The organism is Myroides gitamensis, assembly GCF_029894455.1.
GTDB classification, from domain to species: Bacteria; Bacteroidota; Bacteroidia; order Flavobacteriales; family Flavobacteriaceae; genus Flavobacterium; species Flavobacterium odoratum.
On the sequence record NZ_JARYHN010000001.1, the window covers coordinates 1,325,659 to 1,556,344 of the forward strand.

Sequence of the window (230,686 nt, forward strand, 5' to 3'; positions counted from 1 at the left end):
TGACAATTCATGCATCGCTTTACTCTTTAATTCACTATATACATTCAACTAAAACAAATAAAGGTACCTAGACTTAAGGTCCTTTTGATTCGACTACTAGCTTCAAGTCCTACACTAAAGTCAAATTTTATTCTCAGTCTTACTTCCTGGTGAAATAGTATCTTCTACCTTTTTGAATGGAGTTAAGACTTTAACTTTTCTTTACTAAATACTTGATATAGGATAGAGTTAGAAAAGTTGTTGTTTATCTAGTTAAACGCCTATGTATAGGCGGTAATGATTAGATTAACGAGGCAAATGTAGTAACTGTTTCGATGTCAAAATAGCACAAATCTTGACTATACTACCATTAAATAGGGATTTTATACTGCTAAAAGATAAATTGCTTTTTAGAAGTATGGTTTTCCCTTCATTTATCTATGCGTTACAAGTAAAATAAAAAATGATTATGGCTAAATTTAGTCTTCCCGTTTTAAAAAATACAGAATTGTTAAAGATATTAACACGAGGGATAGCTTTTATTTTAAAACAACTAAATCAAATATAATATTTTAAAATACTGAAATATAAATATTAATTTAACATAATTAATTTAAAATTATATTATTATGAAAAAAGGTTTATTCTTAGCTGCAGCTCTATTCTTATTAGGAGCAAGCACAATGGTAGCAAGTACAGTTGTACCAGCTACAACAATTGAAAAATCAGTTGAAGAGCATAATGATGATGTGGAAAGATCGGTATATCGTATCCGAATTTATGACAATCATACGGGAGAATTAATTCAAACCGAAGTAGGATGTTTTACGGGTGAGGAAGTAGTTCAATTTGCTGAAGACCTTATTGCTGGTTATGGTGGTTATGACGAAGCATACGCTTTGGTAGCGCTTTTAGGAGATTGCTAAAAACAACAAAGAATTAAATACGAAAAAAGAGCTAGTTCATCCTTTTGAACTAGCTCTTTTTGTTTCTGTTTATTATTCTTGGTTCTCTTGTTTTTAAGTAAAAATCTAAAACAGGGGATTTATTTGATTACATAAGAAGAAATTGTCTGCTGATTCTGCATAAACAAGGGTGTAAAATTATTATTTTTATAGAAACCTAAAATCATGAAGCACCTAACAATTCAAACCGATCGATTGTTGTTAAATCAACCGCAAGAAATGGATATTCCTCTTTTACTTGAGATTATGAAGAATCCAATCTACAATAAAAATACAACCAATATTCCCTTTCCCTATACAGAAGGAAGTGCTCGTTTTTGGATAGAATTAGCTGAACAAGGTTGGAACCAAGAAACAGCTTATATTTTTGCCATTCGATTAAAAGATCAACCCCATATTATTGGAGGGATTGGTTTAGGTATCAATAAAGCAAATAACAATGCAGAGCTCGGCTATTGGTTAGATGAATCACATTGGAATAAGGGCTATGTAACAGAAGCGGCTCAGGCATTGTTGTTCTTTGGATTTAATGAGCTTAACTTGAAACGAATTTTTGCTTCTTACTTTAGTTTTAATGAAGCTTCTGGTAGAATTATGGAGAAAATAGGGATGCAAAAAGAAGGACTTTTAAAAGCGTATACCTATAAAAACGGTGAGTATATTGACCATGTGCTCTACGCAAGTATCAATCCTAAATAATAAAATAAAGAATATTTTTATTAAGAATATAGCTAGTAATACTGTATTATTTACTAAATTTTAATATAAAAATAGGTTGTTTTACAAAAAATACATACCTTATTTATGTTAATTTAAAACTATATACTTGTGAGAAATTTATTGTTAGCTTTTGCTTTTTTGCTATCGTTAGGTGCGTTTGCACAAATTCCTGGACAAACAAATCATCCTTTAGATTTAGAAGGATGGTTTACAAGAGATGTTTATACTTGTGATGACTATGGAAATGAGATAACTAGTCGAATGAATTCAAAATATAAAAAATATACGATTAGTATACATATTTATATTCCTCATGGTGGACGTGGTTCTAATGAAATTTTAAATGATCGATTAGTTCCAATAAAAAACTATGTGTGTCAAAATGGAGAACTAGGCCTTTGGCCAGGAATGAAATTGATTAGTACTGAATATTCTTATTTTCATCTTATTAAACGATACCCTGGTGATGAATTAATTAGACCTCTTCCTCCTATATTTGTAGGATCTTCTTTCTAATAAAGAATAAAATTAAAAAAGAACAAGATTGAGTATATCTTGCATACTCGATCTTGTTCTTTTTATTATTCCGTATCTGTTATAAGAACCAACCGTTGTCCACTTGGTAAAGGTAAATTCCACACCTTTTCTATCTTTTGCCAAGGATGAGAAACAGAATGAAGAGTAAGTCCACCCTTAGCCGCTAATTCAAAAGCCTCTGGTGCCAATACAGTAAAAAAATACTGCATTTCCTCAGCTGTCCAACTCCCTATACCAGAACCTAATAAGCTAATATCGGTTCCTCTTAAAATAGAAGAAGATAACTCTATTCGGTCCCCCGCCATGGCACCAACATTAATAAATCTCGTTTTATGTTGGTAGGTTCCTTTTCCTTTTAATGCAGCTAGGATAGCAGAAGCACTTGGTCCCCATAAATAATCAATAATGATGTCTATAGGTGATTCTCGATGTATTTGTTGTAGAGTAGCAATTAATTCTTCTTGACTTTGATGCAAAGGAACAAGAATATCTGCACCTAGGTTTTTTAATTCTTCTAGACTTGTAGCATTACGTCCTGTTACAATGATTTTACGCGCTCCATAGTATCGAGCAAGTTGTATCGCTAATTGTCCCGTTACCCCAGTTGCTCCATTGATTAAAACCACTTCGCCTTGCTGTAACTTCGCACGCACAACTAAGGCCATAGCAGATCCCAACAAAGCATTAGGCAAGGCAGCAGCTAAAGCCAGATCTATTCCCTCAGGTAAAGGAACGAGTTGATTTTTTGGGACAACCGCATACTCACTAAGCATTCCTTCTGTGCCAAATCCATAAACCAATTGCCCATCCTCCAACTCCCCTACACCATCTGTTCCAATCACAAAGGGAGAAAAAGGTTTAGTGGCAACAGAATAATGCACTCCACTGGCAATCGCTCGATCTAAATTTTTAATTGAAACTGCTTTAACACGCATCAAAACCGATGTGGTAGAATCAGCATTTGGCGTCTTAAAATCAGAAACATAAATCGGATCTTGTCCTTTTTCTTTTACAATAACAGCTTTCATTTTATGCCTTTTAAGTTGAGTCAAAAGTAAAAACAAAAGCTACGCTTAGGCGATAACAAATGTTATCAAATTATCGTTTGAGTTGTTTACTTTTAATTCGACTCAAATGCACTTTAGAAATGCCAATATAAGAAGCAATATAGTGCTGTGGAATTCGTTGAATCAATTCAGGTCGGGTCTCAAATAGCTTGAGATAGCGTTCTTCTGGAGTTGATTGTATAAAAGAAAGGCTGTGGTTTACATAGTCAAATGTACGTTGAAAAATCACATCAATAAATAAATCCCTATATTCAGGATGGGTCAAAGAATCTTCTAAAAGAGGTTGAATATCCTCTTTATCTGCGACCAAAACTACCGTGGGTTCAATCGTTTCTAAAGTAAATTTACTCGCTTGCCCTTTCCAAAAACTTTCAATGGAAGAAACCATACTATTTTCTAAAAAAAACTGAAAAGTAACCTCCTGACCTTCATGATTTAACCAAACCCGCATACCACCCTTTTTAATCCAAAAAACTTTAGTTGCAACTTGTCCTTCCTCTAGTAAAATAGTTTTGGCAGGATAGCTTTCCTCTCTAAAATAAGGCCCATAGGCTGCGATAAAAGTTTGACTTAAAGTGGATGTACGATCAAAATTTTTCAAACATAAATAAAATTTTAATGAAACATAGTGAAGATTACTATCTAAACTAAAGTACACTATTTTATTCAAAGAGAAAGTAAAGAGCTACATCTATGATCTATAGCGTACTTAAATTTTATTGTTTTGGTATATATTTTTATTTGTTAATTAATTTAACATATTATGAATTTAACATTCATAATATTAAAAAATAGAATTAATTATTCCATTTTAAATTAAAATAACAATATTTTAGTAATTCAATTCAAATAATAGAATTTTATGAAAAGAAATTTTTTATTGCTTGCTACTCTAATGATATTAGGGACTGGTACAATGATGGCTAAAACGTTAACAACAAACGAAAGCTCAGTTTTAACGATTCAAACTGAAGAGGTTACGAATCAATATACGATTACATTCTACGACATTGTTACGGATGAATTAGTTTATGAAGAAGTAGCTTGTGTTACTGGACAAGAAGCATTAGATATGGCAGATGCAATTGCTGAAGACCTTGGAGGTTACGACAAAGTTTATGGGTATGTTAGACTAGATGGAGCGTGTGAACTATAATTCTAGACTCATTAGTTTTTAAAAAAAGGCTATTTCAAATTATTTGAGATAGCCTTTTTTTCGTGTGGATTGAACAAAGGAAAGACTATGATTGACATAGTCAAACGTACGTTGAAAAAGTAGCTGTTTTCTAATAAAAATTGAAATGTAATTTCTTGCCCATCTTTATTCAACCGAATGCGCATACATCCTTTTTTAAGCCAAAATATTTTATGGGTTACTGTCCCCTCTTCTAACAGGACTGTTTTAGCTGGATAGGATTGCTCTCTAAAATAAGGAAGATAGGTATCAATAAAGGCTTGACTAACAGCAGATTTTTTATCAACACGTTCAAACATAAGGAATAAAAAGATAATTAATTGGACTATAAACCAAAATACGATTTTATAAGTAATCTAAAACAAAAAAGGAAAAGTCCTTTTTTGTTTTTTAATATTTTTATTTTTATGTTAAAACATAAAATAAGATTATTTTAAATAAAAATGGAATTATTTTGTCTTTTCATAACTAAAATTTTTAAATATAAGCCATAAATACAATCTCAACAGCCGCTCTATATTAATTCTTATTTTTCATTTAACTAAAGTGCACTTTTGTTGTACACTCTGTTATAAATGAGTTAGTTATGTACTACTTTACATTTAGTATTATTAATTTTATCTTAATTAACTTTAAAACTAACATATTATGAAGCAAAAATTATTTTTACTTTTCGTTTTATTCATAGTAGGCGGAAGTATTGGAATTTCGAAAGTAGCAGTAGATCGAGTTTCTTCTACTGAAAAGATCGAAATAGATGGTAATACGCGTTTGTATTTTATTTTCGTTCGAGATACATGGAATAATGACTTACTTATCTATAGAGAAGAAGTTTGTGGTGTAAACAACGCTTTTGATAGAGCAGATGTTTTATTAGAACAATTTAATGTAATTTATCAAGAAAATAGAATCAATATCACTTTATCTCCAACAAACCAAGAGTGTCAACCCTAAATCTTAAAATAAAACAAAAGCGCGCAAATCTTTGCGCGCTTTTGTTTTATTTTACACTCTTAATATCCAATAGTAAAACGTTCTTGGTGATGTTGTGGATGTTCCAATTCATCTAACATTGCTTTTGCATAGTCTTCAACTGAAATATGACTTGCTCCATTTTGATCCACTAACAAGTCATCTTTACCTAAGCGATATACACCTGTGCGTTGTCCTGGTTCTAAATGAGCTGCTGGAGAGAAGAAAACCCAATCTATATTTTTTTCTTGCATTAGCGTATTTAAATAAAACTCGCCTAGTGATTGAACTCCTCCCATAATGGCCTCTGGTATAGCACCAGAATCTACAACACGTAAACCAGGCTGAACAAATAAAGTTCCTGCCCCCCCTACAAGAAGCAAACGATTTACACCTGCTTGTTTTACACCTTCTAAAATAAGAGGATATACTCTTAACGTCTCTTCGTATATATTGGGATTAGACCAACCTGGGTTATAAGCACTGATTACAGCGTCTTTTCCTTTACTCCATGCGGTTACTTGTGCTGCAGTTTCGATTACTCCTTCTACAACAGTTAGATTTGGGTGTTGAATGGTTAACTTCGCTGGATTTCGAACTACAGCTGTTACTTGGATATCGCGTTGTAAAGCCTCTTTTAAAAGTGCCGTTCCAACAAATCCACTTGCTCCTAGTAATACAATATTTTTCATCTTTTATTTTTTTAAATTTTACTAAAACAAAGGTAACGGCGTGCACAGCAAAAGAAATAATACATGAACGCCAAAAGAGGGTAAATTAGCGCTGATTCTTTTTCCGTTGATTATCTCGAAATGCTTGGGGAGTTAAATTAGTGTGTTTGCGGAAATATTTAATAAAATTGGTCGGTTCATCAAAACCTAGTGTGAAACTCAATTCTTTGCTAGATAAAACACTATAGCTCAATAAGCGTTTGGCCTCCAAAATTACACGAGCATCCAAACAAACTTTTGGGGTTAAACCCGTCGAATGCTTCACTTCTTGGGTTAGTTTTTTCTCTGATACCCCAAGTAGTTCAGCATAATAGTTGATATTTCTATTTTCCTTGAAATAGGTTTCAATAGCCTTATAAAAATCTTGAGTGATTGTATTGGTTGTAAGTGTAGGAGCAGGTTTCACTTGTCTTTCTGCTTCTAACAATACAATTCTCAAATAGTTTTGTGCAATAGCCAATTGGAAAGAATCCGTTTTATTTGCTAATTCTTTTTCAAGTAAAACAAAAAGGTGTTCAATGATACAGGCTGAAACAGATACAATCTTATTTGTTGAAACAAGACTTAGTATTTCGGCTGTATGCAAAAAATTAGCATCTTCTTCTGTACGTGTAAAAAAAGAAGATGTAAATAAAACTAATTGGCCAGTATAGGTACTTGTAACATCAAACTCACAAATTTGACCTGCTGCAATAATGAGCAATTGATTTGCGTCTATAGTGATAGGTTCAAAATCAATATAACAAGTAAGGCTACCTGTTTTAACCCATATAATTTGATAGAACTGAGCCTTATGCGGTTGTCCTACTATATGTGGGACTTGACGAATAAAAGCAAGATCCTTCACCTCTATCTCTACAGGTAAAGGATTGAATGCGTAGGTCTTGATTTCTTCTATTGGATTCATCGATACAAAGTACAATTTGTAACGAAATAATCTTCATTTTAGGTGCTAAAAAATAAAAAAAGGATAACTTCTTAAATTATCCTTTTTTTATTTATTTTCTTACATATTCAAAATAAACTTTTTTAATATTTTCATATGGATCTACTTCTTTTCCAAATGTTCCAATTATTGGCATATCTTCATCCGTTATTATTTCACCAACGATAACTAATTTAGTTGCTGTTAATTCAATAATTTCTGTGCTTTCTTTTGTTTCATTACTATAAAGCATGTTTCCTTTGATGGAGTAGGTTATTTTTAATTCTTCTTTGTCACAACCTGTTTCATCCATAAAGAAAGATCTAGAAATCAAATCCTTACCTTTAAATTCTAATTCATTTAAGCCACAACCTTCATCATAAGCTTCATCTTCATCAATTACCTTATCGTTTTTGTCTAAATAAAGTGTTCTTGATTCTTTCCAAACACCTTGAATAGCTGTATCAAAGTTCGATGAACTATTATCATCGCTTGAGCATCCAACTGAAGCCAATCCTAAAACTGCAACAACAGCTACTAAAAATAATTTTCTCATAATTTTTGTTAGTAAATTAATGCGCGAAAATACTTTATTTTTTCTTTAAACAAAGAATTATTTGAAAAATAAATAATACATCCTTTTAATTTGCTAATCATCTTATAAAAAATGCAATTTATATGCTAGAAATTAGAGGCAAATAAAAAAGAGTAGCCGTTAGACTACTCTTTGCTCTAAATATTTAGATCGTTTTATTTCTTGCTATATTCTACTCTAATATAAACAGTCCCATCTTCAAATTCCTCCTCAGTATCGCTAGATTCAAGGACTAATTTTGTTTTTGTAAGTTCTACGATTTCAATTTTATTTTCTATACGTTCATCTTCATCAAAGTAAACAGAAGTAATCATTTTTCCTGAAATTGTATACGTATCTTCCTCCATATCTACTTTACATTCTTTGGTATCGTAGGTTTTGAATGGAAACTTGAATAAAATGGTATTGCTTTTAAACTCAATTTCATCTACACCACATCCATCATTTGTATCAGCCATCACCTCATCTACTACTTTTCTATCTTTATCTAGATAAGTAGTTTTTACTTCTTTCCATTCGCCTAAAATATCATTTTGATAGTTAGGAGATGAATTGTCATCACTTGAACATGCTACTGTTCCTAAACCCAATGCTGCCACAACAACAAATAAGAAAATCTTTTTCATAAAAATCGATTATCATTTATTATTTGTTTATTTAGTAAAAAACAAAAAAGTGTAATTTTATAAAAAAACAGGAGATATCTCCTGTTTTTTTATTCGTTCTACTCTTAAAGAGGAACTTTTTTACTGTGTTTTGTTTGAATGTATTTTACTTCATCTGGAAAATCACCATCTATATCTGAAGATTCAATGGTCAATGTAGAAGCACTTACTTCAATAATTGTACTTTTTATTTCTTCAATTTCTTCTTCTCCTTGAATTTGTACGGTCATAATTCTACCTGATAAAGTAAATTCAATTTCTTCAGTCTCTACTCGGCAGTCCGCTCCTTCTTCTAATCTAAAAGGTGATTTACTGATTAATATATTTCCTTTAAATTCAACTTCATCAAATCCACATCCTTCATTATCTGTGGCTATTTCTTCAGCAATTACTTTTCTATCTCTATCTAAAAAGAGTGTTTTTACTTCCACCCATTCGCCTTGAATTTCATTGTGATATTGCTTTGATGAACTATCATCGCTAGAACAACCCACGGCCCCTAGACCTAACACAGCTAGGGCTGCAAATAGTAGTGTTTTTTTCATTTCTAATTAATTTGATACTAATTTGTATTATTTTCATCGCTATTTTAAAAAAAGCAGGGTTCTCAAAAAGAACCCTACTTTTTTGAAAGTAAGTTTTTTATTCTCTTACGATAAACTGAACATTTTGCTGTCCATTATCTGTTTTTAACACTAAGAAATAAGAACCTGAAGCTACTGTTACAGGAAGATCAATACTTGAATTTCCACGTTGTAACTCTCCTCTTTGAATCATTTGTCCTTTTAAATCATAGATCACATAACTTGACGTTTCTTGGATGGTTTGATCAAATTGAACCTGTAAACGTTGATTTCGCTTCACTGGATTCGGATAAACCGCTAATTCACTACTAGTTGGCGCTTCAATGTAAATAGGACAACTTGTTATTTTCTTGCCATTATGTAAAGTCAATTCCACATGATAGGTCGCACCAACTTCTAAAGCATCACCATAATTAGTACCAGCTGAATACGATTGTCCTGTTCCAATACCTTCTCCATTTTTAAACCACTGATAGGCTGTGAATACATAGCCCGTGTTCGTTTGTTTATTGTTATTTACTAACAAGACATTGTTGTATTTCTGATAGACAATCTTATCTGTAGGAATGCGCTTGTCAATAATTACCTTATAGGTTTCACTTGTTCCGTAGGCCGATTGTACTTTAATCATTTGCTCATATTGTCCATACTCAGGAACTTCAACTACAATGTGTTTTCCAGGTGTTACTATTGTACCATCTAGCGTTTCAACTTCAATTAGTACACTTTTTTGTTGTGATTCACATCCGATTGTTACCACCACCTCTTTTTCAATTCTGCCATAAGATACTCCATCAACGATTAGATTTAGAATATCTGTATTTTTACTCACTACTTCGATCGTACGAGAAACTGCTACTGCTGCATTGTAGTTTTCATTTCCTACTTGTCTAGCTGTAACAGTTACAAATCCAGAACGTAAGAATGTAATTAATCCTGATTCAGTAACGGTTGCAATGTCTCTATCTTCTGCATAATCGATGCTAAATGAAACAGGTAAAGAGGAACTAGCAGTAGCTACAAGTTGTAACGTTGGAGTATCTTCTAATAATACTTCTACTGGTGGTTCAAAAGCAATGACTTGATCAGCTTTAACGATTGTTAATACTGCTTGTAAAGTAAGTCGATCATAATTCGGACCAAAATCAATATGTGCAGTTACGTTATAGACTCCAACTTGTACTTGGTTGTTATTTATATAAGTAATAACTGCATCTTCAGGTACATTTCCTTGTACTTCTAGTGATTTTGCAGTTCCATCATAGACAACAGTACGTGATGGTAAAGACAAACCTGTAATCGTTCCACTGACAATTTCAAAATCTGCTGATACAAATGTTTCGATGTTATAGTTATTTCTTGGTGCTAACGTTCCTTGTTCAATTGGATAAAGCCCGATAGCTTCACCCGCCTGACGTGCTAAACGACCTGACATGACTTGAGACTGTTGCTCGCCACGTTGTAATCCTTCTACTGTATAAGTTAAAAGTGGATCTGCTTGTCCAAATGTTTTTTGTTGATTCTCATTTGCGCGAACGGTTATTGGTGCAGGTTTAATTTCAAATTTACTATCATTTAGGATAATAAAGGTATAATTACCTAAAGCTGAGCTTAAACTACCTTGTTCGTAAGCGTATAGCCCAACATTTTCACCCACTACTCTTTCAATACCTCCATTCAAGGTAGTCTCCTGTGTATCGTTAAATTTAAAGCCTGTAGCTATAAATGTAAATACAGGATCTACTGCGCCATATGTTTTGAATAGGCCTGCTGTTGGGTTAATAGTTAAGATTGCTGGATTAATACGGAATTGATTTTCCTCATAAACCAAAACATAATTTGGATTTGTTACGTGTAAACCACCTTGATTAATGGTGTATGTACCTACATTCTCCCCTGTTTCACGTGCTAATTGACCTGCAACAATTTGATCATCATTAAACCTTGCTCCTGCAACAGTATAAGTTAACACAGGATCTGCATCACCGTATAATTTAGTTAAAGCATCTGCGGATACGCTTAAAGTTGCTTTTGTAATTTCAAAAGTAGCTCCAACAAAGGTAATAGTATAGTTCGGCCCTCCTTGTAGATTTCCTTGTGTGATTGGATAAATTCCAAGATTCTCTCCTGGATTTCTACTCAAACTGTTTAGAAGAACACCTTGATCATCTTCATATTTAAATCCTTCCACAGTATAGGTTAGAGTTGGATCCGTTTCTCCATATTCTTTTTGTTGATCACTGTCTGCAGTAACCGTTAACATCGCCTTGTTTACTGTTAAGGTAAAGATTACATCTTCGGCAGGTAAATATTGCGAATCACCTTCTTGACTCACTGTAACTCGAGTTGTTCCTGCTCCTTTAATTACCAATTCTCCATTTTCAACCACAGCTATATTTTCATTTTCAATCGTATAGGATAGAGGCAATCCACTATCGGATTCTCCATGAGTAAAGGCTTCATCCCCATAGTTTTTAACTACGTCTGTTGCTGTAATAATTTGCGTATCTGTTGCCTCCTCTGTTGTAAATGTCACAGGACCATACCAAATACCGCAAGGTAGTGCTTGTACATACACATCATAAGTTGTATGTGCACGTAAACTGCTGAATACATACGGATGTTCTATATCAGATACGCTAGTACCTTCTCCTCTTTCAAAACCAGTCAATCCATATTCTATAGCAAACAACTCAGCTGTTGAAGCAATATGTAAGGTTGATCCTTCTGCTGCTGTTGGATCGACTACTGCGCTCGTAATAATTTGAGGTTCTATTACTGTAACCACCACTTCTTCTCTTGAAGATTTACATGGAGTTTCAAAAAGCCAGTTGTAATAGCCCATATAATAAGAAGATAGGAATCCATTGCCTGTAATAGAAGCTACTTCTGAGCTATAAGGATAGGACGCGCCACTAGTATTTCTTAGAAGTCCACTTGATGGTAAACGGGTCGTTATTGCATAGGTTCCAGGTGCTAATTGAATATTTATAGGAACTAATTGTTTTTCAGTTCTTCCTTCGCCAACTGTAGTATAATTAATTGTCCCAATTGTAGCGGAACCTGTCGCCCCTCTTTGTTTAAATGTCATACTACCTGTTTGACCTGCAGTAGTAGGATAAATATCAATACTTCTTAATGTTGTTGCTTTTAAAACGGTAAAATAAACATCATATTCACTCGCCCAATTGCCTGAGGACGTACTTACTGCTTCGGCATTTAAAGGACCTGTTGGAATTGTAGTTGTTGTTTCCTCTGAAACAACTTCATACCAAAAGGAAGAAGTTGCTGAAACCGTAGCTGTGTAGGTATTTCCTGTATGTATAGGTGTCGTTGATGTTTCTGAATTATACCAATTCACAATTCCTTGTGTGTCTACTGTTAAAGTAACCTCACGAGAACCACAGAAAGATAAATCTGTGGCACTTGTTGTTAATTCATAATCAGGATGCTCACATAACGTAGTAAAAGATATTCTACTCCAAGTACTTTCATCTGTTGCAGCACAAAGCGATTGAACATAGATAAGATATTCTGTTTCAACACTTAAACCTGTTAGGGTTTCTGATAAATTAGTAGTAGTTAGGGTGCGAACTAGTCCTGTAGCATCACCTGGACGTCCACTGGTTCTTACTTCAATTTTATAGCCTAAAGCAGGTGGAGTTCCCAGTATAGGCGCATCCCAAACGACTTGTACTGAATTTTTAGTAATCCTTTTTGCCTTTATATTCAAAGGCGGAAAACAAGTAGGTGCTGGTATAATTTGAACCGCATAATCTTCAGTTTCACCAAACGTAGAAGTTAATCTACAAGGATCTAAATCAGCACCTCCTTTAAGGTAGTGATATTGTACTCTTAATCGGTATATGCCTGGTTGTACAGTTGCAGGAACAGTAAAACTAGGAAAATTGGCAGTAGTACTAGGGGTAATAGTACTGGCAATGACACTAACTTTTTCATTCGCTTCGAAAATAAGATTATTATTATAGTCAATCCAAATCGCAGCTCCATGATTTCCAGTTCCAGTTCCACTAGTCAAAGAAGCAATATAAGCCTCTCCTATTTCTAGTATTGCTGGTTCAACTGTTCCTGAATAATCTTTATATCCATCTGTTCCTTCAGAGGCGTTTGAATTGTTATTTAAATTTGATAATTTAAAGTTTCTAATCTCATCTCCATTATTTCCAGCTCCGGTAGGTATACAATATCCTGTTCTAAATTGAAAAGGACCTGCCCAGGCACTTACTCCATCTACAGCACCACAATCACGGCGTACATAATAGTCGTAATCCATATCTGCAGTTAAACCAGAAAGTGTTCCTTCATTGGCAAAACCAGTGACTAACGTTCCAGCTGTAGCAACGTTAAAACCTCTTTGCCCCCATTTAATATCAAACGTATTTCCTGCGCTTGTCCAAGTTAAATCTACACTTGTTGCAGCCAAATTTTGAATACCTAAGTTCTCTGGTTTAAAACAAGTTGGTGTAATTTCACCAGATAAAGCAAAAATATGCAAAAATCCACTAGTTGAACTGGTTTTAGTAAGCGCAACTTGTTGAATAATCTTATTTTGATTATCTGAACTAATATCAATAGCTACTTGAAATAGTTTTGGGTTAGTCGTATTGTTATCTGGGTTTTGAGTTCCAGTACGAGGTACTCTTCCAATTCCTCGAATTGTAATTGCTGGTGTACCTTGGTCGTACCAATCTGGAACAGACTGAGAAGTAAATGTTTGCGTTGTTGCATCTGTAAAAGTAATGGTCCCTGTAAACGTTGACGGCGAACTTCCAGAAGTAGCTAATAAATATAATTTAATTAACTTATTTGTTGTTTGAACCGCTAAAGTACCTGTTCCATTATTTGCATTAATCTTTAAACTGTTATTTTGATTATATGGCGCTAGCTGAAAGGTCAATCCCGGTGTGCCTGTTGCAATAGAAGTAATTAACCCATTCGCAGGAAGTCCTACTGTTGCATTGGGGTAATTCGTACTCATAAAAGCATTATTTGCACCAGAGCTTGTTGCATCAACGGCCGAGGTGGTATAGGTAGATGCAGGGCTATCCTCTGCAATAACATCTTCATTAAAACCGGAAGTTATAACTAAGGGAGTATAGTTTTGTCCTTTAGTTAGCTGTGCCGATAAAAAGAGGAAAATTAAAAAGAATTTTAAAAGTAGTTTTTTAGTCATAATCCTTCATTTGGTTAAGTTGGTTAGCTGGTTGTACGAGGGTAATACCCCCCCTATTTTTCTATAGTTAAGTGTTAATTTTTACGTAAATAATTTTAAATTATTTGGCAAATATTACTTGTTTTTACTTTTTGTGAATTTTGATTTTTTTACATATAGGTACTAATATAGCAATTATAATAAAATTACATTATTTTTTTATGTGAATATTTAAAATAAACATCAATAAAAAATAGGATAAAAAATACAAAAATCTATTTTATGTTAATTAAATCACAACACACAATCCCTTACTGTCCATTTACCATCCTTTAAAAACTGCGTTTTGTCCACTATCTACTGCTTTTATTCTCTTACTTTACATTCTTTTTTGTTTTAAATTTGAAAGAAAAAGAAATGATATCAAATAGTGTTAGAAGAATATTGGACTTTCTAGGTATAGCCCCAGTTAAAGTTCCTGAAGCAGAAATAGTCGATATCGATAATTTATCCCCTTCCATCAAGCGAATTCGCATCAAGGGACAATTTGAAAAACTTCAATTTACAAGTGGATCTTATGTAAGTTTCAAGCTCAATTATACCCAAACTAGAAAATATACTGTATCTTCTTTGGATAAAGCAAAGGGATGTTTGGAGTTTATTGTCTATTTACACAAACAAAAAGGAAGTGGAGAAGCATTTATGAGTCAATTAGCTATAGGGAATAAAATTAGCATGAACAGCTTGCGCTCAAATAGTAATTATCTCGATTTACCTAGTACTAAATTTGTTTTTTTTGGTGATGAAACGTCTTTGGGATTGGGCTTATCTTTATTGCAAAAGTGGAAGCAAATGAATAGTGAATTTCTCTTTCTGTTTGAACTAGATGAGGAAAATAAACATATACCCGAAAAACTGGGATTTGAACAGGCTGTAGTGTATCCTAAAAATAAAGTATTCAGAAATGAGCGAACCATTGGACAGTTAGCGCCCATCGAGTCTCAAGAATGGAAAGATGCCATTTTCTTATTAACAGGAAATGCTAAATCAATACAGATTTTCAGAAAAGTAATTAAAGATAAAACGACGAGTAAAGTATATACAAGAGGATACTGGATTGAAGGAATCGAAGGATTATAAGGTAACAGCGAACTAGACCTAGATCTAGTTCGTTGTTACTAGATTAGGATTATAAATCCAAGCTCATTTTAAGAATAGGATAAGGTTTTCCTTGCCCATCTAATGCTGCTCTACTTTTTATTTGGAAGCCCATATGCTGATAAAAACCAACAGCTTGCTCATTTTGTTCATTTACTTCTACTTGCGTTATTCCTTCATTTTGGATTGCATAGTCAAGTAACTTCTTGCCAATTCCTTGCCCACGAATCGCAGCATCAATAAATAGCATTTCTAAATTATTTTCTGCTAACCCCATAAACCCAACCAATTGTCCTTGGTATTCATAACCCCAAAGGGATACAAAAGAAAAATAAGTGGGTAGGTTTTCTTTATAATAAGCAAAGTCTTCTTCTTTTAAAAAATTATGCGTAGCTAAAACAGCACTTTCCCAAATCTCTAGTAAACGTGGGTAGTCTGTGGGAGTAAGTTGTCGTATCATATTTAATTTATTTAGAGGTACAAAATTCGATCCTTTGGAAATAAAAACACTGAACTTGGGTTAAAAAATTCGCTTGCGTATTCTGCTTAATGCTTGTGGAGTAATCCCCAAAAATGAAGCAATATCTTTAAGGGGGATAAAGTTAATTAAGGCCCCATAAGAAGTAACTAACTCTAAATAGTACTGCTCTGGTGAATATTTAATCATATATACTTGACGTTCTAGTAGTCGATTGAGCAAGATTGCAGTTAAATTATCAAAGACAGCCTTCAACGAAGGAATCGTTTGATACAACTGTTCTACTTGTATTCGATCAATATAGTAAACCTCACAATCCATCACGGCTTGTACATGAAAAGTTGCACTTTGATTGAGCGTAAAAGAAATATTAGACATCGAAAATGTACCCGGTTTACAAAACCAAAAGGTTTGCTCTACTCCTTTTTGATCCAATACCCAACAACGAAGAATACCTTGATAAATAAAGTAACTATACTTTTCTACTTCTCCTTCTCGAACTAAAAAAGCATTCTTTTTGATCTTTCTTTTTTCAAAAAAAGTATCAAATAAATCGTATTCCTTAGATGTAAAGGTCTCTAATGGAAGAGCATATTCTTGTAATAGTTTTTCTAAAAGCATAATAGCAGGACTATGTATTGTAAAATTACTTACTTCCGAGTGATAAAACTAAAAAAAACACATCATTCAAGAAGAAAGAAATATATTTCTTGAATGAGTTAGAATAATGCGCTAAATTGTCGATGAAATGATAAAATAAGCTACATGAATCAATCAAACCCTATACATAGTGATACTTTATACCAAGATGCTAGTCTCGTACAGTTTTATGATTATGATAACCCTTGGTCTGAGGGTTTTACAACCCTATCGCATCAAGTCAAAAAAACAGATATTGTACTTGATTTAGGTTGTGGAACTGGAACGTTAACAGCAGAACTAGCAAAAAAGTGTCAAAAAGTCTATGGTATTGATCTTGCCGCAGAAATGCTAGAGATAGCTCAAACCAAATCTTCAACCGTTAGTTGGATGAAAGTAAATATTTGCACTTTCTCCTTAGACCAACAATTTGATGTTATTTTATTGTCTGGCCATAGCTTTCAAACATTACAATCGGATGCTGATCGATTGGCACTTTTTCAAAAGATTAAGCAACATTTAAAACCTACAGGATTTTTTATTTTTGACAGTAGAAATCCAATAGTAGAAGAATGGAAAACTTGGACCCCTCAAGCCTCTATCCGCTATTTTAAACACCCCACCTACGGCGTAGTCAAAGCTTGGAATGATTGGGAAAAACAAAATCATTTACTTTGTTACCATACCTATTACCAAACCATTGATGCAACTCAACTCTGGCAAGCATCTTCTCTTATTGATTTTCCATCACAAGATTCCATTGTAGCTCTTTTAGAAGAAGCGGGATTAACTGTTGAAAATCTATTTGGAGATTGGGAACTTAATCCTTTTACTCCTACTAGTGAAGAAATGATTTTCAAAGGAACACATCTATAAAAATAAAAGAGGATGCGGTTACCGTCATCCTCTCTTCTTTATATTACTTCTATATCATCTAAATGAACCGTAAGTTTAATTCCACCTAAAGCAACAAGGACTTTCTTCCCTCTTATTTCGAGGACTTCACCTACTTTAGCGTTAGATTTTATTACTACTGAAATACCGATGTCCAATTGTTTGATGGGTACAGGAATTTCTACTTTTTCACTTACTTTTTTTATTTCTTTAGACTCCACTATGCTTACTACAACATCTGAACTTAGTCGTTCGGGTTGATGTTTTAATACCGCTACTTTTTCTGCTATTACGCGTTGTAATTCTTCTTCAATCACAAGATAGTTGGCATCAATTTTTTGCGAAGCATTAGAGAGAATTGCTTCAGCTAATCCGATTCTACGTGCAACATCTAAAGCATATGAACTTCCTGGATGTCCTTGAGATAGCTGATATAAGGGTTTCATTTCCTTAAAATCATATAACATGGCGCCATTTTCTAATCCTTGGGTGCGTTGTGCAAACCCTTTTAAATTATAAAAGTGAGTCGTGATTAATCCAAAGCATCTCTGCTCATTGAGTTGTTCTAAAATGCTTTCAGCAATAGCACCTCCCAATTCAGGTTCTGTACCTCCACCAAATTCATCAATGAGAATCAGCGTTTGTGCATGCGCATGTGTTAAGAAGAACTGCATGGTAGTCAAATGAGAGGTATAGGTACTCAAATTGTTCTCCATACTTTGTCCATCGCCAATATCCAAAAACAAATGTTCAAATAACCCTGCGGTTGAAGTAGGATCAACTGGAATTAATAACCCACATTGCAACATATATTGTAAAAGTGCAACAGTCTTTAAAGTTACTGATTTCCCGCCTGAATTTGCTCCTGAAACCACCAAAATGCGGTGGTCTTCTGCCAAACTAATGGTTAATGGATGAAGAACTTGACCAGCTTCTCGTAAACGCAGCGCTAATATCGGATGATACGCTTGTTTCCAGTCTACTACGGGTTGATTGACCATAATAGGCTTAATCCCTCCTATCTTTTGGGCAAGCAAAGCTTTGGCACGAATAAAATCCAATGTGCCAATCAAGGTATACAACTGGTATAATCGCGTTTCACTTTGTCTAACAGCACGAGTCAATTCAACGAGTAAACGTACAATCTCTCTTCTTTCTTCTTGTTCTAAAACAAAGAGTCGGGTATTTTCGCTAACTAATTCTTCCGGCTCAATGAAAACAGTTTTTCCAGAACGAGATTCATCGTGTATCACCCCTTTAAATCTGCGTTTAAACGAGGCTGTTATCGGAATGACCATACGTCCATCTCTCATACTGGATGGTGTTTCCTGATCAATTAATCCTGCTGCTTGTGCTTTGCGCCATAGGGAATCAAACTTCTTTTGAATCGTCTGTTTAACCTGTATTTTTTCTTTGCGAATAGAGGCTAATTCCTTGGATGCGCTATCGCGAACCTGGCCTTGTTGATCAACAACTTGACTAATTGCATCAGCTAATTCGTCTAAAGGTTCGTAGTTTTTAGCCAAAAGTGCCATTTTTTGGTATACATGTCGATCGCCTTCTTGTTGGGTAACCACTTCATATAACTGTTTCCCACTGATTAACGTTTGTTGAATCGCTAATATATCTTCTATCGTTAACCAGCTTGTAGCATCTGCTATGACTTGTTGAACTGTAGAACGTGTATCGCTATAATCCGTTAATGGAAAACGACGCTCCCTTTCTAGTAACATCATCATTTCTTCTACTTGTTCTACTAGATGAACAAGCTGTTCAAAATTTGTATGAATAGTTAATTCATCTACTTTTTCAATGCCTAAAGAACCTAAACATAAATCCTTGAGCATTTCGCGAATGGATGTAAATCCGCATTTTTCTTCATAATTAGATGGAAATATCATCTTTCTATATTTATTTTATTCAACCATTTCTCTAAAGCAAGGGTAAATAAAAAGCAATTTTTATAGAGGAAAACTCACAGCAATACGAAAACGATTGATATAAGTTTTCCCTTTTTTTTATTGTCTCGCTTGCCAATCACTTCTATTTAAACGGCTGATGTGTTCTACACGGTAGTCGTTCATAAATTGATTGTATTGATTTTCAACAATGTGTGAATGTTGAAAACCACATTTCTCTTGTGCTTTTTTGGATTTTTCATTTCCTTCAAAAAAGCCACACCAAAGCGTCTCTAATTCAAGGTTTTCAAAACTATGTTGGATAATTGTTTCAAGTGCTTCTGGTATCAATCCTTGTCCCCAAAATGGAACACCAAGCCAATACGCTACCTCTCCTTCTTGTTCACTAATAGGAAAATTACTATCCTTGCCAATCAATAATCCAATACACCCAATAGCGCGATTGTTTTCTTTTATTGCTACAGCGTATATCTCTGGTTTAGAAAATACTCCTTCAATAATACTTCTACTTTCTTCTACACTAGTATGTGCAGGCCATCCTGCAACTGGTCCAATGTTTTCATCTTTAGCATAACGAAATAAATCTTCTGCATCTGTTACTTCCCAAGGTCTGAGAATTAAACGGTCTGTTGTAAATTTCATCTTTTTACTTCTATTAATTTCTAGGGCAAAAGTAGTAGGTATAAACGGGTTACGATATACCAAAATTTAAGCACTTTCGGTACTTTTGAAAACAAATTAAATATTTTAATGAGATAAAAACGTATATTTACGTCATAATCAAAACTAACATGCAAACTTCTAGCTTTCAAACTTCATCCATTGGAATGCGCTTCGGGACAACAACCTGGGAAAACCAATTGGGATATCCTTTGAAGCTTTCCTATTTAGTTGTACTAATTGGATTAGAAGGAGAAGCTACCATCACCCTTAATTTTAAAGACTATACGCTCTCTAAAGATACGCTAACGGTACTGTCTAGTGATACAATAGCCATTATGCAGCAAAAATCAGCTGATTTTAAAGTTTATGGTTATCTGATTGATCGAAGTTTAGCTAGTGAAATAGCCTATCAGCTTCCCAACCAATTGTTTGGTTTTATTCATGATTACCCATTATATCAGTTAAGTAAGCGAGAGAAACAACAAGTAGTATACTGGAACAAACAACTGTTGTATATACTGGAGAACAATGCCTCTCATGTACAGCAAATGGTTTGCAATCACTTTGAAAATCTATTCCTGCGTCTAGCAGAATATATGAATGAGCAAGGGACCTTCAAACAGCGAAAATTTAGTAGACAAGAAGAATTCTGCTGGAAATTTTGGGATCTTATTGGACAATATGCTAAAACACATCGAGAAGTGGCTTTTTATGCAGAAAAATTACATATCACTCCCTTCTATCTTGCTCAAATTTCAAAAAAACACTTAAACGATCAACCAAAAGATTTAATCAATCGCCAAGTTGTACTAGAACTTAAAACACTACTTCGAACAACAGATAAGAGTATTGGGGAAATTGCAGAAGAACTTCATTTTGTAGATCCTTCTTATATGGGGCGATTTTTTAAAAGAGAAACCGGATTTTCTTTGAGCGCATATCGAAAGTAAAATGACACTGATAGACTTAAAAAGTGAATCGAGTCACATAAAGCTACATGACTCGATTCGTTGAATAAGATAAGAAAATTAAACAATTGCCACGTGTGACGTGACTGCATAATCTTTTGTAAATACACAGTTTGTTGTAGTGTAAACAGAGAACATGCATTTGTTACAATGAATACACACCCCTGCTTTATTTGGATTCTCTTTGATTTTTTGAATCATATCGGGTTCGCGTAATAATGCTCTTCCTATTGCAACTACTGGGAATCCCTCTTCCACAGCGGTTGAGATATGTTCAAAAGTATTTATCCCTCCTAACAAAATTAGTTTAGCTTTTTGTACAACTTGTTGAAACTGACGAGCAGATTCAAGCATATATAAATTTTGATACGGATACTCTCCTAAAATTCGCCTTCCGAACCATTTAACTCCTAGTTTCATAATTCCTTTTTGAGTTGCGGCCATGCCGTCGATATCTGTTGCACCTCTAAACAAATACATCTGATTGGAAACGGACGATCCCATCGTTAATTCAAAAGCATCTACCGCTCCTGTTTCATCTAATATTCGCGCTGTCTCCGTAGACTCATCTAACCAAATTGAACCTTTGATGCCATCATCCATAGAGAGCTTAACAATAATAGCTAATTGATCCCCTACACGTGCTTTGACAGCTAATAAAATTTCCTTGGCAAAACGGGTTCTATTTTCAATAGATCCTCCGTATTTATCGGTTCTTTTATTAATCCACGGACTAAAGAAAGAGGATACCAAATACAGATGTCCAAAATGAAGTTCGATCGCATCAAAACCTGCTTCTACAGCAACTGCCGCCGCATCTGCAAACTGTTCCTTGATTTCTTCCATTTCCTTAAGTGTAATCGCTCGGCAAGTTTGTAAACTTGTCAAGTTAAAAAAACGAGAAGGTGCAATTGGGCGAACGCCTGTGATTTTTTTTGTTGCAACAGGTCCAGCGTGCCCTAGCTGTGCAGAGGCTTTACCTCCGGCTTTATGCATCGCTTCAGTGAACTTTTTTAGCCCGACAATATTTTCTTTTACCATTAAAATTTCACCTGGTGCAGCAAATCCTGCTTTAGAAATCGCGCAGTAAGCTAAAGTTGTCATAGCAATTCCTCCTTCAATAAATCCGCGATGAAAATCAATTAAAGCTTGCGTTACTTTTCCTTCAGGGCTTCGCCCTTCACTTGTTGCTGCTTTGATTACAGGATTGCGCAAAGTAAGCGAACCTATTTGTACAGGTTGAAAGATAGTAGCTACAGTTGCTTGATTATTTGGGGTCTTCATAAGCATCAATTTAGGTCTTTATTTCCTTTAAACTACAAAATATTATTAAAAAATCAAATAATTTTAACTTTTTAACTTAATTTTATTAATAAATAACACATAGCAACACAAATAGAGAATAAAAAACACAAACTACCCTAATTATGAGAAATGAAAAAATATATTCTTTGCCCATCTAATAAATGAAAATGAGGAACTTAATTTTATTTCTTCTTTTTTTGCCCTTTCATTGGATAGGTTTTAGATTTAAGATACCTTTGTATTCTTATGCAGCAATAATTAAAATAACCTTTAGAAGAGCTTAGCTCTTAATTTCTCATTTATGTTATCCTATTTCTTTTTAGGGTACGGTTATTTTATATTATTATCTATGACTTTTAAAAACAAAACTAAAATTGTAATTTTTATTACAATTACTTTAGTATTAGATACCGCTGGGTTCGGAATTATATTTCCTATTTTACCCGATTTACTAAAAGAATTACTGCATGAAGATTTAAGTCACGCAGCCAAATTTGCAGGGATTCTTGCCTTAGCCTATGCACTAATGCAATTTATTTTTGCCCCCATCATTGGCTATATCAGTGACCAGTATGGAAGACGTCGGGTTCTTCTTTTTTCTTTGCTAGGCTTTTCTCTTGATTGCTTTTTTATGGCCTTTGCCTCTACCTATGAATTACTAGTAGTTGGTCGTATTATTGCTGGAATTACTGGGGCTACTTTTGCTGTTGCTTCGGCTGCGATTGTTGATATTTCAACGGAAGATGAACGAACCAAATATTTCGGTTATCTACATGCAGCCTTTGCCCTAGGGTTTATTCTAGGACCAATTATGGGCGGAATATTAGGGGAATACAACCTCCGATTGCCTTTTGTGTTTACTGGATGCTTAACGCTAATAAATATGTGCTTTGGGTATCTCTATTTTCCAGAAACAAACCAAAATCAAGGAAAAACTCCTTTTGCGTTTACAATTCCATTCAAACAATGGAAAGACATGCAATCCATTGAAAATTTAGGTATCCTTTTAGTTGTATTTTTCTTTTTAGCTTTAGCTTCTCATAGTATGGAAAGTACATGGTCCTTTTATACACTTGGAAAATATGATTGGAGCAAACAGCAAGTTGGATTATCCCTCACCGTTATTGGAATTTTAACCTTTTTGATTCAAACTTACTTCATTCAATTTGTTTCGAAATACTTAACGGATCAACAGCTCATTACTTGGGGCATTGTATTCAGTATTGGCGGCTTACTACTCATTAGTTTTAGCTCTAGCCCTTTTATTTTATGGATGGGCATGATACTTTATTTAATCGGAAGTATTCAACAAACAGGATTTCAATCGCTGCTTTCTAAGATGGTTCAAGAAAATAAGCAAGGTATTTTACAAGGTATACTCAGCAGTATCAATGGCTTAACAACGCTCCTTGGTCCTCTTCTTTTTACCTATTTATTTTATGCCTTTTCAAAGCCTGAAAATACTTTTATCTTTCATGGGATCTCTTTTTTTGTAGCAGCTGTATTTTGCTTCTTAGCTCTTATCGTATTTAAAAAACAAAGCAGATAAAACCACAACCTCTTTGGTATATTCCTATACCAAAGAGGTTGTATTTAATAAAATAGAATTCCCAAAAAAGCTGCCCCAAATAGAATTAAAATGGGATGCACCTTAAAGCGGATAGAACAAACCAAAGCTCCTATAAATAAAACGGGACTAAAATAGTCCGGAAAACTTTCCTTATTAGTTAAAGACAAAGCAGCTAAAGCAATTAAGGATATACCTAAGGGTTTTATTCCAGAGATAGCATAAGCAAAGAATTTATTCGACCTAAATTTGAAATAAAAATAAGAAATCAAACCAATCATAAGAAATGCTGGCAGACATAGGGCAATGGTGGTTAAAGCAGACCCCAATATGGCAATATAAACGGGATACCCCTCATTAATTAAAGCTGCATAACCCACATACGTGGCTGTGTTGATTCCAATAGGCCCTGGTGTCATTTGCGAAACAGCAACCAAATTAGTAAACTCACTTTTCGAAATCCATTGGTGATGATCGACTACTTCTTCTTGAATAAGAGAAAGCATCGCATAGCCTCCGCCAAAACCAAAAGTTCCGATTTTAATAAATACCCAAAACAATTGATAAAAAATCATAACTTAGAAATAGATTTATTACGCAAACTGTGATAAACTATTCCTCCGATGCAACCAGCTAAAATAATCCAAACAGGAGATACATTGGCTCCCCACATCAAGCCCAAAGCAAGTAGTGGTAGCAGTAAGGTTTTTATTGACATTTTATTGATTTGTATGGCGGTATAACAAGGGGCTGCAATTAAGGCTACAACAACAGGTCTCAATCCTTTAAAAGCCTTGACTACATAAATATTATCCTGAAATCGATTGAAAAACACCGCTAATAACAGTACAATAACGAAAGGTGCTATAATGGTGCCCAATGCTGCTAAAATACCTCCTTTTATCCCTCCTATTTTGAAACCCACCAAAGCCGCAATATTCGTTGCAAAAACGCCAGGTAGTGATTCTGTTATCGCTAAAAGTTCATAAAATTCATCATGAGCCAACCAAGAACGACTGATGATTTCTTTTTCAATTAAGGGAATTACGGCATACCCGCCACCAATAGTAAAAATGCCAATTTTGGTGAAGAGAAAAAAGAGTTTAACTAACATGCTTTTTTGTTGATTTTGAATGTTTTTAGTAGAACTAGCAAGATACGTATTTTGCTTTTTTTAAACGAATAAACGGGCGATTAATTCGCCTGAAATACACCTTTTTAACACCATAAATCTAGCGTCTATTTTCACCTCTCAATTCACATTTGATAAAGTAAATCAATAGAAATAATTCGGCGCTGAACAGCCCAAAGAACCAAACCAACAATGGTCTTGGTTCCTGTTTTTACAAATAAGGTATTCTTGTAGTTTTCTACTGTTTTGGGAGCAATAAATAAGCGTTCTCCAATTTCCTTAGCCGAGCACTGTTGCGCAAGCAAATAGATAATATCTAATTCTCGCTTTGAAATATTGTATTTTTTTATGGCCAGCTCTCCTGAACTATCATAAATAGATTCCTTTATATATGGAAATTGCTCCTTACTGATGTAATGCCCTTTGTCAAGCACTTCTTTCATAATCGTTACAAATTCCATTAATCGAATATATTTAGGTATATAACAAGCAATCCCTAATTTAAGCATATAGCCAATGAGGGATTGATTGTAATGAGAGGTTAATACTAAGATTGGAATATCGGTCTTTTCCAATTGGAACAGGGCTACCAATTGTTCAGCTAGAATATCACCCAATTGAAAGTCCATAACAATTAAATCTGTATTCTTACAAACAGCAGAAAAAGAAGAATAAAAACTCGAAAAATCTTCAAAGGAATAGTTTACCTCAAAATAATCTGAAGCATTTAAAAAATCCTTAATTAATTCAAGAAGTAAGGTGTCTTTTTCCATGAGCGTAATTTTATATTTCATGCTGTAAGAATAAAATGAGGTTGATACTAGACATCCCCTAGTCCCCTGTTTAGGGAATTCCAAATAAAAGGCAATCAACTATAGGGTGTTTGGACAACTTTGTCAGTGTAAAGTAGTATGGGAGACTCTAGTGTGTATCAGCAAGAAATAAATAGATCTTTTTAGCTCTTTAATAAAGTGCACAGGTGTGAATATACTAGTTATAAAACAGCCTCAATACGAATCCTCGAAGCGGTATTAATGTTCCAATAGTAATCTACTTACATATATTTATATCAAACAAATAGTAAGCCATAACGGGTAGAAATACGTTAGATAGAGCGAGGAAGCGATGTTTTTAAGATAAAAGGGTATTTTCTCTTTACTTCTAAGGGATTTCACCCTATAAAAAAGAATTTGAGGCCTGTACTTTTATTAAAATTTAAAAAATAATAATTATGAGTGCAGATCTAGTATCAATTGCGCAGCAATTCACGGGATTACCCATGGATGCATTAATTGGAGGACCATTAAATGCCGCTGCAGACGCCAATGCCAAAATGGCTATTTCACAAACCAAGTTTATCTTAGATACTTGCTTTGTGCGTAAAGGGGAAGGAACTGAGGTTTCGTATCAACCCATTTTAATCAAAATGGAATTGGAACGCACCTTTGTTCAAGAAGATGAAAGTATTGAAAAAGTTACGACTACTTTTCATTTACCATTATTAACCATTATGCCTATTAACTCTTTGGGAGTTGATTCGGTTGATGTCGATTTCGAAATGGAGGTAAAATCAAGTTTTAGTGAAGAAAGCTCTCAAGCAAAAAAAGAAAAATTAGCTGCTGAAGCTGAACTAGAAGCAAAAATTGGTTTTGGTGTATTTTCTGCAACCATCAAAGGTAAAGTAAGTTATGACAGTAGTAATTCTAGTAAAGCAAGTCAACATTATTCAAAGAGTAATTCTGCTAAGTACAATCTGAAAGTACATGCAGGTCAACTTCCTTTACCAACTGGAGTAACCACCATCATTGATGTCTTCTCTAAATCTATTGATCCTGTTGCTACATCCAAAAAGGAGTAACAACTAAAAGCTAAAGCTTTAATTTTTAGTACTAACAAATGGATTCTAACTTAGTTAGAATCCATTTATAAACAGGTAAAAAGATGAATCAAAAGAATAAAGTACTCCCCTACATTAGAGATCAAGATTCTGAACTTAACATTGAATCCATTATCTCAGCTCCTTTAATAGCCTTATCGAAAGCGAATACGATGATTTTAAATGGACAAACTACTTCTATACTCGATCAATATTTTACTAAAACAAAAAGAAAAACTAGAGGAGATACAATCAAGGCTAAATACCTCTATCAACCAAAAATGATTAATATGGTATTGACGAAATTCATGAAAGTAGATGGCGAAACAAAACCCTATGATGTTGTTTTTCAAGTTCCTTTAATTTCCATTGCCCCTTTGAATTCTATCGCTATTCAAAAAATGAATATTGCCTTCAACTTAGATATTACTTCAACAACAAGTTATATCAATCAATCCAATACCATCATAGAGCGAAAAGCGCAATTAAATGGTAAAATATCAAATACAAATCAGGAAAATAATACAGTTCCTAACTATTCAAAATCCAATCAACGCATGCTCAAAATTAATATTCAAGCGGGTCCGCTTCCGCTTCCTTTGGGCGTTTTAAATATTTTGGAATTATACAGTAAAAATATTCAACCTTTTAATATCAAATAAAGATGAAAACAAAAACCGTAACCCTTGCATGTCCAGCATGTAATACCCCCGTATTTATCGAAGTTTCGCAATTAATACTTGGAACTAGATTTACTTGTTCCAATTGTCAAGCAGCGATAGGCTTAGCACAGAATAGTAAAAGTATCGTAGAAGAAGCTGTTCAATCATACACCTCATTAACATCAACCCCTAAAAAATAAAATATGGCCCCTATTAGTTTTAAAAAATTCATTCAAGTCCTTCACACAGCTATTTTGCTTTCTAGTGAACAAATAGTCGAAAAGAATTTAATGTTATTAGACAAATATTTTGAAGAACATGAATCAAAAATATTAGATGAAGGTGGAAATGAAATAATCAAAAAAACGTTGGTTCCCAAAACAGTCACGCTTATTTATCCGCACAAAGTACAGACGGGAAGTAGTGCAAATCCAGACAATTTTACTTCTATTCAAGAACCCGTAGAAGTACCTTTAATTTCCATGGTTCCGATGGAAATGTGCGGAATTAAGAAAGCTACGTTCACCACGGAGTTTGAAATGGAAGTCATACAAGATGAATTGCAGATTTACTTTGGAAAACCAGATGCTTCGTTACTTAAAAAGAGTGCCAAAACCAATCTTGGGAAACTAGAAATAACATTAACCCCTCAAGAAACGACTGAAGGCTTGCGTATTATTACTGAAGGATATGAAAATTTTCTAAAACGACAAATTACCTAATCAACAGCCTAGTACAGAATGAATATAGAGCTTATTAAACCCCAGACACAAACGCCGTTGATTATTCAATGGAAAGAGTTTCAACATCAATTAGGAAGGTATAACGGCTCCTTTGATGATTGGTATGACACTTCCTTTATCCAAGTGATACAAGAATACCAAAAAGAAAAAAACCTCCTAGTAGATGGCTATATTGGTACCAATACGTGGTATGCTGCTTATCAAGAAGGGATGAGTTTTACCCTGAACCAAAAGAAGAGTTTTCCCACTTCCACCCAATTTTGGTCCCATAGGAACTACGCAACAATTAATAGGCCTATTTGGAGAAATTCAGTTTACACCAAATCCAATAGCACAAAACCCAGAGCAGATTGCAATCAAGAATAATTTTGCGACTGAAAATATTATCGCAGTTGATATTCCCCAATTAAAAAAGATTCCACAAGGCGCAACATCGACAATTTACTTTCATCGAAAAGGCGCAGAACAGCTCCGTGGGTTCTTTGATGCAATTGAGCAAAACGGTTTATTACCCTTACTTTTAAGTTATGGCGGAAGCTACGTCCCTCGATTGATTCGAGGATCTAAAACAAAGCTATCGAATCATGCTTATGGTACTGCATTTGATCTAAACATACAATGGAATTCACTAAATACTGACCCAGCGCCCTTAGGAGCCCCTGGTTCTGTGCGTGAACTCGTTCCTTTAGCTTATCAATACGGATTTTATTGGGGTGGTCATTTTAAGCGAAAAGATGGAATGCATTTTGAACTTGCCAAAATACTTTAACCCTGCACTATTTCAAGGTTATATTGGTCTTGAAATAGCGCAGGGTTAGGGTTAATCGCCTAGCTTATCGCGCGGCAAGTTGTTCTACTTTCTTTAGCCATTTTGCTCGTTGAGCCGCTGTTGAGTTTCGAACAATTCCAATGTAGGTTACTTTAACCTTGGATACACCACAGAACTGAAGGGTTGATTTTTTTAATTGATTCACACTAGGTCTCCCGTACATCAAACGATAATACCAACCGGGTTGATCAAGTGTAGTAATGATATGAGCTGATTTTCCTTTTAGCAACTTATCCCACAACATACTATTCTCGCGATATTGATAGGTAATTCCAGGTAAAAAAGTACGGTCAATAAAGCCTTTTAATAAAGCAGGCAACCCACCCCACCAAACAGGATGAATCCACACCAGATGATCCGCCCATTGAATGGTTTGAATAGCATCCAACAAATCAGGTTCTAGCTCCATTCGCTTCTGGTAACCAAAGCGCAAATTAGAATCAAAAGTAAGATCAGCGATGGTGATCGTTTTGATCTCTACTCCTTTTGTTTTTGCCCCTTTCTCATACGCTTCCACCAATCCCTTAGTAAAAGAAGCGGGATTAGGATGTCCATTTAGAATTACTATTTTTTTCATTATATTCCTTTGTTCTACTGCATTATCATTCAATCCTGCAGAAATTAGTTCAACAAAGGTACTAGGCCACTTAGCCTAAAATCCTAGACAAATGTCTAAAAAGTAATCTCTTTTCGAATTCTACTTAAATGGCGTTGTGTAATACCTAAATAGGAAGCTAAGTATTGCAAGGGAATAGATTGAATGAAATTAGGGTGATTCAATACTAAGTTTTTATAGCGCTGTTGAGCGGTTTCGCGCTGCAATTGCATCACGCGTTGTTCGAGTTCCAAATACTGTTGTTCAGCTATTACTTTTAAGAAAACGGTCCATTGGGGCAATTGATTGGCTAAAAGAGCAAGATCTTTTTGCTTAATAACCCAAAGTACGGCAGGTTCAATAGCTTGAATATTTTCTACACTTTTTCCTTGGGTGATAAAAGCAGAATAGGCTCCTATTAAATCATTGGGAAAGCGAAAACAATAGGTCAATTCATTTCCGGTATCCGTCGTATAAAAAGAGCGGAAAAGCCCAGATTCAACAAAGGCAATCTCCTCACAGTAATCCCCTTCTCGGATTAAAAAGCTGTGTTTAGTTAAATGACGTGGTTGAAATAAAGCAACAATAGTAGCTATTTCCGCTGCGGTAAATAAATTAAATCGATCAAAAAATGTAGGAAGCATAAAAAACTCGTTCTATTGTAAAAATACACTTAATTTATCTATTTCTAAATGACAGCGTATAAAAATGGGCAAAGAATCCCTTTGCCCATTTGTACTTATTTATACATCATTTACTTTTTGCTCAATTCTAAAGCTAAATTTAGTTCCGGATCCTGAACAGTTTGTAATCCTTTTTGAAACTGATCTGCTGAAATAGTAAAATGAGGCAATACTCCCCTACAAGCAGCATCTTTATTCGCAACGGTGTTGAAAAAGATTTCAGATCGCGGTAAAACAACAATAGAAGCGGTATGTGGTAATTTATAGTTTAAAAACCAAGCGGCTGTTGTAAAGTTACTGCAACTTTGTGTTTCTTGACCTGCCATTGGACCTCTTTCATTCAATTCAAACATATAAGCAAAATAGGCTGCAGCAGAAAGTGTATTGTTGTTTTGTAAAAGAATCACATTTCCTGTAAAAGCATTTTTATCTTGTGGGTAGTTTTCTACATAAGATTCATCCAAACGATTATTGCCATAATAAAATCCATCACTTTCATTTTTATCAAAACGCTGTTGCATGAAATTGTCGTACGCTATAATATCCGTGTTATTTAATAACTTACTATTCTCATCAATCAAGTTTTCTCTAACATTAATGGTTGGCACTTTCGTTGCGTATTTATATACATTTTTAAAGTGCTTTTCTTTACTGATAAAAGAATAAAATAAAGGTATATTAGACAGCGCACCACCGGCATTATCTCGAATATCAATAATCACCTGTTTGATGTTCTTCGCCTTAATATCCGTAAAAATAGTATTTAAAATATAATAAGCATATTCTTCAGATAGGTTAAATGCCTTAATAGAAAGGAGATACGTATCTTTATCTACTTGAGATCCATAAATACCTGTATCATACGCTAGTAGGTTCAAAGGCAAAATAGCCTTTCTCCCATTGTAATTATAGCGCTCATAATCAACGGACTTTACTTCTACTGTTTTTAAACTTCCGTTAGCTTCTTCTTTATACACTAATGTAAAAGAGGTTGCTTTTGGAAATCGAAAAGAAAGATATTGACTAAATTCTTTCTGTGTACTCGCTTGAATATCACCATCTACTCTATTGGGAATTTGATTGAGGATATCCCCTACTTTTATTTGATTGACAGTAATCAGCTCTGCACCTTCGGGTATTTCCTTTGTATATTGATTAATAAACACTCTATTGTCATATACGGTTGTTTTAAAAGGAAAGAAGGACATGTTTTTAAGCACCTGATCAAACAAAGTTGGATCTGGAACAAGACTTGCATGTGCATCTCGTATTAAGCTTAACGGTTCAGATAAATAAAAATTTTCTATTGTCGGCTCTTTTTCAATCTTCTTTCGCAAGACAGTCGCTTTTTGATCAAACTCCTTTTCTGTAATAAAGCGAAAGGGATTAGGATGTTGCTCTTTAATTACTTTTACCATAAAGTCAAAATCAGTAAGAAGTCCCTCTTTGGTCAATTTATCGTAATCTTGTTGCGCAAATGCACAGAAGTGACAGAAAAAGCCTAGAATAAGTGCTGTTTTTATTTTTTTCATCTGTTTGAATTAAATTTTACCCGACAAAAATAAGAATCCAAAATGATTTAATCATATTTTGACTTAAATAAATGATTATAACTTAACTAAATTTAAAATATCGAAATAAAACAACAAGTAAATTATTGGATATGTATTTTTAATATAATTCTAAACACAATATGTAATTACACCAGAAGTAAAAAAGACAATTAAATAGCATTTTCTTTAAAAAACGTAATAAACTTTCGTTAAACACTTTATTTTATACGAATAAATTTGAAGTTTATAATTTATTTTACATCCAATAAAAACCTTATCAATGAAATTAAATGTAAAATTTATGCTAGCAGTTAGTCTGTTGCTAGTCACAATGAGTTGTACTACAGAAGACAGTATTGTTGCCAAAAATGATCAAGTACGTATCCAATACCTCAAACCAACGTACGATGGAACAAATACCAATTTTGTTTTCAATGTACAATCACAAGAAAGTAGTATAAACTATATTTTTGTTGAAGCTATAACCAGTGAAAACAAAAAATTAACGTCTGATAAAATACTACTACACAAAGGAGAATCTAAAGAAATTATCATTCAAAATTCAGGTCTACACCTTGCAGAAGGCTATATTAAAAGTTATGAAGTTCGCGTTATTCCTTTTTATTTTCCTGAGAATCCTAAATTCCCTCCGTTTCAACCTCTACCACGTCCTGATGTTCGTTATTAAATAAAAAATAAACGAGGATAAGGCAGTCTGCTTATTTTAATTTGAAAAAGAAATTAAAATAAGCTAATTTCCAAATCTATCTAAAGTTTTGTCTATTTTTGGCCCCTTTGAACCCCATGTAGGGGTATGGTTAAAATAACAGATATGACACACGAAACAACCCCTATTCGCATAGGTATTGTAGGATATGGAAATTTAGGAAGAGGCGTTGAACACGCAATTGCTCAAAATACAGATTTAGAACTAGTTGCTATTTTTACTAGACGTTCACCTGAATCGTTACCAACAACATCGAAAGTAGTTGCTTTAGATCAAGTATTGGAGTATAAAGCTAAAATTGACGTGATGATTTTATGCGGTGGATCTTCTACCGATTTACCTGAACAAGTCATCCAATTGGCAACTCATTTTAATACAGTAGATAGTTTTGATAATCATGGTGAAATACCCGCTTATTTTGCTAAAGTAGAACAATGTACAAAGGCTAATCAAACCTTGAGTCTAATCTCAACTGGTTGGGATCCAGGTTTATTTTCTATGTTGCGCTTATTAGGAGAGAGCGTTCTACCACAAGGAGAAACCTATACCTTTTGGGGTAAAGGATTAAGTCAAGGCCACTCTGACGCTATTCGCCGTTTAGCAGGTGTTAAAAATGGTGTACAATACACACTTCCAATTGAAACAGCATTAGAAGAAGTACGCGCAGGTCAAAATCCAACATTTACTGCAGCTCAGAAACACCAAAGGGTGTGTTATGTGGTAGCTGAAGAAGGTGCAGATCAACAGCAAATTGCACAAGAGATTCAAACGATGCCCAATTACTTCGAGCCTTACCATACAACGGTTCACTTTATTTCGGAAGAAGAATTAAAACTGAATCACAGTGCGATGCCTCATGGCGGATTTGTTTTGCGATCAGGCGAAACAGGAAATGGAAATCAACAGCATATGGAATTTGGTTTAAAACTAGAGAGTAATCCAGAATTTACTGCTTCTGTTTTAGTAGCCTTTACCCGTGCGATTGCCAAAATGACAAAAGAAGGACATATTGGAGCGAAAACAGTATTCGATATTCCATTAGGCTATTTATCGCCTAAATCACCCGAGCAATTACGCGCTGCCCTTTTATAAGGAAAGCGGCTATAAATACAAAGGGCGTACGATGAATCGTACGCCCTTATTTTATTTCTTTTACTTGGTATTAATTTCCTTTAAAATTAGGTTTTCTCTTTTCAACAAAAGCCCCTATTCCCTCTTTTTGGTCTGCGGTATGAAACAATTCGCCAAATAACGCCCCTTCTTGTTTTAATCCGTCTGCTAAAGACAAATCAAAACCGGTATGCATTGACTCTTTTGCTTTTGCTACTGCAATTGGTCCTCTAGAAGCAATCGTTTGAGCCATAGCAGATGCTTGGTTCAACAACTCTTCTGGAGCAATTACGCGATTAACAAAGCCCATCGCCTCACAAGCTGCCGCAGAATAGAAATCGCCCGTAAAGACCATTTCTTTTGCTTTATAAAGTCCAATAGCACGAGGTAAACGCTGTGTTCCACCAAAGCAAGGCAATAAACCTAATGTAGATTCTGGTAAACCAAATTTAGCCTTTTCACTAGCCAAAATGATATCACAAGATAAGGCTAATTCACAACCTCCACCTAAAGCAAAACCATTGACTGCTGCAATAACTGCAAAAGGCAAAGCTTCAATCGCATTAAAAGCAGCTTGTGCCGTATAGGAAAATTCCGTTGCCTCTGTTGCTGTCATACTTTGCATCGCTTTGATATCCGCTCCTGCCACAAAAGCCTTTTCTCCAGAACCCGTAATGACCAAAACGCGAAGATCGCTTTTGCTTTTTGCTTGTTCTGCAAATGATTTTAATTCTGCTAATACCGTATTGTTCAATGCATTTAACGCATCTGGGCGATTAATCGTCAAGGTGCCTACATATCCTTCTTGTTGGTATTGTAACGTCTCAAAATTCATAACTATTGCTGGTTTAAAAATTTAATAATACTAGAAAAATCGAACTTGCCATTTCCTGCTTCACTCCACATTCTATACAAGTTAAGTGCTGTACTACCTAATGGAGTTGAGCTCTTTGTATCTAAACTAGCCTCTGCAGCTAATCCTAAATCTTTCGTCATTAAATCCACAGCAAAACCACCGGCATATCCTTTTGATGCTGGCGTATTCTCAGCCACACCTGGATAAGGGTTATAAACTTCCAAAGACCAGTTTCTACCTGAGCTTTTTTGCATAATCTCGCTCAATACTTTAGGGTTTAATCCATGACGTACGCCCAAGTTAATTGCTTCTGAAGTACCAATCATGTGAATAGCCAACAACATATTATTGCAAATCTTAGCTACTTGTCCTGCTCCTGATTCGCCAGCATAAAAAATGTTTTGCCCCATTCCTTCTAAGATGGGTTTTGCTCTATCGAAATCACCTGCGGCTCCTCCAACAATAAAAGTTAAAGTACCTGCTTGTGCTCCTGCAGTTCCTCCAGATACTGGAGCATCAATCATTGCATGTCCTTGTGCAACCGCTAAAGCCGCAACAGAACGAGCCGTAACAGCATCAATTGTACTACTGTCAATTAATACAGCATGCGGTTGCAATTGAGCCATAAATTCCACCGTATACAAATCTGCAACGTGTTTACCAGAAGGCAACATAGAAACAACTACTTCTGCCCCTTTTGCTACTTCTAAAGCTGATTTTGCAACTTTTCCTCCTTGAGCAACCAATTGATTTAAAGCTACTTCACTTAAATCAAATCCCGTTACTTCGTGTCCTTTTTTTACTAGGTTGGCAGCCATTGGACCACCCATATTTCCTAAGCCTATAAAAGCTATTTTTGCCATACTTTTTCGTTTTAGTTTGTACCTAAATCCTTTAAAACGCAATTCTCTTTCGTCCAAAGAGGCTTAAAGTAACCCTCCACCCAACCAGACGTAACACCTTCTAAAGTAGCAGGTTGCCATTTAGGAGATTGATCTTTATCTACCAATAAAGCACGTACACCTTCTGCAAAATCAGGATGAATACAACATTGACAAGCTAAGTTTAATTCCGTTTGGAAAACTTGAGCTAAGCTGTAATCTTTTCCGTCTTGTAGCTGTTTGAAAATAATATGTGCTGAACTTGGTGAGCCTTTTTCAAAACTCTGTACCCCCGTTTCAATCCAACTATCTTTGTCTTTGTAATTCATCAAAATAGCGCGGAATTCTTCCAGCGTATTGACTGACTCAAATTGTTGAATAAACGATTGATGCGCTTCAGCTTGTGATGCACCAATTGTATACGGTTGTGCTAATGTGGTTAACATCTCGTCTACTTGTGCTTCTACATTTTCAGACCAAGTAGCTTGAATTAAAGCATCAACCACCGCTTGTTTGGCGGTTGATTCCATATAATAATCAGCTAGGCCTAAGAATCTACAATCAGCAGCATCTAAACGAGCGCCTGTTAATCCTAAGTATACTCCATACGCAGAAGGCATGCGGTTTAAAAACCATGTCGCTCCTACATCTGGAAATAATCCAATGGTAATTTCAGGCATCGCTAATTTGCTTCGCTCCGTTACAATACGGTGAGAAGCGCCTACCATGACACCAATACCACCACCCATTACGATACCATGTCCCCATACGATAATAGGTTTTGGATACGTGTGAATGGCGTAATTTAAAGCATATTCTTTTGCAAAGAAATCAAAGCAACCTTGAGGCACTTGCGTTGCATCTACCTCACGTTGTGCAAGAATATTGTCATACAATTGTCTAACATCTCCTCCAGCACATAGCGCTTTTTCTCCCGCTCCTTGAATAAAGATACAAGCAACCTCACTTGAATTTTTCCATGATGCTAACGCAACTGTTAGTGCTTCAATCATTTCTAAATTCAGTGAGTTCAACGTCGCTTCTGAATTCAACGTAATAAAACCTACTTTATTCTTTATTTCTGTTAGTATTAAACTCATGATTGATTAACGTATTTCAACAGTTGCTCCTTCTTCTAATATCTTTCTTGATATCACCAATTTCATAATTTCATTGGTTCCTTCCACAATTTGATGTACTCTAGCATCACGCATTAAACGCTCTACAGGGAAATCTTGCGTACATCCATAACCCCCTAATAGCTGTAAGGCATCATTACATACCGTAAAACTATTATCTGTAGCTAAGCGTTTCGCCATGGCACAATACGTTGTTGCGTTTACATCTTTAGAATCTAGCTTAAAAGCAGCTAAATAAACCATTTGACGTGCTGCAACCAGCTCTGTTACCATATCTGCGATTTTAAACTGTAGTGCTTGGAATTGAGCTAATGCTTTGCCAAACTGCATGCGTTCATGCATATAACGTTGAGCTAAATTCAGGGATCCTTGAGCTGCTCCAACAGAACAGATAGCTACGTTGATACGTCCTCCATCTAAACCTTTTAAAGCAATCTTGAAACCATCTCCTTCATTTCCTAATAGGTTTTCAGCAGGAATTTCTACTTGATCTAAAAAGATAAAACGCGTCGGTTGTGTATTCCATCCTAGTTTCTTTTCTTTTTCGCCAAAACTAATTCCTTTTGCATCCGCAGGGACAACAAAGGCACTAATTCCTCTTGCTCCTGCTTCTCCAGTACGAGCCATTACAACAAGGTAATCACTCTCTCCAGCTCCTGAAATAAAGGCTTTTGTTCCATTCAAGATATAGGTATCGCCTTGTTTTACTGCCGTTGTTTTCAAACTAGCAGCATCCGAACCTGAATCAGGCTCGGTTAAACAATAAGATCCCAATTTTATTCCTGACGCCAATGCTGGACAAATCGCTTGTCTTACTTGCTCTTTACCATATTGGTCAATCATCCACGTTACCATGTTGTGAATGGTAATATAAGCGGTTGTAGACGGACAAGCCGCTGCTAATTCTTCAAAAATAATAGCAGCATCTAATCTTGAAAACCCTAATCCTCCTACATCTTCTCGGGTATAAACCCCACAGAATCCTTGTTCTCCCGCTTTTAGAATTGCTTCACGTGGAAATATTTTATTTGCATCCCAATCTGAGGCATAGGGTGCTAATTCTTTTTCTGCAAAACTCCTTGCCGCATCTTGAAAAGCTAATTGATTTTCATCTAAATTAAATTGCATAATACTCTTTCCCCCTTATTTAAGATTAATCGTCATATTTACATTTCCTCCAGGTACATCTTCCTCAAACCAACGTGCTGTGATTGTTTTGGTCTCTGTATAAAAGCGAACCCCTTGTTTTCCATACGAGTGTAAATCTCCGAAGAACGACTTACGCCACCCTGTAAAAGAGAAGAACGGTAATGGCACTGGAATTGGAAGGTTTACTCCAATTTGTCCTACTTGAATCTCGTGTTGGAATTTACGAGCTGCTGCTCCTGAATTAGTGAAAATTGACGTACCATTTCCATAAGGGTTGTTATTGATGATTTGAATGGCTTCATCTAAAGTATCAGCTGTTACTAATAATAAGGCAGGTCCAAAGATTTCTTCTTTATAGATATCCATATCCGTTGTTACTTTATTAAACAACGTTGGCCCTACGAAGTAACCTTTTTCATAACCTGGTACAACACAGTCACTTCCGTCTAATAAAACTTCTGCTCCTTGGTCATAACCACTCTTAATCAAACGCAATACTTTTTCTTTTGCTTGCTTGTTGATTAGCGGTCCATAAGCTGCTGCATCGTCCGACCAAACACCTGGTTTGATTGTACTTAATGCATTTTTAATATCATTTACCCAATTTTGTGCTTCTCCTACTAGTACAGCTACGCTAATAGCCATACAACGCTGACCTGCAGCGCCACAAGAAGCTCCAACTAAGTTATTGATTACTTGTTGTTTATTTGCATCTGGCATAACAACCATGTGGTTTTTTGCTCCACCAAATGCTTGTACGCGTTTTAAATTATGCGTTCCTGTACGGTAAACATGTTCCGCTACTGGTACAGATCCTACAAATGAAATAGCGCGAATATCCTCGTGATTTAAAATGTGATTCACTTGGTCTTTCGATCCGTGAACAATGTTTAAAACACCTTTAGGGAATCCTGCTTGTTGGAATAACTCAGCTAATTTCATAGCCGTCATAGGCGCTTGCTCAGACGGTTTTAAAATAAAAGTATTACCACAGGCAATTGCCATTGGGAACATCCATAAAGGAATCATCGCTGGGAAGTTAAAGGGTGTGATTCCCGCACAAACCCCTAACGGTTGAATATAGCTATACGTATCTACTGCACGAGCCACATTCTCAACAGTTTCGCCCATCATTAAGGTAGGGATTGAACAAGCGTGTTCTACTACTTCAATTCCTCTCCATACATCTCCCATCGCATCAGCAAATGTTTTTCCATTCTCTGTTGCTAAAATCTCTGCGATTTCTTTTTGATGTTCTTTTAGTAAATGTTGGTATTTCAAAAATAATCTAGCGCGCTCTGGTGTAGCAACTTCTTTCCAAGTTTTAAATGCCTCACCGGCTAAAGCAATCGCCTGATCAATTTCTTTTAATTCCGTTAACGGCACTTCTGCGATAATTTCTTGTGTTGCTGGGTTTTCAACTGGTAAATAGGCTGTAGCAGTACTTGCTGTAAATGCACCGTTTATGTATAAGTTTATTTTTTGTGTCATAGTTGTTATAATTTATTGGGGTTGGTTGGTGGTTACTTAAGGAACAAGAGTTGATTTTTCAATCAACTCTTGTGTAAGTATAAGCTTAGATAACTAGTAAGTCAACAAACTCGTTTACATTTAGATTAATCAAAGTATCATAATCTAAAGAGTTTTCCATTACTACTCTTTGTTGTTTTTCTGGGTAAACGCGAGCTAAGTTAATTTTGTATTTTTTAATTAACTCAGGAATTCCTTCTTCTCTTCTGCGTTTGTGTCCGATTGGGTATTCAACAACTACTTCATCAATTGATGATCCATCGTTAAATGTAATCGTCAATGCGTTAGCAATTGAACGTTTTTCTGGATCAAAATAATCTTTTGTAAATTGAACATCTTCTACACATTCCATTTTATCGCGTAATACGTCGATTCTTGCATCAGAAGCAATATTATCTTCATAATCTGCAGCTGTTAATCTTCCGTGGATTAATGGAACAGCAATCATGTATTGAATACAGTGGTCACGGTCAGCTGGGTTGTCTAATGGACCTTTTTTGTCGATAATACGGATAGCCGCTTCGTGTGTACGAATCGTGATTTTCTTGATATCTTCTGTAGATTTTCCTAATTCTTTTAATTTCCCGTGTAAAGTCATTGCTGCTTCAACTGCTGTTTGCGAGTGGAACTCAGCTGGGAAAGAAATTTTGAATAATACATTCTCCATTACGTATGAAGAGTAATCTCTTTGGAATTTAAACGCATTTCCTTTGAAAGAAACGTCATAGAATCCCCATGTTTTAGCTGTTAATACAGATGGGTATCCCATTTCTCCTGTTTTAGCCATTAAAGCTAAGCGCACTGCACGAGATGTTGCATCTCCAGCAGCCCAAGATTTACGGCTTCCTGTATTTGGTGCATGACGGTACGTTCTCAACGCTTGTCCATCAACGAAAGCTAAAGAAATAGCATTGATTAACTCATCACGTGTTAAGCCAATTAACTTTCCTACAACTGCTGTAGATGCTAATTTTACTAATAATACGTGGTCTAATCCAACGCGGTTAAACGAGTTCTCTAAAGCCATAACTCCTTGCACTTCGTGTGCCATGATCATTGCTTCTAAAACTTGTTTCATTTTTAAAGGTGCTTTTCCTTCTGCGATGTTTGTTCTTGACAACCAATCTGCAGTAGCTAAAATACCTCCTAAGTTATCTGAAGGGTGTCCCCACTCTGCTGCTAACCAAGTATCATTAAAGTCCAACCAACGCACGATTGTTCCAATGTTGAAAGCCGCTTGAATTGGATCTAATTGAAATTGTGTTCCTGGAACTTTTGCTCCATTTGGAACGATTGTTCCTTTTACAACAGGTCCTAATAATTTAGTACATGCTGGGTATGTTAGCGCTTCCAAACCACATCCAATCGTGTCTAATAGACAGTAGTGTGCTGTTTTCCAAGCTAAATCATTCTTAATCTCATAGTTTAATACGTAATCCGCAATGTCAACTAATACTTGATCTGGTTGTGGTCGTTCGTTTGAAATGTGTAATGACATTTTAAATTCTTATTTTTTAGTTATTAAATTATTTTCTGTTTTTGATCGATACAAAAGATTTGTTCTCTGGTCCAACATAATTAGCACTTGGACGGATAATTTTTCCATCCTGGCGTTGTTCCATGATATGTGCACTCCATCCTGTAATACGAGAAACTACAAAAAGAGGCGTAAACATTAAAGTAGGTACCCCCATTTGGTGGTAAGATACTGCCGAGAACCAATCTAAGTTCGGAAACATCTTTTTCTCGTCCCACATCACAGTTTCTAAACGCTCTGCGATATCGTATAAAAGCATATCACCCGCTTCTTTAGACAATTCTTCTGCTACTTTTTTAATCACTTCATTTCTTGGATCTGAAATCGTGTAAACTGGGTGTCCGAAACCAATGATTACTTCTTTGTTCTCTACGCGTTTTCTGATATCTGCTTCTGCTTCATCAGGTGAATTGTAACGGCTTTGAATTTCAAAAGCAACCTCATTAGCTCCTCCATGTTTTGGTCCACGTAAAGCACCAATAGCTCCAGTTACACAAGAATAGAAATCTGAATTTGTTCCTGCAATTACGCGACTTGTAAAAGTAGAAGCATTAAATTCATGCTCTGCATACAAGATTAAAGATACTTGCATGGCTTTTACCCAAGATTCTGAAGGTTTCTCTCCGTGTAACAAATGTAAAAAGTGACCACCAATTGTGTCGTCATCTGTTTCTACTTCGATTTCTTTTCCGTTATGTGTATAGTGATACCAATACAATAATCCTGAATTAAAAGAGGCTAATAATTTATCAGCAATATCTCTAGCTCCAGCAGTATTATGGTCGTCTTTTTCTGGTTGAATCGTTCCGATAGCAGATACCATAGAACGCATTACATCCATAGGATGTGCTGCTGCTGGGATATTTTTTAAAATGCTACGCACTGATTTTGGTAAACCACGCAACGATTTTAATTTCGCTTTGTAGTTTCTCAACTGTGCTTCATTCGGTAAATGACCATAAATTAATAGGTAAGCCACTTCTTCGAATTCTGCATTTGCTGCTAAATCTAATATATTATATCCTCTGTAGTATAAATCATTTCCGCTTTTTCCAACGCTACATAATGCTGTATTACCAGCTGCAACCCCAGATAGCGCAACACTTTTCTTTGGTTTGAAGCTTGTTTCGTTATTTGACATGCTTATTGTTTTTTAAATAGGGTGTTTAATTTTTGTTCATAATCGTGGTAGTTGATACTGCTGTATAACTCTTCACGTGTTTGCATCGTATCTAATACATTAGCTTGTGTACCTTCTTGGCGAATGTGGTTGTATACGTTCAAAGCCGCTTTATTTGCTGCGCGGAAAGCAGAAAGTGGATAAAGAACAAGTCCTACTCCAGCTGCTTTTAACTCTTCTACTGTATACATTTTAATCATTCCAAATTCAGTAATATTCGCTAATACTGGAATACCTGTTGCATCAACAAATTTTTGGTAAAAACTCAAATCTGGCACTGCTTCAGCAAAGATGAAGTCTGCACCAGCTTCTTTATAAGCAATAGCGCGTTCTAATGTACTTTCTAATCCTTCATTAGCGAAGGCATCAGTACGTGCGCCAATAACGAAATACTCGTCTGTACGGGCGTCAACAGCAGATTTAATACGATCTACCATTTCTTGCTTGCTCACCACTTCTTTTCCTGGACGGTGACCACAGCGTTTTGCTCCTACTTGATCTTCTATGTGTAAAGCTGCTGCTCCTGCTTTAATTAATGATTTTACAGTTCTTGCTACGTTAAATGCTGATGGACCAAATCCAGTGTCAACATCTACCATCAACGGTAAATCACATATATTAGTAATACGTTGTACATCGATTAAAACGTCTTCTAAGGTTGTAATTCCTAAATCGGGTACACCTAATGATCCTGCTGCAACACCACCACCTGATAAATAAATAGCATTAAATCCTGCTTGTTGTGCTAATAAAGCGTGATTGGCATTAATTGCACCTACAATTTGGAGGGGACTTTCCTTTTGCATTGCCTCCCTAAAAAGTAATCCGGGAGATTTGAAATTGTTTGTTTTGTTCATTCTTATGGTTGTTAATAATCTACATTTTGAGTGTAAGAAGTAATTCATCACAATGCACACATCTTCTAAAGGGCCGAATAGCCACAGCCTTTCTAGCCTCAGCGGCAAACGAACTACTTATATTTGATAAATATATGAATATTTTTATTGAAAATTTTTTTATATCTAAATTTCTATAAAATAAAATCAGCCAAATAAAAGTTAAATACTGTCGATTAGACAAAACGGGGTTTAAATTAACCCTTTATTAAGAAGAAATGACAATCTACAAGGGCTAAAACTGCGGATTTTCAATAAAAAAAATATTTCGGAAACGTATCCTAACCTAAAGAAAACTGTTTTTACATTATATCAACAGATACTCCTTATAAAGAAGTAAGAGGAAAGCAATAAATAGCAACCTTCTCCCTTTCTTTTACCGAACTCCAATATACTGATTTTTATTTTATTATAAACCGATCACTTAAAATTTTAATGTTAAATCATTCAAGTTCTGCGAAATTAATTTAAACCAACTTGTAATCATACAAAGTTAGATGATCCGTTTTTATCGCCTTGCAATGAACAAAAGAAGACTTTATTCAAGGCTTTAAAGGAGTCTTATATTGAGAAATAAGACTTAAAGTTAATCTTTAATACAAACAAAAAAAGCACTTGATTTTCAAGTGCTTCTATTTTTTTATCCGTTTACTAAAACTATTCCTTTACTAAGTAAATTCCCTTTTCTGTTAACGTGATTTTTTTATCTTTATATAATCCACCAATGGCTTTCTTAAACATCTTTTTACTCATGTTAAGCACGGTGCGAATATCTTCTGGGTGACTGCTATCTGACAATCCTAAGAATCCATTATTTTCCACTAACGCAGCTAAAACTTGTTCTGCTCCATCAGAAATAGCCTCTACTCCTACGCGTGTTCTCGATACATCAATTTTTCCATCTGGACGAATATTCTTAATATAACCCACAATACGGTCACCCGTACGCAAATCTTCAAAGACTTCATTTTTATACATCAATCCTTTGTGCTTCTCATTGATGATAACGTTAATCCCTAGATCTGTAATATGAGAAACCATTAATTCTACTTCATCTCCAATAGCAACAGTAATTGTATCATTATCCAAGAATTGGTTTAAACGACTTGACCCAACAAGACGATTCGATTTTTCATCCAATTGCATGTATACCAAGTAGTAATTCCCCTCTTTCATTGGGCGTGCTTGTTCTGCAAATGGAACGAATAAATCTTTTTCCAATCCCATATCCAAAAAGGCTCCAAACTGATTGGTAAAACTCACCTTTAACAAAGCAAATTCATTGATATAAATATAAGGTTCTAACGTAGTTGCTACTGGTCTTTCTTCTTGATCCAAATAGACAAAAACAACGATTTCATCCTCAACTTCTATATTTTTAGGTACGTATTTATTTGGCAATAGAATATCCGTTTCTCCATCAGTTAAATACAAACCAATGCTCGTCTTTCTAGCTACTTTTAGCGTATTGTCATTTCCAATTTTAATCATAACGATTAGATTTTACTAGTATTTAAATTCTAGATCAAAGATTTCTTTCATATACTGCATCGCAGGATTTAGTTCGATAAAACGAACTAATTTATCATCTTTATCTAGTACTCTTTTTTGAATTTTAACTTCCTCATTTACTGTGATTTCAATTTCTAAATCATAATTACTTAGCTTTTTACGCAAATAATTAACCAAGTCAAACTTATTCTCGTCAAAGCTTAATTTCGATCCTTCATTAGGCATCACTAAGGAAACGGATGTTCCACGTAATACCGGAGGAACCATTCCCATCAACGATGACATTAACATAAATCCTGATCGAGCTAATTTATCTGCATATTTGTTCCATTCCTCCATAAATTGTTCTGCAGTAAAAGGCTCTTTAGGTAAATCATCTGGATTGACTACCTTTTTCTCTAAAGAGGATTCCATCTCTTTACGAGCACGGATACTAGATAGTGAAAGTGCCGAAACCTTTTTTTCAACAGTTGCAGCTGGTTCAATCGGATCAACAGCAAATAACGCTGGTGATTCTGCAGGATTATCACCTACAGGTGCTGTAGCTATAGGTTCTGCTTGAGGTGAAGTTGTAGTATTAACTTCCTGACTCTGTGCTTTATATTCTGGTACATCTTCTTCCACTACAGCAGGCACTACTTGCGGACTTACTGGTTCTGTTACTAGTATTTCAACAGGAGCAAGTTCAACAGGTTGTACAGCTTGTTCGGGTAATTGCGTTACAACAGCTGCCACAGGAGCTGTTGGTAATTCAATCGGCGCTAACGGCTCAATAGCAGTTAGTGCCTGAGCAGGAATTATGAAAGATTTATCTTTTTTTTTTCGCCTTCGTAAGATAAAGACGCTAATTTCATTAAACACAACTCAACAAGTAATCGTTGATTTTGACTTGCTTTATACTTCAGATCCGCTTCGTTTGCCAAATCGATTGCATCAAGCAACAAAGCAACACTAGCCTTATTTGCTTGTTCCGTAAACAATTGTCTACCATGCTCTCCTACTTCTAAAAGAGCAGCTGTTTCTGGTGTTTTACAAACCATTAAGTTTCTAAAGTGAGAAGCTAAACCAGCGATAAAATGCTGTGCATCAAATCCTTTTGCCAATATAGAGTCAAATGAAGTCAATAAGGCAGGAATATTATTTGCTAAGATTAAATCCGTTACGCGAATATAGTACTCAAAATCAAGTACATTTAAGTTTTCCGCAACGGCTTGTCTAGTTAAATTTTTTCCACAATACGAAACTACGCGGTCAAAAATAGACAACGCATCGCGCATTGCTCCATCTGCCTTTTGCGCAATAATACGCAAAGCATCGCTTTCATAAGCAATCCCTTGGCTATTGGCTACTAGAGCCAAATGATCCGCAGCATCAGCAATGGTAATTCTCTTGAAATCAAATATTTGACAACGCGATAAAATCGTTGGTATAATTTTGTGTTTCTCTGTAGTTGCTAAAATAAAGATAGCATGACGAGGCGGTTCTTCTAACGTTTTTAAAAACGCATTAAATGCTGCTGTTGACAACATGTGAACCTCGTCTATAATATATACTTTGTATTTTCCTGTTTTGGGGAGGTATACGTACTTGATCAATTAAATTTCGAATATCATCCACGGAGTTATTTGATGCAGCATCCAATTCAAATACATTGAATGTGAAATCCTCCGTAGGATCATCATAGCCTACTTGATTAATCTTACGAGCCAAAATACGCGCACAAGTTGTTTTTCCAACTCCCCTCGGACCTGTAAACAACAATGCCTGCGCTAGATGATTGCTCTCTATAGCATTTACTAAAGTATTGGTAATGGCTTGCTGTCCTACAACTTCTTGAAAAGTTTGTGGTCTATATTTTCTTGCTGATACGATAAATTGTTCCATAAAATCACTATTACTGCAAAGGTAGCTTAATTTTTATAAAGCCAAAACTATTCCCTTAATTCAAGTGGAAAAAACTCTTCTTCTGAAATTTTTATTTCCCACATTTTTCTCAACGCATTAAAATTAATTTTTTCCTTACCTGCACTGCGCTCTAATTGATACGTATAGAATAAGAATTGCAATTGCGTCTCCAAATAAAAATCTTGTAAATCACTGTCAGGATGATATTCTGACTTCAAATCCAAGCTAAAGGTCTTCGCTGTAGTATTGGACCAAAAAGCCGTCCAGCCGCTTCTAAATTCCTTAATTAGGGTAAACGTAGTCTCCCCCGTCTCGCGGTGAATTAATTTCAGTAAAACCTTTCCATCCTTACGCGATAATTTTTTCAATTTATCTTTAAACTGACTCTCAAGGTACTTCTGAGAGCGTTTTATGTACTGTCTTTTCTGCTTATTGGTCTCTAATTTTTCTAAATTATCATTTAGTATCATTAGATTTTCAGCGGTTGCACGGGCATAAGGATATACTCTGCGAATGCGATTACGCAAGATATTCATGTCCTGGCGATACTGATCTTCTTTTGTATTTGAACCAATATAAATCTCTGGAATACTATACTTTAGCGTATCATCTTCTATTTCAACCATCGGCACTAAACTAGGCACTGGTTTTAACTCCTCTTCCTGCGCTTGAGCAGAGGCCATACTGAAGAAGACGAAAAAATAAAAATACAGTTTTTTCATATGTTAAAAATATAACCAAATGTAAAGAATTAGATTGAGTATTTCCAAGCGAATCAGTACATTCGTGTAAAAAATAATCATGGATAAAAATACAATATTAAATCAGGACTCCCTGCATTTTTTAGAGGCCTATTTAAATAATGCTTCTCCTACAGGTCATGAACATGTGGGACAAAAACTTTGGATGAGTTATTTAGAACCTTATGTAGATACTTTTATCACGGATACGTATGGCAATGCGGTCGGCGTAATTAACCCTGATGCAGCGTATAAAGTGGTTATTGAAGGACATGCGGATGAGATTTCATGGTATGTGAAGCACATTACAGAAGATGGATTCATCCACGTTGTACGCAATGGAGGAAGTGATCACATGATTGCTCCATCAAAACGCGTAAATATCCACACAGCTAAGGGAATTATAGAAGGTGTATTTGGTTGGCCTGCGATTCACATTAGAAATAGAGCTGGAAAAGAGGAATCTCCAAAAATCGAAACTAATTTTATCGATGTTGGATGTGATAGCAAACAAGAAGTTTTAAACTTAGGCATCCACATTGGATGTGTAATTACTTACCCTGATACCTTTACGGTATTAAATGGCAAACGCTGGGTTTGTAGAGCTTTAGATAATCGCATTGGCGGTTTTATGATTGCTGAAATCGCGCGTTTATTAAAAGAAAACAAGAAAGAATTACCTTTTGGACTATATATTGTCAATGCGGTTCAAGAAGAAGTTGGTTTACGTGGTGCAGAAATGATTACACAAACCATCAAACCCAATGTAGCAATCGTAACTGACGTTTGTCACGATTCAAACACGCCGATGGTAGACAAAAATATCGAAGGAGATAATACGATTGGGAAAGGTCCAGTTATTGCGTATGCACCTGCGGTACAAAATAATTTACGCGCATTAATTGAACAAACAGCTGAAAAAAATCAGATTCCGTTTCAACGCAATGCACTATCTCGCGTAACGGGAACAGATACCGATGCATTCGCTTATAGCAATGGCGGTGTGGCTTCTGCTTTAATTTCATTGCCTTTGCGCTATATGCACACAACGGTAGAAATGATTCACCGTCAGGATGTAGAACATACAATTCAGTTGATTTACCATACACTTTTACAAATAGAAAACGGAGAAACTTTTTCGTATTTTAAATAAGTGAGGGTTGTTTTTGTGAGGTTTGTGAGGTTTGCTCTTCGTGAGGTTTGCTCACCCCCTCACCAACTTCACAAAAAACCCCTTTCCCATAAAAGGCTCACTCACCCCCTATCTCATGGGTTTACATTTATTTTTGTATTCGATGAATCTACACTTCGTTTCGATTTCACCAACTTCACAAAAAAACCTCTTTACCATAAAGGTTGGCTCACCCCCTCACCTCCTCACCAACTTCACAAAAACCCCTTTCCCTTTTCCCCTTTCCATAAAAAAACCTACTTTTGCAGATTCTTTAATTTTTAAATTATATGCCACAGAATAATAAGAATAGTTTTTTCTTTTTAGTGTATTTAGCAGGTTTGAGTATCATTGGTTTCTTAGCTACAGATATGTACCTTCCTGCCTTTGAACAAATGCGTGTCGATTTAGACACAACCAAAAGCAGTATTAGCGCAACCTTAAGTCTATTTTTAGCAGGTTATGCGATAGCTCAATTACTTTGGGGCCCTATTTCCGATAAAATAGGAAAGCCTAAAACCATCAACATCGGATTACTTATTTTTACGTTATCCTCTTTAGCGATCTTTTTTACGGAAAGTGTTACAGCCTTTTTAATTTTGCGTTTGGTACAAGCCATCGGTGTTTGTGCTGCAGCAGTTAGCTGGCAAGCTCTCGTAATAGAACGTTACCCGAAAGAACAAACCAATCGCGTTTTTGCTACAATCATGCCTTTAGTTGCTTTATCTCCAGCATTAGCTCCCTTATTAGGGGTTTATTTATTGGAGCACTTTGGATGGCGATCAATCTTTATTACCTTGGCTGGTATAGCCGTATTGCTAATTCTCTACACTTTTACAGTGAAAAACACCAAGTCTGATGCAACGGATCTTGAGTCAAGTGAACCAGCTGAAGAAAAGCAAAAATCTTATTGGAGCATGCTACAATCTAAACCATATGTAGGTAATGTAATGATTTACGCTTTTTGTTCCGCCGCGTTTTTTGCGTGGTTAACAGGTTCTCCTTTCTTTTTGAAAGAAATGGGATATAGTGAGGGAGAAATCGGTTTTAGTTTTGTGCCACAGACCATTGCCTTTCTTATTGGTGGTTTTGGTTATCGAACACTTTCAGCTAGAATAGATGGTACAAAATTAATCGCTTACTTTGTTACCTTATTTGCCTTGGCTATTGCTGTTACAGCCTTTTTAGCCATCTTTACTACACCTACGCTAACGAGTTTATTAATTCCATTTTGTTTTATGGCTTTAGCAAATGGAGCCTGTTACCCTATTGTCGTAGCAGAAGCACTTAAGTTGTTTCCGCATCAATCAGGTAAAGCGGCAGCCTTACAAAACACCATTCAATTAGGAATGTGTTTTGTTGCTAGTGCAATTGTGTCTTTGTTTTCTAAAGATGCACTATTATCTACTGCTTTAGTTATGGTTGGAACGATTCCATTTTCTTTTTGGGCTTATACCTGGACAAAAAAAGTTAAATAATAAAAACAGTTCACAGTTTATAATAATAAAAGGGCGTTTCTAATTAGAAACGCCCTTTTATTATTATCTCTTCTTTTTTAATTTAGTAAGAACAAAAAGGGCTGGCCCTAGTAATAACAAAAACAGCGGGTTTTAACTGCTTGTTATATACGCATAAATAAAAATGCTTCCGATAAGTATAAGAGTAGAAATTTTCATCTGTTGCTTTTTTGAGTGTTGTAATCATGTTTTTTAGCTAAAACAGACATCATTTGATACAAACAAGCACAAAAATAAAGCCAAACTTGAATCTATAAGCTACCTATTGCCCCTTCACTTATTTTAAAATTATTCAATCAAAAATCGAATATCTTTATTATACTTTTTATCTACAACCAGAATCGTATAGGGATATATCGCTTGGGCTAATTCTTTTTCTTCTTCTTGCAGACAGTAAGTAAGCTCAATGAAATCCTCTTTTTCTTTCAAGCTAATAATCGAAAAAGCCGTTTCCAACGTACTAGGAATACCGACTAAAGCCAGAACAAACGATTTAGAGAAGTCAATATTTTGTTGATCTACGAGCGTTTGATTGGGGTCAAATAAATTAGCAAACTGAGTTTGATTGGTGATTTTTACATGGCGTACTCCTTGTTTCGGTTGTTGTTTTTTCAATACATATCCCCCATTCTTTTCATACGGCACTGTTGTTATCTTATACAATTTGATTTCATCATTTTGAATCTTCTCCGCTACTTTGTCCTCTTTCTTTTCTTGTTTACATTGTACGAATGTAAAACTTACTCCCATCAACAATATATATAGTATTCTTCTCATTTTTTTCTTTCTAACTATAACGCTTGAAACAAGTCAAAACGTATACTTTAATTTCTTTTTCTCTATTTTTAATTAAATTTCACTTAATTATGTTAACAAATGTAACTAAAATTAATTTTAAAACAACTTTACAAGACATTTTTTATTCAAATACCGTTTACATCTATTTAAATTTATTAATAAAAGTAAAAATGAAGAATAATTAGCGATAATTCATTGCTTTTACTAGTTTTGTTTAGAAAAAAGAACTGTTTTTAAAATTTAAGGGAAATAAATCGCCCAAACAACTGAAAAAATATGTGTAGATATGCTATGACAGCCTATAAACCGCATTATGCGTGTTTTGATTGTCAAAAAACGTTCAAACGCCGGCTGTGGGTTGATATTAGAAAAGGAACTAATGTAGATACCGCAGCAAAATGCCCGCAATGTGGGAATATCATGGCGAATATGGGAAAAGATTTTGAAGCACCTAAAAAAGGAGACAACAAAGCTTGGCAACACATCAAAGATTTATTTGTTGTCGGTATTACCTGGCATTCTTGTGGCTGTAGTGGCCCTGGATATATTCCGAAAGATAAAACCGCATTGCTCCTCTACTTTGAAGAGATCATCCAGAACTATCAAAAGGAGTTACTTTTTTGGCGATCCCGTATAGAACCAGAAACAAAACAAGATAAAATAAAGGACGAACAACGCAACTGGCAGAAACTCTATACCGTAAAACCCAATCGAAAAAAAGAAATGGTAACCAACCAGGAAGGAATCGATTACTGGATTGGAAAGATTAAAGATGTTGAAGTGGTTATACTGAAGATTAAAGAAGGGAAGTGAGTTTTGTGAAGTCGGTGAGACGATGTGATGTAAAAACCCTGTAGTGGCAAATGGCAATTTGCCAAGTAACTAGATAAAAAAAACTCGAAACTTAAGTTTCGAGTTTTTTTTATATTATGCATTTGATACATCCACTGTTGTTTCAGCAGCAATGCGTTTATACGTTCCATTTTCTAGCTTTTCGCGAATTGCTTCATAAGCTGATAATGTTTCTTGGATATCTTCCATTGTATGTGTTGCTGTAGGAATCATTCTCAATAAAATAATTCCTTTTGGAATCACTGGATAAACAACAATTGACAAGAAAATATTGTAATTTTCACGTAAATCGTTCACCATCACCATAGCTTCAGGAATACTTCCTTCTAGGTAAACCGGTGTAACACAAGTGTTCGTATCTCCGATATTGAATCCTCTGTCTTTTAATCCATTTTGTAAAGCATCCACATTTTCCCATAACTTCGCTTTAAGCTCTGGTTGTGTACGCAATAAATCCAAACGTTTCAATGCTCCTTTTGTAAAAATCATTGGCAATGATTTTGCGAACATTTGAGAACGAAGGTTGTATTTCAAATAATCGATAATATCTTTATCCGCAGCAACGAATGCTCCGATACTAGCCATTGATTTAGCGAAAGTAGAGAAATAAACATCAATTCCATCTTGACATCCTTGCTCTTCTCCAGCTCCAGCTCCTGTAGCACCTAAAGTACCAAAACCATGAGCATCGTCAACTAGCAATCTAAAGTTATATTTTTCTTTTAAAGCAACGATTTCTTTCAACTTTCCTTGTTGCCCACGCATTCCAAATACACCTTCTGTGATTACTAAAATACCTCCACCTGTTGTTTCAGCCATTTTAGTAGCACGCTCTAAGTTTTTCTCAAAACTCTCGATGTCATTGTGTTTATACGTAAAGCGTTTTCCCATATGTAAACGCACACCATCAATAATACAAGCGTGTGAATCAACATCATAAACAATTACGTCATTCTTCGTTACTAAAGCATCAATGATAGACACCATTCCTTGGTAACCGAAGTTTAGTAAATAAGCAGCTTCTTTTTGTACAAAAGCAGCCAACTCATCTTGAAGTTGTTCGTGTACTGTAGTATGCCCTGACATCATACGAGCTCCCATTGGGTAAGCCGCACCATATTCAGCAGCTGCTTCCGCATCTACCTTTCTTACTTCTGGATGATTTGACAACCCTAAATAATCATTGATACTCCAATTGATTACTTCTTTTCCATGAAACATCATACGATTCGATAAAGGTCCTTCTAGTTTAGGAAAAACATAATATCCCTCTGCTTGAGATGCCCACTTCCCTAAAGGTCCTTTATTCTTCTGTATTCTGTCAAATAAATCATTTACCATAATATAACTATGTTTAAAAAAACAATTGCAAAATTACTCATATTTTGTATGCTTTCATAATAAATTCAGGAGAATTTATTCAATTCTTGATTATTTTCTACTCGCTTTTTCTCTAAAACTACAAGAATTTTATAATATACAAAGTAAAAAAATAGTTTATAAACACACAATTTATAAATTAAAATTATCAAATAAGCAAAAACCTCTCAATTTGAGAGGTTTTTGCTTTATTTTTAATACAGTTTAGGAAACTTTGTTGGGTTTACTTCATGCATTAATTCATATACTTTTTCGAATACATCTTCTACCGATGGCTTACTGAAATAATCTCCATCCGTTCCATAAGCAGGTCTATGTTCTTTAGAAGCGAGTGTTTGTGGTTCACTATCTAAATAACGGTATCCTTTTTGTACTTCTAAAATTTGCTGTAGTAAGTAAGCAGATGCTCCACCTGGTACATCTTCATCTACTACTAACAAGCGATTTGTTTTAGCTAAACTCTTCACTACATCGTGCTGAATATCAAATGGCAATAAAGACTGTGCATCAATAATTTCAACATCAATACCAATTTCTAGCAATTCTTTTGCCGCTTGTTCTACAATACGCAACGTAGATCCATAAGACACAATCGTCAAATCACTACCTGTTTTGATTGTTTCCACTACTCCAATAGGCGTTTTAAATTGCCCAATATTGTTTGGCATTTTCTCTTTTAAACGGTAACCATTTAAACACTCAATCAACAATGCAGGCTCATCGCTCTCTAATAAAGTATTATAGAAACCAGCTGCTTTTGTCATATCTCTTGGAACCAATACATGCATTCCTCGGATTGCATTGATAATCATTCCCATTGGAGATCCTGAATGCCAGATTCCCTCTAAACGGTGTCCGCGTGTTCTTACGATTAAGGGTGCTTTTTGACGACCTACTGTTCTATATTGTAACGTAGCTAAATCATCACTCATGATTTGAATCGCATACAATAAATAGTCTAAGTATTGAATTTCAGCAATTGGACGTAAACCGCGCATCGCCATACCAATTCCTTGTCCTAAGATTGTTGCTTCACGAATTCCAGTATCTGTAACACGTTCTTCTCCGTGTTTCTCTTGTAATCCTTCTAATCCTTGATTTACGTCTCCGATATTACCTGAATCTTCTCCAAAAACCGTTACGTTTTTATTGTTTGCTAAGATATAATCGAAGTTATCTCTTAAAATAACACGTGCATCAACCTCTTCTGCATTATCATCATACGTTGGCGCAACAGCTTGAATATTTTGTGCTTTTTGATCTGAAACAGAAAATAAATGAGAGCTGTATTTTGGTTGTACGCTTGCGTAATATTTCTCAATGAATTGAATCAAGATTGTTTTACTGCTTTCTTGGATAATCAAACGCAATACTTTACGTGCTGCAGTTAATACATCACGGCGGATTGGTTCTTTTGACCCTTGTAAATCAGCAATATGTTTTTCAATAAATACTTTATTTGGACTTGAAGCAGCTACTTGTTGTAAAACAGCAACTAATTCATCTCTTTCAGCGATGATTGGATCTAAGTAGTTTCTCCACGCTTCTTTTTTACCGTCTAATACTTGTTTTTTCAAGTCTTTATCTAGTACGTCTAACTCTTCTGCAGTTGCGATATTGGCTTCGATCATCCAATTTCTCATCTGCAAGATACAGTCTTGCTCTGCTTCCCAAGCTAAGCGCTCTTTGCTTTTGTAACGCTCATGTGATCCTGAAGTTGAATGCCCTTGTGGTTGCGTCAATTCTTGTACGTGAATCAATACAGGAACGTGCTCTTCTCTAGCAATTTGCGCCGCTTTTGTATACGTTTCTACTAAAGCAGGATAATCCCATCCTTTTACTCGTAAAATTTCATATCCATTTCCTTGTTCATCACGTTGGAAACCTTTTAAAATTTCAGAGATATTTTCTTTGGTTGTTTGATATTTTGCATGTACTGAGATACCATATTGATCATCCCAAACACTCATTACCATCGGTACTTGTAATACTCCAGCCGCGTTAATTGTTTCAAAAAACAATCCTTCCGAAGTAGAAGCATTTCCAATTGTTCCCCAAGCTACCTCATTTCCACTGATTGAAAATTGTTGGTCTTTATCTGCATCTGGAATGGCTCTGTAGTATTTTGAAGCTTGTGCTAATCCTAGTAAACGCGGCATTTGACCTGCTGTAGGAGAAATATCACCACTTGAATTTTTTTGTGCTGTTAGCTTCTTCCAATTTCCGTTTTCATCCAAACTATGTGTAGCAAAGTGCCCACCCATTTGACGTCCACCAGACATAGGATCATTTTCAATATTGGCATCACCGAATAAACCAGCAAAAAACTGTTGGATATTTAACTGACCAATTGCCATCATGAAGGTTTGATCACGATAGTATCCCGATCTAAAATCTCCATTCTGAAAAGCTTTAGCCATGGCTAATTGCGGTACTTCTTTTCCATCTCCAAATATCCCAAACTTCGCCTTACCTGTTAAAACTTCACGACGACCTAGTAAACTACATTCTCTACTGATCTTTGCAATTGTATAATCTTGAATAACCTCTTTCTTAAAATCTTCAAAAGAAAGTGCTGTGTTTTTTTTATTTTGACTCATCGCGTAATCTAATATTTTACAGGATACAAATATAAAATAATCCAAACAAAAAAGCTAATTTAAACCTAAGGATTATTGTGAATTAGCACACCAATACTTTAAACTTTACGAACTAAAAGCGCAAAAAACATGTGAATTTAAAAATCATATCTTAAAAAAAAGCTTTTGATTACTAAATCCTCAACGCAATACCATAAAAAAAGCCCTTGTCTAGTGTGACAAGGGCTTTTTTTTATTTTATTCTATTACTGTAAGCATTGATTCTAAAGCAAATCGAACCTTCTTCATTGGCATTAACCAATCATTTTCAGGATCTCTTTCTCCTAAGGCTAAAATCGTAACACTTTTCAAGCCTTTTTTATCTAATCCTAAGAAGGCATCCATCTGATCATTGTAGAAGCCCTCCATTGGAGAAGCGTCAATTTTCAATTCAGCAGCTGCAGCAATGGCCATTCCGAAAGCGATATATGCTTGTCGAGCGGCATGTTGGAACTGTTGCTCAGGTGTTTGATCTTTAAAATTATTTTTAATGCTGTTTTTGAAATCATTCATCTCTCCTTTTGGCAATGCTCTGATTGCTTCCATATTATCAAAAACAGAATCAATTCTTTCATCCGTATAGCTATCCCACGCAGCAAAAATCAAAAGATGTGAACATTCTTTGATTTGCATTTGATTCATTGCAATAGGAAATAATTGCTCCTTTACTTCTTGATTTTTAACCAAAATCATTTCAAAAGGTTGTAACCCTGAAGAAGTTGGTGCTAAACGAGCAGCCTCGATAATTTGCATTACCTTTTCATCTTCTAGTTTTACCGCGCTATTATAACGCTTCGTAGCATAACGCCACTTTAAATTATCTAATAACTTCATGTGAATTCACTTTTTAAATTGTAGCTAAAAAAGCCAATACATTTGTTTCAATTCGTTGATTAATATCTTGAACATCTGCCTTTACAAAAGGTTCGCCTAAGATATGTTCGTACAACTCAATATAACGCTCAGAGATTGTTTGAATATATTCGTCTGACATTTCAGGAACTTGTTGTCCTTCTTTTCCTTGAAAGCCATGACTAATTAACCATTGGCGTACGAATTCTTTTGATAATTGCTTCTGAGGTTCTTCTTTCGCTTGACGTTCTTCGTACCCTTCTGCATAAAAATAACGAGAAGAATCAGGCGTGTGAATTTCATCAATCAATACAATTTTTCCTTCTTTCGTTTTACCAAATTCGTATTTTGTATCTACTAAGATCAATCCTCTTTCAGCAGCAATTTCACTCCCTTTTTGATACAAAGCTCTTGTATACGCTTCTAAAACAAGGTAATCTTCTTCTGATACAATACCACGTGCGAGAATATCTTCTCTTGAAATATCTTCATCGTGCAAACCTAAATCTTCCTTCGTTGAAGGAGTGATAATAGGTTGAGGCAAGCGATCGTTTTCTTTCAATCCTTCTGCTAAGGCAACACCACACAATACTCGTTTCCCTGCTGCATATTCTCTAGCGGCATGTCCAGCTAAATAGCCTCGGATAACCATCTCCACTTTAAAAGGTTCACAAATATGTCCTACTGCAACATTAGGATCCGGACTTGCAATCAGCCAGTTTGGCACAATATCTTCCGTCATCTGCATGAATCGCGTTGCAATTTGATTCAAAATTTGTCCTTTGTAAGGAATCCCTTTCGGCATGATCACGTCAAAAGCAGATAAACGATCCGTTGCTACCATAACTAAAACTTGGTCAGCGATGGTGTAAACTTCTCTTACTTTTCCGTGATATACACTTTTTTGGTTTGGAAATTTAAAATTAGTCTGTGTGATTGTGTTACTCATATATTTCTGTTGTGTAGTTCTTTCTATTTAGTACGCTAATAAATCTAAGAGCGCTTCCTCAAATCTACCTTTTGGTAAATATTGATCTTCTAAAGCTTTCACAAATGGGATTGCTGTTTCAATACTCGCTACTCGTTTTACAGGAGCATCTAAATATTCAAAACAGTTTTCCATAATCATTGCTGATAGGTCACTTGCAATACCTCCAAACATGGAATCTTCTTGCAAAATTATAACTTTATTTGTTTTCTTTACTGATTTGAAGATAGTTTCTTCATCTAATGGCTGTAAAGTACGCAAGTCAATTAAATCTGCTTGAATTTCTGGGTGTTTATCTAGTGTTTCCAATGCCCAATGTACTCCAGCTCCAAATGATATAATCGTTACATCTGATCCTTCTTTAAGCAAAGCAGCTTGACCAAATGGGATTGTATAATAATTGCTTGGTACATCTTGATAGATACTTCTGTACAATTGCTTGTGTTCGAAGAAAACAACTGGGTTTGGATCATTAATAGCGGTATTCATTAATCCTTTTGCATCTACTGGGAATGCTGGATAAACTACTTTTAATCCTGGTGTTTTAGTAAACCAGGCTTCATTGGTTTGCGAGTGGAATGGTCCAGCTTGTGTACCACCACCACATGGCATACGTACCACAACATCTGCTTTTTCATTCCAACGGTAGTGTACTTTTGCTAAGTAGTTTACAATCGGGTTAAAACCAGTAGATACGAAGTCTGCAAACTGCATCTCCATAATGGCTTTTCCTCCATTGATTGAATACCCCATAGCTGCAGAAACAATTGCACTCTCACAAATTGGCGTATTTCGGATGCGACCTTTACCAAACTGCTCTACAAATCCGTCTGTTACTTTAAAAGCACCTCCGTATTCAGCAATATCTTGTCCCATGATGATTAATTCTGGGTGTTTTTCAAAAGATTGTTTCAACCCTTCTGATATCGCATCAATTAAACGGATATTTTTCATTTCACCACTTGGTTCAACGTGCTCATACGTAAATGGCGCATACATATCGTTTAATTCCGTTTCTAAACTCGCTTGAATTGGCTCCTCTTCTTGGGTGCGTTTCCAATCCGTATCGATTTCTTTTTTGAAAGCAGCTCTGATTTCTTCATCTAAAGTCTCCGTTAAAACTCCAATTTCTTTTAAATAAGCACGGTAGTTTTCAACTGGATCTTTCTTCTCCCACATATCCATTAACTCTTGTGGAACGTATTTTGTACCACTCGCCTCTTCGTGTCCTCTTCTTCTGAAAGTCAAGAACTCCACTAAAACTGGACGTGGGTTTTCACGCATCGATTTTGCTAATGCATCGATTTTAGTATAAACTTCTAAGATATCATTTCCATCGATAATGTGACTCTCCATTCCATATCCAATTCCACGATCAGCTAAATGCTCACAACGGTATTGTTCGTTTGTTGGAGTTGATAAACCATATCCGTTATTCTCGATAACGAACAACACAGGTAAATCCCATACAGAAGCTACGTTTAATGCTTCGTGAAAATCCCCTTCCGAAGTTGCGCCTTCTCCTGTAAATACAGCAGTGATTTTCTTTTCTTCACGCAATTTATGTGCAAGGGCAATTCCATCAGCTACACCTAATTGTGGACCTAAATGCGAAATCATCCCTACGATATTAAACTCTTGTGTACCGAAGTGGAACGAGCGATCTCTTCCTTTTGTAAAACCTTCTCCTTTTCCTTGCCATTGTGAAAATAAACGGTACAACGGAATATCTCTAGAGGTAAAAACACTTAAATTACGGTGCATTGGCAACACATACTCATCGTTCTCTAAAGCAGCTACAATACCCACCGATATTGCTTCTTGCCCAATTCCAGAAAACCATTTCGACACTTTTCCTTGACGGATTAAAATAAGCATCTTTTCTTCAATCATTCTTGGTTTCAACAGCCTTTTATACAGCTCAACTAGCGTTTGATCTGATAGGTCTTTTCGGTTATAATCTATATGTTTCATAATTGGTTTTAAAGGGCACTAAAATAACGCTTAAATAGGAACTCTACAAACTAATTTGCACAACATTTTAGGTCAAAAAGAACAGGGGTTTTCAATTGCTGTTCTTTTGTCTTTTTCACCTCCTTTCTTCTTTTCTTTCAATTGCTTTTTTACCGCTTAAAAAGACTGATTCTTATCCTTTTAACTTCTATAAATTTATTTATTGCGTTAAAATTCGTATCTTGGGGAAACGAATGTTAAACTTTAATTTTTTATTATGGGAAAAGGAGATTTAAAAACAAGAAGAGGTAAGATAGTAAATAAATCATATGGTCGCAGAAGACCTAGAAAGACAAACAAACCTACTTCATCTAAAGGTTAAAATATAAAAAGGAATAGAGGCAATTGCCTCTATTCCTTTTTATATTTTAAACGTTTTGCCCATTAGTATCATACTGAATTTCTTGCTACTTCCATTTAACAAGCTTTGTAAGGAATTACATTGTCACTTTCTTTTTCTGCGTCTTTTTTCCATTAAAAACGTTTAAGCCTATTTGAGGACGTTCATCTCACCCTCTATCTCACCGAGTTGTTATTTTGTTTTGGTGTTCGATGAATATATTTCACCTATTTTATATTGGTTTTAATGTTCGATGAATCTACACTGCGTTCCGATTTCACCTTCTCACCACCTCACCCTCTCACAGACCTATACAAATATCATCCTTCCTACTTTCCAAAAAAAAAGGACGACTACTTGTCATCCTTTTTGTTATCTATTACTAGTTTGGACCAAATTTGAAAGCTCAAATTCTCAACCAACTGAATCATATCATCCATTGAACTATTAGCGAATACGATTACACCTTCTTTCCGTTCAGGGCTAAAGCTTATAAAATTGGAATAAGCGACATCAATACCTCGATGAAAATACAGGGATTCTGAAGGGCTAAAAAAGTTCAAACGCCATCCCAAACTAATCCAATCATCTGGAGTGATCATAGAAGTCGGTTTTTGCATCAGCGCTAATTCGGGGTGTTTTGGGTCAAAATACGCTTGAATATACGTAGCCATATCCTCTATCGTTGAATATCCTTGCGTAGATGGCAAGAAAATATCCATATAACTAGCTTTATTATCTAAACCTAAATCGATCTTACCAATAGCACCCACTACTTTTGCTCGTTTGGGTTTAATCAAATGGGTAGAAGTTAAGTGGTATTGATCAACAATATACGTTTGAAAAAGAGATGTATACGGTTTATTGTATACACGAGCTAAGGCATCCCCTAATACACTACTTCCAAAAATCGAGAAACGCCCTCTTACTTTCAGTGTATCTAATTCGATATCATGCGCTAAATAGTTAGCAATAGACGCATTTCCAATCACGGGTTCTTTTCCTTTTTTATTCTTTTTATTAGAAATTAGATCTTCTCCAACTAACGTTATTTTTGGAAAAAACGGCAGTAAAGCTGTTCCATTCGCTAAAGAGGAAAAAGAAAAGGATAGGGTATCTTTAAACGGTTCTGGATAGTAAGCATTAATATCCTCCCATACTTTCACTTTCCCTTGAACATCAGCTTGTGCTAAGATGTTGTTGGTAAAAATAGAAGTAAAAGTTCCCAATCCGAATAATCCATTTTTGTTGTCAATATCGCGAATTAATTTAGCTTTCTTTTTCAACCCATAGAAATGCACCTGATCACCTTTAATAATCGCTAAGGCTATTTCTCCTTGTTCAGGTAAATGATTGGCATTATCAAGAATAATATCCTCTAATGATTTTTCTGCTAATCCTTGCTTTAAATCTTCCTGGTTGACATAATCTAAAATGCGAAACCCAACAATATTCGCTTCTTCATCAAAAGCGAAATTGACAATGGCTGTTTCTTTTTCAAATTGTGTCTTAAATAAAGGCGTTTGATCGTCGTTTACCCCGTAGTATTCGATTGTAACAATCGATCCTAAGTTTTGTTTCATCTCATCAAAAAAGGCCTCTACGGTATTAAAAGGCACCCTACTTTGAAGAGACTCAGAAAAACGGTGGTAAAATTTATCGTAATTACTGGTATTGTAGTCTTCCATGAAGATTTCCATGACCTGCTCTACTCGATTCTGTGCTTGTACATTCAACAAACCTCCTAATAAACAAAAAAGCAATAGCAAACGCTTAATTATCATATCTTTTTACTTTATAAAAACTAAAGGTAGTCATTTCGAAATGAAACCCTGATACTTTTAACAAAATGAAAGCTATTTTCACGATAATTACGAAATAGCTCTTCGCTTTTTATTTGTAGGCTTCATTTTATAGCAAGGAGTTCTTCCTGCCCTTGAAATTGCAGTCTAAGGCTTCCGTCCTATCTTCTCCACATTAACCTATTCTCATTTATTCCTTACGCTCATCTTACGCAATCCACTGATTTTTTCTATACTGTTCCGGAGTCTGATTGGTTGCTTTCTTAAATATAGTTACAAAATAAGAGGCGTGTTCAAATCCTAGCTCATTGGCAATTTCACTGATTGAATGCGTGGTATAACTCAATAATCGCTTGGCCTCCAATATAATGTGTTGCTTAATTAAATTCCCCGAAGTTTGCCCTAGAATATTACGGCATATTTTATTCAGATAATTCGTGCTAATATGCAACATATCAGCATATTCAGAAGGCATTTTATGGGTTTTAAAATGTTGTTCGATTAAGGTTTGGTACTTCTGTATCTTTTCATGTACTGCATTGTGTACTTTCACCGTATGTACAGGAATATACATGCGATCTAACTCAATCAATAGGATGTTCAAATAAGAGCGCAATACTTTTTGAGAGGCTTTTTTGTTCATTTTAAATTCATCCAACATCTGCCACAACAAGAATCTCATGCTTTTTACATGGTCCTGAGGAACGTGAAAAACAGTTTGGTTTCCTTCATTAAAATAAGGAAATTGATGTAATACATTGGTGTTGTATCGCAAGGAAAAGAACTCTGTAGTGAAGCCTATAATGGTTCCTGTTGTTCCTTCTTGCAAGGTCATGGTGTTGATACAATTGGGTTTAATAATCAATACTTGAGCCGCTCCAAGGCGAATCTTATCTTGGTCTACAACGAGTTCACCCCCTCCTTGTTCAATGCACAAAAGCAAATAAAAGGCATTGGTATGAGGTGTAGATAATACAGGGTATTGTTGAAGCAACCCTTCCAGGCTGTCCATCCAAAGATCATGTTTAGTATTGAATAAACCAATTGTGCAAACGGGTACTTTAGTCGCTTGCATAATTTTATGTTTTCTGGTTTAACTTCTTCTCCCTGTTTTTGTTCGACTTAAAACACAGCAAACCTTGATTTTATCGCATTCACCACGTAATAATCTACAAAAAACAGATTCATTCACAGGTATTTACACCCGTTCAGGAGGTTGAAAAACAGCATAGATAAAATGGGTTACTACTAAAGTATCAATATAATTGGGATAGGGTATATTTTCTAAGGGAATAGTAGGAGCTATATAAGTTTCATAGGCCATGGATTGGCTAAATAAAGGCTGTACTTCCTTCGTTTTGAACATTGGCAGTTCTGCTTTTTTCTCTGAATCTTCGGATAATTCACTTTGAAGATAGCAACTTCCATAACACATGGGAATTGCATCAAAGCGATTGATACAAATATTTTCAGCAATATAACTTTGATTGATATAAAATGAGGTTAGTATCCAAAAACTTGAGGTGTTTTGGTAGATAAAGGAAAGCAATAAGAGAAGTAAAATCTGCTTTTTCATTACTTTATTTCTTCAACAACAATTTAATATCTTGAATTAATCGATCCACATCAGCGGAATTGGTTCCATCATACACGCCGCGAATATGCTGTTGGCCATCAATCAACAGAAATCCACCACTATGCGCATAGCCTCCTGGAGCATTTGTCTCTTGATAAGCTTGCATAAAATAACCTTGGGCTAACTGATGTATAACCTGTTCATCTCCATATAGGAAGTGCCATTTTAAAGGATCTACCCCTAAAGATTCACTGTATGTTTTTAAAACGGGAATTGTATCATGTTTGGGATCAATGGTATGGGACACAAATAAAACGTCTTCTTCTGTTTGATAGGCATCATATACCCTTTTCATTTCTATATTCATCTTGGGGCAAATGGTTGGGCATTGTAGGAAAATAAAATCAGCTACATATACTTTTCCAGCCAAGGTTTGATTAGAGACAAGGAGACTATCCTGATTGAGCAATGAAAATTGTGGAATTTCATAATATTTTTCGACTTTCCCTCCCTCTTCTGTATGATTACCTAAATAAGGCAATTCATTCACCTCTTTGCCACAAGCAATGAAGAAAGGAATAAGCAAGTAAAAAAATAGTCGATTCATACTACAAAAGTACGAAAAAATATGGAGGTAAACGGATAAAAAACAGGATTGAAGAGGTGATTTCTGTATAGAGAATCGGTCCAAAAATGGTTGAGCAGATAAAATAGGCCCATATAAACCCAAAAAAGCACTGTTTATTTTTAAAACAGTGCCTCTCGTATCATAGTAAGGACAAGAAATATTCTCTCCTATTTTTTTACAATTTTTTCTGTGGTTTTAATCCCATTAGTAAATGCAATGGAAAAGATATAACTACCTGCACTCAACGTTTGGCAATTAATCGTTGGTGTGTTTTTTGTTTCTAATACTTTGCTTCCACTCATATCATATACTACAACAGTTTGTACCTCTTGTTCTGACTGAATATAAACAGCATCTGTGGTTGGATTTGGATAAATCTGATAGCTCACTTTTTCAAACTTTTCTGTGGCTAACACTCCATTGATTCCCTTCGCAAAAAAGAAAAGAGACAAAGGAAAATCACCCTGACCATCTACAAAACGGGCATCAGGAACCGTAACTTTAAATTCATGTTTCCCCTTTTGCAGGTCTGCTATTTTAAAAATTCTATTGGGGATCACATCACCAGGACACCAGTTATTCCAACTCGTCCAATCTGCTTCCGTTTTAGGTCGCGATCCATAAATACCATTGCCTTGCGTATTATACTTACGATAAGGTTCGCATGATTTTCCGCCAGGTTTATACGTTTCTATCAAATCTCCATCCAAATACACTTGATGTGTACGACGAACATACTCCTCTCCTCCTTGGTTTGCACCGTGATTAGATGTAATCAAATGAAAATACGATTCACTAATTGCATCGTCTAACGTAAACTGATAAATTTTTGTTGTTGTACCTGCAACATCTGTTGCGTTGTAATTATTAAAAGAATCTCTACTAGCCAAAGGCAGTAAAAAGAAGGTATCATATGGATTTCCGGTATCTTCTGATTTTATTTTCAACGTTCCTTCGAACACATCACTTCGACCTGCACAACCTGAAACTTCATTATTCGCTGCATAAGGCACGCCAAATACATTAAATTCAATCCAAAAATCATAAGCAGCAAAGGATTGATCTTTAAACATAGGAACCAAATGGTTCAAATCAAACACATAAGGAACTTCTGTAGGTTGGCGATTTTTATTCATAAAAGGAGTGATAAAACGACCAATTTCTATGGTCTTTTTATTTTGATCTGTCATAGGTTGACCTTGAGGAACCAAAGAAAGAAAAACACCGCCAATACGATCATAATTATCACAAAGTGCACCGATGGTTACTTCTACTTCCATCGTAGACAAAATGGATTGACGCTCTGCTGTTGTCATCTTTTTAGCATAAAGAGCATTGTTTAATCGCACAACACCTGGAGGAACAGCTTCTTCTGAATTCGACGCATAACCATCGTAAAACACAATTTTATCAAAGATTGTCGTTGTACGGGTATTCTCTTGTGCAAAACTAAAGTGACCGAATAAACAAGCAGCCATTAAGCTCAGCAAGGGTAGTTTTTTTTTCATTGATTTATAAATTAATAGATATGTTTCAGCTTCATCCTACTTATTTCAGGTTTTATCTTCTACCATAATCTACAAACACACCTCTTCTCTTTCTGTTCTTCATCCTTTACTATCCCAATATTTTAAGCCAAATACAAGCAAAAGAACAAACAAGCAAAAATGTTTATGGTAAAACAAAAGCAAACCTTAAATAATTAACTTAAAATTATACTAAAACAAAAGAATAACCAAACATTTAGCACACTTTATTTTCCCCTCCTCTTCTAGCTCTTTTAAATAAGTTTAATCCAACAAAAAGCCCACAAAAGCAATGGGCTTCTTGTGGGCTTTTTTTATTCTCTTACTTCGCTATTATATACCTAAGTTATATTTCATCCAAACATTGGGCTCTATATAAGTACCTCTGTTATTCTCTAAATCAATTTCAATAGGATTTAAGGCAAAATCAATAACATAGTGTCCAGACGTTTGAAAGGAGCGATTGGTCCATTGCTCCCATTCTTGGACATTGCCTTCTACATACATCGCTTTAGCGCATACCTTAATCACTGTAGCTCCATTTTTTTCGTGTGTTCGGATCCAAGGATCAAATGCCTGTCCTTTTTCATTTTTCCACGTCACATAGTCTTCCATCTTTTGAAGAGGATAACGATGCTTTAGAGTCGGTCGAATTGGCAAAATAAAATCATCCATCTGCTGTTCCTTCGCCAAGGCTTTCATAAAACGCACCAAATATTGACTAATGCCCTTTCCTTGATAAGCTGGATTCACTCCTATTTGTAATGCGCATAAGGTGTTGGGTTTTTTATCTGCTTGTTGATCTAAAAAAGCGCGTTCTAATGCCCAATCCCATCCTTCATCAGGCAATTGAGCTAATTCTTCTTTAGTTAAACTCAACGGAACACAGTTGCCATTTCCTACAACTTCTTGTCCGTCCATCATGAAAAACTGGTACATGGGGAACTCCACATACAACTCTTCCCAATAGTCAAGGTTTACCTGATCCTGCAAAATAAACTCGGGCCATACACTGTAAGCATAAACTTTTTCTAATAGTACATCATATTGCGGTAAATAGGTTTTTGATGTTCGTATAAAAGAAAAGTGGCTGGTATCTCTGTTCATGATTTTAAAATTGCATATTACTAATCCGATTTAAATTTGGCAGCTCAAAGATAGTCTTTCTTCCCAAATTCATTGTGCTTTTCCTTCTTTTCTCCCCGCAATGAAAAGCTTACTCTATTTTATTTTTCTTAACCAAAGCTTAAAGTTTTATCCTTTTCTATATTAAAATAATTCACTAATTTAGAAGAACTTAAATACTTTAGGCATTCTTTTAAAGAAGTAAAAGGGCAACTTTTTTAAAAAAATCCACCTAATAGTATGCGTGCATATTATTTTTTTCTTATATTTGAGTTTAACCAACTTGAAATGAAGGACAAAACAATAGACTATACTTTAAGAGCAACTTGGCAAGCAGTAGCGAGGATGTACAACGAAGAAGCTGCCAAATATGACGCAACCATGTCTTTAGCTTTTGCTCTGTTGAGTATTGATAAGAATGGTACACCTTCTACTCTATTAGGCCCTAATATGGGAATGGAAGCGACGAGTTTGACTCGTACCTTAAAGAAAATGGAGGAAAAAGGATTAATCACAAGAGAAAAAAACCCTCATGATGGTCGAGGGGTTATCATAAAACTTACTCCTTTAGGTCTTGAGAAACGAGAACTTTCCAAAGAAAAGGTCAAGCGATTCAACGAGGCGATACGCAAACACCTTACAGAGGAGCAGATTGCCAATTTCATTGCAGTTACAGAAACGGTAAATCAACTGATTGCGGATAAAGCCATATTTGATACCAAAAAGTAACCCAATAAAACAATAGAATAAGTATTAACCATAGGAATTATATAAACATATGAAAAGAAGAATTAAAAAAGTGGCTGTAATTGGTTCAGGAGTTATGGGATCAGCTATTGCATGTCATTTTGCCAATATTGGTGTTGAGGTATTGTTAATGGATATTGTTCCCAATGCTTTAACTCCAGAGGAAGAGAAAAAGGGCTTAACTTTAAATGATCGTGCCGTTCGAAATAAAATTGCACAAACTCATTTAACCAATGCACTAAAATCAAAACCCGCTCCTATTTATACGCCTCGCTTTGCCGATCGTATTACAGTAGGAAATCTTGAGGATGATTTATCGAAAATCAAAACAGTAGATTGGATTATCGAAGTTGTTATTGAACGATTAGATATTAAGAAATCTGTTTTTGAAAACATCGAAAAATATAGAAAACCAGGCACTTTAATTACTTCAAATACATCTGGAATTCCTATGAAATTGCTTGTTGAAGGACGTTCAGAGGATTTTCAACAGCATTTTTGCGGTACACACTTCTTTAACCCACCGCGTTATTTACCTTTATTTGAAATTATTCCTGGACCACATACGTCAGCTGAAGTTATTTCATTTTTCCAAAACTACGCTCGTGTATACTTAGGTAAAACTCCAGTTTTATGTAAAGACACACCTGGTTTCATTGGAAATAGAATTGGCGTATATTCTATGGCCATGGTGATGCAACTTACCCAAGAGATTGGATTAACGATTGAAGAAGCAGATACCTTAACAGGGGCTTTCCTTGGTCGTCCAAAAACAGGAACCTTTAAATTGGGGGATTTAGTTGGTCTAGATACGGCAATTAACGTAACACTTGGACTAAAACAAAACTGTCCGGATGACGCGATGATTCAAGAAGTAAAAGACAATCAAGCGTTGAATTTCTTACTTGAAAATAAATTCTTAGGAGACAAAACGAAAAAAGGATTTTACTATAAAGAAGTAGATAAAGAAGGTAAAACAAATCGTTTTGCCCTAGATTTAAATACATTAAGTTACAGACCTTTAGAGCGTGCTAAGATTGAAGCTATTGAAACGGCTAACCAAGCGGGAGGCACAAAAGCAAAATGGTCTGTATTATTAGCTGATCCAGGAAAAGCAGGAACCTTAATCCGCAAGCACTTTGCTTCTTTATTTGCGTATGTTTCACAACGCGTTCCTGAAATTACAGATACCTTATTCTCTATCGATGATGCCATGCGTACAGGATATGCTTGGAAATATGGTCCATTTGAAACTTGGGATGTCCTTGGTTTACAAAAGGGAATTGACTTAGTAGAAAAAGAAGGCTATCAAGTTGCTCAATGGGTCAAAGACTTAGCAGCTACAGGTGCTACAAGTTTCTATAAAATTGAAAATGGCAAAAAACTATTTTACAACCAACAAACCCAAACGTATGATGCAATTCCTGGACAGGATGCATTTATCATCTTAAACAACATTCGCACGACCAATAAAGTATGGGGAAATAGCGAAGCTACCCTACTCGACCTAGGTGATGGTATTGTAAACTTAGAGTTCCACTCTAAAATGAATACGATTGGCGGTGGTGTTTTAGCAGGATTAAATAAGGCTGTTGAGATTGCAGAACAAGATTTTGATGGTTTAGTTGTTGGAAATCAAGGGTCGAACTTCTCTGTTGGAGCGAATTTGATGATGATTTTCATGATGGCTGCTGAACAAGATTGGGATGAATTGAATATCGCAATTAAAATGTTCCAAGATACCATGATGAAAATGCGCTATTCTGCTATTCCAGTAGTTGCTGCACCACACGGGATGACTTTTGGTGGTGGATGTGAGTTGAGCTTACATGCTGACAAAGTTGTTGCTGCTGCAGAAACCTATATTGGTTTAGTTGAATTTGGTGTAGGATTAATCCCTGGTGGTGGTGGTTCTAAAGAGATGACTGTTAGAGCGTCTGATTTATACCGCAAAAACGATGTGGAATTAAATACCTTACAAGAGCATTTCTTAACCATTGGAATGGCCAAAGTAGCTACATCTGCCGAAGAAGCTTATGACTACAACATTCTACAACGCGGTAAAGATATTGTCGTAGTAAACAAAGATTTACAAATTGCACAAGCCAAACGCGAAGCATTGGTTATGGCTCAAGCTGGCTATACACAACCTGTTAAACGAAAAGACATCAAAGTATTAGGTCGTCAGGCATTAGGGATGTTCTATGTAGGAACAGACAGTATGATGGCAGGAAAGTATATTTCAGAACACGATCATAAAATTGCCAATAAACTTGCCTATGTGATGGCTGGTGGAGATTTATCTGAGGCAACTTTAGTCTCTGAACAGTACTTACTTGACTTAGAAAGAGAGGCTTTCCTATCGCTATGTGGAGAACGCAAAACATTAGAGCGTATTCAACATATGCTGAAAACAGGTAAACCTTTGAGAAACTAATTAACCAACTAATTACAGAAACATGAAAACTGCATATATAGTAAAAGGATATAGAACAGCTGTAGGTAAAGCTCCTCGCGGTGTTTTTCGCTTTAAAAGACCCGATGAGTTAGCAGCAGAAACCATAGAATATTTAATGAACGCTCTTCCTGAATTTGACAAAACGCGTATTGACGATGTCATGGTAGGAAACGCAATGCCAGAAGCTGAACAAGGGCTTAATATGGGGCGTTTAATCTCTTTAATGGGATTAAAAGTAGATGATGTACCTGGGGTTACCGTAAACCGATACTGTGCTTCTGGTATTGAAACCATCGGAATGGCCGTAGCAAAAATTCAGGCAGGAATGGCGGATTGTATCATCGCTGGTGGAGCGGAAAGCATGAGTTATATTCCTATGGGTGGATATAAACCATCGCCAGATTATGGAGTGGCAAAAGCGGGACATGAAGATTACTACTGGGGAATGGGACTTACTGCTGAAGCAGTAGCCAATGACTATAAAGTATCTAGAGCAGATCAAGATGAATTCGCTTACCAATCACACATGAAAGCGTTAAAAGCTATTGCTGATGGAAAATTTGCGGATCAGATTGTACCAATTACCGTAGACGAGGTATTTGTCAACGAAAAAGGAAAAAGAGAAAGCAAATCCTACACGGTTACACAAGATGAAGGTCCGCGTATGGGAACTTCCGTTGAGGCTTTGTCTAAATTGAGACCTGTATTTGCCGCTGATGGATCTGTTACCGCAGGAAACTCTTCTCAAATGAGTGATGGTGCTGCTTTTGTTATGGTCATGTCTGAAGAAATGGTCAAAGAGCTTAACATTGAACCGATTGCACGCATGGTCAATTATGCAGCAGCAGGTGTTGAGCCTCGAATTATGGGAATTGGTCCGATTAAAGCTATTCCTAAAGCACTTAAACAAGCTGGATTACAATTAAAAGACATTGATTTAATTGAATTGAATGAAGCTTTTGCTTCTCAATCACTAGCTGTTATTAGAGAATTGGGAATTAATCCCGATATCGTTAACGTCAATGGTGGAGCAATCGCTTTAGGACATCCATTAGGGTGTACAGGAGCAAAATTATCTGTTCAACTATTTGATGAAATGAAACGCAGAGGCTCTAAATACGGTATGGTTACCATGTGTGTGGGAACTGGTCAAGGAGCAGCTGGAATTTACGAATTGCTATAATCTACTATTAACCATAAAAAAATTAACCATGAATACAGCTATAACAAGAGGAGGTCAATACTTAATAAAAGAAACAAAAAGTGAGAATATCTTTACTCCTGAAGATTTCTCAGAAGAGCAACTGATGATGCGTGATTCGGTAAAGGAATTTATCGATAAAGAAGTATGGCCTTATAAATATCGCTTTGAAAATAAAGATTATGCCTTCACAAAAGAATGCATGCAAAAAGCAGGGGAACTTGGCCTTTTAGGGGTTGCTGTTCCTGAAGCTTACGGAGGATTGGAAATGGGATTTGTTTCAACCATGCTTGTTTGTGATTATATATCAGGAGCAACAGGTTCTTTCTCTACTGCTTTTGGAGCACATACGGGAATTGGAACAATGCCGATTACACTATACGGAAACGAAGAACAAAAGAAAAAATACGTTCCTAAATTAGCCAGTGGTGAATGGTTTGGGGCTTACTGTTTAACAGAGCCTGATGCTGGTTCTGATGCAAACTCAGGTAAAACAAAAGCTGTTTTATCAGATGATGGTAAGTATTACAACATCACAGGACAAAAAATGTGGATTTCCAATGCTGGATTCTGTAATGTATTTATCGTATTCGCTCGTATTGAAGACGACAAAAATATTACGGGGTTTATTGTAGAAAATGATCCTTCTAATGGAATTTCTCTTGGAGAAGAAGAACACAAATTGGGAATTAGAGCCTCTTCTACTCGTCAGGTATTCTTTACTAATACAAAAGTACCTGTTGAGAATATGCTTTCTGAGCGTGGAAATGGGTTTAAAATTGCAATGAATGCCTTAAACGTGGGACGTATCAAACTAGCTGCTGCTTGTTTAGATTCTCAACGTCGCTTAATTACGGAAGCAATTAAATATGCGAATGAGCGCATTCAGTTCAAAGTACCTATTTCTTCTTTTGGTGCCATCCGCACGAAAATTGCTGAAATGGTGACAAATGCTTATGTAGGGGAATCTGCTTCATATCGTGCTGCTGGTAGTATTGAAAAACGCATCAATCAACGTATTGAAGAAGGAAATACACACCAAGAAGCAGAACTAAAAGGAGTTGAAGAATTTGCTATTGAATGTTCAATCTTGAAAGTAGCGGTTTCTGAGGATGTACAATCTTGTACAGATGAGGGAATCCAAATCTTTGGTGGAATGGGATTCTCTGAAGATACTCCAATGGAAAGCGCGTGGAGAGATGCTCGTATTTCTCGTATTTATGAAGGAACGAACGAAATCAACCGCATGTTGGCTGTAGGGATGTTAATCAAAAAAGCAATGAAAGGGCATGTAGATTTACTAACTCCTGCTATGCAAGTTGCGGATGAATTGATGAGTATTCCAAGTTTCGATACCCCTGATTATTCAGAACTGTTTACCGAAGAAAAAGAAATGATTGAAAAGCTTAAAAAAGCCTTTTTAATGGTTGCTGGTAGTGCGGTGCAAAAATTTGGTCCTGACTTAGAAAAACACCAAGCATTAATGATGGCTGCTGCAGATATGATGATTGAAATCTACATGGCAGAAAGTGCAATTCTAAGAACTGAAAAATTAGCAAAAAGCAAGGGTGAGCAAAACATCAAAGAGGAAATCGCGATGGCCCAATTATATCTATACCATGCTGTTGACATTGTGGCTCAAAAAGGAAAAGAAGGAATTGCTTCTTTTGCAGAAGGAGATGAACAACGCATCATGTTAATGGGATTAAGAAGATTTACAAAATATGTAAATCTACCGAATGTAAATGCATTACGCGAATCTATTGCTAAAAAAGCAATAGAAGCTAACGAATATGTTTTCTAGCGAAAACAAACGATTGGTTTAGTTTGTTAAAAAAAAGACCGCTTCTTTCGTTCAATCGAAAGGGCGGTCTTTTTGATTTCATATAAAATACATATAAAAAATACTTTACCCATATACTAATCAAATATTCAATTCATATCATTACCCCTCATTTCGTATGATTTTTATAAATAAATACTAAAATAACTAATAAAATCATTTATTAAAAACAATAAATATATCTTTATCGTATGATTTAAAATAGATAAAATGTATAATGGGAATTTAAATAAGCAAGTATTATCTGATAGTAGAGGAGAGCGAAGAGAATTCATCGCCATGAAATTACAACACGCCTTACGGCTCGAAAATAGTTATACCATTCCCATGCAGAAGAATGACTTTTTTCAAATTATACTCATCACAGCAGGAACTGGAATTCAATATATCGATTTACAGGCCTATGAGGTCAAAGCGGGTGATATTGTTTTTATAAATACCTGGCAGCAATATCGATGGAGTTTTAATGCATCCACACAAGGCTATTTGTTGAGTTTTACCCCTAGTTTCATTACCCAATTCGTTTCTGACCACCTATTTGTTCACGATCTCCCTTTCTTCAAGCGCTTTACTAGTCACCATCTCGTTGAACTAGGAGATGAACTAAAAGACATCCTGTTAATTGCAATGGAGCGTATACTGAAAGAATATGAAACTGAAGACGGCGAATACATTAATTTAATTCGAACATACCTTTTAGAAATATTGCTCTTATGTAAAAAAGAGATTGATCAAACTTCTTTGACTAGTCTGACTTCCATAAAATCCAACGATTTAATCAAATCATTTGAATCCTTGATTGATAAGCACTTTTATGAATATCGCTTTCCAAAAGAATACGCCAAGGTATTGCTGGTTACCCCCAACTACTTGAATGCCATGTGCCAAAAAGTAAAGCAAAAATCCGCAGGAGACATGATTCGCGATCGCATCTTAATTGAATGCAAACGACTACTTCTACATACAAACTTATCCGCTAGCGAAATTGCCTATCAATTAAATTTTAAAGATAACTCCTACTTCTCCCGGTTTTTTAAGAAACACATTGGCATTGCACCAGATGAATTTAGAAGAAGATAAGTTATGGGAGGGTGAGATGGTGAAATCGGAACGAAGTGTAGATTCATCGAATACGAAAACAAATATAAACCCATGAGATAGATGGTGAGGCGATGAGATTGGTGAGATTGGTGAGGCGATGAGATGTAAAATCTCGTAGTGGCAAATGGCAATTTGCCAAGTAACTGGATAATTTGTTTGATTAAGAGTAAATCAAAAAGAATTTCTTGAATCAGAGTGAGGTTTGTGAGGCGATGAGATTGGTGAGGGGGTGAGATTTGTCGATTATAGATGATTGTAGCAAAAAAACATTATGTGAGCGCTGGATGCGACCCTTCGTTGCCTCAGGGTGACAACCTCTACGGACTTCACAAAAAAAGGTTCAATCTTGCATAAAGATTGAACCTTTTTTTGAATATATCTAGAAATAGGTGTAATCTCCTAACCCATAACCCATAACTCCTAACCTAACTCACAACCCATTCCCCATCTCCATTATACCACAACTGTCCGTTTCTAACTTCCAAAGGAGAATCAAAATTATTAGTGTATAAAGCACCTGTTCCCAATCCTTGTGGCATCGGGTTATTTAATGTAAAGGTCCATTGCGCAATCGCATTAAGTCCGATATTGCTTTCTAATGCGGAAGTAATCCACCATTGAATTTGCAATTGCTCTGCGATTTCAATCCACTCTTGACTTCCTTTGAAGCCACCAACTAAGCTGGGTTTTAAAATAATATATTGCGGGCGAATCGCTGTTAGTAAAGCGACTTTGTCTGCATAGGCTGTTACCCCAATTAATTCTTCATCTAAAGCTATGGGCAAAGCCGTTGTTTGACAAAGGGTTGCCATTTCTTGAATTTGATGCTGTTTAATGGGTTGTTCAATGCTGTGAATATGCAGCTGTGCTAATTGCTTTAGTTTCGCTGGTGCATCCGCTACGGAGAACCCTCCATTGGCATCCACTCTCAATTCAATCTGATCGACGCTATAATGTTGTCGAATGTAGTGCAAGAGATTTATTTCTGCATCAAAGTCAATCGCGCCGATTTTTAGCTTCACACAAGTAAATCCCTGGGCTAACTTTTCATCGATTTGCTCTTTCATAAAGGTTTCTTCTCCCATCCAAATCAAACCATTGATTGGAATCGCTTGATGTCCTTCGACAAAAGCAGAAGGAAACAGAATAAAAGGATCAGCGCTTGCTAAAGATAAAAAGGCTTGTTCTACTCCAAATTGAATAGAGGGCCAATCGCGCAAAACTTCCCACAAGGCTTCCTTTCCTAAATGGATATGTTCCACCACCCATTGCAACTTGGCTTCATAGTCGGGACGATCATCAAAACTAAGAGAGCGCAGTATCCCGCACTCTCCTATTCCGATTTTATCGTTTTCCTCTATTTTAAGCAACCAAGTTTCCTTTTCTGTCATAACACCCCTAGAAGTTCCAGAAGGTCTCTTAAATTGAAGAATATGCTTGCTGTATGTTGCTTTCATGTTTTTATAAGGTTAAGCTTTCTCCAATAGCTAAAAGCATTAAGTCTTTTCCTTTTTCAAAGAATTTGCGTTTTGCCTCCTCATGGTCAATTTCGATATAACCAAAGGTATCAAAGTGATACCCTAGTACTTTATCACATTGAACAAAATCTGCGGCAATTACAGCCTCATCAACTCCCATCGTGAAATTACTTCCGATAGGTAGAATTGCTAAATCTAATGCAGTAAACATCGGAATTATTTTCATATCCATGGTTAATGAAGTATCCCCTGCGATATAGATATTCTTGTTTTTACTCTCGATGACAAATCCACCTGGTTGTCCTCCATAACTACCATCAGGAAATGAACTAGAGTGAATCGCTGGCGTGTATTTTACTTTACCAAAATCAAACTGCCAACTTCCACCGTGATTCATAGGATGTGCATTAAACCCTTTTGCTTCATAATGTCCTGCAATCTCCGCATTAGAAACGATAATCGCATCAGGATTATTTTTTGCGATCAATTCAACATCTGCAATGTGATCCCCATGTGCATGCGTTAATAGAATATAATCTGCTTTTATTTCATTGACGTTAATCTCCTTTGCAGCTGGTAACGGATTTCCCGTAATAAAAGGATCAACAATCACATTAATATCTTCAATCTGGATCCCTAAACAGGCATGTCCATAATAGGTTATTTTCATAATTATAATTTTATAAGATTAAAGCTAAGGAAAAAAGTACAGAAACCAAAAAAGTACTTAACGCTACAATTTTCATTTGGCTATCCAGTTCTCTAGGATTGGTATTATTTTTAACAAAGACCAAGTGTTTTACAAAAGGAAAATAAGCGAGTACAAAGGCAAAATTGATTAGAGGTTTTGCGCTATAAATAGCATATACAACAAATGCGACCAAGGCAAATGCAATAATGAAATAATGATAATACTTGGCATTTTGACGCCCTAATTTAACCGCCAGTGTATTTTTACCTACGACTTTATCCGCATCTAAATCGCGCATATTATTAATATTCAATACAGCGATGCTCAGATTACCTACAGCAACAGCGGGTAAAATAATCCAAGGATCTATAGTTTGTCCATACAAGTAAAAACTCCCCATTACGCTGACTAAACCAAAGAAGATAAAAACAAACAAATCTCCAAGGCCTCGATAGCCATAAGCCGATTGTCCAACGGTATATTTAATGGCTGCTGCTACACAACTAATTCCCAAAACAAAAAAGAACAAAGACGTAAAAAAATGATCACGTCCAAAGGAGAGGTAAATTAAAATCAACGCTGAGACTAAAGATAAACCAGCCGTAAAAATAATTCCTCTTTTCAATTCTTCTTTGGTCAATAAACCACTTTGTAAAGCCCGTTGAGGTCCTACTCTATTTTCGTTATCCGTTCCTTTTACACCATCGCCATAATCATTAGCGAAGTTGGATAATATTTGGAACAATAACGTTGTGACGATAGCAAAGAAAAAGATCAGGTAAAAATTTGCATGGTTGGCATAATAAGGAAATGCACAAGCGGTTCCAACAATAATTCCTGATATTGATAAAGGTAACGTGCGCAAGCGTGCTGCAGAAACCCATGTTTTTGTTTTAGACATACGTATAAACTTTCAACGGACAAATACCTTCATTTATCCACTCGCGCAAAATTAAGGATAAAACCAAGTAAATACAACTTAGCATTCAGTTTTACTTCTTCCTTTATTTCTCTTTTTTAACCCTCATTCCTTTCTAAAAAAACAAACGGTTAAACTCCTCTATTTCTATTCATAAATTCAGCACAACAGTAAGACTCCATAGCAACTCAAAAAAATAAAAAGTGTCTCACTAAAAGAGCGATTCTTTTCAAAATGCATTTTAAAACAACTTAAAGTTATGGTTTAAATAAAAGCATATAATTCATTTTAAACAAAACAAAATACAGATAAGGGCATAAAATGCACTTTTCGAAAACGACTTAAAGCGCTTCAGATTCAACATAAATTAAAACTTCATTCAAACACACACAATACTTTAAAAACAAACAAGTTAACTTTATTTTTTACAACCCATAACAAAAAGTTATATACAAAATAAGTCTTAAAAATGCCGAATACTCCTAAAGAGAACCTATCCAACCTATCCTAAGCCAAGTAAAGTTACGTAAAATACAAATAGATTTTTAAGGTAGCGCTATCTGAACTTACTGCTATTATTTATCACTCATTTTTCATCACTTTTATTTCTAAAAAGAGGTCTCCTAGTACACTCCTACTGTTCCTTTTTTTTAAATTCGACCTGTCTTTTCACTTCAAACTCCTGCTTTTTTTTTCTCTATTTACCACTTTAATTAAAGACTTTCCGCTACTCTTTTTTTACTCCTTAGCAACTAAAAGAAGTATCTTCTTCTTCGCTATACAACTTCTTTTGGGGCAGTATTCCATCCTTTTTTTACCTTTGCTTTTAAGGTTTATTTCCACTTACAGCCGGTTAAAATAAGCACAAAAAAAAGGATGAGAATTCGATTCTCATCCTTTTATAGTTAGATTTTTAAGTCTGTCTTATTGTTTTTTCAAACGATAATTTTCAGCTAAACTTCCTGTAATTTCATTCCCTTCTTGATCCAAAAGCAATAAACTTCCTTCGTGAACAGCTGCTTGTTTTGTACTTCCATCTTTCAATGTAAGTGTAATTTTATTCCCTGTTGCATCCCATTCATACTTCCCTTCTTCTTCAAAATGTCCGTCTTTTCTATCTTGATAATGGTCCACTAATTTGAATGTTCCATCCTCTTTAAGTTCAATCGTTTCATCGATTCCTGGACAATCAGCACATGGAATAGTTCCTGTATATGTTCCTGCCCAATCTAATGAAGTTTTTGAATTATCAGCCATTACTTCTGTTGGAGTTACTTCTTCAACTGCAGTTGGTTCTGTTGTTTCTTTAACTTCTTTTTTACAACTTGTAAGCGTTAAAACGCTCATTGCTACTACTGTTAATACAGCTAAATTTCTTCTTTTCATTGTGAGATTTTTTATTATTCTGTACATCAAATTTACAACTTATTTTCAATAATTGATCTTCTTTATCTCAATAAGAAGTAACTATTTCCTGCTATTGTAAAACTACTGTTGATGCTCTATTCTGTTATAATACCATGTAAGTAGATGACTTAATTTGGCGTCTTTTTGCCTAGTTTGACTTTTACATCCCACTGCTAAAATAGCCAAGGTAATCCCGCAGGGTCCGATTATTTTTTTCATCTGTCTGGCTTTATCGTCTATTCAATTCGCTCTAAATTCTCCGTATACAATCCAACTAAAACACTATTTCCGTTTTGATCTACACGAAGTCCTCCATATTTAGCTTGTTCATATAACGTATCTTTTCCTTCTTGAAAAAAGTAACTCTCTGCTCCAACAGCTAGACTAAATCCGTCCCAATTGAAGTATTTTACCGCTACTATTGCGTCTTCCTTCTCTAGTTTAGGCAAAGCTGTACTAATGGCTTTAAAAGTACCTCTATTTTGCTCATCGAGGGTTAGGATCACATATCCGCGTTTGTGTATCTCCTCTTTGTTGAGGGTTGTTTCGCGCAATTCGTCATTGATTGCGTAATTCAACTGCATGTAATCGCCTTGTATTAAGGAACGCGGATCCACTGGAGCCAAGCGCAATAATACTAGTTTCCCCTCTTGAATCGTTTCTTCTTTTTGCAGGATAGCACGCAGAAAAAAACCTGCGAATACCACTAAGGTAACTGCAATGACAATATTTCTTTTATTTTTCACGGTTCCATCGATTATAGATTACAAATAGCCCTAAGAAGAACAGACCACAGCCCATTAAAATTAGAGATTTAATAAGCAAGCTTACATTTAAATAGTAGTAATACGCACCTAGCGATAAAAGCAATGTGCAAATCGCCAGTACGATTCCTTTATAAAAACGAAACTGAAAAGACCACACCAACAAGAAAAAACTAATGACTAAAGGCATACCAAAACCATGCATTAAAAAGGCCATACCCAAGATGACAACACCTGATATTCCGGTAATAAGCATGGGTTGAGGTAGCGTTACCCTTTGTCCAATTTGCTTGATGGTCCAATAAGTTAAAGCAAGTAATACAATCCCAGCAAAGCCCAAATAAATACGGTGTCCCACCACATGATAATCGAAGAATCTAGAGCGGTTAATCCAATTCGAAGGATCAATCAAGGAGATATTATCCTGAATAATCTCAAAGAAAAAAATTAGAAATAAAGCATTTAGGATTGCATTATATCGCTGTGACCAGAATGAATATTTCGTTTTCAGCTCTACTTCTTTATCAAACATAAAGTAAAGACCAACCAAAAGCAGCCAAAATAAGAGTAATCCTCCATAGCCTAAATGTAGTAGACTGAGGTAATATACAAGACCATAATACAAACTAATTATGGATAAGAATTGGATAATCTTGCTTTTGAATAACATAAATCCACCAAAACTCAGTACAATCACACAAAGAAGATTGTTACTCTCTCTCCAGCCAAAATCAATACCAGCTGCAATTACGCAAACAAATGCACTGATATAGGTAGCGACAAACACGCCATCTCTCAAAGCGGGTTCTATCTTTTTATTCCCAATAAAACTCAACGCATACAGCACTACTGCAAAGAGCAGAAAACTAACGTACCCCAGTGAATCACCAATTGTAAGAAATAGAAAACCAAAGAAAAACCCCATGGCTAATAAACTACCTAAAATAGCGACCACTTTTAAAAATACATACTTAATGGAGTTTTCTTCCTCTATGCGACTGGCCAATTGCTCGTTAACCCTAACGCCTTGTTCTTCTACTTGAAGAAGCAAGTCTTTCCACGAACTACTTTTCATCCTTCCACGCTTTTGATTTATTCGACACTACTTTAATAATGAAGAAGATAGCTCCTATTGCATACAACATATAAACGAGTAGTCCTTCAGCTGCATCCTTAAATATCTTCATCCAAATCATTAATCCACAGCAAACTGCTGCAATTAAAGCGTAAGAAAATAAAAAAATCTGTTTTTGTATCCATCCCATCACTAGGCCGCCTCCAATCAGTATTAGAGCAAGCAATAAGGCAATTACATCTCCATCTAGTTCATTTTCTCTGTAATTTGCTTCATTGCTAAAAAGCCAGAGACAAAAACCTGTAGTTGCTAGTGTATAGATAGCGATGCATTGTACCTGTTTATACCAATTGCCAATTTGAAACTGAGGGTGTAGCCCTTTAATTTGCGGAAGAAGTAAAAGAGCAAAATTCGTTAGGATTAAAAAAATAATTCCAAAGAAAACAGAATCAATTTGCAACACTTGTACTAAGGCTAATATCAACGTTGTATTAGCTAAAATACTAAAGAACAGCCATTGATACGTAGACTGACTAACAAGCGTTAGTGGCGTAACTACAATCAGCCACATTAAAAACAGGTCATAAGCGTTAGCTCCTGTTTGATACGTTTGCCCAAAAACAGCCAGTAATACCCCTATTAATACGGAAGTAGCAACTAGGCTAATTTTATTAATCACCTCTTTGACACGTGTCGTTATTGCTCCATAGGCACTGATTAAGATGCCCAATCCAATAAGAGCGAACTTGACACTTACTGCCATCTGATCCCAATTAAAGGCAAAGAAGAACAATATACCACTAACCAAAAAACCAATACCACAAATGAGTAAAGCATAATACCCAAACTCTTTCCATTGTTGAGCAGAAGCTAAACCATAGGTTTGATACAGCGTTTTAAAGTGTTGTTCTTCTATTGATGAATGCTCTTGGAGCAAGAACAATTCATGCTTTGTTATTTTCTTTTCTTTTTCTTTCATATACAATTTATTATCCCCCAATAGTGCGTATAAACGCGCTTTGTTTTAGGATGCTAAGATTTGAGCCGCGTGATCTTTTGTTTTTACTTTGTCAATAATTTGACTAAGCACTCCCTCTTCATTGATTACAAAAGTCATACGGTGAATTCCATCATAGGTTCTACCCATAAACTTTTTAGGTCCCCAAACACCAAAAGCATGAAGTACTTCTTTACTTTCGTCTGCTAACAAAGGAAAAGGCAAGCTGTTTTTAGTTATAAACTTCTGTTGTCTCTCCGCCGAATCAGCACTTACGCCAAGTAATTCATACCCCTGTTCTTTTAGCACTTGGTAGTTATCTCTTAAATTACAAACCTCTGCTGTACAACCTGGTGTACTTGCCTTAGGGTAAAAAAAGACGACTAATTTCTTTCCTTTGTAATCATTTAATTGATGTTTTACTCCGGCTTGATCTATACCAACAAAATTTGGCGCTTGATCACCAACTTTTAAATGTGTCATTTTATTTTAATTTTTTGTGAATAGTAAAATTACTTTTTTTTTACTTAGGTCAATCATTTTAGATCATCTGTTCTTCTTTATCTTATTTTCAATGGGTATTTTTTCTTCTTGTGAACTACTATTTCTTTTGTAAAATCACTTACCCACATGATAATCATATCCTTATAAAAAAACCAAATATTTACTTAAAATCATTCTAAATAATTCTATATTTGCGAACTATGTATTTTATTTTTAATAAGTCTAAATAACAACATCAACGACTTTTAATTTATCTTAGTTTAGTTATGAATCGCATCTATATCGTTATGCTGTCTTGCTGTAGTTTGTCCATGTTTGCACAAACCGAAGCGCAGTTAGACAGTTTATATCAAACCCTACCCACCGATCTTGGTGAAGTTTTTATCCGCGTCAACAAGCCTGTTTTTCAACAGAAAGCAGATAAAATGGTATTTAATGTAGAAAACAGTACCCTATCTGAAGGCAGTACTATTTTAGAAGTACTTGGTCGTGCACCCGGTGTTGTTGTTTCACAAGAAGGGGAATTATCTCTTCGAGGAAAAAAAGGAGTGAGTGTGATGATCAATGGCAAATTGAGCTCCCTGTCTTCCAAAGAATTAGCCAATTTACTACGCTCTACCAACTCAAGTGCTGTAAAGAATATTGAAATCATTGCCAATCCCTCGGCCAAATACGACGCAACGGGTAATGCGGGTATCATCAATATTGTATTGAAGAAAAGTGTGCTTGAGGGATTGAATGGCAGTGTTTATACTAGTGTTGGACGAGGAAGGAAAAACCGCATGAACACGGGGATGAACATCAACTACAACCACAAAGGTTGGAGTGTATTTGCCGATTACAGCTATACTTTTAGAGGAGAAGAAGAACGCAAAACCTTTGATCAAGATTTTTTTGATGCTTCTTCCCTACTTACTCGACAAACCGTGCAACACTACAAAACGAGTGAGCCCTTGACATCCAATAATTTTAAATGGGGAACCGACTATCAATTCAACGCTAAAACGTCTATAGGAATTTTATTTGATGCTAAAATTGGTCGTTATGAAAACAAATCCAAAGGAATTAGCGATGTTTATGCCCCTGTTTCAACCTTGTATTCCTCCATTGCCACGGATAATTACAACGACGAACATTGGTATGACTATACCTATAGCGTACATGGAACGCATCAATTTGCAGAAGAAGGAACGCGTTTAGATTTTGACATTGAATACGAACAATCTAAATTTAGGTCACTCCAAACGCAGCTCCAAGAAACACTGGTAGCTACTGCAAATGCTTATCCCAACAGAAGAGGAAAAATCCCTTCCACGTTGCGCGTTTTCAATGGAAAATTAGACTTTACAATTCCTCTTTGGGACAATCATACGTTAGAAACGGGCTGGAAATCAACGGTAAAAACCAATGACAATCCTTCTGTCTATGAAATAGAGGAAAACAACCACTGGGCGATTGATCCGATTACGACCAATCACTACGATTACAAGGAGCAAATTCACGCCTTATATGCCAATTATAAAGCCACTTGGGATCATTGGCAAATTCAAGTCGGACTGCGCAATGAATATACCGATCGTACCATCAATCAAAAAACTACAGCGGAGCACCACCAAATGGATTACAATAAATTATTCCCTAGTGCCTCCATCAAATATGAAACTGATCAGGCGCATAGCTACTATGCTTCCTATAGTAAACGCATCAACCGACCGAGTCATTTTGATTTAAATCCTTTCCGTTTTTACAACGATCCTTTCAATTACTGGCAAGGAAATGTAAACGTCAGACCGGAAATTACACATGCCACAGAGATCGGATATAGCTGGAGTAAGTATTTGATTGCTTCGATTTATTTTAGCCAGACCAATGATGTCATGACGCAAGTATATTCCTATGAACAGAATCAAACTATTATGGTAAAAACGCTAGAGAATCTGAGCAAGTCTTACCATTATGGTGCTACTGTAACTGCCACTGCTAATCCCACAGATTTTTGGACGTTAAGCAGTATGTTTAACTTGTTTAACAACCAATACAAAGGGACTTACCAAGAAACAACGATTGACAGTAAGCAAGTTGCTTTTACACTCAATGCTCAAAATAGCTTTACTTTTTCAAAAGGAATAAAAGCCGAAATCAATGCACAGTATTTTTCTAAATCGAACATTGGGTTATATAAAAGAGATGCTTACTTCGATCTAACAATTGGAGCTTCTAAGAGCGTCTTCAAGGATAGGGGAAGTATTAAGTTAGCCTTGACTGACGTATTAAAAACCAATAACTTCACAATTATTGGCGATAACTTCGATTCGAAGGTGAAACAGAAATACGATCTAGATAGTAGAATTGCAACTTTGTCGTTTAACTATAAGTTTTAAATAAAAATTGAACATACATACACAACTACAGGAAAACTTCACAATCTGTTAATAAATAAATATATTTTTTTATAATGATTAATGTTTTGTATTTTAACATTAATTAATTTTAAATCTTTTTTTATGAAAAAATTAACATTAGGATTAGCGTTAGTCTTATCACTTGGCGTTTTCGCAAATAGTGGAGAAATTAGAGGAGAAGATAAATCAGAACAAGGTGTGATTGATTCAAAATGTTATCTCCTTAGCTTCGATGCTGTATATTACCACAATTTCAAAGCTGTTAGCGGCTCTATCGAGCATCATGAAAAGTATTTTTTTGGTACCTATGATGATGCTGTAACAGAATCATGGAATTTTAAAAACAGCTTCAATTACTATCCTATACTTAATTGGTCTGATGGAACTGGATGGAGTGTACCTGTAAACCAACCAACACAGATGTCATTAACCAAATGTTTCGTAATAAATCCTTAATCTATTTCGAGATTAGCTATACGTCGAAAATTGTTGAATGCACTACTTTTCGGTTTACCAATAAATGAAAAAGCCAACTCAATGAGTTGGCTTTTTTTACCATAAAATCTAGACGTGGCTACTTGTCTTATTTGATTTCCAACAGTGTTGTTGTTTATTTTTAAGATCCCTTTCTACCCTTCTTGTCCGAAGGCGTCTTCTTGAAGTGGGGAACTTGCGTTTTATTTTGAGTTGCAAAGTAGTTCAAATAATCTGATTGACAAAGTCTTAAAATAGTTTTACTAAAATATCTAAATAAAATAATACAAATCAGATTATAAACCTAACTTTAACACTATATCCATAGATTTTACTCAAAAAATCACAATAATCAGCAGGAACGCTATAAAGACAATAGCAAGAATTGTTCTATTAATTGAATAAATGCACCCTGTTCTGTTTGATTCTTTTTGACTAAACGCTCCCAAACCAATGCAGACACTTCTATTTTAGTGCTATTGCTATCTGTATACACGCGATTTCCTGTTAAATTTTTCGTCAAGGTAGCCGATTCATTACGTCCTTTAAACGTCATATCTCCAGAAAAATCGGTTCGAATATCCCAAGACTTTTGCTCGCCTTCATTTTTTACTTGAAGGATTCCAAAAATATCTTCTTTAGCAGTTAATTTTTTTCCACGATTATCTTCAATCGTCAACTTTCCTAAAATATCAATCCCATAGGTAGCTTCATACCCACTAATCTGCATATAATCTAGGATCAAATCTTGAAAAAACATAGACTTCACATCCAATTCATTGTAATTAGACCCCATCTTCTTTTGTAAATAGGCTTTATTAAACTTGAGGGTATTATGATTTGAATCTGTAAAGGTCAAATCATCAAAGACATTTTTCTTCAGTTTAGCATTATACTGATCTGCTTTATAGACTAAATCATTAAAAACATCTTGTTGAATGCGTTGTCCATAGGTAACGAAAGAACAAAGGATGAAGGCAATACTCATCCCCAAACTATACCAGTGATTTATTTTCTTCTTCATGGTTTACGTTTTTATTTTTGTGTCAACTTTTTTGCTTTTTCCCAATATACATCCATTTCCTCTAAGTTCATATCAGGCAAGGCTTTATGTTCTTCCTGAATTAATTGCTCCATCGTTTGAAAACGAGTCAAAAACTTGTGGTTTGTCTGGCTCAATGCATGTTCAGGATCTATACCTACAAAGCGTGCATAGTTCACTAAGGAAAATAAAATATCTCCAAATTCCTTCTCCATTAAAGCCTGGTTACCCGCCGCTTCTTCTGCTTTGAATTCTTGTATTTCTTCCTCTACTTTCGCCCATACATCCGTTTTATCGCTCCAATCGAAACCGATACCACTGGCTTTCTCCTGCATACGCAACGCTTTGATAATCGCTGGTAAGCTTGTAGGCACACCTTCTAATACTGATTTTCGTCCGGCTTTCAATTTGAGTTGCTCCCAATTTTGAAGCACTTCTTGTTCATTTTCTACTTTTGTATCTCCGTATATATGAGGATGTCTATAGATGAGTTTCTCACAAATGCCATCCGCAATTGTTTTCACATCAAATAATCCTTGTTCGCTTCCTATTTTAGCATAAAATACAATGTGCATTAGCAAATCTCCCAACTCTCCTTGCATTTCTACTGGGTCTCCAACCGAGATACTATCTGCTAATTCATAGACTTCTTCAATGGTCAAAGAACGCAACGATTCAAAGGTTTGTTTCTTATCCCATGGACATTCGACCCTTAACTCATCCATAATGGTTAACAAGCGTCCAATAGCTTCTAATTTTTCTTGTTGTGTATGCATAGCGAATTGTATTATTTTCCTTGTAAAAATAAAAAAGCTCGTTGTATAACGAGCTTTTTATCTATTCTTTTTTCTTATTTGCTTTCTTCAACTGCTTCTTGAAAAGCCTCTTGAATTAATCCTCTTTTTTGTACGATATTATACCAGTTCAATACTTTTTTAATATCAGAATTGTAAACGCGCTCTGAATCATAGTTTGGCAATACTTCTTGGAAGTAAGCTACTAATTCTGGATCAGAAGCTTTGTGAGAAATAGCCTCTCCATTGTTTTCTTTTGTTGCAATACTTTTAAATACGTCAAAAAGTTTAATTTCTCCTTCGTGCGTATATATTGAGATTTCAGATAATAAACTAACGTTGTTTTTTAATCCTACTGTACTTCTTTTCCCGTCAACTAATGATTCTGCAATAAATCCTGTGCGTGTTTGAACAATTAACTCAAATAATCCTGGCTTACCAGAAATAGCTAATACTTTTTCTAAACTCATTTTCTAAAATTTTTCTTTTGTAACAAATATCTTAATTACTTCTTAATTTCCAATTTTTTATCTACCTTTTTTAGCAGCAAATTTCATTTTATAGTCTGTAAACACTTTACCTTCCATAATATTCTTTAATCGCTTTGCTATTAATTTCTTTTTAAGGCTTGATAATTTATCTGTAAATAGAATTCCTTCAATGTGATCATACTCATGTTGAATTACACGTGCAGCTAATCCATTGATTGTTTCTGTATATTTCGTGAAATTCTCATCACAGTATTCAATTGTAATCTGTTCTTTACGTACAACTAGTTCGTGTACATCTGGAATACTTAAACATCCTTCATTAAACGCCCACTCTTCTCCTTCTTCCTTAATTATTTTAGCGTTGATGAAGGTTCTCTTATACTTAGTTAAAAATTCTTTTTCTTCTGGTGTATTATCTTCAATTTCTGCAAATGGAGCACAATCAACTACAAATAGACGAATAGGCAATCCCACTTGAGGAGCTGCTAATCCTACTCCACTAGCCGAATACATCGTATCGTACATATTAGCAATTAATTCATCTAGATTTGGATAATCTTTTGTTATGTCTTCTCCTACTTTACGTAAAACAGGATCTCCATAACCAACAATTGATAGTATCATAGTTGTTCTTTTGTAACTTTATTGATTAAAACGATTGCAAAATTAGTCAAATTTATAGTATTCTAGCAGACTACAAAACTTTTTTCGATTTAACTTTTTGCCTTATTGGTCTATTTTTCGGGCTTTTGAATAGGAATAGTACTCTTTAGAGCGATTGATATTTCAATTAATTTATTGATTACTAATTTCTTAAAGGATGGATTATCGTATTCACTTCTAATTTTAGCTTCTACTTCTCTTGTTTTACTCTTTTCTTAAAAAGTTCGATCCCTCGCCTACTTCTTTCTCTTTAGACAAAAGGATACAAAAAAAGCGTTCCAACTAGCAGGGTTTACCCCTATAGATCTTCTATTTCTTTGTCTTTTAAAAATGCAACGAGTTGACTAACCGCTTTTCCTCTGTGACTTACTGCATTTTTTTCTTCTAGGGTTAATTCTGCAAATGACTTAGTCATACCTGTAGCTTGAAACAAAGGATCATAGCCAAAACCACCTTCTCCTTGTGCTTCTTTTAGAATTTCACCTTCGATAATACCTGTAAACAAATGCTCTTCTCCATTGTAATGCAAGGCAATCACCGTTTTAAAATTTGCTTTTCTATCGTCCTTCGCTTCTAACTCGCTCAATAGTTTCGCATTATTCGCTTGATCATTTTTGTCTTCTCCAGCATATCGTGCTGAATATACACCTGGTGCACCTGCTAAAGCATCTACTTCTAATCCTGAATCATCAGCAAAACAGTTGAATCCATAGTGTCTTTTGATGTAATTTGCCTTTAATAAAGCATTTCCTTCTATGGTATCTGCTGTTTCTGGTATATCCACCATGCAGCCAATGTCTTCTAAACTCAATATTTCTATTGAATCTGGTACTTGATTTTTAATTTCTTTGATTTTGTTCTTATTGTTTGAAGCAAATATGAGTTTCATTCCACTTAGTTTAAGTTGAGTAGTCAAAATTACGAAATGAAAAGGAGAGTTTGTTCTTGAATTAACACAAAAAAAAAGAACAAACTCATTACGAGTTTGTTCTCCTCATTCACCTTATCAATTACTAACCTAGTAAAAGAAAATTTTACGTCTTATTTGTGTAAGAGACTCTGATAAAATTTTAACTCAACCATTTTATATCAAAAAATAGAATCTCACACGTATAAATAAGCGTTTGTTGTTTCCCTTCACAAGTTTTAACCTGATACAATAGTACTTCTAAATCAGTTTATCACAGCAAAAAGCATACTCAAACGGATGAAATTAGAACTCAACCGTTGATAGTGTTTACTCAATTGGTTTGGGGTTATGGGTTGGGAGTTATGGGTTGGGAGTTAGGGGTTGGGGAGTTAGGGGTTGGGGAGTTAGGGGTTGGGGAGTTAGGGGTTGGGGGTTATGAAAATAAAAAAGGAAGGAGTTGTATACAACTCCTTCCTTTTTTATTATGCTCGATGGTATGGTTGACAGTGAACAGTTGCCCAGACTTTATCTAGTTACTTGGCAAATTGCCATTTGCCACTACGGGGTTTTACATCAAATCGCCTCACCTTCTCACCTTCAATTATTTCTTATATTCTTTCACCACTTGATTGATGCGACCAAAGATTGTTTTTCCTTCTTTATCCATCATTTCAATTTCGATACGATCTCCAAATTGCATAAATGGTGTAGATGGTTTTCCGTCTTTAATTGTCTCTAAACAACGAACTTCTGCTAAACAGCTTGATCCTGTTGGGCTTCCTTGATTAGCTACAGTTCCTGATCCAATCACGGTTCCAGCCATTAGTGAACGTGTTTTTGCAGCATGTGCTACTAATTGTCCAAAATTGAAAGTCATATCTACTCCTGCATTTGGCGATCCTACTAATGTTCCGTTTAACGTTGAGTGTAAAGGCAAATGTAATTTTCCTTCTTTCCAATCGTCTCCTAATTCGTCTACTGTTACCATAACTGGTGCGAAAGTAGTCCACGGTTTAGATTGATAGAATCCGAATTGCTTCCCTAATTCTGCTGGAATTAAGTTTCTCAACGAAACATCATTCAATATCGTAACTAATTTGATGTGTTTCAATGCTGTTGCTACATCTACTCCTGGAGGAACATCATCCGTAATAACGGCTACTTCTGATTCAAAGTCAATTCCCCATTCTTCTTTTTCGATTAGAATATCATCAGTTGCTCCAATAAAAGCATCTGAAGCTCCCATATACATCAATGGATCTGTCCAGAATGATTCTGGCAATTCTGCATTTCTCGCTTTACGTACTAATTCAACGTGTGTTACATAAGCACTACCGTCTGCCCAGTGGTACGCTCTTGGAATTGGCGCCATTACCTTAGCAGTTGTAAAATCGATAATATTAGATAGTTTTCCTGCGTTTAAGTTGTCATACACCTCTTTTAAAAGTGCCTCTTTAGTTGCCCATTGATCTAATGCTGCTTGCATTGTAGCTGCAATTTCACTAACTACAACTGCTTTTGTCAAATCTTTTGAAACAACGACTAATTGACCATCTCTTGTGCCATTGTTGATACTAGCTAATTTCATGAATTTATATTTTTAGTTTTTATTGTTGGTTTACTTTTTTTCTATTCTTCGCTAAGCTTCAAAAAAGAAAAGCCGAAGGTATAAAAAAATAAGAGAATACTATAATTTCGTTTAGCTCCTCTTTCTTCTATTTTTTATGCTTTATAGGGCTTGATTTACAACTCGTTTAATGGTTTGGGCTACTCCATCTTGATCATTGGTTCCAATTTTATGCTGCGCCAATGCCAAGATTACAGGATGTGCATTACCCACCGCATAGGTATTGGCCTGTAATTCCAACATCCCTTTATCATTTAAGTTATCTCCAAAAAGATGTAAGTCTTTGCCTTGAATAGCGTAGTGTTCTTGTAAATATGCAATTGCGTTTTCTTTAGTTGCCTTGGCACTTGACACTTCCAATACAAATAGATCGGGAATATATTGATCCTGCATTAATAGACAAGTCAAATCATCTCCATACTGTTCTTGCAAATGTAGTTTTAATGGCACTAACGTATCATAATCTTCAATGAACATCATCACTAAACTTTGTGTCTCCCAAGTCGCAGCTGCTGTTGGCAATTGATCTACTGCTATAAACCGAGGGTCACTAGGGCGCATATTCATAAAATACTGCAAGCCCTTACTTGGATTCTCTTGGAAAAAAATCCCTTCCTCAAAGCTCTCATTCAAAGTAAAAACGAATGGAGAGATTCCCTTTTCTTCTCCTAACTTCAATACGATCTCTACATAAGCAGCCTCAATGCCTTTAATTTTTAAAATGCGTTGGGCTTGCCAATCGTAAATCACCGCACCATTATTAAGGACCACGGGGAAATTCCAAGAAACGTGTTGAATCACCTTAGCAGCACTAGTCAGTCCTCTTGCTGTGGCAAACCCTACTTTATGAAGGCTTCCGCTACTTACTTCTTGTAGTATTTGTTCACTTTCATAGCTTAAATATCCACTGCTATTCAGCAAGGTTCCATCTAAATCTGTTATAAATATTTGTTCCATTCTGTCTTATTCGTTTAACATAGCGATGAATACCTCCAACATCAATTCGTCTGTGGTCCAAGAGGTAATTAATCGAATAGTCGCATATTCTGCATTAATGGATTTCCATACATAAAAATCAAACTTCTCTTGTAAGCGATGAATCAGCGCAACAGGTAAAATAGGAAAAATTTGATTGCTAGACGGTTCGACTAAAAAAGAATAACCTTGGGCTTGAAAAGCTTCTGCTAATTTCATTGCCATATCATTGGCGTCTTTTGCTAATTTAAAATACAAATCATCTTGAAAAAGGGCTAAAAACTGAATACCTAGTACTCTTCCTTTAGCGAAAAGCGCTCCCCTTTGCTTGAGGTTATAATCGAAGTCAAGCGCTAAATTTGCTTGTGGAAACACAATAGCTTCCCCAAATAAAGCACCATTTTTGGTTGCTCCAATATAAAAAACATCAACCAGCTCTGCTATTCGCTCTAAGGTTAGATCATTGGTCGGCGCAGTTAAAGCATGTCCCAAACGAGCCCCATCCATCAAAAGAAGCAATCCCTCCGCTCTACAGCAATCCGATAACGCTTTCAATTCACGCTCACTATAAATCGTTCCAACTTCTGTCGTATTCGAAATGTACACTACTTTGGGTTTTACTACATGTGGACGCAATTGGAAAGAAGCTAAGGTTTGTTTAATTTGGGTAGCGGTAATCTTACCGTCTTTACTTTCGATGGGAATTACCTTGTGGCCCGTTGCCTCAATAGCTCCTGTTTCATTGGCGTAAATATGACCTGAATGCGCACTAATTACGGCTTCATGTGAACGCAAGAGAAATGAAATAACCAACAAATTGGCTTGTGTTCCTCCTGATACAAAATAAATTTCGGCCTCAGGTTTATTGAGTTTACTACGTAGTAAATCTTTTGCTTCTTGCGTATACTCGTCACTGCCGTATCCGTTTTGTTGTATGAAATTGGTTTCTACTAATTTATCTAATATTGCAGGGTGTGCCCCTTCTGCATAATCTATTTTGAGGTTGTACATGTCGTCATCTTTTGGTCAAGTAAAAATAGGGCTTTCTTCTTCAACGTACGATGATTAAAGGGAAAACTTTGATAAAAAAAGGGATTGTACTTCTTTTTTACGTTTAAAAAGTGTAATTTTAAATAAAATTCGAAAGATATGAATCACAAGAAATTATACGCAGGTAGCGAAGTTATGGTTTTAGCAGTGCGAAACTTATTAGAAGAACACAACATTGCTTACATTATTCGCGATGATATTGAAGCTGGACGCAGTGCTGGTTATGGTACTTTAGGAAAAGCTGTTCACGTATTTGTTGAAGAGCAAGATTTATCTCGAGCAGAGGCTTTATTGAAAGAAAGCAATATTGAAGAATAACCTTGCTATTTATACAGTTACACGTATAAAGGTATTGATATAGAAATCTCAATTTGTTCTCTACATAAAAATTATGTTAGAAAGAAAAAGGGGAAAAACCATGGTTTTTCCCCTTCTTTATTTAACCCAATTAACATGTAGGATTATTATCAAAATATTGCTTTTTTTAGTCGTTTTTTTGTTTTTTCGATTCTTTGTTTTTTTATCAGACTCTTCTTTACAGAACTAATTCGTTTCTTTACTTCAAATGAACAAATACATTATGTATTGAACCATTCAACAAAAAAGCAACCTACAAAAAAACAAATACCCTCATCTATTTTGCTTTAATGCGGCTCAACGTTTCTTGAGAAACGCCTAAATAAGAAGCAACAATTTTATTTGGTAATCGCTGTACAATCTGTGGACTTTGACATAGTAAATCCTGGTATCGCGTTGCGGCATCCATGGTAACCATAGCAAATAGTCTACTTGTATTATTGATATAAGCAAATTCTAAATACTTGCGATAGAACTTCTCCCATTGCGGAATCGTATCCAACAGTTCATAAAAATGATGGTGTGTAATCACATATACTTCACTTTCTTCTAATGCTTGCATGTATTCTTCAGCACTATCTCCTTGAATAAAACTAACTAAAGTAGTAGCGAACTGATTTTCAAAGGCAAAAAAACGCGTAGTATCTTGCCCTGCTTCATTGATATAAAAAATGCGCAAGCATCCTTTACAAACAAAATACAGTTTTTGCGTCTGTCCGACTCCAGCATTCAATTGGGCTCCTTTTTTTAATTTTTCGTATTTGAAATAAGAAAGAATCTGATCTAGTTCTGCCTCCGTCACTTCAATTCGATCTTGGATATAGGCTATTAATTGTTTCATTGCAATTATTTTTCACTAACAAAAGTACGATAATACACTACATCAGCAATCGTTAAGACCGTCATTTTATGTTCTAAAGCAAACGCAATCGCTTCAGGAAGACGCGCCATTGTTCCGTCGTCATTCATTAACTCACACAACACTGCTTCAGGGGGTAAACCCGCTAACTTCATCAAATCAACACTTCCTTCTGTATGTCCATTGCGTTCTAATACACCTCCATTTTTTGCACGTAACGGAAAGATATGTCCTGGTTTAGATAAATCTGCTGACGCCGCATTTTTATTGCTTGCCGCACGCACTGTTGTTAAACGATCTGCTGCTGATAATCCTGTGGTCACCCCTTTTGCTGCTTCAATCGTAATGGTAAAAGGCGTTTGAAATTGACTGGTGTTTTCTGTCACCATAAACGGTAATTCTAATGCATCTGCTTTGTCATTCGTCAAACATAAACAAATAACCCCACTACAGTATCGGATTAATAAAGCCATATCTTGCTCCGACATCAAATGGGCTGAAAAAATCACATCCGCCTCATTCTCTCTATCGTTATCGTCCAAAAGCAGCACTCCTTTTCCAACTTTTAAAAAGCTCAACGCTCGTTCTACTCTTTCTTGGCTTGTTTTTCCAAATTCTTGAAGTTTATCTTCCATTTTATTTTTTAATTAATTGTTCTGCGTATTTTCTAGCTCTTGGAATAATGATAAAAGCTGATCCATAAGCCACAGGAAGCATCACACTCCACGCTTTTAAAAACAGAAAAAACCATCCTTCCTGAAATCCATAATTTCGAATTAAACCTACAAATGCCATAATTAACGTCATCGGAATTACAACAAACAAGGTATTCACATACTTGTAATACTTCGTATTCATATTTTTTATTTTTTGATAGGACAAAGTTCTTGTTCTAGTAGACCAAAAGCATTGATATAGGTCAATAAATGGGGGTTGTGAGGGTTGTGCTTTGTGAGGTTTGTGCTTTGTGAAATCGTGAAGTTGTAAGATTTATCGATTAAAAGAAAATTTACAGGGTTAGAGGTTATGGGTTAAGAGTTATGGGTGAGACGGTGAGAGGTCAGGTGATGAGACGATGAGATTTGACATAATAAAATCTTCTTTACTAGAAAATAAACTTACTTAAAAGCAAAAAACATCTTTACAAAAGACAATTTACCTCCAACGTAAGGCAAATAAAGAGCGTCAAATGTTTGAAAAGGCTGTAAAAATAAAAGATGCTTGTGCTTTGTGAGGCGGTGAGGTTTGCTTTTTTGCGAGAGGCTTTTTTGCAAATCGCCTTTAATCGATAAACCCAACAACTTCACAAAAAACAAAAAAGCGACTTAGCAGAAAATAGAAAACTAATTTGACCTTTATTTGGGTTAGTTGAAGGGTTTTTTGTTTCTTTTTTACCCTTTAAAAAAGAAAGGATTACTCTTTGTGAGGTTTGTGCTTTGTGAGGTTTGCGCTTTGTGAAATCGTGAAGTTGTAAGATTTATCGATTAAAGGAAAATTTACAGAGTTAGAGGTTATGTTAAGGGGTGAGATGGTGAGAGGTCAGGTGATGAGACGATGAGCCCCCCTTTCTTTTTTACCCTTTAAAAAAGAAAGGGGGGCTCATCGCCTCATCGCCTCACCCTCTCACCGCCTCACCATCACACCGTTCACACCGCCTCACCGCCTCACCCTCTTTACCCATAACCTTTTTCCATAAAAAAAGACTATTCATCAAGGAATAGTCTTTTGAAAATAAGGATATTATGCTCTTATAGTTCATCGGCGTGTAATGTTTGTGAGATTTTTTCAAGATTCAAACTATTGGCCATGGCGGAGAAGATTTCATGATAGGTTTGTTTGTTGTCATACAAGACTTCATGAATTCCACTTTCTACGACTTGGCCTTTTTCCATTACGACAATATGATGTGCATCAATAATCTGCGAGATACTATGGGAGACAATAATAACGGTTCTATTTTCTTTAATGGCATCTAGGCTTCGTTTAATTTGTTCTGTTGCAATGGCATCTAAACTGGCCGTTGGTTCATCCAAGAAGATGATTGCAGGGTCTTTTAGGAACAAACGCGCAATAGCAATACGCTGTTGTTGTCCTCCAGATAGCAATCGAGCATCTGCATCATACCCTTGGGGTAAGTCCATGATTTGCTCATGAATATAGGCTTTTTTGGCAGCTTCCTTAACTTCTTCAAGGGAGGCTGTTTCATCGCCATATCGGATATTTTCTTCTATGCTTCCTTGGAAGATATGGTTCTTTTGTAATACTAAACCAATATGTTTGCGCAGTTCTTTCGTATCATATTCCCTCAAATCAACGCCATCCAATAGAATCTGCCCTTGATTGGGTTCATAAAACTTATCTAACAGATTGATCACAGTACTTTTTCCTGCTCCACTCAACCCAACCAATGCTGTTGTTTTATTGGGTTCAATTAGCATCGAGACATCCTTTAGTGCTTTTGTTCCATTGGGATAATTGAAGGACACGTTTTTCAATTCGATACGTCCTTCAATTTTTTGAGGAATATAAGTACCTGAAGATTCTTCTTCTTGCGCTTCTAATATTTCAAAGAAGCTTTCCGAATAAATCATCGCATCATTGACATCGTCATAAATTCGGTGTAATTGTCGAATAGGCGCTGTAACGTTATTAAAAAGCAAGACGTGAAACATAATGGCACCCACACTCATTTGTCCTTTCAATACAAAATAGGTGGTCAACAAAATAATTACAACCAATCCAAATTGCTCAATAAAGCTTTTTACTGAATCAAACACAAAGCTAGTTTTACGCGTATACAGTTGATTTTCTGTCATATCGTATTGAATTTCCTCGTGTTTTTTTGATTCCAAAGGCTCACGCACAAAAGATTTAATCACGGTAATGGAATTGATTAACGAGATAATACCATTGTTTTTATTTTCTCGATAACTTCTCATCTTACGTCTAAAGCCTTTGAGTTTTTTGGCTTGCAATTGACTTACATAGAAATAAAGCGGAATCATCGCTGTACTCACTAATCCGATATACACATTAGCCGAATAAATAAAAAACAAGGCTACAATTGCATTGGCAAATAGCGGCAAAATATCAATGAAGAAATTCTGTACCAAACGCGTAATACTACTAATCCCTTGATCAATACGGGTTTGTAGTTTTCCACTGTCATTCTCCTCCGAAGTATAAAATGCCATTTTGAAGGTCAAAATGCGCTCAACCACCAATTGTGAAATATCTCTTGACGTATAAATACGCAGTTTTTCCCCAAAATAGCGCTGTCCAAACTGTATGCAACTAAAGGCAATCTCTTTGACAATTAAAATGACACTGCTCCACAGCAATACTTGAAAACCCCAATCTAGCGTTTCTTCCTTATTCACTACGAGATTGAGTGCATCGACCAAATAACGCAGGACCAAGGCATTCGTTTGAACCGCAATAGATCCCACCGCAGTTAATACTAATGTGCCTATTACTAATCCTTTATAAGGGGCTATAAAAGGTTTTATTTTCTTTAATATCGTATATAAATTCATGCAACAAAGGTATTATTCTCTAGCCAGTTAATTCTTGACTTGTGTCAATAAATCAACTAGAAAACGTCCATGGTATTCTTATTTTTGCAGTACATTTAAAAATAAAATATACATCATGATTATTCGTCCTGCAGTTTTAGAAGATATGCCAGCACTTCAATTGCTTTATCAAAAACAATTTGCTGATTTACAACGTCATCAACCTTATTCTTTTAAGGCAGACCTCCCTGCTCTTTCCTTTCTACAAGAAACAATTGAAGAGGAAGACGGTGAATTTCTACTTGCCTTTGATCAAGATCAACTCGTTGGGATGACGGCTTTATTTATTGAACAAACCCTGCCATACGAATGCTTTGTCTCACATCGCTATCTCAATTTTGCAGATCTTTATGTTGAAGAAGCCTATCGAAACCAAGGAATTGGAAAACAACTGATTCAAGCTGTAAAAGATTGGGCAAAACAAAAACAAGTAGATTATATCGAACTGCTTGTACTGAAACAAAATTCAAAAGCGTTACAATTATATATAGAACAGGAATTTGAAATTGTACATACTACAATGCGTTACCGATTGGACCAAATTTTAAACTTTTAATTTATTTAGAATAAATATAAACAATTATCTTTGCCTTTTAAAATAATTCAAAAAAAGAATGAAATTATCGTTCCCGCATTTGGTAGGGCTTCTTGTGGTATTCTTGTCAACGTCCAATCTAGTAGCGCAAACACCTATTGTCATTGGCCAAGAGTATACCCTCGAATCTCAAATTTTACAAGAGCATCGAAAAATTCAAATCTATCTTCCTAAAACCTATACCGATAGTACTTTAACTCCACAACACTATCCTGTTGTTTATCTGTTGGATAGCGAAAGTAACTTCAATTATCTTACAGCCTATATTGAGAAACTGTCTAAGTATCCTTATCCTTCAATCCCGGAGATGATTGTCGTAGGTATTGTTAATACGAATCGCACCAGAGATTTAACTCCAACGGTGCGAAATGAAAATGTCATGACTGCGGAGCAAAAAGCAAAGATCAAAGGAGAATCAGGAGGGAATGACTTATTCTTTCAGTTTTTGGAAAAGGAAGTTAAACCATTTGTACAGCAGGAATTTAGAACGAATGCCTATGCTATTCTACTTGGGCATTCTTTTGGTGGTATCACCGCTTTAAACAACTTACTGAACTATACGAGTATGTTTCAAGCCTATATTGTGCATGATCCTAGTATTTGGTGGGATGATACCTATATCCTTCACTCTTATCAAGCAAATGCGACGAAAGATTTTCAACATCGAAAGCTATTTCTAACTCAGGTTGGTGATAGTGAAAACAAAGGTCATTTGGAAGATCACTATAGCGCTATTCAGGCATTTAATACGTATTTAACTCAGCATCAACCGAAACATCTAACCTATCGCTTTCAACAATATGAGGGCGAAAATCACGGGACTATTCCAATGAAAGGAAACTTAGACGGATTGCGTTACATTTTTGAGGATTATCCCTTAAATTTCAAAGCCATTCAACAAGATCCTGCTTTAGTTCGCACTACTTTTAAGCGTTTAAGTGAATCCTTACATTTCGAATTTCAGCCCAACGAAGCTTATCTGAGGTATATTATTTCGTACTACGCCAAACAAAAGAATACAGATCTAGTTGATTATTTTATTACCTATTGCTTGGAGCTATACCCAACAAGTAGTATTCGTCAAGATATGCAATCCAAAACTTAGAGGTAAATGATTCCCTCAAAGATTGAGAATCTTCACCCAATATTTGTTGTATGCTCTAACTATTATGATGTAATTTATCTTTTATATACAAGATACAGTAAGTCCCCACTACTGCTTATTTACATTTATGTTGTTTCTAATCTATAAGCAAAGTATCATAAAAACAAAAAGTCTACATTCCTGTAGACTTTTTTTGTTCTTTATTTTATAATCTCAACAATAATTTCTCTGTTTCAACTCCGTCAATTCCTTCATGAGAGGTATGAAAAACCACCTTTCCATCCGCAATAATCAACAATTGAGGAGATTCATGTTGTACTTGAAATCGATCAGCAATATCTAAAGAAACCAAGCGGTCCTTTTTTACATCTACCATATAACAAGCAACTTCTGTGGGATTTGTAAATGAGCGTTCAAAATTTCTCAACGCCATTTTACTAATGTAACAAGTCGTACTATTTTTAAAAATAATACAAGGTTTTGTTGATGTATTGGCAATTACTTCTGATAAAGCAGCAGTTTCTGTTAGTTCAATCCAGTTCATAAGACATTTTTTCAGTTAAATAGAATTATCCTTCCCTAATAAATGACGTTTTGTCACAATTATATACAAATATAGAAAATATTTTGGACAGAAAGTCGTAAATTTAAGATTGGAATACATCTTGTAAAAAGTATGATACAACACAAAAAAATTAGAATATGAACTTGAACAATTTTACAATAAAATCACAAGAAGCCTTGCAACGTGCACAGGTTATTGTGCAGGGATTAGGCCAACAACAAATCGAGAACGAACATTTATTCAAAGCTATTTTAGAAGTAGATGAAAATGTTACGCCCTTTATTTTAAAGAAATTAAACATCAACGTGAGTGCGTTTGAATCTGCATTAGATGCAACGATTCAACGTTTTTCTAAAGTAGAAGGTGGACAAATCGGTTTATCTCGAGATGCAGCTACTGCTTTAACAGAAGCACAAGCGATTGCGACGAAGATGAAAGATGAGTACGTATCGATTGAATATTTGTTGTTAGCGATATTCAAATCAAAAAGCACAGTAGCGCAGATGCTCAAAGATCAAGGCGCTACAGAAAAGCAATTGGAAGCGGCTATTCAAGAAATACGCAATGGAGCACGTGTAACTTCTGCTTCTGCAGAGGAAACTTATAATTCACTGAACAAATACGCCAATAACTTAACGAAATTGGCTTATGAGGGTAAATTAGACCCTGTTATTGGACGTGATGAAGAAATTAGACGTGTTTTGCAAATTTTGAGCCGTCGTACGAAAAACAACCCGATGTTAATTGGTGAACCTGGAGTGGGTAAAACAGCAATTGCAGAAGGTTTAGCGCATCGTATTGTTCAACAAGACGTACCAGAGAATTTGAAAGATAAACAGATTTTCTCTTTGGATATGGGAGCCCTAATTGCGGGTGCGAAATACAAAGGAGAGTTTGAAGAGCGATTAAAATCAGTCGTTAAAGAGGTGACCACTTCTGAGGGGCAGATTATCTTGTTTATTGATGAGATTCACACCTTAGTTGGTGCTGGTGGTGGTGAAGGTGCAATGGATGCTGCGAATATCTTAAAACCTGCCCTAGCGCGTGGAGAATTGCGTTCAATTGGTGCAACCACTTTGGATGAGTATCAAAAATACTTTGAAAAGGATAAAGCCTTAGAGCGTCGTTTCCAAAAGGTTATCGTTGATGAACCTGATACAGAGAGTGCAATTTCCATTCTACGTGGTATCAAAGAAAAATATGAGGCACACCACAAAGTACGCATCAAAGACGAAGCAATTATTGCGGCAGTTAATTTATCTGAGCGCTATATTACCAACCGTTTCTTACCCGATAAAGCCATTGACTTAATGGATGAGGCTGCGGCTAAGTTGCGTATGGAAATTAACTCTAAGCCAGAAGAATTGGACGTTTTAGATCGTAAAATCATGCAATTGGAAATTGAGATTGAAGCGATTAAACGCGAAAATGACGAAGATAAATTAAAATTGCTCGGCTTAGAAGTAGCCAACCTAAAAGAAGAGCGCAATGAGATTTTTGCGAAATGGCAATCTGAAAAAGAAGTTGTTGACCGCGTACAAACGTGTAAACAAGAGATTGAAACCTTTAAGTTAGAAGCGGAGAAAGCAGAACGTGAAGGCGATTATGGAAAAGTTGCGGAATTGCGTTATGGCAAAATAAAACAAGCACAGGAAGAGCTTGAAAAAGCACAAGCACAACTTGAAGAAAATCAAAAAGGGCATTCCTTAATCAAAGAGGAAGTAACGAGTGATGATATTGCAGAAGTAGTAGCCAAATGGACCGGAGTGCCAGTAACTAAAATGCTGCAAAGTGAAAGAGAAAAACTCTTACACTTGGAAGATGAGCTACACAAACGCGTAGTTGGACAAGAAGAAGCTATTGAAGCAATTAGTGATGCCGTACGTAGAAGTCGAGCTGGTTTACAAGATCCTAAAAAACCAATTGGTTCGTTCTTATTCTTGGGAACTACTGGGGTTGGTAAAACTGAATTAGCAAAGGCTCTAGCAACCTATCTCTTCGATGATGAAAATGCGATGACGCGTATTGATATGAGTGAATACTCTGAGCGCCATAGTGTGAGTCGTTTAGTTGGTGCGCCTCCAGGATATGTTGGATATGATGAAGGTGGGCAATTAACGGAAGCTGTGAGAAGAAAGCCATATTCTGTTGTGCTCTTAGATGAGATTGAAAAAGCGCATCCTGACACGTTTAACATTCTTCTTCAAGTATTGGATGAGGGACGTTTAACGGACAACAAGGGACGCTTGGCTGACTTTAAGAATACGATTATCATTATGACGTCCAACATGGGTAGTCACATTATTCAAGAGAAATTTGAGCAAATCAATGACCTTGAACAAGCATCTGAAGAGGCAAAAGAAGAGGTATTGAATGTGTTGAAACAATCGGTACGTCCGGAATTCTTGAACCGTATTGATGAAGTGGTCATGTTTACTCCTTTAACGCAAGACAACATCCTTCAAATTGTTGATATCCAACTCCAAGGAGTGATGAAAATGTTAAGTGAGCAAAACATTCACCTAGAAGCTACAAAAGAAGCGAAAGAATTCTTAGCTCGCAAAGGGTTTGACCCACAATTTGGTGCAAGACCTGTAAAACGAGTAGTTCAACGCGAGGTACTGAACAAGCTTTCGAAAGAAATTTTGGCTGGTAATGTCAAAGCAGAGAGTATGATTTTACTCGATTCATTTAACGATGAATTAGTTTTTAGAAATAAATAATATTTTTAGGGGGCGAATGAAATTCGCCCCCTAAACTATATTCAAAAAAAGAAAAATCTATGCTTCAGTACTAAACCTAATCCCTAACACTTATTTTTAAGTACATTTACGTGTAATAAAATTATTACTCATTGAAACTGGAATAGACCTTAATCACTAGTACTTTTTCTTATTTTTAAGTCGTCCTCAGTCTACGGCAACACGCAACATAAATATTTTTATAATCTTTTTCTAATAATTGGATTACACTTCCTATTGGCACCGGATGTTCTGTGCCAATTACTGCTACAGCATGTGGAAAACTATTGGGATGTTCATTCATAGCAGTACGAATACTATCTAGAGCTACCTCTTTAGAAGAATAATATTTCATTCCTGTCTCATGATTCTTCATAGGCAAGTATGGAGCAGTTAGTAGTTGATTAGGAATACTTGTATTTGGCATATAAAGATCTCTTATTAAACCTAAATCTTGCCTTCCTTTAAGCGTTCTTAGTAAGTCCATGCTATGTAATTCTCCTCTATTAGCATAAAAACCAACACTAGATGAAGATGTAAAGCTTCGTTCTTCTATTAAAGGGCCTCCATGTGCAAATAAAATAACTGTATTAGACTTTTCTATATCGTAATTCTCTGCAGTTAAAATATGTATTCTAGTTTCTTGCCCCCTCCTATTTATAGCGGTATAAATCTCTTCATTAGCAAAAGATCCTTCTGTGAAAGAATCGCTTAAAATATTTTGCTTACTCATCATCAGAGGTGCTCCTGTCTTCGGTTTAGAATAAGCTCCCGTTGCTGAACCCGCAATTCCCAATCCCAGCGAAGCCCAACCTAATTTAGCCGATAGCTCAGGATCACTATTGCCAACAGCAATACTAGCAATTCCTGTTGCCTCTGCAGCTAAACTAAGGGTCAGGGATATACTCGCCATCGCAACGCCCATTCCAGCCACAGAAGCACCAAAGGTTGCAACAGCACTAACAATTCCAATAATCCCTAAGGCAATTCCTCCGACTGCACCTAATTGGGCCAATCCCTGCGAAATTACCCCTCCAGAGAACAACCCCGCTGTTCCCATGGCACTGTGCCCCGAAGGATCAATGAAGTTAATCGGATCGCCAGCACAATAGGCGTAGGCGTTAATTCCACCTGCTCCAAACGGACTCATGCTATCGGGACAAGTAAAACGCATCAAGACTGGACTATACGAACGATATCCATTACCCAAGTGGTAATGCCCACTGATTGGATCTTTTCGCTCCCCATTAAAAGCAGGTAGATATTCTTCTGCTTCTCCCTGCCCGTACGCTCCATATTGGTGTAGTTCTCCTTGGGAATCACTGTTTTTCACCGACCACAACAAGCTCTCATTCTGCCCACTTGCCGTTAAGGTAACATCCTGATCATCGTTGACCGCCAAGCAGGTTGCTCCACTTTTAATCCAACGCACTTTCTTATTCTCTTCCACTAGTACTTGATTGACCAGTTCTCCTGCGCGGTAATACAGCTGGCAGTTCTGATCTCCTGCTACGGTTTGATTGACCAGTTGATTATTTGCATTGTATTGGTAAGTGCTATCTTGCGGCCCTTCTAGTTCAACAAGTCGTCCAAAAGCGTCATAGCTCAGGTTTCTACCTGCTTCATCCACTGTCATGCGTCCACAGGTGTCGTATTCCAATTCAATAGTTGCAGGATAAGATCCATGGGAATGCGTCACACTGGTCAACTGTGTCGGATCGGCATGATTCTCATAGTGATATTCCGCCACATCCACCTGATAATTTTCCAGTGTGGTTTCCACCGTTAGTAAATTATTCAACGCATCGTATTCATATATTTGTTTACGAAAAGCCTGTCCATAACCATCCTTTGGAAATTCACTCCCACTGATGCTATATTCCACCAGGCGATTGCGCACGTCATAGGCATAATCCTCTTCTTTAATGCTGTTGCCGTTTAACTTAGTTACTTGTCTGTTTAGCAATCCATTGGAAAGCCAACTTCGCTCTAAACGCAATTGTGTGCCTTTGCTGTCCTTGATGATTTCCACCAACGGCTGATCGAATTCATTGTATTCAAACTCCGTTTCGATTTTAGTGTAGGAATGGTTGTCTTCTACTATTTTCTTGTCCAGGCGTCCCAAGGCATCATAGAATAAATCAGCCGTTACATCCTGATCGACAATGCGACTCACACTGCCATGCTCATCGCGCTCATACTGCGTTTGTGCGCCTGTAATGTCGCTATGCGAAGCGGGTTCTCCTCTCAAGGTCCACTGGTAATCCATATCATAAGCATCGCCATTGACTGTTAGCGTTTCTGTTTCAAGTAACCCGTAGTCGTTCCAATAGTTCTGATTGGAGGCCATTCCATCTGCCGATTCGATTAATGCACCCGTTGTGCTATCGTATTCAAAGGCCTGGGTCAAATCATCCGCCTCAATTTGAGTAATGGCATTGCCTAGTTCCGCAATGTAGGCGTACTCAATGGTGGTTCCATCGGGTTGCGTCACGGTAGAAGGAACAGGGGAAGCATCCTCATAGTCGTACGAGGTGGTGCGACCACCGGTTTGTTGCTCAAGCAAGCGACCCAAACTGTCAAATTCTTGCTCGCCCAATACCCAATTTCCATCAGAACTGCTCACCTCAATTCGAGCGATTTCACTTCCTGTTAAATAGGGAACATACGTATATTCTAGCGTTGTTCCGTCTTGCAGGGTTTGGGTGAGTACGCGTCCATAAGCATCATAGGTGCGTTCTACGCTATGTCCTAGTTCATCAACTTCTTCTCGCAAACGCCCCAAGCCATCCCAAGCGTACAACTTAGTTCCAACAACCTGTCCTTGCAAATTGATGCGCTCTTCTTTTTCCAAGAGCTGACTCTTGTAGTGCATCGTTTTTTTCCACTGTCCGCTGCGCATGCTTCCTCCACTTTGCCAGCGCGAAGAAGTTAACCAAACGGGATTGTCTTCTTGATGGGCTTTTATCCCATTGGTAAACTGAAGCATCATCATTTGCCCCCAACCATCATAAGAGATGTTGGTGCGGATGGAATAAGTAACCTTTCGGTTATTGGAGGTTTGTACATCGCGAACCGTTTTTTGGCTGGATTGACCCGCTGCATTGTAATCCTGACTGAGAATTTCTTCCCATTGACCACTTCCCTTGCGATCTAAGCCGTATTTGCGCAGCTCGCGTCCTAAGCCATCAAAATACACTTTCGCCTGATTGTCCAAAGCATCGGTATAATGCGTAACAGGGCCACTAGAAGTCAGCTCATACTCCCAATATGTAGAACTTTCATAAGCCGTACCTTCCGCCTGAAGTGGAGCGCAAGATTCGACCCATCGAATCATAGCTATAAGAGCTCACAACCCCTTGTGCACTAATCTGGCTCAACACGCGGTGGGTAAAAGCACTAGAGGTAGTGCTAGTAGCGGCCTCACAGCCATCATGACCGGTAAAAATAGTCTCTTGTGTGATTTCATCGTCATCAACGGTAAACTCAAAGGCTTGATAGGAATCATAAGCCGTAGAATACGCCCCATCGGCATATAATTTATCGTGAATAAAAGTCATACGACCATAATCCAAACTACTGGAATCCTGCTCATACTCGAAAAAACGCGTTTGTAGCAATTCATCATCGCTGTATTTGGACAACTGTTCGGCGACAATCAAGTCAGAATCTCCCAAATTAGTATAGGTATAGGATTCCATTTGAATGGGGGTATCGTAGTCATCCTGATTGGGAATGGTGATGCTTTCTTTTAAAAAGCGCACAAAACCATGGGGTTCTGCCGGACAACCGCGTTCTCCATCGGCATCGTACCAAGTCATTGTCGTTTGACTGCCGTTGGGTTGAATCTCCAAGGTCGGATTCCCGTCTGTATCAAACTCAGTGAGGTGAACCTCTTGACGGGTTCCATTGGAATCTCGCCAGGTCGTGGTCTTTTCTTTGACCAATTGAAACTTATTGGGTTGATACTCAAAGGGAATTCCGATAATGGCGTAATACTCCAAATCTACCTGAATGCTCCTTGTTTGATTACCAAAATAAAAACTTGTTAATTCTCTGGTATTTAAATGAAAATTATTATACGTGCGTACTGTTTTAATAGTCAAATTGTCTTGCGTTTGTACTTCCTCAGAATCATAGAAATAATTGCTCATCACCGCATATAAATTATCGCGATTCGATTCAAATTCAACTCCACCAATCCCCTCCTGATACCCTAAGTAGTTATTCTGCGAACTATAATTAAATTTAAAACTAGAAACAAGATCGGGTTGTCCGTTCCCTGGAGAACGTCTGTGTTTAACAGCAGCGGGTAAAGCTGGATATACATTATCGGGAAAGCGAAAAACGTCAAACTGATAATCAATCGTTTCGATGAGTCCTGTGGGGTGTTTGATCTCCTTGATGAATCCCTGCGCTGTGTAGTAGAGAAACCAAGTGTAGTTTTCTTGCACTTGTTTCACTTCTTCCAATTTACCATTGCCAAGGGTAAATTGGATCTCGTAGGCTTCTTCCTCTCCAGGGAAAACGGAAACAACAGGAGCATTAAGATCAAAGTAACTAATCTCTACTAAAGTATGGTGATCATCAGCAATAGAAATTAAACGAGCATTGTCCCCCATCCATTTCAAGTAAACCGCATGACCTTCGTACGTCTGAATACTCACCGTATTCTTGATCGAATAAGAGGAAGATGGGCTATCTAAAATCTCAACTAATCCCGATTTATAGGTTACTTTATAATACCCTTCTTGATCATCATCCCCATTAAAGCGCTCAAAGATAAAGTTGTTTAACTTCTTTTGTTTCACAACAAGTTCGCCTTGATAATCATCGCTATCTTCCTCCACTAAATACTGCTCACCCGTGGAGAGTCGAAGCAGTTGATTTTGATAGTCATAGGTGGTAAAAGGAAGGCCAAAGCCAATACCAAAACCCTCATCCGCCTGATTTAATGAACTACTTGCTAAAGACAAGGAGACCTCAGGACCCATACCGTAATTCGCATTGAGCGTGGCTAAAGGTAAATTTAGCGTGAAAGCACCCGTTCTTGGATCGATTCCCGTCTGTTGTGAACCAATGAAATTCTGACTTTGTGTAAAAAAATCCTTCATAAGCATTTGTTTTTAAGGTTAAATCACTTCGTTTTTCCTACGCAAAACAGCAATCATCACATATACTCAACGATACAATTAAACTAAAAAACACCGCTGTATTTTCTAATTCGTCACCTCATTCATCTGCCTTTTTTCTTTCATCAAACATGTTAATAATCGCTATTATAGCATCATAAAACATTTTAAAAGTAAAAAGTTATTCTATCAACCCTTTCTTTACCCCTCTTAAACAAGAGATCAAAATCAAAGTAAATTAACAAATCAACATGTTTTAAAAAAACAGGATTTATATCAGAATTCAACTAAGTTTAGCATCAATAAAAACGTATTATTTGAAATTCTAAATCATTTTAGTCCAAAAAAAAAAGCAGTGAACAAAAGTTCACTGCTTTTTTTATATACTGATTTATCTGATTAAGATAAAGCTGCTTTTACTTGGTCTGCTGCTTCTTGGAAAGCTACAGCTGATAAGATTGGCATACCTGATTGATCGATCAATTCTTTTGCCAATTCAGCGTTTGTTCCTTGAAGACGTACAATGATAGGCACTTTAATATCGTCACCCATGTTTTTGTAAGCATCTACAACTCCTTGAGCAACACGGTCACAACGAACGATTCCTCCGAAGATGTTGATTAAAATAGCTTTTACGTTTGGATCTTTTAAGATGATACGGAAAGCGATTTCAACACGTTTAGCGTCTGCTGTTCCTCCTACGTCTAAGAAGTTTGCTGGTTCAAAACCTGCATATTTGATTAAGTCCATCGTAGCCATTGCTAAACCAGCACCGTTAACCATACATCCAACAGTTCCATCTAAATCAACATAGTTTAAACCTGCTTCTTTAGCTTCTACTTCGATTGGACGCTCTTCTGTGATATCTCTGTACTCAGCATATACTTTTTGTCTGTATAATGCGTTGTCATCGATTGTTACTTTAGCATCAACAGCTAAAATTTTATCATCAGATGTTTTTAATACTGGGTTAATTTCAAACATAGAAGAGTCACTTCCGATGTAAGCATTGTACAATGCATCAACGAATTTAACCATTTCTTTGAATGCATTACCTGATAAACCTAAGTTGAATGCAATTCTTCTTGCTTGGAAACCTTGTAATCCTACAGCAGGATCGATTTCTTCTTTGAAGATTAAGTGTGGCGTTTTCTCAGCAACTTCCTCGATGTCCATTCCTCCTTCAGTAGAATACATAATCATATTTCTACCTTTAGCACGGTCTAATAATACAGACATGTAGAACTCACTAACTTCGCTTTCACCTGGATAGTATACATCTTCAGCAACTAATACTCTATTTACTCTTTTTCCTTCTGGTGGAGTTTGTGGAGTAATTAAGTCCATTCCGATGATTTTTCCAGCTAGCTCTTTTACTTCATCTAAGTTTTTAGCTAACTTTACTCCTCCTCCTTTACCTCTTCCCCCAGCATGGATTTGAGCTTTTACTACATACCAACTTGTACCAGTTTCTTCTGTAAGTTGTTTTGCTTTTTCAACAGCTTCATCTGCGTTGTTAGCTACTAAACCACGTTGTACTCTAACTCCGTAGCTAGCTAATATTTCTTTACCTTGAAATTCATGTAAATTCATAGTGTAATACGTTTAGCTTTAAAAATAAACAGATACAAAAATAATAATTAGGTTTGAATTTCCCTAATTTAATTCTGCATATGTCCCATTTATTCTTGGATTTGACTTTATTAAATTTAAAAAATATTTGATTTTTGTTCCTCTAATTTAGAAAATATCAATTGATCCTTTTCCTTCTCTTATAATCTCAGGTTCAAATTCGGACAAATCAATAACGGTAGACGCTTGATTATCACCATATCCCCCATCAATAATTAAATCTACTTTATTGTCCCACTTTTCTAAGATCAATTCAGGATCTGTTGTATACTCTAAAATTTCATCTTCATCGTAAATAGAAGTAGAAACAATAGGATTTCCCAGTTTGCGTACGATTTCTCTCGCGATATTATTGTCAGGTACACGGATTCCCACCGTTTTCTTTTTTCTAAACTCTTTCGGCAGGTTATTATTTCCTGGAAGAATAAAGGTATACGGACCTGGTAGTGCCTTTTTGAGGATTTTAAATGTTGATGTATCAATCTGTTTGATGTAATCTGAGATATTACTCAAATCATGACACACAAAAGAAAAATTCGCCTTCTCTAATTTGATGCCTTTTAGGCGAGCAATTCGCTCTAATGCTTTTGTATTTGTTATATCACAACCTAATCCATATACGGTATCCGTTGGATAAATAATCAATCCTCCATTGCGTAGAACTTCTACCACCTTATTAATCTCCTTTTCACTTGGATTTTCTGGATAAATCTTCACAAACTGTGCCATATCGTTGATTTTTATTGTTTTATACAATTTACGCTAAAACTTGAAGCTTCGCAAATCGCAGTAGTAGTTTTTTTATTCCACCAACATCAAAATTGATTTCAGCTTTGCGGTCTGCTCCTACTCCATCCAGATTTAAGATTACTCCTTGTCCAAATCGTTCATGCATCACGCGTTGCCCTACTACAAGACCACTGTTGGAAGTATCTCCTCCTTTACTACTTGTTGAGGAAGTGGCATTAACGGGTTTCAATTTTCGGATATTTCGATCTAACGTAGGTTCTTCGTTATTTTTCAAGTAAGCCGGTGGTGTTCCATTAACTGGTTTCGCCAATCTCAACTTGCTTTTATCCACATCTCCGAAAATATCTGCGTCAATTTTAGGTGTATAGCGATAGTTCGTTTCTACAGGGGTCAAAAACTCTAAGTATTGATCATCAATTTCTTGAATAAAACGAGACGGATCACAGTCGATTAATTTTCCCCAGCGATATCTCGATTGTGCATAGGTCAAATACGCTTGATGTTCAGCACGCGTTAAAGCCACATAGAACAATCGTCGTTCCTCTTCTAACTCCGTTCTAGTATTACTACTCATAGCGCTAGGAAACAAATCCTCTTCCATTCCCACACAGAAAACGGTTGGAAACTCTAAACCTTTTGCCAAGTGAATCGTCATTAAAGCCACGCGATCATCATCTCCAGTATCTTTATCTAAATCAGTTGCCAAAGCTACATCTTCCAAAAACTCGGATAAAGCACCTCTAGCCCCATCAATTTCGCGTTGTCCTTCAATAAAGTCTTTGATACCATTGAGTAATTCCTCTATGTTTTCCATACGCGTAATTCCCTCTGGAGTGGTATCCTTGCGTAGCTCTTGTACTAATCCGGTCTTTTTCACTACATGTTCTACCATTTCATACGCGTCTTTCGTTTCCTCTAACGCCTGAAAAGCCTTTACCATGTTGACAAAATCAGTCAATTTATTTTTTGTTCCCGCTGTGATTTTCAAATCAATTTTATCGATATGCGTCATCACTTCAAAAATAGAACGCTTATAGTGGTTGGCTGCAATCGTCAATTTATCGAGGGTTGTAGCCCCAATTCCACGTGCAGGGTAATTGATTACACGCACTAAAGCTTCTTCATCTTTAGGGTTGATAATTAAGCGTAAATAGCTTAATACATCTTTAATTTCTTTGCGTTGATAGAAGGATAATCCTCCATAAATACGATATGGAATATCTCTTTTTCTCAAGGCATCCTCCATGGCACGAGATTGTGCATTGGTACGGTATAGAATAGCAAAATCACTGTTGTTTTTTTGATTTTGCATCTTTTCTTCAAAAATAGTTGAAGCGACGAAACGGCCTTCCTCTCCATCGGTTAAAGAACGGTGTACTTTAATCTTGGGGCCAAAGTCATTGTCTGTCCAAACGACCTTTTCTAGCTTCACTTTATTTTTATCTATAATGGTATTCGCTGCTTCTACAATATTTTTAGAAGAGCGATAGTTTTGTTCTAATCGATAGGTTTGAACATTGTCAAAATCCTTCTGGAAGTTTAGAATATTATTGATATTCGCTCCACGGAAGGCATAAATACTTTGAGCATCATCTCCTACTACACAGATATTTTGAAAGCGATCCGATAAAGCACGTACAATCAAGTACTGGGAGTTATTGGTATCTTGATACTCATCCACTAAGATATAGCGAAAGCGGTCTTGGTATTTAGCTAAAACATCAGGGAAACGAGTTAACAACTCATTGGTTTTTAACAATAAATCATCAAAATCCATCGCTCCAGCTTTGAAGCAACGCTCTACATAATGTTCATAAATTTCACCAATACGCGGTCGTTTGCTCATGGCATCCGCTTCTTGTAGCTCCTGGTCATTAAAATACGCTTTAACCGTTACCAAGTTGTTTTTATAAGTAGAAATACGACTTGCCACTTCTTTGGGTTTATATACGTCTTTATCTAACTGCAACTCCTTGATAATCTGCCCAATTAAGCGCTGAGTATCTTGAGAGTCATAAATAGAGAAGTTACTTGGGTATCCCAAATGATCTGCTTCTGCACGTAAAATACGGGCAAAAACGGAGTGGAATGTTCCCATCCAAAGGTTTCTGGCTTCACTATTCCCTACAATTTGAGCAATACGATTTTTCATTTCTCGTGCTGCTTTATTGGTAAAGGTTAGTGATAAAATATTAAAAGCGTCCACACCTAGATGCATCAAGTAGGCGATTCTCAAGGTTAATACCCTTGTTTTTCCTGAACCTGCTCCAGCAATCACAATCATGGGGCCATCTTTCTGTAATACAGGTGCTCTTTGAGCTTCATTAAGTTGATCGATATAACTTTGCATAGTGTCTAAAACCGTAAAAAGCCAAAATTACAACTACTATTAGTTTATAGCAAGTTTTGTTCGCATTAAAGCGTTTTTATCTTTCACAATAATTCTTACTTTTGTTCAAATTTATATTGTATGAATCTCAACTTTATACTTACTTCACTTCAGTATGTACTTCCGGCTCTAATTGTAGCGGGACTGGCTTATGTATTTTTTCAGAAGATCTTAGAAAAACAGGCCCAAAGAGATCGTTTTATCCTTGCACAGCTCTCTAATAAAGAGACGGGTATTGACACCAAGGCGCTTAAGTTACAAGCCTGTGAACGGCTAGTGATTTATGCGGAGCGAAGCGATTTAAAGAAATTAATTTTGAGAGTACAACCCTTAAGTACAGATACCCAATCGTATGCTCATTTGTTGGTTCAGCATTTAGAGCAGGAATATGAATACAATGTTACGCAACAGCTTTATGTTTCACCAGAACTATGGGCTATTGTTGTGCATACCAAAAACGCCCTTATTACAACCATTCAACAAACCTCGAAATTGCCAGAAGCAACTTCAGCGATGTTGTATCAAAACCTCTTACTCAATGAGTCGTTGAAAATCCAAAATAAAGTGGATATTCTACTTCGAGCAATTAAAGAAGAGACAGCAGCTAATTTATAGTAAATCAGTTCAATAACAAAACAAAAAAGGTATGAGAAGAATTTTAATAAGCGCATGCTTATTGGCAGGTGTTTTAGGAACCAATTATACGGTTCACGCACAAAGTAAATTGGGGAATGTATTGGGAAATTTATCCCAAGATCAAATTGGAAAAGGGCTTAAAGAAGCTTTAGATAAAGGAATTCAAGAACAAGTAAGTCAATTGGCAAAACCTGATGGATTCTTTAAGAATGAAATGGTAAAAATCATGTTACCAGAAGAGTTACAAAAAGTAGATAAAACACTTCGTTCTATGGGAATGGGTAGTGTAGCAGATCAAGGTTTACAGTTACTAAACAGAGCAGCGGAAGACGCAGTAAAAGAGGCTACTCCTATCTTTGTACAAGCCATTAAAGAATTGACATTTAACGATGCAAAAAACATCTTATTGGGAGGTCAATCATCTGCTACAACCTACTTAAAAGAAAAGACTTCTAAACAATTGGCAGGGAAATTTGCTCCTGTAATTGAAGAGTCTTTATCTCAAGTTGGTGCAACGAAAGTTTGGGAAGGTATTTTTACAAAATACAATAGCTTACCCTTAGTTTCACCTGTTGATCCCAATTTGACGAATTATGTAACGGAGAAAACGATGGATGGGGTATTTACGATGATTGCTGTAGAAGAAAATAAAATTAGAGGAAACGAAGATAATTCTCGTTCTACTACTTTATTAAAAGATGTATTTGGCAAACAAGATAACACGGCTAATACTTCTTCTAATTCCACTTCGACCAAGAAAAACACGAAGGACAACACGAAGAAAACGGAAACTTCCACAGAGAAAAAGAAAAGTATCTTGGATCTTTTTGGAAAGTAAACCTAAGTTTTGCTTTTTTGTTTATCAATCTTTAAAGAATTTTATTATACTAAGGATTAGATTGTTCACAACAAACAAATGAATAAAAAAGCAACATAAACATAACCTAGCCTTCATGTATCATTCACAATGAAATACGATATTTGCTTCATAAATAATTGATTTCATAAAAGAAATAGTTAAGGTTAGTTGATACAAAAAAAGCGCATTGAAAATCCAATGCGCTTTTTTCATTTCTTCACTATTCAAAAGATTCCTCCAACAATACGCTACACCATAGAGCAGAAATACATTCTTTAATAAACGTATGTCCTTTGTGAATCATTGATTCTTCAGTTTTGTTGTACTTAGTTGCCATAGTTACTTCATTTTTAAATTTTCTCCCCTCAAAACGTTGTCCTTTTTACTTATTCTCTTGTATCTCTTTTACTGTTCTTTTGCAATATTAACAACATAATTCTTTAAAAAGTTCATTTATAACTTGCCTTAAAAGCTATGTCTTCTATAAAATTTACTACAACATGCAACAACCACATTTTCATATTGCCTAGGGAATCCTCGCACTAAACCTTTTAGATTTACATACCGAATTGGAGTATTAATTGCAAAAAAGGTGTGAGGAAAATTATATTGTAATCTATTTTTATACAGTTCTATCGTTCTTTTTGAAGATACTGTCCCAAAATCAGGTCCCGATAACCTCAAATTAGGAACTTCTGAACCTGCTCTATATGTTACTGAATTAAAATTATGTGCCCCCCCTCCAAGATAGTCCTGAACTAATCCGTTATTTAAATTTGTATTTAGAGGAGCTAGAAAAGTGACATCTCTATCGGTAGTAAAAGTTCCTCCTCTTTGTTCACCATGTCCAACTACAAATAGGCTATTTTCTCCTAGAGGATTGCCATTTTTTAGATAAGTTCCTCCGAATCGCTTTCCTCCATCGAGTAGAAGACTAACATCTTCTTGTTCAATTTGTTGTGGTGGAAATGGAGAAGCTTCCGAGAGGCTTTCTCTCCTGCCTAAACCTTGAAGAGGTATCTCTTCAGATACAGAATTTGCTCTATTCCTTGTTATATTACTAGTCGCTGTTTTTTTCTTATAGCCCGTAATACCCGTTGCCGAACCTGCAATTCCCAATCCCAGCGAAGCCCAACCTAATTTAGCCGATAGCTCCGGGTTGTTATTACCAACAGCAATACTAGCGATTCCTGTTGCCTCTGCGGCTAAACTAAGGGTCAGGGATATACTCGCCATCGCAACGCCCATTCCAGCCACAGAAGCACCAAAGGTTGCAACAGCACTAACAATTCCAATAATCCCTAAGGCAATTCCTCCGACTGCACCTAATTGGGCCAATCCCTGCGAAATTACCCCTCCAGAGAACAACCCCGCTGTTCCCATGGCACTGTGCCCCGAAGGATCAATGAAGTTAATCGGATCGCCAGCACAATAGGCGTAGGCGTTAATTCCACCTGCTCCAAACGGACTCATGCTATCGGGACAAGTAAAACGCATCAAGACTGGACTATACGAACGATATCCATTACCCAAGTGGTAATGCCCACTGATTGGATCTTTTCGCTCCCCATTAAAAGCAGGTAGATATTCTTCTGCTTCTCCCTGCCCGTACGCTCCATATTGGTGTAGTTCTCCTTGGGAATCACTGTTTTTCACCGACCACAACAAGCTCTCATTCTGCCCACTTGCCGTTAAGGTAACATCCTGATCATCGTTGACCGCCAAGCAGGTTGCTCCACTTTTAATCCAACGCACTTTCTTATTCTCTTCCACTAGTACTTGATTGACCAGTTCTCCTGCGCGGTAATACAGCTGGCAGTTCTGATCTCCTGCTACGGTTTGATTGACCAGTTGATTATTTGCATTGTATTGGTAAGTGCTATCTTGCGGCCCTTCTAGTTCAACAAGTCGTCCAAAAGCGTCATAGCTCAGGTTTCTACCTGCTTCATCCACTGTCATGCGTCCACAGGTGTCGTATTCCAATTCAATAGTTGCAGGATAAGATCCATGGGAATGCGTCACACTGGTCAACTGTGTCGGATCGGCATGATTCTCATAGTGATATTCCGCCACATCCACCTGATAATTTTCCAGTGTGGTTTCCACCGTTAGTAAATTATTCAACGCATCGTATTCATATATTTGTTTACGAAAAGCCTGTCCATAACCATCCTTTGGAAATTCACTCCCACTGATGCTATATTCCACCAGGCGATTGCGCACGTCATAGGCATAATCCTCTTCTTTAATGCTGTTGCCGTTTAACTTAGTTACTTGTCTGTTTAGCAATCCATTGGAAAGCCAACTTCGCTCTAAACGCAATTGTGTGCCTTTGCTGTCCTTGATGATTTCCACCAACGGCTGATCGAATTCATTGTATTCAAACTCCGTTTCGATTTTAGTGTAGGAATGGTTGTCTTCTACTATTTTCTTGTCCAGGCGTCCCAAGGCATCATAGAATAAATCAGCCGTTACATCCTGATCGACAATGCGACTCACACTGCCATGCTCATCGCGCTCATACTGCGTTTGTGCGCCTGTAATGTCGCTATGCGAAGCGGGTTCTCCTCTCAAGGTCCACTGGTAATCCATATCATAAGCATCGCCATTGACTGTTAGCGTTTCTGTTTCAAGTAACCCGTAGTCGTTCCAATAGTTCTGATTGGAGGCCATTCCATCTGCCGATTCGATTAATGCACCCGTTGTGCTATCGTATTCAAAGGCCTGGGTCAAATCATCCGCCTCAATTTGAGTAATGGCATTGCCTAGTTCCGCAATGTAGGCGTACTCAATGGTGGTTCCATCGGGTTGCGTCACGGTAGAAGGAACAGGGGAAGCATCCTCATAGTCGTACGAGGTGGTGCGACCACCGGTTTGTTGCTCAAGCAAGCGACCCAAACTGTCAAATTCTTGCTCGCCCAATACCCAATTTCCATCAGAACTGCTCACCTCAATTCGAGCGATTTCACTTCCTGTTAAATAGGGAACATACGTATATTCTAGCGTTGTTCCGTCTTGCAGGGTTTGGGTGAGTACGCGTCCATAAGCATCATAGGTGCGTTCTACGCTATGTCCTAGTTCATCAACTTCTTCTCGCAAACGCCCCAAGCCATCCCAAGCGTACAACTTAGTTCCAACAACCTGTCCTTGCAAATTGATGCGCTCTTCTTTTTCCAAGAGCTGACTCTTGTAGTGCATCGTTTTTTTCCACTGTCCGCTGCGCATGCTTCCTCCACTTTGCCAGCGCGAAGAAGTTAACCAAACGGGATTGTCTTCTTGATGGGCTTTTATCCCATTGGTAAACTGAAGCATCATCATTTGCCCCCAACCATCATAAGAGATGTTGGTGCGGATGGAATAAGTAACCTTTCGGTTATTGGAGGTTTGTACATCGCGAACCGTTTTTTGGCTGGATTGACCCGCTGCATTGTAATCCTGACTGAGAATTTCTTCCCATTGACCACTTCCCTTGCGATCTAAGCCGTATTTGCGCAGCTCGCGTCCTAAGCCATCAAAATACACTTTCGCCTGATTGTCCAAAGCATCGGTATAATGCGTAACAGGGCCACTAGAAGTCAGCTCATACTCCCAATATGTAGAACTTTCATAAGCCGTACCTTCCGCCTGAGTGGAGCGCAAGATTCGACCCATCGAATCATAGCTATAAGAGCTCACAACCCCTTGTGCACTAATCTGGCTCAACACGCGGTGGGTAAAAGCACTAGAGGTAGTGCTAGTAGCGGCCTCACAGCCATCATGACCGGTAAAAATAGTCTCTTGTGTGATTTCATCGTCATCAACGGTAAACTCAAAGGCTTGATAGGAATCATAAGCCGTAGAATACGCCCCATCGGCATATAATTTATCGTGAATAAAAGTCATACGACCATAATCCAAACTACTGGAATCCTGCTCATACTCGAAAAAACGCGTTTGTAGCAATTCATCATCGCTGTATTTGGACAACTGTTCGGCGACAATCAAGTCAGAATCTCCCAAATTAGTATAGGTATAGGATTCCATTTGAATGGGGGTATCGTAGTCATCCTGATTGGGAATGGTGATGCTTTCTTTTAAAAAGCGCACAAAACCATGGGGTTCTGCCGGACAACCGCGTTCTCCATCGGCATCGTACCAAGTCATTGTCGTTTGACTGCCGTTGGGTTGAATCTCCAAGGTCGGATTCCCGTCTGTATCAAACTCAGTGAGGTGAACCTCTTGACGGGTTCCATTGGAATCTCGCCAGGTCGTGGTCTTTTCTTTGACCAATTGAAACTTATTGGGTTGATACTCAAAGGGAATTCCGATAATGGCGTAATACTCCAAATCTACCTGAATGCTCCTTGTTTGATTACCAAAATAAAAACTTGTTAATTCTCTGGTATTTAAATGAAAATTATTATACGTGCGTACTGTTTTAATAGTCAAATTGTCTTGCGTTTGTACTTCCTCAGAATCATAGAAATAATTGCTCATCACCGCATATAAATTATCGCGATTCGATTCAAATTCAACTCCACCAATCCCCTCCTGATACCCTAAGTAGTTATTCTGCGAACTATAATTAAATTTAAAACTAGAAACAAGATCGGGTTGTCCGTTCCCTGGAGAACGTCTGTGTTTAACAGCAGCGGGTAAAGCTGGATATACATTATCGGGAAAGCGAAAAACGTCAAACTGATAATCAATCGTTTCGATGAGTCCTGTGGGGTGTTTGATCTCCTTGATGAATCCCTGCGCTGTGTAGTAGAGAAACCAAGTGTAGTTTTCTTGCACTTGTTTCACTTCTTCCAATTTACCATTGCCAAGGGTAAATTGGATCTCGTAGGCTTCTTCCTCTCCAGGGAAAACGGAAACAACAGGAGCATTAAGATCAAAGTAACTAATCTCTACTAAAGTATGGTGATCATCAGCAATAGAAATTAAACGAGCATTGTCCCCCATCCATTTCAAGTAAACCGCATGACCTTCGTACGTCTGAATACTCACCGTATTCTTGATCGAATAAGAGGAAGATGGGCTATCTAAAATCTCAACTAATCCCGATTTATAGGTTACTTTATAATACCCTTCTTGATCATCATCCCCATTAAAGCGCTCAAAGATAAAGTTGTTTAACTTCTTTTGTTTCACAACAAGTTCGCCTTGATAATCATCGCTATCTTCCTCCACTAAATACTGCTCACCCGTGGAGAGTCGAAGCAGTTGATTTTGATAGTCATAGGTGGTAAAAGGAAGGCCAAAGCCAATACCAAAACCCTCATCCGCCTGATTTAATGAACTACTTGCTAAAGACAAGGAGACCTCAGGACCCATACCGTAATTCGCATTGAGAGTAGCTAAAGGTAAATTTAGCGTAAAAGCACCCGTTCTTGGATCGATTCCCGTTTGTTGTGAACCAATGAAATTCTGACTTTGTGTAAAAAAATCCTTCATAACATTATATTTTAGTATGTTATTAATCAAATAATAATAAGCGAACTATTAATTTTCTTTTCCCTTGATAAGACTGTCTGATTAGGCCATTTTATACTTAATGAATGTATATTTTACCATTGTTCTTCGTCGAATCTTCCTATTAAAAGAGCACTAATCAAATACATGTTCACTATTTTTTACTATGGTAGTACCATCAACAACTGCATGCCCATATACCCACGCATAATCTTTTACAACCGCCTGATCATATACCTTGGCTTCTTCAAATACTTGGGCGTAATTTTGAATCGTAGCTTGGCCATATACCTGAGCATTACCATATACACCTGCAAAATCACAAACTTTTGCTTTGCCATAAAGACGTCCATTATTTTTAATAACGACCATATCACCATCCACTTGAGCATCTCCAAATACCTGAGCATTATCTACCACAAAAACGGTTCCTTGAAGCACTGCCTGATCAAATACTTCCGCATTATTAAGCATTGTTATATTACCAATTAATTGAGCATTTCCATACACTTGAGCAAAGTGTCCTAGCAAAACCACTCCTTTAATTCGGGCATCATCGTATATTTTACAATTCGAATTTATAGTCCCATAACCACCAACAAAAGCATTACCATATATTGTTGTATTTCCGGTTAAAAAAATGGACTCACATACACGAGCATTATCATATACTTTTACATCCCCTTGAATAACTGCAGATCCATATACTTGAGCTTTGCCATATACTTCAGCAAAATCAGAGACCGTAGCACTATCAAATAATTTTGCTTCATCATATACTTTACTATTCCCTTTTAGACTTACTCTACCTTGAATGATAGCATAATCTGTAACCATTACCTCATCACATAGCAAAACATATCCAGCTACTTGTGCATCGTCTACTATTATACTTCTCAGACTAACTCTAGCATTTCCATAAATTTTAGCATTATCACTTACTTTTGCATCATCATATACCTCTGCTTGATCCCTAATAATTGCATTATTTGAAATAACAGCATTTCCATATACTTTTGCTTCTCCCCAAATCATACAATTTCCATAATTACTTAGATTCTGTTCCTTTTCAATCCATCCTCCTTTTAATCCTGTACTATTCTCAACAATACGCCAAAGTGTATGTCCATTGTGAATCATTGATTCATCTGTAAGTCTGTATTTACTTGCCATATTTTTATTTTTTACTTATTACACTTGTCTTTTATACCACTTCAAATTGCAAAACTGCATCATTCAATGCTATTACTTCTATTTTAACATCATTTCCATATTGGTCATATAGCTTAAAGAACAAAGGCTCATTCCATTCATAGAAACTCCATAGTGCTCCATGCCATACACGGTAGGTCCACAAACAAAGACCAGGCATATCGTGATTTGTTGACGTTACAGTGATAGTCCAATTATTAGTAATACCAAATACTGCAGTAAATAAAGCTCCTGAATCTGCTTTTTCTACCGCACTATCTGTTGTTGTTGCAAAGGCCTTGTAGTTTCCTTTCTGTTTATAATGGAACCAATTGTCATCCGTATTTTCTACTTGGCTAATTGTAGCACCACTATTATCTGAAAAATCAATGTAGTATTTCATCAAGAGCGAATTATATGAGTCTGGTTTAACCAATTCAATGGTGTTGATACGAATGTCTTGTAAAGTAAAAACGCGTTTATCCAACACTTTTAATACTACATAATCAGGATCTACATTGCCATTATTGTTTAACACGGCTGTTGTATATTCTACTTCAGTTGGTACACCTTGAATAACTACATAAATCACACAACTCACGCATAGTTTTATTTCCCCCATTTCTTCTTCTGTAGCAAGATAAAAAAGCCCTCTAGAGCTTGTTCCATCCGCTGTAAAAGTAGAACTGTGTTGTCGAGTCGAAATAGCATATTCACCAGCTTCATCACTGTATTCAAATCGATTACCAAAGGGAATATTTTCATGATCCACAAACTGCATGTGATTGTAAATTTCTTGTTCATCCAGTTGAAAACTATTTCCATCTTCATCTATTGCTTCCAATATAACCTCAATTTCAACTTGCTGATTTCCATTAGCATAAATACTTTCTTGCTTTACATGGTTTTGGCTATTAGCGTATATTTTCAAAGATGTTATTGAAGCTATATCCTCCCACGTATAATTGTATTCATAGATATCTGCATCCCCACCAATTATTTCATTTCCCTTGATGATCGCATTTCCATGAATTTGAGCATTTCCCATAATAAAAGTACTACCTCCTACTTTAGCGTTTCCGTATACTTGTGCATTTTCAAATACAATTGCACGATCTCTAACAATAGCATTTTCATACACTTTGGCTTGACCTCTTATTGATGCCATACCTTGTATTTTGGCCTTTCCATATACTTGAGTATTATCCGTAACTATTGTAGTATTCCCAACTCTAGCCTCGTCATATACTTCCGCATTCCTATCTATTATTGCATAATCTTGAACTAAAGCATGACCATATACTTTAGCGGATCCTATTATGGAACAAAATCCTGATAATATAGCATCCCCATATACTTCCGCATTACCTAGAACAGAGACATGACCACTTACTGTTGCATTATCGGAAATAGTTGCATTTCCACTAATTGTAGCTTCGTTATCAATAAAAGCATTTCCATATACTTTAGCTTCTTCCCAAACCATACAACCTTCTTCTTGACTCAAGTTATTGTAACCTTCTAACCAGCCTCCCATTTCACCTGTTATCATATTTTGTATGCGCCAAAGGGTATGCCCTTTGTAATCCATAGATTCCTCTGTAAGTTGATATTTATTTGCCATAATTATATTTTTTTTAATTCGTTACTACTTTATCCTATTTTACTATATTAAATTTCAAAACTGCGTTATCTAATGTTTCTACCCTGATTTTAACATCATTACCATAGGGATCAAAAAGAGAAAATTGCATCGGTTTGTTCCATGCAGTATTACTCCAAAGCGCACCATGCCATACGCGATAGGTCCACAAACAAAGACCAGGCATATCGTGATTTGTTGAAGTTACTTCTATAGTCCAATTTTTTGTAATAGCAAAAACTGCAGTATATAGAGCGCTAGGATCTGTTTTTGTTTTACTATCTGTTGTTGTGGAAAATGCCTTATAATTACCTTTTTGTTTATAGTGAAACCACAGACTTTCTTCACACTCTGCATGATGGATAGAAGCGTTAGCTGTATCTTTAAATCGTATATAATGTTTTGTGAGGATTGAGTTATAGTTATCTGCTTTTTTTAATTCGATGGTCTGAATATCAATATCATGTAAATCAAAAGCACGTGGAGGCAACACAGATAAAATAATATAATTGGGTGTGGTGTTTCCATTATTATTTTCTTTTGCGGTTGTATATTCAACCTTTTTCTCTACAGGATTTCCGAAAGGGTCTATTTTTTGATCTACTACACATCTCACGCAGACATTTTCAACGACAAATTGTTTAGTTGTTGACAAATAAAAAACACCAAGACTAGCATTAGGTGCTTTCTCTTGTATTCTTTCAATAGGAAGGACATATTCACCCGGCTCAGCACTTACTTTGAGATCATTCCCATACGGTCTATTCAGCATATTGACAAATTCCATATGTTTAAAAACCTCATCTTCAGCTAGTATTAAAATTTTGTTATCCTTGTCTTTCGCTACTAGATTAACATGTACACCTACTTGGTGTCTTCCATTCGCATAGAGCCTATTTTCTCGTTGTCCTCCACTAAACACAATCTTTAAAGATTGAATGGAATTGACATCCTCCCAGGTATATTCTCTTTCAACTACACGTTGATTCCCTGTAAAAATTCGTTCTCCCCTAATACAAGCATCTCCATAAATCTCTGCAGCCCCTTGAATAATTGCTTTACCACAAACTTCTGCTCGATCATATACAAGCGCTACGCCCTCCACAATAGCTTCATCATAAACCCTTAGCCTCCCCATAGACTTGGCCTGTTTCTCTAATTTGTGCGCTTCCAAATATTTCTGCGTTTCCACTAATACAGGCATCATCTGATACACAAGCTTCCCCATATACTTTTGCCTCTTCAGCAATCCAAGCTCCTCCTTCTTGACTCAAATTCTGTTCCTCTTGAATCCATCCCCCTTTTTCTTGTGTTGCTATATGTTGTATACGCCACAAAACGCACCCTTTATACGTCATTGACTCTTCTGTTATGTTGTACTTTTTCATTTTTCTTTATTCTTCTATTGTGTAACAATTATTAAATGTGATACTACTTATATCACGTTAACCTCTAATGTTGTTCTGTCTATCCTTGAAATTTGAATACTTAATTTTGCCTCATTCCCATAGATATCAAAAAGAGAACAAAACATTGGATAATTACGAAAAATAGTCGCCCCTTTTTTTATCGTCGATTGAAAAACCCAAAAGCATAATCCTGTATATTCATGATTTCGACTAGTAACAGTAAACTTTTCCCCTATCCATTTATCAAATGTAGTAGTGAACAAATCATCATTCACTTCAACCAAACTATCTGTAGAGCACGCTGAATAATATATTACTTTGCCAAGCTTTTGGACTTTACTATAATAAAAACTTGTATCGTCTATGCATTCTCCATTACGCAATCGATGTATACCGTTTGTATGGAATCGCACATAGTTAGCTCTCAAGGTATAAGTAGAATCTTCCTCCTTACTTTCAACGACTTCGATATCCTCATTTGAAAAGATGTATTGTGGAACAACTTGTAAAGTCACGGAATCAGGCATAGGTCTTCTACTATTATTTTCTAATGCTGTAGAATATTCTTCTACTGTAACTACCCCATTTTTAACTCTAGTAATCAAACAACTAACGCAAACTACAGTTTCTCCCATTGGCTCTACTGTGGAGAAATAAACGGATGCAGAAGAACTTTCTACAATGCGTGAACTCAAGTCATCCTGTAGTAATCGACTAGCACAATATTCACCAGGTGAATCACTATACTGAAATCGATTATCAAAAGGATCATTCCTATAATTGACGAACACTATATTTTGGAGAATTTCAGTTTCAGGGATTTGAATATATCTAGCCTCTTCATCTTTAGCTTCAAGTATTACCTCAACTTGTACTTGATGTCTACCGTTCGCATACAGCCTGGCATAATCACCACTAATTCCATCTTGAATGTATAGCCTCAACTTTGAAAATGTATTGATATCATCCCACGTATATTGTCCATCAAAAAGTTCTTCTTCTCCTTCAACAATAGTAGAATTCTTCACAATAACATGACCGTGAACTAATCCCTTATCTTTTACAACTGCACTATTTAAAACTTGGCTATATCCATAAACACGTGCATAATCTTGAATTTCTGCATTTCCACTAATTTTAGCATGCCCATAGACAACTGCATGTCCCATTATTTCAGCGAATCGTTCAACTTGAGCATAACCAAGTACTTGAGCCTTATTTTTCACAACAGCATCATTTGTTACTTCCGCATTTCCATAGATTTTAGCCTGATCAAAAACACTGACATACGCTGAAACAACCGCATTACCAAACACTTCGGCCTCATCATATACATTTGAAAAACCGCTTATTATAGCATTATCATATACTTTTGCATTTCCATACACCTTTGCTTCATCTAGAATCATACATCTTCCTGTGTGACTTAAATTGGATTCACTTTCAATCCACCCTCCTTTTTCACCACTTGCTATATCTTCGATACGCCAGAGGGTACGCCCTCTATAATTCATAGACTCATCCGTCAGTTTGTACTTTTTCATACTCTTATTTTTTTTAAATTTCTTGGATTCTATTTCTTTGGATTTCTTTTTTATTTATTTCCGAATTCATATAATGGAACTTTTTTCCTTTTTTTAAAATTTAGATTCTACTCTTTCATTCATTTGATTATTAGTCACTTTATTTAAAAAAATGACTTAGATAAAACTAGTGTGATTATCAACCAGAATCTCAATAAAGAAGTTAAATCAGCGATCAAAAACTACATTATGTTAACAAAATCGCACTTTTTAAAAAAAACAGAATTTATTTTATCAAAATAGAACACGCTTTTTTTTCTCCGTGATTTCTAAGTATCAGCAGCTAGAAATAGTAAAAAACATAGGGTATCAATCGTTGTCTCCCTATTGAGATTATTAGGAGTTTTCTTTTCTTGATAAGTGGGCTGTGATTTCATTTTGGAATTTCTCTTCTACTTGAAGTGTAAGTAGATTCATGCGTATCAAATCAATCGCATTCTATTTTATTGCCTTCTTTAAGATATGGGATAGTTTTTATATCCATTCAGTCCTATTTTGGCTTATTGATTTAAAACGACTTAAGCAATAGCGATACCTTTGGGGAGAATTTCGAATAGTAAATTCCCTTGTGAGTCGAATTCAAAGTGAGAAATTTCTTGCTTTACCTCCTTTTGATTATCCTTCCAAGTGATGGTTTTTCGTTTTAACATTTGAAACTCATTCATTTGTCGAGCGAAAGGCAAACCTACTAAATCATAATATTCTAACTCTGTCTGTATACTTGTTAATCCATTAAGCGAATGGAAAGAAATAATCTCGCTTACAAGAAGATGATAATTATTATATAATCGCTGTGTTTCTATCACGCCATGCTCCAATATCTGTGTTTCAACTGATCCGTATCGATAAGCCTTCAACACCTCATATAGATTATCTCGATTACATTGAAAGTCTACTCCACTAGAGAATCCCAAAAAATTGTTTTTTGTATAAGTAAAGGATGAAACTGAACGAAGTTGATTCCTTTTTGACGTGATTATATGATGAGTAGCAACAGGTAAAGCGGTATACACATCTTGAGGAAAACGAAGGTATTCAGATTGATATTCAATCGTCTCTATGACACCTGTTGGATGTTCTATATGCTGAAGTAATCCAGCGGTTGTATAATCAAAAAACCACATGCCTTCTGTGGTCTCTTGTTTCATCGCCACTAGATAATCATTCACTAAGGTTAATTCGAACTTGTCCTCTTCAACTGTATCTGGTAATAGGATAATAATAGGATGAAGTACATCCACATAATCAATTTGAACTAATTTTGTCTGTTCATCTGCTATTTCTACTAAATAATTAGCTTTGTTCAACGCCCATTTCAACACAACAAAATACCCTTGTTGGTTCTCTATTCGCAGCGTGTTTTTAATCTTCTTATCTGAAGCAGGACTATCTAGTATTTCAATCCATCCGGTTTCATACGTAATTTTATAACAATCGGTTAATCGTTCAAATACAAAACTAGTTTGCTTACTTTGCTTCACTTCAAAAAACACATCCTGGTCCTCCATTTGATATTGCTCTCCTGTGGCTAGTTTCAATATTTTATTTTCTTGATCATAGGTTGTGAAGGAAAAACTAAATCCAAGGCCCAACCCATGCTGTTGTGTATTTCGCGTTTGATGATGCAAGGTAAGATTCATGATAGGGCCTTTTCCTTGATTACTGTTAACCAAAGCTATAGGAATGCGCAAAGAAAATGCCCCAGTTCTAGGATCGATACCTGTATGCATTGTACTTACCAAGTTTTGGCTTTGTGAATAAAAATGACTCATAGCAAATTTAATTTTAGTTATTCTTGGTTTACTTCTTGCAATCGTACATGAAAATCCAATTGTCCATCTACTGTTACTTGTGCTTTTAGGTTGGCTTCATTACCATATTGATCATACAGTAAAAAATACATTTCACCTCCCCCTTCATAATAGGACCACAGTAGACCTTCCCATAGTTGATATACCCAAAAACAAAGGCCATCCGCCTCGTGATTTTTGGAGGTTATTACTTTATATTTACTGGAGGTATATTCAAACTTCATGGTAAAGAAAGCCGTATCATTTTTCACAAATGAACTATCTGTAGAAACACTACATCCTTTATAGATTCCCACCTGTCTATAATGAAACCAATTCTTCTCAATACAAGACGCCTGACGGGTTAGGATACCATCAAGTGGATCAAATTGAACATAGTATTTTGTCAAAATAGAATTCGGTATTCCATTAACATCCACTTCAGTAAAAATTTGTACAGCGAGATTGGATTGAGTAAACTGTCGTTTGGGAACAACTTGCACAGTCAAAAAATCTTCTTGCATTAGATCGTTGTTATTTTCAATTGCAGTGGCATATTCTATTCGTTTTGTTTTTTCCATGCCATTCGCTATAGACCACTGCTTAATTTTGCATTTCACACATAGTTTAAATACATTAATCACACGATCAATGGAGAAATAAAACAAGGCTGTTGATTTTGTTTCCTTATTTTTTGTTCTTGTTTTATCTAACAGTGGATAAACATAGATACTTGGAGTATCAGAATAGGTTATTCCATTCAGAATGGGCCTATTTTCTTCATCTACGAATTCAATATTTTCAAAAATTTCCTTCTCCGATATTTTAATTACATTCTTATTTCGATCTTTTGCTTCAAAGCTAACCTTGACCGCGACTTGATGTCGACCATTCGCATAGAGTTCTACTATTTTATTGTTATTCACATCGCTGATTTGCAAAAAAGATAACTCATTGATATCTTCCCAATTATATAAATTCTCACTTACTCGATCATTATTTAATACAACTGTATGCCTTTTAATTCGAGCTTCTTTAAAAATATGAGCGTAGTCTTTTACTTTGGCATGACCGTATACTTGCACATTATCATATACCTGTGCACAACCTTCAACTGAAGCATAATCATACACTTGTGCGTAAGCAGCTACAAGAGCATGTCCCGAAATGGTGGCATGTCCATAAATCTGGGCAGAGTCTTCTACTGTGGCATTATCATATACTTGCGCATAAGCCGTTACAACAGCATAATCAGAAACGATGGCATTATCATATACTTGTGCATCTGCTGTAATTTTTGCAGCTCCGAATACTTCGGCATTTCCACTCACTTTTGCATTATCAGAAATTGATGCGTCTCCATACACTTTGGCGTTGTCAGCAATCCACGCTTCACCAGATTGACTCAAATTCGTTTCATTTTGAATCCAACCTCCTTTCTTATGCGTTCGCAAACATTCGATACGCCACAGTTTATGCCCATTATAATCTATGGATTCATCAGTAATTCTATATTTATCCATTGTCCATCACTTTTATCCATTCTTTTTATTATCACCTTGATATTCTCATTTTTGTGACTTTCAAAATACGATTGCCTATACAGAAAGATTCTTTTATTTGAAATTGTATGCTAATGCTATCAGTCTATTAAATAGGATCTACATTTAAAGAATATTATAAAACTATCTGAAAATAAATCAACATTTTAATTCATTCTGTTAAAAATAATATCACAAACCCAAAACACTTAACAAAAATGAACTATTTCAAAAAAATGAACTCACTAAAAGAAGAAAACAAGTGCTGGTATTTTTCCTTCGCTTCTAGCATAAAAAAAGAGCATTGAATCATCAATGCTCTTTGCTATACTAAATACGGATACAAGACAAGTTGTACACGCTATACTTTGACTAGGTTAAACGGTTTTAAAAAGACCTGGATAATCCACAACTAAACCATCTTGATCAACTGTAATGGTAGCTTCAAAATCACTCCAAATATTTTTATAATGATAGGTATTGTCAGACAATTTAGTGTACTGTTGTTGTATCATTGTAAAATTTTCCTCTAAAGGATTAATATACAATACCGGAATTGTTTTTGACTCACCGATATTGAGCTTTAATCGATTAATAGGCAATGTGTTTGTAAAAGGAGTAACTGAAATATCAATATCCAAGCATTCTTTTAAATGAGGATATTCTTGTTCATCCAACATCCATTGTTCATTCAGTTTATGCCCGCTTAATTGATAATAGCGATGTCCTTCTTGGCAGCGAATATCAAAAAATCTAGTTTCCCAATTGGAAGTAGCTACTATTTGGTATTCCACCCCATAGATGCGATTATTTTTATTTCCTACGAGCTCTCCTTTACAATGATAGCTACCTTCTTTTTCAATACAGGTCAGATGCTCAACCGAAATTGTATCTATTCCTAACCACGTACGTTTTTTTTCCATATATTCAAGACTATGAGTTTTATAATTTTACACTTTGTGTTCCAATAAAGGTTGGAATAAAAGGGTCTATGGTGAAACGAGGATTGGGTTGCCATGCTTCATCGTATGCTGTAATGGCAAAACCAGCGCGTGTTTGTCCTCCGATTAAATCTTTCAAGCTATGACCAAACACCAAGGCTTCTCCTCTATCCATTTTTTGCTGTAATTCTTCTGGAGTTAAATCCACACGATCCGCATAAGGAATGGTGAAACGCGGGCGGATTAATCCTTTTTCTTTTAATTCAGCGTTTCTATCTTCTACAAAAACAATAGGATTGTAAAAACTACTGATGAGCTTTCCACCTACTTTTAGTACCCGATGGCATTCCTTCCAAACTTTGTTGACATCATCAACGTATAAATTCGAGATAGGGTGTACAATTAGATCAAAATACGCGTCCTCAAACAAAGATAAATCACACATATCTCCTTGTACAATACGCAGATTTAAGTCATCTCGTTGCGCCACCATTTGATCTTTATTCAGCTGTTCTTCTGATAAGTCATATACCACAACTTCTGCACCTAAAGCTGCTAATATAGGTCCTTGCTGTCCTCCTGCAGACGCGAGACACAATACTTTTTTTCCTTTTATATCGCCAATCCAATCTTTGTCTATTGGGGTTGGCAATATATACAACTCCCATATTCCCTTTTTGGCATTTTCTACTTGCTCACTAGTAACAGGCTGTGACCAAGCTACATTAGCCTTCGCTTGATTATCCCAAGCTTTTTGATTATGTATGATAAAATCTTTCAACTTTTTTGACGCATAAATCTCAGTTAATTCATTTCAACTGAAACTTAAAATTATCCTTTTTTCGTCTATAAATCAAATATTTTTAACATTTGCTTTTTCTTTCAAAGAAACTCCTCCTCCACAAAGGCAAATACCTTTCGTCAATACAACATTCCTATTTCCTTTTAAACAAACTGTTCCTACAAAAAGGCGAATATCATTCGCCATTACAACACAAAAAAAAAAGAGGGCGCCCTTTTAAGGCACCCTCTTGACTCTATTTTAAAAATGGATTAGGTTAACATTCCTCCATCCACGTTGATTACTTGTCCTGTAATATAAGCTGACATTTCTGAAGCCAAGAACACGCATGCATTTGCAATATCTTCTGGTTTTCCGCCGCGTTTTAATGGAATAGCATCTGTCCATCCTTTCACTACGTCTTCTGCTAATTTTCCAGTCATTTCTGTTTCGATAAATCCTGGTGCAATTACGTTACAACGGATATTTCTAGATCCTAATTCTAAAGCTACTGATTTAGAGAATCCAATTACCCCTGCTTTAGACGCCGCATAATTCGCTTGACCTGCATTTCCCTTTACTCCTACAACCGAACTCATATTAATAATAGAACCTTTTCTATTTTTTAACATGGTACGCTGTACAGCTTTTGTCATATTAAACACCGATTTCAAGTTTACTTCGATAACTGCATCAAAATCTTGTTCCGACATTCTCATTAATAAGTTATCTTTTGTAATACCTGCATTATTAATTAAAATATCAATATTACCAAAGTCTTTCAAAACCTCATCTACCAATTGTTCTGCTGCTGCATATTCAGCTGCATTTGATTGGTATCCTTTTGCTTGAACTCCTAAAGCTACTAATTCGCTTACTAATTCATCTGCTGCTTGTACAGATGAGCTATAAGTAAAAGCTACATTAGCCCCTTGCTCTGCAAACGCTATTGCTATACCTCTACCAATTCCACGTGTAGCACCAGTAATAATTGCTATCTTTCCTTCTAATAATTTCATGTATATTCAAATTTTGTTTTGACAAAGCGCAAATATAAACATTTTGTAATTCGGTATAACTATTTTAAGCGGTTTGTACCTCTTTTCTAAAGAACACCATGTAAAATACCGTCACTAAAAATAGAAAAGCAAAGTAGTATCCTTGAGAAACCAATTCAAGATACCCTAGTTTCTTATCTGTAAAGCTCAGTAAGATAAGGATTTGAGCCCCATATGGCAGAATTCCCTGTACAATACAAGCAAAAATATCCAACACGGAGGCTACATACGGACGATTCAGTTTGTATTCAGTTGCAACATCATTTGCTAAATTTCCTGCTACTAAAATAGAAACGGTGTTATTTGCCATACAAACTCCAATCCCTGAAACGAGAGAGGCAATACCAAAAACAGCCCCTTTACTGGTTCGAATTCGTTTTTGCATGCTTCTTAATATCCATACAATTCCTCCTTGTTGTTCAATCATACGGGCTAAACCACCTGTTAACATAGACAACAAGAAGATTTCTGTCATAGAAGTAAACCCATCATACGTATGATTCGCTAAACCGACCAAATCAAAATCCGCTTGTACTAAACCAATAATACCCGCCGATAGAATCCCTAAGAACAAAGCAACGAAAACCTGAATGCCCACCAAAGCCAATACAATCGTCAATACATAAGGAATCAACAATACATAATTGGCCTGTTCATCTATCGTCAAAGCAACATCTACGGCATCATTTTTCATAAAAACCAAAACGACAATCGTCAATAGTGCAGCTGGGATAGCGATTTTAAAGTTGGCTTTGAATTTATCTTTCATCTCACAGCCCATGGTTTGGGTTGCTGTAATCGTAGTATCTGAAATAATAGAAAGGTTATCTCCAAACATAGCTCCTCCTAATAGCGCACCACAAAGCAATCCCATCGAGCTACCTGTTTTTTCCGCTAATCCTACGACGATAGGCCCTAAGGCGACAATCGTTCCTACTGATGTTCCGATAGAAAGAGATAAGAAACAAGAGATTACAAAAATCCCCACACCTAGATAAGCCACTGGGATATACTGTAAACCGATGTTCACCATAGCATCAACCCCGCCAATTGCTTTAGTAATGGTTGCAAAAGCACCAGCTAGCAAATAAATCAAACACATGGTGATAATTTTACTATCCCCACAACCTTCAATAAGTGCGGTTATGCGATCGTTAATTGGCGTTTTATAAAAAAGCACAAAAGCCGTAATAATCCCTAAGCTAATTGCTATAGGCGATGGCAATTGATAAAAGTTGTCTAAAGCTATTCCACTACCTAAAAAGACAGCTACAAATACAAAAAACGGAATGAGGGTGTAGAATTTATTGTCTGACATAGTTCATTTTTTTCTATTCTAAAGTCAAGTAACAACGCGTACCGAACGAAAAAAAATACTACATAAATCATACCTAAGCGCGGTATATACAACATTTTTTCCATTACTGGCTTATCGTTTGCAGCACCTTGCTTGTTGTTGCAGGTTGCTATTTTTCTACTTGTTTTTAGAAAAATTCCTGATAATTAAGCGACAAAGATAAATCCTTTATTTAAAATTGACAACAAAAAAATGAATTTTATCACTTTAATTCATTTACACGTGCCTCTTTTATAATCCTCTTGGATTCCTTATTTTTGCACTCTTAAACTAAAAATTAAATAAGAAAATGAGAAAATTGCTGCTTTCAATTGGATTAGTTGGACTTGCTACTACGGCATCTTTTGCACAAAAAGGGCCTAAAAATGCTATTGGTTTGCGTTTTGGAGCAAATTCAGGACTAGGTACAGAGATTTCTTACCAAAGAGATTTAATGCGCAACAATCGATTAGAGGTTAACCTTGGTTTTAGAGACAACCATAACTACAATACAGTTAAGGTTACTGGATTGTACGAATGGGTTTGGAATATTGAGGGTAATCTGAATTGGTTTGCTGGTGCTGGTGCGGCTGTAGGAACCTATGACTACAAATACCATGATCATGGATATCGATACAAAGATGATGGAACTTTTGGTCTATTAACGGGAACAGTGGGATTGGAATACAATTTGGATATTCCGTTGCAAATTGCCATTGATGCACGTCCAGAATTGTACTTGAACAATTCATACAGAGATGGTTTATACCTAGACTTAGGTATTGCCGTGCGTTACAAATTCTAATGCACAGATCTTTCTCTTTTCTCTTATAACGATATAAAAATAGCGAGTAACCCTCGCTATTTTTTTTATCTCATTTGGACAAGTAAACGCAACTATTGCTGTTTCTTCTTCGTATTACAGTTGGAACAACTCTTTATTGTTTCTCCTTTACCGTTTTACTATAACGCAACATCTCCCTGTATTTATTCTTTAAAAGGGTAGGTTCTAGGATTAACTCCTTGTCGAATTGAAATCCCATATTCTCACACAAGGCTATACTTTTGTGATTCTCTTTTTCAACGGTATAAATGATTTCATTCGTCGGAATACTTTCTTCTATAATCGAAATTGCTTGATTGAGTAATTCTTTTCCATACCCTTTTCCTTGTTGGTCTTCACGCACCCACAATCCAATTTCGGCAGTATCTTGATTGATATCATTAAGGGTTAAACACCCAATAAACACTTCCGTTTCACGCTCAAAAGCCATCAGCACTAAACAAGTTCCCTGTTGCATTTCTGCTTGTGATTGTTGAATATAAGCTTGTACCAATACAGGATGATTTAAGGCATCTATACTCAAATACTTCCCTACTGCAGGTGTAAAATGGTTTTGCAGTAAGGTCTTATCTTCCTCTTGGATCTTTCTATATCTCAATCGAGAGGCTTCCCATGCTTCATTGTCTGCAAATATTTTTCGCTCTTGCGGAGCTAACATCGCTACAATCATACAAACCTCTTGTTTTATCCCTGCCTGAATCAAATTGTAGGTTGCCATTTGATTCAGGTCTTGCTGCGCATCTAAAAAGAGTTGCAACAAGTGAAACCAAACTTGCTTGGTTTGTTCCTCTGTTAGTATCTCTTCTGTTGGATTTTCAATTAACTGCTCTATCCAGGCTACTGTATTCGGTATAGCAACTGAACGATAGTTATTCCAGTGTTTTCCCATCTTTTGCAGCAATACCGCGAGAAGCCTTAGTTGCACTTCTCGTTCAATCAACGCCACTTCTTGATTTATGTTTCCCAATACAATAGAGAGGATACAAGGATGAACCACGGATAACTCCTCAGCTTCTTCTACTTGGAACAGTACATCTGACCAATTCGTTTCTCCTTGAAGCAAGGCTTGTAACAAGGTTATCAATTCGCGATCTACTTCCTCTAAAAAAGGAAGTTTAGCAAGATTTTCTGGCGTATAGGAGGATCTTTGTTTCATGTTTATTCGGGTTGTTATGCAAAAAAAGTTCAATTTTATTCTTTCGAATCAAACTGAACTTTCTTATCTCTTATTTTGAGTTGAATTTATTGCTTGGCTACATTAGCTTTGCGGTAATGCAACATATCCAATATTTTTTCTTCACTGATGTTGCGCTTGAAATCACTGTGGTACGCGTAACCTAATTTTTCTGCGATATTAATACTGCCAGCATTGTTTCGTTCTACATTGTAAATTAAGTAATCAACAGTTAAGTGATCAAAAACAAATTGCTCTAAGGCTTTCACGATTTCTTTTCCATATCCTTTTCCATTTGCACTTTCTTTAATCCAAAGCCCAATCGAAATAGATTCATCACAAATATCGTGGACTCCACAACATCCAATAAATTCTCCTGTCTGATTATCTATCGCTAGTAGAGTAATGTCTTGTTCTTTTTCTAATTGACCTAAGCTATACGCTACAAAGCCAAAAGTATCTTCTTTTTTTTGAGTAGGGATAAAAGGTAAGAACTTAGCCACTGTTGGGGTTAACTCTCTAAAGATGTCTTCTACGTATTGGTCATTTACAATAATAAACTTCAAGCGATCACTTGAAAAAGTTAGGGTTGTATCAAATTTCATAAATTGCTGCATTGATTTAGGCTAGAAATGCTTTTTTTTCTTCGCTCTATCTTTATTTCTGGCACAAAGATACGAGATAATTTAAATCAAACTCCTCTTCTTCCCTTTAAAATAGGGTGGTTTTGGAATAAAAGGCATGTAACCCTCTTCTTTTTTTATTTTTTTTTCAACCATATCCACCTCATACTTAATGGAGTAAAAAAAACCGTGTTATTTTCTTCTATTTTTGATTTAAAATTATTTGCATAAAATAAAAAGTAATGGTATGTTTGCTCCAGTAAAAATGAGGGATTCCTCAGTTTTCAGGAGAGGTGCCGGAGTGGTAACGGAGCAGATTGCTAATCTGTCGACTGGTAACGGTCGCCAGGGTTCGAGTCCCTGTCTCTCCGCTTCTTCGGGGTGTAGCGTAGCCCGGTCATCGCGCCTGGTTTGGGACCAGGAGGTCGCAGGTTCGAATCCTGCCACCCCGACAACACTAACACTAAGTGTTATCAGAAACCCGCAAATTCTATGGATTTGCGGGTTTTTTGTTTTATTTCATATCATAATCCGTCAATATATATCAATGTAAATGTGAGTAATTCGGTGAGTCTTTTTATTATTTAAATTCGCTCACGGAATTGTATTTAAATAATTAGTAATCAGATTGTTGATTCATTTATTTTGATGCTTTTTCATATTGTTTAACTCTTTTATGGTGAGTGATTGAATTTACTCAACTTCAGAACTGCCACAAAGCATTCCAGTTAAACACAAAGTAAATGGATATGAAGAAAATGAACACCTTTGGGATTCAATTTGTAATCAGATTACCCAAGCAACAAAAAAGTGAAATGGCAACTGTTTATGCCCGCATAACGGTTAATGGTCGCAGATCAGAGATTTCTTTGAAATCTAAAGTATCAGCTAAGGCTTGGGATGAAGCGAAAGGAAAAGCGAAAGGAAAACGAGAAGAAGTGATTAAACTGAATAATCATATTGAAAGAGTTCGTTCGCTTATTACAGATGCTTATCATCAACTCATTCAAGAACGTAAAACAGTCACGGTTAATGCTGTCAAATCCTTATATCTCGGTGAAGATGAACCAGAGGTTATGACGCTCATCAAGCTCTCGAAATATCATAAAGAGGTCGAAACTGGAAGACTAGCGCCAGGTACACTTAAAAATTATAGCACCACGGAGTCTTATTTAGAAAAATTCCTTAAGCAAAAATATAAGAAGAGTGATATTTCCTTGACAAGCCTTAACTACAAAACGATTTTAGATTTCGAAAATTTTCTGCATAATTATGAACCCACAGACCACCATAAACCGTTAAACAATAATGGTGTAATGAAGCATTTGGAACGACTTAAAAAGTTGGTCAATTTTGCTGTTAAGTTAGAATGGCTTGAAAAGGATCCGTTTATTAAATATAGATTGCATTTTGAAAAAGTTGAAAGAGGTCATCTTAGTAAAGAAGAGCTTTTTGTGTTAGCAAATAAACAATTTTCAATCGAGCGTTTACAGTCTGTATTGGATATGTTTCTTTTTAGTTGTTATACAGGACTTGCATATATTGATATTTCTAATCTTGCGCCTGAAAATATTGTACAAGGTATCGATGGTAAACAATGGTTGATGACTAGGAGGGAAAAAACAGATACTTTGGTAAAAGTTCCTCTATTACCCGAAGCAGAAATTCTTATTGATAATTATAAAAAACATCCTGTTGCTGTTGCCAATGGTACTGTATTCCCTGTGATATCTAACCAGCGGATGAATGGTTATCTTAAAGAAATTGCCGATATCTGTCATATCAAAAAAAATCTAACTTTTCACCTTGCACGTCATACGTTTGCAACTACGGTAACTCTAAGTAATGGTGTGCCGATAGAATCTGTAAGTGAAATGTTGGGACATACAACGATCCGAACAACACAGATCTATGCAAAAGTAGTAGAGCATAAATTAAGTGAGGATATGCAGAACTTACAATTAAAAATGGCTACCCTACAACAAAAAGCGATTACAAAGCTTCCTTTAGAAGCCAAGTAATGCCCTTGAACACTACTTTATATATAAGATCAATTAATTTGGATTCATTTGTATACATAATGGCTGAAAAACAATTAAAGCCATTGTGAAATAAAATTTTAATCGTTTAAAAAGTGTACAAATGAAAGTAGAATTGATAACAAAGGATGATCTAGAGGTTTTTAAACAAGAATTAATTGCAGAAATTCGAAGAAGTAGGCTTAATTTAAAAAACACCGACCACACACAAAAGGAATGGCTTAAAAGTTATGAGGTGCGAAAATTATTGGGAATTTCGGCAGGTACTCTTCAAAATCTTAGGTTAAACGAAACCCTACCCTATACTAAAATAGGCGGATTGATGTATTACCGTTATGAAGATATTCGCAAATTAATGGATGGAATTGATGGTAGTTAGATTGTTAACAATACAATTGAGCAGAGTTTAGCGACTCTGCTTTTTTACTTCCATATTTTTTATCCTCAAAGCACATTTATTTTTTCCATGCAAATCCACCGCACATAAAAGAGCTTTGAATGGATTTTTGATTAAGAGTGTTGAAGCAAATCCCTTCCTGTTTCCTTTTCATTATTTTCTTCAACACCCTTACTTTCGGTTCTTAAACCGATCAATTTAAGAAGGAGTACTAAGTTTGGTTTTAAGGGCTTATTTACTCAGTAACCGAAAGATAAGTTTCCACTTCCGCATCATTTCCGTGATAATATTTTTTGCCATGGATTGTAAAATCAGCTTTGTAAGCGCGTTTTGAATTTAATTCTTTATCAGCCCATATTTCCAGCCAAGTGTTTCCGACAGCTTCGGGCATCTTTCCTTTTGATACAAGTTTCTGGTACGTGCAAGTTTCTATTTCGAGACCGACAAATCCATCGGGAATTATAGCCAATGAACTTACAGGCAGACCAATAATGGTGGTGTAAGCACCAGTGAAATCAGTTTCATAATCTGTATAAACAGCATAAATTTCATCACTAATCACATTAGGTATTTGACTTTGAATTTCTTCCTTCCAGAATTTTTGCCATAATACTTCAATGTCAATTGCCGATTGTCCATTTGTATTAATTGTACGAGTTGAAATTCCAATGATCTGAAATTTTTGAATGGTTTGATTGTTCATTTTGTTCTATATTTTTAAATGCACTACAAAAATAAAACACAACTGTGACAACCCTATGGCAAGGGTTAATCACATTTTTTTAATGTCATTTCAATATATTCTTCAAACGTGATTTTATGTTTTTCAAAAGAATCAGTTAACACGAGTAAACTCTTAATACGATCGAGTCGAAATGACCTGTAATCCTTACGTAGACGACAAAATGCAATCAATAACCAATTCTCTTGCGTGGTATAAATAGCAAACGGTTCTATGGTTCGTTGGGTTGTTTCGTTATTATATGGTGAATAATATTGAATCTGAACAAGATTAAAATTCGTTAATGCCAGTTGTAAAATCGACAGATTATTACTGGTACGACTATTTTCTAAATTCTGCGCAGACAAAATTCTTTCCGAAAGCAAATTGGCTTTATCTTTTGTGTTATTCCGTAAGACAGCTTTTATCTTATGGATAGCATCTGTATAATCCTTCACCAATGAAGCATCTTTGTTCTTTCGTACCAATTGTTCGGCCGTAATTAAAGCATTGGCTTCGTTTTCAGTAAACATAACAGGAGGAATTCGGTATCCTTCCATTAAGGTGTAGCCTTTTCCTTCCTCCGTCAAGACCGGAACACCAGCTTGTTCCAAAGTTCTAATATCCCTATAAATGGTTCGTTTACTTATTTCGAATTTCTCTGCAAGTTCATTCGCCGTTAGAAGTCTTTTAGACTGTAATTGAATTAAAATGGAGGTTAATCTAGTTAGTCTTTTTGTATCCTTATCTGTCATTAATTGTTACGTGTTGAGAGCTCATTCTTTACTTCAAATTTACGAAATTATTCACTTGTGGGCTCTATGAAATAACATCGCTTATGATTGTTGTAAAGGAATAAATTTAAATCAAGTCAAAAGAGAAATAGCTGAGTTATGCAGGATTTAGAAATCCTGCTTTTTTTATGCCCCTATTTTTCCGTCCTAAAAGCACATTTATTCTTCCACTGTAAATTCATAGCGCATAAAGGAGCTTTTATTGGATATTTTGTTTTAAAAATATGTATTTGAATTATTTGTGAATGAAATGTATTTAAGGTAATAATAGCGTTTACAATTTATCAGTTGAAAAACTGCCTAAATTCCAAAGGTGTTTGCTTTGTTTTTTGTTTAAATAATTTACTAAAGGATTGTGGATGTTCAAATCCCAATTCGAATGCAATCTCACTCACTGACAAATTAGTTGTACTCAATTGCTGTTTGGCATAATCAATCAGTTTGTTTTGAATGTGCTGCTGGGTATTTTGTTTGGTGTGTAAGCGTAAAAGTGTTCCTAAATAATTAGGTGAAATGTTTAGTTTTTCAGCAAAATCAGCTACAGTAGGTATTCCTTTTTCTGCTAATTTGTTGCTTTCAAAATGCTCCGAAAGTAATGTTTCAAACCGCGCTAACAGTTCGTGGTTTGATTTTCTTCGGTTGATAAACTGACGTTCGTAAAAGCGTTCTGCATAAATGAGTAACATTTCGAGTTGAGTAACAATAAGTTCTTGACTATATTTATCCATATTGGATTGATATTCCTGTTCTATTTTCAAAAGAATATCAGCTATAATTTTCTCTTCTTTGTCTGATAGAAAAAGAGCTTCATTTACCGCATATTGAAAAAAATCAAAAGATTTTATTTTTTTTACCAAAGAGGTATTCCAAAGAAAATCGGGATGGATAAGCAATAACCAACCCGTTGGTTCTGCTATAATATCTTGATTGATTTCTAGATTCAAAAATTGAAGTGGTGAAATAAAAGACAAAACACCCGAATTGAAATCGTACTGTTGTTGTCCGTAATTGAATTTAGCATTGACATTCCGCTTTAATCCAATCGTATAAAAGTTCTGAATCCATTTTACATTTGTATCATCAAAGGGATAGGAAACCCTGCTGTAATCAATCAAACTAATCAACGGATGTTCTGGATTAGGTAGGTTACAGAATGAGTGAAACTGGGCTATTGAATCAAGGCGGAATGTTTTTTCCATAATGCTAATTTAGTTTTTTTCTTTATATAAAATCATCCCAGCGTGATATAAAATACCGTCTTTAAATACACCGTCTGCTGTAAATCCTGTGTCATCTTTGTAATCAATATGATTGCCAGAAATTTTATAATTACCCTGATAAGCACTTTTTTGGTTTCCACGTACTTCGTCATATCGGTTATTGGGTAGTAATTCGTGTCGAATATAACCATCTTTCGTTACCCACATACCGATATAATCTTTTGTTTCTTCTATTGTTTTATTTTGTTCCATTGGTATTTGTTTAATATTTATACAACCTATGATTAAGAAAATAATCGATATTAAAATGCCGTAGAAAGCGTGTGTTTTTTCCATTGTACAACATCGTTTGTCATGATTTCAATTTTTCTTTTCAGAATGTCGTAAGCATCATTGCCTAACAACAAGTGTAAAGGAGGATTTTTTTCTTGACTGATCGCAATCAATACATCCGCAGCTTTTTCGGGATCATTGGGCTGATTACCACTGATGCTTTCAAGATGTGCCTGTTCAGATTGTCGAGCAGTTTCATACTCCTGCATCGGCAAATCCGGTGTTTTTACAGAACCTTTAGAGAGAAAATCCGTTCTAAAATAACCCGGGTAAACTACTGTAGCGTTTATCCCAAATATTTTTGCCTCTTCGGCTAATGCTTCGGTAAATCCTGCAACAGCAAATTTTGTAGCACAATAAATACCCCAACCAGGAAAACCAGCAAAAACACCACCTACCGATGAAACATTAAAGATATGTCCTGATTTTTGCTTTCTTAAATAAGGCATTGCATTTCTAACAACATTCAACGTTCCAAAAACGTTAATCTCAAAGTTTCCTCTTGCTTCATCATCAGTCAGTTCTTCCAATGTTCCAATTTGACCATAACCAGCATTGTTCACAACGACATCAATTCTACCAAAATGCGCGATACTCTTTTCAATGGCAGTTTTTACATCATTGTTGTCCGCTAAATTGACCGCAAGCGGCAAAAAGAGAGCGGTGGTGCTTCCGATTTCTTTTTCTAGGAATTCTAGAGTACGTGTAGTAGCAACAACACGATAGCCATGTTGTAATAATTTCTTCGCTAAAATTAGGCCTAGTCCTTTTGATGCACCAGTTACAAACCATACTTTTTTTGCTTCCATTTTTTACTTGTTTTAGTTTATGATGCAAAATTGAATAATTGCGAAACGGCTATCGTAGCTAAATCAATGAATATTGTAGTTAAATCGTGTTTTTATATTATTTAATTGGTGTAAGTACATTCCACTTTTTAGGAAAAACCTTGGAAACAATCTCTACAAAAAAGCAGTAATCTTAACGGTCCTGATTCTTTTACCCCTATTTTTATCATCAAAGCACATTTATTTACCCTTTGCTAATCCCACCGCACATAAAATAGCTTTGATCGGATCTTTGGTCAAGGATATTGAGAAAATGCCAACCATATCCATTTCAATATTTTCTTCAATACCCTTTCCGTGGCTTTTGAAGCCACTTCTTTCTACAAGAAAAAAAACACGGTCAAACCAGTGAGCAGGTTGTGTAATCACATAGCCCATTTGCACAAAGTCATTTTCATTACTTCCAATTCATTTTTTTATTCAAGAGCCAGTATGCTGTTTTGTCCCATTTCAAGAGCAAAGGTATTTCCGTATTCTTATACACAGCAAAAAGGTCATGCCCTTCGGGTTTGCAAAATAATCTCCACCCATTCGGGGCGTATTTTTTTGCCAAAACCTTGTTGCTGCTAAACACGAAACTTTTATGCTCGTGAAACGAAACAAAGCATACTCCGGCTCTTTAAACGAATAAAAAAAATGTCAGAAATGGGAAAAATAAACATTGAAAATGGTAAAAAAGTGAAACAAAACTTCAGCACCACCAGTATTACACATTACCTTATGTTTTTCTAATCTCTTCACGATGCTCCGTTCCCCAATCTGAAAGACTTCGAATCACAGTTGTTAATTTTTTTCCATGGTCAGTTAGTTCATATAATATGGTAACAGGGCGTGTGTCAAGAACAGTTCTAGTAACAAGCTTATTTAATTCTAATTCTTTGAGTTCTTTACTCAACATTTTATTAGATATTCTATTCACGTCATTGAGTAAATCCGTGAATCTACGGTTTTGGTTAAAACAAAGAGACGCAAGAATTGAAATTTTCCATTTGCCACTCAGCACATACATAGCATCATTTACTGCTCGTACGTGTGCATCGCATTCGTTGTTTGGTGCTTTTATCGCTGTCATATGTTACTTGGTTACCGAAAGGTTACAGTTACTTTTTGATACTATGTTACAAATATAAATACGTTAACATTATCTTTGCAAAAGAATTCAAAAGAATTTCTATAATAAATAATTAAATCCCTTTACAATGGAAAAGTTTACTCTCGTAATTAAATTTACAGCAAAGACTGATAACTACGAAAAATTTAAAGAAGCACTTACAAATTTATTTAAAAAAATAGATGAGCAGGAGAATTTTATGCATGCAACAATTCATCAGAACATTCAGAAACCCGAAGAGTTTTTAGTTTATGAGGCTTGGAATGAAGATATCGAACATTTTAAGAATGTTACATTAAAGCAACCACATGTTTTGGAATGGGAACAACTGTTGGTTGACATGGAAATAGTTCGTGATTATGCTGTTTACCAGTCATTTGCGAAATTCAAAAAGTAATTCTATTCTATCAGAAATCAATAATTAGATAATGGTCATATTTTTTGATATCTAGCATCTATGTTTTAAACGTCATTAAACACAAATAGTCCGATTTAATCGGACTATTTGTGTTTAGCTAAACTATTTATTATTTCGCAAATAATGCAGATTTTAATACCGCTGATGCTTGAATAATGGATGTTTTAACTGCTGGTATATGTTCTAAGGGATTCAACATTCCATAATCGTGAATAAAACCTTTGTATTCAGTAATTGTTGTCGGTACGCCAGCTTCATCTAACTTACGGGCATAAGCTTCACCTTCGTCATGTAAAATGTCATTTTCTGCCACTTGTACTAATGCTGGAGGTAATCCTTTTAATTCTTCAAGACTCGCTTGCAATGGTGATGCGTATTTGTTTTTTCTTTTTTCTGCGTCAGGCAAATAATTATCCCACATCCATTGCATTAATGGTGTTGTAAGGAATCTTTCTTGTGCGAATTTATCATAAGAACGTCTGGTAAAATCGGCATCAGTTACTGGCCATAATAAAATTTGTTGTTGAATTGTCGGCCCATTTTTATCTTTTGCCATTAAAGCCACCACAGCAGCCATATTTCCTCCGACACTGTTTCCAACGACTGCTAATTTGCTGCCATCAACTCCAATCTCTTTCCCATTTTCTGCAACCCAAACTGTTGCTGCATATGCTTGATTAATCGCTACCGGAAACTGCGCTTCAGGTGACGGAGTATAATCAGGAAAAACTGCTACAGCTCCACTTTGTACTACTAAATCACGAACCAATCTTTTATGTGTAGGATAATCTCCTAATACCCAACCACCGCCGTGGAAGAACATAAAAACGGGTGAATCTTTCTTCGCATGAAGAGGTTTTACAATATGCAATGTTAGATCTTGTCCATTGTATCTAATTACTTTTTCGGACTCCTGAATATCAGAATAATCAAAATCTACAGATGCTTGAGCATCTACTAATACCTGTCTAGCATCTTTGGGTGCTAAAGTTTCCAATGGGGATCCGCCTCCTTGGTTTAATACATTTAAAAAATCTCTAGTTTCTTTAGAAATATTTAAATCATTTGCTGCTGGTTTACTTTGTTGTGCCATACTTAATGAATTTAGAGTTAATGCAATTGCGCTTGTTAATAATAATTTTTTCATCTTATGTACTTATTTAATTTTGATAGGACAAAGGTATTGTGGTTTACCATCTGAATCATTAGACGAATTTCATTAAGTATTGTACTTTTTTCTTTTTTATGGCGATAATTATAATTTTTTGGTTTTTATTGTTGGATTATTAGGTGTTTGTTGAGTTTTCGTTCCTGAAGTTCAAAGGTGATTGTCCCATTCTTTGCACAAAAAAACGATTAAAATAGGCAGGATCATCATATCCTAACGTATATGCAATTTCCTTAATACTTAATGAGGTGTATATTAATAATCTTTTTGCTTCTAATATAATACGATTCTTAATGTATTCATTTGGGTTTTCAAGATTTAATTTTTTAAATTTCGTTGTTAAGATCTTGGGAGAAGTTTCCAAAAGATCGGCATAATCACTGACCGAATGCTTTGAACGGTAATGTATTTCTATTAATTGACTAAAGTTTCTGAACAAATCTACGTCGAGAGGTATATTCGAACTGATTTTGTTTTCTAAATTTTGTTTTTTCCAAATACGAGTTGAAAATATAATTAATTTTTTTAGATAAATTCTTAACATTTCTTCAGTTGACGAATCTGCTAAGTCCATTTCATCTTGTATTTCTCTTAATGATTCTTTTACTTTATTAGATTCTTCAGTTGCTAATTGAATCATGGGTAACTGTAATACGTTACTGAATAATAAACCATCACAAGCAACTTCCTTATCATGTATCTGTATACAATAAAAATCTCTATTATAACCGATTATTTTATTAGATTCGCCTGTAATATGATCAATCCACACATATTGATTTACATTCACAAAAAACAAAGCATCATCCGAAAGATCATAAGTTTTAAAATCAATGGTGATGGTATTACCTTTCTCTAAAAAAATAACCTTAATTCGATCTTTAAGGAATTGCAAATTTGATAACAGTTGAGATTCCGATAGTGGATATAATGCTATCAATTTGTGGTTATCTTGGAAATATGATGTAGGAGACAAAGCCTGTGTAATTGACATAACTGTATCAAAATTAATAGTAAATATACCTAAATTTTAGTTTGGATATTTCAATTTACTATGGTGTTTTTTATATTGATCGAGAAGGTAGCGAAAAATTCATCATGTATCATTGGTAGTATAATTACCCAAAGCATATTACTCATGTTCTTTCGTTGAATTATTATAAAATATAGTCTTTAATTGCTATAGATAGCTTTTTTAAAGTGATCAGCATCACTACCAATTAGTAAATAGGTCGAAAAACCAATACCCAAAAGCTTCTTGCCAACTTTTTCATTGTCAATATCACTATGGGCAATAAGTTTAATTTGGGGATATTTCGTTCTGAATTCCTGAAGCTGCGCCAATATATTTTTGTCGTAAAAGTCGAGATCAAAAATACAAACGTTGGGCAGTTCTGTTAATGAAGATAATTGCGATAATCCTTCATCAATGTTTTCTGAACAGAAAAACACTTCAAATCCGGAAGCAATGAGTTCATTATAAATACAATCCAGAAAAGGACTTTTATCATTGATAAATGCGAGATTGATTTTTTGTTGTGCAGTACCAGTTTCCATATACAATATCTTTTAAAGGTTGATGTAGCTCTGCACAAAAAATAAAGCGCAGGCAACTACGCTTACACCGACATTGAGGCACTGATAGAATAAGCGAGCGCCCACGCCTATGGCATGAGCGTTCTTCCTTATTGTCCCGTTGTCTTAAAAATTACCAGTTTTCAATGTGGGACTTAAAGTAAAAACACTTTAAGATTTTTCTATATATTACTACAAAGATAGTAAAGTGCTTCCGATACGAAAATACAATCTTCATAAAATTTGCTTATATGTGAGTAGTATTATTGATATGGTTGATACCCTTAAAAAACATAAAATCGGAAAACTTTTAGGTTGTCCAATTTATTTTAAAGAGGTATTTATAAAAATTATTTACGTTGAACAGGTTGTTCGATAGTTGCTTTTTCCTTCTCTTTTTCTCACGAGAATAAGCCCATAACGCTAATAATCCGAAAATTATCATTGCGTAAGCTATCCATTTACCGATCCTTTCAAGAAGTTTAATAAAGACAGAACTCTCATAAGAAGAAAATCCTTCTGCGCCCATTGGACTACGTCTGTAAAACTTTCTTCTGTTAATCCAGTAACGAAGTGCCAATCCTCCAACCAAAAATAGTATTCCGATAACCAATGATGCAATCATAATAAAAGTTTTAAATCTACCTTTTAAAAATACGAAAAAATATGCGTTCAGCATTTCATAAAAAGAGGAAATCCTACTTTTTGGGCAGGATTTCTTTCTATCTTAATTAACGCTGTTAAACTGGAAATTCAATTGTTTTTCATTACCAAAGCTATCTGAAATCCAAATGTCAAAAGCTTGTGATATTGTTGAATTTGAAGTGTAATACAAGCGAAACTGTTCAGTGGGCAATGAGTAGAGATCATTTGGGAGATAAGGAGCATCATCGTAATATCGCAATGTTCCTTTTCCATCAAATTGGAAGTATCGTAAATAGTATTGTGTATTATGGTAATTGCCTGTACGCAGAATGGTAATGCGTATTTCTATGGTTTGTCCATCAGCAACCTCTTTAGGTACTGGCATTACATTGATTTCATAAGGAAAATTGTTTTGTATTTCAAGTTCGTCATCTATGCTACAAGATACCAGCGTAAAAGATGTTGAAAGGATTAGCAATAGTAATCCTGTTTTTAATTTATTAAATATTGCTGTCATGGTTTCTATTTTTAAAAATTAAATCGTAATCCAACGCCTGCCGATGGTCGGAACTGCTGTAAATCTGTACCCCACAAAACTTTTGTGCGACCTTGCAAGGTTAACACCAATCGATCTGATAGGTAGGTTTCAAGTGAAAGTCGTCCGCCAGCTCCGTAAACGAAGTTGTTGTCATTTAGTATTTTGGCTCCATCAAACAATATTGTCTCGTTGCGGTTGATGTTTTCATAACCGACTACGCCTGTTATTCCTGCATTTAGCGTGATGTTTTTTCTAGAATCACCTAACAGAAAGAAACTGTAACCTCCTTCAGCGGTATAGGTTTCTTGAGGAATGCGAATGCTCTTATACTTGTGGTATTGGTGCGTATATTCCAATGCCCAAAGCTGATAATTTCCATTTTTTCCATTGACTGTCATTGCGATATGGAGGTAATAATCATTTCCGATTTTGTCTTTGGAAAGGATGCCTGTGCTAATTTCCAATCCTTTTTGTTTAGGTAACATTCGCTGTGCTTGTGCGACCGTCATCGCTACAAAAAGCAGTACGACGGTATAGATATACTTTTTCATTCTAAATTGTTTTTAGGTTATTAAAATTTCAGATGCATATCGTTTACCAAACGAGCGTTGATTAAATTTGAATTTTCAACTTGAAGGACTTGATGTCTTCCTCCGTTTTTTTCGAAGATCTCAATCACGAGTACCTTGTCATTGGCAATGGTAAACTGATCTAACAGAAACACATTCTGCTCAGTAGCTTGTCCTGAAATTTCTGTAAGTGGTTTATAAGTTCGAAGCGGTATCATGGAGCGTTCTTGAATGACAGTTCGCTTGGCTACTTTTTTATCTACAACTTTGAAATTGATAAAGTCAATCTGAAAAGGAACGTTCGTTTTGTTTTTTACTTCTGTATGAAAGTAGTATTTGCCGTTGTGGATGTATATTCCTTTTAGAATAAATTGAATACCGAAGCTTTTAGCCCCAATGTGTTTGACTGTACGCTTGTCTTTTTTGTAAATAGTTTCTAAAAGCAATCCAGCCAATGAAGGTGAATTAGTTCCTAATTCTTCAAAAAGGACGTCATTACCACCCGCTTTGTCCACAGCTTTTTGCATCGTCAAAAGATCGTAATTCAATACCTCTGGGTAAGGACTGTAAAACACATTAAAACTGTAAAAACGACCGTCATTGGTAATTACAGAAAAATTAGTTTCGGTTTCAAAATCTCGTACCGATGCTTTTACACGCAACACGTTTTCCGCATCTTCTGCTTTTCCTGCAAGGAGGAATTCACTTCCCAAATCCACATAACGAATAGCGGTAGGAAAGATCAAATGCGATGTTTTATCGTAAGTAACTTCCATTTGATAAGGTTCGATTTTGCCTAATGCCAGTGGGGTTTTTATGCTATCTTGAGCATAAGAAGATACAGCAAAGCTGAATATAAGGGCGATAAACCAAAGGGTTTTTAAATTATTTTTCATCTTTTTTATTATTTGTGTTCAACATTATTTTTTAGAAACCAGAAAGACTTGATGACCTGCTTTTAAGGTTACTTTTGGTGTGCGTACTTTCTTGGCGAAATAGCCCGAAATACCTTGAACCACGCCCCGACTTAAATCTGCGGCAACTTGCTGCCCTGCATTTTGAGTCATCATAATGGAGGTACCGCCAGTCTGACTCATATTACCAGCCATTTCAGTTAGTGCATTCATCTCAGGATTGTACGGAACATACAAACCTTGTTGTCCATCTAAATCGTAAATAGTGATATCTACGGGAATAATATTTCCATCTAATTCTACCGAACTAATTTTTAGCTGTAAACGTCCGCCTTGAAATTTGGTATTGGCTGTTACGATGGTTCCTTTGGGAATTGTACGTTCGGGAGTTTGAGCAGCCTCTAATAAGCGCAATCTCACACCTGTTTCTCCAATTACCGTTTGTGCTTCGTGTACACAGGCTTTGATGCTGTTTTTTGGCTGTACGACTTGGGCAACCGATCCTGCGGTATAAAAACCACGGTTTCGAGTTTCGCTCCAATCTGCTAAAAAAGCACTGTCGGTAGGCTCACGATATAAGGCGGATACGGGGTTCTTTCTTGCAGATGTAAAGGATACAAAATGCTCTTTTTGACTCGTAGGTTTTGCGCTTGTACTTTCAATAGATGGAGTTGTAATGTTTTCCGTATTGGTACTAGAAGGAAGATACTTTGCAGCCATTTGATATGATTTTTCCATTAAAGCCAATTGATCGTCAACTGTTGCAACTTTTGGGACGTCTTTTTCGGCTAATTGTTCTTTTAAATCATCCAATTGTTTGCGGAGTTCAGCAGCTTCTGAATAATCATCTTGATAGAAAGAACCTAAAGTATTTTGCATGTTTCGGTAACTGTTCAATCCAGCATTATTGTTTCGTGATGCATTTCTATTTCCACCAAAACCGTAGCTTTCATCTTCGTTAGCGAATGATTCATTATTCAGGTTTTCTTGACTTTCTTCTGTATTCCAATACTCTGAAAGTGTAGCCAAGGCATTGCGTTTTTCTTGTTCTTTGTTTTCGAACATTTCCTGTTCATAAGCTTTGCCTTTATCATCGAGCATACCTGGCACTGTTGCTTGCGGTACAGCATCATTTAACCCAATGTTTTCTAATGCTTTTTTATCTTCTGACGGTTTAAAAAGGAGGTACATACAAGCTGTAAACACGATGCCCATTAAACCGAAAATTAAAGGTTTTTTGAGCTTGTCTTTAGCGTTTTGTGTCCTGCTTTGTAACAGATCAACTTGATCTTTCGGGATTCCCTCGGTTACCCGAACCACCGATTTTTTGTCTTCATTTTCTTTCATAATTCTTGTTTTTTAAATAGTAGTAAGGTGTCCTGTAGGCTTGTAGACGCTTTCTTTTTTTTAAGTACAGGGTTTTCAATATGCTTGATATCGATGGTTTTATACGACTTGCCTGCATCGTACCATATCTTCCAAATGACAATGGCTGTTAGTAGGAGATACCCTACAAAAAAGTACAGCGTGTATTGCTTTTGCTTTCTTAGCGGTAGTGCACTAAATCGATCATTCAGCTTGTCAAAATAATCCGTTATAGTTGCTCTTAATTTTTTCATATCCTGAATTTTAGCGTTCCATGACTTCCACATCTTTGTTTTCTATGACCGCAAACTTTTCGATATTAAATCCCTGAGGATTGTTATCAGATCGAACAGAGTTTAAGAGATAGCAAGAAGTAATCAGATTGCGTTTGGTGACGTTGCTGGAACGAATGATGAACTGTTTAGCATAGGTTTTCACCGAATAAGGATAGGTGTCGAAATTGCAAACAACGCTGTCAACTTCTATGCGTTGCTGTACGTTGCCCGAAATAATCCTGCTGTAATAACCTTTTTCGGATAAGTCTTTGTAATAATCAAAGGCACTTTTATCGGCAAGATTAAACGCACGTTTCATGTTGCTCTCAATTGCATTTTTGTCGGGAGCAAGTGTAAAAAAGAGTTCGTGAAATCGTTTTACGTGTTCTCTCGCTTCTACAGGTCTGTTGATACTTGCATCTTGCGATAAAGCAAGCATCAGAGATTTGCCATTGTCTAAGACATAAACTTTTTGGCGTTGTTGCTCCGCAAAGCGGTAGGATTGCCAAACGGCATATCCTACAACGCTTATACAGAGTACGGCAAATACAAGGGCGTACAGCCTAATTTGGCGAAAACTGTTTTCAATATTTCTTAATGTTTTAAATTCCATTTTCTTTCATGTTTGATTGTTCTTATTTTCCCATCAATTTGCCACCGATATTTCCTGCAGCTGAACCAGCTCCGGCTCCCGCAATATTTCCAGCTTTCATTGCCGATTGATTTACATTTCGAGTGAAGTTTCCTGCACCACCTGCCTGAATAATCCAGCCTGTTACTGTTGGAATCGTGAAATAACCCACAATACCGATGATCATAAAAATGATATAAACCGTATTGCTGGTATCAGGTATATAGGTCGGATCGGCTAGCATAGCGATGTCTCGTTCGAGTATCAGCGATTGAATTCGGGCAAGCATGGAACTGAATAGATCAGAGACAGGTAGCCAGAGATAAACGCTTATGTATCTTGTAATCCATTGGGTGAGGGTGGTCTGAAAACCATCCCAAACACTGATTGCAAACGCTATTGGTCCGAGTATGGATAGGACGATGAGAAAAAACGTTCGTATGGTATCAATCACCAAAGCGGCTGCTTGAAAAAGTATTTCCAATAAATTGCGAAACCAATCTTTTAGTGCTTTTTCTACCTGATAAGCTGTTCTATCCATATACATTCCTGCCATTGTTCCGATGTCCGAAGGTGACCAGCCTAATTCATCCAGTTTTTTGTCAAATTCTTCGTCTGAAACCATATAAGCTGTTTCTGGATTTCTGACCATTGCTTCGTATTCCAATCGGTCTTTCTGCTCTTGCAGCTTGTTTAGATCGAGTACTTGATGTTCGAGTATGTCATGCGTTCCTGTAACAATGGGACTTAATACGCCGTTAATAGTTCCTAAAACAATAGTTGGAAAAAACATGATACATAGTCCTAAAGCGAAAGGTCGAAGCAACGGAAATACATCAATGGGTTCGGCTCGACTTAATGCTTGCCAAACTTTTAATGCTACATAAAACAAGGCACCCAATCCTGCTAATCCTTTTGCTACTGCTGCCATATCACCTGCAAGAGGCATCATGTCATCGTAAAGCGATCGCAGAAGCTGGTGAAGATTATTCCATTCCATCTTTACCAATATTTTTGGTTAGCAGTTCCATATAGGTCAAGTACCCTTTTGGAATCATTCTTCTTTTTCGCTCTTAAATAGCTAACTGAAATGTTTTTATTGGTGTAGTAGCGTACCAAACTGTGGTATTCTTTCACTTCTTTATATACTCGGTCAATCACATCCATACGCTCTTTGTCATTCAGTGAAAGACTTGAAGAGGTTACAATTTGCTTTAGCTCTTTTAGTAGTTCCCCACTTTCATTGAGTAGTGCTGAATAACCATTACCGATAGCAACTAATTCCTGTGGAGAGAAATTGGGATCGTTCATCATTTTGCCAAAATTATTCACATACATTTCCGATACATCGCCTACTAGCAATACGGTTTGTTGAACCTTGCGTGCATCTTTTACTAGGTTGTTGATTGCTTTTAACTTGTCGTAATACTCTTTTCCTTGCTCATACACTTTTTTTACTTCGTTGAAGTTTTTAACGACATTACTTACGGTCGAAGAAGTTTGAAGGATTTCATTGGCAGAGTTAAGAATACCCGATGCTAGATTTGCTGGATCAGTAACTACAAATTGAGCTTTTGCTGATGGTGCTGCAATTAGCATGAATGCCATAGACAGCAGATAAATTACTTTTTTCATTTTATTTGATTTTAAATCAAGCTTTGTAAGCTTGTTGTTAGATAATTGATAATGATTATTGCTCTGAGTGGTTACGTCTTTGCATGGCGATATGTTTAATAGCGAGTTCTACGTTGCCACCTAGTTCGGAAGCCAATTGCATGACTTCCATTTTCTCCGTTTCTTCGGTGGTATAGGCTAAATATTCCTCCATACTCACTTCGGTCGCATATACGGCGGAATCTGTTCCTCCTAATCCAATCCAAACTTCTTTGTAAAGTCGGCTGGAATCGTTGTTCATGTTGATGGAAAGCACTTGTCCTTTTTCTTTGTCGGTCAATCCTAACATCGCCTGTATATCATCGAATTTGTTCATATACTTGCGCTGGTCTAAGAGGATTTTGCAATCAGAATTGTTAATGATACTTTCCTTTACAATGGGCGATTGAATGATGTCATCTACTTCCTGTGTTACCACGATGGCTTCTCCAAAAAACTTTCGAACGGTTTTAAAGAGATACTTTATGTATTCCGCCATTCCTTCTTTAGCGATGGCCTTCCAAGCCTCTTCAATCAAGATGAGTTTTCGAATCCCTTTAAGTCTTCTCATTTTATTGATAAAGACCTCCATAATGATGATGGTTACAATCGGAAAAAGAATTTTATGATGTAGGCTAAGCACCCAGCGCCTTATCATATTTCTATGGTAGGTTTCCAAATGCTCGCCCCCGAACCGCACGTACACCTTCCAGCGTATACGGCTCTCCATTAAAGTATCAGTCTTTCTTTCCCATATCAGTCAGTTTATGGCATCTAGGACAAAGGGCAATAGTTTTCCTATGCCTTGCAATCATATGTTTCTCCCAAGGTTTTTTGTTATCTAAACCTTTGAGTTTTCTTACATGATGCATATGTAAATTTCCATCCTTAGCTCCACACAATTCACACACATTAGCCTTAAGCCTATCAACTAGACTAGTTGTAGTGATGCTAAATGGTGATATGTTGTTATCTAACCATGACTGATGATTTGGGTTCTTGCGTTTAAAACCATCATTGTAAAAGACTCTGATTTTATTTTCGCCTTTCTTATTCTTAAAGTGTATAGTAAACACATTGTTTTGCTTGTACTTACGAGCAATCTTTACAACAGTTGTTCGGTATTTACGTGCTAATGTTTTATACATACTATACTCCATAATGTACTTAAAGGCACTCATCATCGAAACATTATTAGCTATTGAATAGTAATTGTAGAAACCTCTGATTTCTGAGTTATATCTATCTAAAATTTCAAGGTCATCATTGTTTATAAACTGAACTCGAGCTCTGGGTTTCCATTGCTCTTTTCCATTGTGTGTTTTAATTTCCAATGCTCCATATTCGAGCAACTTCTTTTTCATCACATCTGTAGTTAGTTTTAAATACACCTTTTTATTAAAGGCTCTTCTTATATGACCTACTTTATTTCTTTTAGTTAGATTAGATTTACGAACATAGATTTCATATCCGAGAAATTTGGCAGACTTTTCTGAATGGGTAATCAAGGTCTTTTCTTCTGATAACTCAAGTTTCAATTTAGATTCAAGAAAACTCTTGATGTCCTCTTTAATTCTTAGAGCATCTTGTTTACTCCCAATTATTCCAATTATAAAATCATCTGCATATCTCACATATTTCATTCTTCTGTAATCGCAATCCATTTCGTCTCCACATGAGATTAAGGACCTTCCCTTGTCAAAAGCTTTAATTTGTTTGATGATTATTTTTCTTTCGTCTTTGTCTATTACTTTTTTTAGTTTTACCACAGCAAGCCTTTTTCCGTACTCATATTCAATACGAGCTTTATTTGTTTTGCGCTTCTCCCCTTTATCAAACTTTTGGATGTATTCCATTACATACTTATCCAATTTATCTAGATAGATATTAGCTAGAATTGGACTAATAATTCCTCCTTGTGGTGTCCCACTTCGAGTTTTATGGAACTTCCAATCTTCAATGTATCCCGCATTTAAAAACTTTCTTATTAGGCGAATAAATCGTTCATCAGAGATGCGTTCTCTTAAAATATCAATCATAACTTGATGATTAATGTTATCAAAAAATCCTTTTATATCCCCTTCTACAAACCATTTCGCTCCATTGAATGTCTTTTGAATTTGCGCCAGAGCAGTATGACAACTTCGATTAGGTCTAAATCCATAGGAACAATTTTGAAATTGCCCTTCGTAAATAGCCTCTATAATCATCCTTATCACTTCCTGCACCAGTTTGTCATTAAAAGCTGGTATTCCTAGTGGACGTACTTTCCCATTTTTCTTTGGGATATAAATCCTTTTTGAAGGTTGGGGCTGATAACTCTCATCTTTCAATGATTGTATCAGTTTTTCAATTCGAACTAAGTTCATTCCATCAACAGTTTTTCCGTCAGAACCAGGTGTCATATTTCCCGGTTTTGCATAAATACGCTGATAAGCAACGTAGTACATTTGTTTGTTGAACAAAACACGATAAAGCCTTTCATACTTATAGGCTGATAGCTTGCTGTGTTTGGCAAGACTGTTTAATACTCCTTCTGAATTTCTCATAATGTCTCTCACATTTTTCGTTAATTGTATTAAAACTACTTTAACTGCTTCCCTTTGCCATGTACAGGTCGTTATCCTGCTCAGACTACTACGGAAGCTCCGTTACCACTCCAGATATTCAAGGGCAAAACCTATAGCCTTATAATCGGCATTCTGTTATAGGTAATCCCCGTTTGTATACATAAGAACAATTAGACTATATAGTCTATGGCACGACAGAGTGTCGGATACGACTTTCATCCTTTACTACATATTGTAGTTGCGCTGTGATTAGTTCTTGCACCTTCTCCTCAAGGACTGGAAAAAGTGAATCACAGTACGACGAGTATAGTTATCTTAACGTCGCAGGTACGCGTAAAACCGCTTGGATTATCGTTCAATCAATACAGACTTTATCCTCATAACTGTCTTTTCATCTGTCCATTCAGTCGCAACTTGATAACTAGTTGACTTATGGTCTTCTCGGCATGCTACACTCCCTGTCTGGTTAATTTCCCTTTCAGATAAGCCGAGTGATGATAGGTTTCTCAAAGAACACTTACCTAGTCCTTGCCAAAGGACATTTCTTATGCAACCTTGACGGGCGCACCCTTGATTGCATCAATTTCAAAAACAATAAAGCGTTTGGAAAGCAGGTCTAACTGCTTGTCGGAGTTGAGCAAATAATCGTATTCACCTCCTTTGTAATAAGGTTCCAATACATTGAGGAAATTGGCGATGTCAAAATCTTTTTCTCTGACTTGTTTTTCTTCCAGTACTTTGCGATAATCTCCCTTTACATATTCATAGAAACCGTTGAAAGATGGATTAACATTGCTCATTTTAATGTGTTCAATGTAACCGCTTACCGCATTGGAAAGAGCTACTTCTTCGGATCTAGTTGGCGGATCATCATCACGTTTCCATAAGGTTAATATCAGGGTTTTGATACTTTCCCGTTTCTCAATATCAAATACGCCATCATCGGTATAGAAAGGATTAAATGCAATCGGATTGTCTTCGGTATAGGTGAAATAAACGCCGTCTTCACCTTTGGTTTTCCCTTTAATGAGTTCACACAATCCCTGATAGGAATTTCCTGTATCTACTAACAATACGTGCGCACCTTGTTCGTAATATTGCCTGACCATGTGATTGGTAAAAAAGGATTTTCCTGAACCCGAAGGTCCCAAAATGAACTTGTTGCGGTTTGTAATTACCCCTCGTTTCATTGGTAAATCTGATATATCCAAGTGGATCGGCTTACCTGTTAATCGATCAGCCATCTTGATACCGAAAGGAGAGGGCGAATTGTGATAGTTGGTTTCTTCGGTAAAAAAACACAAAGCGGGTGCTATAAACGTATAGAAACTTTCTTCACTAGGAAAATCACCTGCATTTCCAGGCATTCCTGCCCAATACAAGGTCGCTACATCGGTTGTGTTGTGACGAGGTTTACATTCCATTAATGCCAATGCACTACCACAATCGTTTTTCAATTGTTTTAATTCTGAAGGATCTTCTGACCAAGCCATGATATTAAAATGGGCTCTAATCGAAGAAAGACCAAATGAATGGGCTTCATTCAGATACTTTTCAATCCACTCTTTGTTGATTTGGTTGGCACGACTATACCTTGCGAGCGAATGCATATTTCGTGCAGACTTCTCGAATTTTTGCAAGTTGTCTTCGCTGTTATCTAAAAACAAATATTGATTGTAGATGTGGTTGCAACTCAACAACAAACCCACTGGAGCGGCAAACGATAAACGACAATCACTGCGATCGGTTGATAGTTTTTTCAAAACGGGTATCTGCTGAAACCGTTGCGGGTAAGTCATCTGTATCCGACAAAGTATGCAAAGACAGTCTTTTGTTGCCAACACGAACTTCTTCGGCTCCAAGAGCGATGTCTTGCATCGGTGTTCCTGCTGTTCTTGAAAGCGTAAGGTATTGTTCCAGTACCCCCTGTTTTTCGTCTGTTCCAACGATATCGTCTTCGTTTAATCGTTTCAAACTCACAAAACCACTGTCATTGAGGATGCGCTCAAATTGAGCGACTGCTTCCATAAAATGCTGTATGGTTTCCTTGTTTCTGATTTCTTTTGGAATCAATGTGCCTTTACAAAGTGAACTAAAGTTGCTTTGCATACGCATTCTTTCTTTGGTCGTTTTGGTTAGAAATAGATAGCAATAATGATTCAAAAACGGACGTTCGTTGAAATGTCTTTGATAACTTTTGGACAGGAAACTTTGGTCTTCCTGTGTCAAATCGGGCGCATAGTTTTCTTTGATATACCAATCTTGTTTGTGAACGATTGTGAAATCAGGTAACGTCTTGATCGCCTTGTGCCAAGCGGAATGAATCGCCTCATATTCAGCAGAAGCTACGGTGAATAATTCGGGTAAGTGTACTTCAAAACAGGCGGTGATGTCTGCATCTTTGGAAAGAACACAGTTGTTTTCTACTGCTAAAAGCGGAAACTTGTTTTCTAAAGTGGTGGTTTTTGCTATATTTTTCATACGGCTTTCGATTTAGGTGGGAATTTCAAATAGCGGTAGATGGGTTTACGACAGATGATGTAACGAGGATGCTTTTTTCTGGCACCTACTTTCATGAGTCCGTGTTCACCGTATTTTCTGTTCAGGGAAAAGGTCTGCCAAATAATCATCGAGGCACCACCAGCTCCAAGAAGTAAACAGACGTATGAGTTTACACCTGCCATATACAAGATCATCACGAAAATGAGTGTACCCAACAATCCACCTGCAAATAGGAACAGATATTGTGCTTTAAGCCCTTTAAATTCTACTGTTCTACCAATACCCTTGTTAATATGATACTTCATAAGGCAAGGGATTAGAGGAAGAAGGAGCGCAAGATCGTAGCTGCCACAATTAAGAAGATACACGCACCAAACCAGCTTGCAGCTGTTTTACTGGTATCAGGATCTCCACTGCTAAATTTATTGTACACTTTAACTCCTCCGATTAATCCGACTACGGCTCCAATAGCGTAGATCAATTTGGTAGCGGGATCGAAATAAGAGGTTACCATTTGGGTAGCTTCGGTGATTCCAGCAGCTCCATTTCCTTGAGCGAATACACCAATTCCTGACAGCATTGCGACCGCTGCCAGCAAAATCTTTTTTCTTTGTTTTTTCATAATTGAAACACATTAATTTGTTATTGTATTCCCACTTCTTGTGGGCTTTGGAACAAAGGTGTTTCAGAAATCAATGCGAAGTATTAAAGTGGTTGTGAGTGGAATTGTTTGGCGGAGAGTGGCTTTTAAGAATAGAAAAGGTTAAGAAAATAACTTAGATGCTTGAAAGAGTTTTTGTAGTTGTTTTTTGGGTATCTTAGCAAAACTGGATAACAGAATTTTTTAAATAGGAACTGGTAACTTACGTGTATATATGAGTTATCTGTAATTTTTAACCAAAATAAGCTTTAGTTTGAAGAAAGTTGATTTACATATTCATACTGTACCTTCTATAAGTGACAGAGAATTCTTTTTTAGCCTCAATTCACTGAAAGATTATGTTGAGAAATTAGAAATTGATTGTATTGCAATTACTAATCATAATCTTTTTGACAAATCTCAATTTGAATATATAGCATCTGAGTTATCAATCAAAGTTTTTCCTGGAATAGAAATAGATCTAGAAGCTGGTCACATTCTTTTAATATCGGAAAATGAAGAATTAGATGATTTTGCATTAAAGTGCAAAAAAGTAACTGACTTAATTAAGACAAAATCTGATTATATTTCTTATGAACAATTGATTGAAATATTTCCATTATTGTCTAAATATTTATTGATACCACATTACGATAAAAAACCTAATATTAAAATTGAAACTCTAACCAAACTAGGGGAAAATATTTTTTGTGGAGAAGTAACAAGCATTCGAAAATTCAAAGCGTGCTTAACTGAAAGTGATAAACTAGTTCCTGTAATTTTTAGCGATTGTAGATTTGTTGAAGATATGCCGGTTTTTCCAACCCGTCAAACATTCATTGATGCAGCTGACGATTCTTTAACATCAATAAAGGGATGTTTATTTGATAAGAATAAAGTATACCTTTCTAAAGAAGAAGGTAATGAGTTTTTTCAAGCGACAGACGATGGAATTATATTATCTACTGGACTAAACGTTATTATTGGTGAACGTTCAACTGGTAAAACCTATAATTTAGAAAGGATAATAAATGGTTTTGAAAACGTAAAATACATTAGGCAATTTTCTTTATTACAAAATGATGAAGAAAAATTTAAAGAGTTGGTTACAACAAGACACAGTTTAGTTTCTGAGAATTATCTTAAGGAATTTAAAGATGTAATTTATGCGATTAACGAAGTTGATATTAAAACTAATAATCAAAATGTAGAAAAATATCTAGAATCGCTTAAAAAGTTTGCTTCAGAAAGTGACAAGCTTGATAGTTTTTCAAAATGTAAGCTTTACAATGAAACTAAATTTGAACTAGATGATTTAGATAATTTAAAAGCCCTATTAAAAGCAACAAAATTATTACTAGATAATACAGAATACAGAAGTGTTATTAACAAACATATTCCAGACACTAATTTGAAAGACTTATTTTTCGAATTAACTGAGGTTTATAAAGAGAAACATATTAAAAATCTTGAAAAAAGTTTTGTAAACGATTTAGCTGAAAGAATAAAAGATGATTTGAGAATTAGATCATCTACTACATCTATTGAAGATGTCGATTTCCATAAAATCCAATTTGATAAAATGAAGGTTAATAAGTTTGATGAGATAACAAAAAAACTTCAAACTGAAAAAATTATTGATAGCAAGGAAATCAGAGGTTTTAAAGTTGTTGCTAAAACAAAGAGGTACACTGGTGCTAGTCAATTACAAAAGAAGAGTAAGTCTAAGTTAACATTCAGTGATGCTTTCAATAATTATGGTAATCCATATAAATTCTTAGTTTCATTAAGAAATGTAGCTATTGAAGAAACCGATTATTATAAATATTTCGTGGATATAGAATATAAAACCTTAAATAAACACGGATTTCCAGTTTCAGGTGGAGAAAGGTCTGAATTTAATCTTCTACACGAAATTAGTGATGCACTAAAACACGATATTTTACTAATCGATGAGCCAGAATCATCTTTTGATAATATATTCCTTAAAAACGAAGTTAACGAACTGATAAAAGAAATATCAAAAGAAATTCCTGTAATAGTCGTAACACATAACAGTACAATTGGAGCGTCTATAAAACCAGATTATTTGGTATATACAACCAAAATAATTGAAAGTGATGAGCTGATTTATAAAGTATATTTTGGTCACCCAATGAGTAAAATTTTAAAAAATTCAGATGGTGAGGAAATACAAAACATTGATATTTTATTTAATTGTCTAGAAGCAGGCGAAGAAGCCTACTATGAAAGAAAACTACAAGCTTATGAAATACTTAAAAATTGAAAACCATAAAGGTTATTTTATAAAAGATAAAAATCTACCAACAGACTGGACGGAAATTGACCAAATAGAAAAGGATGACTTACTCAAATTACTTGATATTGCAACTAATGAAGATTTTGAATTAGATCCTTATGAAGAAGATCTTTTACAAAACAAAGCACATCAAATAATCTATAAACATATTGCGGAAAAATTTACAACATTTTTAAGTAATAAGGGTAGATTTAAAGATGAGGCTGATAATTTGTTTAAGGCAGCTATAGAAAAATACCAATAAAAAACTAAAGCTTTCATTTGTCAAAATTAAAATAATATAGGGAGTTTGCTCACACAAACTCCCCAATATCAAAATCTTCTAAATTATTTTTCCGCAAGGTGGAAGAACCAGTTTCGATTTCAGATGAAAGTGTGCTATCCAAAAGCTCGGCAATTTTTTGAGAAGCACCTTCAATAGAATTTTCCAATAAGCTGAATAACTCCGTCCCATGCAATTTTTGAACTAGGGCAACTGCTGTTTCCTTTTGGGTATGTTCCAAATCATCTTTTTGGAGCAATGTCCTCACAGTGCTAAGTTCATTAAAGGTAACCCCTTGTGCAAGACTGTTATAGCTACCAGAGATTCCATACCTGTTCCATTCGTCTTCCTCTTCTTCAAAATCAGGCATATTACTGAAAACTTCGTCCAGCTCTTCCTGCGGAATTTGAATACTAACGATTTCATTTTCGTCGTATTCTATGTCTAAATTAGCTGGATTTATTTCTTGTTCCGTAATTTGGCTTTCATTGGACGCCTTTGGCAGATATTGGCTTTTTACAGGTTTAGGCTGCCCCATAATATCGGGTAAATCTGGATTCACTTTTTTCTGTATGCTGTGTTGTTCCGATCGTTTCTTAATGACAATTTTATCCTGTAAAAGCAGGTAAATGATGATCAGCAGGCATAATACAATTACTAATTCCATAACGAATGGTTTAAAAAATGGGTTTAAACTTTTGGTTAAAATCATCTGTAATTGCTTTCTCAAACAGTTCAAAATGATGTTCCAAGATATTGTCTAGATAAGCGTAAAGCGGAATCTCATCTTTGCCAATCACCTGTACAATTCGGGATAAACGTTCGTGATATTCCTGACGGATATATATACTTTTATCACCTCGTTTTGCCATTGAATGTGTTTTTAAAAAATGATCTCCATAACTTCCATCAAGACTTTTCTTGCTGCGGTTTTTCTCTCGTTGCACAGGTTTGTTACGGGGTAACTCTTCTTGTTTTTCATGATCTTCCGTCGGTTCAGAAGGAAGCTGTAAACCTTCTTTTTGTACTCCATCTACCATCAAGTTCATCATCAATTCCTCATCAATATTAGGCGTAATTTTTTTTCTGTTTGATTTTTCCATCGTGCTTACAATTGAGTGATTTTTAGAAATTCGGTGATAAATAGATCTAATTGACAAGCTTTCATCAGCCGTTCATCAGGTGGAATTAACGTAGAACGGAAAACGGTTTTACTATCGTTTTCACTTTCCTTACGAAAACGAGTGCTGTTTTTAACTTGACTTTGCATCAGACTTAATCCTAGTTGTGCTATAAGTTGATTGTACACATCGTATAAAGGCGTTCTTTCCCTGCCATCCACTTGATTCCAAAATAGGTTAATGGTTTTTATAGATGTTTCTCCTTTTTTCATAATGACATCCTGCAATAGCTGTGTAAAAATGAGGGTACTTTCCATGACCAATCGGTCGGCTGTAATAGGCGTGAAAATGTGATGCATTCCTGCTAATGCTTTCAGAATTCCTGGCGTATTAACGGTTCCTGGCAAGTCAAAGAATACGACGTCAATGGGAATGCCTGAGGAGTTTACGTATTCCTGCGCTCTTTCCAATACGCTGTCTGCTTTGTGTTGTACAATCTCGTATGCCTTTTTATTGATCGTCATAAATTGATTGTACGCTAGCTTCTTCAAATGTTCATTTTCCATTACCATTGCCAAGTCACGGACTTTCATTTTTGTTAAGCTGTGTTGTGGAAAATCCGTATCGAAGACAACGACGTTATAGCCTAATCGATAATGTAGCGTACTCGCAACAAGTGCTGTAAATGTACTTTTACCAACGCCGCCTTTTTGTGAAGAAAAGGCAATAAACAGAGGTTCCTTTTTTGTATTCATATCTATAAATTTTAAAATTCTAGTATTCTTGACCGTTTTTTTTCCTACTGGAATTACAGAGTGATAGCTTTCGTTCAGTTTGGCATTACTGCGTTCCTTCATGTTTCCTGTCAAGCAGGATTGATAACATTCATTCAGTCTATCATTCAAAACAGCAAGATGTTTAGAAAGCAAGCGATCCTGCGTTCTTGCCGTCTTGCACTCCTTAGATCAGGACTCCCTACAATCTTGCGTGTGTGCATTCTAGCCAACAAGCACCACGGACGGAAGGTCTTCTAGCCAACATTCAAATACAAAGAACTCATCATTTTGAATCGATTGATTAGCTACGGAAGCCTTTGGCGTTTATAAGTCGTGTTTGGCACTACTGTATAGTGCAACTCTTTTAAAAAGAGAGCTTTAATTTGTGTAGTGTTATTTTATTAACTGATTTATGCAAAAGGATTTTGACAAAATGAAGGTAACAGCAACGGCATGGAGCCGTTTTCCCCCTGTTACATTCAATTCCGATTCATCGGAATTATTGTGTTCACCAGAACACGGCAAGTTGTGTTTTGAGGCACTCGAAACCGAGTTTAGTGCCTCAAAACAACTTGCCCTTGCAGGGAGCAAGAAAAATCCTCCGAAGTCGGCTTTTCGTATAAATTATAAATGGATTAGTGATGAATGAGAGTAAAAACAACAAACACAATAAGGGCGGTCGCAAGCCAAAACTTAACCCCAGTACCAACCGCCACGTTTTCCGTTTGACAGATGAGGAAAATGCTAAACTTTTGGCGCTTTTTGAAGCATCAGGAATGTCGAATAAAGCCAAGTTTATCATATCTCAATTGTTCGGAAAAGAAATGAAATCGGTTAAAATTGATAAAGGAACCGTTGATTATTATATGCGATTGACTTCGTTTCATAGTCAATTTCGCGATATAGGAGTGAATTATAATCAAATTGTAAAGCTGTTATACCGTCATTTTTCGGAGAAAAAAGCAGCGGCTTTCCTTTATAAATTGGAAAAACAGACGGCTGAAATGGCAATATTATGTCAAAAAATCATCCAGTTAACCGAAGAATTTGAAGCTAAAAACCTTAAAAATGATAGCTAAAATTGGAAGAAGTGCAAATTTATACGGTGCATTGGCGTATAATAATCTGAAAGTAGAGAAAGAGAAAGTGGACAAATTTTGTTTGCTAATAAGATCATTGAAATGCCAAACGGAGCGTATTCTGTTGCTCAATTAACTCAATCTTTTGAGCCGTATTTGATTGCAAACCGAAATACAGAAAAACATACGTTGCATATTTCGCTTAATCCAGATCCTAAAGATCAAGTAACAGATGATAAATTTCGGGAAATGGCACAGGAATATATGCAGGAAATGGGTTATGGTGAACAGCCTTTTGTAGTCTTTAAACATACCGATATAGACCGCAGTCACATTCATATTGTATCGGTTTGTGTGGACGAAAACGGTAAAAAGATTTCGGATAAATTTGAGAAAATGCGATCGATGAACGTATGCCGAGAGTTGGAAAGAAAACATAATTTGATACCTGCAACAGACAAGGAACGTAAGCAGAAAGATAAGATTTTTCGTCCAGTGGATTATCGAGCAGGTGATGTGAAAAGTCAAGTCGCATCAGTCATTCGACACTTACCGAATTACTATCAGTTTCAGACTTTGGGAGAGTATAACGCTTTACTTTCTCTGTTCAATATTACCACCGAAAAAGTGGAAGGCAAATTGCATGGAAAGGCACAACATGGGTTATTGTACATACCGTTAAATGAGAAAGGTGAAAGAGCTGGACATCCGTTTAAGGCTTCGCTTTTTGGGAAGAATGCAGGACTTTCCGCTTTAGAACGCCACTTTTCGAAATGCAAAGAAAATCTGAAAAAAACGCCGACTAAACAAACCTTACAAGCAGTAGTTAACACTGCTTTGAAGTCTACCAACAACGAGCAGGCTTTTAAAAAGCAATTAGGAGAACAGGGCATTAACATCGTAGTCCGCAGGAATGACGCAGGTCGTATTTATGGAATGACTTTTATCGACCATAATTCTAAATCAGTTTGGAATGGTTCACGTTTGTCAAAGGAATTATCGGCAAATACTTTTAATGATTATTGGAACAAAAGTGTAAAACCTGACATTAAAGAGTCAGTTGAATTATCATCGAAGCTATCTAGAACTAATGATGTGGATCTTTCGCAAGAAGAACTTCATTCTTTATTTGATTTCCTAAATACAGAACCTCAACACGAATATGGTTTAATTGAATCTTTAGGAGGTCTGTTACCCGAAGCACAAGGTGAAGATTACGAGGAGTTGGATTTTGCTAATAAGATGAAGAGGAAGAAGAAAAGAATTGGTAAAGGATAGTTCACTCAGTTACCTCAAAAAACAAAACCTTCAATAAAATGAAGGTTTTTGAATTTTAATGCTATAATGGAAAAGTGAACATTATCAGTGTTTTACTTCAAGAAATCTCCCATTCCAAATGCTTTTATAGTTTTATTAAATTCAACTTGCACGGCATTATTTGCGGCATTGATATATTGTCCTGTAAAAGGATCAACATTAGTCCTTAGTGGACGTTCTCCTTTTGGTAAATTAATTAAATTCACAACGGCATCAGCAACATCTTGTGGGTTGGGATTTAAAGTTTCAAATGCTTTTCCAACAGCCGCCCCCATCTTATTAGGAAAATCTGCAATAGGTTCGTATGCGTCAACCACCGAAGTATCCGAACCAAAACTGAGTTTCTGCGACATCTCAGTCGGGAAAGCGCCTGGTTGTAGAATAGCAACGTCGACACCCAAGGGGCGTACTTCGTAGTGCAAACCCTCGCTAATGCCTTCTAATCCAAATTTTGAAGCACTGTACATAACTGCAAAAGGAAAGGAAACTCTTCCAAATCCGCTAGTGATATTGATGATTAAGCCTTCTGCTTGTTTACGCATATGCGGTAGTACCAATTTCATTAATCTCCAAGGTGCAATAACATTGATATCAAATATTTCTTGCACATCGGCTGTGGTAAAACTTTCAGCTATACCATTTCTGCTGAAGCCAGCATTATTTACTAAAATATCTATTGTTCCTTCCTTGGAAATGATAGTTTCGATGGCGTTCTGTACACTATCTTCATCTGTTAAGGCAACATCTAGTACAGTGATATTGTCTATCGCTGCAAGGGCTTGTGCTTTATCTAAATTTTTGCCCTTGGTATCTCTCATTGTAGCGTAAACGGTGTGCCCCAATGCAGCAACACTTTTTGCTGTAAGCCATCCAAATCCGCTATTTGTTCCTGTTATTAAAACTATTTTTTTGCTCATTATTTGTTGTTTTAAATTAATGACACAAAGTTCTTGATTTTAAAAAGGAAACTATTTACCATTTGGTAAAAAGCTATTTTAGCGGATGTTTTTTCTGATTCTACTTAACGATTGTTGGGTAATTCCCAAGTAAGAAGCGATATAAGAAAGGGGGACACGGTTGATAAGCATTGGGTATTTTTCAAGGAATGATAAATAACGGGTAGTGGCATCTTCTGAAACTAAAGGACTTCTTCTATCCATAGCGTCCATAAAACATTTTTGTACTATTTTTGCAGATATCTTGTCCCAATCAACGATTGTGTTTAAAATATCATCCCAATCCTTTTTAGAAAACACCAACATCTTACAGTCGGTAATGGCCTGTATATAATCAGTTGCAGCGGTTTGTGTATCAAATTTTTGCTGGTCTGATATAAAACTATTTTCATTAATAAAATAATACGTAATATCTTCTCCTTTATTATCATAATAGCAAAATCGAAGTACACCTTCTAAAACGAAACCAATGTAATTAGGGGATTTCCCTGCCTCGGAAAAATAGTCATCCTTTTTCAGTTCCAAGTATGTTGTTTTACTTTTGATAAAGTCGATTTGCTGTTGGTTTAAATTCCCAAACTGTAAAATATATTCAATTAATTTTTCCATTGTTGTAAAATTAGGAAACGGTTTTAACTAGGTAACTACCATTTGGTAAAAGTAATTTGGTGTCTTTTTTTACGCAAAATCATGGTGATAGATTGTCTAGATGATAAATATATACAAAAATAATGGATTGTGATTCCCTAAGACCTTCTTTGCATTTGTTGGATAGATTGGTGGTTGAAAGCTTTTCCTCTTAGCCAAATACCACCGTTCAACGCCATACATTGCCAGATTATTATATTCAGATTTCTTAGCCCTTAAATTCACGCCCGAACATTAAAAATTAAAACAATGCAGGGAGAAGACGATTTAAGAGGTTTAGCCAAGATAATGGCTTTTATGCGTGCAGTTAGTATTCTGTTGGTACTGATGCATCTTTATTGGTTCTGTTACGGTTTCTTTTTAGAACGCGGCTGGACATTAGAAATCATCAATAAAATATTAGGAAACTTTGATAGGACAGCTGGTCTTTTTGCTCATACACTTTATACCAAAGTATTTGCTTTAGTATTGCTGGCATTAAGCTGTTTGGGTACAAATGGCGTAAAGAATGAAAAGATAACATGGGCTAAGATTTATGTAGCTTTAGGAATTGGCTTTGTACTATTCTTTCTGAATACAGCATTATTAAAACTATCTCCTACGGTGGGCACTTTTCTATATATCCTTACAATCTCGTTAGGTTATATCGCTTTACTAATGGCAGGTGTATGGATGAGCCGATTACTTCGTACTAATCTAATGAACGATGTTTTCAATAATGAAAACGAGAGCTTCCAACAGGAAACTAAACTGATGCAAAACGAGTATTCTGTCAATCTACCCACGAAGTTTTATTATAAAGACAAATGGAATGAGGGGTGGATCAATGTTGTTAATCCATTTCGGGCAACCATCGTATTGGGAACACCGGGCTCTGGAAAGTCTTATGCTGTTGTAAATAATTATATCAAGCAGCATATCGAAAAGGGATTCAGTATGTATATCTACGATTTCAAGTTTGACGACCTTTCTACTATCGCTTACAATCACTTATTGAAGCATTCGGATAAGTATAAAATTCCACCTAAATTTTACGTGATAAACTTTGACGATCCACGGAAGAGTCATCGTTGCAATCCGCTCAATCCTGATTTTATGACGGATATATCTGATGCTTACGAAGCGGCTTACACCATTATGCTAAACTTGAATCGCAGTTGGATTCAGAAACAAGGAGATTTCTTTGTAGAATCTCCAATTATCTTACTTGCTGCAATCATCTGGTACCTTAAAATTTATGAAAACGGCAAGTATTGCACATTTCCACATGCGATCGAATTGCTAAACAAGAAATACGCAGATATATTTACCATTCTGACTACCTATCCCGATTTAGAAAACTATTTATCGCCTTTTATGGATGCATGGCAAAGTGGGGCTCAGGATCAATTGCAAGGGCAAATTGCATCTGCAAAAATCCCACTATCAAGAATGATTAGCCCGCAATTGTACTGGGTGATGACGGGAGATGATTTTACATTAGACATCAATAATCCTCAAGAACCAAAGATACTTTGTGTGGGTAACAATCCCGACCGCCAAAATATTTACTCGGCAGCGTTAGGCTTGTACAATTCAAGAATTGTAAAGCTTATTAATAAGAAAGGACAGCTTAAGAGTTCGGTAATTATAGACGAGTTGCCTACCATATACTTTCGTGGTCTGGATAACTTAATAGCAACAGCACGTAGTAATAAAGTTGCGGTTTGTTTGGGTTTTCAGGATTACTCTCAATTAATACGTGATTATGGAGATAAGGAAGCTAAAGTAATTCAGAATACTGTTGGAAATATTTTCTCTGGCCAGGTCGTGGGTGAAACCGCCAAAAACCTTTCGGAACGCTTTGGAAAAGTCTTACAAAAAAGACAGAGCATGACAATCAACCGAAATGATAAATCTACGTCAATCTCTACTCAATTGGACAGCCTGATACCAGCTTCCAAAATCTCTACACTTACACAGGGTATGTTTGTTGGAGCGATCTCCGATAATTTTGATGAACGCATCGAACAAAAAATATTTCACGCTGAAATTGTGGTCGATAACGAAAAGGTGGCTGCCGAAACCAAAGCCTACCAAAAGATACCACAGGTATTATCTTTTGTTGATGAAATCGGTGTTGATAATATGAAGCAAGAAGTCGAAGCTAATTACAAACAGATAAAACAAGATGTTATTCAGATAGTGGAAGTCGAAATGAACCGTATCCGAAATGATTCAAATTTACAACATCTAATCCAACAAATTGAAAAATGAAAATTACTTATTTAAAGCTGAGAAAATTAAAGCTGCTTTTTGGAAAAAAAATATTTCACAATATTAATTAATTATTTTTGTTCTGCTGATTGTTTTAAAAATTCCATTACTAGGAAAACTACTAGCGTCAAATTTATCGTAATCTTTACACCATTTATACAACATACTAACACGGATACCTAATTCTCTAGCTAGTTCAGTAATGTTCGAGCGTTCATTACTCAATTCTACAGCTTTTACTTTAAACGCTGGATCATAAATTTTTGTTTCTCTTGTTATAAGTTAAAATTAAGTGTTTTTCTCTTATCTTAAACTCCCAGCTAAATTAGTATATCCAGATGTGTCTGTAAGGTTAATTTATGAGTATAAACCTTTCTGAATAGTTGGTTTCTAAATTATTTAGAAAGGTTTAGTTTACTATTTATTAAGACGTATTAATGGAAGATCAGAAAGCATTTTCTTTAATCACATCTCTCTTTTTTGTTAATTTAAATAATTCGGTTAATTGCAATCAAATGAGTATAAAATGATAATATTTGAATACCTCATCTATCATATTATTTATTTTTATTTAAATAATCTACCCAAAGCTGAATATCTTCCTCATTAAAAAATATTTGTTGAGTACCAGTGAATCTAATGAGGTATTTCATCTTAGTATCATAATAGATGAATACTCCATACATACCTTTCATTGGGCCTGTAGTAACAGTTACGCCATCACCAATTTTATACTTCAGATTCTTATACATGCTTTTTTTTTTGTCTTTTTTTATCCGCTTAAGTTCTTTTTTTGTCAATAAAGAGTCTTGTTCAATCAATTTGAAAATTGATGAATTTTTCGTCTCTTGAATTGATGCCAAATTAGTTGTTGGTAAACTATTCTTTTCTTGTGTATTTGTAATATTATTAGATCCAATTAGCAAATAAATGCAAGTGAGTGTAGTGAATTTAAGAAACATAGTGATTAAAATATTGATTATTAATAATTGTAACCTTTCCGAATAGTTGTTTATTAATTATTTAGAAAGGTTTAGTTTGCTATTTATTTATACCTATTAACGGTAGGTCTGAAAGCATTTTTTTTAATGCAATTGCATCCCAAGGAAGATGTTCAGTAATACTTAAACCTACAACATCCACGTGTTCAGCCACCTCAGAAAGAAGATCTGTAACTTGTTTTAAGGTCATTCCACCAGAAGGCGATCCAACTATTTTAGGTATTGATGGATCAGGATTGGAGAATAAAAGTGAGCGAAATAATTTTGGATCAAGTACATCGAGATCAATGTGAATAGCTACGTTTCGAACCCCAATTTCTTTTAACCAATCGATGACAGGCTTACTATTTTGCGCTAATGTTTCAGGACTTACACTGCGAAGTTGAAAGCGTTCGAAAAATTTTTTTTCCATGTCACGTACTTCAGGTAGTTCCGGTAGCGTCTCACGTATTCCAGCAAACATAACATGACTCGATTTTACTGGTTGATGTACTAAATCTATAAAATCTTCATCACCCTCGCCCAATAGATTTCCCATAACCATAGCGTGACCATGTTGGAAAACTGATTTATTCATCACATCAGGGTGAGTGTCTACCCATAATATTGCTAAATCGCCATTATATTTCTCATTTAAGTAAGCAAAGGGAGATAATGTAACTAAGCAATCTCCACCTAGTACTACGATGCGTTCAGGATTATGTTTACCAATCAGTCTACGAGCATCATTTGCTTGGTCAAGCAATGCCTGTCTAGCTACAATCCCATCTTCTACAATTAACGGATCAGTAGTCGGTTCTTGGACATTGACTCTTTCAACAGGTCCATCGGTATTTGGAGCCAGCCATGCTAACATTTCTGAACCAAACATGTAAGATGCGTTGTTACCACCCTGCCATTGGGGAAATAAAAGACGGAGAGTAGAACTCTTATCTCCATCAGTAATTATTTCTCCTGAATTTAAATTTTTATTTATCATATCACTAATTTAATTTATAAACCAAAAGTTTATTAATGTATAATAGGAGATTATTTAATAACAGATAATCGCTATAACCAATCGTTCTAAAATTCTAATTACAATTATTTTGGAAGCGTTTTCATGAAATTCAATATATCAAGTCCTATTTCCTCTGCATGAGTCTCTAAAGCAAAATGACCGGTATTATAAAATTTAATAGTTGCATTAGGAATATCATTACGATAAGCTTCCGCACCAGCAGGTAAAAAATATGGATCTCTATTTCCCCAAACAATAAGAGCTTTGGGTTGATGTTTTCTAAAATATTCGTGAAATTGAGGATACATTTCTACATTATGTTGATAATCATATAACAAATCAAGTTGATTTTCATCCGAATCAGGGCGATCAAGAAAATGCTGATCTAAAGTATAAGCTTCAGGAGCAATCAATTCGGGATTATCTACGCCGGTAAAATATTGAAATCTTAGCTCTTCTTCCTTAACAAAACCTCTTAAGGCATCTCTGTCCACTTTTGAGTTGCTAATCCAATATCTTTTTACTGCGTCCCACGCGGAACCCAATCCTTCTTCATAAGCGTTACCATTCTGCGATATAAATCCTGTTATTTTTTCTGGGTTTGCCATCATCAGGCGATATCCAGTAGGTGCACCATAATCAAATACATATACTGCAAACCTTTTAAGCTCTAAAGTATCAATAAATGCTTGCATCACTTTAGTAAGGTTATCAAAGGTGTAATCGAAATTATCCCTTTTAGGAGAGTCTGAAAATCCAAATCCAGGAAGATCAGGAGCTATCACATGATACTTTTTATTCAAAATTGGAATAAGATTTCTAAACATATGTGATGATGTGGGGTAACCATGGAGAAGTAGGATTACAGGAGCGCTTTGCGGTCCAGACTCACGATAAAAAATATTATGTCCAGCTGCATTTATTGAGCGATAGTAAATCTTATGCTCTGTGCTTTCCATTTGTTTTTTTTGATTTTCTTTAGATTGTGCCATAATATTAGAATTTAGTATCAATGTTGACATGACAAGTATGATAGTCATAAAATAATTATTTGTTTTATTTTTCATACTGCAAATTTATATCCTATAATTGATTATTAAAAATGATTTATTATTATTATTACCATCATTAAAAGTGATTTTAAATTATTCGAGAAACTAGCTCGTCACGGTAGCTTTACAAAAGAAGCAGATGCAATGTTTACTGTACAATCGAATGTAAAGGCAAGAGTAAAAAGTTTAGCAGAAGAATTAGAGTCAACACTATTTTTGTGAACATCAGGTAAAGTTTAATTAACTTCCATGGCAGTTAATACCGTTTGAACATGATGTTGACTATCCACTCTTTAAGAACGGAAAAATGTGGCAATAATTCATCAATCGAAGTCGTATAAATGTTTAGTCACACTATACCTTCGCATGAGTAATCAGCCGTAGTGCTAACTTCTTCCAAATTAGGAATTGCTTGTTGAAGCTGCGATCGCATATCTTCTTTACTATATACCCCATTAGTATCAATTGCTGCTTACCCATAACCACATAATGTACTAGTAATATTTTTACTTCAACTGCTTGTACATAACTGCGTTCATTCTGCTATGTCCAAGGACTAAATTCTCTTTTTTCCATTTTTAATTATTTTTTATGTTTATTGTGTGCATAGGTAATTTCTTTTTGCACTTCATATATTATGTAAGTTGTTGTGTAGAGGTGTGGTTTTGAATGGATGTCCATTGAATCCCGATAAACCACTATTGAAAGATTACTTTTAGATGGGAAACGGATTACTTAATAGTAATAGCAAACTCTTGATTTGGGACTCTTACCTTTTTAAGGTTCGCTAAGAAATCTCTTTCTTGATCACGATACCCCAAGGCAAGCAATACTACACTCTTCAAATTTTTATCCTTTAATCCTAATAAGTTATCAAATTTATCAGCATCAAAGCCTTCCATAGGTGTGGCGTCTATCTTTAGGTTTGCGGCAGCAATTAGAGCAGTTCCAAGGCCAATATAAGCTTGCTTACTTGACCATGTGAAATTTTCTTCATCGCTACGAGGCAAAAGAATATTACGAATGGTGTGTTTAAGCTCTGCTAATTCCTTGACAGGCTGTTCTCTTTCATAGGCGACAAATTTAATGTAATCATCAATCGTCTCTTGGCTAATGGATCCGAAAGCGGCAAACACCAATAGATGAGAAGATTCACTTATTTGCGTATTAAAAGACCCCTCACCGAGCCTCTTCTTTAATGCTTGATCTTCGATCACAAAAATTCTGTATGTTTGCATTCCCAATGATGAAGCAGAAAGGTTGATGGCTTCAACTATAGTTTCTATATCTTCATTTGATACTTTTTTGCTGCCAAATTTTTTGGTGGAATACCGCCATTTTAAATCATCTAATAATCTCATTGTTTGTAAATTTTAAGTTGTTCTTTCAATTATTATGTTAAACCAACAGTAAAAGCTTTTTTATATCCTATACAGTGCATTGCTCGAGATGTAAAGTCAAAAAGAAGTAAAGGAGGACTCTTAATATGGTGAGTGCGCTGGCTAAGTGTTTTTACTATCAATAGGGTTACTAGCCAATAAAATCTCTTTTTTTAGTGTTCGATTAAGGTGCTCTATATATTGATTCTCATACTCTTCGAAGCGTTCCTTATCCATATTTTTAAGAACGTCATAAAAATGAAATCCTTTAAGCCTCGATAATCCCAAGAATTCCATTGCCCTATGAAAACCAAATAAAACACCATCATCTACCGAGGTTTGGTCCATGATTTCACCTTTAATTGTAAATGCTCCTTTCGGTGCATTCCAACTGGTTGTTATCAAATATTTTTTAGAATGAAGTAACCCACCTCTACCGTAATTTAACTGAGGATGGGTTCTTGTGCGACCATCGTTTTCATAAAGCCTCCCTTCTCCGTTTTTAAAAACCACATCCATATATTCTTTTAATCTATGTGGTAGTTGAAACCACCAAATAGGTACATGCCAAATGGTAATATCAGCCCAAAGGAAATTTTCGAGTTCTAGAAGTTCATCATATTCGTAGTTGATGTCAGAAGTACGAACATTAAAACCATTGCTACTCATGAAACTAGCTGTAATTTCGGCCAGTTTTTTGTTTAATTGACCATTTGAAGTTCCAAAAATTTGGCCTCCGTTAATAATAAATATGTTTAACATAGTAATGCTTTTAAAATCAGATATCGTTTTACTCCGTACTTTTCCTATTCAATTTATAGAAACTGCTATTTAAATATGTTTTCTTCTTTGCTTCATTTTAGCTTTCAGAGGAATTCTTTTTTTATTTTTAAATGCTTAGTACAAAGGTAGTTTTCAATTTTGACACTCTCTGTTGACCTAAATCACAATTATGAAGTGATGTATGTCACATGTAGAAGGGGTAGAGGGAATATTTTATGAGATAAAGAAAAATGGTAGGCTATATAGAGGGAATGAGTTGTGAGCTATCGGGAAGAGCTAATGGATTGGGTTTTAGAGCGAGATCCTGCTTAATGTTTCTCGAGAAACTCCTAGATAAGCCGCCAATTGAGATTTGGGTACCCGTTGGATTAAGTTAGGATATCCTTCGATCAGCTGACGATAACGCTCCGCAGTATTCAAGGTAAGGGCGGAAATAATTCGTTTTTGTGCGGCGATAAATCCAAAGTACACTTTTTCCAAAAAGAAATGTTCTATCTTGGGCAAAGCATTGCAGAGATGTTTGTAGTCATCATAGGTAATAAACAATACATCCGTATCTTCTAGACATATGAGCGACATGGTTGTTTTTTTCTGTGTATAAAATGCTTCAAAATCAGTTTCCCACCAATCCTCCATAGCAAAAGAAACAATATGTTCGCGCGCATCGAAATCATTATATACAAGTTTTACTAAGCCTTTACATACAAAGAAATTCTTAGTAAGATACTCTCCTTCGTGGAAGATGAACTGTCCTTTTTTATAGACTTTTGGAGTGAACAAAGAAGCTACAAATTCAAATTCGGAATCTGTAAGGGAAATAATTTTTTCGATATGGTTCTTCAGTATATCATACATTTTAAAAGATTTCATTATGTAAATAGACTAATAAACGCTTTGAGCACAGGAGAGGATACACTCTCTTTACGATAGATTAGGGCGTTTTTGACAGCTCCAATTTCTTTAGGTAAAGCATGTGTTTTAATTTTCCTTCCACTATAAAAGGTTGATACCATTTCTTCAGGTAGAAAGCTAAAACCAATTCCAGATTCTATGAAATTGACAACTCCTTCTATGGAGTTGATGACCGTCTTATGATAATTCATAATGTTATGACTGATAAGCCAAGCTTCCAATCGAGCTCTGAAAAAGCAGCCTTGATCGAACACAATTGCTTTCATAAGAGGTTGTTCTAGCAAATCTTCGAGGTTTTTAACAAAGATTGGTGTTACGGCGACAATTCGCTCGTCATTAACATGAATCTGTTCCAGCTCTTCGTTGTATACCGGCCCAGGTATAAATGCTGCGTCTAATTTGTAGTTTAACACGCTATCAATTAGCGTATCACGCATACTAGAAGTTAAATGAAGGTCAATCCTAGGAAATTTGTCAGCCATTTCGCGAACAATGCTAGGTCCTTTATGAGCCATTGTAGTTTCTAGAAAACCTACTTTAATTTGACCATTAACTATGTCGTTTTTTCCGATGGATATTTTTGCCTCTTCAATTAAGTTAATAATTTGCTTGGAATAATGTAGTAGTGTCTCACCCGCTGAGGTAAGTTCAACCTTTCTAGAAGTTCTCAAAAACAATTTCGTATCAAATTCTTCTTCCAGACTTTTTATTCTTGCTGTTACATTCGATTGTACAGTATAAGACGCTTCTGCAGCTTTGGTAAAATTACCATGAAAAGCAACCGCCATAAATAATTTCAGATCATTAATGTTCATAAATCATAAATTGTGATATTTAATATCGTGACAAATCATTTTTAATAATCAAATATAGCATATAAGTTTGCAGTATGCAAAAATAAAATAAATAAATTTTCTGTGACAATCATACTTGTCATATCAACCTTAATGGCTTGTCATCAACCGTTTGATTGCAGCAGGTTTGGGAGATGCAGAAGCGGTAGAATTATTGTTGTCGTCAGGAGCAAATGTTTTTGCTATCGACTCCTACATGGGTACAAGCGCATTGCATAAAGCTGTGTTATCAGGAAATACAGCTATAATCCAGATCCTAGCACTCAGTGAATATTCTTTATTTAAAAACACTTTGTAATTTTTTAAGTCAAGAAATTAAGTTAACGCTTAAAATATTATAGTGTTTTTTAGTGTCATACAGAATCAATATTTAAGTTTACTAAATGGATACATTCTTTAATAAAATGCTGAATAAGTTAGAAATGGAAATCCAATCATTAGAGATTGAGACCGACTATTCTTTGTTTCAGATAGAGGCTGTGATACATCTCATTGTTGAATGCTTATCCGAAACCAAAGCATACGTCTTAAAGAAAGGCTTTAGAAACAGTGATGAAGAAATCCGTTTTTTCAGATATCAGAAACCTGCCATTGTAGCAAAACTCATTTACTACAACGCTATTTACAAAATCGAAACAAAGAAACCCTACGGAGCAAAGCCTATTAGGAAATACCTCAACAAAGAACTTAAGAAGCTCAAAAAGTTTTTCGATAACAATATCGATTTTTACAAATATTACCGCAGTAATCACTCTTTTCTTGATGAAAAAATGTTTGTACGAGGTCAACATGACATCAAACTATGGTTAGATACCCATTATTTTCAATCTGACCACTCTTTCTCAACCTCACATAGCTATAAAGTTGCAAAAATAATTGCAAACGATTTGATTCAAGTTTATATTGAAGATCAAATAAATATAATTCATCAAAAAGGTAAGGCAGATACTTCTGTATTGACATGGACAGCTAGTAAAACCGCTTTGACAGAATTGATCTATGCGCTATATACAGAAGGTGTATTCAATTCCGGAAATACTGATATTAAACTTATAGCTAGAACATTTGAGGATACTTTTAATATTTGCTTAGGCGATTTTTATCACACTTTTATGGAACTAAAAGCACGTAAAATTAATCGCACGAAGTTTCTTGATAGCCTCAGTGAAACGCTAATAAAAAAAATGGATGAAAAAGACGAAAGGTAGTTTTATACCCCTCGTTTTATCTGATTACTTTTCTCTATTCTGGGATCAGAAAGTTCGGGCTTAATTTCATCAATATTATCAGCTTTTCCGTGTATTTCAGGAGTAATAGATAACTGTATTTTTCGCTCCACAGCAGCCAGTTCGATTTTGAGTTCGCTCAAACGTTCTTCTTTAGACCAAGTTCCATTCACTACATCTCTCAGAATTGGTAAATCTTTTTGAATTTCGGCTATTTTCTTTTGTTCTTGTTCAATATAGCTTGGCAGTTTTTCCAATGCGTTGAGGAAATTCATGGATGCCAATTTCTCATCCTTGGCAATGATACCGTTATTGTAGGTATATTTGATATTGCCTTCGCCCTGTATCAAGAAACGGTTTATGCTAAGATCTAAACCTTCTTTTTCCATCATTTCAGTTTTTACCAAAAGTTGAAAACCATATAGGTTTCCTATTTCTTCATAATCTCCACCAGTTTGGGTTTTATCTGCGAGTTGGTTGAGTTTTGCGCCGATTTGTTTAACGTCAGCATTGGGAGATAAACCGTCCAATTTAATAGGGTTTGCAATCGTTCCGTCTGATCGTTTTTGAAGGCGACTTTGTAGATTATTCCAGTCAAGGCTCATACGGTCATATCTAGACTGTGCTTTTTCTAATTCCGATGTGTAATCTTCCAATTTGTATTTTGAACTGAATTTGGAACGATTAAAGGCTTGTTTTTCACTTTCTAATCCGGCAATCTGTTTTTCTAATTTAGCTTTATCCAATAAATCGGTATTACCGGAAAGGATAGCTACATACTCCGAAAAATTCATACCTGATTTTTCGTCCATACTGCCTTCGTCAATAGTACGTTTACCCAGATTGTTGGTCTTTAACTGATCGATAAAAAGTTGTTTGTTGTACAGCAGGTTAAATTTGTAGCTATCTAGCGATTTCTCTACGGCATAGATAATCACATCTACATTATTGTTTGCAAAATGCTTGGCTATTTCATTTCCTTTTCGGACTGCTCTGCCATTCCGTTGGGCAAGATCGCTTGGTCGCCAAGGTGTATCTAAATGATGAACAGCTACCGCTCTTTTTTGTGCATTGACTCCTGTCCCTAACATATTTGTTGAACCAAATAGTATTCGAATTTTTCCTTCGTTCATTCCGTTGATAAGTTCTTTACGTTGTTTATCATTTTTTGCTTCTTGCATAAAACGGACTTCGTGAGCTGGGATGCCATGATCTTCTACTAATTTTCGTTTGATTTCGGAATACACATTCCAATCGTTCGGCTTGTATGTTCCTAAGTCAGAGAAAACGAATTGCGTTCCTTTTTGCGCATTGTATTGATTGTAATATTTAGCAATGTTTGTCGCACAATGCGAAGCTTTGTTGTCGGGATGGTCATCATATATACTACTAACCATTCGCATGTCAAGTGACATCTTCCGGGCATAATCAGTTGCAATCAACATTTTGGCTTTTTCTTCACTTTGTGACAACGCAGATCTACCTAATAATTCTGCATTTCCTGTTTTGGCAAACTCCATTAGCTTTTGGATGAATACAGTTTGGTCAGGTGTTGGTGGTATATTATAGAGTATTTCGTTCTTATTCGGTCGGTCGATGCCGATGTCTTTTGCAGTTCGATAGTCTGTGATTTCAGAGTAAAATTGAGCCAGTTCCGGTACTTTAATAAAATAACGGAACCGTTCCTTTGCAACGATATTATTCGCTACAGAGAACTCATAATCAGTTGTTTTTCTGGCATAAATAGCCGCCCACGCATCAAAGGAATGGATGCCCTGTTTTTCCATTGCCCGAGGTCGCAGGTATTTGAATAACAAGTACAATTCCGTTAAGGAATTGCTGATGGTAGTTCCCGATAGAAAGGTCGCACCCATATCGGCATTGGTACGGTCTTGTATCGTTCGAATAGCAAAGAGCAGGTTCATGGCTTTTTGACTTCCATCGATATTCCCCAGGCCAGCAACCCGTGAATGTCTTGTGTTGAACATTAGATTTTTGAACTCGTGACTTTCATCGACAAATAGATGATCGATCCCCATCATTTTAAAATCCACGACATCGTCTTTACGATGTTCAATATCGTGTTGCAGGGTTTTAAGTTTCACTTCAAGGTTTTCTTTGCGCTTGATGACACCAGCAAGCATTCCTCTAGTTACTTCCTTGCCTTGTGATTGCAATGCATCAAGGTTACGCTCTACGCTGTCCAATTCTAATTCAAGGATTTCCCTTTGTATTTCGGGAGATTGCGGTATCATTTTGAATTGATCGTGCGTTAGTATCACACAATCCCAATCGTTATTTTTAATGTCGCCAAAAATCCGTTGACGTTTTTGGGGTGTAAAATCCTCTTTTCCTGGGAATAGAATTTTCGCATGTGGATAAGCCGTTCGATAGGCTTCAGCAATTTCATGTACATTGCTTTTCAAACCGATAATCATTGGTTTATGTGCTAATGCCAAACGTTTCATTTCCTGAGCTGCGGTACACATCACGAGTGTTTTTCCAGCACCTACTTCGTGATCGCAGATTGCTCCGTTGTTTAGTTTTATCATCCATACCGTATCTTTTTGGCTGGAATATAAATCTTCAATACCCAGCGACTTACGGTCTAATCCCGGAAAATTCTGATGTGTTCCATCATAGTTCGGTCGAACAAAGCAATTAAATGTATCGTTGTATTGATCGGTCAAACAATCTTTAAAAGCATCATTTTGGGCATGCAGCCAATTGCTGAATTCGGTTCGTATTTCGTCAATTTTACTGTTTGCCATCTGTATAGCTTCCATATCTCGCACCTTAACTTCGTTATCACCTACTTTAATTTTCTTGGTAATATCCGGTGTTGTATTAACCAAGGCATGTTTCAGTAAGGCAATTCCGTCAAATGTTCGGCTTTCGGATTTTACGGCATATTTCTCCCAAATATTCATATTGCCCTGATGGGACTTTACGGAAAAATCATCGGAGCTTTCTGAGTAATGAATATGTACTTCCGTATTAAATAAATGGGAAGCAAAACGGGCGTAAATTCCTGTAGGGATCCATCGTTCACCAAGGTTGAAATCAAGCTCTTCAAATTCGATACGTCTTGGTCGGACTTCTTCCAAAATGGCTAAACTCTTTTTAGCTTCCATATTTTCGGAATCACTTTCGAGATAAGTTCTTATTTCGTTGGCTTTCTCTACGACGTTGCCCGAAATCCAGCGCTCGGCTATTTCATATTCCTTCTGTAAAGGATTGTAATAAATACGACCATGTAAAGCTTCTTTCAAAGCGTCATCACTCATACTACTGATTTCGGACATATATTTCAGATTCACACTTCCGTACTTGTTCAGTGAAGCAGCTAAGGCTTCTTCTGGATTGTCTGTTGCTATGGTTACAGTAGAAAAACTTACAGGGCGATGGAATATATCTGCTTTGTGTACAACACCACCAACAACACGCTCTAAATAAGGCATTTCTTTTCCAGCAGTATCCGTCTTGATCAATTTGATGTTATCGGCGTTGTTGAAATTTCCGAACCTTTTGACAAAGGCATCGTAAAGACGATTCAGGTTTTCCCGTTCGTCTGTCTGTTCCGACTGGAGTTCGGATTCTTTCGTGTAAAGTTGTTGGTAAACATCTCGAACTTCGATATAGGCTTCGGCTCTAGCTTTTTGTAGGGATGGTAATTGTAAGGGATGAAAAAATGCAGAATTATTTGATATATTAACCTCTTGCAAATGACCAACCCAACCCTTATCCACCACAAGACAATCATTTCTATGGAATGATCTTAGTTTACCATCAAATGGAGCGGGTTCTGGAATAATGTGGATTGGACTAGTCGGAATGGGTTGTATTTTCGCTTGACTGTTTCCGTTTAGTTCTGAAAACAAATCACCGATTGTTTCCGCATTTTTACTATTTATTTGTGCGGAGCCATTTGTAGTTTCATTGTTTTTTGGAGGTGTATAAGCTTGTTGCATCCCACCACTGAACAGGTTGGTTTGGATATTTAACGAACGGTTATTTTTCTTTTTTGTTGGTCTTTTGGTTTGTACCGTTCTCTTTGGCTGAACTGCCATCATTATAGGTTCATTCGCATTTTTAAACAAATCAAAGATGCTTAGTTGTTCGGCTGTTTGTTGATTTTCCCGATGGGTTACGGATTTTGATTCAATAGTTCTTTCTTGTTGAATGAATACTGGTTCAACGGTCGGTGTAATAGTTGACTTACTTGGAATACCGACCTTAGGCTTATTGATTGCGTTGTATAAATTCAAATTAAGATACTTGCCCAAATCTTCAGTAAGCATCTGCTTTAAGTCTTTAGCAATACCGTCCACGCCCTCTTTATGCGTGTAAATAATTGCAGGTTTTCCGTAGGGATCGGTATCAATTTTACGATCTGTATGGATTACTCTTGAACCATTCTGAAAAAATGCATTGTTTGGCGTTCCATATTTAGTCTGTTTGCTTTGAAAGAACAGCTCTTCCACTTCGGTCAGACCTTGCTTTGCTATATTCTTTTGAAGGATAATCAGATCACTTCCAACCTCTGTACCTGCATATTCGCTAAAAAGATTATTGGGTAATCGGACAACCGAAACCAAATTGTTATTTTCCATCAAAGTCCTTCGTATAGCTTCATTTTTTGGACTGTTTAAAATCCCTTGTGAAGTAATGAAAGCTTGTAAACCACCGTCACGCAACAGATCATTTCCTTTTAAAAAGAAATAATTATGAATACTTCGTGCAGCCTGTACTTTTGCAGGATTCTTACTACGTGAAAAGGAGAGGTCAAATATGGCGGTATCACCAAAGGGAATGTTACTTGCGACAATATCATAACTGTTTTGCTCCTTTTCAGGGATTTCCTCAAAACCACTTATGTGGATCGAATGATTTGGATAAAGTTGTTTTAAAACTTTACCAGTCAATAAATCTTTTTCATAAGCTGTAATAGTCGGGCTTTGATTTTCAGAAAACGATTGTATAAATGAGCCCGTACCTGCGGATGGTTCAAGAAAACGCTCGATAGTTATACCGCTTTGATGAAGTGTTCCTAAAATAGCATCTATAACCTGCGGTGGCGTATAAAAAGCTGTGAGTACAGAGCTTTTCATACTGTCTACATACCTCCGGTATTGTTTTTCGTCCTCCGAATTTTCTTTAAGTAACTTATGAAGTTCTTGTGTGAGTGGGAAAAGTTCTTGTTCGGTTTTTCTCCAATGATTGATATCCATATCATTTGTTATAGGGTTCAATACAAACTTTAGACCGCCAAATCCGCTGTATTGCATCATTAGCAGTCTTTCACCTACAGTAGCTTGTCGTTTCTCCTTTTCTAATGTAAAAGCAATCCGCAGGGCATCAATATTCTGTTGGAGATGTTGGCGTTTATTGAAGGCCATTTTCTTCAATCCAAATGGCGATGATTCCAGTTATTTCGGTATAAAGCTGGTCAAACTCATAACTGTAAGCGAAATCATCAGTTAGTTTGTAGTTGTCAAAAACAGATTCACAGATAGGAAACATTTTAAGAGCGAATGGACGGAGCTCCTCATCAGCCATTAGTGTGTCAAATTCATTACATACCACCTGAAAAATGGTATCAAACTTAGAAAAATGCAAACCACCAAAAAGGATGTAATTGGCAATTTCATTGCATTGCTCAATTGAATTTCCCGAACGGAGAAAGCACCGTCGTAAGCATTGGTAGCCCACGAAGAACGCTGGTTGATAAATTGTTGGTCGTGGGCTTTTTCTGGAAAGCTTGTGTTTAATAATTCTTGCAGTCGTAATCTGAAATACGACAAGTCTTTTTGCTGTGTATTCATACAATAAAATATTTATCTGATGGATAAATTTAGAGCAGGAATTAATCATTTTGGAAAAAGTGGTGGTGTTTGGCTTTAAAGGGGAATATTTGGCGCAAAAAGGAATAATTTAGAGCATTATATTTTGTAATATTGCAATTAATAGGTACAAACATACATCAATTGTACTCATACTTATTTTTTGTAAACCTGTGTAAATGAACAAGCAGTAATCCTCCAGACGTATGGAAACAATAATTGATTTAGGCGTAGAAAAAGATCATATAGAATCATTAACAAGAGCAAACGGAATAACTGCTCTTTCTGAGTTAATATGGAATTCTTTAGACGCTGATTCAACACAAATAAATATTGAGTATAAAGTTAATAGTATTGGAGGGTTTGAATCTATTGAAGTCATCGATGATGGCTTAGGTATTGAATATTTAAAAGCTAAAGAGGTCTTCGGTAGATTAGGGGGGTCAGAAAAGAAAAATACACATACTAGTCCAAGCGGAAGGCAATATCATGGAAAAGAAGGGAAAGGTAGATATAAAGCACTAGCTATAGGGGATTTAGTTGTCTTTACAAGTAGATATAAAAATGCTACAAGTTTTAAAGAATTTACAATTACTTTTGATAGAAACAACCTGTCTCACTCGAAATTTAGTAGCTTAAAAGTTGTAGATGAAGAAAGCCCTAAATCTGGATTCAATGTGCTGATTCAAAATATTAACCCTGATGTAGCGAGTCAAGCTTTTGATGAAAAAAACAGAAAAGATTTAGCTCAAAAATTCGCATCTTATTGGATAAACTATTCTAACTTTTCTATAACAATTAATGGGAAACTTTTAGAATTTGCCTCACTAATAAAAAGTTCTGATGAAACTGATTTTTTAACAGAGAAAGAAGGGATTACATATAGATTTAAGTTTAAAATTCTTGAATGGAATTTTGATATAAAAAAGAAAACTTATTTATGTAATACAAAAGGAATTCCATTTAGAGAAATGAATCTAGGAATTAGATCTAATATTCCAATCTCTATTTTTATACAATCCGTTTATATAGAAAGTTTACATAGGGAAAATAAAATTGATCTTCAAGAGCTTGATGATGTTATGACTTTAGCTATTGAAGAATCAAAAAAATTCGCGAGAGCATACATAAGAAAAAGATTACATCATTACTCAAAAGAATTTATATCTGATTTGAAAGAAAAAGGTATTTATCCTTATAAAGAAAAAGCAGAAAACATTGTAGAAGAGAGTAAAAGACAGGTTTTTGATATTGTAGCGCTTCAGGTCAATGAGTTTTTGCCAGATTTTGAAACTCAAGATGTTAAAACTAAAAAGCTTACATTATCCTTGATTAAGGAGGCTTTAGAAAACGACTCAAGTTCCCTTCAAAAAATATTAGCAGAAGTTATTGAACTGCCAAAGGATAAACGCGAAGAGTTGGTAGAAATATTAGAAGAGTCGTCGCTTTCCTCTGTAATTGATACAATGACGGAGATTAAAAACAGATTAAGATTTATTAACGGACTCGAAGAACTCATTTATAATAAAGAATTAAATAAAAATGTATTAGAAAGGAAACATCTGCATAAAATACTTGTTAATGAAACTTGGTTGTTTGGAGATGAATTCACTTATGGAGTTGATGATGTAACTTTAAAAAATGTTCTGAAAGAGTATTTGAAAAATTTAGGGAGAACTGATTTTGAGGAAATCATAGAAAGTCAAGACAATTCAGATTTACAAATTATTCCAGATGTATGTTTATGGAGACAGTTTCCTCAAGGAACTCCTGGTCATAAGACTAATTTAATTATTGAATTAAAAAAACCAACTGTTGATGCTGGTGTGGAAGAACTGATGCAGATTAAGTTATATGCTTCTCGAATTAGTCAAGACAGAAGATTTCCAAAAGAGAAAACAAAATGGAAATTTTTATTAATAACAAAAGATATTAAATCTGATATTGAACCTGAATTAGATCAAAGTGATAGGAAATATGGACACGTAGTATCAACTGAATTATATGATGTTTATGTTTTGACTTGGGGGCACATATTAAATGAAGCAAAAACTAGGTATGAATTTATTAAAGAAAAATTAAATTTAAACCTTATGAACAATGATAAAAATTTAGAATATTTAAAGTCAAAATATTCTGAATATTTACCCAACAACTTTAATAATTAGAATATAATGAACGAACTAATTGAAAAAATCAATGCTAGCTTTGAAACATTAAAAGCGGATGCAGAATTACAAGTAGAAAAAGGAAATAAAGCTGCAGGAACAAGAGCTCGTAAAACTTCTTTAGAACTTGAAAAATTACTGAAAGAATTTAGAAAAGCGTCTTTGGAAGCTTCTAAAGCTTAACAATAACCCCTCCAATTTGGAGGGGTTATTGTTTATTCAAAATTTGAAGCATTCTGCCAACCTCAATATCCATTCGTGAAAAGGCAAACCATTTTTTACCCAAATCTTTGAGCGAAGCTCCGATATGGTATAGTTCCACATCATCGATAATCAAAAAACGATCGTGTGCATCGGAAAAAATCTTTATTTCGATAGGCGAATATTGCGTGTTGTACCGTTGTACATCCTGCCGCAACTGGTTGCTGACACTTTTGGTATAGATTATTGCGGTTGCATTTTCATTGCGTTTACCAAGCAAAGTTAGTACCGTATCATCTACGTAATTGTCAAGCAAGATAATGGAGCTTTTGGCACTTCGGATAATATCGGCAACGAAGGTATAAGCATCGAAAATTTGTCCGTTGTAGAAAATACCTTTTTCGCTATATAGTTTACCACTTTCAAGAGCTTTGAACAGCTCTTCAAATTTTTGGTCGGCTTGTAATTGTCTGGCTTCTATATGATCCAAACGCTGAAATAACGAAGCATGACAGGAAACTATTCTACGCATTTCTACAAAAGCATTCATGATTTTTATACTGACTTTTATTGCCACATTAGAACGGAGTACCGCACTCAACATAGCAATTCCTTGTTCGGTAAATACAAATGGCAAATAACGTCTACCACCGTAATTCAAACTTGAGGTCACAAATTGTGACCTCAAGTTGATCGTGTCAAATTCGTCTTGTGTCAATTGAAAACGAAAAATATCAGGAAAACGATCTACATTTCGTTTTACGGCTTGATTGAAAACTTTGGTTTCCACTTGGTAAATTTTTGCAAGATCACTATCCAGCATCACTTGTTTCTCACGTATGGTATAAATCAAGCTTTTAATTTCTTGAGGAACAATTGTCTGTTAATTTTCCATTGCGTTTGTAGCTTTTGTTTTTATCAAATTCAAAGGATGTTTTGAAATCGGCATCCAACACGATGTAAGCATCAAATGTCTTTCCTGCTTTGCTTTTCATATCTTTAATCAATAATGTTTTACCTTTATTGACAAGGTTTTCAATGTCGGAAATACTGATTTGAACTCCGCATACATTACGGAATTGCAACCAACCGCAAACCTCTTCAGGACATTTGACTATTTTATCACGGATAATCAGTTGTTTGCTTTTGCATTTTGGACAGGTAAGTTTTGGTAGATTGTTTTGAGTAATGGAAGTTTGTAGCAGTTCTTTTGTAATCACTGAAGCATACGTTTCCATTTCCTTTTGAAATGAAGTTGCATCAGTTTCATTATTTTCGATTTTCTGCAAAGCCAATTCCCATTCGGCAGTCATTGCCACATCTGCAATTTTCTGGTCTTTAACCAACTCATACACTTGTAATCCCTTTTCAGTAGGGATAAGAGATTTCTTATCTCTTTGGATATAATTTCGAGTAAACAGTGTTTCAATAATAGAAGCTCTTGTCGCTGGTGTACCAATACCAATATTTTGCAAAGCTTTCCGTTCTTCTACATTTTCGATTTCCTTACCTGCGGACTCCATTGCCGATAGCAATCCTGCTTCGGTATAAAGTACGGGAGGTTTGGTTTTCTTTTCCAACACGGCAGCTTCCTTGATTTTCAGTCCACTACCTTCTTTTAGCTCGGGTAGATCCTGTATAGGCTCCGTCTCATCATCCGAGAAATTACCTTTAATACCACGCCAACCTGCTTCCATTACTTTACAACCTTTCAACATAAAATCATAATGCGACGCTTCCAATGATACGTCCGTTATCTCTTTGATACAAGCTTGTGCAATTGCTTCGAGCAATCGAAAGGCAATGAAATCATAAATCGCATTTTCCTTTGCGTTTAGTGCCGAAGGAATTCTATCTGTAATCAATAATCCATGATGGTCAGTAACACGTAGGTCATTCACAATACGCTTATTGAAGCGTCCCCATTTCATTTTTGATACGGCTTGTTTGCACGTTTCCCTGTCTTGTAACGCTCGAACAAGATTTGGAATATCCGCCCAAACATCATCAGGAATATACTTACTTCCTGTACGTGGATAAGTGATAAATTTCTTTTCGTATAAACTTTGAGCTATGTTTAGGGTTTCTTCGGCAGAAAGATTAAGCTTTTTATTGGCTTCCTTTTGCAATCCAGTAAGGTCGAACAATAGCGGTGGTTGCTCTGTTATACTTTTAGTTGTTATCGATGTAACTGTAGCAGCACCAGTACGCTGAACGGATTTCAGTGTATCATCGGCAAGTTGTTGGTCTTCCCATTTACTTTTTGAAATGCTTTTGAATTCAATGCCTTCCTTTTGGTGTACTAACTGAATTTGCCAATACTTTTTGATGGAAAAATTCTTATTTTCGATGTATCGTTTACAAATTAAAGCCAGTGTTGGCGTTTGAACTCTACCTAATGAATAAACACCATCGCCAGCAGCGATACTCAATGCTTGTGTGGCGTTAATACCTACAAGCCAATCGGCACGGCTTCTGCCTTGTGCGGAATGATACAATCCATCAAACTCTTTTCCATTTTTAAGGTTATCAAAACCCTGTTTAATGGCTTTTTCAGTTAGCGAACTGATCCAAAGACGTTCAAAAGGTTTGCTACACTTTAGGTATTCATAGATGTACCTAAATATCAATTCGCCTTCACGACCAGCGTCGGTAGCGACTATAATACTATTGCTTTTATCAAATAATTCCTTGATGATTTTGAGTTGCTTTAATGCTCCAGTATCCGTGGAATAGCTTTTGTCTTTTTTTGCCTTACGAACAGTCAGAACAAAAGGATTTGGTAATATAGGTAACGATGCTTTATCAAAACCTGAAATTCCGTAATCTTCGGGCATTCCCAATCCGATTAAATGACCGAATGCCCAGGTAACAAAATAGCAGTTGCCCGTCAGGTAGCCATCCTTTTTATCGGACGCACCTAACAGGCTTGCTATTTCCCTTGCTACGCTTGGTTTCTCTGCGATTATTGTCTTCATAATTAACTTACTTTTCTACCTTTTGATTTAGCAGGTTCTTTTTGTTCTTGCTGTTGCTTTTCATTCTTAGGTCTTTGTTGTCCAGACTTTAAAGGTTCTTTGATCTTCTTGGTGGCTTCGTTAGTTTTTCCCAGAGAATTAACAGCAGTTTGGGTTTTGTGGGCTTCGGTGGGTTGTATTCTTTCCTTGTACTGATTTGGAAACTCAAAGCCAGTTTTTCCGGTGTCTTTGTTGAACGTGATGTAGCCGTTATACGTTTGTCCTTTTTTATCGACTAGACCTGCCATATAAATGGTTTGTCCAGATTTGAAATCTTTGTATTGTTCGTCCGTCAAGTCTTTGCCACGAAATGTTTTTGGTGCTTCCTGTGATTGATTTTGAGCATTGTTTTGTTGAACATTTTGTTTGTTGTTATTACTGCGATCAAACAAGAATTCGGTATAGCGCTTATCAGCATTGTACTGTACAGTTGCTGAAAACTCCGTTCCTTTCGCTGAAATCATACCATCTAATTGGAGTGGTTTGCCTTCCATTAAGGTCTGCTTTTGCTCTTCGTTCAGTGTAACACCTTTAATTTCATGTGGTATCTTAATAAAATCAGTTCGTAAAGCAATTACATCATTGGTCAACCTGTCAATACTGATAATGGAGGGCATTTGTTCACCTGTTTTAGAATTGGTCAGATTAACTACTCGTCCCATATTGCCAGTTTCGAGTAAGTTTTTCTTATCCTCATCTGTAAACTTATGTCCGAAAAATTCAAAGTGTAGATTTGGTTCTTTTTTAATACCGTGAATTGCCACGACTACATTTCCTTCTTCGTTTTGCTGTAAAGACAAGCGGGCATCTGTGCGAAGAATAGAGCTTCCAAGGTTAACACCTATTGGTATCAATTCGTTGGTTTTATAACCACGTAACAAAGGATCTAGCAAATTTCTTTTTTCAAGGTATTCTTTACTTAATCCAAGATTTTTCATGGTGTCCCAATCAATCTGCTCTGGTTTGTAACGGTATTCGTTTGCCGTTGCTGTTGTTTGTGTTGTTGCCATATCATTTTTATTTTCTTGTTTATTATTCTCTAATGCACTGGTCTTTATTTCATGTTCTTTCATCACTTTTTCGCCATTAGGAGTTGGGTTATCAACCTGTTTCTGCAATTCTTTTGCTTTGTCAAGGGCAATAGGTTCAGGTACTTTGAAAAAGGAAAAATTCGTTGGGTTCTTCAATTGGCTGAAGAAATTGGAGAAAAAATTGGAAAAGAAATCACCGTGTTTGTCCACACGTAAAAACTGATTTTGATTCTTTTTCGTAGGATCTACGGTTTTCATATTTCCGTTTTCGTCGATGCTCTTAACAGCCTGTATTTTCATTTTCTCTTTATCCAATACCAATAAAATATCCGAAAGCTGTTCAGGTAATTCCTGTTTATTTGTTGTTTCTTCACTCATAATTTTAAAAATTTAAAGTTTACAGGCGAAAGTATGACAAGTGTATTCTGTTATACCTAAAGTGGTAGTCAGAGGTTGCACTTGGTATTAAATGGCTTTATGTCTAGTTGAAGGTTGGTTAAAACTGTCTCGTATAAACTGATGCACGTCCGATAGTTTATAATAAAGTTTTCCACTTATCGTATAATAGGGGAGTTTCCCGGAGGAGCGATATCGTTGCAACGAACGACTGCTAATTTTTAGCATTTGTAACAAATCTTGATTATCCAATAATTCTTCACCGTCTATGTTGTTACGTTTCTTTTGTAAGTCGTCAATATTGTCGCCAAGTATGTCAAGTCGTCCCATAAGGCGCTCCATCCATGCTAAAAATTCTATTCTGTCAATATTCATAGTACAAGCTTTTAATATTACATCTACAAAATTCCTAAAGGATCAAGAGTTTATCCGCCAAGTCTTGCCAATTGGTTTTGATGTTTTTTGCTTTTTTTTATTCCTTGTAAATTGATTGCATAACAGGTGGTTGTATGCAGTTTCTCTGTTTTGTAGATATGATTAGGAAAGGTTTGCCAATTGGCACATATGGGTATAGAAAAAGCAGTACTGGTTTGGTACTGCTTTGATTGTAGAAGCTTCCTTTAAATTAAAGATCCCTATCCATATATTCTTCAAGTGAGGATTTAAGCTGATCTAAAAAAGCAGTTCGTGAGCCAGCTCTTGTTTTCATTCTGTGAAACGCATGGTGGACATCGTTTAATGGAGTTTGAAATACTATTTGAAAAATTAAGGCTAGTTTTTTTATACCTATTTTTCCATGTGATACAGAACATGATGCATAGAGAGCATAAATTAGTTCTATAAGTGCATTTTGTGAATTCGACCAAGCAATATCCTTATTAGCGTTTCCACTTATTAATGTAAAGTCTGAATTTCCCTCAGGACTTGTCTTCTCTAGAATGTATTTGTATAATAACTCGTTAGCAATTATATAGGCGGTCTTATTATCATAGTAGGTGGAAAAGCTTAAATCGATTTCGAATACACCACTTTTTAGTCCATCATGATAATTGACTTGACCGAGTCGAAAGTAAATGTTATCCTTATCTTTCCTGCCTGTACGATAATACCTGTAAAAATCTTCATTACAGATATTTTCTGAATAATCAGATTTAAGATTTTTTAAAAGCTTCTGAAAATAGATCTTATGTAGTTCACCGTTACTCACAGGACAATTGGTTTCAATCCGGAAAACTTTATTATAATAAATAAGTTTACCCAATACCTGTGGTTTGATATTTTTGAAGAAATCAATTTCTTGATCTTCATCATAAAACCCATTTTGCAAAACCATTATTTTTAATGAACCAAGCATCTCATTTAGGAACAAAGTCATTTGGTATGCTTCATCGGCCATTAGCATCGTTTGTGAAGATAACTTTTCTTCTTGTCGATGAATTTTTGATAAGATTTTACTCAATACGATTTCCATAGCATAGCCTTATTTTTAAGTTTTTACTATTTATTTCGGAGTTACAACTACAGTTGTAATCCCAAAATTTGGAATTTCAAATCAAACTATTTCCACATATTGTCCCCCAGTTGGGGAATTTTTATCATAATTATAGAAGAAAGATGATAAAAATAATCGCTGCAAATCAGCTTAAAGCGTGTTTAAACGCATTTTTTTAGACTTTAAAATTTTATTGTCGGAAATTTCGTGTTGTAAATTGTTGCGGTTCAGTATATTTGAATTTTATTGTTTTTTTAGCAATAAAAACCTCCAAAATGTATTGCTCATTTTGTTTAAGATAGCTATATTTGCATCATCGAATTACAAACTATATGTGAGTAAAACGGTGAGTAGTTCTTGAATAAGAAAGTCAATTTATTGATACATAGATATTTGAGTGATGGGATTTTCGTCCTGCCACCCCGACAACACGTACACTACGTGTTATCAGAAACCCGCAAATTCATAGAATTTGCGGGTTTTTTGTTTTATTTCGGATTACATTCCATCAAAAAAGCACCTCCAGCTATAGATGTTAAAACCTATAAATATATACTAAATCACAATTCAAATATGTATTATTGTTGTTCAAAATAGTTAACTTTAGCTAAATAATACAATTATGAATAAACCCAAATTTATTTTTTCAATACTAATTCTAGCTACTTTAATTTCATGTGGTGAGAATAAAAAGACAGTTCAGTACTTAGGTGAAGATATTTCGGATCAAGCAAGTATATGGAGAGATGCCAAAGATAAATCGGTCAGTCTTGAAATCAAACTCAACGAGCCTTGGCAACTTTATGCGGGACCATCGGTCGATAAAATAGACCTCGATAAACCTGTAGCCAACGACGATAAGGCTGGTGTGTACTCCATTGAATCAGACCCTACAAGACGTGCTTATTTCTTACTCGTTACGCCTACCGCTCAGACCATTCTATCGGAGCGCTTGCTTCCACTGGAGGGAGCCTACAATTTTAGAGATTTAGGCGGTATCAAAACTAAAAATGGTAAACATGTGCGTTGGAATAAGGTCTTCCGTGCTGGCGACTTAGCTAGCCTCACAGCAGCTGATCTCGGTTATTTGCAGCACTTACCCCTGACTACAGTCGTTGATTTCCGCACGAACGAGGAGGTTGCTGATGCTCCGGATCAGTTACCTTCCCTAACTAAATCGTACCACTATGGTATTGCTCCTGGTAATTTAGGTATAACTTCTATAGGCGATGTGGTTGATTTAAAGCGCGAAGAAATAAACAAAAAGATGATCGAAATGAACGAAACACTCGTATCAGACCCAACCATCATCGAACAATATCGCAAGTATTTTGCACTTTTACAAGACGAGAAAAATACACCGCTTATGTTCCATTGTTCAGCAGGTAAAGACCGTACAGGTATGGCAGCTGCCTTATTTCTATCGGCGTTAGGTGTTGATGAGGAAACTATCATGAGTAATTACCTACTATCTAACGTATACCTGGGCGATAAGTATACAGGCTTTCTTGCTGATTATCCTACGCTTGAAGGTTTGTTTGTCGTTCGTCCCGAATACATCCAAGCAGGACTCAACCGCATCAAGGCAGACCACGAATCGATAGATCACTATCTAACCCAAGTGTTAAACGTAGATTTAAAGAAAATACAAGCAATATACTTGGAGTAGTATTTTTCTACATCACTGATAATCAGACGATATACAATAAAAAATCCGTAAATAATTACTATTTACGGATTTTTGTTTTTAAGCGGATTTCAAAACCAAGCCTAATTAAGCTTGGTTTTCATTTGAAATCCCCCATCGGTTCATATTTGCATATTCAAAATCTTGTTTATATCGATCGGGAATATTCCCTTCCAATAAAGATCCTACTTTTAGAGAAGGAAAAATCTCTTCATACGTCAACATATCGTTTAATGACACACGTCTATAAATATGGGTACGCGTGATGTTTTTCATATCATCCAATCCAGAAGCTCCTAATAACTCAACAAAGCTCTCCACTGTTCCTTTATGGTAATTGGCCATACGTACTTTTTTGTCTGCAACGTCTAAACCTATGGTTAGTTTAGGGTCTTGCGTAGCAATTCCCGTAGGACAACGGTTGGTGTTACATAAAAGTGCTTGGATACAACCTATGGCAATCATCATGGCACGAGCGGCATTACACGTATCGGCACCTAAAGCCATCGCACGAGCAATATGAAACGACGAAGTTACTTTTCCTGAAGCAATAATCTTAATGTGCTTGCGAATTCCCATTCCCATTAAAATATTATGTACAAACGCTAATCCATCCAGCATCGGTGCTCCAATATAGTTCGAGAACTCTTGTGGCGCAGCTCCTGTTCCTCCCTCTCCACCATCTACGGTGATAAAATCAGGATACGTATCTAAATGAACCATCGCCTTACAAATAGAGATAAACTCTGCTTTGTGTCCAATACACAGTTTAAACCCAATCGGTTTTCCTTCTGATAGCGTTCGCAATTCCTTAATAAACGAAACTAATTCTAGTGGTGAATTAAAAGCCGAGTGATAAGGCGGTGAAGCCACAACCGTATGTGGTTTCACGTGTCTGATTTCCGCAATTTCCACTGTATTTTTAGACGCAGGAAGTATTCCCCCATGCCCTGGTTTAGCTCCTTGTGAGATTTTTAGCTCAATCATTTTTACATTCGGCAATTTCGCTTTTTCCGCAAATAAGGTAGGATCAAATTTTCCATGCTCATCTCTACATCCAAAGTATCCCGTACCAATTTGCCAAATTAAGTCTCCCCCACCTTTTAAATGATACGGACTTATTCCTCCTTCACCTGTATTATGCGCAAACCCTCCTAATTTTGCACCACCACTCATGGCTTCTATGGCTTGAGCACTTAGTGAACCAAAACTCATGGCTGAAATATTGAGGATACTGGCTGAATACGGCTGTTTACAGTCTTTATTACCAAATAGTACACGAGGATTGTGATCTAATTTATCAAAGGCTTTTGGAGCAATTGAGTGACACATCCATTCGTACCCCTCTGCATACACGTCTAATTGCGTTCCAAATGGAATTGTTTCCAATTCTTTTTTAGCACGTTGATAGATGGTTGCACGGTCGATACGACTAATTGGTTTACCGTCCGTATCGGATTCAATAAAATATTGATACATTTTAGGTCGAAGTTCTTCCATCACATAGCGAAGTCGACCAAAGATTGGATAAATACGCCTCAGTGTATGTTTCTTTTGATACATATCCTGATATCCCATAATCACAAATACGAGAAGAATTACAAAAAAGATGCCCCAATTCTTATTTAAAAAGAGAGTAAGTAGAAGCATTACAATCAAAAGTAATGTTGAAAAAACGACAAATTGTTTACGCATAGGTTTAACTGTTTTTTTTTTAATCCTCCTTTCTATTCAAAAAATAGAAGATCCGATTTATTACTAGACTTATCCAAAATAATATAATCAATTATTTAACCATAAATTTACAGATTTAAAATAAATAATAAAATATTAATTACAGTTTGATTCCCTATTCGTATTGATTTTAAGTAGTACTGTAAAATTCTATAAAACAAAACCCTCTATATCAGCTATAGAGGGTCTAAAATAAAGTAAAAAATAAACGACATGTTACTACTTGGCTCCGCCACCTAAAGCTCGATACAGTTTAATCGTCGATTGCCATTTTAATAACCAATCCTTTGTCTGCTGTATTTGAGCGTTTAAATACGCTTGCTCAGAGGTTAAAACATCCGTGTAATTTGTCGAAGAGTGATAGAGCAATAGCTTCTTCGTATAGTCAACAGCCAAGTGTAATTTTTCCACTTGCAGTGCTCGTTTCTCTTCCTGTTCGTTTGCTGTTTGATAGCTGTATAAAGCATCTGACACTTCTTGTCCCGCCACGAGTAAAGCTTTCTCGAAGTGATACACTTTCTCTTGATAGTTTGCCTTTGCTATTTCTAATCTCGTTTTATTTAGCCTTTTATTGAATAATGGTTGTACAAGACCTCCAGCAATATTCGCAAAAAAACCAGTGGTGCTAAACCATTGTTTAAATTCATACGTAGAATAGCCCGTTCCTCCAGTCAAGGTCAGTGCCGGATAAAATGCTCTTCGGGCAACGTGTACTTCTTCAAAATAAGAAGCCACTTCCATTTCAGCTGCTTTTACATCTGGTCGATTGGCTAAGAGTTGAACTGGTAAACCTACTGTTATAGGTTGCACTATCCTTTGGTTGTCAAAATTACCGCGTGGGATAACGGCTCCCGAACTGTCGATTAAGACCTGCAAAGCATGTTCAATTGTTCTTATTTGTCTTTTGACATTGGGCAAATCAGCTTGTGCAGCATAATAGTTTGCTTCACTTTGTACCACAGCAGCCCCTGTTACTACGCTTGATTCTTTCAAGCGTTGCATTGTTTTTACATCCTCCGCTCTATTTTCAATAGTCTGCTCCAGTATAACTTGTTGTCGATCTAAGGCTACCAATTGATAATAGTAATCCGCAATCTGAGCGATTAGTTGTGTTTTAACCGCTTGTTGCGTTTCATTGGTTTGCAATAACTTATAAAATGCCGCACGTTTACTACTCGCTAATTTTCCCCACACATCTACTTCCCATGACATGGTTGCAAATAGGTCATAAGTTGTTGCATTTTTCATCTGCCCAAAGCTCTGATTTTCTGACATTCTCGATTGTTTCATACCAGCGCCTACTGCTACACTAGGCAAGAATTTGGCTTTTGTTTGTTTGAGTAAGGCAGAAGCGCTATGCATTCGCTCCAGTCCTATTTTTAGATCTAAGTTGCGCGCTAGCCCAAGTTCTAGCAGTTCTTGTAAATGAACATCTGAGAAGAAATCTTGCCACGTTATTTGGGCAATACTCGCGCTATCTAAGGGAATATCACGATATAAGGCATTCGGAACCACTTTCACTGGTTCGTATGCTCTACTTGTTCCACAGGAGGTTAAAACTCCTGAGAGAAACAAAGTAAGGACTACTATAGTATGTATTTTCATTATCTTTAAAGGATTGCTTCTACTGAAGTTACATTGAAATAACCGCAGCAGAATTAGTATAATTATTGTATTGAATCCGCTGATGCATCTGCTATAAATGCTGGCTTTCCTCCTATTTTTTCTTGTAGCGATTGGAACACAATAAACAAAGCAGGGATAACCAGTACTCCTATAATCGTACCAATCAACATTCCTCCTACCGCTGCTGTACCAATGGATTTATTACTCAAAGCTCCAGCCCCCGTTGCAAGCATCAAAGGAATTAATCCGAAGATAAAAGCAAAAGAAGTCATTAAAATAGGACGCAATCTGAGTTTAGCCGCTTCAATAGCTGCTTTTTGTAAAGAAAGCCCTTGTAGCCTTTGTTGGAGTGCAAATTCAATAATTAAAATAGCGTTCTTCGCCAATAGTCCAATGAGCATAATCAAACTAATTTGCAAGAAGATATTGTTGTCAATCCCAAATAATTGCGCAAAGATAAAAGCACCAGCTAACCCTATCGGTAAAGAAAAGAGCACAGCCAAGGGTAAAATATAACTCTTGAATTGGACACTTAGTAAGAAATAAACAAAGACAATCGACAACACAAAAATAAGCATCGTTTGACTTCCACTTTTGCTTTCTTCCCTTGAAAGACCTGAATATTCAAATCCATATCCCTTAGGCAAGGTTTTAGCGGCTACTTCTTCAATTGCTTTAATTGCATCACCCGAACTATAACCTGCATGAGGTGCTCCACTTACCATGGCTGAATTAAAAAGATTGAAACGAGTTAAAAACTCAGGACTGTATACTTTCTTTAAGTCTATAAAAGTTGTGATTGGAGCCATAACCCCTTCAGCATTTTTTACATATAAGCTATTAATTGCTTCTTTATTTTCTCGAAAATTAGGAGCAGCCTGAATCATGACTTTGTATTGCTTACCAAAGCGATTAAAATTGGTAACATAGACACCTCCTAAATAACTTTGCAAGGTGTTTAATACTTCCGTAACGCTTATTCCAGCTTCTTTTGCTTTTACTACATTTACAGTTACTTCATATTGTGGAAAATTAGTATTGAATGAAGTGGTTGCAAACATAACCTCTGGGCGTTTATTTAATTCATTTACAAAATGAGTCATAACCTCTTCAAATTTTTTATAATCCCCTCCTGTCTTATCCTGCATTTGCAATTCAAAACCGGAGTTGTTACCAAAACCTTGTAGGGTTGGTGCAGCAAAAAACACAATCGTAGCTCCTTTTATATGCGCTGTTTTTTTAAATAATTCTTGAACGATACTTTCCGAATCATCTCCTTTGGATTTTCTTTCATTCCAATGTTTCAATTTTACATATTGCACCGCATAAGAACTTCCTTTTCCGCTAAAAAAATCACTTCCTACCCAACGAGCATTCATGTTGAGTTGGGGTATCGTAGCCGTAATACTATCGATCTGGTCTGCAATTCGAATAGATTCTTGTAAGGACGTCGTAGAAGGCATTATAACATTTCCATAAATAAACCCACTATCTTCATTGGGTACAAATCCTGTAGGCGTTGTTTTAGTAAGATATGCAAATATTCCAGCAAAGAGGAATACAGTACCTATCGCTATCCATAAACGTTTCGTCAAGAAATTTAAAACACTGACATAGCGCATGGTCATTCGATCAAAACTACTGTTGAAGGCCGATTTAAAACGAGGAACAAAACCTTGTTTCTGTTGCTGAGTACCTGATTCTGGTTTCAATAGAATGGCACATAAAGCAGGACTTAACGTCAAGGCATTCACGGCTGAAATTAAAATAGCCACAGCAAGTGTAATACCAAACTCTTTATAAAAGACACCTACAGATCCTTGAATAAATGTAACAGGCACAAATACGGCAGCCATGACCAATGTAATGGAGATAATCGCGGTCGTTAATTCATTCATTGCACTAATCGTTGCTTTTTTAGCTGTTTCAGCTCCTTCATAGAGCTTTGCATGTACTGCTTCGACCACAATGATGGCATCATCGACCACAATACCAATGGAAAGAATGAGGGCGAACAATGTCAATAAGTTAATCGTAAAGCCGAATAGGTTCAAAAAGAAAAACGTTCCTATGATGGCTACAGGTACGGCTATTGCCGGAATTAGCGTTGAACGCCAATCTTGTAAGAATACCAATACCACAATAAAAACAAGGACAAAAGCTTCAATCAGCGTATAAATCAACTTGTCAATAGAAGCAAGTAAGAAGTCATTTGAATTGGTATAGACAATTGATTTTACTCCTACAGGAAAATCTTTTTCTGCTTCTCTTAGTACTTCTTCACACGCTTTTATAATATCATAGGCATTTGAACCTGCTGTTTGATTTACTGCGACGTAGGTTCCTGGATAACCGAATGCGGTTTGGGCAGTTTCATAAGAAAATGCTCCTAGATCAATATCAGCAACGTCTTTTAAATATAGAACCTTTCCCTGACCATTCGCTCGTATCACAATATTGGCAAATTCATTCGGTGTTTCTAGTCTACCCGTATACTTCAAGGTATATTGAAAACTTTGTTTGCTATTTTCTCCAACTTTACCTGGTGCTGCTTCAACATTCTGTTCTTGTAAGGCGTTACTAATATCTGTTGGAGTTAACCCATAAGCGGCCATTACATTTGGCTTTAGCCAAATACGCATACTATATTCACTACTTCCTACACTAGCTACGTCTCCTACTCCTCCAATGCGTTTTAATTGAGGATTAAGATTAATGCGCGTATAATTCTCCAAAAACATCTCATCATATTCTGGAACTTCGCTATATAACATGAAACTAAAAACCTCTGTGGCTAGTCTTTTCGTAGTTGTAACCCCGCGCTTCACTACCTCTTCTGGTAATTGACTCATCGCTTGATTCACTCTATTTTGCACATTGACTGCTGCCATATCGGGATCTGCGCCTTGATTAAAGGTAATGGTAATCTCAGCTGAACCATCATTACTTGCCTTTGAGTTCATATAGGCCATCTGCTCTACCCCGTTGATTTGTTCTTCTAACGGAATAATGACACTTTTCATGACTGCTTCCGCATTGGCTCCTTGGTAATTTGCTGTAACTTTTACCGTAGGTGGGGCAATATCAGGATATTGCGTCATGGGCAACGTTGTCAATCCTAATATCCCTAGTATAACGATGATAATAGAGATTACTGTAGATAATACAGGGTTCTCAATAAATTTCTTTAACATAACCAACCTCCTCCTTATAATTTTATTTGTACCCCATCCTTCAGGTTTGCAATATCCCCGCTAACAATTCGATCTCCCTTTTGAAGCCCTTTGGTTACAATATAGGATTGACTAGACGGCTCCTGATCACTAATTTGAATCTCCTTACTTTTAACGATACCCTCTTTTCCAACCACATAGACAAAGCGTTTTCCTTGTAAATCATAAGTTGATTTTTGAGGAATCAAAATAGCATGATCTAGCTGTTCGTAGACTCTTACCCTAGCGCTATTTCCACTTCTTAACATTCCTGCATCATTATCAAAAACAGCTCTAAAATTGATACTACCTGTTAGAGGATCTAATTGCCCACTTACGGTGTTTATCCTTCCTTTCTTACTATATTCTTGTCCATTGGCAAGTATTAATCCTACTTCTGGTACCTGAGCAAGGCGTTCTTTTATAGTTATATTAGCCTCTTGCTTCATAAAATCAAAAAACTTCTTTTCATTCATCGCCAAATAAGTATGAATATCAGAAATATCCGATATAATTGTTAAAGGCTCTAGGGCATTACTATGTACTAATGCTCCTTCTTTGTAAGGAATTAACCCAATTACCCCATCAAATGGCGCTACAATTTGAGTATAACCCACATTCGCTTTTGTATTACTTAAATTAGCCTGAGCCTCAACTAACTGAGCTTCTTTGCTTTTTAAATTATATTGTGTTGATTCTAATTCATAAGCGCTAATTATATTTTGCTCCACTAAAGGTTGGGCTTTAGCTACTTTCATCTTCGCCTCTTTTAATTCTGCCTCAGCACGAGTTAAATTAGCACGTGCCGAAGTATTTTCCTCTTGATATTGGGGAGCATACAAACGAAATAACACTTGACCTTTCTTAACCTCTTGCCCTTCATCAACTAAGATAGAAGCAATAAAGCCCTCTATTTTTGGTCTTATTTCCACCTCTTTTTTACCTTCTAGTACTACGGGATAATCTTCATATACTGTAGTTTGTTCTTCTATGATAAGCATAGTGGGATAATCCGTTAACTCTTCCTTTGAAACCCCTTGAGGAATATCTTGACAGGAGAGCATAGAAATCCCTGTAAACAAGAATAACATTCTTTTTACTTGACTCATTTTTAAATACATTTAAATTGATATATAAAACAGAAGAAAGAAATAACCAGCATTTTCTTCTGTCGATTTAGTAGCACAAAACTAACGCAAGACCTTTATTGAATTGATTGATAAATTGCTGATAAAAGACCACAAATTGCAGTTTTACATGTGAAGCATGTCAAACTGCAATTCGTCCTATACTTTATTGATGCATTCAAGTCTTACTCCCTACTACGAGTTAAAAAGAAACTTGGTTTCGATGAACTCCACAACCCTTTGATGAGCCATTTCCACATTAGTATTATACACAACAGGATCATTTGCTTCTCCATCAATTGTTACAACTGTAATATCCTGAATTCCAATTACATTAAAAACGCGTTTTAAATAATTGGTTTGAAAGTCAATATTTTCATTATACCCACCCAATTCATATCCTTGAGAACCTCTTGTCAACAGCAATAAAACTTGCTTCCCTTCCAGTAAACCAATATAGGGATCTTGTCTATTTTCAGTATTTAATTTCCACGTTTCATTCACGCGTACTACTTGATCTATATAAGCTTTCAAACTACTCGGAATAGACCAATTATACATTGGGGTAGCTAATACGATAACATCCGCTTGTTTTAATTCTTCAATATACATATCGCTTATTGCTAATGCGTTTACCTCTTCTTCCGTTCGTTGTTCTTTAGGTTTAAACGCGGCGCTAATCCAAGCTTCATTGATATGAGGTACAGATTCTATGCCCAATTCTCTATACGCTATGGGAGAATCGAAGCATAAAATTTCCCAATGATTAACAAAGGTTTCTGCCAGTTTTCTACTTTGTGAACGTGTTGTTCTGGCGCTAGCATTTAAAACTAATACACGTGTTTGTTTATGAGGCTCTGAATACATAATTATTTTATTTTTAGCAAAAATAAGGGCTTATTGGGGTATATTTACATACCAATTAATATAAAACATACAGCCCAGATGTTACCCTATAAAACGCTAATTCAAGTAGACCGAAATGCTGCTATTCCGCTTTACATTCAAATATGTAATGCTTTTATTTCTTTGATTACAAATGCCACTTTGCAACCAGCAGAACCTCTTCCAAGTACACGTCATTTAGCAGAATTAATTGGAGTAAACAGAAATACGATTAAACTTGCTTACGAAGAGCTTATCAGTCAAGGTTGGACAGAATCTATACCACGAAAAGGAGTCTACGTTTTATCGAGTTTACCGATTTTAAAACAAGAAAAAGAAGAAAATGAAATCAGTAAAACGGATAAAGAAGAACCTTTCTATTGGAATAAGTCACTGAGTCAACGTGCACTTAGCAAGAACTTTCAAAAAGCGAACTTGGCTCTAGATGATGGTTTTCCCGATGTCAGATTAGCTCCTATAGACGAGTTAATGAGAGAGTATAGAAGTATTTCAAGAAAGTTTTATGGGCGTAGTTTTTTAAAGTATGGAGATGCTAAAGGATCAATCAATTTAAGACAGGCTATCGCTCATTCACTATCCACAACGCGCGGTTTAAATGCTCCAGTAGATGATTTACTCATTACTAAAGGCAGCCAAATGGGAATTTATCTAGCTGCTCAGTTACTTCTTGAACCTGGAGATATGATAGCGGTTGGTGTTTCAAATTACACTACTGCAGATGAAATTTTCAGACAAAGAGGAGCAAAACTCTTGCGAATTCCTGTGGATCAATATGGTATGGATGCAGATATACTAGAACAACAACTAAAAAAGACCAAGATAAAAGCACTCTACATTATACCTCATCATCACAGTCCAACAACTGTTACACTGAGTATGGAACGTAGGCTAAAGTTTTTAAAACTGGCCAAAACATATCGATTTGCTATTATAGAAGATGACTACGACTTTGATTTCCATTATACAAACAAACCTTTTTTACCCCTTGCAAGTATTGATCACAATCAGAACGTCATTTATCTAGGCTCTGTTACGAAGACATTTGCTCCTGCGTTGCGTATTGGTTTTATGACTGGGCCATCTAACTTTATTCATGCGGCTACAGCACTAAGAGAACTGATAGACAGACAAGGAGACACCGCATTGGAAGAGGCTTTTGCTTTATTATTTGAACAAGGTGAAATGAATCGTTATTACAGAAAAGCCCTTAAGATCTACAAACAACGTCGAGATACATTTTGTGAACTATTAGCTCAAAATTTCTCCAACGAAATAACGTTCAAAATCCCAGAAGGTGGATTAGCAGTATGGGCTATCTTTAATCCAGCTATTGATTTGGTTCAACTTTCAGAGCAAGCACTACAGCATGGGTTATATATGGACAATGGACTATTCTATAAAAATGAACATTTTACGACCAACGGAATTCGCATGGGATTCGCTTCCCTTGATGAAAAAGAGATGATAACGGCTATTGCGATTTTGAAGAAAATTATGCCTTAATATTTTTTCTGGGCTGTATAGTATTGATAAACTGGGATAGATAATTCCTAATCCACTGACTTAATTTTGCTTAAAAATAAGAAATATGGAACATACAGTTGAAATCAAATCTATTGAATCAAACCTAGAAGTTGAGAAATGCCTAGAAGTTGCTTTAGTATTAAGGCCTCATTTAAAAAAAGAATCTTGGCTAAGTACCATTCAAGAAATGATCGCTACTGAAAAGTACGCTATTAAAGGAATCTACGATAACGAAAAAGTAGTTTCTTTTATTGGTTATCGCATCATGACAACACTGCATAGTGGAAAGATGATTTACATTGATGATTTATGTACTTTAGAACAATATAGAGCCAAAGGGCTGGCTGGAAAGCTTCTTTCTCATGTAAAAGAAATAGCACTAACCCTGGAGCTAGATGCCGTTACTTTAGATACTGAATTCACAAATCATACGGCTCAAAAATTATACTTTAAAAATGATTTTAGATTCTCAGCAGTTCACTTACATTCCTTCTTAAAGTAATTGACTGTCAGATTATTTTCGTAAATTTCCTTACATAAAAAAAAACAAAATGAAAAAACGTATTGATTTATCTACTGTCGTATCGAGTGCTTATAAAAGAGTTATTGCATTGGATAGTTTTGTTCAGAATTCTGGGCTAAATAAAGCACATATTGAGCTAATAAAGATAAGAGCATCCCAAGTAAATGGTTGTGCTTACTGCTTAAATTTGCATACTCGAGATGCAATTAGCCAAGGAGAAAGTATGCAGCGAATTTTTCTGCTAAATGCTTGGAGAGAGACGGAACTTTTTACAGAAGAGGAACGTGTTATCTTAGCTATGACAGAAGAAATAACTTTAATTAGTCATGCGGGATTATCAGATCAAACCTATGAAATGGCAACTAAAGTGTTTAATGAAGAATATATTGGATTGATCATTATGGCTATCATTACAATTAACGCTTGGAATAGAATAGCGATAAGTACAAATAAACCCTTGGATTAATTCCTTTATATCAAACCAGCTATTTACTTGTAAAACAGGGATAGCAGTATAACTATAATTACATCAGCATGAACAAGTTAAAAGAACACATGCTATGTTTTAATACAATGAGCTCAGTATCTTACTGAGCTCATTTTTGCTTTTAACGACTTGTGTGTCTGCGTTTATCTTCGTCTATCTATACCTTACAAGTATTGTGTGTAGCACCTATTCTACTTGATTAACCCTTGTCCTTTAATTCTTTATGCTTAGCTCCCCATGTTTCCAATGATCTCCAAATCGGAATTAAATCTTTCGAAACATCCGATAATTCATAATCTACTCGAGGTGGAACTTCAGGATATACGGTTCTAATAATTAATCCATCTTGTTCAAGTTCTCTTAGCTTTAGCGTCAGCATTCGCTCTGTGATCTCTCCTATTTTATCTCGCAATTCACTATAACGCATTGTTCCCTTCTCCAAACTACACAAGATGATTAATTTCCAACGTCCTTCGAGTAAATGGATGGAATACGCTAAATCACATTCTATTATATATTTTTGATTCAAACTATTGGTTGAATTTTCCTTTCTTTTTCCCATAACATACAAAATTGTTCGTACCATACATTTAAATGCACAGCGTGCAAAAATAGAGCTTTCAAAGTAGTTTTGCTCCCAACTTTTATATAAACAAAATGAAAAAATACGCCATCATCGGAGCCATTGGGCTTCTAGCTATTATAACAACCGAATTTGGGATTGTCGGAATCCTACCACAAATTGCCACACATTATGCTATTACCATTGATCAAGCAGGTGTTCTACTTAGTGGATTTGCTTTAATTATTGCTTTAGCAGGGCCTGTACTAACTTTATTTACCGCTGGTTTTAATAAAAAGACGCTCATGTTAACGTCAATCTTTATCTTTTTGCTTACAGCTGTGGTCTCTGCCTTTGCTCCTCCTTTTTGGTTGCTTCTTGTTGTGCGGTTATTACCTGCTTTTTTACAACCTGTATTTATTGCAACGGCTTTATCCGTTTCGATTTCGCAAGCCCAAAAAGAAGATTACAATAAATTAATGAGTATTGTATTTAGCGGTATCACCTTAGCCATGATTACGACCATTCCCCTAGCTACCTATATGGCTAGTATCTTTACCTGGACCTACTCTTTTATGATTCAAGCCATAGTCAGTATTATTGCATTACTTCTGATTGTATTTGGCATGCCTTCATTACCCGTACAAACAAAGCAAACAAGAGGCAGTCAGATTAGTATACTCAAAAAACCGACCTTCATCCTAAGTGCTCTCATGAATTTCTTTATGATTTCGGCGTGGTTTTCCACGTATAGCTATTTTACGGCTTACCTCAATCAGGCCAAGAATATGGATGATACGATGGTTAGTTATATGCTTCTCTTATTCGGATTAGTGGGGTTGTTTTCCAATTTTATTGCAGGTAAACTCTTGAGTAGAAGCGTGACAAAAACGACATTGCTATTTTTAACAGGCACACTTATTGTTCCTTTTCTCTTATATTTTTCCGATACCAACTTTTGGCTAACGGTATTCGTTTTAATCCTTTGGGCCTTTGCTTATTCACCAAGCTTTTTAAATGCCTCCACCTATATGATTTCAACTGCCCCAGATTCACTAGAATTTGTCAATAGCCTAGCCACTTCTTTTGGAAATTTAGGCGTGGCGATGGGAACAACTTGTGGTGGTTTAGTCATCGCTTATTTTGGTGTTGAACATACAATTTGGCTCACCGTACTCTTTGGTTTTTTGGCTATGGTGATGATCTATATCCGCCAAAAAATAGAACAGAAAACCAATAGCTGTATTGCTCCGTGCCTTCAATAAACACGAAGAGCACCCCTAGAACAGGCTTACTTATCGTGAGGAACAAATTAAACCTTTTGAAGCCGCTCCACGCAAGGTAAGTATCTGGAAAGCTACTTTCGTACAAACGAAATAAAATATGGATTGTATAGCAATAATGTGATTAACCACCTATTTCCCTACGGTTTGTCCTTAGTGCAAACGAAAGTATTCTTTTACTTTTACTTTTGTTTTAGTCGTATAACTATCATTTTAAAAGCCTTGAAATAATCAATACATACTCGTATATTTTCAAGGTTTTTTACTTTGCGTTCTCTTTTCAAAGATGAATGGAATCATTCTCTCCTTTTTTATAAGTACTTAGTTCAATTAGATTTCCATCGGGATCTCGAAAATAAATAGATTGAATTTTACCCAAAGCTCCTGTTCTCTCGACAATTCCTTCGATAATTTCAATCTTTTTTAGTTCTAATTCTGCTGCTATATCTTCCATTTTATCTGCTACAATAAAACACAAATCCAAAGCTGCTACTGTTGGATAAAGTGCTTTAGGCTCAAATTCTTTCCCTTTTTGATGTAAGTTTATCTTCTGGTTCCCAAATTTCAGTGCTTTTCTGTTTTCTCCAAAAACGATTAGTTCCATACCCATGATCTCAGTATAAAACGCTACGGTTCTATCTATATCCAAAACAGTCATAACAAAATGATCTAAATGCTTTACTTTCATAACTTCTCTAATTTAATTAAACGGTTAGGGTAATGTAGAGTGGTACATCAAATTACAGTGACAATACCCGCTTTTGATGGAAGTTTAGATTAGCTTACTATCTCATCCTCTTTTCTATCGATATAAGTAATAACGTTACGGATAAATTGATCCAATATCTGTTTGGTACTTTCTTCAATTTCACCCGTTTCTTTATTTATTTTTCCCTTTGCTCCAACAATAAGCAAACTCGTCTCTGTCGTAAATTTAGCATCAAGCGTTCGCGTAATTAACTCCAATTCTTCATGTCCTTTTACGCCATTTGCTGCAGCTGTAATTAAACCTATCGGTTTATTGGTAAAAACAGTAGTTGAAACACACCATTCAAATGCGTTTTTCAATCCGCTGGGAATACTAAAAATATACTCGGGAGTTAAAATTAGAATTCCATCCGCCTCCTGAATTAACGTTCTAAATTCCAGGATGGCTTTGGGTGTATGTTCACTCGATAATTCAGGTACAAAATGAGGCAACTGTGTAAGTTCATCATAAAAAGTAACCTTAAAACGAGTTGCTATTTTCTCTTTTATATAGGTTGCAAATACATGATTGGCAGACGTATGACCTGCACTCCCCTTAATAATGACAATATGTTTCATTGGTATTTTACTTTATGCTTTTAATCATTCTAATATAAGATTATCCCCCTAATTCTCCCTCCTACATCTTGGAGATTTTAGGCTACTATTCACGGCACTCATTACGTAGATCTAACACGAGTTAAAAAATGAAGCATTCCTTCTACAAAGAGATTATTTGGAACATTAAACGCATCATGCCCAATAAATGGAACAATAAAAAGACTTGAATTAGTTATCTGTTGTGCTAATTTCAACGCACTTTCCGGAAGTAAAGCAGTGTCTTTTTCACCACACACAATTAAAACAGGACATTTTAGTTGTTTAGCAAGATCAAGAGGGAGATTTTCATTACTTCCATCACGCCACATCGCCACAACTAATTGAGCAACAAGCGTAAAATTCTGATCTGGATTCACGTCTTGATACAGGTTGTAGAACGCAGGAAAAAGAGCCTGACATTGAGCTGGGGTTAAATGATCTGTACCTTGTGTATCTTGATAACACCAGGTTCCTCCAATACTGATTAACCAATCCATTTTAATTTTTTGGCTATTTCCTAGATGATATCCCACAGTCCCCCCATCGCTAAAACCAATAAAACCCGCATGCTCAATTCCGAGTTTGACTAAGATACGTTCCACATCGTCCATTAATAAGGGATACGTAAGACGATCTATAGTTCCCAAGGAAGAACGTCCTTGTCCTCTAAAATCAATACCAATCAATTGATAATGCAGCGACAAATAGGGCGTAAAAGTATTAAAGTCACTAACTGTTGCAAGGCCTCCTGGCAAAAGGACAATACAAGGAGCGCCTTTTTTACCAATAACTTCGTAATATAGTTCTGCTTGGTGGAGGCCTAAAACGACCTCCCCTCCGTTAGATGTAAAGGTACTTTGAATCATAATAATAGTATATTGAATTAAAAAAGACTTAGTAAACTAAGTCTTTTTCGCATCACAAGTATAAATTTATTTAATTAAATACTCATCGATAAAATGAGTACCTGCATTCGCTTGGTTAAATTTTTCTGTATTGTAAGCCTGAGATTTATTTCTAGGAATAGAAAACGATTACTTCAATTGCATTTTCTATTAGCATTGCTAGAACAATCTTCACTATCCTTGCCTATTACAAATATAAAAGGCTTCTTCATTATCCAAATAGGACAAACAGCATGTAAACTACACCAAATTGCAGTTTTGTAAGATTGCTACACCTGAAGTTTTTACATCATTTTAGCTAAACGTCCCAATTCTTTTAACTTTGCTTCCAACTGATTGGTCCAAGGCAAACCAATACACAAGCGCATGCAATTGTGATATTGATCCTGAAGCGTAAAAATTCAACCAGGAGAAATACTGATTTTCTTTTTTATCGCCAGATTATACAACTCATTTGTATTAATATCTTTTGGAAACTCTACCCATAACGCGAGGCCTCCTTGTGGTCGACTTACTTTCGTTCCTTCTGGAAAATATTGCACAATACAATCTACATATCTTTGGTAATTTTCCTGTAGTTTCCTTCTTAACTGACGAAGATGGTATTCATATTTACCCGTTAATAGAAAATTCCCTACTGCCTCATTGATTAAAGCTGTAGAAGATACCGACTGAACAAGTTTTAATTTTAAGATTTTATCTTTGTATTTACCTGGTGCAACCCATCCCACTCGAAAGCCTGGAGCCAAGGTCTTTGATACTGAACCACACCACAGTACATTTCCTTCTGTATCGAATGATTTACATGATTTAGGTCTTTCTAAATCAAAATGCAAATCACCATACGTATCATCTTCAATTAAGGGTATATTGTTTTGAGCTAATAGCGCAACAATTTCTTGTTTGTTTTCATCTGGCATACAATACCCTAAAGGCGTATTAAAATTGGGAACTAACAGACAAACATCAATTTGAGGGAGCAATTGTTTTAACCCTTCAATATCAATGCCTGTTATCGGATGAGTTGCCACTTCTAAGGCCTTTAACCCCAAACTAACAGCTAGCTGAAGAATACCAGGATAACATGGACTTTCTAAAGCGATAGTATCGCCAGGTTTTGTAAGAGCCATTAAACATAGAACCAAGGCATTCATACAACCGTTTGTCGTAATAATATCATCTTCCACTAGATTACCGCCCCAAGCTAAAGAACGAGCAGCCACCATTCTGCGCAATTTTTCATTGCCCTGCAAAGGTTCATATTCTGTACCTCCTTCTTCTAGCGCTCGAGTTGCTAAAACAATTTCATGCTTTAATTTTGCCAAAGGCAGAAGATCTCCAGACGGTACACCAATAGAAAACAGCGTTAAATCGCGGTTTCCCATAGTAGAATACACCCCATTCATTAACTCACTAGGAGCCGCATTATTAGCTATCGGCATGGGTTGACTGATTTCTGGTAAGGGTAGTTTTAAATAATTTAAAGCACTTACATAGTATCCTTTTTTAGGTTTTGATTCGATTAATGACTGTGCTTCCAATTCTAGAAAAACCCTTTTTGCTGTATTTATACTCACACCGTGTTCTTCACTCAACATCCGTACAGAAGGAAGGCGTTCTCCAGTTTTTAGTACTCCCTTTTTTATCTTATTGGCGATATTATCTGCTAATTCATTGTATAAAAAATCCTTTTTCATGTCTAATCTAGAATAAAATCAATGGTATTACAAGGAGGATATGCACTCCCAATCTGTGTCCAATTTAAAACTAAAACTGTGACTGTACTTATTTTATTTTCTGTTTTATCCTTGTATCATCTAATACTTATAGTAAAATGAAAATTCACAATTTTAGCGGTGGTCCCGCAGTTTTACCTGATTTTGTATACAACCAAGCAGCTGATGCTATTAAAAACTATCAAGGTACGGGGCTTTCTTTACTTGAAATTTCCCATCGATCTCCAACTTTTGCAGCCATTTTAGAAGAAACGGAAGAACGTTTACGCAGGTTGCTCTCTATTCCTTCCAACTACGCTGTTTTATTTTTAGCTGGTGGTGCCAGTCAGCACTTTGCTCAAATACCGATGAATTTTTTAACGAATAAGACCGAAGCTGCCTACTTAGATAGTGGCGTTTGGGCCTCTCATGCAATTAATGAAGCCAAAAACTATGGAAACGTACAGGTTGTAGCAACGGGTAAAATGCAAGACTATACTGCAATTCCTGTAGATTATATCATTCCTGATGCTAGTGCTTATTTTCATTATACGTCAAACAATACCATCTATGGAACTGCTTTATACGAGGTTCCTAAAACTAATGTTCCTCTAATTTGTGATCGCTCTTCTGATATATTAAGTGCAAAAATAGAGATCTCTTCCTTTGATATGGTATACGCAAGTGTACAGAAAAATGCTGGTGCAGCAGGGGTTTCCATTGTTGTCATCAAAGAAGACTTATTAGCATGTGTCAATCCTCATATTCCAAATGTATTTAATTACAACGTGTTAGCAACACATAAATCGCTTTACAATACGCCTCCTGTTTTTGCTATCTATTCTACTCTTCTCAATTTACAATGGCTGGAATCGCAAGGTGGTGTTGAAGAAATAGAAAAATTAAATCAGATTAAGAGTGATTTGCTTTATCAAGAGATAGAGCGAAACAGTCTTTTTACAGGTAGAGTATGCAATATCAGTCAACGCAGTAAAATGAATGTAACCTTCTTGGCGAATCACCCCGAACATGAGCAAGAATTTCTAGATTTCGCTGCTCAACGTCAGGTGATTGGAATTAAACAATATGCAAATTATGGTGGGTTCAGAGCCTCGCTTTATAATGCATTAGATTTAGAAAGTGTAAAAGCCCTAATTTCCGTTATGCAAGAATTTGAAGTCTTTAAACATATAACTACTAAATAGATGAATTGTATTACACTCGATTTTCATGCGTTTCAAGTCATTTATAAACAACATCTACTAGCGGATTTTCCTCCAGCAGAAGTTAAACCGCTATCGCTTCTAGAGGTCGCCTTTAAAAATAATCAATATGCTGCTTATGCGCTAGTTGAAAATCAACAAATTAAAGCCTATGCTTCTTTTTGCTGGCAAAATAAAGATGTTGTATTGTTGGATTATTTTGCCGTAACCCAAGAAGCTGGACGAGGTAAGGGCATTGGATCTTTATTCATTCAAAAATTGATTTCCTTATTGTCAGCAAAAGTAATAATTCTAGAATGTGAAATTCCAGAAGAAGCAACGGATTCAGAAGAAAAAGAAATACGTCAAAAAAGAATTGCTTTTTACGAAAGAAATGGAGCAATCCTGACTACTGAAAAAATACAAGTTTTTGGTGTCAATTTTCAGTTATTATACCTTCCTATTCAACCTAGTTTTACTACCTTTAATCTCGCAACGGAATCAATTGCTATTTATCAGCATACAATACCAGAACGAGAGGTACAATTACTTTAGAAGCTGAGGGATTAATTACTGCTTTTTCAATTGCATGAAGTCAAGCAGGAATTAGTTGTAATGGAGTTGCCGCTTACTTTTATGACCTTGTTTTTGTACCTAAAAATTAGCTTACAAAAGCTATGGAAGTACTACAGAAACTGAGTTACGCTAAACTTAAAAACAAATACATGCACTTATGGTCACGTTACAACCCTATATATCCGAATATTATGATGATTTAACTACATATTGCTTAGACGAAGAGCAAACGCAATTTTCTATGGTTCCACAGCAAATCTTAAATAACCCAGAGGTTCTGGCTAAAGTTGAACGCACACAATACTGCATTTTATATCATGCTAAACCCGTAGGTTTCTTTTCGTTGGATACCTCAACTGATCGTTTGGTTTATACCTCAAATCAACATGCTATTTTACTACGCGCACTCAGTCTTAATCCTCAATATCAAGGAAAGGGCATTGCCAAACAAGCCATGCTATTATTACCTGATTTTGTGAAAACCCATTATCCATCGATTGATGAAATTGTTTTTGGTGTCAATTTTGAGAATGAACAAGCCTATCAATTGTATCTTAAAACACACTACCGAGATACGCAAAAGGTTTATCAAGGTGTCAAAGGACCTCAACGTGTCATGTCGCAAAAAATAAAATAAAAAAAGAGTGTTGCATGAACAACACTCTTTTTACATTTGAGCAGGCTACTAAAACAAATCTTCTGAAGTAAAACTCTTGTCGTGTTTGGTATAATCCACGGGGCGTTTGGCAAAAAAATCATCTAAAGTATTCGCAAATACCTCTTCCTCAAACCACTTCATTGGGGCATATTCTTCTGCTGTCACATGATATACTTTATCCAAACCAATTTTAAGCATACTTTCATCTACTCTAAACTTCATAAAGTTTAATAAATCTTCTTTTTTAATGGTTTCAATAACTTTCGCATCGAAAATCCAATCTAATATTTTACTTTCAATATCTATAGAATGATGAACCACTTCGTGTATATGATCAATTAATTCTTGGTCAAAGAAATCGGGGAATTCTTTGCGCACAATATTGATGATATAAATCCCTGCATTCGCATGTACTTGTTCATCTACTGAAGTCCAAGCAATAATGTTACTGATGTTTTTCATCAATCCTTTAAAACGAGTAAAAGATAAGATGATAGCAAATTGACTAAACAAGGATACATTTTCTATTAATAATGAAAATAGAATCAAAGAAACCACATACTTTTTACGATCAGTATGATTAGCATTTTCCAGTACTTTACTCAAATACTCAATGCGTTCTTTAATTACTGGAATTTCTAAAAGGGCATCAAATTCATCATTATATCCCAATACGTCCAATAATCTTGAATACGCTTCAGAATGTCTAAATTCGCACTCCGCAAACGTTGTGCCTAAGCCATTGAACTCTGGTTTTGGAAAATGTAGATACAGATTTCCCCAAAAAATTTTGATGGCCACTTCAATTTGAGCAATAGCTAGCAAGCTATTTTTAATGGCTAATTTTTCATCTGTGGTCAAATGCGAATGAAAATCTTGTGTATCTGCTGTAAAATCAACTTCACTTTGTACCCAAAACGATTTATTAATAGCATCTGTAAATTGATAAACCCCAGGATATTCAAAAGGTTTATAACTCACCCTTTTATCAAAAATAGACATAGTATATAGTTTTAAAATTATGTAGTAAACAAAAAAAGAAGGTGTAGGTTATTTAGCAAATTTCTTGGTTCCTGCTACACAAAGAATAACAAAGAAGGTTACGATAATCATTCCGATACTCACTTCTTCTTTTAGGAGTAAACCTGCTAGGGCTAACCCAAATAAAGGCTGTAGCAATTGCAATTGACCGATCGTAGCAATTCCACCTTGTGCCAATCCTTTATACCAAAAAATAAAACCGATAAACATGCTAAATAAAGATACATAAGCTAGACTCACCCAAGCGCTAGTACTAATACCTTCGAGTGTGGAAGGCCAATACACCACAGACAATAGCAACATGAGTGGCAAAGAAAGTACTAAAGCCCAAGAAATAACTTGCCATCCACCTAGTGATTTAGATAATTTAGCGCCTTCTGCATAGCCTAATCCACATAGTAGAATGGCAGCAATCATCAATAGATCTCCAATTGGCGAAGCCGTTAAACCTTGAGCTACCGCATAACCAATAACTAAGTGGCTTCCAAGAATAGAAAAGAGCCAAAAAATAGGTTTTGGACGCTCCCCTCCTCTTATAATTCCAAATACAGCAGTCGCTACAGGCAAGATTCCCAAAAAGACAATAGAATGGGCAGAAGTAATGTATTGCAAAGCCAAAGCCGTTAGCAAAGGAAAACCAACCACCACACCTAACGAAACGATAAGCAAAGATCCTATTTGGCTTTTACTTGGTTTTTTTTCTTTAAAAATAAATAAGGTTACTACGGCCAAAATACCAGCAATCGTAGCGCGAACTACCGTTAAAAACACCAGATCTAGTTCTAAAACGGCAATCCTTGTAGCTGGCAATGAGCCACTAAACAGGATTACCCCGATTAAGCCATTAATCCAGCCTTGTGTCATATTCTCTTGTATTTTTGTCATACTTTTTTATTTGCAACAAAACTAAGCCGAACAAAAAAATAGATATAGACACAGGTTTTCAGAATTTAATGGACACAGGCTATTTGCCTATAAAAAGCTCCAAAAAAAAGAAGAGAAAAAAAAGCATCCTTGTACCTAAAGATGCTTTTTTTTAATTTATTGATTATTGGAAGTTAAATATACCTCAGCAGGTAGAACATTTGCATAAGCAAACCCCAAGGCAGATAGAAAAGCCGTATGCACATCCGAGGCCTTTACTGTTTTTCCTTGCAGTTCCAGATCTCTTGATGCACAAGCATCCGAAATAACCGTACAGTCAAAACCAAAATCCTTTGCTGCGCGCGTGGTTGCATCAATACACATATGAGTCATCATCCCCATAATCACTAAAGATGTAATTCCGTTTTCTTGTAAATATTCCAACAACTCCGTCTCTTTAAAGCTATTTGGATAATGCTTTGCAATGACCTTTTCCGAGGCTAAAGGTTTCACATTATCGTGTATTTCAACACCGGGTGTATTGGGCTTAAAGAATGGAAGTCCCTCTCCAACTGCAAAATGTTGAATATGGATAATGGGTAAATGCTCTTTTCTAAAATGGTGGAGTACTTTCTGTGCTTGTAAGCTTGCTGCTGTAGATCCTACTAATTCCCATGCTCCTTGCTCAAAATAGTCATTTTGAATATCGACGATTAACAATGCTTTTTTCATTTTATTGCGATTTTAAATTGAATGAATACACGTACCAACTATTTTGCGGTCTAATTGAAAAAACCGATTAGTGGACTAATCGGTTTTCTATATACAAGAACAAAAGTTCAAATTTCTCTGCTTGTACTTTCTTTTTAATCAAGAAAATAAACGAATAGATGGATGAACTAAGATACAAAAAATCTAAGTTCTATTTGATTCAATTGCCCAAAAGAACAATCCAACAAGCGGAAAAAGATTTATTCAATTTCCTTTTCTTACTGCACGCCCGACTCTAAAATAGCAAAGCGTTTTGCTTCCATATCCATTTCAGCCAATCGTCCATACGGCAAGGTAAACGTCGGGCAAGTATGACCGAAGTCCATCTGCATAATTACAGGTAAATCCGTCAATCCCTCTTCATCCAATACTTGTAAAATCGCTTGTTTATATTCCGCCGCATGCAGATTATCATACGGGCGTCCAATAATCAAGCCGTTTATTACGTCTAATATTCCCATGGCTGCATACCCGCGTAACCAATGTCTGATATAAAACGGTTCTGGTTTTTCTTCTGAGGTTTCCAAAAATAGAATAGTCCCTTTCCATACCTCCAATTCCGGCCATAATACCGTCCCTTTTATCATTTCCAGGACTTCCATGCAACCGCCAATCAGAGGCCCTTGTACCTTCCCTTTGCCCCTTGCGAAATCCCATCCTTCACTCGGAGTAAGTGCTCTTTTTATAGGCTGTAAAGAAGGATCAAACCAATCTAAAAACTCCGTGGTCCACCCTGTATTGGGTTGTATTTCTCCTCTCGGAGCTGTATCAAAAAAGGTGCGTTTGATATCTTCGATTTGATAGGAATGCATACCTCCATTTTCTGCAAAACCAACTAAAACCGAAGTTCCATAAAAAGAACCTAATCCAGCTTTTAAACACATAAAGTGCGTGACAGTTGTATCAGAAAACCCCAGAAATATCTTCGGGTTTTGGCGAATAACATCAAAATCAATATACTTCAAGAGACGAATACTTTCCTCTCCTCCAATAGTAGAAAAAATAGCTTTAATTGCTGGATTTTTAAACGCTTCCATTAAATCATTCGCTCTCGCTTCCGGATGCTCATAAATCCATTGCGCTGGTTGTAACGCATGTGCTGTTTCAACAACCTTCAATCCAAATTGTTCTTCGATTTGTTTTTTACCAGCTTGATAGCGGATAGGTAAATCACCTGCTCCACCCCAAGACAAGGAAATCGTGGCTACGGTATCTCCTTTTTGTAGGCGCTGTGGTTGTATTAATGTTTTCATTTATGTTGTTGATTGTACTATTTTGGCTAAAAGTGTTTGAAACACTTCTATTTCTTCTTTGGTTAATACTTCATGTGCTTTTTGAGTAAAACTCGCTCTAAAACTCTCGGAATGTGTAACAACGTCTTTGCCTTTTTTTGTCAGACTCATATAAAACGTTCGACGATCTGCTGTAGATTGGGTTTGTTGAATAAAATCATGCTCCAATAAAAACTTGATCTGTCGAGAAATTGCAGGTGCACTGATTTGAAAATCCTGGGCAATTTGTTTACCCGTACTAGCATCATTGTGATACAAGTACTCCAGAATAGTATAATGCGTAGCTGTAATACCATTTACACTACTTTTACTTGCATTGGCTAACACCGAACATTGAAGTTCCGTGAAAAGATTGTAAAACGCTTTCTCTTTGCTTTTCATTCCTCGTTTCCTTCCTTACTAATTAACAAAGTTAAATATTAATTTGAGACTACCATTTGTTTTTCTATCCAAAACAATGATTAACTTTGTTAAGTATTAACTAGGTTATATACTATGAAACACATTCGAATCACAAACGCAAGACAAAATAACCTCAAGAACCTATCCTTGACGATACCCAAAAACAAAATCACTGTTTTTACGGGTGTTTCTGGATCAGGTAAATCTTCTTTGGTATTTAAAACGATTGGAGCCGAGGCTCAGCGTCAATTCAATGAGACACAAGACAGTTTTACGCGCAATCGATTACAGCATTTGGGAATTCCCGATGTGGATAAAATAGAAAACTTAAATGTGCCCCTTTTAATCAACCAAAAGAAACTTGGAGGTAATGCCCGATCGACCGTAGGAACAGCAACAGATATTTACGCTTCTCTTCGTTTGTTATATGCTCGAATGGGAACGCCCTTTGTTGGTTATTCCAATGCTTTTTCTTTTAATAATCCGCTGGGGATGTGTACTACTTGTGAAGGACTGGGATTTACGCAAACAATTAATATCGACGCCCTACTAGACAAAAGTAAATCCTTGCATCAAGGAGCTATCTTATTTCCTACGTTTCAACCTGGAGGATGGAGATTAACCCGTTATACGTTATCGGGTTATTTTGATCCAGATAAGAAATTGGCCGATTACACGCCTGAAGAATGGGAGATGCTGTTGTATGCTCCAGCACACAAACCCTTAAATCCCAGTAAAGAATGGGGAAAAACAGTCCAATACGAAGGACTTATTCCTCGAATTGAACAAACGTTTTTAAAGAAGAATTCCAAAGAAAACAGCAGACGCAAAAAAGATTTACATCTTGTAACAACTACCGTAACCTGCCCGAGTTGTAACGGACAACGATTAAACGAAACCATTTTATCTTGTACGATAAATCAATTGAATATTGCCGATGCTACTGCCCTATCCATCGACGAATTACTGGATTTTATCCAATCGCTTCCATCTGATACATTTGAAGTTATTTTAGACGATTTAAAAGAAAAGCTTCAAAACTTACTTGCTATTGGATTGCCGTATTTAACGCTGGATCGACGAACAGAAACCCTATCAGGTGGGGAAAGTCAGCGAATTAAGATGGTGCGAAATCTAGGCAACAGCCTCACTGATTTGCTTTATATTTTTGATGAACCCAGTATCGGATTACATCCCAAAGACTTACACAATATTGCAAACATCATCAAGCAAATCCGCGATAAAGGCAATACGGTTCTAGTAGTAGAACACGATCCTGATTTAATTAAAATAGCGGATTGGGTTATTGATATGGGGCCTAAATCCGGTAAAGCTGGCGGAACCATCTGCTATGCGGGACCTTTTGATGCGTTGTCAACCTCTACAGGAGCAACAGGACGCTATTTTGCTACGCCCCCTACAAGCAATACAACACCAAGAAAAGCCACAGCGTATTTACCACTTGGTCCGACTACGTTGCACAATTTAAAAAACATAAGTGTAGCAATACCGCAAGATATACTAACAGTTGTTACAGGAGTCGCTGGTTCAGGGAAGAGTACCCTCATCAACCAGGTGCTTCCTCAATATTACCCCGCAGTTACCGTTATTGATCAATCGCCATTTACAGCGAATGTGCGATCCAATATGCTGACCTTTTTAGGTTTATCAGATGACCTAAGAAAGCGATTTGCAAAAGCCAATGCCGTTTCGGATAAATACTTCAGCCGCAATAGTGAAGGTGCTTGTGACAATTGTAAAGGATTGGGCACCGAGAAAATCGATTTGGCTTTTTTAGATGATATCGAACAACCTTGTGAAGTTTGTGGAGGATCTGGATTTAAGCCCGCGGTTTTACACTATACCTACCACAACAAGACCATTGTAGACCTTATGAATATGACCGTTGAAGAAGCTCTTGTTTTCTTTAAGGACGCTCCTAGTTACACATCCGTCTTTTCTATTCTCCTTCAATTGGGACTAGGTTATTTACCCCTTGGGCAACGCCTGGATTCTTTTTCTGGTGGGGAAAGACAACGCCTGAAATTAGCGAAAGAATTAAAACAAACCAATCAAATCATTGTGTTAGATGAACCTAGCACAGGACTTCATCCAAATGATACACAAAGACTCCTGGATTACATCCATATGCTTGTAGACAAAGGGAATACTGTTCTTGTGATTGAACACAACTTAGATGTTATTGCCCAAGCAGATTGGATTATTGACCTCGGTCCTGGTGCTGGAAAAAATGGAGGGACTCTTGTCTTTACAGGTACCGTAACGGATCTAATACAAGATACTACTTCTGTTACCGGTCAGTACCTAAAAGAACATCTCGCTCGAATGTAAGCAGCAAGCAATATCGTGTATTGCGTATACCCAATAAAGCAAACAAAAAGCGCGAACTGTGATTCGCGCTTTTTGTTTGGTATTACACTCTTTTACTGCGATTAGATTTTCGCTAATTCCGTATGAATGAATTGCAAATCTGCATCTGTCAAGTTAATATTTATCGCTTGAGCATTGGCGATGGCTTGTTCTGCATTACGAGAACCTGCTAATACCACTGAAATAGCGGGTTGCAAAGTGGTCCAACGCAATACCAACTGAGAAAGTGTAGCTCCTTTATCTTGTGCCAATGGCGTAATCGCTTGTAGAAACGCTTCTACTTTCGCTAAATCAAACTGTTGAAAATACCCCTTTCTGTGGTCATTGTCTTTTAGTTTTCCATCGTTAAAGTATTTTCCTGTTAATAATCCTCTTTCCATTGGACTATAAACAATAATACCCAAGTTGTGATCCAAGGCATAAGGAACTACATCTTGTTCTATTCCTCTATTTAACATGCTATATCCCACTTGATTACTCGCAATATTCAACGTTTGACGGGCTTCTTTTACTTGATCTACGCTGTAATTACTCACCCCTGCAGCGCGTATTTTTCCTTGTTGAAGTAGCAGTTCCATTGATTCCATGGTTTCTGCAATAGGCGTCGTTTGATCTGGCCAGTGAATTTGCAACAAGTCGATATAATCCGTTTGCAAGCGTTTTAAACTCTCTTCTACTTCTTTGATTACATTGGCTTTAGAAGCATATTTATATATCGGAATTTGCTTTCCTCCTTCTCCAGCATCAAAGAAGAATTCTCCTTTGCCGTTATTGCTTCCGTCCCATACTAAACCAAATTTGCTAAGCAATTGAATTTTACTTCGGTCATACCCTTTGATGGCTTGACCAATCATTTCCTCACTTAATCCAAACCCATAGAAAGGTGCTGTATCTAACGTGGTTACCCCGTGATCAATGGATGCTTTAACGGAGGCTATAGAATCTTTTTGTTCATTACCGCCCCACATCGTTCCTCCAATTGCAAATGCACCATAGGTGATTGCGGATAATTCTAAATCTGTACTTCCTAATTTTCTGTATTCCATGATATTATATTTTTTTTGTGATAAATAATTGTGGTTGTTCTTGTAATTGAGTTCCAATTAAGGCGCCAAATTCTTGGATGTAAGCTTGTTGATTGTGCTGGTCTAATCCTTGTTGATCACGCCAAATTTCATAAAAAACAAACGTACACGCATCGGATTGGTCTTGATGTAAATCGTATTGCAAACAAGCCGCTTCTTGACGACTTTGTTCGACCATCTGAAGCAATACAGCCAAAACTTCCGCTCGATATTCAGGTTTGGCTTTAATAATAGCAGTTATACTAATGTTCATGATACTCCTATAAAGTTAGTGAATTGTTTTTTTAAGTGTGCAACATAGTCCTGATGATACGCTTGTAATCTCGCTGCTGTGCAATTTTTTTCTAAATCGTGAAAGTGAAATCCTTCCAACTTAGTTAAACCAATAAATTGATTCATTTTGTGGAAGCCAAACAAAACCCCCTCGTCTTCCGAATGTTCATCAAAAAACTCCCCTGCTAATGTAAAGGCTGTTTGAGGCGCATTCCATGAACTCGTCACCATATAGTGTTTCCCCTGCATTAATCCCCCAGTACCATAGTTGATGTCTGGATTTTTTCTACTTCTTCCATCATTGGCGTAAATACCGTTGTTATGTCCTGCCGTAAATACTTCATCAATGTACTTTTTTAACCCATTCGGCACTTGGAACCACCAGATAGGTGTATGGTAAATGATGACATCCGCCCATTTGTAATTTTCAGCTTCTTCTGCTGGCGTATAAGGATTATTTATATTGGTGATGCGTACTTCATGACCTAATTCACGAAGCGTATCTGCTGTCCAATTGGTTACGGTATTATTGAATAAACCTCCGGAATGTGCAAACGTCTGCCCTCCATTAATAATAAATATATTTTTCATAGGTATTATTTTAATTATTGATAAGGCAAAGTTCTATCATTTATATGTATTACAAAAATAACTTATATGATAACAAACTATTATAATTATAATAGTTAACAATCGATTCCATACCACCTAATACGCGTTCACCTCCAATAAAATAAGGCATTTTCACTTTTTCAGTCAACAATCACTCAAGGGCATAACTTCCCTCTTTTACAGCACTACCCTCGATTTGCAACAGCTTCAATGTACTATTGTAATGAATTAAATCTTACTTTTGTATTATAAATATTATACCTTATGCGTTGGAATCTAGAATGGATCAGAACCTTTAAAGCGATTTACGAAACGGGCACACTATCTGCTGCTGCTCAAGAATTGTTTATCTCCCAACCTGGAGTAAGTTTACATCTAAACTCCCTAGAGGCTTATACGGGATATAAACTTTTTGATCGTTCTGCTAGGAAAATGGTTCCTACAGAAAAAGGAAAAATACTGTATAACTTTGTATTAGAATCGCTCAATAAATTAGAAGTTGCAGAGCAACATTTTCACAAACGCGCCCAAACAGATCGCACAACAATTAGCGTGGGCATGTGTTTTGAAACCTTTCAATACACACTGGAAGAACATATTGCTACGCTTCCCTTTAATTTAATTATTAAGTTTGGCGAATATCCACAAATGCAACAGGATCTAGATCATGGATTACTGGACTTAATTATTACCCCACAAAAAGGAAATCAACAGAACCTGGAGTACACCGCTTTCTCTAAAGAGCGATTGGTACTTATTGCAGGTAACCAAACCGATACGCAAGAAATTGAACAACACTTAGCCAATCAACAAATCACGGCAGTAAGCGAGTTGCTTAAACAACAGCTGTGGTACAGTACTGCAGCAGATATGGAGCACTTAAAGAATTTCTGGTTGGCCCATTTTAAACAACACCCTGATTTTAGTCCGAATTACATCGTTCCTAATATCAGTTCTATTATTCGTTGTTTAAGTGATGGTGTCGGATTTGCTATTGTACCCGATTTCCTATGTCAGGATAGCATCCAATCGGGTAAGATTAAATTGGTATGGGAAGGAATCCAACCGTTAGAAAACACCTTGTACTTCGGCACAAGAAAGAAAACCATGTATGCGGCAGAAATCGGTCAATTGGAAGAACTGCTGAAAGAGAAATGGAGTGTATGAGAGGGGGGTGAGGTTTGTGCTTTGTGAGGTTTATCGATTAAAGAAGAATTTTTCATCATCTCATAATCCACACCCAGTATGTAATCACCCTGAGGAACGAAGGGTCGCATCCCGCGCTGACACAATGCTGTGGGGCTGTGTGGAGTGACTGATTAGAGCAATAGATGCGACTCTTCCTACGTCAGGGTGACATACAGAGCGGAGTTACTGGACGGATACTGATTAGCGTATTGTTTTTTTGTTTTTTTGCAAATCCTCTATAATCGATAAACCTACAAACTCACAAACCTCACAAAGAACAAACCTCCCCTCTTAATATTTCCACGCCAACATGCGGCTAATTTTATTGCCTTGTTCCATGTGGATAACGCGTACTTCAGCCACCTCAGATCGTTTCAGTAACGCCTGTAGTGGTTTTAGGTTGTCTTTATTTGAAACTAGCGTCGTAAACCAAACCGCTTGTCTTTTGAAGTGTTTACTCTCGTAAATATAGTTTGTAATGAATGCTTTTTCTCCACCTTCACACCACAATTCATTATTCTGACCGCTGAAATTCTGTACGGGTTTTCCGATTACCTCTTTCCCTAAATTTCTAAGCTTTTGGGTTGTTTTAGCCAATACTTCTTCTCTCGATGAAAAGAAAGGTGGATTGCAAATAACGACATCGAAGTATTCTTTTTCTCCAATGATATTTTTTAAGATATTTCGCTTGCTCTTTTGCTGGCGAATCGTCACTTTATTTTTTAAATGCGGATTATTGTCCACAATGTGACTTGCTGTTTGAATCGATACTACATCAACTTCAGAACCGACAAATTCCCAGCCATATTCAGCCACCCCGATAATGGGATAAATCACATTGGCACCAATACCCAAATCCAACACCTTCACTCCTCCTCCGGTAGGAACCTTCCCTCCGTTATCTTCCGCCATTAAATCCGCGATATAGTGAATGTAGTCTGCACGTCCTGGGATTGGTGGACAAAGATTCGTCTTAGGCATTTCCCAAAACGTTATCTTATAGTCTTGCATCAAGATTGCTTTGTTGAGCAGTACAACAGCTTCAGGAAGAGCAAAATCAATCGTATCCCTTCCCGATGGATTCTTTATAATAAAAGCTTCTAATTCAGGAACCACCAATTTCAATTGATTAAAATCATATCCATGTTGGTGTTTATTGCGTTCGTGTAATTTCTTTTGTACTTTTTTAGCGTCTTTCATTATCTTGATCTTTGGTGCAAAATTAGACTATTTCCATGGTTTTCCTATGACTTCACTCTTTTTTAATTCCCGTAACACTAGGCTTCCTTTTAACCATTCTGTTGCTACAAAAACAGACAAACTCCCCTTTTTGTTAAAATGATTCAGATGATATACCAAAAACTTTCTTAACTTTACGTATTCTATTCATTCCCTATGAGAGACCAAGTGCTTGTATACTTCCTTGTGTTATTGGCTGTTTTTAGCCTGACGCATTGTACCAAGAAGCAGTTTACCACAGCAACAGATATTGATCAATTGTATGCGGTACAATATGATACTTCCTATAAGGATAGTCTCGCCAAAGAACTCTCCAGTTCCGTCACTCATGCATTAAGCTTATCCAATAATGCCTATAACCGAAGCGTAATTGACAGCACCCTGCGTTTACTTCGTTGGACGTTAGATTCCGTCAACTTTCAAAAACTAGCCAAAAAAAGCGTCTCGTTTGCCTTGAGCAAAAACGATTTGCCTCATTTAGCTAGCACTTATAACAATATGGGGATGTACTATCACGACAGCTATCAGTTGGACAGTACCTTCTATTACTATATCAAAACAGCCAATGTTTATAGAGAATTACACGATTCTGTCAAAATAGGAGAAACTAAGTTCTACCAAGCTCGTTTATTGTTTGAAATGGGACTGCATATGGAAAGTGAATCTAAAGTTTCTCAAGCACTTTCTTTACTCAGTGCATACCCCCGTAATCCCGTTAATTTTGAAGCAAATCAGCTGATGGGATTGTGTTTAATGGAACGCAAAAACAATAAAGAAGCAGAGGCCTACTTTAAAATAGCCGTGAAGCAAATTCTACTTGATATTGCGAAATATAACGTACTCGATGCCAAGCGAGCCAAAATGGCCATTGGGAATGCCTATGGGAACTTAGCTGAAGCGTGTTACAATCAAAATAAATTTGAAGAAGCTCGATCGTATGTACTAGAAGGGCAAAAATATTTAGAGAAGGACACCCCTATTATGCTGGTCTCTTTTTTGAGAAATACCTTAGCACAATGTAATTATCGCTTAACTCAAAACAGCGATTATATTCAAGAAGTCCGCAAAAGCTTCAGTGATGATTCTATTCTAGGCAATGCTTTTCGCATGCATTATACGGCTATGAATCTGGCAAATCTATATCTCTTAGACAAGAAACTGAATAAAGCTAATCATTGGGCGGAGATAGCCTACAACAATGCGACAACACACAACGTATTACCACAACGCGTACAGGCCTTGGAGTTTTTATTAACCCATGGCGACTATCACATGCAAGGTCAGGTTAAAACATTAATCCACTTGAGACAGGCGCTCACCTCACAAGAGAATCAAACCAGAAATACCTTTGCCCGTATCGCCTATGAAACAGAAACCATTGAGAAAGAAAATAATATACTCAAAGATCGCATCTATATCATCATAATTTTTGGATCAGCCTTATTATTGCTATTGATTATCAGCGCCTTACGCTATCAATTAAAAATAAAAAACAAAGAGCTTCTGCTCGTTAAAGCACAGCGAAAAGCGAATGAAAGTATCAACGAACTAATTGTTGAGCGTAATTTAATGTCTTTGGATATTAAGAAATCGGAACGCAATCGAATCGCTAAAAACTTACATGATGCGGTGGTCAATACTATTTTTGGTATTCGCTTTCACATGCAACTCCTAGAAACTCCGAATGAAGAAGCCAAAACAATCTTGATTGATGAGCTGGAAAAATTAGAAAACAACACCCGAGATATCTCTCATGCTTTATTAGACAATACCTTGTTTAATGAAAATCAGTTTGAGCAGTTGGTCACGGATTTAGTTTCCTTTCAGGTAAATGCATGGAAAACGCAATTTACGGTTACTTTTGATCCAGATATCAACTTTGAATTAGTAGAAGCCAATACAAAGGTAAATTTATACTATATCTTACGCGAAGCCATTCAAAATACCAATAAATATTCTAAAGCGGCTAATTGTGATATCACATTTACAAGAGAAGCACAAAGAATAAAACTTACGATCCAAGATAATGGAATTGGTTTCGAGAAAACGGATACGAAAGGTATGGGGCTTTCCAATATGCGCGAGCGTGCAGAACAAGTAAACGCAACGATAACAATTACTTCCAAATTGAATAAAGGAACAACCATTACCCTTTGGATTCCCTTATACTCTAACAGCTAATTTTACAATAAAACCCAGTATATCATCCCGACGAAGGAGAAATCGGAACGAAGTGAAAATCGGAACGAAGTGTAGATTCATCGAACACCAAAGCCAATAAGAAATAGGTGAGATATATTCATCGAACGCCAAAACAAAATGTAAATGCTGTGCGATAAATCGCATCCGTTACTCAACGCTTGTTACTCTAACCAGTCGCTCCACACAGTACCCATCCAGCATTGCGTCAGCGCGGGATGCGACCCTTCGTTCCTCAGGGGGACATACTGAGTGGTTACTGGGGGTGAATACAATACTCGTTACGCTGCACCTCTCACCACCTTATCATCTCATTGGAAATTATCCTGTTACTTGGCAAATTGCCATTTGCCACTACGGGATTTTAAATCACACCGCCTCATCACCTCACCCCCTCACCCCTACTTCCTTATACTTCATTTTTCTTGAATCAATATATTGCTATTAATCAAATTAATGCCTTGCTATTAATTACAATAAATAGAAAAAAAGAAGATACAATTCAAATAAAAAAACTAAAATACGTAGATATAATACACACCTAATACTCATATTGTGTACTATATACCCATATTACTCATTTTACATAAACATCATGTATAAAAATATAATAAAATCACAAAAAACAATAACGCACTAAAAATCAATGCATTACATATTAAAAATTAACAAACCAAGATTATAAAAAACAGTTTAACATAAAAAAATAAACTAACTACTATAATTATATATTTTAGTTTTTAATACACATATTTTTAATAAAAAATATATATTATTCTTTTTTATATTAAAAATTACACAACTAACATTCAATCCCTTATTGAGACTAGAATAGCTGTTGTAATTTATTTTTTTAACACTATCTATAAACACATTAGCAAAATTATCTTTAAATAACATTATTTCTTTTTGTGCATAGAAATTGAACGTTTACTAGCAACTGTGAAATTTTTTATGACAGCTAGTATCACAGTTCATATTAACCCTTTAAAAAAGAAATTATGAATCACCAAAATTCAAGACACAGTCAGTCTCAAAGTAGTAGACAATCACATCTCTACCACATGGCAGAAGAAATTTACCAATTAGGTTACGAACATGGATATGACGACGGAGCAGATGATGAGCGTTACGATGACGAAATGGATCAAGAAGACATGGAATACTTCTTTGACGACGAAGACTTTGATTATGACGGAGAAGATGACTATGGTTATGATCACCGTTCTAACTTTGACGAAGGAGACCATCCTCGTGATGCACAAGGACGATTTATATCCAAATCAAGACGAGGTAGATCTCAAGGATCTGGAAGTTCATCAAGCTACAACAATACGAACTATGGTTCTTCTTCTGGAAGAAGATCATCAGGTTCATCCAACCACATGGGCCAAGGTTCTGGAAGAAGATCTTATAATTCTACTTCTCAGAGTGGTCAATCTTCAACAGGAAGAGGATCGTATAATTCAAACACAAACCGCTCGAATTCATCTAGTGGTTCAAATAGAGGTGCTGGTCGTCGAGGTTTCGCAGCAATGAGCAAAGCGAAGAGAACTGAAATAGCGAGAATGGGTGGTCGTGCATCCCATGGTGGCGGACGTTCAACAAGCAATGCTAGAAGATAATCGACCGCTAGGCCAATATCAATTAAAAGAAGGAGTCTTTGCTCCTTCTTTTATAAAAAAAAGAAAATATGAAAAATTCGAATTATACATCCCAGGCAAGCACTGAATTCAAAAAACTGTTTATCACCTTGTTAAAAGGTATTTATAACACAGAACATGCGATCATAGAAGCTTTGCCTACCCTGATAAAAGCAGCTACTACACAGGAGTTGAAAGACACCCTTCAAGACCATGAAATTGTCACGCGTAGACAAATCATGCGCTTAGAGCGAATCTTCAGAAAGCTAGACATAACACCCGAAAAGCAGCCGTGTAGTGTCATGGAAACTTTTGAGGCTATTACAAAGAAAATAATCCAGGTGACTCCCGAAGGTAGTATGGTACGAGATGCAGGACTCATCGTAGTTGCTCAACAAATTGAACACTATGAGATTGCTACCTACGGCGGATTAATCCAATTTGCCTTAGCCATTGATGCTTATGAAATAGCTGATTTATTAGAACAAACCCTTGAAGAAGAAGAAGAAACGGATTTCGAACTTACACAAATAGGAGAATGTCACATAAACCTAGAAGCAAGTGAAGACGAACATTCGCAGAAAGAAGAAAATGAAGAGGACGATGAAAGTGAAGATGAAATAGAGCAAAGAAGTTCTTCAAGCAGTACCAAACGAAACAGCGCAAGCGCTACAAAAGATAAAGGAGCAAAGCAAAAATAACTTAGTTTCAGCTCAATAAAATTGCTAGAATTGAAAATCAAGTGGCTTACACAAGGTAATTTCCATAGTTACTCATACCATAATAACAACATCCTTGGTAAGCCACTTTTATTCACTTAAACACACATACCTATGGGAGTATCATTAAATTACAAACTATTTGTTATCCTCTTTACTTTCTTGTTTTTTATCTTTTTGTTTCTTACCTCTTGTAAAAACAAATCTAATTCAGAGCAATATTTATATAAAGAAGAGAGTGATCCAAAACCAGTGCATACAGAACCTTTTTCTTATGAAACGAACTATGATACCACCGATCAAGAGGTTTTAGAGCAACGTTTTAGCAATCTATTAAGTACACAATTACACTATACCAAAATCGCAATCAGTCAAAGTCAACATCCAAAGATTAAAGAATTTGCAGAACAAATCTTGCTGGAATATGAACATACCCTCAAGGAAATGGAAAACTTGATTAGCAAGGAAAAACAAAATGAAATCTTATTTCGAACCGATACTCGATTCACAATCAACACATTGGAATCACCAAATCTCAACAGCTATGATCGCGATTTTTTGGACGAAACCATCAAACTGCAATTTAGCATTCGAGAAGTACTATGGGATTTAAAACAGAACACCAAAAATTCCGATTTACAAACGTTCTACAGCAAACTAATACAAGAGATTGAATTGCGCATCGATCAAGGAGTTAACTTATTAGATCATGTTTAACCAAAATTTATAACTATGAAATTACATACAAAAACCCTGTTTTCAGCCTTTTTTATGCTTGTACTTTTAGCTTCATGCAAAGACCGACCAAATGCAAAAGAACCTGAAAAAATAGCGAAAGAGCAAAACAAAGCCAATCAACAACATACAGTTGAGCAAAAAAATGCAGATTATTCCTCTTATTTAGTTGATGTTGTTCACGATCAATTATTTGAAGTTGAATTAGGCAAACTCGGAAAGCGAAAATCGAACAATGAAAAGATTCGTGATTTTGCTGAAGAACTAGAGAAACACCACGAAAGTAGATTGCAAAAACTCAATGCTTTAGCCAGTGATATGATGTATGCTGTTCCACATAATCTATCGGACAAGCAGTGGGACGAAATACAAGATTTAGAAAAGACAAACGCAAAGAATTTTGATCAAAAATGGTTGGAAGTTGTCATTTCAAAACACAATAAAGCGGCTGATGTCTTGATTGACGCCATTAATAATGTGGATAATTACAACATGAGAACACAATTAAATGAGACCCTACAAGAAGTACGTTCGCATTTAGAAGCGGCTACTTTTATTAAAAATAAGCAACTGAAATAGCAACATTTTTAAGCTTTTATTTTTTTTTCTAAACCGCCTAAACACTTTCAATTTAGGCGGTTTACTTGATGATATAATCTTCTATTTTCAACCCTTTGTAGTTTTGTTTGCGATATTGAGCTGGACTAAGATGTACAACCTTTTGAAAGTTCCGAAAGAAGTTTGAATAATCTGAAAAACCACACTTTTCAGCAATAGCCTGGATAGACAAGGTGGAATAAGCAAGCAATTGTTGGGCATATTCCATCCGCTTATTTAGATAATAGGTATAAAACGTTTGATTATACAATAATTTAAATCCCTTTTGAAACGCATTTTTACTCAAATCAAATAGCTGACACAATTCTTCAATTGTATAGATTCTTTCATATTCTTTGTTTCCGATTAAGGCGTGTATTCTTTGAATCTTATCCCGTTCCTCTTCACCCATCTTCCGAAGTTTTTCCAAACTTACTGGCGTTGTCAACGGATCTTGTTGGACAATGGGATTTACCAAAGCAAAGCTCATCCAAATATCATGCGATTTATTCATATAATGAAAACCACAATATCCATTCATCTTTTTATCCGCCACAGTCAACTGTAAGGAAAATGAATTTTTATGGGAAGGCGTCTGAAGAAACAATAAAAAATTCTTCATCCACTTCTCTTGTTGGTCATCTTCCAAAAAATCAAGGACATTCCGATTGATGTATATTGTTTCATCAAAGGATTTCTGATTATCTTGTACAAGTGAAATATCTAAAATTTGCCCTTGCGCACTGATCTTGACAATACTAGTCGTCACAAATTCATACCCCAACGTAGGCTGTAAGGAAATAAAATATTTGAATTTACTTTCATAATCACCAGCTAAAATATTGAACAACACTTCAGCATGAGAAAAACAATCTTGCTCCACTTTCAAGTCAAGCCGTCTGGTGTAATTCCCTTTGGATAATTCTTCAAGCGCTTCAATTAACGCTTTAACTCTTTCTTTGCTGATTGTAATAGACATCGGACCTTGTTAGTTCATTTATTGATTTTCAAAATTCTCTCCACTAGTTTCACTACCTAATAAATCTAATTTAAAGTTCAATTGTACTTTACTACCATTATTCCACAAATAAGAGATATCTCAACCGTTTAGCTTGTAAAACTTACTTCTTCTCTTTCCCTTTTCTGATAAAAGAATACGCCTACCAAAAAAAGAAAAGGAGCCTTTATTTCCTTCCAAATTATACCAAAAAAACGAAAGTGACGCATACGAAAATGATTCATATATACCACTTCTGTTATTTATATTTGATTTAAATTTTTTAAATAGTTCTATTTAAGCAACAAATGTACATATTTCTAAAAAGTATAACAATTTAATAACACTTTTTATATTGTGTATAAATACACTATTTTACCTTATTTTTCCGTCGATTTTAGTCCATTAGAAATGGTTAAAATATCCGACGGTATATGAACTCAACAGTAATGTATTAAAAAAAATCGAGGACAGCACTCCTCTACTTAAAAAAAGAATACTGTCCTCAATTTTTTATACTTTTAGTATCATTTATAATGTAATCCGTCCTCCTGTTACTGCAATAATAGCACCTGAAACATAGGTCGCATCTTCACTGGCTAGAAAGATATAGGCAGGTGCGATTTCCTTCGGTTGGGCTGGGCGTTCTATCGGTGTATTTTGCCCAAATGTATCGACATTGGATAGTGTCGTAGGAATTAGTGGTGTCCAAACTGGACCTGGAGCAACGGCATTTACTCGAATTTCCTTGCCTTGTTCCAAAAACATTTTACTCATACTGGCTGTCATATTTTGAATCGCTGCTTTTGTAGAAGCATAGGCCAATAAACTTGGATTGGGATCATAAACATTTACTGAAGTTGTATGAATGATACTCCCCCCTTTAGGAATATGTTCCAAACTGTATTTTGTCATATAAAACAACGCATTTACATTGGTTTCATAAGTCGTTTTCCAATCCTCTAGAGTAATATCCTTAAACTCTTTATGTTCCTTCTGAAAAGCAGCATTGTTAATCAACACATCAATTTGCCCAAAGGCTGAAATTGTTTGATGCACTACCTTTTTACAGTTCTCTGCTTCCTTTAAATCCATTTCAATAGCTAATCCTTTTACACCTGCTTGTTCAATCCAATAAAGCGTATCCGCGGCGTCTTCGCGTTCTTGCTCGGATAGATAAACAAATACGATATTTGCACCTTCCCGTGCAAAAGCAATAGCTATCGCTTTTC

Annotated in this window: 207 protein-coding genes, 2 tRNA genes, 6 pseudogenes and 1 riboswitch (2 of these 216 running past the window's edge); of the genes and pseudogenes, 65 read left to right on the forward strand and 150 right to left on the reverse strand. The window is 36.0% G+C overall.

Going from position 1 to position 230,686, the window contains the following annotated elements; all coding sequences use genetic code 11:
• Positions 1-15: the start of a hydrogenase maturation nickel metallochaperone HypA/HybF gene (locus tag M2306_RS05700; RefSeq protein WP_115091637.1), read on the reverse strand. Its footprint begins 330 nt before the window's first position; 15 of the gene's 345 nt are visible here — the first part of the coding sequence; its start codon is at positions 13-15; its stop codon lies off the left edge, out of view.
• 593 nt (positions 16-608) lie between these two features.
• Between M2306_RS05700 and M2306_RS05705 the strand changes: the two genes are divergently transcribed.
• The 3 genes from M2306_RS05705 to M2306_RS05715 all read left to right on the forward strand — a co-directional run bounded on the left by M2306_RS05705 (position 609) and on the right by M2306_RS05715 (position 2,180).
• On the forward strand, positions 609-905 hold the full coding sequence (locus tag M2306_RS05705; protein WP_259188583.1) for a hypothetical protein: 297 nt from the start codon (positions 609-611) through the stop codon (positions 903-905).
• Between the two features lie 204 nt (positions 906-1,109).
• A complete protein-coding gene (locus M2306_RS05710) occupies positions 1,110-1,643 on the forward strand; it encodes a GNAT family N-acetyltransferase (protein ID WP_259188582.1) in 534 nt (177 codons plus the stop codon).
• A gap of 129 nt (positions 1,644-1,772) precedes the next feature.
• Positions 1,773-2,180 (forward strand): hypothetical protein, encoded by a 408-nt coding sequence (locus M2306_RS05715; RefSeq protein ID WP_115090333.1) that lies wholly within the window; start codon positions 1,773-1,775, stop codon positions 2,178-2,180.
• Between the two features lie 65 nt (positions 2,181-2,245).
• Here M2306_RS05715 and M2306_RS05720 read toward each other — a convergent pair whose 3' ends face one another.
• Both M2306_RS05720 and M2306_RS05725 read right to left on the reverse strand, forming a co-directional pair.
• Positions 2,246-3,229, reverse strand: a complete 984-nt coding sequence (locus M2306_RS05720) for a quinone oxidoreductase family protein (protein WP_259188581.1) — start codon at positions 3,227-3,229, stop codon at positions 2,246-2,248.
• Positions 3,230-3,299: 70 nt separating this feature from the next.
• Positions 3,300-3,869 (reverse strand): Crp/Fnr family transcriptional regulator, encoded by a 570-nt coding sequence (locus tag M2306_RS05725; RefSeq protein ID WP_498882914.1) that lies wholly within the window; start codon positions 3,867-3,869, stop codon positions 3,300-3,302.
• Between the two features lie 261 nt (positions 3,870-4,130).
• On the opposite strand from M2306_RS05725, the gene M2306_RS05730 reads away from it, so the two are divergent.
• Positions 4,131-4,424 carry a hypothetical protein gene (locus M2306_RS05730; protein WP_259188579.1) on the forward strand — a complete coding sequence of 98 codons (294 nt, stop codon included), beginning with the start codon at positions 4,131-4,133 and terminating at the stop codon, positions 4,422-4,424.
• A 29-nt stretch (positions 4,425-4,453) separates the two neighbouring features.
• On the opposite strand, the gene M2306_RS05735 is transcribed toward M2306_RS05730, so the two are convergent.
• Complete coding sequence (locus M2306_RS05735) at positions 4,454-4,762, reverse strand: cyclic nucleotide-binding domain-containing protein (protein ID WP_259188578.1); 309 nt, start codon at positions 4,760-4,762, stop codon at positions 4,454-4,456.
• A gap of 349 nt (positions 4,763-5,111) precedes the next feature.
• On the opposite strand from M2306_RS05735, the gene M2306_RS05740 reads away from it, so the two are divergent.
• Positions 5,112-5,417 carry a hypothetical protein gene (locus M2306_RS05740; RefSeq protein ID WP_259188577.1) on the forward strand — a complete coding sequence of 102 codons (306 nt, stop codon included), beginning with the start codon at positions 5,112-5,114 and terminating at the stop codon, positions 5,415-5,417.
• A 59-nt stretch (positions 5,418-5,476) separates the two neighbouring features.
• Here M2306_RS05740 and M2306_RS05745 read toward each other — a convergent pair whose 3' ends face one another.
• From M2306_RS05745 to M2306_RS05770, 6 genes are all read right to left on the reverse strand, one after another.
• Positions 5,477-6,127 (reverse strand): NAD(P)-dependent oxidoreductase, encoded by a 651-nt coding sequence (locus M2306_RS05745; RefSeq protein ID WP_115090328.1) that lies wholly within the window; start codon positions 6,125-6,127, stop codon positions 5,477-5,479.
• Positions 6,128-6,212: 85 nt separating this feature from the next.
• Positions 6,213-7,073 carry a helix-turn-helix domain-containing protein gene (locus M2306_RS05750; RefSeq protein WP_259188576.1) on the reverse strand — a complete coding sequence of 287 codons (861 nt, stop codon included), beginning with the start codon at positions 7,071-7,073 and terminating at the stop codon, positions 6,213-6,215.
• A gap of 91 nt (positions 7,074-7,164) precedes the next feature.
• Complete coding sequence (locus M2306_RS05755; RefSeq protein ID WP_236594162.1) at positions 7,165-7,647, reverse strand: lipocalin family protein; 483 nt, start codon at positions 7,645-7,647, stop codon at positions 7,165-7,167.
• Positions 7,648-7,841: 194 nt separating this feature from the next.
• The gene (locus M2306_RS05760; protein ID WP_259188575.1) at positions 7,842-8,312 is read right to left on the reverse strand and encodes a lipocalin family protein; all 471 of its coding nucleotides are present in this window, start codon (positions 8,310-8,312) and stop codon (positions 7,842-7,844) included.
• A gap of 104 nt (positions 8,313-8,416) precedes the next feature.
• Positions 8,417-8,896 carry a hypothetical protein gene (locus M2306_RS05765; RefSeq protein ID WP_259188574.1) on the reverse strand — a complete coding sequence of 160 codons (480 nt, stop codon included), beginning with the start codon at positions 8,894-8,896 and terminating at the stop codon, positions 8,417-8,419.
• 97 nt (positions 8,897-8,993) lie between these two features.
• Entirely contained in the window at positions 8,994-14,129 is a 5,136-nt protein-coding gene (locus M2306_RS05770; RefSeq protein ID WP_259188573.1) for an MBG domain-containing protein, read from the reverse strand.
• A 396-nt stretch (positions 14,130-14,525) separates the two neighbouring features.
• Here M2306_RS05770 and M2306_RS05775 point away from each other — a divergent pair, with 396 nt between their 5' ends.
• Positions 14,526-15,248: an FAD-binding oxidoreductase gene (locus M2306_RS05775; protein ID WP_259188572.1), complete on the forward strand. Its 723-nt coding sequence runs from the start codon at positions 14,526-14,528 to the stop codon at positions 15,246-15,248.
• Between the two features lie 49 nt (positions 15,249-15,297).
• Here the strand turns inward: M2306_RS05775 and M2306_RS05780 are convergent, their stop codons facing one another.
• Both M2306_RS05780 and M2306_RS05785 read right to left on the reverse strand, forming a co-directional pair.
• Positions 15,298-15,726, reverse strand: coding sequence for an acetyltransferase (locus M2306_RS05780; protein ID WP_115090324.1), 429 nt, complete (start codon positions 15,724-15,726; stop codon positions 15,298-15,300).
• A 60-nt stretch (positions 15,727-15,786) separates the two neighbouring features.
• On the reverse strand, positions 15,787-16,365 hold the full coding sequence (locus M2306_RS05785) for a Crp/Fnr family transcriptional regulator (protein ID WP_115090323.1): 579 nt from the start codon (positions 16,363-16,365) through the stop codon (positions 15,787-15,789).
• Positions 16,366-16,509: 144 nt separating this feature from the next.
• On the opposite strand from M2306_RS05785, the gene M2306_RS05790 reads away from it, so the two are divergent.
• Positions 16,510-17,259, forward strand: a complete 750-nt coding sequence (locus M2306_RS05790) for a class I SAM-dependent methyltransferase (protein ID WP_259188571.1) — start codon at positions 16,510-16,512, stop codon at positions 17,257-17,259.
• A gap of 38 nt (positions 17,260-17,297) precedes the next feature.
• Here the strand turns inward: M2306_RS05790 and M2306_RS05795 are convergent, their stop codons facing one another.
• Positions 17,298-19,178 (reverse strand): endonuclease MutS2, encoded by a 1,881-nt coding sequence (locus M2306_RS05795; RefSeq protein ID WP_259188570.1) that lies wholly within the window; start codon positions 19,176-19,178, stop codon positions 17,298-17,300.
• 117 nt (positions 19,179-19,295) lie between these two features.
• Positions 19,296-19,838, reverse strand: a complete 543-nt coding sequence (locus tag M2306_RS05800; RefSeq protein ID WP_259188569.1) for a GNAT family N-acetyltransferase — start codon at positions 19,836-19,838, stop codon at positions 19,296-19,298.
• Between the two features lie 149 nt (positions 19,839-19,987).
• Here M2306_RS05800 and M2306_RS05805 point away from each other — a divergent pair, with 149 nt between their 5' ends.
• A complete protein-coding gene (locus M2306_RS05805) occupies positions 19,988-20,809 on the forward strand; it encodes a helix-turn-helix domain-containing protein (RefSeq protein ID WP_259188568.1) in 822 nt (273 codons plus the stop codon).
• A gap of 78 nt (positions 20,810-20,887) precedes the next feature.
• Here the strand turns inward: M2306_RS05805 and M2306_RS05810 are convergent, their stop codons facing one another.
• A complete protein-coding gene (locus M2306_RS05810; RefSeq protein WP_259188567.1) occupies positions 20,888-22,111 on the reverse strand; it encodes an NADH:flavin oxidoreductase in 1,224 nt (407 codons plus the stop codon).
• Between the two features lie 370 nt (positions 22,112-22,481).
• Here M2306_RS05810 and M2306_RS05815 point away from each other — a divergent pair, with 370 nt between their 5' ends.
• Positions 22,482-23,681, forward strand: coding sequence for an MFS transporter (locus M2306_RS05815; protein ID WP_259188566.1), 1,200 nt, complete (start codon positions 22,482-22,484; stop codon positions 23,679-23,681).
• A gap of 44 nt (positions 23,682-23,725) precedes the next feature.
• Here the strand turns inward: M2306_RS05815 and M2306_RS05820 are convergent, their stop codons facing one another.
• The 3 genes from M2306_RS05820 to M2306_RS05830 form a co-directional block, all read right to left on the reverse strand.
• Positions 23,726-24,274 carry a chromate transporter gene (locus M2306_RS05820; protein ID WP_259188565.1) on the reverse strand — a complete coding sequence of 183 codons (549 nt, stop codon included), beginning with the start codon at positions 24,272-24,274 and terminating at the stop codon, positions 23,726-23,728.
• Entirely contained in the window at positions 24,271-24,813 is a 543-nt protein-coding gene (locus M2306_RS05825; RefSeq protein ID WP_259188564.1) for a chromate transporter, read from the reverse strand. Before M2306_RS05825 ends, M2306_RS05820 begins: the two co-directional genes overlap by 4 nt.
• Positions 24,814-24,956: 143 nt before the next feature.
• Entirely contained in the window at positions 24,957-25,604 is a 648-nt protein-coding gene (locus M2306_RS05830; RefSeq protein ID WP_259188563.1) for a response regulator transcription factor, read from the reverse strand.
• Positions 25,605-26,062: 458 nt separating this feature from the next.
• On the opposite strand from M2306_RS05830, the gene M2306_RS05835 reads away from it, so the two are divergent.
• From M2306_RS05835 to M2306_RS05860, 6 genes are all read left to right on the forward strand, one after another.
• Positions 26,063-26,689, forward strand: a complete 627-nt coding sequence (locus M2306_RS05835; RefSeq protein ID WP_115090315.1) for a DUF2589 domain-containing protein — start codon at positions 26,063-26,065, stop codon at positions 26,687-26,689.
• Positions 26,690-26,772: 83 nt separating this feature from the next.
• Positions 26,773-27,369, forward strand: a complete 597-nt coding sequence (locus M2306_RS05840; RefSeq protein ID WP_115090314.1) for a DUF2589 domain-containing protein — start codon at positions 26,773-26,775, stop codon at positions 27,367-27,369.
• A gap of 2 nt (positions 27,370-27,371) precedes the next feature.
• The gene (locus M2306_RS05845) at positions 27,372-27,569 is read left to right on the forward strand and encodes a hypothetical protein (protein WP_115090313.1); all 198 of its coding nucleotides are present in this window, start codon (positions 27,372-27,374) and stop codon (positions 27,567-27,569) included.
• Between the two features lie 3 nt (positions 27,570-27,572).
• Complete coding sequence (locus M2306_RS05850; protein ID WP_259188562.1) at positions 27,573-28,091, forward strand: DUF2589 domain-containing protein; 519 nt, start codon at positions 27,573-27,575, stop codon at positions 28,089-28,091.
• A gap of 18 nt (positions 28,092-28,109) precedes the next feature.
• Positions 28,110-28,478 (forward strand): peptidoglycan-binding domain-containing protein, encoded by a 369-nt coding sequence (locus M2306_RS05855; protein ID WP_498882787.1) that lies wholly within the window; start codon positions 28,110-28,112, stop codon positions 28,476-28,478.
• A 184-nt stretch (positions 28,479-28,662) separates the two neighbouring features.
• A complete protein-coding gene (locus tag M2306_RS05860) occupies positions 28,663-28,881 on the forward strand; it encodes a M15 family metallopeptidase (protein ID WP_498882788.1) in 219 nt (72 codons plus the stop codon).
• 64 nt (positions 28,882-28,945) lie between these two features.
• Here M2306_RS05860 and M2306_RS05865 read toward each other — a convergent pair whose 3' ends face one another.
• From M2306_RS05865 to M2306_RS05875, 3 genes are all read right to left on the reverse strand, one after another.
• Positions 28,946-29,518, reverse strand: a complete 573-nt coding sequence (locus M2306_RS05865; protein WP_259188560.1) for an NAD(P)H-dependent oxidoreductase — start codon at positions 29,516-29,518, stop codon at positions 28,946-28,948.
• 95 nt (positions 29,519-29,613) lie between these two features.
• The gene (locus M2306_RS05870) at positions 29,614-30,180 is read right to left on the reverse strand and encodes a Crp/Fnr family transcriptional regulator (protein WP_115090310.1); all 567 of its coding nucleotides are present in this window, start codon (positions 30,178-30,180) and stop codon (positions 29,614-29,616) included.
• Between the two features lie 110 nt (positions 30,181-30,290).
• On the reverse strand, positions 30,291-31,751 hold the full coding sequence (locus M2306_RS05875; RefSeq protein ID WP_259188559.1) for a S41 family peptidase: 1,461 nt from the start codon (positions 31,749-31,751) through the stop codon (positions 30,291-30,293).
• 301 nt (positions 31,752-32,052) lie between these two features.
• Between M2306_RS05875 and M2306_RS05880 the strand changes: the two genes are divergently transcribed.
• Together M2306_RS05880 and M2306_RS05885 are read left to right on the forward strand one after the other, a co-directional pair.
• Complete coding sequence (locus M2306_RS05880; protein ID WP_115090308.1) at positions 32,053-32,460, forward strand: hypothetical protein; 408 nt, start codon at positions 32,053-32,055, stop codon at positions 32,458-32,460.
• A 144-nt stretch (positions 32,461-32,604) separates the two neighbouring features.
• Positions 32,605-33,591, forward strand: a complete 987-nt coding sequence (locus M2306_RS05885) for a diaminopimelate dehydrogenase (RefSeq protein WP_259188558.1) — start codon at positions 32,605-32,607, stop codon at positions 33,589-33,591.
• Between the two features lie 70 nt (positions 33,592-33,661).
• On the opposite strand, the gene M2306_RS05890 is transcribed toward M2306_RS05885, so the two are convergent.
• The 12 genes and pseudogenes from M2306_RS05890 to M2306_RS05945 all read right to left on the reverse strand — a co-directional run bounded on the left by M2306_RS05890 (position 33,662) and on the right by M2306_RS05945 (position 46,916).
• A complete protein-coding gene (locus M2306_RS05890; RefSeq protein WP_259188557.1) occupies positions 33,662-34,444 on the reverse strand; it encodes an enoyl-CoA hydratase/isomerase family protein in 783 nt (260 codons plus the stop codon).
• A 2-nt stretch (positions 34,445-34,446) separates the two neighbouring features.
• Entirely contained in the window at positions 34,447-35,328 is an 882-nt protein-coding gene (mmsB, locus tag M2306_RS05895; RefSeq protein ID WP_259188556.1) for a 3-hydroxyisobutyrate dehydrogenase, read from the reverse strand.
• An 11-nt stretch (positions 35,329-35,339) separates the two neighbouring features.
• Positions 35,340-36,446 (reverse strand): enoyl-CoA hydratase/isomerase family protein, encoded by a 1,107-nt coding sequence (locus M2306_RS05900; protein ID WP_259188554.1) that lies wholly within the window; start codon positions 36,444-36,446, stop codon positions 35,340-35,342.
• A gap of 6 nt (positions 36,447-36,452) precedes the next feature.
• Positions 36,453-37,613, reverse strand: coding sequence for an acyl-CoA dehydrogenase family protein (locus M2306_RS05905; protein ID WP_115090304.1), 1,161 nt, complete (start codon positions 37,611-37,613; stop codon positions 36,453-36,455).
• A gap of 15 nt (positions 37,614-37,628) precedes the next feature.
• Positions 37,629-39,125, reverse strand: a complete 1,497-nt coding sequence (locus M2306_RS05910) for a CoA-acylating methylmalonate-semialdehyde dehydrogenase (protein ID WP_115090303.1) — start codon at positions 39,123-39,125, stop codon at positions 37,629-37,631.
• Between the two features lie 85 nt (positions 39,126-39,210).
• Entirely contained in the window at positions 39,211-40,662 is a 1,452-nt protein-coding gene (locus M2306_RS05915; RefSeq protein WP_002992348.1) for a bifunctional 2-methylcitrate dehydratase/aconitate hydratase, read from the reverse strand.
• A gap of 28 nt (positions 40,663-40,690) precedes the next feature.
• On the reverse strand, positions 40,691-41,842 hold the full coding sequence (gene prpC, locus M2306_RS05920) for a bifunctional 2-methylcitrate synthase/citrate synthase (protein WP_259188553.1): 1,152 nt from the start codon (positions 41,840-41,842) through the stop codon (positions 40,691-40,693).
• Between the two features lie 2 nt (positions 41,843-41,844).
• On the reverse strand, positions 41,845-42,738 hold the full coding sequence (prpB, locus tag M2306_RS05925) for a methylisocitrate lyase (RefSeq protein ID WP_259188552.1): 894 nt from the start codon (positions 42,736-42,738) through the stop codon (positions 41,845-41,847).
• Between the two features lie 696 nt (positions 42,739-43,434).
• Positions 43,435-44,268, reverse strand: coding sequence for a CvfB family protein (locus tag M2306_RS05930; protein WP_259188551.1), 834 nt, complete (start codon positions 44,266-44,268; stop codon positions 43,435-43,437).
• A gap of 15 nt (positions 44,269-44,283) precedes the next feature.
• Complete coding sequence (locus M2306_RS05935) at positions 44,284-45,150, reverse strand: DUF8439 domain-containing protein (protein WP_259188550.1); 867 nt, start codon at positions 45,148-45,150, stop codon at positions 44,284-44,286.
• Positions 45,087-46,173 (reverse strand): annotated as a pseudogene (gene dnaX / locus M2306_RS05940) (DNA polymerase III subunit gamma/tau). The gene M2306_RS05935 and the pseudogene dnaX overlap by 64 nt, the downstream one beginning before the upstream one ends.
• 47 nt (positions 46,174-46,220) lie before the next feature.
• Positions 46,221-46,916 carry a DUF4294 domain-containing protein gene (locus M2306_RS05945; protein ID WP_259188549.1) on the reverse strand — a complete coding sequence of 232 codons (696 nt, stop codon included), beginning with the start codon at positions 46,914-46,916 and terminating at the stop codon, positions 46,221-46,223.
• A gap of 79 nt (positions 46,917-46,995) precedes the next feature.
• On the opposite strand from M2306_RS05945, the gene M2306_RS05950 reads away from it, so the two are divergent.
• Positions 46,996-48,087 carry a M42 family metallopeptidase gene (locus M2306_RS05950; RefSeq protein WP_259188547.1) on the forward strand — a complete coding sequence of 364 codons (1,092 nt, stop codon included), beginning with the start codon at positions 46,996-46,998 and terminating at the stop codon, positions 48,085-48,087.
• A 308-nt stretch (positions 48,088-48,395) separates the two neighbouring features.
• Positions 48,396-49,583: a purine nucleoside transporter PunC gene (punC, locus tag M2306_RS05955; RefSeq protein WP_259188546.1), complete on the forward strand. Its 1,188-nt coding sequence runs from the start codon at positions 48,396-48,398 to the stop codon at positions 49,581-49,583.
• A 327-nt stretch (positions 49,584-49,910) separates the two neighbouring features.
• Here punC and M2306_RS05960 read toward each other — a convergent pair whose 3' ends face one another.
• Positions 49,911-50,399 (reverse strand): hypothetical protein, encoded by a 489-nt coding sequence (locus M2306_RS05960; protein WP_259188545.1) that lies wholly within the window; start codon positions 50,397-50,399, stop codon positions 49,911-49,913.
• Positions 50,400-50,696: 297 nt separating this feature from the next.
• Here M2306_RS05960 and M2306_RS05965 point away from each other — a divergent pair, with 297 nt between their 5' ends.
• Positions 50,697-51,233: a hypothetical protein gene (locus M2306_RS05965; RefSeq protein WP_115090296.1), complete on the forward strand. Its 537-nt coding sequence runs from the start codon at positions 50,697-50,699 to the stop codon at positions 51,231-51,233.
• A gap of 114 nt (positions 51,234-51,347) precedes the next feature.
• On the opposite strand, the gene capB is transcribed toward M2306_RS05965, so the two are convergent.
• The 5 genes from capB to M2306_RS05990 all read right to left on the reverse strand — a co-directional run bounded on the left by capB (position 51,348) and on the right by M2306_RS05990 (position 59,105).
• The gene (gene capB, locus M2306_RS05970; protein WP_002992334.1) at positions 51,348-52,613 is read right to left on the reverse strand and encodes a cysteate-C-fatty acyltransferase; all 1,266 of its coding nucleotides are present in this window, start codon (positions 52,611-52,613) and stop codon (positions 51,348-51,350) included.
• A gap of 233 nt (positions 52,614-52,846) precedes the next feature.
• Positions 52,847-55,252: an alpha-ketoacid dehydrogenase subunit alpha/beta gene (locus tag M2306_RS05975; RefSeq protein WP_259188544.1), complete on the reverse strand. Its 2,406-nt coding sequence runs from the start codon at positions 55,250-55,252 to the stop codon at positions 52,847-52,849.
• A 237-nt stretch (positions 55,253-55,489) separates the two neighbouring features.
• Positions 55,490-56,125 (reverse strand): nitroreductase family protein, encoded by a 636-nt coding sequence (locus M2306_RS05980; protein WP_259188543.1) that lies wholly within the window; start codon positions 56,123-56,125, stop codon positions 55,490-55,492.
• A 13-nt stretch (positions 56,126-56,138) separates the two neighbouring features.
• Complete coding sequence (locus tag M2306_RS05985) at positions 56,139-57,092, reverse strand: phosphoribosylaminoimidazolesuccinocarboxamide synthase (protein WP_259188541.1); 954 nt, start codon at positions 57,090-57,092, stop codon at positions 56,139-56,141.
• Between the two features lie 27 nt (positions 57,093-57,119).
• A complete protein-coding gene (locus M2306_RS05990) occupies positions 57,120-59,105 on the reverse strand; it encodes an alpha-ketoacid dehydrogenase subunit alpha/beta (RefSeq protein ID WP_259188540.1) in 1,986 nt (661 codons plus the stop codon).
• 256 nt (positions 59,106-59,361) lie between these two features.
• Between M2306_RS05990 and M2306_RS05995 the strand changes: the two genes are divergently transcribed.
• Entirely contained in the window at positions 59,362-59,466 is a 105-nt protein-coding gene (locus M2306_RS05995) for a 30S ribosomal protein THX (protein WP_115090291.1), read from the forward strand.
• 371 nt (positions 59,467-59,837) lie between these two features.
• Here M2306_RS05995 and M2306_RS06000 read toward each other — a convergent pair whose 3' ends face one another.
• From M2306_RS06000 to M2306_RS06025, 6 genes are all read right to left on the reverse strand, one after another.
• A complete protein-coding gene (locus M2306_RS06000) occupies positions 59,838-61,268 on the reverse strand; it encodes a serine hydrolase domain-containing protein (RefSeq protein ID WP_259188539.1) in 1,431 nt (476 codons plus the stop codon).
• A 226-nt stretch (positions 61,269-61,494) separates the two neighbouring features.
• Entirely contained in the window at positions 61,495-62,361 is an 867-nt protein-coding gene (locus M2306_RS06005) for a helix-turn-helix domain-containing protein (protein ID WP_002992320.1), read from the reverse strand.
• Positions 62,362-62,484: 123 nt separating this feature from the next.
• Positions 62,485-62,862, reverse strand: coding sequence for a hypothetical protein (locus tag M2306_RS06010; RefSeq protein ID WP_259188538.1), 378 nt, complete (start codon positions 62,860-62,862; stop codon positions 62,485-62,487).
• A gap of 4 nt (positions 62,863-62,866) precedes the next feature.
• Positions 62,867-63,469 carry an SCO family protein gene (locus tag M2306_RS06015; protein WP_259188537.1) on the reverse strand — a complete coding sequence of 201 codons (603 nt, stop codon included), beginning with the start codon at positions 63,467-63,469 and terminating at the stop codon, positions 62,867-62,869.
• A gap of 188 nt (positions 63,470-63,657) precedes the next feature.
• The gene (locus M2306_RS06020; protein WP_259188536.1) at positions 63,658-64,998 is read right to left on the reverse strand and encodes a peptide-N-glycosidase F-related protein; all 1,341 of its coding nucleotides are present in this window, start codon (positions 64,996-64,998) and stop codon (positions 63,658-63,660) included.
• Positions 64,999-65,349: 351 nt separating this feature from the next.
• The gene (locus M2306_RS06025) at positions 65,350-66,123 is read right to left on the reverse strand and encodes a GNAT family N-acetyltransferase (RefSeq protein ID WP_259188535.1); all 774 of its coding nucleotides are present in this window, start codon (positions 66,121-66,123) and stop codon (positions 65,350-65,352) included.
• A 306-nt stretch (positions 66,124-66,429) separates the two neighbouring features.
• Between M2306_RS06025 and M2306_RS06030 the strand changes: the two genes are divergently transcribed.
• From M2306_RS06030 to M2306_RS06050, 5 genes are all read left to right on the forward strand, one after another.
• Positions 66,430-66,870, forward strand: a complete 441-nt coding sequence (locus tag M2306_RS06030) for a MarR family winged helix-turn-helix transcriptional regulator (RefSeq protein ID WP_172462224.1) — start codon at positions 66,430-66,432, stop codon at positions 66,868-66,870.
• A gap of 49 nt (positions 66,871-66,919) precedes the next feature.
• Complete coding sequence (locus M2306_RS06035; protein WP_115090284.1) at positions 66,920-69,325, forward strand: 3-hydroxyacyl-CoA dehydrogenase/enoyl-CoA hydratase family protein; 2,406 nt, start codon at positions 66,920-66,922, stop codon at positions 69,323-69,325.
• A gap of 22 nt (positions 69,326-69,347) precedes the next feature.
• Entirely contained in the window at positions 69,348-70,529 is a 1,182-nt protein-coding gene (locus tag M2306_RS06040; protein ID WP_060875434.1) for an acetyl-CoA C-acyltransferase, read from the forward strand.
• Positions 70,530-70,557: 28 nt separating this feature from the next.
• Positions 70,558-72,351, forward strand: coding sequence for an acyl-CoA dehydrogenase FadE (locus tag M2306_RS06045; protein WP_115090283.1), 1,794 nt, complete (start codon positions 70,558-70,560; stop codon positions 72,349-72,351).
• A gap of 249 nt (positions 72,352-72,600) precedes the next feature.
• Entirely contained in the window at positions 72,601-73,470 is an 870-nt protein-coding gene (locus M2306_RS06050) for a helix-turn-helix domain-containing protein (RefSeq protein WP_115090282.1), read from the forward strand.
• Between the two features lie 446 nt (positions 73,471-73,916).
• Here M2306_RS06050 and M2306_RS06055 read toward each other — a convergent pair whose 3' ends face one another.
• The 8 genes from M2306_RS06055 to bcp all read right to left on the reverse strand — a co-directional run bounded on the left by M2306_RS06055 (position 73,917) and on the right by bcp (position 81,305).
• A complete protein-coding gene (locus M2306_RS06055; RefSeq protein WP_259188531.1) occupies positions 73,917-74,948 on the reverse strand; it encodes an o-succinylbenzoate synthase in 1,032 nt (343 codons plus the stop codon).
• Positions 74,949-74,952: 4 nt separating this feature from the next.
• Positions 74,953-75,639: a metal-dependent hydrolase gene (locus M2306_RS06060; RefSeq protein WP_115090280.1), complete on the reverse strand. Its 687-nt coding sequence runs from the start codon at positions 75,637-75,639 to the stop codon at positions 74,953-74,955.
• A gap of 10 nt (positions 75,640-75,649) precedes the next feature.
• On the reverse strand, positions 75,650-76,561 hold the full coding sequence (gene menA, locus M2306_RS06065) for a 1,4-dihydroxy-2-naphthoate octaprenyltransferase (RefSeq protein ID WP_259188530.1): 912 nt from the start codon (positions 76,559-76,561) through the stop codon (positions 75,650-75,652).
• 942 nt (positions 76,562-77,503) lie between these two features.
• Positions 77,504-77,965 carry a copper resistance protein NlpE gene (locus M2306_RS06070; protein ID WP_259188529.1) on the reverse strand — a complete coding sequence of 154 codons (462 nt, stop codon included), beginning with the start codon at positions 77,963-77,965 and terminating at the stop codon, positions 77,504-77,506.
• A 257-nt stretch (positions 77,966-78,222) separates the two neighbouring features.
• Positions 78,223-78,732 carry a GDYXXLXY domain-containing protein gene (locus M2306_RS06075; RefSeq protein ID WP_259188528.1) on the reverse strand — a complete coding sequence of 170 codons (510 nt, stop codon included), beginning with the start codon at positions 78,730-78,732 and terminating at the stop codon, positions 78,223-78,225.
• Positions 78,722-79,825 carry a DUF4401 domain-containing protein gene (locus M2306_RS06080; RefSeq protein ID WP_259188526.1) on the reverse strand — a complete coding sequence of 368 codons (1,104 nt, stop codon included), beginning with the start codon at positions 79,823-79,825 and terminating at the stop codon, positions 78,722-78,724. Before M2306_RS06080 ends, M2306_RS06075 begins: the two co-directional genes overlap by 11 nt.
• Positions 79,815-80,804 carry a DUF2157 domain-containing protein gene (locus M2306_RS06085; RefSeq protein WP_259188525.1) on the reverse strand — a complete coding sequence of 330 codons (990 nt, stop codon included), beginning with the start codon at positions 80,802-80,804 and terminating at the stop codon, positions 79,815-79,817. The genes M2306_RS06080 and M2306_RS06085 overlap by 11 nt, the downstream gene beginning before the upstream one ends.
• A gap of 45 nt (positions 80,805-80,849) precedes the next feature.
• The gene (gene bcp / locus M2306_RS06090) at positions 80,850-81,305 is read right to left on the reverse strand and encodes a thioredoxin-dependent thiol peroxidase (RefSeq protein WP_115090274.1); all 456 of its coding nucleotides are present in this window, start codon (positions 81,303-81,305) and stop codon (positions 80,850-80,852) included.
• A 287-nt stretch (positions 81,306-81,592) separates the two neighbouring features.
• Between bcp and M2306_RS06095 the strand changes: the two genes are divergently transcribed.
• Both M2306_RS06095 and M2306_RS06100 read left to right on the forward strand, forming a co-directional pair.
• Positions 81,593-83,707, forward strand: coding sequence for an outer membrane beta-barrel family protein (locus tag M2306_RS06095; RefSeq protein WP_259188524.1), 2,115 nt, complete (start codon positions 81,593-81,595; stop codon positions 83,705-83,707).
• A 123-nt stretch (positions 83,708-83,830) separates the two neighbouring features.
• Positions 83,831-84,184: a hypothetical protein gene (locus tag M2306_RS06100; protein WP_259188523.1), complete on the forward strand. Its 354-nt coding sequence runs from the start codon at positions 83,831-83,833 to the stop codon at positions 84,182-84,184.
• Between the two features lie 382 nt (positions 84,185-84,566).
• Here the strand turns inward: M2306_RS06100 and M2306_RS06105 are convergent, their stop codons facing one another.
• The 8 genes from M2306_RS06105 to M2306_RS06140 form a co-directional block, all read right to left on the reverse strand.
• Complete coding sequence (locus M2306_RS06105) at positions 84,567-85,226, reverse strand: hypothetical protein (protein WP_259188522.1); 660 nt, start codon at positions 85,224-85,226, stop codon at positions 84,567-84,569.
• Between the two features lie 11 nt (positions 85,227-85,237).
• The gene (gene mazG, locus M2306_RS06110) at positions 85,238-86,020 is read right to left on the reverse strand and encodes a nucleoside triphosphate pyrophosphohydrolase (protein ID WP_259188521.1); all 783 of its coding nucleotides are present in this window, start codon (positions 86,018-86,020) and stop codon (positions 85,238-85,240) included.
• A gap of 74 nt (positions 86,021-86,094) precedes the next feature.
• Positions 86,095-86,508: a DUF5606 family protein gene (locus M2306_RS06115; RefSeq protein WP_259188520.1), complete on the reverse strand. Its 414-nt coding sequence runs from the start codon at positions 86,506-86,508 to the stop codon at positions 86,095-86,097.
• A 57-nt stretch (positions 86,509-86,565) separates the two neighbouring features.
• Complete coding sequence (def, locus tag M2306_RS06120) at positions 86,566-87,153, reverse strand: peptide deformylase (RefSeq protein ID WP_002992275.1); 588 nt, start codon at positions 87,151-87,153, stop codon at positions 86,566-86,568.
• Positions 87,154-87,490: 337 nt separating this feature from the next.
• Positions 87,491-88,081, reverse strand: a complete 591-nt coding sequence (locus M2306_RS06125) for a non-canonical purine NTP diphosphatase (RefSeq protein WP_259188518.1) — start codon at positions 88,079-88,081, stop codon at positions 87,491-87,493.
• A 622-nt stretch (positions 88,082-88,703) separates the two neighbouring features.
• Positions 88,704-89,690 (reverse strand): fumarylacetoacetate hydrolase family protein, encoded by a 987-nt coding sequence (locus M2306_RS06130; RefSeq protein ID WP_259188517.1) that lies wholly within the window; start codon positions 89,688-89,690, stop codon positions 88,704-88,706.
• A gap of 141 nt (positions 89,691-89,831) precedes the next feature.
• The gene (locus M2306_RS06135) at positions 89,832-90,686 is read right to left on the reverse strand and encodes an HAD-IIB family hydrolase (protein ID WP_259188516.1); all 855 of its coding nucleotides are present in this window, start codon (positions 90,684-90,686) and stop codon (positions 89,832-89,834) included.
• Positions 90,687-90,692: 6 nt separating this feature from the next.
• On the reverse strand, positions 90,693-91,715 hold the full coding sequence (locus tag M2306_RS06140; RefSeq protein WP_259188515.1) for a threonine aldolase family protein: 1,023 nt from the start codon (positions 91,713-91,715) through the stop codon (positions 90,693-90,695).
• A 138-nt stretch (positions 91,716-91,853) separates the two neighbouring features.
• Between M2306_RS06140 and M2306_RS06145 the strand changes: the two genes are divergently transcribed.
• Positions 91,854-92,072 carry a putative signal transducing protein gene (locus M2306_RS06145; protein ID WP_002992263.1) on the forward strand — a complete coding sequence of 73 codons (219 nt, stop codon included), beginning with the start codon at positions 91,854-91,856 and terminating at the stop codon, positions 92,070-92,072.
• 316 nt (positions 92,073-92,388) lie between these two features.
• Here M2306_RS06145 and M2306_RS06150 read toward each other — a convergent pair whose 3' ends face one another.
• The 4 genes from M2306_RS06150 to M2306_RS06165 form a co-directional block, all read right to left on the reverse strand.
• Positions 92,389-92,952 carry a Crp/Fnr family transcriptional regulator gene (locus M2306_RS06150; RefSeq protein WP_002992259.1) on the reverse strand — a complete coding sequence of 188 codons (564 nt, stop codon included), beginning with the start codon at positions 92,950-92,952 and terminating at the stop codon, positions 92,389-92,391.
• A 5-nt stretch (positions 92,953-92,957) separates the two neighbouring features.
• The gene (gene ribB, locus M2306_RS06155) at positions 92,958-93,605 is read right to left on the reverse strand and encodes a 3,4-dihydroxy-2-butanone-4-phosphate synthase (protein WP_259188513.1); all 648 of its coding nucleotides are present in this window, start codon (positions 93,603-93,605) and stop codon (positions 92,958-92,960) included.
• A 1-nt stretch (position 93,606) separates the two neighbouring features.
• Entirely contained in the window at positions 93,607-93,828 is a 222-nt protein-coding gene (locus M2306_RS06160) for a DUF2798 domain-containing protein (RefSeq protein ID WP_115090261.1), read from the reverse strand.
• A gap of 890 nt (positions 93,829-94,718) precedes the next feature.
• The gene (locus M2306_RS06165) at positions 94,719-96,506 is read right to left on the reverse strand and encodes an ABC transporter ATP-binding protein (RefSeq protein WP_259188511.1); all 1,788 of its coding nucleotides are present in this window, start codon (positions 96,504-96,506) and stop codon (positions 94,719-94,721) included.
• Positions 96,507-96,621: 115 nt separating this feature from the next.
• On the opposite strand from M2306_RS06165, the gene M2306_RS06170 reads away from it, so the two are divergent.
• Both M2306_RS06170 and M2306_RS06175 read left to right on the forward strand, forming a co-directional pair.
• Positions 96,622-97,101, forward strand: a complete 480-nt coding sequence (locus tag M2306_RS06170) for a GNAT family N-acetyltransferase (RefSeq protein WP_259188510.1) — start codon at positions 96,622-96,624, stop codon at positions 97,099-97,101.
• 58 nt (positions 97,102-97,159) lie between these two features.
• Positions 97,160-98,245 (forward strand): alpha/beta hydrolase, encoded by a 1,086-nt coding sequence (locus tag M2306_RS06175; RefSeq protein WP_259188508.1) that lies wholly within the window; start codon positions 97,160-97,162, stop codon positions 98,243-98,245.
• Positions 98,246-98,450: 205 nt separating this feature from the next.
• Here the strand turns inward: M2306_RS06175 and ytxJ are convergent, their stop codons facing one another.
• A complete protein-coding gene (ytxJ, locus tag M2306_RS06180) occupies positions 98,451-98,789 on the reverse strand; it encodes a bacillithiol system redox-active protein YtxJ (RefSeq protein ID WP_002992253.1) in 339 nt (112 codons plus the stop codon).
• Positions 98,790-98,947: 158 nt separating this feature from the next.
• Between ytxJ and clpB the strand changes: the two genes are divergently transcribed.
• A complete protein-coding gene (gene clpB, locus M2306_RS06185; protein WP_259188506.1) occupies positions 98,948-101,533 on the forward strand; it encodes an ATP-dependent chaperone ClpB in 2,586 nt (861 codons plus the stop codon).
• 175 nt (positions 101,534-101,708) lie between these two features.
• On the opposite strand, the gene M2306_RS06190 is transcribed toward clpB, so the two are convergent.
• The 5 genes from M2306_RS06190 to M2306_RS06210 form a co-directional block, all read right to left on the reverse strand.
• On the reverse strand, positions 101,709-104,888 hold the full coding sequence (locus M2306_RS06190) for an RHS repeat domain-containing protein (protein ID WP_498882789.1): 3,180 nt from the start codon (positions 104,886-104,888) through the stop codon (positions 101,709-101,711).
• The gene (locus M2306_RS06195; RefSeq protein WP_498882790.1) at positions 104,833-106,665 is read right to left on the reverse strand and encodes a hypothetical protein; all 1,833 of its coding nucleotides are present in this window, start codon (positions 106,663-106,665) and stop codon (positions 104,833-104,835) included. Before M2306_RS06195 ends, M2306_RS06190 begins: the two co-directional genes overlap by 56 nt.
• 417 nt (positions 106,666-107,082) lie before the next feature.
• Entirely contained in the window at positions 107,083-108,276 is a 1,194-nt protein-coding gene (gene sucC / locus M2306_RS06200) for an ADP-forming succinate--CoA ligase subunit beta (RefSeq protein WP_006264963.1), read from the reverse strand.
• Positions 108,277-108,423: 147 nt separating this feature from the next.
• A complete protein-coding gene (locus tag M2306_RS06205) occupies positions 108,424-109,044 on the reverse strand; it encodes an L-threonylcarbamoyladenylate synthase (RefSeq protein ID WP_115091630.1) in 621 nt (206 codons plus the stop codon).
• 28 nt (positions 109,045-109,072) lie between these two features.
• Positions 109,073-111,415: an ATP-dependent helicase gene (locus tag M2306_RS06210; protein WP_115090254.1), complete on the reverse strand. Its 2,343-nt coding sequence runs from the start codon at positions 111,413-111,415 to the stop codon at positions 109,073-109,075.
• Between the two features lie 120 nt (positions 111,416-111,535).
• Here M2306_RS06210 and M2306_RS06215 point away from each other — a divergent pair, with 120 nt between their 5' ends.
• Entirely contained in the window at positions 111,536-112,069 is a 534-nt protein-coding gene (locus M2306_RS06215; protein ID WP_115090253.1) for a DUF7935 family protein, read from the forward strand.
• A 31-nt stretch (positions 112,070-112,100) separates the two neighbouring features.
• On the forward strand, positions 112,101-112,928 hold the full coding sequence (locus M2306_RS06220) for a DUF4197 domain-containing protein (RefSeq protein ID WP_115090252.1): 828 nt from the start codon (positions 112,101-112,103) through the stop codon (positions 112,926-112,928).
• 486 nt (positions 112,929-113,414) lie between these two features.
• Here the strand turns inward: M2306_RS06220 and M2306_RS06225 are convergent, their stop codons facing one another.
• The 12 genes from M2306_RS06225 to M2306_RS06280 form a co-directional block, all read right to left on the reverse strand.
• On the reverse strand, positions 113,415-118,385 hold the full coding sequence (locus M2306_RS06225; protein ID WP_498882791.1) for an RHS repeat domain-containing protein: 4,971 nt from the start codon (positions 118,383-118,385) through the stop codon (positions 113,415-113,417).
• Between the two features lie 153 nt (positions 118,386-118,538).
• Positions 118,539-119,576: an LbetaH domain-containing protein gene (locus tag M2306_RS06230; protein WP_259190236.1), complete on the reverse strand. Its 1,038-nt coding sequence runs from the start codon at positions 119,574-119,576 to the stop codon at positions 118,539-118,541.
• A 31-nt stretch (positions 119,577-119,607) separates the two neighbouring features.
• Complete coding sequence (locus M2306_RS06235) at positions 119,608-121,218, reverse strand: LbetaH domain-containing protein (RefSeq protein WP_498882792.1); 1,611 nt, start codon at positions 121,216-121,218, stop codon at positions 119,608-119,610.
• Between the two features lie 34 nt (positions 121,219-121,252).
• On the reverse strand, positions 121,253-122,374 hold the full coding sequence (locus tag M2306_RS06240; protein ID WP_498882793.1) for a hypothetical protein: 1,122 nt from the start codon (positions 122,372-122,374) through the stop codon (positions 121,253-121,255).
• A complete protein-coding gene (locus M2306_RS06245) occupies positions 122,352-122,624 on the reverse strand; it encodes a hypothetical protein (protein ID WP_498882794.1) in 273 nt (90 codons plus the stop codon). Before M2306_RS06245 ends, M2306_RS06240 begins: the two co-directional genes overlap by 23 nt.
• A 47-nt stretch (positions 122,625-122,671) precedes the next feature.
• Positions 122,672-124,189: a transferase gene (locus tag M2306_RS06250; protein ID WP_259190227.1), complete on the reverse strand. Its 1,518-nt coding sequence runs from the start codon at positions 124,187-124,189 to the stop codon at positions 122,672-122,674.
• Between the two features lie 557 nt (positions 124,190-124,746).
• Positions 124,747-126,000, reverse strand: a complete 1,254-nt coding sequence (locus M2306_RS06255; RefSeq protein ID WP_259190224.1) for a type IV secretion protein Rhs — start codon at positions 125,998-126,000, stop codon at positions 124,747-124,749.
• A 17-nt stretch (positions 126,001-126,017) separates the two neighbouring features.
• Entirely contained in the window at positions 126,018-127,541 is a 1,524-nt protein-coding gene (locus M2306_RS06260) for an LbetaH domain-containing protein (protein ID WP_259190221.1), read from the reverse strand.
• 395 nt (positions 127,542-127,936) lie between these two features.
• On the reverse strand, positions 127,937-128,482 hold the full coding sequence (locus M2306_RS06265; protein WP_115090248.1) for a putative glycolipid-binding domain-containing protein: 546 nt from the start codon (positions 128,480-128,482) through the stop codon (positions 127,937-127,939).
• 19 nt (positions 128,483-128,501) lie between these two features.
• Positions 128,502-129,281 carry a class I SAM-dependent methyltransferase gene (locus M2306_RS06270; protein WP_259190219.1) on the reverse strand — a complete coding sequence of 260 codons (780 nt, stop codon included), beginning with the start codon at positions 129,279-129,281 and terminating at the stop codon, positions 128,502-128,504.
• Between the two features lie 272 nt (positions 129,282-129,553).
• Positions 129,554-130,300, reverse strand: coding sequence for a 3-oxoacyl-[acyl-carrier-protein] reductase (fabG, locus tag M2306_RS06275; RefSeq protein WP_115090246.1), 747 nt, complete (start codon positions 130,298-130,300; stop codon positions 129,554-129,556).
• Between the two features lie 64 nt (positions 130,301-130,364).
• The gene (locus M2306_RS06280) at positions 130,365-131,657 is read right to left on the reverse strand and encodes a Na+/H+ antiporter NhaC family protein (RefSeq protein WP_259190218.1); all 1,293 of its coding nucleotides are present in this window, start codon (positions 131,655-131,657) and stop codon (positions 130,365-130,367) included.
• A gap of 84 nt (positions 131,658-131,741) precedes the next feature.
• A riboswitch (SAM-I-IV-variant riboswitch) is annotated at positions 131,742-131,847 on the reverse strand.
• A gap of 138 nt (positions 131,848-131,985) precedes the next feature.
• Here M2306_RS06280 and M2306_RS06285 point away from each other — a divergent pair.
• Positions 131,986-132,480, forward strand: coding sequence for a hypothetical protein (locus M2306_RS06285; protein WP_115090244.1), 495 nt, complete (start codon positions 131,986-131,988; stop codon positions 132,478-132,480).
• A 133-nt stretch (positions 132,481-132,613) separates the two neighbouring features.
• On the opposite strand, the gene M2306_RS06290 is transcribed toward M2306_RS06285, so the two are convergent.
• Positions 132,614-133,675 carry a GNAT family N-acetyltransferase gene (locus tag M2306_RS06290; protein WP_259190217.1) on the reverse strand — a complete coding sequence of 354 codons (1,062 nt, stop codon included), beginning with the start codon at positions 133,673-133,675 and terminating at the stop codon, positions 132,614-132,616.
• 86 nt (positions 133,676-133,761) lie between these two features.
• Positions 133,762-134,298, reverse strand: a complete 537-nt coding sequence (locus tag M2306_RS06295; protein ID WP_259190216.1) for a GNAT family N-acetyltransferase — start codon at positions 134,296-134,298, stop codon at positions 133,762-133,764.
• A 305-nt stretch (positions 134,299-134,603) separates the two neighbouring features.
• Here M2306_RS06295 and M2306_RS06300 point away from each other — a divergent pair.
• The 4 genes from M2306_RS06300 (at position 134,604) to M2306_RS06315 (ending at position 136,734) form a co-directional block, all read left to right on the forward strand.
• Positions 134,604-134,687, forward strand: a tRNA-Ser gene (locus M2306_RS06300).
• Between the two features lie 6 nt (positions 134,688-134,693).
• Positions 134,694-134,768, forward strand: a tRNA-Pro gene (locus tag M2306_RS06305).
• A gap of 297 nt (positions 134,769-135,065) precedes the next feature.
• Positions 135,066-136,337, forward strand: a complete 1,272-nt coding sequence (locus tag M2306_RS06310) for a site-specific integrase (protein ID WP_259190240.1) — start codon at positions 135,066-135,068, stop codon at positions 136,335-136,337.
• A gap of 121 nt (positions 136,338-136,458) precedes the next feature.
• On the forward strand, positions 136,459-136,734 hold the full coding sequence (locus tag M2306_RS06315; RefSeq protein WP_259190215.1) for a helix-turn-helix domain-containing protein: 276 nt from the start codon (positions 136,459-136,461) through the stop codon (positions 136,732-136,734).
• 253 nt (positions 136,735-136,987) lie between these two features.
• Here the strand turns inward: M2306_RS06315 and M2306_RS06320 are convergent, their stop codons facing one another.
• The 7 genes from M2306_RS06320 to M2306_RS06350 all read right to left on the reverse strand — a co-directional run bounded on the left by M2306_RS06320 (position 136,988) and on the right by M2306_RS06350 (position 141,740).
• Positions 136,988-137,455 (reverse strand): GyrI-like domain-containing protein, encoded by a 468-nt coding sequence (locus M2306_RS06320; RefSeq protein WP_259190214.1) that lies wholly within the window; start codon positions 137,453-137,455, stop codon positions 136,988-136,990.
• Positions 137,456-137,520: 65 nt separating this feature from the next.
• Positions 137,521-138,228, reverse strand: coding sequence for a helix-turn-helix transcriptional regulator (locus tag M2306_RS06325; protein WP_259190212.1), 708 nt, complete (start codon positions 138,226-138,228; stop codon positions 137,521-137,523).
• Between the two features lie 323 nt (positions 138,229-138,551).
• Positions 138,552-139,466: a helix-turn-helix domain-containing protein gene (locus tag M2306_RS06330; RefSeq protein WP_259190210.1), complete on the reverse strand. Its 915-nt coding sequence runs from the start codon at positions 139,464-139,466 to the stop codon at positions 138,552-138,554.
• A 9-nt stretch (positions 139,467-139,475) separates the two neighbouring features.
• A complete protein-coding gene (locus M2306_RS06335; RefSeq protein WP_259190207.1) occupies positions 139,476-139,739 on the reverse strand; it encodes an Atu4866 domain-containing protein in 264 nt (87 codons plus the stop codon).
• Between the two features lie 50 nt (positions 139,740-139,789).
• Positions 139,790-140,629: an SDR family NAD(P)-dependent oxidoreductase gene (locus tag M2306_RS06340; protein ID WP_259190206.1), complete on the reverse strand. Its 840-nt coding sequence runs from the start codon at positions 140,627-140,629 to the stop codon at positions 139,790-139,792.
• Positions 140,630-140,848: 219 nt separating this feature from the next.
• Positions 140,849-141,046 (reverse strand): hypothetical protein, encoded by a 198-nt coding sequence (locus M2306_RS06345; RefSeq protein ID WP_259190204.1) that lies wholly within the window; start codon positions 141,044-141,046, stop codon positions 140,849-140,851.
• Between the two features lie 340 nt (positions 141,047-141,386).
• A complete protein-coding gene (locus M2306_RS06350) occupies positions 141,387-141,740 on the reverse strand; it encodes a winged helix-turn-helix transcriptional regulator (RefSeq protein ID WP_259190203.1) in 354 nt (117 codons plus the stop codon).
• Between the two features lie 127 nt (positions 141,741-141,867).
• On the opposite strand from M2306_RS06350, the gene M2306_RS06355 reads away from it, so the two are divergent.
• Positions 141,868-142,176, forward strand: a complete 309-nt coding sequence (locus M2306_RS06355; RefSeq protein ID WP_259190202.1) for a putative quinol monooxygenase — start codon at positions 141,868-141,870, stop codon at positions 142,174-142,176.
• 130 nt (positions 142,177-142,306) lie between these two features.
• Here the strand turns inward: M2306_RS06355 and M2306_RS06360 are convergent, their stop codons facing one another.
• From M2306_RS06360 to M2306_RS06440, 17 genes and pseudogenes are all read right to left on the reverse strand, one after another.
• On the reverse strand, positions 142,307-143,290 hold the full coding sequence (locus tag M2306_RS06360; RefSeq protein ID WP_259190201.1) for an alpha/beta hydrolase: 984 nt from the start codon (positions 143,288-143,290) through the stop codon (positions 142,307-142,309).
• Between the two features lie 193 nt (positions 143,291-143,483).
• A complete protein-coding gene (locus tag M2306_RS06365) occupies positions 143,484-144,359 on the reverse strand; it encodes a helix-turn-helix domain-containing protein (protein ID WP_259190197.1) in 876 nt (291 codons plus the stop codon).
• Between the two features lie 179 nt (positions 144,360-144,538).
• On the reverse strand, positions 144,539-144,922 hold the full coding sequence (locus tag M2306_RS06370; protein WP_259190195.1) for a response regulator: 384 nt from the start codon (positions 144,920-144,922) through the stop codon (positions 144,539-144,541).
• 328 nt (positions 144,923-145,250) lie between these two features.
• On the reverse strand, positions 145,251-145,565 hold the full coding sequence (locus tag M2306_RS06375; protein ID WP_259190194.1) for a molybdenum ABC transporter permease: 315 nt from the start codon (positions 145,563-145,565) through the stop codon (positions 145,251-145,253).
• 102 nt (positions 145,566-145,667) lie between these two features.
• Positions 145,668-146,102, reverse strand: coding sequence for a DUF3872 domain-containing protein (locus tag M2306_RS06380; protein WP_259190192.1), 435 nt, complete (start codon positions 146,100-146,102; stop codon positions 145,668-145,670).
• Between the two features lie 11 nt (positions 146,103-146,113).
• Positions 146,114-146,674, reverse strand: a complete 561-nt coding sequence (locus M2306_RS06385) for a conjugal transfer protein TraO (RefSeq protein WP_259190189.1) — start codon at positions 146,672-146,674, stop codon at positions 146,114-146,116.
• A gap of 20 nt (positions 146,675-146,694) precedes the next feature.
• Positions 146,695-147,588 carry a conjugative transposon protein TraN gene (gene traN, locus M2306_RS06390; protein ID WP_259190187.1) on the reverse strand — a complete coding sequence of 298 codons (894 nt, stop codon included), beginning with the start codon at positions 147,586-147,588 and terminating at the stop codon, positions 146,695-146,697.
• Between the two features lie 24 nt (positions 147,589-147,612).
• Positions 147,613-148,953: a conjugative transposon protein TraM gene (gene traM, locus M2306_RS06395; protein WP_259190183.1), complete on the reverse strand. Its 1,341-nt coding sequence runs from the start codon at positions 148,951-148,953 to the stop codon at positions 147,613-147,615.
• Entirely contained in the window at positions 148,950-149,225 is a 276-nt protein-coding gene (locus M2306_RS06400; protein WP_259190181.1) for a nitrogen regulatory IIA protein, read from the reverse strand. The genes traM and M2306_RS06400 overlap by 4 nt, the downstream gene beginning before the upstream one ends.
• A 10-nt stretch (positions 149,226-149,235) precedes the next feature.
• The gene (gene traK / locus M2306_RS06405; protein WP_259190177.1) at positions 149,236-149,859 is read right to left on the reverse strand and encodes a conjugative transposon protein TraK; all 624 of its coding nucleotides are present in this window, start codon (positions 149,857-149,859) and stop codon (positions 149,236-149,238) included.
• Between the two features lie 22 nt (positions 149,860-149,881).
• Positions 149,882-150,877, reverse strand: a complete 996-nt coding sequence (gene traJ / locus M2306_RS06410) for a conjugative transposon protein TraJ (protein ID WP_259190175.1) — start codon at positions 150,875-150,877, stop codon at positions 149,882-149,884.
• A 2-nt stretch (positions 150,878-150,879) separates the two neighbouring features.
• On the reverse strand, positions 150,880-151,485 hold the full coding sequence (locus M2306_RS06415; protein WP_374759773.1) for a DUF4141 domain-containing protein: 606 nt from the start codon (positions 151,483-151,485) through the stop codon (positions 150,880-150,882).
• Positions 151,486-151,567: 82 nt separating this feature from the next.
• A pseudogene (locus tag M2306_RS06420) lies at positions 151,568-152,158 on the reverse strand (TraG family conjugative transposon ATPase); the annotation flags it as partial.
• 109 nt (positions 152,159-152,267) lie between these two features.
• Complete coding sequence (gene ltrA, locus M2306_RS06425) at positions 152,268-154,079, reverse strand: group II intron reverse transcriptase/maturase (RefSeq protein WP_259190170.1); 1,812 nt, start codon at positions 154,077-154,079, stop codon at positions 152,268-152,270.
• Between the two features lie 590 nt (positions 154,080-154,669).
• Positions 154,670-156,581 (reverse strand): annotated as a pseudogene (locus M2306_RS06430) (TraG family conjugative transposon ATPase); the annotation flags it as partial.
• Positions 156,578-156,907 (reverse strand): DUF4133 domain-containing protein, encoded by a 330-nt coding sequence (locus tag M2306_RS06435; RefSeq protein ID WP_259190168.1) that lies wholly within the window; start codon positions 156,905-156,907, stop codon positions 156,578-156,580. The pseudogene M2306_RS06430 and the gene M2306_RS06435, both read right to left, overlap by 4 nt.
• Before the next feature lie 11 nt (positions 156,908-156,918).
• Positions 156,919-157,224, reverse strand: a complete 306-nt coding sequence (locus M2306_RS06440) for a DUF4134 domain-containing protein (protein WP_125019749.1) — start codon at positions 157,222-157,224, stop codon at positions 156,919-156,921.
• A 292-nt stretch (positions 157,225-157,516) separates the two neighbouring features.
• On the opposite strand from M2306_RS06440, the gene M2306_RS06445 reads away from it, so the two are divergent.
• Both M2306_RS06445 and M2306_RS06450 read left to right on the forward strand, forming a co-directional pair.
• The gene (locus M2306_RS06445; RefSeq protein ID WP_259190164.1) at positions 157,517-159,529 is read left to right on the forward strand and encodes a histidinol-phosphatase; all 2,013 of its coding nucleotides are present in this window, start codon (positions 157,517-157,519) and stop codon (positions 159,527-159,529) included.
• Positions 159,510-159,806 (forward strand): hypothetical protein, encoded by a 297-nt coding sequence (locus M2306_RS06450; RefSeq protein ID WP_259190163.1) that lies wholly within the window; start codon positions 159,510-159,512, stop codon positions 159,804-159,806. The genes M2306_RS06445 and M2306_RS06450 overlap by 20 nt, the downstream gene beginning before the upstream one ends.
• 49 nt (positions 159,807-159,855) lie before the next feature.
• On the opposite strand, the gene M2306_RS06455 is transcribed toward M2306_RS06450, so the two are convergent.
• From M2306_RS06455 to M2306_RS06465, 3 genes are read right to left on the reverse strand one after another with little or no spacing between them, the layout of a single operon-like run.
• The gene (locus tag M2306_RS06455; protein WP_259190158.1) at positions 159,856-160,491 is read right to left on the reverse strand and encodes a conjugal transfer protein TraD; all 636 of its coding nucleotides are present in this window, start codon (positions 160,489-160,491) and stop codon (positions 159,856-159,858) included.
• Positions 160,492-160,501: 10 nt separating this feature from the next.
• On the reverse strand, positions 160,502-160,927 hold the full coding sequence (locus M2306_RS06460) for a DUF3408 domain-containing protein (RefSeq protein WP_259190157.1): 426 nt from the start codon (positions 160,925-160,927) through the stop codon (positions 160,502-160,504).
• 5 nt (positions 160,928-160,932) lie between these two features.
• Positions 160,933-161,700: a ParA family protein gene (locus M2306_RS06465; RefSeq protein WP_259190155.1), complete on the reverse strand. Its 768-nt coding sequence runs from the start codon at positions 161,698-161,700 to the stop codon at positions 160,933-160,935.
• 662 nt (positions 161,701-162,362) lie between these two features.
• Here M2306_RS06465 and mobA point away from each other — a divergent pair.
• Together mobA and mobB are read left to right on the forward strand one after the other, a co-directional pair.
• Positions 162,363-162,800, forward strand: coding sequence for a conjugal transfer protein MobA (gene mobA / locus M2306_RS06470; protein ID WP_259190154.1), 438 nt, complete (start codon positions 162,363-162,365; stop codon positions 162,798-162,800).
• Positions 162,790-164,078, forward strand: a pseudogene (mobB, locus tag M2306_RS06475) (conjugal transfer protein MobB). The gene mobA and the pseudogene mobB overlap by 11 nt, the downstream one beginning before the upstream one ends.
• A 92-nt stretch (positions 164,079-164,170) precedes the next feature.
• Here the strand turns inward: mobB and M2306_RS06480 are convergent.
• The gene (locus M2306_RS06480; RefSeq protein ID WP_259190152.1) at positions 164,171-165,034 is read right to left on the reverse strand and encodes an SDR family oxidoreductase; all 864 of its coding nucleotides are present in this window, start codon (positions 165,032-165,034) and stop codon (positions 164,171-164,173) included.
• Between the two features lie 78 nt (positions 165,035-165,112).
• Positions 165,113-165,682 carry a Crp/Fnr family transcriptional regulator gene (locus M2306_RS06485; protein WP_259190151.1) on the reverse strand — a complete coding sequence of 190 codons (570 nt, stop codon included), beginning with the start codon at positions 165,680-165,682 and terminating at the stop codon, positions 165,113-165,115.
• Positions 165,683-165,970: 288 nt separating this feature from the next.
• On the opposite strand from M2306_RS06485, the gene mobC reads away from it, so the two are divergent.
• Positions 165,971-167,977: a conjugal transfer protein MobC gene (gene mobC / locus M2306_RS06490; protein ID WP_259190150.1), complete on the forward strand. Its 2,007-nt coding sequence runs from the start codon at positions 165,971-165,973 to the stop codon at positions 167,975-167,977.
• Between the two features lie 63 nt (positions 167,978-168,040).
• Here mobC and M2306_RS06495 read toward each other — a convergent pair whose 3' ends face one another.
• The 4 genes from M2306_RS06495 to M2306_RS06510 all read right to left on the reverse strand — a co-directional run bounded on the left by M2306_RS06495 (position 168,041) and on the right by M2306_RS06510 (position 171,045).
• A complete protein-coding gene (locus M2306_RS06495) occupies positions 168,041-168,256 on the reverse strand; it encodes a transposase (protein WP_498882915.1) in 216 nt (71 codons plus the stop codon).
• Between the two features lie 278 nt (positions 168,257-168,534).
• Complete coding sequence (locus M2306_RS06500; protein WP_259190148.1) at positions 168,535-168,840, reverse strand: hypothetical protein; 306 nt, start codon at positions 168,838-168,840, stop codon at positions 168,535-168,537.
• A 178-nt stretch (positions 168,841-169,018) separates the two neighbouring features.
• Positions 169,019-169,957 (reverse strand): arginase family protein, encoded by a 939-nt coding sequence (locus M2306_RS06505; protein ID WP_259190147.1) that lies wholly within the window; start codon positions 169,955-169,957, stop codon positions 169,019-169,021.
• A gap of 104 nt (positions 169,958-170,061) precedes the next feature.
• Positions 170,062-171,045, reverse strand: a complete 984-nt coding sequence (locus M2306_RS06510; RefSeq protein WP_259190145.1) for an alpha/beta fold hydrolase — start codon at positions 171,043-171,045, stop codon at positions 170,062-170,064.
• Positions 171,046-171,105: 60 nt separating this feature from the next.
• Between M2306_RS06510 and M2306_RS06515 the strand changes: the two genes are divergently transcribed.
• The gene (locus M2306_RS06515) at positions 171,106-171,252 is read left to right on the forward strand and encodes a helix-turn-helix domain-containing protein (RefSeq protein ID WP_259190239.1); all 147 of its coding nucleotides are present in this window, start codon (positions 171,106-171,108) and stop codon (positions 171,250-171,252) included.
• Between the two features lie 509 nt (positions 171,253-171,761).
• Here M2306_RS06515 and M2306_RS06520 read toward each other — a convergent pair.
• The 4 genes from M2306_RS06520 to M2306_RS06535 all read right to left on the reverse strand — a co-directional run bounded on the left by M2306_RS06520 (position 171,762) and on the right by M2306_RS06535 (position 174,919).
• On the reverse strand, positions 171,762-172,391 hold the full coding sequence (locus M2306_RS06520; RefSeq protein WP_259190143.1) for an NAD(P)H-dependent oxidoreductase: 630 nt from the start codon (positions 172,389-172,391) through the stop codon (positions 171,762-171,764).
• Positions 172,392-172,532: 141 nt separating this feature from the next.
• Positions 172,533-173,171 (reverse strand): NAD(P)H-dependent oxidoreductase, encoded by a 639-nt coding sequence (locus tag M2306_RS06525; protein WP_259190141.1) that lies wholly within the window; start codon positions 173,169-173,171, stop codon positions 172,533-172,535.
• Positions 173,172-173,483: 312 nt separating this feature from the next.
• Positions 173,484-174,047 carry a Crp/Fnr family transcriptional regulator gene (locus tag M2306_RS06530; RefSeq protein ID WP_259190139.1) on the reverse strand — a complete coding sequence of 188 codons (564 nt, stop codon included), beginning with the start codon at positions 174,045-174,047 and terminating at the stop codon, positions 173,484-173,486.
• 14 nt (positions 174,048-174,061) lie between these two features.
• Positions 174,062-174,919 carry a LysR family transcriptional regulator gene (locus tag M2306_RS06535; protein ID WP_259190138.1) on the reverse strand — a complete coding sequence of 286 codons (858 nt, stop codon included), beginning with the start codon at positions 174,917-174,919 and terminating at the stop codon, positions 174,062-174,064.
• A gap of 151 nt (positions 174,920-175,070) precedes the next feature.
• Between M2306_RS06535 and M2306_RS06540 the strand changes: the two genes are divergently transcribed.
• Positions 175,071-175,256: an ankyrin repeat domain-containing protein gene (locus M2306_RS06540; protein ID WP_374759771.1), complete on the forward strand. Its 186-nt coding sequence runs from the start codon at positions 175,071-175,073 to the stop codon at positions 175,254-175,256.
• An 85-nt stretch (positions 175,257-175,341) separates the two neighbouring features.
• On the forward strand, positions 175,342-176,166 hold the full coding sequence (locus tag M2306_RS06545) for an RteC domain-containing protein (RefSeq protein ID WP_259190136.1): 825 nt from the start codon (positions 175,342-175,344) through the stop codon (positions 176,164-176,166).
• Between the two features lie 2 nt (positions 176,167-176,168).
• Here M2306_RS06545 and M2306_RS06550 read toward each other — a convergent pair whose 3' ends face one another.
• Both M2306_RS06550 and M2306_RS06555 read right to left on the reverse strand, forming a co-directional pair.
• Positions 176,169-181,583, reverse strand: a complete 5,415-nt coding sequence (locus M2306_RS06550; protein ID WP_259190135.1) for a helicase-like domain-containing protein — start codon at positions 181,581-181,583, stop codon at positions 176,169-176,171.
• A pseudogene (locus M2306_RS06555) lies at positions 181,570-182,009 on the reverse strand (DUF1896 domain-containing protein). The gene M2306_RS06550 and the pseudogene M2306_RS06555 overlap by 14 nt, the downstream one beginning before the upstream one ends.
• Positions 182,010-182,233: 224 nt before the next feature.
• Between M2306_RS06555 and M2306_RS06560 the strand changes: the two are divergent.
• The gene (locus tag M2306_RS06560) at positions 182,234-184,195 is read left to right on the forward strand and encodes an ATP-binding protein (protein ID WP_259190132.1); all 1,962 of its coding nucleotides are present in this window, start codon (positions 182,234-182,236) and stop codon (positions 184,193-184,195) included.
• Positions 184,196-184,201: 6 nt separating this feature from the next.
• Complete coding sequence (locus M2306_RS06565) at positions 184,202-184,378, forward strand: BF3379 family histone-like protein (RefSeq protein ID WP_259190130.1); 177 nt, start codon at positions 184,202-184,204, stop codon at positions 184,376-184,378.
• 25 nt (positions 184,379-184,403) lie between these two features.
• Here M2306_RS06565 and M2306_RS06570 read toward each other — a convergent pair whose 3' ends face one another.
• The 5 genes from M2306_RS06570 to M2306_RS06590 all read right to left on the reverse strand — a co-directional run bounded on the left by M2306_RS06570 (position 184,404) and on the right by M2306_RS06590 (position 190,311).
• Positions 184,404-185,249 (reverse strand): ORF6N domain-containing protein, encoded by an 846-nt coding sequence (locus M2306_RS06570; RefSeq protein ID WP_445482717.1) that lies wholly within the window; start codon positions 185,247-185,249, stop codon positions 184,404-184,406.
• Between the two features lie 4 nt (positions 185,250-185,253).
• Positions 185,254-187,374 carry a type IA DNA topoisomerase gene (locus M2306_RS06575; protein WP_259190129.1) on the reverse strand — a complete coding sequence of 707 codons (2,121 nt, stop codon included), beginning with the start codon at positions 187,372-187,374 and terminating at the stop codon, positions 185,254-185,256.
• Between the two features lie 2 nt (positions 187,375-187,376).
• On the reverse strand, positions 187,377-188,822 hold the full coding sequence (locus M2306_RS06580) for a DUF3945 domain-containing protein (RefSeq protein WP_259190128.1): 1,446 nt from the start codon (positions 188,820-188,822) through the stop codon (positions 187,377-187,379).
• A gap of 87 nt (positions 188,823-188,909) precedes the next feature.
• The gene (locus M2306_RS06585; protein WP_259190127.1) at positions 188,910-189,215 is read right to left on the reverse strand and encodes a helix-turn-helix domain-containing protein; all 306 of its coding nucleotides are present in this window, start codon (positions 189,213-189,215) and stop codon (positions 188,910-188,912) included.
• A 250-nt stretch (positions 189,216-189,465) separates the two neighbouring features.
• Positions 189,466-190,311 carry an RteC domain-containing protein gene (locus M2306_RS06590; RefSeq protein WP_259190126.1) on the reverse strand — a complete coding sequence of 282 codons (846 nt, stop codon included), beginning with the start codon at positions 190,309-190,311 and terminating at the stop codon, positions 189,466-189,468.
• Between the two features lie 643 nt (positions 190,312-190,954).
• On the opposite strand from M2306_RS06590, the gene M2306_RS06595 reads away from it, so the two are divergent.
• Positions 190,955-192,001 carry a tyrosine-protein phosphatase gene (locus M2306_RS06595; RefSeq protein ID WP_259190124.1) on the forward strand — a complete coding sequence of 349 codons (1,047 nt, stop codon included), beginning with the start codon at positions 190,955-190,957 and terminating at the stop codon, positions 191,999-192,001.
• A 105-nt stretch (positions 192,002-192,106) separates the two neighbouring features.
• On the opposite strand, the gene M2306_RS06600 is transcribed toward M2306_RS06595, so the two are convergent.
• The 5 genes from M2306_RS06600 to M2306_RS06620 all read right to left on the reverse strand — a co-directional run bounded on the left by M2306_RS06600 (position 192,107) and on the right by M2306_RS06620 (position 200,585).
• Positions 192,107-193,714 carry an FMN-binding glutamate synthase family protein gene (locus M2306_RS06600; RefSeq protein WP_259190123.1) on the reverse strand — a complete coding sequence of 536 codons (1,608 nt, stop codon included), beginning with the start codon at positions 193,712-193,714 and terminating at the stop codon, positions 192,107-192,109.
• Positions 193,715-193,972: 258 nt separating this feature from the next.
• A complete protein-coding gene (locus tag M2306_RS06605) occupies positions 193,973-195,358 on the reverse strand; it encodes a TolC family protein (protein WP_115090193.1) in 1,386 nt (461 codons plus the stop codon).
• A 62-nt stretch (positions 195,359-195,420) separates the two neighbouring features.
• Complete coding sequence (locus M2306_RS06610; RefSeq protein WP_259190122.1) at positions 195,421-198,573, reverse strand: efflux RND transporter permease subunit; 3,153 nt, start codon at positions 198,571-198,573, stop codon at positions 195,421-195,423.
• 14 nt (positions 198,574-198,587) lie between these two features.
• Positions 198,588-199,700, reverse strand: coding sequence for an efflux RND transporter periplasmic adaptor subunit (locus M2306_RS06615; RefSeq protein WP_259190120.1), 1,113 nt, complete (start codon positions 199,698-199,700; stop codon positions 198,588-198,590).
• 213 nt (positions 199,701-199,913) lie between these two features.
• A complete protein-coding gene (locus M2306_RS06620) occupies positions 199,914-200,585 on the reverse strand; it encodes an FMN-dependent NADH-azoreductase (protein ID WP_259190111.1) in 672 nt (223 codons plus the stop codon).
• Positions 200,586-200,663: 78 nt separating this feature from the next.
• Here M2306_RS06620 and pdxR point away from each other — a divergent pair, with 78 nt between their 5' ends.
• The 3 genes from pdxR (at position 200,664) to M2306_RS06635 (ending at position 203,137) form a co-directional block, all read left to right on the forward strand.
• The gene (pdxR, locus tag M2306_RS06625) at positions 200,664-202,127 is read left to right on the forward strand and encodes a MocR-like pyridoxine biosynthesis transcription factor PdxR (RefSeq protein ID WP_259190101.1); all 1,464 of its coding nucleotides are present in this window, start codon (positions 200,664-200,666) and stop codon (positions 202,125-202,127) included.
• Positions 202,128-202,212: 85 nt separating this feature from the next.
• Positions 202,213-202,650, forward strand: coding sequence for a GNAT family N-acetyltransferase (locus M2306_RS06630; RefSeq protein ID WP_259190097.1), 438 nt, complete (start codon positions 202,213-202,215; stop codon positions 202,648-202,650).
• A 49-nt stretch (positions 202,651-202,699) separates the two neighbouring features.
• Positions 202,700-203,137: a carboxymuconolactone decarboxylase family protein gene (locus tag M2306_RS06635; protein WP_259190089.1), complete on the forward strand. Its 438-nt coding sequence runs from the start codon at positions 202,700-202,702 to the stop codon at positions 203,135-203,137.
• A 220-nt stretch (positions 203,138-203,357) separates the two neighbouring features.
• Here M2306_RS06635 and M2306_RS06640 read toward each other — a convergent pair whose 3' ends face one another.
• The gene (locus M2306_RS06640; RefSeq protein ID WP_259190087.1) at positions 203,358-203,744 is read right to left on the reverse strand and encodes a winged helix-turn-helix transcriptional regulator; all 387 of its coding nucleotides are present in this window, start codon (positions 203,742-203,744) and stop codon (positions 203,358-203,360) included.
• Between the two features lie 71 nt (positions 203,745-203,815).
• Here M2306_RS06640 and M2306_RS06645 point away from each other — a divergent pair, with 71 nt between their 5' ends.
• Positions 203,816-204,985 (forward strand): MFS transporter, encoded by a 1,170-nt coding sequence (locus tag M2306_RS06645; protein WP_259190075.1) that lies wholly within the window; start codon positions 203,816-203,818, stop codon positions 204,983-204,985.
• Positions 204,986-205,283: 298 nt separating this feature from the next.
• On the opposite strand, the gene M2306_RS06650 is transcribed toward M2306_RS06645, so the two are convergent.
• From M2306_RS06650 to M2306_RS06665, 4 genes and pseudogenes are all read right to left on the reverse strand, one after another.
• Positions 205,284-205,691 carry a VOC family protein gene (locus M2306_RS06650; protein WP_259190073.1) on the reverse strand — a complete coding sequence of 136 codons (408 nt, stop codon included), beginning with the start codon at positions 205,689-205,691 and terminating at the stop codon, positions 205,284-205,286.
• An 89-nt stretch (positions 205,692-205,780) separates the two neighbouring features.
• Positions 205,781-206,329 carry an NADPH-dependent FMN reductase gene (locus tag M2306_RS06655; protein WP_259190071.1) on the reverse strand — a complete coding sequence of 183 codons (549 nt, stop codon included), beginning with the start codon at positions 206,327-206,329 and terminating at the stop codon, positions 205,781-205,783.
• 101 nt (positions 206,330-206,430) lie between these two features.
• Positions 206,431-207,216, reverse strand: a complete 786-nt coding sequence (locus tag M2306_RS06660; protein WP_259190063.1) for an alpha/beta fold hydrolase — start codon at positions 207,214-207,216, stop codon at positions 206,431-206,433.
• A gap of 323 nt (positions 207,217-207,539) precedes the next feature.
• Positions 207,540-208,952 (reverse strand): annotated as a pseudogene (locus tag M2306_RS06665) (aminotransferase-like domain-containing protein).
• Positions 208,953-209,089: 137 nt separating this feature from the next.
• Between M2306_RS06665 and serC the strand changes: the two are divergent.
• The 3 genes from serC (at position 209,090) to M2306_RS06680 (ending at position 211,385) form a co-directional block, all read left to right on the forward strand.
• A complete protein-coding gene (gene serC / locus M2306_RS06670; protein WP_259190061.1) occupies positions 209,090-210,175 on the forward strand; it encodes a 3-phosphoserine/phosphohydroxythreonine transaminase in 1,086 nt (361 codons plus the stop codon).
• Positions 210,176-210,727 carry a GNAT family N-acetyltransferase gene (locus M2306_RS06675; RefSeq protein WP_259190059.1) on the forward strand — a complete coding sequence of 184 codons (552 nt, stop codon included), beginning with the start codon at positions 210,176-210,178 and terminating at the stop codon, positions 210,725-210,727.
• Positions 210,728-210,905: 178 nt separating this feature from the next.
• Positions 210,906-211,385, forward strand: coding sequence for a GNAT family N-acetyltransferase (locus M2306_RS06680; protein ID WP_259190058.1), 480 nt, complete (start codon positions 210,906-210,908; stop codon positions 211,383-211,385).
• Positions 211,386-211,433: 48 nt separating this feature from the next.
• Here M2306_RS06680 and M2306_RS06685 read toward each other — a convergent pair whose 3' ends face one another.
• From M2306_RS06685 to M2306_RS06705, 5 genes are all read right to left on the reverse strand, one after another.
• Positions 211,434-212,408 carry a ribonucleotide-diphosphate reductase subunit beta gene (locus M2306_RS06685; protein WP_259190057.1) on the reverse strand — a complete coding sequence of 325 codons (975 nt, stop codon included), beginning with the start codon at positions 212,406-212,408 and terminating at the stop codon, positions 211,434-211,436.
• A 48-nt stretch (positions 212,409-212,456) separates the two neighbouring features.
• The gene (locus M2306_RS06690; RefSeq protein ID WP_259190056.1) at positions 212,457-213,332 is read right to left on the reverse strand and encodes a DMT family transporter; all 876 of its coding nucleotides are present in this window, start codon (positions 213,330-213,332) and stop codon (positions 212,457-212,459) included.
• A gap of 156 nt (positions 213,333-213,488) precedes the next feature.
• A complete protein-coding gene (locus tag M2306_RS06695) occupies positions 213,489-214,043 on the reverse strand; it encodes a cysteine hydrolase family protein (RefSeq protein WP_259190055.1) in 555 nt (184 codons plus the stop codon).
• A gap of 257 nt (positions 214,044-214,300) precedes the next feature.
• Positions 214,301-215,335 carry a S66 family peptidase gene (locus tag M2306_RS06700; RefSeq protein ID WP_259190050.1) on the reverse strand — a complete coding sequence of 345 codons (1,035 nt, stop codon included), beginning with the start codon at positions 215,333-215,335 and terminating at the stop codon, positions 214,301-214,303.
• Positions 215,336-215,755: a MarR family winged helix-turn-helix transcriptional regulator gene (locus M2306_RS06705; RefSeq protein WP_259190049.1), complete on the reverse strand. Its 420-nt coding sequence runs from the start codon at positions 215,753-215,755 to the stop codon at positions 215,336-215,338.
• 114 nt (positions 215,756-215,869) lie between these two features.
• On the opposite strand from M2306_RS06705, the gene M2306_RS06710 reads away from it, so the two are divergent.
• On the forward strand, positions 215,870-218,128 hold the full coding sequence (locus tag M2306_RS06710) for an ATP-binding cassette domain-containing protein (RefSeq protein ID WP_259190048.1): 2,259 nt from the start codon (positions 215,870-215,872) through the stop codon (positions 218,126-218,128).
• A 101-nt stretch (positions 218,129-218,229) separates the two neighbouring features.
• On the opposite strand, the gene M2306_RS06715 is transcribed toward M2306_RS06710, so the two are convergent.
• From M2306_RS06715 to M2306_RS06725, 3 genes are read right to left on the reverse strand one after another with little or no spacing between them, the layout of a single operon-like run.
• Positions 218,230-219,213, reverse strand: coding sequence for an aldo/keto reductase (locus tag M2306_RS06715; protein WP_259190047.1), 984 nt, complete (start codon positions 219,211-219,213; stop codon positions 218,230-218,232).
• A 4-nt stretch (positions 219,214-219,217) separates the two neighbouring features.
• Positions 219,218-219,505 (reverse strand): putative quinol monooxygenase, encoded by a 288-nt coding sequence (locus M2306_RS06720; RefSeq protein WP_115090173.1) that lies wholly within the window; start codon positions 219,503-219,505, stop codon positions 219,218-219,220.
• Positions 219,502-220,116 (reverse strand): NAD(P)H-dependent oxidoreductase, encoded by a 615-nt coding sequence (locus M2306_RS06725; RefSeq protein WP_259190046.1) that lies wholly within the window; start codon positions 220,114-220,116, stop codon positions 219,502-219,504. Before M2306_RS06725 ends, M2306_RS06720 begins: the two co-directional genes overlap by 4 nt.
• Positions 220,117-220,401: 285 nt before the next feature.
• On the opposite strand from M2306_RS06725, the gene M2306_RS06730 reads away from it, so the two are divergent.
• Positions 220,402-221,304 (forward strand): LysR family transcriptional regulator, encoded by a 903-nt coding sequence (locus M2306_RS06730; protein ID WP_259190045.1) that lies wholly within the window; start codon positions 220,402-220,404, stop codon positions 221,302-221,304.
• 312 nt (positions 221,305-221,616) lie between these two features.
• On the opposite strand, the gene rlmF is transcribed toward M2306_RS06730, so the two are convergent.
• Positions 221,617-222,525, reverse strand: a complete 909-nt coding sequence (gene rlmF / locus M2306_RS06735; RefSeq protein ID WP_115090170.1) for a 23S rRNA (adenine(1618)-N(6))-methyltransferase RlmF — start codon at positions 222,523-222,525, stop codon at positions 221,617-221,619.
• Between the two features lie 195 nt (positions 222,526-222,720).
• Here rlmF and M2306_RS06740 point away from each other — a divergent pair, with 195 nt between their 5' ends.
• From M2306_RS06740 to M2306_RS06760, 5 genes are all read left to right on the forward strand, one after another.
• The gene (locus M2306_RS06740) at positions 222,721-224,745 is read left to right on the forward strand and encodes a tetratricopeptide repeat-containing sensor histidine kinase (protein ID WP_259190044.1); all 2,025 of its coding nucleotides are present in this window, start codon (positions 222,721-222,723) and stop codon (positions 224,743-224,745) included.
• A 1,019-nt stretch (positions 224,746-225,764) separates the two neighbouring features.
• Positions 225,765-226,388, forward strand: a complete 624-nt coding sequence (locus tag M2306_RS06745; RefSeq protein ID WP_259190043.1) for a KGG domain-containing protein — start codon at positions 225,765-225,767, stop codon at positions 226,386-226,388.
• Between the two features lie 68 nt (positions 226,389-226,456).
• Positions 226,457-227,107: a YciE/YciF ferroxidase family protein gene (locus M2306_RS06750; RefSeq protein ID WP_259190042.1), complete on the forward strand. Its 651-nt coding sequence runs from the start codon at positions 226,457-226,459 to the stop codon at positions 227,105-227,107.
• A 132-nt stretch (positions 227,108-227,239) separates the two neighbouring features.
• Positions 227,240-227,842 carry a DUF4142 domain-containing protein gene (locus M2306_RS06755; protein ID WP_259190041.1) on the forward strand — a complete coding sequence of 201 codons (603 nt, stop codon included), beginning with the start codon at positions 227,240-227,242 and terminating at the stop codon, positions 227,840-227,842.
• Between the two features lie 15 nt (positions 227,843-227,857).
• Positions 227,858-228,439 (forward strand): DUF4142 domain-containing protein, encoded by a 582-nt coding sequence (locus tag M2306_RS06760; protein ID WP_259190040.1) that lies wholly within the window; start codon positions 227,858-227,860, stop codon positions 228,437-228,439.
• Positions 228,440-228,500: 61 nt separating this feature from the next.
• Here the strand turns inward: M2306_RS06760 and M2306_RS06765 are convergent, their stop codons facing one another.
• Both M2306_RS06765 and M2306_RS06770 read right to left on the reverse strand, forming a co-directional pair.
• On the reverse strand, positions 228,501-229,436 hold the full coding sequence (locus tag M2306_RS06765; protein ID WP_259190039.1) for a helix-turn-helix domain-containing protein: 936 nt from the start codon (positions 229,434-229,436) through the stop codon (positions 228,501-228,503).
• A 549-nt stretch (positions 229,437-229,985) separates the two neighbouring features.
• Positions 229,986-230,686 carry the 3' portion of an SDR family oxidoreductase gene (locus M2306_RS06770; RefSeq protein ID WP_259190038.1) on the reverse strand. It continues 145 nt past the right edge of the window, so the window shows 701 of its 846 coding nt (coding positions 146-846); its start codon lies off the right edge, out of view; its stop codon occupies positions 229,986-229,988.

Excerpts from the sequence above, each read along its gene's own strand:
- M2306_RS06550 (WP_259190135.1), bottom strand. The coding sequence starts at position 181,583 with ATGGCCTTCAATAAACGCCAACATCTCCAACAGAATATTGATGCCCTG.
- M2306_RS05875 (WP_259188559.1), bottom strand. The coding sequence starts at position 31,751 with ATGAAAAAAATAAAAACAGCACTTATTCTAGGCTTTTTCTGTCACTTC.
- M2306_RS05910 (WP_115090303.1), bottom strand. The coding sequence starts at position 39,125 with ATGACACAAAAAATAAACTTATACATAAACGGTGCATTTACAGCAAGT.
- M2306_RS06085 (WP_259188525.1), bottom strand. The coding sequence starts at position 80,804 with ATGAAAGAAAAAGAAAAGAAAATAACAAAGCATGAATTGTTCTTGCTC.
- M2306_RS06280 (WP_259190218.1), bottom strand. The coding sequence starts at position 131,657 with ATGTCAGACAATAAATTCTACACCCTCATTCCGTTTTTTGTATTTGTA.
- M2306_RS06040 (WP_060875434.1), top strand. The coding sequence starts at position 69,348 with ATGAAAACTGCATATATAGTAAAAGGATATAGAACAGCTGTAGGTAAA.
- M2306_RS06355 (WP_259190202.1), top strand. The coding sequence starts at position 141,868 with ATGGAAAAGTTTACTCTCGTAATTAAATTTACAGCAAAGACTGATAAC.
- M2306_RS06690 (WP_259190056.1), bottom strand. The coding sequence starts at position 213,332 with ATGACAAAAATACAAGAGAATATGACACAAGGCTGGATTAATGGCTTA.
- M2306_RS06385 (WP_259190189.1), bottom strand. The coding sequence starts at position 146,674 with ATGAAAAAGTATATCTATACCGTCGTACTGCTTTTTGTAGCGATGACG.
- M2306_RS06165 (WP_259188511.1), bottom strand. The coding sequence starts at position 96,506 with ATGAATTTATATACGATATTAAAGAAAATAAAACCTTTTATAGCCCCT.
- M2306_RS06615 (WP_259190120.1), bottom strand. The coding sequence starts at position 199,700 with ATGAGTCAAGTAAAAAGAATGTTATTCTTGTTTACAGGGATTTCTATG.
- M2306_RS06350 (WP_259190203.1), bottom strand. The coding sequence starts at position 141,740 with ATGACAGCGATAAAAGCACCAAACAACGAATGCGATGCACACGTACGA.
- M2306_RS06575 (WP_259190129.1), bottom strand. The coding sequence starts at position 187,374 with ATGAAGACAATAATCGCAGAGAAACCAAGCGTAGCAAGGGAAATAGCA.
- M2306_RS06070 (WP_259188529.1), bottom strand. The coding sequence starts at position 77,965 with ATGAAAAGAAGAAATTTAGCTGTATTAACAGTAGTAGCAATGAGCGTT.
- M2306_RS06560 (WP_259190132.1), top strand. The coding sequence starts at position 182,234 with ATGGAAACAATAATTGATTTAGGCGTAGAAAAAGATCATATAGAATCA.
- M2306_RS05745 (WP_115090328.1), bottom strand. The coding sequence starts at position 6,127 with ATGAAAAATATTGTATTACTAGGAGCAAGTGGATTTGTTGGAACGGCA.
- M2306_RS06295 (WP_259190216.1), bottom strand. The coding sequence starts at position 134,298 with ATGAAATTTGATACAACCCTAACTTTTTCAAGTGATCGCTTGAAGTTT.
- M2306_RS06485 (WP_259190151.1), bottom strand. The coding sequence starts at position 165,682 with ATGGAAAAATTAATTGAATATATTTTACAGTTTGGGAATTTAAACCAA.
- prpB (WP_259188552.1), bottom strand. The coding sequence starts at position 42,738 with ATGAACAAAACAAACAATTTCAAATCTCCCGGATTACTTTTTAGGGAG.
- M2306_RS05720 (WP_259188581.1), bottom strand. The coding sequence starts at position 3,229 with ATGAAAGCTGTTATTGTAAAAGAAAAAGGACAAGATCCGATTTATGTT.
- M2306_RS06220 (WP_115090252.1), top strand. The coding sequence starts at position 112,101 with ATGAGAAGAATTTTAATAAGCGCATGCTTATTGGCAGGTGTTTTAGGA.
- M2306_RS06010 (WP_259188538.1), bottom strand. The coding sequence starts at position 62,862 with ATGAAAAAGCAGATTTTACTTCTCTTATTGCTTTCCTTTATCTACCAA.
- M2306_RS06215 (WP_115090253.1), top strand. The coding sequence starts at position 111,536 with ATGAATCTCAACTTTATACTTACTTCACTTCAGTATGTACTTCCGGCT.
- M2306_RS06740 (WP_259190044.1), top strand. The coding sequence starts at position 222,721 with ATGAGAGACCAAGTGCTTGTATACTTCCTTGTGTTATTGGCTGTTTTT.
- M2306_RS06255 (WP_259190224.1), bottom strand. The coding sequence starts at position 126,000 with ATGAGTCATTTTTATTCACAAAGCCAAAACTTGGTAAGTACAATGCAT.
- M2306_RS06695 (WP_259190055.1), bottom strand. The coding sequence starts at position 214,043 with ATGAAAAAAGCATTGTTAATCGTCGATATTCAAAATGACTATTTTGAG.
- M2306_RS06365 (WP_259190197.1), bottom strand. The coding sequence starts at position 144,359 with ATGTCAATTACACAGGCTTTGTCTCCTACATCATATTTCCAAGATAAC.
- M2306_RS05760 (WP_259188575.1), bottom strand. The coding sequence starts at position 8,312 with ATGAAAAAGATTTTCTTATTTGTTGTTGTGGCAGCATTGGGTTTAGGA.
- M2306_RS05805 (WP_259188568.1), top strand. The coding sequence starts at position 19,988 with ATGCAAACTTCTAGCTTTCAAACTTCATCCATTGGAATGCGCTTCGGG.
- M2306_RS05765 (WP_259188574.1), bottom strand. The coding sequence starts at position 8,896 with ATGAAAAAAACACTACTATTTGCAGCCCTAGCTGTGTTAGGTCTAGGG.
- M2306_RS06565 (WP_259190130.1), top strand. The coding sequence starts at position 184,202 with ATGAACGAACTAATTGAAAAAATCAATGCTAGCTTTGAAACATTAAAA.
- fabG (WP_115090246.1), bottom strand. The coding sequence starts at position 130,300 with ATGAAATTATTAGAAGGAAAGATAGCAATTATTACTGGTGCTACACGT.
- M2306_RS05800 (WP_259188569.1), bottom strand. The coding sequence starts at position 19,838 with ATGAAATTTACAACAGACCGTTTAATTCTCAGACCTTGGGAAGTAACA.
- M2306_RS05975 (WP_259188544.1), bottom strand. The coding sequence starts at position 55,252 with ATGAGTCAAAATAAAAAAAACACAGCACTTTCTTTTGAAGATTTTAAG.
- ytxJ (WP_002992253.1), bottom strand. The coding sequence starts at position 98,789 with ATGAACTGGATTGAACTAACAGAAACTGCTGCTTTATCAGAAGTAATT.
- M2306_RS06015 (WP_259188537.1), bottom strand. The coding sequence starts at position 63,469 with ATGAATCGACTATTTTTTTACTTGCTTATTCCTTTCTTCATTGCTTGT.
- M2306_RS06455 (WP_259190158.1), bottom strand. The coding sequence starts at position 160,491 with ATGGAATTAGTAATTGTATTATGCCTGCTGATCATCATTTACCTGCTT.
- M2306_RS05915 (WP_002992348.1), bottom strand. The coding sequence starts at position 40,662 with ATGTCATTACACATTTCAAACGAACGACCACAACCAGATCAAGTATTA.
- M2306_RS06650 (WP_259190073.1), bottom strand. The coding sequence starts at position 205,691 with ATGAAAGTAAAGCATTTAGATCATTTTGTTATGACTGTTTTGGATATA.
- M2306_RS06310 (WP_259190240.1), top strand. The coding sequence starts at position 135,066 with ATGAAGAAAATGAACACCTTTGGGATTCAATTTGTAATCAGATTACCC.
- M2306_RS06030 (WP_172462224.1), top strand. The coding sequence starts at position 66,430 with ATGAAGGACAAAACAATAGACTATACTTTAAGAGCAACTTGGCAAGCA.
- M2306_RS06125 (WP_259188518.1), bottom strand. The coding sequence starts at position 88,081 with ATGAAACTCATATTTGCTTCAAACAATAAGAACAAAATCAAAGAAATT.
- M2306_RS06755 (WP_259190041.1), top strand. The coding sequence starts at position 227,240 with ATGGGAGTATCATTAAATTACAAACTATTTGTTATCCTCTTTACTTTC.
- M2306_RS05830 (WP_259188563.1), bottom strand. The coding sequence starts at position 25,604 with ATGGAAAAAGACACCTTACTTCTTGAATTAATTAAGGATTTTTTAAAT.
- capB (WP_002992334.1), bottom strand. The coding sequence starts at position 52,613 with ATGGTAAATGATTTATTTGACAGAATACAGAAGAATAAAGGACCTTTA.
- M2306_RS06760 (WP_259190040.1), top strand. The coding sequence starts at position 227,858 with ATGAAATTACATACAAAAACCCTGTTTTCAGCCTTTTTTATGCTTGTA.
- M2306_RS06235 (WP_498882792.1), bottom strand. The coding sequence starts at position 121,218 with ATGGCAAATAAATATCAACTTACAGAGGAATCTATGGATTACAAAGGG.
- M2306_RS06655 (WP_259190071.1), bottom strand. The coding sequence starts at position 206,329 with ATGAAACATATTGTCATTATTAAGGGGAGTGCAGGTCATACGTCTGCC.
- M2306_RS06745 (WP_259190043.1), top strand. The coding sequence starts at position 225,765 with ATGAATCACCAAAATTCAAGACACAGTCAGTCTCAAAGTAGTAGACAA.
- M2306_RS06465 (WP_259190155.1), bottom strand. The coding sequence starts at position 161,700 with ATGAATACAAAAAAGGAACCTCTGTTTATTGCCTTTTCTTCACAAAAA.
- traM (WP_259190183.1), bottom strand. The coding sequence starts at position 148,953 with ATGAAAGAAAATGAAGACAAAAAATCGGTGGTTCGGGTAACCGAGGGA.
- clpB (WP_259188506.1), top strand. The coding sequence starts at position 98,948 with ATGAACTTGAACAATTTTACAATAAAATCACAAGAAGCCTTGCAACGT.
- M2306_RS06675 (WP_259190059.1), top strand. The coding sequence starts at position 210,176 with ATGAATTGTATTACACTCGATTTTCATGCGTTTCAAGTCATTTATAAA.
- M2306_RS06380 (WP_259190192.1), bottom strand. The coding sequence starts at position 146,102 with ATGACAGCAATATTTAATAAATTAAAAACAGGATTACTATTGCTAATC.
- M2306_RS06060 (WP_115090280.1), bottom strand. The coding sequence starts at position 75,639 with ATGAAAATAACCTATTATGGACATGCCTGTTTAGGGATCCAGATTGAA.
- traJ (WP_259190175.1), bottom strand. The coding sequence starts at position 150,877 with ATGGAATGGAATAATCTTCACCAGCTTCTGCGATCGCTTTACGATGAC.
- M2306_RS06250 (WP_259190227.1), bottom strand. The coding sequence starts at position 124,189 with ATGAAAAAGTACAAACTGACGGATGAGTCTATGAATTATAGAGGGCGT.
- def (WP_002992275.1), bottom strand. The coding sequence starts at position 87,153 with ATGATACTATCAATTGTTGGTTATGGAGATCCTGTTTTACGTAAAGTA.
- M2306_RS05710 (WP_259188582.1), top strand. The coding sequence starts at position 1,110 with ATGAAGCACCTAACAATTCAAACCGATCGATTGTTGTTAAATCAACCG.
- M2306_RS06535 (WP_259190138.1), bottom strand. The coding sequence starts at position 174,919 with ATGAACATTAATGATCTGAAATTATTTATGGCGGTTGCTTTTCATGGT.
- M2306_RS06730 (WP_259190045.1), top strand. The coding sequence starts at position 220,402 with ATGCGTTGGAATCTAGAATGGATCAGAACCTTTAAAGCGATTTACGAA.
- M2306_RS05785 (WP_115090323.1), bottom strand. The coding sequence starts at position 16,365 with ATGCTTTTAGAAAAACTATTACAAGAATATGCTCTTCCATTAGAGACC.
- M2306_RS05945 (WP_259188549.1), bottom strand. The coding sequence starts at position 46,916 with ATGAAAAAACTGTATTTTTATTTTTTCGTCTTCTTCAGTATGGCCTCT.
- M2306_RS06715 (WP_259190047.1), bottom strand. The coding sequence starts at position 219,213 with ATGGAATACAGAAAATTAGGAAGTACAGATTTAGAATTATCCGCAATC.
- M2306_RS06100 (WP_259188523.1), top strand. The coding sequence starts at position 83,831 with ATGAAAAAATTAACATTAGGATTAGCGTTAGTCTTATCACTTGGCGTT.
- M2306_RS06620 (WP_259190111.1), bottom strand. The coding sequence starts at position 200,585 with ATGTATTCAGAGCCTCATAAACAAACACGTGTATTAGTTTTAAATGCT.
- M2306_RS06080 (WP_259188526.1), bottom strand. The coding sequence starts at position 79,825 with ATGAAAAGTAGTTCGTGGAAAGACTTGCTTCTTCAAGTAGAAGAACAA.
- M2306_RS05835 (WP_115090315.1), top strand. The coding sequence starts at position 26,063 with ATGAGTGCAGATCTAGTATCAATTGCGCAGCAATTCACGGGATTACCC.
- punC (WP_259188546.1), top strand. The coding sequence starts at position 48,396 with ATGCCACAGAATAATAAGAATAGTTTTTTCTTTTTAGTGTATTTAGCA.
- M2306_RS06325 (WP_259190212.1), bottom strand. The coding sequence starts at position 138,228 with ATGACAGATAAGGATACAAAAAGACTAACTAGATTAACCTCCATTTTA.
- M2306_RS05840 (WP_115090314.1), top strand. The coding sequence starts at position 26,773 with ATGAATCAAAAGAATAAAGTACTCCCCTACATTAGAGATCAAGATTCT.
- M2306_RS06525 (WP_259190141.1), bottom strand. The coding sequence starts at position 173,171 with ATGTTAAACATATTTATTATTAACGGAGGCCAAATTTTTGGAACTTCA.
- M2306_RS06225 (WP_498882791.1), bottom strand. The coding sequence starts at position 118,385 with ATGAAGGATTTTTTTACACAAAGTCAGAATTTCATTGGTTCACAACAA.
- menA (WP_259188530.1), bottom strand. The coding sequence starts at position 76,561 with ATGTCTAAAACAAAAACATGGGTTTCTGCAGCACGCTTGCGCACGTTA.
- M2306_RS06020 (WP_259188536.1), bottom strand. The coding sequence starts at position 64,998 with ATGAAAAAAAAACTACCCTTGCTGAGCTTAATGGCTGCTTGTTTATTC.
- M2306_RS05850 (WP_259188562.1), top strand. The coding sequence starts at position 27,573 with ATGGCCCCTATTAGTTTTAAAAAATTCATTCAAGTCCTTCACACAGCT.
- M2306_RS06440 (WP_125019749.1), bottom strand. The coding sequence starts at position 157,224 with ATGAAAAAACAAAGAAAAAAGATTTTGCTGGCAGCGGTCGCAATGCTG.
- M2306_RS06520 (WP_259190143.1), bottom strand. The coding sequence starts at position 172,391 with ATGAGATTATTAGATGATTTAAAATGGCGGTATTCCACCAAAAAATTT.
- M2306_RS06150 (WP_002992259.1), bottom strand. The coding sequence starts at position 92,952 with ATGAAACAATTAATAGCCTATATCCAAGATCGAATTGAAGTGACGGAG.
- M2306_RS06170 (WP_259188510.1), top strand. The coding sequence starts at position 96,622 with ATGATTATTCGTCCTGCAGTTTTAGAAGATATGCCAGCACTTCAATTG.
- M2306_RS05780 (WP_115090324.1), bottom strand. The coding sequence starts at position 15,726 with ATGATACGACAACTTACTCCCACAGACTACCCACGTTTACTAGAGATT.
- M2306_RS06195 (WP_498882790.1), bottom strand. The coding sequence starts at position 106,665 with ATGAAGGATTTTTTTACACAAAGTCAGAATTTCATTGGTTCACAACAG.
- M2306_RS06115 (WP_259188520.1), bottom strand. The coding sequence starts at position 86,508 with ATGAGTTTAGAAAAAGTATTAGCTATTTCTGGTAAGCCAGGATTATTT.
- M2306_RS05960 (WP_259188545.1), bottom strand. The coding sequence starts at position 50,399 with ATGAGAAGAATACTATATATATTGTTGATGGGAGTAAGTTTTACATTC.
- M2306_RS06610 (WP_259190122.1), bottom strand. The coding sequence starts at position 198,573 with ATGTTAAAGAAATTTATTGAGAACCCTGTATTATCTACAGTAATCTCT.
- M2306_RS05885 (WP_259188558.1), top strand. The coding sequence starts at position 32,605 with ATGACACACGAAACAACCCCTATTCGCATAGGTATTGTAGGATATGGA.
- M2306_RS06035 (WP_115090284.1), top strand. The coding sequence starts at position 66,920 with ATGAAAAGAAGAATTAAAAAAGTGGCTGTAATTGGTTCAGGAGTTATG.
- M2306_RS05740 (WP_259188577.1), top strand. The coding sequence starts at position 5,112 with ATGAAGCAAAAATTATTTTTACTTTTCGTTTTATTCATAGTAGGCGGA.
- M2306_RS06640 (WP_259190087.1), bottom strand. The coding sequence starts at position 203,744 with ATGGTACGAACAATTTTGTATGTTATGGGAAAAAGAAAGGAAAATTCA.
- M2306_RS06140 (WP_259188515.1), bottom strand. The coding sequence starts at position 91,715 with ATGTACAACCTCAAAATAGATTATGCAGAAGGGGCACACCCTGCAATA.
- M2306_RS06595 (WP_259190124.1), top strand. The coding sequence starts at position 190,955 with ATGAATAAACCCAAATTTATTTTTTCAATACTAATTCTAGCTACTTTA.
- M2306_RS06160 (WP_115090261.1), bottom strand. The coding sequence starts at position 93,828 with ATGAATACGAAGTATTACAAGTATGTGAATACCTTGTTTGTTGTAATT.
- M2306_RS05825 (WP_259188564.1), bottom strand. The coding sequence starts at position 24,813 with ATGTTAGTTAAACTCTTTTTTCTCTTCACCAAAATTGGCATTTTTACT.
- M2306_RS06340 (WP_259190206.1), bottom strand. The coding sequence starts at position 140,629 with ATGGAAGCAAAAAAAGTATGGTTTGTAACTGGTGCATCAAAAGGACTA.
- M2306_RS05950 (WP_259188547.1), top strand. The coding sequence starts at position 46,996 with ATGGATAAAAATACAATATTAAATCAGGACTCCCTGCATTTTTTAGAG.
- M2306_RS06590 (WP_259190126.1), bottom strand. The coding sequence starts at position 190,311 with ATGGAAATCGTATTGAGTAAAATCTTATCAAAAATTCATCGACAAGAA.
- ltrA (WP_259190170.1), bottom strand. The coding sequence starts at position 154,079 with ATGAGAAATTCAGAAGGAGTATTAAACAGTCTTGCCAAACACAGCAAG.
- serC (WP_259190061.1), top strand. The coding sequence starts at position 209,090 with ATGAAAATTCACAATTTTAGCGGTGGTCCCGCAGTTTTACCTGATTTT.
- M2306_RS05770 (WP_259188573.1), bottom strand. The coding sequence starts at position 14,129 with ATGACTAAAAAACTACTTTTAAAATTCTTTTTAATTTTCCTCTTTTTA.
- M2306_RS06720 (WP_115090173.1), bottom strand. The coding sequence starts at position 219,505 with ATGAACATTAGTATAACTGCTATTATTAAAGCCAAACCTGAATATCGA.
- M2306_RS05705 (WP_259188583.1), top strand. The coding sequence starts at position 609 with ATGAAAAAAGGTTTATTCTTAGCTGCAGCTCTATTCTTATTAGGAGCA.
- M2306_RS06605 (WP_115090193.1), bottom strand. The coding sequence starts at position 195,358 with ATGAAAATACATACTATAGTAGTCCTTACTTTGTTTCTCTCAGGAGTT.
- M2306_RS06375 (WP_259190194.1), bottom strand. The coding sequence starts at position 145,565 with ATGATTGCATCATTGGTTATCGGAATACTATTTTTGGTTGGAGGATTG.
- M2306_RS06460 (WP_259190157.1), bottom strand. The coding sequence starts at position 160,927 with ATGGAAAAATCAAACAGAAAAAAAATTACGCCTAATATTGATGAGGAA.
- M2306_RS06005 (WP_002992320.1), bottom strand. The coding sequence starts at position 62,361 with ATGCAAGCGACTAAAGTACCCGTTTGCACAATTGGTTTATTCAATACT.
- M2306_RS06630 (WP_259190097.1), top strand. The coding sequence starts at position 202,213 with ATGGAACATACAGTTGAAATCAAATCTATTGAATCAAACCTAGAAGTT.
- M2306_RS06510 (WP_259190145.1), bottom strand. The coding sequence starts at position 171,045 with ATGAAAAATAAAACAAATAATTATTTTATGACTATCATACTTGTCATG.
- M2306_RS06055 (WP_259188531.1), bottom strand. The coding sequence starts at position 74,948 with ATGAAAGCAACATACAGCAAGCATATTCTTCAATTTAAGAGACCTTCT.
- M2306_RS05810 (WP_259188567.1), bottom strand. The coding sequence starts at position 22,111 with ATGAAGACCCCAAATAATCAAGCAACTGTAGCTACTATCTTTCAACCT.
- M2306_RS06240 (WP_498882793.1), bottom strand. The coding sequence starts at position 122,374 with ATGGGGAGGCTAAGGGTTTATGATGAAGCTATTGTGGAGGGCGTAGCG.
- M2306_RS06705 (WP_259190049.1), bottom strand. The coding sequence starts at position 215,755 with ATGAAAAGCAAAGAGAAAGCGTTTTACAATCTTTTCACGGAACTTCAA.
- M2306_RS06175 (WP_259188508.1), top strand. The coding sequence starts at position 97,160 with ATGAAATTATCGTTCCCGCATTTGGTAGGGCTTCTTGTGGTATTCTTG.
- M2306_RS05865 (WP_259188560.1), bottom strand. The coding sequence starts at position 29,518 with ATGAAAAAAATAGTAATTCTAAATGGACATCCTAATCCCGCTTCTTTT.
- M2306_RS05870 (WP_115090310.1), bottom strand. The coding sequence starts at position 30,180 with ATGCTTCCTACATTTTTTGATCGATTTAATTTATTTACCGCAGCGGAA.
- M2306_RS06710 (WP_259190048.1), top strand. The coding sequence starts at position 215,870 with ATGAAACACATTCGAATCACAAACGCAAGACAAAATAACCTCAAGAAC.
- M2306_RS05990 (WP_259188540.1), bottom strand. The coding sequence starts at position 59,105 with ATGAAACATATAGATTATAACCGAAAAGACCTATCAGATCAAACGCTA.
- M2306_RS06345 (WP_259190204.1), bottom strand. The coding sequence starts at position 141,046 with ATGGGCTATGTGATTACACAACCTGCTCACTGGTTTGACCGTGTTTTT.
- M2306_RS06415 (WP_374759773.1), bottom strand. The coding sequence starts at position 151,485 with ATGGCATTCATGCTAATTGCAGCACCATCAGCAAAAGCTCAATTTGTA.
- M2306_RS06135 (WP_259188516.1), bottom strand. The coding sequence starts at position 90,686 with ATGGAACAAATATTTATAACAGATTTAGATGGAACCTTGCTGAATAGC.
- M2306_RS06095 (WP_259188524.1), top strand. The coding sequence starts at position 81,593 with ATGAATCGCATCTATATCGTTATGCTGTCTTGCTGTAGTTTGTCCATG.
- M2306_RS05900 (WP_259188554.1), bottom strand. The coding sequence starts at position 36,446 with ATGAGTTTAATACTAACAGAAATAAAGAATAAAGTAGGTTTTATTACG.
- M2306_RS05965 (WP_115090296.1), top strand. The coding sequence starts at position 50,697 with ATGTGTAGATATGCTATGACAGCCTATAAACCGCATTATGCGTGTTTT.
- M2306_RS06285 (WP_115090244.1), top strand. The coding sequence starts at position 131,986 with ATGAGAAAATTGCTGCTTTCAATTGGATTAGTTGGACTTGCTACTACG.
- M2306_RS05730 (WP_259188579.1), top strand. The coding sequence starts at position 4,131 with ATGAAAAGAAATTTTTTATTGCTTGCTACTCTAATGATATTAGGGACT.
- M2306_RS06750 (WP_259190042.1), top strand. The coding sequence starts at position 226,457 with ATGAAAAATTCGAATTATACATCCCAGGCAAGCACTGAATTCAAAAAA.
- mobA (WP_259190154.1), top strand. The coding sequence starts at position 162,363 with ATGAATGAGAGTAAAAACAACAAACACAATAAGGGCGGTCGCAAGCCA.
- M2306_RS06205 (WP_115091630.1), bottom strand. The coding sequence starts at position 109,044 with ATGGCACAGTTTGTGAAGATTTATCCAGAAAATCCAAGTGAAAAGGAG.
- M2306_RS06585 (WP_259190127.1), bottom strand. The coding sequence starts at position 189,215 with ATGAATATTGACAGAATAGAATTTTTAGCATGGATGGAGCGCCTTATG.
- prpC (WP_259188553.1), bottom strand. The coding sequence starts at position 41,842 with ATGTCAAATAACGAAACAAGCTTCAAACCAAAGAAAAGTGTTGCGCTA.
- M2306_RS06210 (WP_115090254.1), bottom strand. The coding sequence starts at position 111,415 with ATGCAAAGTTATATCGATCAACTTAATGAAGCTCAAAGAGCACCTGTA.
- M2306_RS06450 (WP_259190163.1), top strand. The coding sequence starts at position 159,510 with ATGAAATACTTAAAAATTGAAAACCATAAAGGTTATTTTATAAAAGAT.
- M2306_RS05815 (WP_259188566.1), top strand. The coding sequence starts at position 22,482 with ATGACTTTTAAAAACAAAACTAAAATTGTAATTTTTATTACAATTACT.
- mmsB (WP_259188556.1), bottom strand. The coding sequence starts at position 35,328 with ATGGCAAAAATAGCTTTTATAGGCTTAGGAAATATGGGTGGTCCAATG.
- M2306_RS06190 (WP_498882789.1), bottom strand. The coding sequence starts at position 104,888 with ATGATTCGATGGGTCGAATCTTGCGCTCCACTTCAGGCGGAAGGTACG.
- M2306_RS06130 (WP_259188517.1), bottom strand. The coding sequence starts at position 89,690 with ATGAAATTAGCTAGTATCAACAATGGCACAAGAGATGGTCAATTAGTC.
- M2306_RS06315 (WP_259190215.1), top strand. The coding sequence starts at position 136,459 with ATGAAAGTAGAATTGATAACAAAGGATGATCTAGAGGTTTTTAAACAA.
- M2306_RS05890 (WP_259188557.1), bottom strand. The coding sequence starts at position 34,444 with ATGAATTTTGAGACGTTACAATACCAACAAGAAGGATATGTAGGCACC.
- M2306_RS06700 (WP_259190050.1), bottom strand. The coding sequence starts at position 215,335 with ATGAAAACATTAATACAACCACAGCGCCTACAAAAAGGAGATACCGTA.
- traN (WP_259190187.1), bottom strand. The coding sequence starts at position 147,588 with ATGAAAAATAATTTAAAAACCCTTTGGTTTATCGCCCTTATATTCAGC.
- M2306_RS06330 (WP_259190210.1), bottom strand. The coding sequence starts at position 139,466 with ATGGAAAAAACATTCCGCCTTGATTCAATAGCCCAGTTTCACTCATTC.
- M2306_RS05880 (WP_115090308.1), top strand. The coding sequence starts at position 32,053 with ATGAAATTAAATGTAAAATTTATGCTAGCAGTTAGTCTGTTGCTAGTC.
- M2306_RS06265 (WP_115090248.1), bottom strand. The coding sequence starts at position 128,482 with ATGGAAAAAAAACGTACGTGGTTAGGAATAGATACAATTTCGGTTGAG.
- M2306_RS05855 (WP_498882787.1), top strand. The coding sequence starts at position 28,110 with ATGAATATAGAGCTTATTAAACCCCAGACACAAACGCCGTTGATTATT.
- M2306_RS06335 (WP_259190207.1), bottom strand. The coding sequence starts at position 139,739 with ATGGAACAAAATAAAACAATAGAAGAAACAAAAGATTATATCGGTATG.
- M2306_RS06765 (WP_259190039.1), bottom strand. The coding sequence starts at position 229,436 with ATGTCTATTACAATCAGCAAAGAAAGAGTTAAAGCGTTAATTGAAGCG.
- M2306_RS06480 (WP_259190152.1), bottom strand. The coding sequence starts at position 165,034 with ATGAGCAAAAAAATAGTTTTAATAACAGGAACAAATAGCGGATTTGGA.
- M2306_RS06290 (WP_259190217.1), bottom strand. The coding sequence starts at position 133,675 with ATGAAACAAAGATCCTCCTATACGCCAGAAAATCTTGCTAAACTTCCT.
- M2306_RS06400 (WP_259190181.1), bottom strand. The coding sequence starts at position 149,225 with ATGAAAAAATTAAGAGCAACTATAACGGATTATTTTGACAAGCTGAAT.
- M2306_RS05790 (WP_259188571.1), top strand. The coding sequence starts at position 16,510 with ATGAATCAATCAAACCCTATACATAGTGATACTTTATACCAAGATGCT.
- M2306_RS05995 (WP_115090291.1), top strand. The coding sequence starts at position 59,362 with ATGGGAAAAGGAGATTTAAAAACAAGAAGAGGTAAGATAGTAAATAAA.
- sucC (WP_006264963.1), bottom strand. The coding sequence starts at position 108,276 with ATGAATTTACATGAATTTCAAGGTAAAGAAATATTAGCTAGCTACGGA.
- M2306_RS05735 (WP_259188578.1), bottom strand. The coding sequence starts at position 4,762 with ATGTTTGAACGTGTTGATAAAAAATCTGCTGTTAGTCAAGCCTTTATT.
- M2306_RS06260 (WP_259190221.1), bottom strand. The coding sequence starts at position 127,541 with ATGGATAAATATAGAATTACTGATGAATCCATAGATTATAATGGGCAT.
- M2306_RS06435 (WP_259190168.1), bottom strand. The coding sequence starts at position 156,907 with ATGAAGTATCATATTAACAAGGGTATTGGTAGAACAGTAGAATTTAAA.
- mazG (WP_259188521.1), bottom strand. The coding sequence starts at position 86,020 with ATGCATACACAACAAGAAAAATTAGAAGCTATTGGACGCTTGTTAACC.
- M2306_RS06145 (WP_002992263.1), top strand. The coding sequence starts at position 91,854 with ATGAATCACAAGAAATTATACGCAGGTAGCGAAGTTATGGTTTTAGCA.
- M2306_RS05985 (WP_259188541.1), bottom strand. The coding sequence starts at position 57,092 with ATGAGTAACACAATCACACAGACTAATTTTAAATTTCCAAACCAAAAA.
- M2306_RS06635 (WP_259190089.1), top strand. The coding sequence starts at position 202,700 with ATGAAAAAACGTATTGATTTATCTACTGTCGTATCGAGTGCTTATAAA.
- M2306_RS06000 (WP_259188539.1), bottom strand. The coding sequence starts at position 61,268 with ATGATAATTAAGCGTTTGCTATTGCTTTTTTGTTTATTAGGAGGTTTG.
- bcp (WP_115090274.1), bottom strand. The coding sequence starts at position 81,305 with ATGACACATTTAAAAGTTGGTGATCAAGCGCCAAATTTTGTTGGTATA.
- M2306_RS05845 (WP_115090313.1), top strand. The coding sequence starts at position 27,372 with ATGAAAACAAAAACCGTAACCCTTGCATGTCCAGCATGTAATACCCCC.
- M2306_RS06050 (WP_115090282.1), top strand. The coding sequence starts at position 72,601 with ATGTATAATGGGAATTTAAATAAGCAAGTATTATCTGATAGTAGAGGA.
- M2306_RS05775 (WP_259188572.1), top strand. The coding sequence starts at position 14,526 with ATGATATCAAATAGTGTTAGAAGAATATTGGACTTTCTAGGTATAGCC.
- M2306_RS05930 (WP_259188551.1), bottom strand. The coding sequence starts at position 44,268 with ATGATTAAAATTGGAAATGACAATACGCTAAAAGTAGCTAGAAAGACG.
- M2306_RS06680 (WP_259190058.1), top strand. The coding sequence starts at position 210,906 with ATGGTCACGTTACAACCCTATATATCCGAATATTATGATGATTTAACT.
- M2306_RS05750 (WP_259188576.1), bottom strand. The coding sequence starts at position 7,073 with ATGAATCCAATAGAAGAAATCAAGACCTACGCATTCAATCCTTTACCT.
- M2306_RS05755 (WP_236594162.1), bottom strand. The coding sequence starts at position 7,647 with ATGAGAAAATTATTTTTAGTAGCTGTTGTTGCAGTTTTAGGATTGGCT.
- pdxR (WP_259190101.1), top strand. The coding sequence starts at position 200,664 with ATGTTACCCTATAAAACGCTAATTCAAGTAGACCGAAATGCTGCTATT.
- M2306_RS06645 (WP_259190075.1), top strand. The coding sequence starts at position 203,816 with ATGAAAAAATACGCCATCATCGGAGCCATTGGGCTTCTAGCTATTATA.
- M2306_RS05980 (WP_259188543.1), bottom strand. The coding sequence starts at position 56,125 with ATGAAGTTATTAGATAATTTAAAGTGGCGTTATGCTACGAAGCGTTAT.
- M2306_RS06360 (WP_259190201.1), bottom strand. The coding sequence starts at position 143,290 with ATGGCACAACAAAGTAAACCAGCAGCAAATGATTTAAATATTTCTAAA.
- M2306_RS06685 (WP_259190057.1), bottom strand. The coding sequence starts at position 212,408 with ATGTCTATTTTTGATAAAAGGGTGAGTTATAAACCTTTTGAATATCCT.
- M2306_RS06505 (WP_259190147.1), bottom strand. The coding sequence starts at position 169,957 with ATGATAAATAAAAATTTAAATTCAGGAGAAATAATTACTGATGGAGAT.
- M2306_RS06320 (WP_259190214.1), bottom strand. The coding sequence starts at position 137,455 with ATGAACAATCAAACCATTCAAAAATTTCAGATCATTGGAATTTCAACT.
- M2306_RS06370 (WP_259190195.1), bottom strand. The coding sequence starts at position 144,922 with ATGGAAACTGGTACTGCACAACAAAAAATCAATCTCGCATTTATCAAT.
- rlmF (WP_115090170.1), bottom strand. The coding sequence starts at position 222,525 with ATGAAAGACGCTAAAAAAGTACAAAAGAAATTACACGAACGCAATAAA.
- traK (WP_259190177.1), bottom strand. The coding sequence starts at position 149,859 with ATGGAATTTAAAACATTAAGAAATATTGAAAACAGTTTTCGCCAAATT.
- M2306_RS05795 (WP_259188570.1), bottom strand. The coding sequence starts at position 19,178 with ATGATATTTCCATCTAATTATGAAGAAAAATGCGGATTTACATCCATT.
- ribB (WP_259188513.1), bottom strand. The coding sequence starts at position 93,605 with ATGGAAGATAAACTTCAAGAATTTGGAAAAACAAGCCAAGAAAGAGTA.
- M2306_RS06660 (WP_259190063.1), bottom strand. The coding sequence starts at position 207,216 with ATGATTCAAAGTACCTTTACATCTAACGGAGGGGAGGTCGTTTTAGGC.
- M2306_RS05820 (WP_259188565.1), bottom strand. The coding sequence starts at position 24,274 with ATGATTTTTTATCAATTGTTTTGGGTATTTATTAAAATCGGAACTTTT.
- M2306_RS06230 (WP_259190236.1), bottom strand. The coding sequence starts at position 119,576 with ATGGCAAGTAAATACAGACTTACAGATGAATCAATGATTCACAATGGA.
- M2306_RS06580 (WP_259190128.1), bottom strand. The coding sequence starts at position 188,822 with ATGAGTGAAGAAACAACAAATAAACAGGAATTACCTGAACAGCTTTCG.
- M2306_RS06530 (WP_259190139.1), bottom strand. The coding sequence starts at position 174,047 with ATGTATGATATACTGAAGAACCATATCGAAAAAATTATTTCCCTTACA.
- M2306_RS05905 (WP_115090304.1), bottom strand. The coding sequence starts at position 37,613 with ATGCAATTTAATTTAGATGAAAATCAATTAGCTTTTCAAGATGCGGCA.
- M2306_RS06600 (WP_259190123.1), bottom strand. The coding sequence starts at position 193,714 with ATGCGTAAACAATTTGTCGTTTTTTCAACATTACTTTTGATTGTAATG.
- mobC (WP_259190150.1), top strand. The coding sequence starts at position 165,971 with ATGCAGGGAGAAGACGATTTAAGAGGTTTAGCCAAGATAATGGCTTTT.
- M2306_RS06045 (WP_115090283.1), top strand. The coding sequence starts at position 70,558 with ATGAATACAGCTATAACAAGAGGAGGTCAATACTTAATAAAAGAAACA.
- M2306_RS06545 (WP_259190136.1), top strand. The coding sequence starts at position 175,342 with ATGGATACATTCTTTAATAAAATGCTGAATAAGTTAGAAATGGAAATC.
- M2306_RS06725 (WP_259190046.1), bottom strand. The coding sequence starts at position 220,116 with ATGAAAAATATATTTATTATTAATGGAGGGCAGACGTTTGCACATTCC.
- M2306_RS06245 (WP_498882794.1), bottom strand. The coding sequence starts at position 122,624 with ATGAAAAAGTACAACATAACAGAAGAGTCAATGACGTATAAAGGGTGC.
- M2306_RS06025 (WP_259188535.1), bottom strand. The coding sequence starts at position 66,123 with ATGAACAGAGATACCAGCCACTTTTCTTTTATACGAACATCAAAAACC.
- M2306_RS06105 (WP_259188522.1), bottom strand. The coding sequence starts at position 85,226 with ATGAAGAAGAAAATAAATCACTGGTATAGTTTGGGGATGAGTATTGCC.